General features: G+C 65.9%; 209 protein-coding genes, 3 tRNA genes and 2 pseudogenes (2 of these 214 cut by a window edge). 113 read left to right on the forward strand and 101 right to left on the reverse strand.

Features of this window, described 5'->3' with window-relative positions; genetic code table 11:
- Positions 1 to 468: the final stretch of a sensor histidine kinase gene (locus tag H7H34_RS11990; RefSeq protein WP_185925307.1), read on the forward strand. Its footprint begins 966 nt before the window's first position; the window shows 468 of its 1,434 coding nt (coding positions 967-1,434); its start codon lies beyond the left edge, outside the window; it ends in the stop codon at positions 466 to 468.
- Between the two features lie 81 nt (positions 469 to 549).
- Entirely contained in the window at positions 550 to 1,662 is a 1,113-nt protein-coding gene (locus H7H34_RS11995) for an ABC transporter substrate-binding protein (RefSeq protein ID WP_120267710.1), read from the forward strand.
- Positions 1,663 to 1,839: 177 nt separating this feature from the next.
- Here H7H34_RS11995 and H7H34_RS12000 read toward each other — a convergent pair whose 3' ends face one another.
- Positions 1,840 to 2,916 carry an ABC transporter ATP-binding protein gene (locus H7H34_RS12000; RefSeq protein WP_185925308.1) on the reverse strand — a complete coding sequence of 359 codons (1,077 nt, stop codon included), beginning with the start codon at positions 2,914 to 2,916 and terminating at the stop codon, positions 1,840 to 1,842.
- 163 nt (positions 2,917 to 3,079) lie between these two features.
- Here H7H34_RS12000 and H7H34_RS12005 point away from each other — a divergent pair, with 163 nt between their 5' ends.
- From H7H34_RS12005 to H7H34_RS12035, 7 genes are all read left to right on the forward strand, one after another.
- A complete protein-coding gene (locus H7H34_RS12005; RefSeq protein ID WP_097176280.1) occupies positions 3,080 to 3,778 on the forward strand; it encodes a GntR family transcriptional regulator in 699 nt (232 codons plus the stop codon).
- Positions 3,775 to 4,692, forward strand: coding sequence for an alpha/beta hydrolase (locus tag H7H34_RS12010; RefSeq protein WP_185925309.1), 918 nt, complete (start codon positions 3,775 to 3,777; stop codon positions 4,690 to 4,692). The genes H7H34_RS12005 and H7H34_RS12010 overlap by 4 nt, the downstream gene beginning before the upstream one ends.
- 35 nt (positions 4,693 to 4,727) lie before the next feature.
- Positions 4,728 to 5,945 carry an ABC transporter substrate-binding protein gene (locus H7H34_RS12015; protein WP_185925310.1) on the forward strand — a complete coding sequence of 406 codons (1,218 nt, stop codon included), beginning with the start codon at positions 4,728 to 4,730 and terminating at the stop codon, positions 5,943 to 5,945.
- 178 nt (positions 5,946 to 6,123) lie between these two features.
- Positions 6,124 to 7,041, forward strand: coding sequence for a carbohydrate ABC transporter permease (locus H7H34_RS12020; protein ID WP_097176283.1), 918 nt, complete (start codon positions 6,124 to 6,126; stop codon positions 7,039 to 7,041).
- Positions 7,038 to 7,871, forward strand: a complete 834-nt coding sequence (locus H7H34_RS12025) for a carbohydrate ABC transporter permease (protein ID WP_120267704.1) — start codon at positions 7,038 to 7,040, stop codon at positions 7,869 to 7,871. Before H7H34_RS12020 ends, H7H34_RS12025 begins: the two co-directional genes overlap by 4 nt.
- A 20-nt stretch (positions 7,872 to 7,891) precedes the next feature.
- Positions 7,892 to 8,779 carry a sugar phosphate isomerase/epimerase family protein gene (locus H7H34_RS12030; RefSeq protein ID WP_185925311.1) on the forward strand — a complete coding sequence of 296 codons (888 nt, stop codon included), beginning with the start codon at positions 7,892 to 7,894 and terminating at the stop codon, positions 8,777 to 8,779.
- Positions 8,776 to 9,768: a Gfo/Idh/MocA family protein gene (locus H7H34_RS12035; RefSeq protein ID WP_185925312.1), complete on the forward strand. Its 993-nt coding sequence runs from the start codon at positions 8,776 to 8,778 to the stop codon at positions 9,766 to 9,768. Before H7H34_RS12030 ends, H7H34_RS12035 begins: the two co-directional genes overlap by 4 nt.
- A 47-nt stretch (positions 9,769 to 9,815) precedes the next feature.
- On the opposite strand, the gene H7H34_RS12040 is transcribed toward H7H34_RS12035, so the two are convergent.
- The 16 genes from H7H34_RS12040 to H7H34_RS12115 all read right to left on the reverse strand — a co-directional run bounded on the left by H7H34_RS12040 (position 9,816) and on the right by H7H34_RS12115 (position 28,365).
- A complete protein-coding gene (locus tag H7H34_RS12040; protein ID WP_185925313.1) occupies positions 9,816 to 11,453 on the reverse strand; it encodes a hydantoinase B/oxoprolinase family protein in 1,638 nt (545 codons plus the stop codon).
- A gap of 3 nt (positions 11,454 to 11,456) precedes the next feature.
- The gene (locus H7H34_RS12045) at positions 11,457 to 13,541 is read right to left on the reverse strand and encodes a hydantoinase/oxoprolinase family protein (RefSeq protein ID WP_185925314.1); all 2,085 of its coding nucleotides are present in this window, start codon (positions 13,539 to 13,541) and stop codon (positions 11,457 to 11,459) included.
- Positions 13,538 to 14,599 carry a threonine aldolase family protein gene (locus H7H34_RS12050; protein ID WP_185925315.1) on the reverse strand — a complete coding sequence of 354 codons (1,062 nt, stop codon included), beginning with the start codon at positions 14,597 to 14,599 and terminating at the stop codon, positions 13,538 to 13,540. Before H7H34_RS12050 ends, H7H34_RS12045 begins: the two co-directional genes overlap by 4 nt.
- A gap of 21 nt (positions 14,600 to 14,620) precedes the next feature.
- The gene (locus tag H7H34_RS12055; RefSeq protein WP_185925316.1) at positions 14,621 to 15,925 is read right to left on the reverse strand and encodes a TRAP transporter large permease; all 1,305 of its coding nucleotides are present in this window, start codon (positions 15,923 to 15,925) and stop codon (positions 14,621 to 14,623) included.
- A complete protein-coding gene (locus tag H7H34_RS12060; RefSeq protein ID WP_185925317.1) occupies positions 15,922 to 16,431 on the reverse strand; it encodes a TRAP transporter small permease subunit in 510 nt (169 codons plus the stop codon). Before H7H34_RS12060 ends, H7H34_RS12055 begins: the two co-directional genes overlap by 4 nt.
- Before the next feature lie 82 nt (positions 16,432 to 16,513).
- Positions 16,514 to 17,467, reverse strand: a complete 954-nt coding sequence (locus H7H34_RS12065; RefSeq protein ID WP_185925318.1) for a TRAP transporter substrate-binding protein — start codon at positions 17,465 to 17,467, stop codon at positions 16,514 to 16,516.
- A gap of 310 nt (positions 17,468 to 17,777) precedes the next feature.
- A complete protein-coding gene (locus H7H34_RS12070) occupies positions 17,778 to 18,320 on the reverse strand; it encodes a winged helix DNA-binding protein (RefSeq protein ID WP_120267695.1) in 543 nt (180 codons plus the stop codon).
- Positions 18,321 to 18,641: 321 nt separating this feature from the next.
- Positions 18,642 to 18,717: transfer RNA gene (locus tag H7H34_RS12075), tRNA-Val, on the reverse strand.
- Positions 18,718 to 18,977: 260 nt separating this feature from the next.
- The gene (locus H7H34_RS12080) at positions 18,978 to 19,253 is read right to left on the reverse strand and encodes an HU family DNA-binding protein (protein WP_067215746.1); all 276 of its coding nucleotides are present in this window, start codon (positions 19,251 to 19,253) and stop codon (positions 18,978 to 18,980) included.
- Positions 19,254 to 19,438: 185 nt separating this feature from the next.
- Positions 19,439 to 21,862, reverse strand: coding sequence for an endopeptidase La (lon, locus tag H7H34_RS12085; RefSeq protein WP_185925319.1), 2,424 nt, complete (start codon positions 21,860 to 21,862; stop codon positions 19,439 to 19,441).
- A gap of 457 nt (positions 21,863 to 22,319) precedes the next feature.
- A complete protein-coding gene (gene clpX, locus H7H34_RS12090; RefSeq protein WP_120267693.1) occupies positions 22,320 to 23,585 on the reverse strand; it encodes an ATP-dependent Clp protease ATP-binding subunit ClpX in 1,266 nt (421 codons plus the stop codon).
- 244 nt (positions 23,586 to 23,829) lie between these two features.
- Complete coding sequence (locus H7H34_RS12095; protein WP_120267692.1) at positions 23,830 to 24,471, reverse strand: ATP-dependent Clp protease proteolytic subunit; 642 nt, start codon at positions 24,469 to 24,471, stop codon at positions 23,830 to 23,832.
- 288 nt (positions 24,472 to 24,759) lie between these two features.
- Entirely contained in the window at positions 24,760 to 26,100 is a 1,341-nt protein-coding gene (gene tig, locus H7H34_RS12100) for a trigger factor (RefSeq protein ID WP_120267690.1), read from the reverse strand.
- 123 nt (positions 26,101 to 26,223) lie between these two features.
- Positions 26,224 to 26,308, reverse strand: a tRNA-Leu gene (locus tag H7H34_RS12105).
- A 126-nt stretch (positions 26,309 to 26,434) separates the two neighbouring features.
- Entirely contained in the window at positions 26,435 to 27,961 is a 1,527-nt protein-coding gene (locus H7H34_RS12110) for an NAD(P)H-hydrate dehydratase (RefSeq protein ID WP_185926526.1), read from the reverse strand.
- On the reverse strand, positions 27,961 to 28,365 hold the full coding sequence (locus H7H34_RS12115) for a VOC family protein (protein ID WP_185925320.1): 405 nt from the start codon (positions 28,363 to 28,365) through the stop codon (positions 27,961 to 27,963). The genes H7H34_RS12110 and H7H34_RS12115 overlap by 1 nt, the downstream gene beginning before the upstream one ends.
- Positions 28,366 to 28,396: 31 nt before the next feature.
- Here H7H34_RS12115 and H7H34_RS12120 point away from each other — a divergent pair, with 31 nt between their 5' ends.
- The 3 genes from H7H34_RS12120 (at position 28,397) to glnA (ending at position 30,662) form a co-directional block, all read left to right on the forward strand.
- Entirely contained in the window at positions 28,397 to 28,771 is a 375-nt protein-coding gene (locus tag H7H34_RS12120; protein ID WP_185925321.1) for a hypothetical protein, read from the forward strand.
- A gap of 18 nt (positions 28,772 to 28,789) precedes the next feature.
- Positions 28,790 to 29,128, forward strand: coding sequence for a P-II family nitrogen regulator (locus tag H7H34_RS12125; RefSeq protein ID WP_067218098.1), 339 nt, complete (start codon positions 28,790 to 28,792; stop codon positions 29,126 to 29,128).
- Positions 29,129 to 29,252: 124 nt separating this feature from the next.
- Complete coding sequence (gene glnA, locus H7H34_RS12130) at positions 29,253 to 30,662, forward strand: type I glutamate--ammonia ligase (RefSeq protein WP_120267688.1); 1,410 nt, start codon at positions 29,253 to 29,255, stop codon at positions 30,660 to 30,662.
- A gap of 97 nt (positions 30,663 to 30,759) precedes the next feature.
- Here the strand turns inward: glnA and H7H34_RS12135 are convergent, their stop codons facing one another.
- Positions 30,760 to 31,584, reverse strand: coding sequence for a cyclase family protein (locus H7H34_RS12135; protein WP_185925322.1), 825 nt, complete (start codon positions 31,582 to 31,584; stop codon positions 30,760 to 30,762).
- A 141-nt stretch (positions 31,585 to 31,725) separates the two neighbouring features.
- On the opposite strand from H7H34_RS12135, the gene H7H34_RS12140 reads away from it, so the two are divergent.
- Both H7H34_RS12140 and H7H34_RS12145 read left to right on the forward strand, forming a co-directional pair.
- A complete protein-coding gene (locus tag H7H34_RS12140; RefSeq protein WP_185925323.1) occupies positions 31,726 to 33,624 on the forward strand; it encodes an ABC-F family ATP-binding cassette domain-containing protein in 1,899 nt (632 codons plus the stop codon).
- 20 nt (positions 33,625 to 33,644) lie between these two features.
- Positions 33,645 to 34,343: an HAD family hydrolase gene (locus tag H7H34_RS12145; protein WP_120267685.1), complete on the forward strand. Its 699-nt coding sequence runs from the start codon at positions 33,645 to 33,647 to the stop codon at positions 34,341 to 34,343.
- A gap of 18 nt (positions 34,344 to 34,361) precedes the next feature.
- Here H7H34_RS12145 and H7H34_RS12150 read toward each other — a convergent pair whose 3' ends face one another.
- From H7H34_RS12150 to H7H34_RS12160, 3 genes are all read right to left on the reverse strand, one after another.
- Entirely contained in the window at positions 34,362 to 35,825 is a 1,464-nt protein-coding gene (locus H7H34_RS12150; RefSeq protein WP_185925324.1) for a diguanylate cyclase domain-containing protein, read from the reverse strand.
- Between the two features lie 118 nt (positions 35,826 to 35,943).
- Positions 35,944 to 36,651: a class I SAM-dependent methyltransferase gene (locus H7H34_RS12155; RefSeq protein WP_371811389.1), complete on the reverse strand. Its 708-nt coding sequence runs from the start codon at positions 36,649 to 36,651 to the stop codon at positions 35,944 to 35,946.
- Positions 36,648 to 37,097 carry a DNA polymerase III subunit chi gene (locus tag H7H34_RS12160; RefSeq protein WP_185925325.1) on the reverse strand — a complete coding sequence of 150 codons (450 nt, stop codon included), beginning with the start codon at positions 37,095 to 37,097 and terminating at the stop codon, positions 36,648 to 36,650. Before H7H34_RS12160 ends, H7H34_RS12155 begins: the two co-directional genes overlap by 4 nt.
- A gap of 306 nt (positions 37,098 to 37,403) precedes the next feature.
- On the opposite strand from H7H34_RS12160, the gene H7H34_RS23620 reads away from it, so the two are divergent.
- Positions 37,404 to 37,526 (forward strand): hypothetical protein, encoded by a 123-nt coding sequence (locus tag H7H34_RS23620; protein WP_256431542.1) that lies wholly within the window; start codon positions 37,404 to 37,406, stop codon positions 37,524 to 37,526.
- A 145-nt stretch (positions 37,527 to 37,671) separates the two neighbouring features.
- Here the strand turns inward: H7H34_RS23620 and H7H34_RS12165 are convergent, their stop codons facing one another.
- Positions 37,672 to 39,168, reverse strand: coding sequence for a leucyl aminopeptidase (locus H7H34_RS12165; protein ID WP_185925326.1), 1,497 nt, complete (start codon positions 39,166 to 39,168; stop codon positions 37,672 to 37,674).
- Between the two features lie 368 nt (positions 39,169 to 39,536).
- Between H7H34_RS12165 and lptF the strand changes: the two genes are divergently transcribed.
- The 6 genes from lptF (at position 39,537) to rsmA (ending at position 47,364) form a co-directional block, all read left to right on the forward strand.
- Entirely contained in the window at positions 39,537 to 40,724 is a 1,188-nt protein-coding gene (gene lptF, locus H7H34_RS12170; RefSeq protein WP_185925327.1) for an LPS export ABC transporter permease LptF, read from the forward strand.
- Entirely contained in the window at positions 40,724 to 41,830 is a 1,107-nt protein-coding gene (gene lptG, locus H7H34_RS12175; protein ID WP_120267679.1) for an LPS export ABC transporter permease LptG, read from the forward strand. Before lptF ends, lptG begins: the two co-directional genes overlap by 1 nt.
- On the forward strand, positions 41,830 to 44,289 hold the full coding sequence (locus H7H34_RS12180) for an LPS-assembly protein LptD (RefSeq protein WP_209006208.1): 2,460 nt from the start codon (positions 41,830 to 41,832) through the stop codon (positions 44,287 to 44,289). Before lptG ends, H7H34_RS12180 begins: the two co-directional genes overlap by 1 nt.
- Before the next feature lie 287 nt (positions 44,290 to 44,576).
- Positions 44,577 to 45,494 (forward strand): SurA N-terminal domain-containing protein, encoded by a 918-nt coding sequence (locus tag H7H34_RS12185; protein WP_120267678.1) that lies wholly within the window; start codon positions 44,577 to 44,579, stop codon positions 45,492 to 45,494.
- Between the two features lie 11 nt (positions 45,495 to 45,505).
- The gene (gene pdxA / locus H7H34_RS12190) at positions 45,506 to 46,525 is read left to right on the forward strand and encodes a 4-hydroxythreonine-4-phosphate dehydrogenase PdxA (protein WP_185925328.1); all 1,020 of its coding nucleotides are present in this window, start codon (positions 45,506 to 45,508) and stop codon (positions 46,523 to 46,525) included.
- Positions 46,522 to 47,364, forward strand: coding sequence for a 16S rRNA (adenine(1518)-N(6)/adenine(1519)-N(6))-dimethyltransferase RsmA (rsmA, locus tag H7H34_RS12195; protein WP_185925329.1), 843 nt, complete (start codon positions 46,522 to 46,524; stop codon positions 47,362 to 47,364). Before pdxA ends, rsmA begins: the two co-directional genes overlap by 4 nt.
- Positions 47,365 to 47,457: 93 nt before the next feature.
- On the opposite strand, the gene gmk is transcribed toward rsmA, so the two are convergent.
- From gmk to fabD, 7 genes are all read right to left on the reverse strand, one after another.
- Positions 47,458 to 48,153, reverse strand: a complete 696-nt coding sequence (gene gmk / locus H7H34_RS12200; RefSeq protein ID WP_120267675.1) for a guanylate kinase — start codon at positions 48,151 to 48,153, stop codon at positions 47,458 to 47,460.
- Positions 48,154 to 48,174: 21 nt separating this feature from the next.
- The gene (locus H7H34_RS12205) at positions 48,175 to 49,071 is read right to left on the reverse strand and encodes a YicC/YloC family endoribonuclease (RefSeq protein WP_209006209.1); all 897 of its coding nucleotides are present in this window, start codon (positions 49,069 to 49,071) and stop codon (positions 48,175 to 48,177) included.
- Between the two features lie 53 nt (positions 49,072 to 49,124).
- The gene (gene mltG, locus H7H34_RS12210; RefSeq protein WP_185925330.1) at positions 49,125 to 50,327 is read right to left on the reverse strand and encodes an endolytic transglycosylase MltG; all 1,203 of its coding nucleotides are present in this window, start codon (positions 50,325 to 50,327) and stop codon (positions 49,125 to 49,127) included.
- 156 nt (positions 50,328 to 50,483) lie between these two features.
- Positions 50,484 to 51,749: a beta-ketoacyl-ACP synthase II gene (fabF, locus tag H7H34_RS12215; protein WP_120268333.1), complete on the reverse strand. Its 1,266-nt coding sequence runs from the start codon at positions 51,747 to 51,749 to the stop codon at positions 50,484 to 50,486.
- A gap of 60 nt (positions 51,750 to 51,809) precedes the next feature.
- Positions 51,810 to 52,046: an acyl carrier protein gene (locus H7H34_RS12220; RefSeq protein WP_120267673.1), complete on the reverse strand. Its 237-nt coding sequence runs from the start codon at positions 52,044 to 52,046 to the stop codon at positions 51,810 to 51,812.
- 293 nt (positions 52,047 to 52,339) lie between these two features.
- A complete protein-coding gene (fabG, locus tag H7H34_RS12225) occupies positions 52,340 to 53,077 on the reverse strand; it encodes a 3-oxoacyl-[acyl-carrier-protein] reductase (protein ID WP_185925331.1) in 738 nt (245 codons plus the stop codon).
- A gap of 37 nt (positions 53,078 to 53,114) precedes the next feature.
- Positions 53,115 to 54,056 (reverse strand): ACP S-malonyltransferase, encoded by a 942-nt coding sequence (fabD, locus tag H7H34_RS12230; RefSeq protein ID WP_185925332.1) that lies wholly within the window; start codon positions 54,054 to 54,056, stop codon positions 53,115 to 53,117.
- Between the two features lie 396 nt (positions 54,057 to 54,452).
- Here fabD and rpsF point away from each other — a divergent pair, with 396 nt between their 5' ends.
- The 4 genes from rpsF to H7H34_RS12250 all read left to right on the forward strand — a co-directional run bounded on the left by rpsF (position 54,453) and on the right by H7H34_RS12250 (position 56,722).
- Positions 54,453 to 54,908: a 30S ribosomal protein S6 gene (gene rpsF, locus H7H34_RS12235; protein ID WP_120267670.1), complete on the forward strand. Its 456-nt coding sequence runs from the start codon at positions 54,453 to 54,455 to the stop codon at positions 54,906 to 54,908.
- A gap of 12 nt (positions 54,909 to 54,920) precedes the next feature.
- On the forward strand, positions 54,921 to 55,169 hold the full coding sequence (gene rpsR, locus H7H34_RS12240; RefSeq protein WP_029057383.1) for a 30S ribosomal protein S18: 249 nt from the start codon (positions 54,921 to 54,923) through the stop codon (positions 55,167 to 55,169).
- 90 nt (positions 55,170 to 55,259) lie between these two features.
- Complete coding sequence (gene rplI / locus H7H34_RS12245) at positions 55,260 to 55,850, forward strand: 50S ribosomal protein L9 (RefSeq protein ID WP_067215803.1); 591 nt, start codon at positions 55,260 to 55,262, stop codon at positions 55,848 to 55,850.
- 140 nt (positions 55,851 to 55,990) lie between these two features.
- Entirely contained in the window at positions 55,991 to 56,722 is a 732-nt protein-coding gene (locus tag H7H34_RS12250) for a class I SAM-dependent methyltransferase (protein ID WP_185925333.1), read from the forward strand.
- A 123-nt stretch (positions 56,723 to 56,845) separates the two neighbouring features.
- Here the strand turns inward: H7H34_RS12250 and H7H34_RS12255 are convergent, their stop codons facing one another.
- Entirely contained in the window at positions 56,846 to 57,376 is a 531-nt protein-coding gene (locus H7H34_RS12255; protein ID WP_120267668.1) for a DUF3291 domain-containing protein, read from the reverse strand.
- Between the two features lie 330 nt (positions 57,377 to 57,706).
- Between H7H34_RS12255 and tyrS the strand changes: the two genes are divergently transcribed.
- A complete protein-coding gene (tyrS, locus tag H7H34_RS12260) occupies positions 57,707 to 58,963 on the forward strand; it encodes a tyrosine--tRNA ligase (protein WP_185925334.1) in 1,257 nt (418 codons plus the stop codon).
- A 90-nt stretch (positions 58,964 to 59,053) separates the two neighbouring features.
- Here tyrS and H7H34_RS12265 read toward each other — a convergent pair whose 3' ends face one another.
- Positions 59,054 to 62,329, reverse strand: a complete 3,276-nt coding sequence (locus tag H7H34_RS12265; RefSeq protein ID WP_185925335.1) for an AsmA-like C-terminal domain-containing protein — start codon at positions 62,327 to 62,329, stop codon at positions 59,054 to 59,056.
- A gap of 196 nt (positions 62,330 to 62,525) precedes the next feature.
- Here H7H34_RS12265 and H7H34_RS12270 point away from each other — a divergent pair, with 196 nt between their 5' ends.
- The 3 genes from H7H34_RS12270 to H7H34_RS23735 all read left to right on the forward strand — a co-directional run bounded on the left by H7H34_RS12270 (position 62,526) and on the right by H7H34_RS23735 (position 65,475).
- The gene (locus H7H34_RS12270; protein WP_120267665.1) at positions 62,526 to 62,999 is read left to right on the forward strand and encodes a peroxiredoxin; all 474 of its coding nucleotides are present in this window, start codon (positions 62,526 to 62,528) and stop codon (positions 62,997 to 62,999) included.
- A gap of 63 nt (positions 63,000 to 63,062) precedes the next feature.
- Positions 63,063 to 63,959, forward strand: coding sequence for a ferritin-like domain-containing protein (locus H7H34_RS12275; RefSeq protein ID WP_185925336.1), 897 nt, complete (start codon positions 63,063 to 63,065; stop codon positions 63,957 to 63,959).
- Between the two features lie 178 nt (positions 63,960 to 64,137).
- A complete protein-coding gene (locus H7H34_RS23735; protein ID WP_185925337.1) occupies positions 64,138 to 65,475 on the forward strand; it encodes a peptidoglycan DD-metalloendopeptidase family protein in 1,338 nt (445 codons plus the stop codon).
- Positions 65,476 to 65,573: 98 nt separating this feature from the next.
- On the opposite strand, the gene prfB is transcribed toward H7H34_RS23735, so the two are convergent.
- From prfB to H7H34_RS12295, 3 genes are all read right to left on the reverse strand, one after another.
- A protein-coding gene (prfB, locus tag H7H34_RS12285) for a peptide chain release factor 2 (RefSeq protein WP_120267662.1) occupies positions 65,574 to 66,705 on the reverse strand; the annotation gives its coding sequence in 2 pieces (ribosomal slippage) (positions 65,574 to 66,635 and positions 66,637 to 66,705; 1,131 coding nt in all).
- A gap of 204 nt (positions 66,706 to 66,909) precedes the next feature.
- On the reverse strand, positions 66,910 to 69,351 hold the full coding sequence (locus tag H7H34_RS12290) for a penicillin-binding protein 1A (protein WP_208996665.1): 2,442 nt from the start codon (positions 69,349 to 69,351) through the stop codon (positions 66,910 to 66,912).
- Between the two features lie 291 nt (positions 69,352 to 69,642).
- Positions 69,643 to 70,956 carry an N-acetylmuramoyl-L-alanine amidase gene (locus H7H34_RS12295; RefSeq protein WP_371811390.1) on the reverse strand — a complete coding sequence of 438 codons (1,314 nt, stop codon included), beginning with the start codon at positions 70,954 to 70,956 and terminating at the stop codon, positions 69,643 to 69,645.
- 916 nt (positions 70,957 to 71,872) lie between these two features.
- Here H7H34_RS12295 and H7H34_RS12300 point away from each other — a divergent pair.
- Positions 71,873 to 74,482, forward strand: coding sequence for an Rne/Rng family ribonuclease (locus H7H34_RS12300; RefSeq protein ID WP_185925338.1), 2,610 nt, complete (start codon positions 71,873 to 71,875; stop codon positions 74,480 to 74,482).
- A gap of 261 nt (positions 74,483 to 74,743) precedes the next feature.
- Here H7H34_RS12300 and H7H34_RS12305 read toward each other — a convergent pair whose 3' ends face one another.
- The gene (locus H7H34_RS12305) at positions 74,744 to 75,271 is read right to left on the reverse strand and encodes a DUF4405 domain-containing protein (protein ID WP_185925339.1); all 528 of its coding nucleotides are present in this window, start codon (positions 75,269 to 75,271) and stop codon (positions 74,744 to 74,746) included.
- Positions 75,272 to 76,002: 731 nt separating this feature from the next.
- Entirely contained in the window at positions 76,003 to 77,163 is a 1,161-nt protein-coding gene (locus H7H34_RS12310; protein ID WP_185925340.1) for a pyridoxal phosphate-dependent aminotransferase, read from the reverse strand.
- Between the two features lie 356 nt (positions 77,164 to 77,519).
- Between H7H34_RS12310 and H7H34_RS12315 the strand changes: the two genes are divergently transcribed.
- From H7H34_RS12315 to aat, 6 genes are all read left to right on the forward strand, one after another.
- Positions 77,520 to 78,866: a M48 family metalloprotease gene (locus H7H34_RS12315; protein ID WP_199681093.1), complete on the forward strand. Its 1,347-nt coding sequence runs from the start codon at positions 77,520 to 77,522 to the stop codon at positions 78,864 to 78,866.
- Positions 78,867 to 78,924: 58 nt separating this feature from the next.
- Entirely contained in the window at positions 78,925 to 79,677 is a 753-nt protein-coding gene (locus H7H34_RS12320) for a DsbA family protein (protein ID WP_120267656.1), read from the forward strand.
- Between the two features lie 250 nt (positions 79,678 to 79,927).
- Positions 79,928 to 80,368, forward strand: a complete 441-nt coding sequence (gene aroQ / locus H7H34_RS12325) for a type II 3-dehydroquinate dehydratase (protein ID WP_067215835.1) — start codon at positions 79,928 to 79,930, stop codon at positions 80,366 to 80,368.
- 50 nt (positions 80,369 to 80,418) lie between these two features.
- Complete coding sequence (gene accB / locus H7H34_RS12330; protein WP_185925342.1) at positions 80,419 to 80,871, forward strand: acetyl-CoA carboxylase biotin carboxyl carrier protein; 453 nt, start codon at positions 80,419 to 80,421, stop codon at positions 80,869 to 80,871.
- 14 nt (positions 80,872 to 80,885) lie between these two features.
- Entirely contained in the window at positions 80,886 to 82,235 is a 1,350-nt protein-coding gene (gene accC, locus H7H34_RS12335; protein ID WP_120267654.1) for an acetyl-CoA carboxylase biotin carboxylase subunit, read from the forward strand.
- An 83-nt stretch (positions 82,236 to 82,318) separates the two neighbouring features.
- A complete protein-coding gene (aat, locus tag H7H34_RS12340) occupies positions 82,319 to 83,017 on the forward strand; it encodes a leucyl/phenylalanyl-tRNA--protein transferase (RefSeq protein WP_185925343.1) in 699 nt (232 codons plus the stop codon).
- On the opposite strand, the gene parA is transcribed toward aat, so the two are convergent.
- On the reverse strand, positions 83,014 to 83,664 hold the full coding sequence (gene parA, locus H7H34_RS12345) for a ParA family partition ATPase (RefSeq protein WP_185925344.1): 651 nt from the start codon (positions 83,662 to 83,664) through the stop codon (positions 83,014 to 83,016). The genes aat and parA overlap by 4 nt on opposite strands.
- Positions 83,665 to 83,897: 233 nt before the next feature.
- Between parA and H7H34_RS12350 the strand changes: the two genes are divergently transcribed.
- Together H7H34_RS12350 and H7H34_RS12355 are read left to right on the forward strand one after the other, a co-directional pair.
- Complete coding sequence (locus H7H34_RS12350; RefSeq protein WP_371811391.1) at positions 83,898 to 84,605, forward strand: fumarylacetoacetate hydrolase family protein; 708 nt, start codon at positions 83,898 to 83,900, stop codon at positions 84,603 to 84,605.
- 2 nt (positions 84,606 to 84,607) lie between these two features.
- Positions 84,608 to 85,393: a lysophospholipid acyltransferase family protein gene (locus H7H34_RS12355; protein WP_120267651.1), complete on the forward strand. Its 786-nt coding sequence runs from the start codon at positions 84,608 to 84,610 to the stop codon at positions 85,391 to 85,393.
- A gap of 18 nt (positions 85,394 to 85,411) precedes the next feature.
- Here H7H34_RS12355 and H7H34_RS12360 read toward each other — a convergent pair whose 3' ends face one another.
- Positions 85,412 to 86,254, reverse strand: coding sequence for a Frag1/DRAM/Sfk1 family protein (locus H7H34_RS12360; protein ID WP_185925346.1), 843 nt, complete (start codon positions 86,252 to 86,254; stop codon positions 85,412 to 85,414).
- Between the two features lie 233 nt (positions 86,255 to 86,487).
- On the opposite strand from H7H34_RS12360, the gene H7H34_RS12365 reads away from it, so the two are divergent.
- The 5 genes from H7H34_RS12365 to H7H34_RS12385 are packed head-to-tail and all read left to right on the forward strand — an operon-like array spanning position 86,488 to position 89,358.
- Positions 86,488 to 86,760 carry an acyl carrier protein gene (locus H7H34_RS12365; RefSeq protein ID WP_120267649.1) on the forward strand — a complete coding sequence of 91 codons (273 nt, stop codon included), beginning with the start codon at positions 86,488 to 86,490 and terminating at the stop codon, positions 86,758 to 86,760.
- On the forward strand, positions 86,757 to 87,974 hold the full coding sequence (locus H7H34_RS12370; RefSeq protein WP_371811392.1) for a beta-ketoacyl-[acyl-carrier-protein] synthase family protein: 1,218 nt from the start codon (positions 86,757 to 86,759) through the stop codon (positions 87,972 to 87,974). Before H7H34_RS12365 ends, H7H34_RS12370 begins: the two co-directional genes overlap by 4 nt.
- Positions 87,975 to 87,978: 4 nt before the next feature.
- Positions 87,979 to 88,383 carry a hypothetical protein gene (locus tag H7H34_RS12375; RefSeq protein WP_185925347.1) on the forward strand — a complete coding sequence of 135 codons (405 nt, stop codon included), beginning with the start codon at positions 87,979 to 87,981 and terminating at the stop codon, positions 88,381 to 88,383.
- Positions 88,380 to 88,805, forward strand: coding sequence for a MaoC family dehydratase (locus H7H34_RS12380; RefSeq protein ID WP_185925348.1), 426 nt, complete (start codon positions 88,380 to 88,382; stop codon positions 88,803 to 88,805). Before H7H34_RS12375 ends, H7H34_RS12380 begins: the two co-directional genes overlap by 4 nt.
- Positions 88,806 to 88,809: 4 nt before the next feature.
- Positions 88,810 to 89,358 carry a 2'-5' RNA ligase family protein gene (locus H7H34_RS12385; RefSeq protein ID WP_185925349.1) on the forward strand — a complete coding sequence of 183 codons (549 nt, stop codon included), beginning with the start codon at positions 88,810 to 88,812 and terminating at the stop codon, positions 89,356 to 89,358.
- Positions 89,359 to 89,361: 3 nt separating this feature from the next.
- On the opposite strand, the gene H7H34_RS12390 is transcribed toward H7H34_RS12385, so the two are convergent.
- The gene (locus tag H7H34_RS12390) at positions 89,362 to 89,883 is read right to left on the reverse strand and encodes a DUF2478 domain-containing protein (RefSeq protein ID WP_185925350.1); all 522 of its coding nucleotides are present in this window, start codon (positions 89,881 to 89,883) and stop codon (positions 89,362 to 89,364) included.
- Between the two features lie 189 nt (positions 89,884 to 90,072).
- Here H7H34_RS12390 and H7H34_RS12395 point away from each other — a divergent pair, with 189 nt between their 5' ends.
- From H7H34_RS12395 to H7H34_RS12485, 19 genes and pseudogenes are all read left to right on the forward strand, one after another.
- The gene (locus tag H7H34_RS12395; RefSeq protein WP_120267644.1) at positions 90,073 to 90,444 is read left to right on the forward strand and encodes an ArsR/SmtB family transcription factor; all 372 of its coding nucleotides are present in this window, start codon (positions 90,073 to 90,075) and stop codon (positions 90,442 to 90,444) included.
- On the forward strand, positions 90,441 to 90,971 hold the full coding sequence (locus H7H34_RS12400) for an SRPBCC family protein (protein ID WP_185925351.1): 531 nt from the start codon (positions 90,441 to 90,443) through the stop codon (positions 90,969 to 90,971). The genes H7H34_RS12395 and H7H34_RS12400 overlap by 4 nt, the downstream gene beginning before the upstream one ends.
- 203 nt (positions 90,972 to 91,174) lie before the next feature.
- Positions 91,175 to 92,485 (forward strand): short-chain fatty acid transporter, encoded by a 1,311-nt coding sequence (locus H7H34_RS12405; protein ID WP_185925352.1) that lies wholly within the window; start codon positions 91,175 to 91,177, stop codon positions 92,483 to 92,485.
- Positions 92,486 to 92,567: 82 nt separating this feature from the next.
- Entirely contained in the window at positions 92,568 to 92,960 is a 393-nt protein-coding gene (locus H7H34_RS12410) for a VOC family protein (protein WP_067215874.1), read from the forward strand.
- Positions 92,961 to 93,250: 290 nt separating this feature from the next.
- Positions 93,251 to 93,874 (forward strand): hypothetical protein, encoded by a 624-nt coding sequence (locus H7H34_RS12415; protein WP_185925353.1) that lies wholly within the window; start codon positions 93,251 to 93,253, stop codon positions 93,872 to 93,874.
- Between the two features lie 220 nt (positions 93,875 to 94,094).
- On the forward strand, positions 94,095 to 94,502 hold the full coding sequence (locus tag H7H34_RS12420) for a hypothetical protein (RefSeq protein ID WP_185925354.1): 408 nt from the start codon (positions 94,095 to 94,097) through the stop codon (positions 94,500 to 94,502).
- Between the two features lie 116 nt (positions 94,503 to 94,618).
- Positions 94,619 to 95,149, forward strand: coding sequence for a MarR family winged helix-turn-helix transcriptional regulator (locus H7H34_RS12425; protein ID WP_185925355.1), 531 nt, complete (start codon positions 94,619 to 94,621; stop codon positions 95,147 to 95,149).
- On the forward strand, positions 95,146 to 95,922 hold the full coding sequence (locus H7H34_RS12430) for a DNA alkylation repair protein (RefSeq protein ID WP_185925356.1): 777 nt from the start codon (positions 95,146 to 95,148) through the stop codon (positions 95,920 to 95,922). Before H7H34_RS12425 ends, H7H34_RS12430 begins: the two co-directional genes overlap by 4 nt.
- A gap of 23 nt (positions 95,923 to 95,945) precedes the next feature.
- Positions 95,946 to 96,293 (forward strand): DUF6616 family protein, encoded by a 348-nt coding sequence (locus tag H7H34_RS12435; RefSeq protein WP_185925357.1) that lies wholly within the window; start codon positions 95,946 to 95,948, stop codon positions 96,291 to 96,293.
- Positions 96,294 to 96,371: 78 nt separating this feature from the next.
- On the forward strand, positions 96,372 to 96,587 hold the full coding sequence (locus H7H34_RS12440) for a hypothetical protein (RefSeq protein ID WP_120267637.1): 216 nt from the start codon (positions 96,372 to 96,374) through the stop codon (positions 96,585 to 96,587).
- A 210-nt stretch (positions 96,588 to 96,797) separates the two neighbouring features.
- Positions 96,798 to 97,820: a DUF2332 domain-containing protein gene (locus H7H34_RS12445; RefSeq protein WP_185925358.1), complete on the forward strand. Its 1,023-nt coding sequence runs from the start codon at positions 96,798 to 96,800 to the stop codon at positions 97,818 to 97,820.
- Between the two features lie 882 nt (positions 97,821 to 98,702).
- Complete coding sequence (locus H7H34_RS12450) at positions 98,703 to 99,590, forward strand: BrxR family helix-turn-helix transcriptional regulator (protein WP_185925359.1); 888 nt, start codon at positions 98,703 to 98,705, stop codon at positions 99,588 to 99,590.
- 63 nt (positions 99,591 to 99,653) lie between these two features.
- A complete protein-coding gene (locus tag H7H34_RS12455; protein WP_185925360.1) occupies positions 99,654 to 101,576 on the forward strand; it encodes a DUF262 domain-containing protein in 1,923 nt (640 codons plus the stop codon).
- Positions 101,577 to 106,754 (forward strand): DEAD/DEAH box helicase, encoded by a 5,178-nt coding sequence (locus H7H34_RS12460; RefSeq protein ID WP_185925361.1) that lies wholly within the window; start codon positions 101,577 to 101,579, stop codon positions 106,752 to 106,754.
- Between the two features lies 1 nt (position 106,755).
- The gene (locus H7H34_RS12465; protein WP_185925362.1) at positions 106,756 to 109,533 is read left to right on the forward strand and encodes a DEAD/DEAH box helicase; all 2,778 of its coding nucleotides are present in this window, start codon (positions 106,756 to 106,758) and stop codon (positions 109,531 to 109,533) included.
- Positions 109,534 to 109,535: 2 nt separating this feature from the next.
- Complete coding sequence (locus tag H7H34_RS12470; RefSeq protein ID WP_185925363.1) at positions 109,536 to 113,489, forward strand: Eco57I restriction-modification methylase domain-containing protein; 3,954 nt, start codon at positions 109,536 to 109,538, stop codon at positions 113,487 to 113,489.
- Between the two features lie 159 nt (positions 113,490 to 113,648).
- Entirely contained in the window at positions 113,649 to 114,674 is a 1,026-nt protein-coding gene (locus H7H34_RS12475; protein WP_185925364.1) for a CBS domain-containing protein, read from the forward strand.
- Positions 114,649 to 115,476, forward strand: coding sequence for an HNH endonuclease (locus H7H34_RS12480; protein ID WP_185925365.1), 828 nt, complete (start codon positions 114,649 to 114,651; stop codon positions 115,474 to 115,476). Before H7H34_RS12475 ends, H7H34_RS12480 begins: the two co-directional genes overlap by 26 nt.
- Positions 115,477 to 115,848: 372 nt before the next feature.
- Positions 115,849 to 116,947, forward strand: a pseudogene (locus H7H34_RS12485) (IS3 family transposase).
- A 407-nt stretch (positions 116,948 to 117,354) separates the two neighbouring features.
- Here the strand turns inward: H7H34_RS12485 and H7H34_RS12490 are convergent.
- Complete coding sequence (locus H7H34_RS12490) at positions 117,355 to 118,131, reverse strand: protein NO VEIN domain-containing protein (RefSeq protein ID WP_245165060.1); 777 nt, start codon at positions 118,129 to 118,131, stop codon at positions 117,355 to 117,357.
- Between the two features lie 294 nt (positions 118,132 to 118,425).
- On the opposite strand from H7H34_RS12490, the gene H7H34_RS12495 reads away from it, so the two are divergent.
- The gene (locus tag H7H34_RS12495; protein ID WP_013654810.1) at positions 118,426 to 119,631 is read left to right on the forward strand and encodes an IS256 family transposase; all 1,206 of its coding nucleotides are present in this window, start codon (positions 118,426 to 118,428) and stop codon (positions 119,629 to 119,631) included.
- Between the two features lie 294 nt (positions 119,632 to 119,925).
- Here the strand turns inward: H7H34_RS12495 and H7H34_RS12500 are convergent.
- Positions 119,926 to 120,015, reverse strand: a tRNA-Ser gene (locus H7H34_RS12500).
- Positions 120,016 to 120,364: 349 nt separating this feature from the next.
- On the opposite strand from H7H34_RS12500, the gene H7H34_RS12505 reads away from it, so the two are divergent.
- The 3 genes from H7H34_RS12505 (at position 120,365) to H7H34_RS12515 (ending at position 121,895) form a co-directional block, all read left to right on the forward strand.
- Complete coding sequence (locus H7H34_RS12505) at positions 120,365 to 120,718, forward strand: response regulator transcription factor (protein ID WP_185925367.1); 354 nt, start codon at positions 120,365 to 120,367, stop codon at positions 120,716 to 120,718.
- Positions 120,719 to 120,725: 7 nt separating this feature from the next.
- Complete coding sequence (locus H7H34_RS12510) at positions 120,726 to 121,451, forward strand: LuxR family transcriptional regulator (protein ID WP_185925368.1); 726 nt, start codon at positions 120,726 to 120,728, stop codon at positions 121,449 to 121,451.
- 138 nt (positions 121,452 to 121,589) lie between these two features.
- Positions 121,590 to 121,895 carry a hypothetical protein gene (locus H7H34_RS12515; protein WP_185925369.1) on the forward strand — a complete coding sequence of 102 codons (306 nt, stop codon included), beginning with the start codon at positions 121,590 to 121,592 and terminating at the stop codon, positions 121,893 to 121,895.
- 272 nt (positions 121,896 to 122,167) lie between these two features.
- On the opposite strand, the gene H7H34_RS12520 is transcribed toward H7H34_RS12515, so the two are convergent.
- On the reverse strand, positions 122,168 to 122,437 hold the full coding sequence (locus H7H34_RS12520) for a hypothetical protein (protein WP_120267632.1): 270 nt from the start codon (positions 122,435 to 122,437) through the stop codon (positions 122,168 to 122,170).
- 447 nt (positions 122,438 to 122,884) lie between these two features.
- On the opposite strand from H7H34_RS12520, the gene H7H34_RS12525 reads away from it, so the two are divergent.
- A complete protein-coding gene (locus H7H34_RS12525) occupies positions 122,885 to 123,334 on the forward strand; it encodes a DUF2147 domain-containing protein (protein ID WP_185925370.1) in 450 nt (149 codons plus the stop codon).
- 34 nt (positions 123,335 to 123,368) lie between these two features.
- On the opposite strand, the gene H7H34_RS12530 is transcribed toward H7H34_RS12525, so the two are convergent.
- The 12 genes from H7H34_RS12530 to fliK form a co-directional block, all read right to left on the reverse strand.
- Positions 123,369 to 124,082, reverse strand: a complete 714-nt coding sequence (locus H7H34_RS12530; RefSeq protein WP_120268328.1) for a glutathione S-transferase N-terminal domain-containing protein — start codon at positions 124,080 to 124,082, stop codon at positions 123,369 to 123,371.
- 187 nt (positions 124,083 to 124,269) lie between these two features.
- On the reverse strand, positions 124,270 to 124,767 hold the full coding sequence (locus H7H34_RS12535; protein WP_199681005.1) for a GNAT family N-acetyltransferase: 498 nt from the start codon (positions 124,765 to 124,767) through the stop codon (positions 124,270 to 124,272).
- Positions 124,760 to 126,325: a TerC family protein gene (locus H7H34_RS12540; protein ID WP_185925371.1), complete on the reverse strand. Its 1,566-nt coding sequence runs from the start codon at positions 126,323 to 126,325 to the stop codon at positions 124,760 to 124,762. Before H7H34_RS12540 ends, H7H34_RS12535 begins: the two co-directional genes overlap by 8 nt.
- 354 nt (positions 126,326 to 126,679) lie before the next feature.
- On the reverse strand, positions 126,680 to 127,357 hold the full coding sequence (locus tag H7H34_RS12545) for an SAM-dependent methyltransferase (protein ID WP_185925372.1): 678 nt from the start codon (positions 127,355 to 127,357) through the stop codon (positions 126,680 to 126,682).
- Complete coding sequence (locus tag H7H34_RS12550) at positions 127,354 to 128,613, reverse strand: BtaA family protein (protein ID WP_185926532.1); 1,260 nt, start codon at positions 128,611 to 128,613, stop codon at positions 127,354 to 127,356. The genes H7H34_RS12545 and H7H34_RS12550 overlap by 4 nt, the downstream gene beginning before the upstream one ends.
- A gap of 224 nt (positions 128,614 to 128,837) precedes the next feature.
- Positions 128,838 to 130,322 (reverse strand): Asp-tRNA(Asn)/Glu-tRNA(Gln) amidotransferase subunit GatB, encoded by a 1,485-nt coding sequence (gene gatB / locus H7H34_RS12555; protein ID WP_185925373.1) that lies wholly within the window; start codon positions 130,320 to 130,322, stop codon positions 128,838 to 128,840.
- Between the two features lie 286 nt (positions 130,323 to 130,608).
- The gene (locus tag H7H34_RS12560; RefSeq protein ID WP_185925374.1) at positions 130,609 to 131,196 is read right to left on the reverse strand and encodes a hypothetical protein; all 588 of its coding nucleotides are present in this window, start codon (positions 131,194 to 131,196) and stop codon (positions 130,609 to 130,611) included.
- 13 nt (positions 131,197 to 131,209) lie between these two features.
- Complete coding sequence (locus tag H7H34_RS12565; protein ID WP_185925375.1) at positions 131,210 to 132,115, reverse strand: hypothetical protein; 906 nt, start codon at positions 132,113 to 132,115, stop codon at positions 131,210 to 131,212.
- Positions 132,116 to 132,327: 212 nt separating this feature from the next.
- Entirely contained in the window at positions 132,328 to 132,480 is a 153-nt protein-coding gene (locus tag H7H34_RS12570) for a hypothetical protein (RefSeq protein ID WP_185925376.1), read from the reverse strand.
- Between the two features lie 133 nt (positions 132,481 to 132,613).
- Positions 132,614 to 133,642: a fatty acid desaturase gene (locus H7H34_RS12575; protein WP_185925377.1), complete on the reverse strand. Its 1,029-nt coding sequence runs from the start codon at positions 133,640 to 133,642 to the stop codon at positions 132,614 to 132,616.
- A 222-nt stretch (positions 133,643 to 133,864) separates the two neighbouring features.
- Positions 133,865 to 134,131 (reverse strand): EscU/YscU/HrcU family type III secretion system export apparatus switch protein, encoded by a 267-nt coding sequence (locus tag H7H34_RS12580; RefSeq protein ID WP_120267623.1) that lies wholly within the window; start codon positions 134,129 to 134,131, stop codon positions 133,865 to 133,867.
- Positions 134,128 to 135,408, reverse strand: coding sequence for a flagellar hook-length control protein FliK (gene fliK / locus H7H34_RS12585; protein WP_185925378.1), 1,281 nt, complete (start codon positions 135,406 to 135,408; stop codon positions 134,128 to 134,130). Before fliK ends, H7H34_RS12580 begins: the two co-directional genes overlap by 4 nt.
- Positions 135,409 to 135,599: 191 nt before the next feature.
- Here fliK and H7H34_RS12590 point away from each other — a divergent pair, with 191 nt between their 5' ends.
- Positions 135,600 to 135,860: a DUF6455 family protein gene (locus tag H7H34_RS12590; RefSeq protein WP_120267621.1), complete on the forward strand. Its 261-nt coding sequence runs from the start codon at positions 135,600 to 135,602 to the stop codon at positions 135,858 to 135,860.
- A gap of 10 nt (positions 135,861 to 135,870) precedes the next feature.
- Here the strand turns inward: H7H34_RS12590 and H7H34_RS12595 are convergent, their stop codons facing one another.
- Positions 135,871 to 136,230, reverse strand: coding sequence for a DMT family transporter (locus tag H7H34_RS12595; protein ID WP_120267620.1), 360 nt, complete (start codon positions 136,228 to 136,230; stop codon positions 135,871 to 135,873).
- A gap of 10 nt (positions 136,231 to 136,240) precedes the next feature.
- The gene (locus H7H34_RS12600; protein ID WP_185925379.1) at positions 136,241 to 136,546 is read right to left on the reverse strand and encodes a phosphatidylglycerophosphatase; all 306 of its coding nucleotides are present in this window, start codon (positions 136,544 to 136,546) and stop codon (positions 136,241 to 136,243) included.
- Between the two features lie 310 nt (positions 136,547 to 136,856).
- On the opposite strand from H7H34_RS12600, the gene H7H34_RS12605 reads away from it, so the two are divergent.
- Positions 136,857 to 137,114 (forward strand): YjhX family toxin, encoded by a 258-nt coding sequence (locus H7H34_RS12605; protein ID WP_120267618.1) that lies wholly within the window; start codon positions 136,857 to 136,859, stop codon positions 137,112 to 137,114.
- Between the two features lie 131 nt (positions 137,115 to 137,245).
- On the forward strand, positions 137,246 to 137,893 hold the full coding sequence (locus H7H34_RS12610; RefSeq protein ID WP_185925380.1) for a LysE family translocator: 648 nt from the start codon (positions 137,246 to 137,248) through the stop codon (positions 137,891 to 137,893).
- Positions 137,894 to 137,989: 96 nt separating this feature from the next.
- On the opposite strand, the gene gor is transcribed toward H7H34_RS12610, so the two are convergent.
- The 3 genes from gor to rpiA form a co-directional block, all read right to left on the reverse strand.
- Entirely contained in the window at positions 137,990 to 139,363 is a 1,374-nt protein-coding gene (gene gor, locus H7H34_RS12615) for a glutathione-disulfide reductase (RefSeq protein ID WP_120267616.1), read from the reverse strand.
- A gap of 155 nt (positions 139,364 to 139,518) precedes the next feature.
- Entirely contained in the window at positions 139,519 to 140,034 is a 516-nt protein-coding gene (locus tag H7H34_RS12620; RefSeq protein ID WP_185925381.1) for a DUF2059 domain-containing protein, read from the reverse strand.
- Between the two features lie 89 nt (positions 140,035 to 140,123).
- Complete coding sequence (gene rpiA / locus H7H34_RS12625; RefSeq protein ID WP_120267615.1) at positions 140,124 to 140,828, reverse strand: ribose-5-phosphate isomerase RpiA; 705 nt, start codon at positions 140,826 to 140,828, stop codon at positions 140,124 to 140,126.
- A 407-nt stretch (positions 140,829 to 141,235) separates the two neighbouring features.
- Here rpiA and H7H34_RS12630 point away from each other — a divergent pair, with 407 nt between their 5' ends.
- A complete protein-coding gene (locus tag H7H34_RS12630) occupies positions 141,236 to 142,927 on the forward strand; it encodes a methyl-accepting chemotaxis protein (protein WP_185925382.1) in 1,692 nt (563 codons plus the stop codon).
- Positions 142,928 to 143,080: 153 nt separating this feature from the next.
- On the opposite strand, the gene gatA is transcribed toward H7H34_RS12630, so the two are convergent.
- The 3 genes from gatA to H7H34_RS12645 all read right to left on the reverse strand — a co-directional run bounded on the left by gatA (position 143,081) and on the right by H7H34_RS12645 (position 145,796).
- On the reverse strand, positions 143,081 to 144,556 hold the full coding sequence (gene gatA, locus H7H34_RS12635; protein WP_185925383.1) for an Asp-tRNA(Asn)/Glu-tRNA(Gln) amidotransferase subunit GatA: 1,476 nt from the start codon (positions 144,554 to 144,556) through the stop codon (positions 143,081 to 143,083).
- A gap of 168 nt (positions 144,557 to 144,724) precedes the next feature.
- Complete coding sequence (gene gatC, locus H7H34_RS12640; protein WP_067215953.1) at positions 144,725 to 145,012, reverse strand: Asp-tRNA(Asn)/Glu-tRNA(Gln) amidotransferase subunit GatC; 288 nt, start codon at positions 145,010 to 145,012, stop codon at positions 144,725 to 144,727.
- Between the two features lie 247 nt (positions 145,013 to 145,259).
- Positions 145,260 to 145,796: a nuclear transport factor 2-like protein gene (locus H7H34_RS12645; RefSeq protein ID WP_185925384.1), complete on the reverse strand. Its 537-nt coding sequence runs from the start codon at positions 145,794 to 145,796 to the stop codon at positions 145,260 to 145,262.
- A gap of 310 nt (positions 145,797 to 146,106) precedes the next feature.
- Here H7H34_RS12645 and H7H34_RS12650 point away from each other — a divergent pair, with 310 nt between their 5' ends.
- Positions 146,107 to 146,415, forward strand: coding sequence for a hypothetical protein (locus H7H34_RS12650; RefSeq protein ID WP_185925385.1), 309 nt, complete (start codon positions 146,107 to 146,109; stop codon positions 146,413 to 146,415).
- Between the two features lie 194 nt (positions 146,416 to 146,609).
- On the opposite strand, the gene H7H34_RS12655 is transcribed toward H7H34_RS12650, so the two are convergent.
- Positions 146,610 to 147,317 carry a metal-dependent hydrolase gene (locus H7H34_RS12655; RefSeq protein ID WP_185925386.1) on the reverse strand — a complete coding sequence of 236 codons (708 nt, stop codon included), beginning with the start codon at positions 147,315 to 147,317 and terminating at the stop codon, positions 146,610 to 146,612.
- Between the two features lie 121 nt (positions 147,318 to 147,438).
- On the opposite strand from H7H34_RS12655, the gene ruvX reads away from it, so the two are divergent.
- From ruvX to dprA, 6 genes are all read left to right on the forward strand, one after another.
- Positions 147,439 to 147,954, forward strand: a complete 516-nt coding sequence (gene ruvX, locus H7H34_RS12660; protein ID WP_120267610.1) for a Holliday junction resolvase RuvX — start codon at positions 147,439 to 147,441, stop codon at positions 147,952 to 147,954.
- Positions 147,951 to 148,877, forward strand: a complete 927-nt coding sequence (locus tag H7H34_RS12665) for an AEC family transporter (RefSeq protein ID WP_185925387.1) — start codon at positions 147,951 to 147,953, stop codon at positions 148,875 to 148,877. The genes ruvX and H7H34_RS12665 overlap by 4 nt, the downstream gene beginning before the upstream one ends.
- A gap of 198 nt (positions 148,878 to 149,075) precedes the next feature.
- Positions 149,076 to 150,032: an aspartate carbamoyltransferase catalytic subunit gene (locus tag H7H34_RS12670; protein ID WP_185925388.1), complete on the forward strand. Its 957-nt coding sequence runs from the start codon at positions 149,076 to 149,078 to the stop codon at positions 150,030 to 150,032.
- An 11-nt stretch (positions 150,033 to 150,043) separates the two neighbouring features.
- On the forward strand, positions 150,044 to 151,339 hold the full coding sequence (locus tag H7H34_RS12675) for a dihydroorotase (RefSeq protein ID WP_185925389.1): 1,296 nt from the start codon (positions 150,044 to 150,046) through the stop codon (positions 151,337 to 151,339).
- Between the two features lie 89 nt (positions 151,340 to 151,428).
- Positions 151,429 to 152,049 (forward strand): glycerol-3-phosphate 1-O-acyltransferase PlsY, encoded by a 621-nt coding sequence (plsY, locus tag H7H34_RS12680; protein ID WP_120267606.1) that lies wholly within the window; start codon positions 151,429 to 151,431, stop codon positions 152,047 to 152,049.
- Entirely contained in the window at positions 152,046 to 153,194 is a 1,149-nt protein-coding gene (gene dprA / locus H7H34_RS12685) for a DNA-processing protein DprA (RefSeq protein WP_185925390.1), read from the forward strand. The genes plsY and dprA overlap by 4 nt, the downstream gene beginning before the upstream one ends.
- A gap of 1,033 nt (positions 153,195 to 154,227) precedes the next feature.
- Here dprA and H7H34_RS12690 read toward each other — a convergent pair.
- The 6 genes from H7H34_RS12690 to H7H34_RS12715 all read right to left on the reverse strand — a co-directional run bounded on the left by H7H34_RS12690 (position 154,228) and on the right by H7H34_RS12715 (position 158,819).
- Positions 154,228 to 154,608 carry a YkvA family protein gene (locus H7H34_RS12690; protein WP_185925391.1) on the reverse strand — a complete coding sequence of 127 codons (381 nt, stop codon included), beginning with the start codon at positions 154,606 to 154,608 and terminating at the stop codon, positions 154,228 to 154,230.
- Positions 154,609 to 154,619: 11 nt separating this feature from the next.
- On the reverse strand, positions 154,620 to 155,795 hold the full coding sequence (locus tag H7H34_RS12695; RefSeq protein WP_120267603.1) for an isovaleryl-CoA dehydrogenase: 1,176 nt from the start codon (positions 155,793 to 155,795) through the stop codon (positions 154,620 to 154,622).
- Between the two features lie 40 nt (positions 155,796 to 155,835).
- Positions 155,836 to 156,309, reverse strand: a complete 474-nt coding sequence (locus H7H34_RS12700; RefSeq protein ID WP_185925392.1) for a GNAT family N-acetyltransferase — start codon at positions 156,307 to 156,309, stop codon at positions 155,836 to 155,838.
- A complete protein-coding gene (locus H7H34_RS12705; RefSeq protein WP_199681003.1) occupies positions 156,302 to 156,772 on the reverse strand; it encodes a PaaI family thioesterase in 471 nt (156 codons plus the stop codon). The genes H7H34_RS12700 and H7H34_RS12705 overlap by 8 nt, the downstream gene beginning before the upstream one ends.
- Before the next feature lie 69 nt (positions 156,773 to 156,841).
- Entirely contained in the window at positions 156,842 to 157,267 is a 426-nt protein-coding gene (locus H7H34_RS12710) for a MerR family transcriptional regulator (protein WP_185925393.1), read from the reverse strand.
- A 136-nt stretch (positions 157,268 to 157,403) separates the two neighbouring features.
- A complete protein-coding gene (locus tag H7H34_RS12715) occupies positions 157,404 to 158,819 on the reverse strand; it encodes a helix-turn-helix domain-containing protein (RefSeq protein WP_185925394.1) in 1,416 nt (471 codons plus the stop codon).
- A gap of 246 nt (positions 158,820 to 159,065) precedes the next feature.
- Here H7H34_RS12715 and H7H34_RS12720 point away from each other — a divergent pair, with 246 nt between their 5' ends.
- The 10 genes from H7H34_RS12720 to H7H34_RS12765 all read left to right on the forward strand — a co-directional run bounded on the left by H7H34_RS12720 (position 159,066) and on the right by H7H34_RS12765 (position 173,678).
- Complete coding sequence (locus H7H34_RS12720) at positions 159,066 to 159,629, forward strand: biotin transporter BioY (protein ID WP_185925395.1); 564 nt, start codon at positions 159,066 to 159,068, stop codon at positions 159,627 to 159,629.
- A 57-nt stretch (positions 159,630 to 159,686) separates the two neighbouring features.
- Positions 159,687 to 161,219 carry an acyl-CoA carboxylase subunit beta gene (locus H7H34_RS12725; protein ID WP_067215996.1) on the forward strand — a complete coding sequence of 511 codons (1,533 nt, stop codon included), beginning with the start codon at positions 159,687 to 159,689 and terminating at the stop codon, positions 161,217 to 161,219.
- 34 nt (positions 161,220 to 161,253) lie between these two features.
- The gene (locus tag H7H34_RS12730) at positions 161,254 to 163,284 is read left to right on the forward strand and encodes an acetyl-CoA carboxylase biotin carboxylase subunit (protein WP_185925396.1); all 2,031 of its coding nucleotides are present in this window, start codon (positions 161,254 to 161,256) and stop codon (positions 163,282 to 163,284) included.
- A 9-nt stretch (positions 163,285 to 163,293) separates the two neighbouring features.
- The gene (gene scpA, locus H7H34_RS12735) at positions 163,294 to 165,441 is read left to right on the forward strand and encodes a methylmalonyl-CoA mutase (protein WP_185925397.1); all 2,148 of its coding nucleotides are present in this window, start codon (positions 163,294 to 163,296) and stop codon (positions 165,439 to 165,441) included.
- Between the two features lie 286 nt (positions 165,442 to 165,727).
- Complete coding sequence (gene topA / locus H7H34_RS12740) at positions 165,728 to 168,463, forward strand: type I DNA topoisomerase (protein ID WP_120267596.1); 2,736 nt, start codon at positions 165,728 to 165,730, stop codon at positions 168,461 to 168,463.
- Entirely contained in the window at positions 168,460 to 170,802 is a 2,343-nt protein-coding gene (gene rnr, locus H7H34_RS12745) for a ribonuclease R (protein ID WP_463668133.1), read from the forward strand. The genes topA and rnr overlap by 4 nt, the downstream gene beginning before the upstream one ends.
- A complete protein-coding gene (locus H7H34_RS12750; RefSeq protein WP_067334120.1) occupies positions 170,799 to 171,284 on the forward strand; it encodes a DUF983 domain-containing protein in 486 nt (161 codons plus the stop codon). Before rnr ends, H7H34_RS12750 begins: the two co-directional genes overlap by 4 nt.
- Positions 171,281 to 172,024: an NUDIX hydrolase gene (locus H7H34_RS12755; protein WP_185925398.1), complete on the forward strand. Its 744-nt coding sequence runs from the start codon at positions 171,281 to 171,283 to the stop codon at positions 172,022 to 172,024. The genes H7H34_RS12750 and H7H34_RS12755 overlap by 4 nt, the downstream gene beginning before the upstream one ends.
- A gap of 171 nt (positions 172,025 to 172,195) precedes the next feature.
- Positions 172,196 to 172,363 (forward strand): 50S ribosomal protein L33, encoded by a 168-nt coding sequence (gene rpmG, locus H7H34_RS12760; RefSeq protein WP_120267594.1) that lies wholly within the window; start codon positions 172,196 to 172,198, stop codon positions 172,361 to 172,363.
- 670 nt (positions 172,364 to 173,033) lie between these two features.
- Positions 173,034 to 173,678 carry a DUF2799 domain-containing protein gene (locus H7H34_RS12765; RefSeq protein WP_209006211.1) on the forward strand — a complete coding sequence of 215 codons (645 nt, stop codon included), beginning with the start codon at positions 173,034 to 173,036 and terminating at the stop codon, positions 173,676 to 173,678.
- Between the two features lie 10 nt (positions 173,679 to 173,688).
- Here the strand turns inward: H7H34_RS12765 and H7H34_RS12770 are convergent, their stop codons facing one another.
- Together H7H34_RS12770 and H7H34_RS12775 are read right to left on the reverse strand one after the other, a co-directional pair.
- Positions 173,689 to 175,110, reverse strand: a complete 1,422-nt coding sequence (locus H7H34_RS12770) for a PleD family two-component system response regulator (RefSeq protein WP_120267592.1) — start codon at positions 175,108 to 175,110, stop codon at positions 173,689 to 173,691.
- Between the two features lie 15 nt (positions 175,111 to 175,125).
- A complete protein-coding gene (locus H7H34_RS12775; protein ID WP_067216017.1) occupies positions 175,126 to 175,494 on the reverse strand; it encodes a response regulator in 369 nt (122 codons plus the stop codon).
- 178 nt (positions 175,495 to 175,672) lie between these two features.
- Between H7H34_RS12775 and H7H34_RS12780 the strand changes: the two genes are divergently transcribed.
- The 3 genes from H7H34_RS12780 to H7H34_RS12790 are packed head-to-tail and all read left to right on the forward strand — an operon-like array spanning position 175,673 to position 178,040.
- A complete protein-coding gene (locus H7H34_RS12780; RefSeq protein ID WP_245165062.1) occupies positions 175,673 to 175,966 on the forward strand; it encodes a DUF3572 domain-containing protein in 294 nt (97 codons plus the stop codon).
- A complete protein-coding gene (locus H7H34_RS12785) occupies positions 175,963 to 176,643 on the forward strand; it encodes a hypothetical protein (protein WP_209006212.1) in 681 nt (226 codons plus the stop codon). The genes H7H34_RS12780 and H7H34_RS12785 overlap by 4 nt, the downstream gene beginning before the upstream one ends.
- Before the next feature lie 38 nt (positions 176,644 to 176,681).
- Positions 176,682 to 178,040 (forward strand): DNA polymerase IV, encoded by a 1,359-nt coding sequence (locus tag H7H34_RS12790; RefSeq protein WP_185925399.1) that lies wholly within the window; start codon positions 176,682 to 176,684, stop codon positions 178,038 to 178,040.
- A 12-nt stretch (positions 178,041 to 178,052) separates the two neighbouring features.
- On the opposite strand, the gene H7H34_RS12795 is transcribed toward H7H34_RS12790, so the two are convergent.
- Positions 178,053 to 178,754, reverse strand: a complete 702-nt coding sequence (locus tag H7H34_RS12795; protein WP_158592620.1) for a GntR family transcriptional regulator — start codon at positions 178,752 to 178,754, stop codon at positions 178,053 to 178,055.
- Between the two features lie 248 nt (positions 178,755 to 179,002).
- Here H7H34_RS12795 and H7H34_RS12800 point away from each other — a divergent pair, with 248 nt between their 5' ends.
- Both H7H34_RS12800 and H7H34_RS12805 read left to right on the forward strand, forming a co-directional pair.
- Positions 179,003 to 179,983 (forward strand): glycosylasparaginase, encoded by a 981-nt coding sequence (locus H7H34_RS12800; RefSeq protein WP_120267588.1) that lies wholly within the window; start codon positions 179,003 to 179,005, stop codon positions 179,981 to 179,983.
- Between the two features lie 75 nt (positions 179,984 to 180,058).
- On the forward strand, positions 180,059 to 181,087 hold the full coding sequence (locus tag H7H34_RS12805) for an amino acid ABC transporter substrate-binding protein (RefSeq protein ID WP_120267587.1): 1,029 nt from the start codon (positions 180,059 to 180,061) through the stop codon (positions 181,085 to 181,087).
- 63 nt (positions 181,088 to 181,150) lie between these two features.
- Here H7H34_RS12805 and H7H34_RS12810 read toward each other — a convergent pair whose 3' ends face one another.
- Positions 181,151 to 182,005, reverse strand: a complete 855-nt coding sequence (locus H7H34_RS12810) for a cell envelope integrity EipB family protein (RefSeq protein WP_209006213.1) — start codon at positions 182,003 to 182,005, stop codon at positions 181,151 to 181,153.
- Positions 182,006 to 182,244: 239 nt separating this feature from the next.
- On the opposite strand from H7H34_RS12810, the gene H7H34_RS12815 reads away from it, so the two are divergent.
- The 4 genes from H7H34_RS12815 to H7H34_RS12830 all read left to right on the forward strand — a co-directional run bounded on the left by H7H34_RS12815 (position 182,245) and on the right by H7H34_RS12830 (position 185,520).
- Positions 182,245 to 182,709: a RidA family protein gene (locus H7H34_RS12815; RefSeq protein WP_120267585.1), complete on the forward strand. Its 465-nt coding sequence runs from the start codon at positions 182,245 to 182,247 to the stop codon at positions 182,707 to 182,709.
- 27 nt (positions 182,710 to 182,736) lie between these two features.
- A complete protein-coding gene (locus H7H34_RS12820) occupies positions 182,737 to 183,507 on the forward strand; it encodes a glycerophosphodiester phosphodiesterase family protein (protein ID WP_185925400.1) in 771 nt (256 codons plus the stop codon).
- 110 nt (positions 183,508 to 183,617) lie between these two features.
- The gene (locus H7H34_RS12825; protein WP_185925401.1) at positions 183,618 to 184,877 is read left to right on the forward strand and encodes a GNAT family N-acetyltransferase; all 1,260 of its coding nucleotides are present in this window, start codon (positions 183,618 to 183,620) and stop codon (positions 184,875 to 184,877) included.
- 214 nt (positions 184,878 to 185,091) lie between these two features.
- Positions 185,092 to 185,520 carry an HIT family protein gene (locus tag H7H34_RS12830; RefSeq protein ID WP_120268323.1) on the forward strand — a complete coding sequence of 143 codons (429 nt, stop codon included), beginning with the start codon at positions 185,092 to 185,094 and terminating at the stop codon, positions 185,518 to 185,520.
- Between the two features lie 16 nt (positions 185,521 to 185,536).
- On the opposite strand, the gene H7H34_RS12835 is transcribed toward H7H34_RS12830, so the two are convergent.
- From H7H34_RS12835 to H7H34_RS12860, 6 genes are all read right to left on the reverse strand, one after another.
- Positions 185,537 to 186,199 carry a glutathione S-transferase family protein gene (locus H7H34_RS12835; protein ID WP_120267582.1) on the reverse strand — a complete coding sequence of 221 codons (663 nt, stop codon included), beginning with the start codon at positions 186,197 to 186,199 and terminating at the stop codon, positions 185,537 to 185,539.
- 119 nt (positions 186,200 to 186,318) lie between these two features.
- Complete coding sequence (locus tag H7H34_RS12840; RefSeq protein WP_120267581.1) at positions 186,319 to 186,669, reverse strand: AzlD domain-containing protein; 351 nt, start codon at positions 186,667 to 186,669, stop codon at positions 186,319 to 186,321.
- Positions 186,666 to 187,406 (reverse strand): AzlC family ABC transporter permease, encoded by a 741-nt coding sequence (locus H7H34_RS12845; protein ID WP_245165064.1) that lies wholly within the window; start codon positions 187,404 to 187,406, stop codon positions 186,666 to 186,668. The genes H7H34_RS12840 and H7H34_RS12845 overlap by 4 nt, the downstream gene beginning before the upstream one ends.
- A gap of 188 nt (positions 187,407 to 187,594) precedes the next feature.
- A complete protein-coding gene (gene clpA, locus H7H34_RS12850) occupies positions 187,595 to 190,021 on the reverse strand; it encodes an ATP-dependent Clp protease ATP-binding subunit ClpA (RefSeq protein ID WP_120267579.1) in 2,427 nt (808 codons plus the stop codon).
- Between the two features lie 9 nt (positions 190,022 to 190,030).
- Positions 190,031 to 190,360, reverse strand: coding sequence for an ATP-dependent Clp protease adapter ClpS (gene clpS / locus H7H34_RS12855; RefSeq protein ID WP_120267578.1), 330 nt, complete (start codon positions 190,358 to 190,360; stop codon positions 190,031 to 190,033).
- Positions 190,361 to 190,952: 592 nt separating this feature from the next.
- Entirely contained in the window at positions 190,953 to 191,282 is a 330-nt protein-coding gene (locus H7H34_RS12860; protein ID WP_185926536.1) for a phasin family protein, read from the reverse strand.
- A gap of 644 nt (positions 191,283 to 191,926) precedes the next feature.
- On the opposite strand from H7H34_RS12860, the gene H7H34_RS12865 reads away from it, so the two are divergent.
- The gene (locus tag H7H34_RS12865) at positions 191,927 to 193,504 is read left to right on the forward strand and encodes a D-alanyl-D-alanine carboxypeptidase (RefSeq protein WP_185925405.1); all 1,578 of its coding nucleotides are present in this window, start codon (positions 191,927 to 191,929) and stop codon (positions 193,502 to 193,504) included.
- A 47-nt stretch (positions 193,505 to 193,551) separates the two neighbouring features.
- Here H7H34_RS12865 and H7H34_RS12870 read toward each other — a convergent pair whose 3' ends face one another.
- Both H7H34_RS12870 and H7H34_RS12875 read right to left on the reverse strand, forming a co-directional pair.
- Positions 193,552 to 194,262, reverse strand: a complete 711-nt coding sequence (locus H7H34_RS12870) for a DnaJ domain-containing protein (protein ID WP_120267575.1) — start codon at positions 194,260 to 194,262, stop codon at positions 193,552 to 193,554.
- Between the two features lie 104 nt (positions 194,263 to 194,366).
- Positions 194,367 to 195,092 (reverse strand): vWA domain-containing protein, encoded by a 726-nt coding sequence (locus tag H7H34_RS12875; RefSeq protein WP_185926537.1) that lies wholly within the window; start codon positions 195,090 to 195,092, stop codon positions 194,367 to 194,369.
- A gap of 171 nt (positions 195,093 to 195,263) precedes the next feature.
- Between H7H34_RS12875 and panC the strand changes: the two genes are divergently transcribed.
- Complete coding sequence (panC, locus tag H7H34_RS12880; protein WP_185925406.1) at positions 195,264 to 196,130, forward strand: pantoate--beta-alanine ligase; 867 nt, start codon at positions 195,264 to 195,266, stop codon at positions 196,128 to 196,130.
- A gap of 30 nt (positions 196,131 to 196,160) precedes the next feature.
- Here panC and H7H34_RS12885 read toward each other — a convergent pair whose 3' ends face one another.
- From H7H34_RS12885 to H7H34_RS12905, 5 genes are all read right to left on the reverse strand, one after another.
- On the reverse strand, positions 196,161 to 196,595 hold the full coding sequence (locus tag H7H34_RS12885; protein ID WP_185925407.1) for a DUF1489 family protein: 435 nt from the start codon (positions 196,593 to 196,595) through the stop codon (positions 196,161 to 196,163).
- Between the two features lie 127 nt (positions 196,596 to 196,722).
- A complete protein-coding gene (locus tag H7H34_RS12890; RefSeq protein ID WP_245165066.1) occupies positions 196,723 to 197,250 on the reverse strand; it encodes a c-type cytochrome in 528 nt (175 codons plus the stop codon).
- A gap of 116 nt (positions 197,251 to 197,366) precedes the next feature.
- Positions 197,367 to 199,292 carry an ATP-binding protein gene (locus tag H7H34_RS12895; protein ID WP_185925409.1) on the reverse strand — a complete coding sequence of 642 codons (1,926 nt, stop codon included), beginning with the start codon at positions 199,290 to 199,292 and terminating at the stop codon, positions 197,367 to 197,369.
- A gap of 63 nt (positions 199,293 to 199,355) precedes the next feature.
- Positions 199,356 to 200,963, reverse strand: coding sequence for a carboxyl transferase domain-containing protein (locus tag H7H34_RS12900; protein ID WP_185925411.1), 1,608 nt, complete (start codon positions 200,961 to 200,963; stop codon positions 199,356 to 199,358).
- A gap of 149 nt (positions 200,964 to 201,112) precedes the next feature.
- Positions 201,113 to 201,760: a glutathione S-transferase family protein gene (locus H7H34_RS12905; RefSeq protein ID WP_245165067.1), complete on the reverse strand. Its 648-nt coding sequence runs from the start codon at positions 201,758 to 201,760 to the stop codon at positions 201,113 to 201,115.
- Between the two features lie 105 nt (positions 201,761 to 201,865).
- Here H7H34_RS12905 and H7H34_RS12910 point away from each other — a divergent pair, with 105 nt between their 5' ends.
- The gene (locus H7H34_RS12910) at positions 201,866 to 202,450 is read left to right on the forward strand and encodes a hypothetical protein (protein WP_185925414.1); all 585 of its coding nucleotides are present in this window, start codon (positions 201,866 to 201,868) and stop codon (positions 202,448 to 202,450) included.
- Between the two features lie 3 nt (positions 202,451 to 202,453).
- On the opposite strand, the gene H7H34_RS12915 is transcribed toward H7H34_RS12910, so the two are convergent.
- Positions 202,454 to 202,870, reverse strand: coding sequence for a rhodanese-like domain-containing protein (locus H7H34_RS12915; protein WP_120267569.1), 417 nt, complete (start codon positions 202,868 to 202,870; stop codon positions 202,454 to 202,456).
- Positions 202,871 to 203,357: 487 nt separating this feature from the next.
- Here H7H34_RS12915 and H7H34_RS12920 point away from each other — a divergent pair, with 487 nt between their 5' ends.
- Complete coding sequence (locus H7H34_RS12920) at positions 203,358 to 204,434, forward strand: hypothetical protein (RefSeq protein WP_185925416.1); 1,077 nt, start codon at positions 203,358 to 203,360, stop codon at positions 204,432 to 204,434.
- 14 nt (positions 204,435 to 204,448) lie between these two features.
- The gene (locus tag H7H34_RS12925; protein WP_185925417.1) at positions 204,449 to 204,898 is read left to right on the forward strand and encodes a hypothetical protein; all 450 of its coding nucleotides are present in this window, start codon (positions 204,449 to 204,451) and stop codon (positions 204,896 to 204,898) included.
- A 130-nt stretch (positions 204,899 to 205,028) separates the two neighbouring features.
- Here H7H34_RS12925 and H7H34_RS12930 read toward each other — a convergent pair whose 3' ends face one another.
- Entirely contained in the window at positions 205,029 to 206,498 is a 1,470-nt protein-coding gene (locus H7H34_RS12930) for a methyl-accepting chemotaxis protein (protein ID WP_120267567.1), read from the reverse strand.
- Between the two features lie 337 nt (positions 206,499 to 206,835).
- On the opposite strand from H7H34_RS12930, the gene H7H34_RS12935 reads away from it, so the two are divergent.
- Positions 206,836 to 207,594, forward strand: coding sequence for a DUF599 domain-containing protein (locus tag H7H34_RS12935; RefSeq protein ID WP_185925418.1), 759 nt, complete (start codon positions 206,836 to 206,838; stop codon positions 207,592 to 207,594).
- Positions 207,595 to 207,638: 44 nt separating this feature from the next.
- On the opposite strand, the pseudogene H7H34_RS23740 reads toward H7H34_RS12935, so the two are convergent.
- The 5 genes and pseudogenes from H7H34_RS23740 to H7H34_RS12955 all read right to left on the reverse strand — a co-directional run.
- Positions 207,639 to 208,718: pseudogene (locus H7H34_RS23740) on the reverse strand (adenylate/guanylate cyclase domain-containing protein); the annotation flags it as partial.
- 461 nt (positions 208,719 to 209,179) lie between these two features.
- Positions 209,180 to 210,667, reverse strand: coding sequence for a ribosome biogenesis GTPase Der (gene der, locus H7H34_RS12940; protein ID WP_120267564.1), 1,488 nt, complete (start codon positions 210,665 to 210,667; stop codon positions 209,180 to 209,182).
- A 142-nt stretch (positions 210,668 to 210,809) separates the two neighbouring features.
- Positions 210,810 to 212,174: an outer membrane protein assembly factor BamB family protein gene (locus H7H34_RS12945; protein ID WP_185925419.1), complete on the reverse strand. Its 1,365-nt coding sequence runs from the start codon at positions 212,172 to 212,174 to the stop codon at positions 210,810 to 210,812.
- Entirely contained in the window at positions 212,174 to 212,845 is a 672-nt protein-coding gene (locus H7H34_RS12950) for a tetratricopeptide repeat protein (RefSeq protein WP_185925420.1), read from the reverse strand. The genes H7H34_RS12945 and H7H34_RS12950 overlap by 1 nt, the downstream gene beginning before the upstream one ends.
- Positions 212,846 to 213,039: 194 nt before the next feature.
- Positions 213,040 to 213,618, reverse strand: a complete 579-nt coding sequence (locus H7H34_RS12955) for an NnrU family protein (protein WP_185925421.1) — start codon at positions 213,616 to 213,618, stop codon at positions 213,040 to 213,042.
- Between the two features lie 255 nt (positions 213,619 to 213,873).
- On the opposite strand from H7H34_RS12955, the gene H7H34_RS12960 reads away from it, so the two are divergent.
- The gene (locus tag H7H34_RS12960) at positions 213,874 to 214,149 is read left to right on the forward strand and encodes a PilZ domain-containing protein (RefSeq protein WP_120267560.1); all 276 of its coding nucleotides are present in this window, start codon (positions 213,874 to 213,876) and stop codon (positions 214,147 to 214,149) included.
- 37 nt (positions 214,150 to 214,186) lie between these two features.
- On the opposite strand, the gene H7H34_RS12965 is transcribed toward H7H34_RS12960, so the two are convergent.
- Positions 214,187 to 215,059, reverse strand: a complete 873-nt coding sequence (locus tag H7H34_RS12965) for an EamA family transporter (protein ID WP_185925422.1) — start codon at positions 215,057 to 215,059, stop codon at positions 214,187 to 214,189.
- Positions 215,060 to 215,169: 110 nt separating this feature from the next.
- Positions 215,170 to 215,790 carry a nitroreductase family protein gene (locus tag H7H34_RS12970; protein ID WP_097176205.1) on the reverse strand — a complete coding sequence of 207 codons (621 nt, stop codon included), beginning with the start codon at positions 215,788 to 215,790 and terminating at the stop codon, positions 215,170 to 215,172.
- Positions 215,791 to 215,916: 126 nt separating this feature from the next.
- On the opposite strand from H7H34_RS12970, the gene H7H34_RS12975 reads away from it, so the two are divergent.
- Positions 215,917 to 216,810: a LysR family transcriptional regulator gene (locus H7H34_RS12975; protein WP_185925423.1), complete on the forward strand. Its 894-nt coding sequence runs from the start codon at positions 215,917 to 215,919 to the stop codon at positions 216,808 to 216,810.
- A 6-nt stretch (positions 216,811 to 216,816) separates the two neighbouring features.
- Here the strand turns inward: H7H34_RS12975 and H7H34_RS12980 are convergent, their stop codons facing one another.
- The 4 genes from H7H34_RS12980 to H7H34_RS12995 form a co-directional block, all read right to left on the reverse strand.
- The gene (locus H7H34_RS12980) at positions 216,817 to 218,043 is read right to left on the reverse strand and encodes an MFS transporter (RefSeq protein WP_185925424.1); all 1,227 of its coding nucleotides are present in this window, start codon (positions 218,041 to 218,043) and stop codon (positions 216,817 to 216,819) included.
- A gap of 251 nt (positions 218,044 to 218,294) precedes the next feature.
- On the reverse strand, positions 218,295 to 219,386 hold the full coding sequence (arsB, locus tag H7H34_RS12985; RefSeq protein WP_209006215.1) for an ACR3 family arsenite efflux transporter: 1,092 nt from the start codon (positions 219,384 to 219,386) through the stop codon (positions 218,295 to 218,297).
- Positions 219,387 to 219,406: 20 nt separating this feature from the next.
- Entirely contained in the window at positions 219,407 to 219,916 is a 510-nt protein-coding gene (locus H7H34_RS12990; RefSeq protein WP_185925425.1) for an arsenate reductase ArsC, read from the reverse strand.
- Between the two features lie 43 nt (positions 219,917 to 219,959).
- Positions 219,960 to 220,292 carry an ArsR/SmtB family transcription factor gene (locus H7H34_RS12995; RefSeq protein ID WP_097176201.1) on the reverse strand — a complete coding sequence of 111 codons (333 nt, stop codon included), beginning with the start codon at positions 220,290 to 220,292 and terminating at the stop codon, positions 219,960 to 219,962.
- Between the two features lie 121 nt (positions 220,293 to 220,413).
- Here H7H34_RS12995 and H7H34_RS13000 point away from each other — a divergent pair, with 121 nt between their 5' ends.
- From H7H34_RS13000 to H7H34_RS13010, 3 genes are all read left to right on the forward strand, one after another.
- Positions 220,414 to 220,764, forward strand: a complete 351-nt coding sequence (locus H7H34_RS13000; protein ID WP_097176200.1) for a nitrate reductase — start codon at positions 220,414 to 220,416, stop codon at positions 220,762 to 220,764.
- On the forward strand, positions 220,761 to 221,516 hold the full coding sequence (locus H7H34_RS13005; RefSeq protein WP_185925426.1) for a class I SAM-dependent methyltransferase: 756 nt from the start codon (positions 220,761 to 220,763) through the stop codon (positions 221,514 to 221,516). The genes H7H34_RS13000 and H7H34_RS13005 overlap by 4 nt, the downstream gene beginning before the upstream one ends.
- Positions 221,517 to 221,598: 82 nt before the next feature.
- Positions 221,599 to 222,294: an aspartate/glutamate racemase family protein gene (locus H7H34_RS13010; RefSeq protein WP_185925427.1), complete on the forward strand. Its 696-nt coding sequence runs from the start codon at positions 221,599 to 221,601 to the stop codon at positions 222,292 to 222,294.
- 6 nt (positions 222,295 to 222,300) lie between these two features.
- On the opposite strand, the gene H7H34_RS13015 is transcribed toward H7H34_RS13010, so the two are convergent.
- Positions 222,301 to 222,876: a helix-turn-helix domain-containing protein gene (locus H7H34_RS13015; protein ID WP_209006216.1), complete on the reverse strand. Its 576-nt coding sequence runs from the start codon at positions 222,874 to 222,876 to the stop codon at positions 222,301 to 222,303.
- Between the two features lie 136 nt (positions 222,877 to 223,012).
- Here H7H34_RS13015 and H7H34_RS13020 point away from each other — a divergent pair, with 136 nt between their 5' ends.
- The 3 genes from H7H34_RS13020 (at position 223,013) to H7H34_RS13030 (ending at position 225,497) form a co-directional block, all read left to right on the forward strand.
- Positions 223,013 to 223,411 (forward strand): hypothetical protein, encoded by a 399-nt coding sequence (locus H7H34_RS13020; RefSeq protein WP_185925428.1) that lies wholly within the window; start codon positions 223,013 to 223,015, stop codon positions 223,409 to 223,411.
- Positions 223,412 to 223,487: 76 nt separating this feature from the next.
- Positions 223,488 to 224,006 (forward strand): copper chaperone PCu(A)C, encoded by a 519-nt coding sequence (locus H7H34_RS13025; protein WP_185925429.1) that lies wholly within the window; start codon positions 223,488 to 223,490, stop codon positions 224,004 to 224,006.
- Positions 224,007 to 224,111: 105 nt separating this feature from the next.
- Entirely contained in the window at positions 224,112 to 225,497 is a 1,386-nt protein-coding gene (locus H7H34_RS13030) for a PepSY-associated TM helix domain-containing protein (protein WP_185925430.1), read from the forward strand.
- Positions 225,498 to 225,570: 73 nt separating this feature from the next.
- On the opposite strand, the gene H7H34_RS13035 is transcribed toward H7H34_RS13030, so the two are convergent.
- Positions 225,571 to 226,557: a nucleoside recognition domain-containing protein gene (locus H7H34_RS13035; RefSeq protein WP_120267549.1), complete on the reverse strand. Its 987-nt coding sequence runs from the start codon at positions 226,555 to 226,557 to the stop codon at positions 225,571 to 225,573.
- 116 nt (positions 226,558 to 226,673) lie between these two features.
- On the opposite strand from H7H34_RS13035, the gene H7H34_RS13040 reads away from it, so the two are divergent.
- Both H7H34_RS13040 and H7H34_RS13045 read left to right on the forward strand, forming a co-directional pair.
- Entirely contained in the window at positions 226,674 to 227,132 is a 459-nt protein-coding gene (locus H7H34_RS13040; protein ID WP_067216124.1) for an Lrp/AsnC family transcriptional regulator, read from the forward strand.
- A gap of 28 nt (positions 227,133 to 227,160) precedes the next feature.
- Positions 227,161 to 227,335: the 5' end (the start) of a hypothetical protein gene (locus H7H34_RS13045; protein ID WP_120267547.1), read on the forward strand. The gene runs 416 nt beyond the window's last position; the window shows 175 of its 591 coding nt (coding positions 1-175); it begins with the start codon at positions 227,161 to 227,163; its stop codon lies off the right edge, out of view.

Here is a 227,335-nt window from a genome sequence, read left to right on the forward strand (position 1 = left end):
ATCGACCTGATGCCGCTGATCCGGGCCTCGGTCGAGGAGTTCCTGCGCCACCCGGAGACCGAAGGCATCGACATCGCCGTGCTGCACGACGACCTGCCGGCCGGCTCCGCCCTGCTCATCGCCGATCCGGTGGCGCTGCGCGAGGCCCTGCGCAACCTGCTCGACAATGCCACACGGCACGGACCGAAGGACATCCGTATCGACATCGGCCTGTCACGTACCCGGATCGATGAGCGCGAGGCCCTGTGCATCTCGCTGGACGACAGTGGTCCGGGCATTCCGGCGGCCGAACGCGAAAAGGTGCTGGAACGCTTCTATTCGCTGAACCGGGCCGGCGGGGGATCCGGCATCGGGCTCAGCATCGTCAACGCGGTGGCGCGCAGCCATGGCGGCCGGCTCGCCCTTTGCGACAGCCGGCTCGGCGGGTTGCGCGTCGAGCTGGACCTGCCGGTCGACGGGCCGGCGTGACGTGAGAGGGGGCGACCGGCGCGAGCGAACCAGCGCCGGCACCCGACAGGGAACGGAAACGGGAACGGGAGGAAGACGGGCATGACGCTTGCGTCCCTTGCCATGACACGCATCGCCGCCGCGCGCCGCATGCTTGCCGCCGCGCGCGGCGTGGCAGCGCTGGCCCCCGCCGTGCTCGGCGCGGCAGCACTTGCCATGGCCGGCATCGGCCCCGCCCGGGCCCAGACCGTGCTGACCATCTACAGCGCCACCGACACCTCGGCGATGACGGAGGTGATCGCCCGCTTCGAGGCGACCCATCCGGCGGTCAAGGTCGAGTATGTCGAATACAACACGTCCGAGCTTTACGAGGCCATCGCCTCGCATCGCCATTCGGTCGACGTGGTGATCAGCTCCTCGATGGACCTGCAGGCGAAGCTGGTGAACAGCGGCGATGCCTACGCCTTCAGCCCACCCAATGCCGATGCCCTGCCCGAATGGGCGCGCTGGCGCGGCGAGCTCTACGGCTTCACCTGGGAGCCGGTGGTCATGGTCTACAACAAGAAGGCCTTCGCCGACCGGCCGCTGCCGCAGACCCGTTCCGAGCTTGCCGGCATGATCCGCGACGACCCGGACTTCTTTCGCGGGCGCGTCGGCACCTACGACATCCACCTGTCCGGCGTCGGCTACCTCTTCGCCACCCAGGACGCCCAGCGCGGCTACCAGTTCTCGCGCGTCGCCGAATCCTTCGGCCGCGCCCGCGCCCGCACCTTCTGCTGCACCCGCGACGTGCTCGACCGCGTCGCCAGCGGCGAGCTGGTCTACGGCTACAACATGATCGGCTCCTACACGCTCGGCGTCGCACGCAACGACGAGCGCATCGGCTACTACCTGCTCGACGACTACACGCTGGTGATGAGCCGCACCGCCTTTATCCCCGAAACCGCGCCGAACAAGCGGGCCGCCGTTTCCTTCGTCAATTTTCTCCTGTCCCCGCAAGGCCAGGCCGCCCTTGCCTCCTCGCCGGAACTTATCCCCCTCCTGCCCGAGGCGAACGCGGCCTCCGGCCATAGCGGCGTGCCGGGCACCGAAGGGCGCTCGCTGCTGCCGATCCGGCTCGGCACCGGCCTGCTCACCTATCTCGACCGGCTGAAGAAGGAGGCCTTCCTCGCCGACTGGTCGGCGGCGATGCAGGTCGAAAGCGCCTCGCAGTAGAGTGCGGGGATAAACGGCCAAAGGCCGGCCCGGAGGAGCCTCCGGCCGGCCTTTTCGCGATTTTGGGCATCTTGCGACGCCCGACTCCAAAAAAACGCGATTTCGAGACGGAATTTTGCAAAATCCGTCTCAATCTCGATATCGCCTGCAAGCTCTTGTCATCATAGAAGAAAACGCTCAGAGAGCCTCGATCCGCGCACCATTTTCGCCGTCGAAATAGTGCAGGTCCGCAAGCTCGTAATCGAGGCTTATCCTCTCGTTCGGGCGCAGCGCCACGGTCGGCGCCAGCCGGGCCGTCAGCTCCTGGCCGCCGAGCCGGCAGATCGCCATCGTGTCCGAGCCGAGCGGCTCGAACACCTCGACCACCGGGGCGATGGCGCCCCCCTTGTCCCCGGCAAAGGCGAGATGCTCCGGGCGGATGCCGACGTCCAGCCGCGCCCCGTCGGCAGCCGCCACCTCGCCCAGCCGCAGGGCCGCATCGCCCACCCGCAGCACCGGCGAACTGCCTGATCTGTCGACATTTCCGCTGAACACATTCATCTGCGGCGAGCCGATGAACTCGCCGACGAATCGGCAGTTCGGCCGGCTGTACAGCTCGATCGGATGGCCCTGCTGCACGATTTTACCCCCGCGCAGCACCACCACCCGGTCGGCTAGCGTCATCGCTTCCGTCTGGTCATGGGTGACATAGACCGTCGTGGTCTTGAGCATCGCGTGCAAGCGCTTGATTTGCGTACGCATTTCGACACGGAGCTTGGCATCGAGGTTCGACAGCGGCTCATCGAACAGGAACACCGCGGGCTTTCTCACGATGGCCCGGCCCATGGCGACGCGCTGGCGCTGGCCGCCCGAAAGCTGCCCCGGCTTGCGGTCGAGATAGGCCTCGATCTGGAGGATACGTGCCGCCTCGCGCACCTTCGGCTCGATCTCGGAAGCCTTCAACCCCCTCATTTTCAAGCCGAATCCGATATTCTCGGCCACGCTCATATGCGGGTATAGCGCGTAGTCCTGAAACACCATGGCCACGTCCCGGTCGCGCGGCTCCACGTCGTTGACGACCCGCTCGCCGATCTTCAGGACGCCGCCCGAAATCTCCTCGAGCCCGGCGATCATCCGCAGCATCGTCGACTTGCCGCATCCCGACGGCCCGACGAAAGCGACGAATTCCCCGTCCTCGATGTCCAGGCTGACCCCATGGATCGCCCGCACCGACCCGTAGTCCTTGACGATCCCCTCCAGCCGGATATCCGCCATGGCCCTCTCCCTTGACCGCCCGCTTCTACGGGGCTTGCATTATCGATAATTTGAATGTTATCGATATCGATAATGAAGCGCAACCCCGGTCGGCAACCCCGACGGGCGGAGCGAAAAAGGGTCGCCGGCGCACGGTTGGCGACAAGCAGGGAGCCGCTGTCTGATGGCCGTTGAGAGCTTCTCGACCGCATCCGTGATGGATCTTGTCCCCCGTCAGTCGAGCCGGCGCAGCCATGCCGTCTTCGTCGCCTTGCAGAAGGAGATCGTGCTCGGCGAGCTGCCGCCGGACTCCTCCCTGACCGAGATGGAACTGGCCCAGCGCTTTCAGTGCAGCCAGAGCACGGTGCGCGAGGCATTGATGCAGCTGTCCGAGGAAGGGCTGGTCAAGCGCCTGCCCCATCGCGGCACGCTGGTCGCCCCCTGCCGCGCCGCCGATGCCCGCGCGCTTATCAACATCCGCCGCGAGGTGGAGTGCACCTATCTGGAAGAGGTGCTGCGCAATTCCGGCCGCGGCCTCGTCGGCCAGCTCCGCGACGAGCTGAACGCCATGCGCAACGCCGCCCGCGACGGCGACGAGTATCGGCTCTCGGTGCATGACCGCGCCTTCCACACCACCTTGTTCGCGGCCGCCGACCTGCCGCTGGTGGTGCCGATCCTGACCCGCTGCCTGATCCACAATCACCGCTACAAGATCATGAACTCCCAGCCGAACCGCGCGCTGGAAGAGACGGCCGAGCGGCATGTCCCCATCATCGACGCGCTCAAGGACGGCGATCTGGAGCGCCTACGCACAGTGCTCGGCCACCACATTTCCACCATCGTCGATTTCGGCCCGGACCTGACCGAGGACGCCGGAGCATGACCCCGCGCCGCCAGCCCAGCCCCGCCATGCGCGCCGTGCTCGACCGCCTCGCGCAGGAAGATCGCGGCCTTGCCGACCCCACGACCCTGGAGCCGCAAGCCGGCCGGGCGCTTGCCGCGCTTACCAATATCCGCTGGAACGAGGACCTGCCCCCCGTCGCCGAAAGCCGCACCCTGATGCATGCCGGGCTGCCGGCGCGTCTCGTCGTGCCGGAGGGCGATACCGGGCGCGACGCGATCCTGCACGTCCATGGCGGGGGCTGGGCTTTCTGCTCCGCCGCGACCCATGAAGGCGCCGCCCGGCGTATCGCCAATGCGACCGGCGCGCGCGTGCTCACCGTCGAGTACCGCCTCGCCCCCGAGCATCCCTATCCCCACGGGCTGGAGGACGTGCTGGCGGCCTGGGCCGCGCGCGACACGGACCTTCGCTGGTCGATGGCCGGCGACAGCGCGGGCGCCAACCTGGCGCTGGCGGCGATGCTGCGGCTGATCGAGGAAGGTGGGCCCCTGCCCGCCCAGGCGCTGCTCTTCTACGGGGTCTACGGCGCCGACTTCGCCACCCCGTCCTACGAGTTATACGCGGACGGACCGGGCCTCACCCGGGCGAAGATGCAGCGCTACTGGAACTGGTACGCAGCCCGCGAACTGCGCGACCGGCCGGCCGTATCCCCGCTGGCGGCCAGCGATGCGGCGCTCGCCGCCCTGCCCCCGCTCTATCTCAACGCCGCCGGGCTCGACCCCCTGTGCAGCGACACCGAACGACTGGCCGGGCGCCTTCGCGCGCTCGGCCGCAACGACCCCTTCGACCTGTTCGAGGGCGTCGTCCACGGCTTCATGCAGATGGGGCCGGCCCTGCCGGAGGCGCGCGACGCCTTCCAAAGGGCCGGTGCCATCTTCAGGAAACGGGCCGACTGAGGAGCGGCCTGAAACTCCAGGGAGGAACCAAACCAATGAAAATACTCAGGAAAATCACTGTAGCCGCCAGCGCTCTGACGCTGATGGCCAGCCTTGCCCATGCCGACAGCACCGTGCGCTTCTGGTATCACTTCGACAATGCCGACAACCCGATGAACGAGCTCGTCGCCGAGTTCGAGAAGCAGAATCCGGGCATCAAGGTCGAAGCCGAGAACATTCCCTGGAACAGCTACTACGACAATCTCTACACCGCGATCATCGGCGGGAATGCCCCCGACGCGGCGATGGTCAAGATGTTCGCGCAGCCGCGCCTCGTCGAGATGGGGGCGCTCGAGCCCATCGGCGCACGCATCGACGCCTGGGACGGCAAGGCCGGCCTCGAGGACAACCTGCTGAACCTCACCAGGGCCTCCGACGGCGAGACCTATTATCTCCCCGTCCAGTACGTCGTGCTCTACCTCTACTATCGCCAGGACATGCTGGACGAGCTCGGCCTCAAGGTACCGGCGACCTGCGACGAATTCCGCAATGTCGCCAAGGCCTTGACCCGCGACACCAACGGCGATGGCTCTCCGGACGTCTACGGCTTCGGCTTCCGGGGCGGCAAGGGCGGCCACGACCACTGGGCGAGCCTTACCCTCTCCCACGAAGGCGTCAGCCTCGAGGACGGCCTGACCTCCGAGGCGGGGATTGCCGGCACACAGTACGTCGTCGACCTCTTCCGCAAGGACGGCGTCTTCCCGCCCTCCGCGCCCAATGACGGCTTCCAGGAAATCCTCGGTGCCTTCAAGGCCGGCAAGACGGCGATGACCATCCACCACATCGGCTCGGCCAACGGCATCGTCGAGGTGCTCGGCGACAAGGTCTCGGCCGCGCCGGTGCCCGAATGCGGCGGCGGCCGCTGGACCTCCTTCGGCGACGAGAGCACCGCGGTCCTCTCTTCGGCCTCCGACAAGGACGCGGCCTGGAAGTGGATCTCCTTCCTCTCCTCGCCGGTCAACAACGCCAGGTTCAACGAGGCGACCGGCCAGCTGCCGGTGGTCAAGTCGGATGCCGAGAGCTGGTCGCTGCACCCGCAGCGCTTCGTCAAGGCGACGGTGGACTCCCTTCCCTATGCCCACCTTCTGCCTAACGTCTCGCAGACCTCCGACTTCGTGAACACCGTCTGGCCGGTCAACATGCAGCGCGCGCTGACCGGCGAGATCACGGCGCAGGAGATGAACGAGAAGATCGCCGAGCTCTACGCGCAGTAAAGGCGGTTATCCCCTGAATGCGGCCGGCGGGGCGCGAGCCGCCTTGCCCGTCGCCTTCCTGGAGCCGCCGGCACCCGAACGGGTGCGGGCACGCGGCTCCGGCATTCTGGAACCGATCAGTTTTCAGGGCTTTCGGCCAGGTTCGGCCACGCCCGCTGATCCAGCCGACGGCCAGACCATGACCGATACAACCGTTCCCGATGCCGGGCCGACCGGGCGCCCGCTCGGCCGGCGCGTGCTCCCTTACGCCATGTTGTCCCCGGCGGTGCTGGTGACGCTGGCCATCGTCTTCTTCCCCATGGTGCAGACCGCCTGGATGAGCCTGCACGACTACGTGCTGTTCCGCCCGAACCATTTCGAGTTCATCGGGCTCGACAATTTCCGCAAGGCCTTGGCCGACGAGGTGTTCTGGATATCCCTGCAGCACACCGCGATCTGGATCGGCATCACGATCCCGGCGCAGGTCCTGCTCGGCCTCGCCACCGCCTTGCTGCTGAACCAGGACTTTCCCTGGCGTCCGCTCGCCCGCGCGCTGATCATCATCCCCTGGGCCCTGCCGTCGGTCGTGATCGCCCTGATGTGGGTGTGGATCTACGACAGCAACTACGGCTTGATGAACGACTTCCTGCTGCGCCTCGGTCTCATCGAGCAGGCCGTGCCCTGGCTCGCCCGGCCCGACACCGCGCTCGGTGCCATCATCCTGACGCTGACCTGGCAGGGCTTTCCGTTCTTCGCGGTCATGATCCTCGCCGGCCTGCAGTCGATCCCACGCAGCTATTACGAGGCCGCGGCCATCGACGGGGCCAGCACCTGGCGCCAGTTCTGGCACATCACCCTACCCGGGATCTCCGGCGTCCTGGTGACGGCAATCCTGCTGCGGATGATCTGGGTCGCCAATTCCTTCGACGTCATCTTCGTCATGACCGGTGGCGGGCCGGGCTACAGCACCTACACCCTGCCGCTCTATGCCTTCGTCAAGTCCCGCACCAATCTCGACTTCGGCTACGGCTCCGCGCTGGCCGTCCTGTTCACCCTGCTGCTGATGGTGGTCGTGCTCGTCTACCTGCGCCGCACCGGAAAGGCGGTGAGCCGATGAGACTGCGCAAGCTCCCCCTGTGGCGGCGGATCCTGACCGTCGACCTGCCGATGCTGGCGATCCTGGCCTTCACGCTCGGACCTTATGCCTGGATGTTCCTCACCTCGGTGACGCCGGAAGCCAGGCTTTTCGTGGAAGGTCCGTCGATCCTCGGCGCGACATTCGAAAACTATGCCCGCCTGTTCCGCACCGTCGGCTTCGGCCGCAACCTGCTCGACAGCCTGATCGTCGCAGGCGGCACGGTGGTCGTAGGGCTGTCCCTGTCGATCACCGCCGCCTACTCGTTCTCGCGCTTCGAGTTCCGGGCCAAGCGCCTGCTGATGATGCAGTTCCTGCTCATCAACATGTTCCCGCTCGTGCTGCTGATCCTGCCGCTTTTCGTGCTGATGCGCGTGCTCGGCCTGCTGGACACCCACGCGGCGCTGATCATCGCCAACTCGACCATCGCCATCCCGTTCTCGGTCTGGATGATGGTCAGCTACATGAACGGCATTCCGCGCTCGCTCGACGAGGCGGCGATGACCGACGGGTGCTCGCGGCTCGGCGCGCTGCGCCGGGTGATCCTGCCGCTCTGCGCACCGGGCATCGTCGCGACCGGCATCTACATCTTCATCACCGCCTGGAACGAGTACCTCTACGCACTGACGCTGGGCGGCCGCAACGTGCGCACCATCACCGTCGCGGTGCAGACCCTGATCGGCGAATACGAGGTCCAGTGGGGCCTGCTCACCGCCGGCGGCATCATCGGCGCCATGCCCGCGACCGTTCTCTTCCTGCTCGTCCAGAAACGCCTCATCTCCGGCCTCACCCAGGGCGCGGTGAAGGGCTGAGACTCGAAAGGACCCTCCCCTTGAAGAACCCGATTGGCATCATCTCCATGCAGTTCGTCCGCCCCTTCACGGGCGCCGACCTGCATCACTTCGCAAGGGCGGCGAAGCTCGGCTTCGACTTCGTCGAGCTGCTGGTGCCTGAGCCCGAGGACGGGCTCGACCTTGCCGAAACGCGGCGCGCCGCCGAGGACGCCGGCCTCTTCCTGGTGCTGGCAGCGCGCGTCTCGCCGACCCGCTCCATCGCCTCGGACGACCCCGCCAACTGCCAGGGCGGGCTCGACTACCTCAAGCGCTGCGTCGATGTCGCAGAGGGCCTCGGCGCCCGGATGATCGGCGGTCCGCTCTACGGCGAGCCGATGGTCTTTGCCGGCCGTCCGCCCGTGCCGCGCAGCGATGCCGACATTGCGGCCCGCGCCGAGCGCACCGTCGAGGGACTCAAGCAGGCGGCGGCCGTTGCCCGCTCCGCCGGCAAGGTGCTGGCGCTGGAAGCACTGAACCGGTTCGAAACCGACGTGATCTCGACGACACGGCAGGCAATCGAGGTGGTCGACGCAGTTGGTGATGCGGGCCTCGGCCTGATGCTCGACACGTTCCACATGAACATGGAGGACCGCTCGATCCCCGACGCGATCCGCGCCGCCGGCAATCGCATCGTCCATTTCCAGGCCAACGAGAACCATCGCGGCCACCCCGGCACCGGCCATATCGACTGGCCGGCGGTGATGCGGGCCCTGCATCAGGTCGGCTACACCGGCCCGATCTCGCTGGAGCCCTTCCGCCGCGCCGACGACCGGGTGGCGCTGCCCATCGCCCATTGGCGCGCACCGCGCGAGGACGAAAGCGCAAAGCTGATGGCCGGCCTCGGCGTCATCCGCAACGCGCTGGCGCTGGCGGAGGTCGACCAATGATCAATATCGGTTGGATCGGCTGCGGCCGCCACGCACGGCAGATGCTGCTGCCGCAGTTGGGCCGCAACGGCTTCCGCATCGCAGCCCTGTGCGACCGCGATGCGGCCGCGCTCGGCGAGGCGGCGGCGAATTACGGCGTCACCTCCCTGCACAGCGACTATCGCGACCTGATCGCCCAGCCGGGTCTCGACGCCATCGGCATGGCGGTCGGGCCGGAGCTGCACCGACTCGCCTCCATCGCAGCGCTGGAGAAAGGCCTGCCGGTCTTCATGGAAAAGCCCCCCGCAGCCGATGCGGCGGGCGCGCGCGAGGTCGCAGCAGCCTCGCAACGGGCCGGCAAGCCGGTGATCGTCGGCTTCATGAAGCGCTACTCGACCGGCAACAGGATCGCGCGCAACGTTCTGGACGGAGACAGCTTCGGCAAGGTGCTGGGCATCACCGGCAGCTACATGACCGCACCGACCTATTTCGTCGGCGAGCCGGACTATACCGGCTTCTTCCTGCATCACTGCGTCCACTACATGGACCTCATCCCCTGGTTCGCCGGCGAGGACTTCGGCGACATGCTGGTGCGATCAGTCAGCCCGGCTCCGGGCAAGCTGCTGCTGCATGTCAACTTCACCACCAGGGGCGGCACGATCGGCAATGTGGTGATGGGCACGGTGCAGTCGCGCGGCACGCCCATGGAAGAAATCCGCATCATCGGCGACCATGCGCGGCTGGAGATCGACAACATCATCAATGTGCGGCTCTATCGCGACCCGCCGTTCAAGGCGGACGACCCGGCCGCGACCCTCGATCCGGCCTGCGACACGCTGTCCTGGACGCCAAATTTCACCGCCGCCGCCAACGAGGACCACAAGGGCTATGCCGCCCTTCTGGCCGACACGGCGCGGGCCCTACGCGGCGAGCAGGCGAACGCGCCGGGCATCGAGGCCGGCGTCCTCGCCATGGAGCGGCTGGAACGGATGATCGCGCAGATTTCCTAAAAAAGCCGCGCGTGAAGCGAAGGCTCCACGCGCGGTTCCGCGCCCTGTCACGCGGCAGGCGCCACTCCGTAGATCTCGCGGGCGGCCTGTGGCGAAACGAAGCCGTTGCGGACATCCTCCAGAACCGCGTCCCGGTTGCGCTGCTTCGGGTCGCCAAAGCCGCCGCCGCCCGCCTCGTGGATGGTCAGCGTATCGCCCTGCGCCAGCACGTAACGCCCCTTCGGGTGAACCATCTCCCCGTTGATCGAGATCTCGCGCAGCTTGCCCGGTTCACCGCCCAGCATGCCGAGCGGGGGGAACTCGGTCCGCCCCGACAGGCAGGAAACGGTGAGGGGATAAGGCGACTCGTTGCGCAGCACGATCTCCTGACCGAGGCCGCCGCGGAACTCGCCCGCACCGCCGCTGTCCGGCAGCAGCCGTTTGGCGAGGACCGTCATGCTGGTCAGCCGCTCCCAGACCTCGATGGGGATCGAGGTCATGTTGGAGGGTGACGGCGTCGTCGGCGCCCCGTCGATCCCCTTCAGCGCGCCGAACCCGCCACAGGCAAAGAAGATGCTGGACACCTCCCTGCCCTCGCGATTGCGCCCCTGCACGTTGATCAGATTGAGCATGCCGGAATCCGCCTGCACCCTGTCAGGCATGACGCTGGCCAACGCCCCGAAGATCAGCGGGGCAACATAGTGGCCGATCACGTGGCGCCCGCCCGTCGGACTGGGATGGAGGGGATTCAGGATCGAGCCTTCGCGCGCCGTCACCTCGACCGGCGTCACCGACCCCAGATTGTTGGGAATGCCCGGCGTGGTCAGGCATTTGATGGCATAGCAGGCCATGGCGTGGGTGTAGCAGACCGGCACGTTGATCGCCGAAGGCACGGCATCGCAGGAGCCGGAAAAGTCGATCCGCGCGCGCCCATCGGCGATATGCACCGCGCAGGCGAGCCGAACGGTCTCTTCCACGCCCTCGACCAAGATCGCATTCTCGTAGCATCCGTCCGGGATCTTGCGCAGTTCCTCCCGGATCGCGGTCTCGGACTGCGAGATGATGACATCGGCAATCTCCGAGATGTCGTCGATCCCGTATTCGTCCATGAACTCCAGCAGCATGCGTCCACCAACCGAGGTGGCCGAGGCATTGGCCATCAGATCGCCAATGGTCTCTTCCGGTGCCCGCACGTTGCAACGGAACAGCTCGAGGATCAGCTCCGAGACCTGCCCCTTCTCCATCAGCTTCAGCACCGGCAGGCGCAGGCCTTCCTCGTAGACCTCGCGGGCGACCGCCGAGAAGCCGCGCCCGCCGATATCCGGCAGATGGCTGATGCTCATGCAATAGCCGACGATCCGGCCGTTGCGGAAAATCGGCTGCATGACGTTGATGTCGAACATGTGCCCGGTGCCGAGCCAGGGATCGTTGGTGATGACGACGTCGCCGGGCGACAGCGTCTCGGGCGGAAACCGCTTCAGCATGTGCTGCAAGGTAGCGGGCGCAGTTCCGGTGAAGGACGGAACGCTGTAGCTGCCCTGTGCCAGCATCCGGCCGCGCCCGTCGAACAGCATGCAGGACAGATCGTAGCTTTCACGCACATTGGTGGAGAAGGACGTCCGCACGAGGGTGTTGACGATCTCGTCGGTGATGGAGATCAGCCTGTCCCAGTAAATGCCGACGGCGATGGGGTCGATCTTGCTCATGTCTTACCTGATTTCGATTACGAGGTTCATGAAAGGGTCGACGGTCAGATGGTCGCCGGGCCCCAGAACGCAGGTCGATTCCCGCTCCTCGATGAGGGCCGGGCCCGTGACCTGATCGCCGCTCGCCAGCGCGTAGCGGTCATAGACCGGGCAGTCGACGAAGCCGCCCGCGTCCGGGAAATAGGCCTTGCGGCTGCCTTTCAGCGCCACCTCGCCCTCCGGCTCCTGAAGCACCCGGTAGGTCTGGTGCTGGGCCGCCAACGGTCCATAGGCCTCGATCTTCCAGTTGAGGATCTCGATCGGCCGCCCGGGCAGTGTCATGCCGAAGATCGCCGCGTAGGCCTCATTGAAGAGCTGCGGCAGTGCGGCGTGGAGGCACTGCGGATCTCCTTCGTCCGGTAGTGCCACCTCCACCTCGTAACCCTGGCCGCTGTAGCGCATATCGAGACGGCGGCGAAAACGGATCGCCTCCGGCGCGACGCCACCGGTCGCAAGGACTTCGGCGGCCTCGGCCTCCAGCTCGGTGCAGATGGCGGCGAGATCGGACGGGGCGAGCCGGTCGATGCCGATCTGGCGAGAGCGCACCACCTCGAAGGCCGGCGGACTGCTCAACAGCCCGAAGGCGGACATGACGCCGGCACCGGCCGGGCAGATGACCTTGGGAATCTTCAGCTTGCGGGCGACGCGCACGCCATGCAGCGGGCCCGATCCACCGAAAACCACCATGCTGGAACGGCGATAGTCGATGCCTCGCTCGGACGCATGGACGCGAAAGGCCCGCGCGACGTCCTCGTTGATGACCTCATGCATGCCCCACGCGGCCGCCACCAGGTCGACATTCAGCTTTTCGGCGACATGATCGCCGATTGCCTTGCGCGCTGCGGCTTCATCCAGCGCCATCTTTCCCCCGAGAAAGGAGCCCGCCCCGAGATAGCCGAGCAGGAGGTTGGCATCCGACAGGGTCGCTCGCTCCCCGCCACGGCCGTAGCAGGCCGGCCCTGGATCCGCGCCCGCGCTGCGCGGTCCCATTGCCAGCGTCCCGCGCTCGTCGGTTCCGGCAAGGCTGCCGCCGCCCGAGCCGATCTCGATCATGTCGATGACCGGGATCTTGGCCGGAAGGCCGCTGCCACCCTTGAATTCGTGAACCCGCGCCACTTCCATCTCGTAGCGCTTGATCGGCGTGCCGCCGCGAATGATGCAGCCCTTGGCAGTCGTACCGCCCATGTCGAAGGCAAGGACGTTGCGCTCGTCGAGCACCTTGCCGACATGGGCCGACATCAGGGCGCCAGCCGCCGGCCCCGACTCCAGCAGACGGATCGGGAACTCGCGGGCGATGGAACTCGCCAGCGTACCGCCACTGGAACTCATCACCAGGAACTTCCCGGTGAAGCCGATTTCGCCGAGCCCGGCCTCGAGCCTGGCCAAATACCGGTCGACGATCGGCTGGACATAGGCGTTCATGCAGGTCGTCGTCCAGCGCTCGTATTCGCGCGGATAGGGAAAGACGGTCGAGGACAGGCTGACATAGAGATCGGGGAAACGCTCGCGGATCCAGCTGGCCACCAGGCGCTCATGCGCGGGATTGGCGTAGGAGTTCAGGAAACACACGGCCACCGCCTGAATGCCCTGCTCTTCCACCAGACGGGCAAGCCCGGCCTCCAGTCCCGCGCGATCCGGAGCGGTGACGACGCTGCCGTCGTCGCGGATGCGCTCGCGCACCTCCAGGCGCTGGTTTCGTGCCACCATGGGCTGCGGGAAGGCGATGCGCATGTCGAACAGGTCGTAGCGGCGCTCCAGCGCGATATCGAGCACGTCCGAAAAGCCTTCGGTGGTTACCAGCGCCGTCGGCACACCCCGCCGCTCGATCACCGCATTGGTGACGAGCGTCGTTCCGTGGGCGATGGCGGAGACCTCGCTCATGGCGATCCCCGCGCTCTCGGCAATGGCAACGACACCTGCCAGGACCGAGCGGGATGGTTCGTCCGGCGAGGTCAGCAGCTTGTGGGTGATGGCGGTGCCGGCTGCATCGTCGAAGAGAGCCAGATCGGTGAAGGTGCCGCCGATATCTACTCCGATACGGTATGTCATTCGTCATCTTGCCTTTCATGCGTGTTGGCGAGGTGCGCCAGCGCCTGCAGCGCCTGGTCGACCGCCGAATGGGTGATGTCGCGATAGGTGACGAAGCGGACGAGGTCCGCCCCGAAGGGGATGGCGATAACGCCCTCCCTCGAAAGCCGCTGGCAGAACGCTTCCGGACCTCCCCAACGGGGCGCCAGACGCAGCAGGACAATGTTGGTGGGCACTGGAGGATCGACCGGCATCAGGCCGGGAAGACCGCGACAGCCTTCGCGCAGCCGGGCGGCAGTCTCGTGATCGGCCCCCACCTCCCCCCAGTTTTCCAGCGCCACGAGTCCCGCCGACGCGATCATGGAAACGGGCCGCATGCCGCCACCGAGCCGCTGACGGATCCGCAAGGCCTCGCCGATGAAGTCGCGGGGACCGGCAAGCATTGCGCCGGACGGTGCCCTCAAACCCTTGTTGAGACTGACGGCAACAGACGAGGCCTCCGCAGCCAGTCGGGCCGGCACCTCGCCGAGCGCAACGGCCGCGTTGAAGAGGCGGGAGCCGTCGAGATGCAGATGGGCTCCAGCCTGCCGCGCGACCTCTGCGACCGCCGCCACATAGGTGCCGCCGATGGCATTGCCGCCGCCCCGGTTGTGGGTGGTCTCCAGTGCAAAAAGACGCACCGAAGAGCGCTGTGCATCGGTGGGCGGAGCGCCGGCTGCCCGCCACTCGGCAAGGGCCGACATGCCGTACTCTCCGGCGAGCCCGCGATACTCGACCCCTGCGACCGCCGCGTGCCCTCCCGCCTCGGAGGTCGCCAGATGGTTGGTCGCATCGCCCAGCACGGTGTCGCCCGGCCGGGTCCAGGCGATCATCGCCGCAAGGTTCGCCATGGTGCAGGTCGGGAACAGGAGGGCATCCTCCTTGCCCAGAAGCTCCGCTGCACGGGCCTCCAGCCGCTGCTGCCAGGGATCGTCCCGCAGTCCGAAGGCGCCGGGCGAGAGCGCCGCCTCGCCCATGGTTTCGGCCATGCGCGCGCAAGGGCGCGACAGGAAGTCACTCCTGAAGTCCAGATACGTCATTGTACTTGCCTTTGTTGCGTATCAGCCGGCCGTGTGCGGCAGCCAGAGGACGATCTCCGGCACTGCGTAGATCAACAGGCAGAACACCACGATGATCAGCGCATAGGGCAACGAGGAGTAGGCGATCTTCTCCAGGGAGACCTTGCCCGCTATCGACTGGATCGCGAACAGGTTCAGCCCCATCGGCGGGGTCAACTGCCCGAGCTCCATGAACAGCACCATGGCGATTCCGAACCACACCAGATCGAAACCGGCCCCCAGGATCGCCGGCAGCAGGACCGGCACCGTCAACAACATCATCGAGATGCCATCGATGAACATGCCGAGCACCGTGAACAGCGCCATGAGGCAGAGGAAGAAGACGAAGGGCGACAGGTCCAGCACGGCAATGCCTTCGGCAAGCGCCCGCCCCACTCCCGACAGAGTCAGCGCATAGCTCAGAACCTGCGAGTTCATCATGATGAAGAGGACCACGGTCGTCGTCATCACGGTGCTTTTCAGCGCCTCGCTGAGCACCGCGATGCTGAGCGCCCGGCTCTGGAGGGACAGAAGCATTGCCAGAAGCGCACCGAGCCCGCCCGCCTCCGTTGGCGTGACGATGCCGAAGTACATGCCGCCGATCACCGCCAGCACGAGGAGGATGACCGGGCCGCAGTCGCCCAATGCACGGGCGATGTCCCGACTGCTGCGCGGCTCGCTGTCCGGGCGCGGTGCCAGCGCCGGGTTGAGCCAGGTCCGGACCCAGATATAGGCCATGAAGACAGCGGCAAGCAGCAGCCCGGGCACGACACCGGCCATGAAGAGGTCGATCAGCGGCGCCTGCACGGAGGAGGCATAGATGACCAGCGGAATGCTGGGCGGGATCAGGATCCCGAGGCACCCGCCCCCGGTCAGGCTGCCGAGGTTGAGTGTATCGCTGTAGCCGCGCTTGCGCATTTCCGGCAGCGCGATGACGCCGATGGTCATGGCGGTTGCGGTCGACGATCCGGAGATCGCCGCAAAGATCGCGCAGCCCGCGATGTTCGACTGGGCTAGTCCACCCCGCACCCGGCCGATCAACGTCGTAAGGCCGGAATAGAGCCGAGCCGAAACCCCGGACCGGGCAATGATCTCGCCCATGAAGACGAAGAGCGGCACCGCTGCGAGCGTGAAGGAGTCCAGCGTGTTCCACACGATGTCACCCAGCGTCGGCCAGAAGCGGCTGCCGCCGACCAGCGTCACACCGACGATGCCGACGAAGCCCATCACGGAGCCGATGGCGACGCCGAAGAAGAGAAGTGCGAACAACAGGGCGCCGTAGATGGCGAAAGCGACTTCCCAGCTCATGCCTCGCCCCCCTCGCCGCGACGCAGGCCCGCGACCGCGTGGACCATCAATTGCAGGTAGACGAGGCAGAGCAGCCCGAAGCCGAACGGCAGCACCGCCTGGACGACCCACAAGGGCGTGGCGGAAGGCTGGATCGACACCGTGCCGAAGCGATAGTTCATCGCCACCAGTCGATACGTCGCGTAGGTCAGCAAGACCGAGGCTGCCAGCCCGACCAGCGCCCCCAGAACAGCGGCCAAACGCTGCCCGACGGGAGAAAACCGCCGCGAAAACGCATCGACGGAGATGAACTGCCCGGACCGAAGCGCCTGACCGAAGCCAAGCAGGCAGATCCAGACAAGGGCATAGCCGCCGTATTCGTCCGCGACCAGGGTTGAGGTGTTGAAGACGTAGCGCGATATCACCTCGACATTGATGAGGATGACGAGCGCGACAACCAGCAGACAGGCGGTGAGCATCATTGCACGGGACAACCCGTCAATGGCTTTGTCGATCGGGTGTAACATGGGAAACGATCGGCTCCGTCGGAAGGATCGGGAGCCGGCGGGCCGCGGGTGAGGCACGGCCCGCCGGAGCGGACTAGCAGCCTCAGGCCGGGCCGCAGACCTTCATCGCCGCATCCAGCAGCGTCCGGCCGGTCTTGCCGTTCCGCTCGGCCCAAGCCTGCCAAAGCGGCTGCAATGCCGCCCCGGCCTTGTCCATGTCATCCTTACTCGGGGTGACGAGCGCGACGCCATTGTCGCTGAGGTTCTTGCGGGCAAGCTCCTCGTTCTCCTGCGACATCGCGTTGTATTTCGGGCCCCACTCCGCAAACTTTTCGCGCAGGATAGCCTGGATATCCTCCGGCAGCTTGCCGAACTCCTCGCCGTTCACCAGCATCATCTGGTGGCCCATCGTCATGTTGACCATGTAGCCGGTCTTGACGATGTCATAGGCACGCCAGTCGTTGGCCGACAGGGCGGAGGTGATCGCACCATCGATGGTGCGGCGTTCCAGGGCGGGAATGACTTCCGCGGATGTGATGGAAACCGGGCTGCCGCCGAGCAGCTTGATCATCTCCACCTGCTCGGGATTCCAGGTACGCACCTTCAGACCGGAGATCTCGTCCAGAGAGCCGATCTCCCGGTTGAGCCACAGATTCTGCGGCGGCATCGTCCACTGAACCCCGGCAACGATATCGAACTTCTCCTCCATCACCGCCGAGACCGTGGGAGCAATCTCGCTGGCGGCCGCCTCGAACTCCTCGAACGAGGTGCACAGGAACGGCATCGACAGGACGTTCAGCTCCGGCACGTCGCCAGACGCGAAGCCCACCGCCACATCGCCCATCTGAACCTGGTTGGTGGCAACGCTGCGCACCACATCGGCCGCCTTGTATGGCAACTCGCCTGCGGTGAAGATCGTGATCTTCAAGCGCCCATCGGTTGCAGCCTCGACATCTTGGGCGAAAGCCCTCGTCAGCTGCGTCGGCTTGTCATTGGTGGGAAAGTAGGTGAAATACCGCCACTCGAACTCTTGCGCAGAGGCTGAAGAAGCCAGCATTGCGGCAGAAACCCCAAGACCGAGCAACTTGATCAATTTAGCCGTGTTCGATTTCATCACACAGTTCCCCTCTCATTTCCCGGTCATACCCGGGATTTACTGATTTTTATTTTTTCTAAACCGCATCCTCCCGATCAGGAGACCACCGTCACCCAAATGTGTCAAAGCTGTAAATTGCCGGCGAAACGAGGGCGTTTCACAGCTCGTGGTCGGGTCTTCAGGCAGCAGAATGCACGCTCCGAAAGCCCCAAAGGACCTCCGGATGCCGGCGAAAATCGCTTGAAAGGTAAGACCCGCGGCCGGACGGCGTTCAGCGCTTGGTGCGCACGGGAGGCGGGAGCACATTCGGCGCAGCAGCCGTGGCCGAGCGGCCCGACTGGTCATACATCGCCGTCATGGTTTTCAGGAAAAGCGTGACCTGCTGCATTTCGGTCGAGGAGCGCCCCTCGATGAACCATTGGATGTTCGGCACGAGGAACTCATCCCGCACCCGGCGATATTCGTCGCAGGTCTGGTCGCCCAGTTCCGTGGTCTCATAGTGGCTTTCCCTGCCGCGGCGATGCACGCGGGCAAGATCCGCAGCCAACAGCTTCTTCAGCGAGTAAGAAACCAGGTGCGTGTCGTCGATGTTGAGCACCATGCAGATTTCCGCGAGCCGCCGCCCTCGTGCCCGCAGATTGATTCCGTGCAGCACAAGGATGTCCATCGGGCTCAATCCGCGTGTACCGCTGGCGGACATGCAGATCTCGACCCACTTGTGAAACCCGAAGGAGAGATTGACGATCGCGAACTCCAGATCACTGAGGATCCGGCTGAACTCCTGTACGGATTGCGTCTTCCTGTCGTCGTCCATGTCCCGGTAACCTATCCACTTGCAAAGGCGCCCGTCCGTCGATCCTCAGGAGCGCACGGCAGGCCAGGATCCCGATACGAAGCATCGGGAAGCGAGACCTGGCAGGAACGGCAATTGGCCGGCCCCCAGGGTCGATCGGAGCGGAGCGGTTACCGGCAGGCCGGCATCGAAGGTGACAACAGGGTCCACCATCAAGTCAAGCAGTCGCCGGTTGCCACAGCCGGAGAGCACCCGGCGAACTGGGTCGGAACAAACCCAGTTTCACGCCTGCCGGCGCAGAAGCCAGCTGTTGATCGCACAGGAATTCAGGTCGGGAAAACGTGGTGGGCGGTGAGAGACTCGAACTCCCGACATCCTCGGTGTAAACGAGGCGCTCTACCAACTGAGCTAACCGCCCGTCCGGCGCGGCCCGGAGCAATCCAGGGCCACCGCGGAGGGAGCCTTGCGGGCAGGCCGAAGGCTGGTGCCTTTTAAGCCGAGCCGGCGGCGAATTCAACCGGTCAGATCACCGGCGCAAGATGGCGCGCCCCGGCCCTCTTGCGGCCTGTGGGGCACGGAACGCACAAGGACAGCCCCCAAGAGCTCCTCGGACGCAAAACGGCCCCGGCGGGCATCCCGCAGGGGCCGTCAGCGGAAGGGTTCGAACGGTCGCGCCAATCAGGCGTTGACGGCGTCCTTGAGGCCCTTGCCGGCCTTGAACTTCGGGGTCTTCGACGCCGGAATCTGGATCGTCTCGCCGGTGCGCGGGTTGCGGCCCTCGGAGGCAGCGCGCTCGGAGACGGAGAAGTTGCCGAAGCCGATGATACGCACTTCGCCGCCGCTCTTCAGCGTGCCGGTGATCGCGTCGAGCGCTGCATCAACAGCCTCGCCGGCCTGCGCCTTGGTGAGGCCCGTCTTCTCTGCGACAGCGGCGATCAGGTCGTTTTTGTTCATGGCAGTCCCTTTCCTGGAAACAGCAAGCCCGACGATTCGTGACAGGCTTCGGGGAGGGACAGTCTTGCGAAATCCCGCCCGTGGCAAGCTGAAAAGCGCAGAAATCCGCGATTTTTTCGGCTTTTTGCATGACAAAGGGGCGCCTGCTGACGCCGGCGCCCCTTTTCCTGTGAATAAGCGGTGGATCAGTGGGCGACGAGCTTCGCCGCATCATCCTCCTGCACCACCGACTTGGCCGCCGCATCGGCCGCTGCCTCGTCCCATTCGATGGGCTCCGGCGTGCGAACCAGCGCGGTTTTCAGCACCTCTTCCATCCGCGCGACCGGAATGATCTCCAGCCCGTTCTTGACGTTGTCGGGGATGTCCGCAAGGTCCTTGGCGTTGTCCTCGGGGATCATCACCGTGGTGATGCCGCCCCGCAACGCGGCCAGCAGCTTCTCCTTCAGACCGCCGATCGGCAGGATCCGCCCACGCAGGGTGATCTCGCCCGTCATCGCCACATGGCGGCGCACCGGAATGCCCGTCATCACCGAGATGACGGCGGTGGCCATGGCGATGCCGGCCGACGGACCATCCTTCGGCGTCGCGCCTTCCGGCACGTGCACGTGGATGTCGCGCTTGTCGAACAGCGGCGGCTCGATGCCGAAATCCACGGCCCGCGAGCGGACATAAGATGCCGCAGCCGAGATGGACTCCTTCATCACGTCGCGCAGGTTGCCCGTGACGGTCATCTTGCCCTTGCCGGGCATCATGACACCCTCGATGGTGAGCAGCTCGCCCCCCACCTCGGTCCAGGCAAGACCGGTGACGACACCGACCTGGTCCTCGAGCTCCGCCTCGCCGTAGCGATAGCGCGGCACGCCCAGGAACTCCTCGACGACGGCCTCGTCGACCTTGATGGCCGGCTTGTCGGACATCAGGATCTCCTTGACCGCCTTACGGGCAAGGGTTGCCAGCTCGCGCTCCAGGTTACGCACGCCCGCCTCGCGGGTGTAGCGCCGGATCACCTTGCGAAGAGCCTCGTCCGACACCTCGAACTCGCCCTTGCGCAGCCCGTGGTCCTTCTCGGCCTTGGGCAGCAGGTGACGACGGGCGATCTCCACCTTCTCGTCCTCGGTGTAGCCGGCGATGCGGATGATCTCCATCCGGTCCATCAGCGGCGCCGGGATGTTGAGGGTGTTGGCCGTGGTCACGAACATCACGTCCGAGAGGTCGTACTCGATCTCCAGGTAGTGATCCATGAAGGACGAGTTCTGCTCCGGATCCAGCACCTCCAGCAGGGCCGAGGACGGATCGCCGCGGAAGTCCATGCCCATCTTGTCGATCTCGTCGAGCAGGAAGAGCGGGTTGGCCTTCTTCGCCTTCTTCATCGACTGGATGACCTTGCCGGGCATCGAGCCGATATAGGTGCGCCGGTGACCGCGGATTTCCGCCTCGTCACGCACGCCGCCGAGCGACATGCGCACGAACTCGCGGCCCGTCGACTTGGCGATGGACTTGCCGAGCGAGGTCTTGCCGACACCCGGAGGGCCGACAAGGCACAGGATCGGGCCCTTCAGCTTGTTGGCGCGCTTCTGCACGGCGAGATACTCGACGATGCGGTCCTTGACCTTCTCCAGGCCGTAGTGGTCCGCGTCCAGCACCTCCTGGGCATGCTTGAGGTCGTGCTTGACCTTGCCCTTCTTGCCCCACGGAATGCCCAGCAGCCAGTCGAGATAGTTGCGCACGACCGTGGCTTCCGCCGACATCGGGCTCATCTGCTTGAGCTTGCGCAGCTCTGCATTTGCCTTCTCGCGCGCTTCCTTCGACAGCTTGGTCTTGGCGATGCGCTCTTCCAGCTCGGCCACCTCGTCGCGGCCTTCCTCGCCGTCGCCGAGCTCCTTCTGGATCGCCTTCATCTGCTCGTTCAGATAGTACTCGCGCTGGGTCTTCTCCATCTGGCGCTTGACGCGCGAGCGGATGCGCTTTTCCACCTGCAGGACGGAGATCTCGCTCTCCATCAGACCGAGCACGCGCTCCAGACGACCGGCGACGGAGGTGATCGCGAGGATCTCCTGCTTCTCCGGGATCTTCACCGCCAGATGCGAGGCGATGGTGTCGGCGAGCTTGGAATTGTCGTCGATCTGGCCGATCGCGCCGAGAACCTCGGGTGAGACCTTCTTGTTGAGCTTCACGTAATTGTCGAACTCGGCAACGACCGAGCGCGACAGCGCCTCCACCTCGACCGTGTCGGTGTCGGTGTCGGGCAGCTCTGTGGCATGCGCCTCGAACAGGTCGCTGCGATCCGTGAAGGACGAGATGCGGGCGCGCGACACGCCTTCCACCAGCACCTTCACCGTGTTGTCCGGCAGCTTCAGCAGCTGCAGCACGGTGGCGAGCGTGCCGACCTCGTAGATGTCGGAGGGCGACGGCTCGTCGTCGGAGGCGTTGATCTGCGTCGCAAGCAGGATCTGCTTGTCGGCGCTCATCACCTCCTCGAGGGCGCGGATCGACTTCTCGCGGCCGACGAAGAGCGGCACGATCATGTGCGGGAACACGACGATATCGCGCAAGGGGAGGACGGCATGGAGGGTGGTATCGCCCTCGGTCCGCGCATCGAAATCAGTCATGGGTCTTCCTTTCCTTGCGAACCCGCCGCCCCGGGGAGTGGCAGACACGACGGGCGCATTACGGAAGCGGTGCCAGGATCATCTCGCCCCTGCCCGGCCGTTGGCCGATGGGAGCTGGCGTCCAGACCGGCCGACCACCCTCGCCCCGTTTGCCGGGCACGGCGGCGGTCGCCCCGCTTGCCTGTTATGCCAATAGGTGGCGAGCCCCCCGCAACGTGTCAAGGCACGCTGACCGCGCGGGCGCCCCGCGTTAGCTTCGAGTCTAAGCCCAAACCGGTTTGATTCGCCGAAAAACTGCGCTTCCGCCGGCATAAAAAGCCAGAAATCCGGGGAAATCGGTTACCCGACTTCCGCAGCGTAATCTCAGGACACTCCGCAACGGGTCCTTTGACGGCAAAAGCCCCGGACCGTTGCCGGACCGGGGCCTTCAAGATCACGAAGCGGAAGAAACGCTGCCTCAGGCAGAGGTGGCGGAAGTCTCCGCACGATCCTCGTAGATGTAGAGCGGACGCGCCTCGCCGGTCACAACCTCGGCCGAGATCACGACTTCCTTGACGCCCTTCAGGCCCGGCAGCTCGTACATGGTGTCGAGCAGGATCGACTCCAGGATGGAGCGCAGGCCACGGGCGCCGGTCTTGCGCTCGATCGCCTTGCGGGCCACCGCCTTCATCGCCTCGTCGTGGAACGTCAGCTCGACGTTCTCCATCTCGAACAGGCGCTGGTACTGCTTGACCAGGGCGTTCTTCGGCTCGGTCAGGATCTGGACCAGGGCTTCCTCATCGAGGTCGCCCAGTGTCGCGATCACCGGCAGACGGCCGACGAATTCCGGGATCAGGCCGAACTTCAGCAGATCCTCGGGCTCCAGTTCCTGGAACAGCTCGCCGGTGCGCCGGTCTTCCGGAGCCTCGACATTGGCCTTGAAGCCGATCGAGGTCTTGCGGCCGCGCTCGGAGATGATCTTCTCCAGGCCCGCGAAGGCACCGCCGCAGATGAACAGGATGTTGGTCGTGTCCACCTGCAGGAATTCCTGCTGCGGGTGCTTGCGGCCACCCTGGGGCGGCACGGAAGCCACGGTGCCTTCCATGATCTTCAGCAGGGCCTGCTGCACGCCCTCGCCCGACACGTCACGGGTGATCGAGGGGTTGTCGGCCTTGCGGCTGATCTTGTCGACCTCGTCGATATAGACGATGCCGCGCTGTGCACGCTCGACATTGTAGTCGGCCGACTGCAGCAGCTTCAGGATGATGTTTTCCACGTCCTCGCCGACATAGCCGGCCTCGGTCAGCGTGGTCGCATCCGCCATGGTGAAGGGCACGTCGAGAATGCGCGCCAGCGTCTGGGCCAGCAACGTCTTGCCGCAGCCGGTCGGACCGACGAGCAGGATGTTCGACTTGGCCAATTCCACGTCGTTGTTTTTCGACGCGTGATTCAGGCGCTTGTAGTGATTGTGCACCGCGACCGACAGCACCTTCTTCGCCGGACCCTGGCCGATCACGTAATCGTCGAGGACCCCGCGAATCTCCTGCGGCGTCGGAATGCCGTCACGGGACTTGACCAGCGAAGACTTGTTCTCCTCGCGGATGATATCCATGCACAGCTCGACGCATTCGTCGCAGATAAATACGGTCGGGCCGGCGATCAACTTGCGCACTTCGTGCTGGCTCTTCCCGCAGAAAGAGCAGTAGAGCGTGTTTTTCGAGTCGCCGCCGCTGGCCTTAGTCATCAGGTAAACCCCGCGTGCTTCGGAAGGACTGGTCCTTCCGCTGTATCTGGCGAGAAGAACGAAGCCGTTCTTCTCTTTTCCGGAACCGGACTAGAGACCCGCCCGCACTCGTCCCGTAAATGTCATCATGCTTCCACCTCAAAAATCAATATACGTTTAAGGCGAAGCCATGGCGCCGGTCTTCTCTGACCGAACGGGACGCCGCACGCCACCCTAAGGCGGGTCCGCCCCTGGCACCGTTACGTCACTTAGACTTGTCGTCGCTACCGGCAAGACCGGCCCGGCTGGTGATGACGCCATCGATCAGGCCGAACTCCTTGGCCATCTCCGGCGTCAGGAACTTGTCGCGCTCCAACGCCTCCTCGACGGCGTCCAGAGACTGCCCCGTATGCTTCACATAGATCTCGTTGAGCCGCTTCTTGAGGCTCAGGATCTCCTGCGCATGCAGCATGATGTCCGCCGCCGTGCCGCGGAAACCGCCGGACGGCTGGTGCACCATCACCCGCGAGTTCGGCAGCGAGAAGCGGCTGCCCTTGGCGCCGGCCGCCAGCAGCAGCGAGCCCATCGAGGCGGCCTGGCCGATGCACAGCGTGGAGACTTCCGGGCGAATGAACTGGATCGTGTCGTAGATCGCCAGGCCCGAGGTGACGTAACCGCCGGGCGAGTTGATGTAGATCGCGATCTCCTTGGTGGGGTTCTCGGCCTCGAGATAGAGCAGCTGCGCACAGACGAGCGTTGCCAGATGATCCTCGATCGGCCCAGTGAGGAAAATGATGCGCTCCTTGAGAAGCCGCGAATAGATATCGAACGCGCGCTCGCCCCGGTTCGTCTGCTCGACGACCATCGGCACGAGTGAGTTCACGGCGAAATCGACTGGATCCTTCATGCCTCGTCCATGCTTTGGAGGAACGCTCCCGGGCTGCACCGCTCGCGCGCAGCCACCTCTTCAAATCGGTTTGCCGCTCGCAAGCGGCCGGGAACGGTCTCGGTCTCGGTCTTGAGTCGAAAAAAGCGACACCCATTCATAAGGGATGTCGCCTCGTATCGGAAGATAGGTGCTGACGGGTCGGGAACAAGGGTTAAAAACGCAAGGAACAAGGCTGCCTTCCTCGCGAATACGGCCCCGGAGGTCATCCGGGGCCGGTCCGTCAAACCGTCAGGTCGGGAACGAGGATCAGGCCTCGTCCTCGTCTTCCGCCATCAGCTCGTCCTTGGTGACCGTCTTGTCGGTGACCTTGGCAAGCTCGAGGATGTAGTCGACGACCTTCTCCTCGTAGATCGGCGCCTGCAGGCTGGCGAGCGCCGTCGGGTTGCTGCGGTAGAAGTCGAAGACCTGCTTCTCCTGGCCCGGGAACTGGCGAACCTTCTCGTAGAGGGCGCGCTGCACCTCTTCGTCGGTCACCTTGACCTGGTTCTGCTCGCCGACCTCGGAGAGCACCAGGCCGAGACGGACCCGGCGCTCGGCGATCTTGCGATACTCGCCGCGAGCCTCTTCCTCGGTCGTCTCTTCGTCCTCGAAGGACTTGCCGGAGCGCTGCATGTCCTGCTCGACCTGGCGCCACACGCCGTCGAACTCGGACTGCACCAGACGCTCGGGCAGGTCGAACGTGTAGACCTCGTCCAGCTTGTCGAGGAGCTGACGCTTCACCTTCTGACGGGTCATCGCGCCGTACTGGCTCTCGATCTGGCCGCGGATGATCTCCTTCAGCTTGTCGAGACCCTCAAGGCCCAGACCCTTGGCGAAGTCGTCATCGATCTTCACCTCGCCCGGAGCCTGCACTTCCTTGACGACGATGTCGAAGGTGACAGCCTTGCCGGCCAGGTGCTTGGCGGGATAGTCCTCGGGGAAGGACACCTCGATGACCTTCTCGTCGCCGGCCTTCAGACCGACGAGCTGCTCCTCGAAGCCCGGAATGAACTGCTTGGAGCCGAGCACCAGCTGTCCGTTCTCGTCGGCACCGCCGTCGAACGGCGTGCCGTCCAGCTTGCCGAGATAGCTCATGAGGACACGGTCGCCCTCCTCGGCCGCACCGTCCTTGGTCTCGAACGGCTTGTTGTTGTCGGCGATCTGGGCGATCTGCTCGTCGATCTCGGCATCGGAGATCTCGACCACCGGACGCTCGATCTCGACCGTCTTGAAGTCGATCAGCTCGAATTCCGGCAGGATATCGTAGCTCATCTTGAACGAGATATCGGCAGACCCCGACAGGATCGCCTCGGCGTCGCCGTCCGGCAGATCGATCTCGGGCTGCAGCGCCGGCTTCTCGTTGCGCTCCTCGACCGCCTTGCGGGTGGTCTCGTTGAGGAGCTCATTGAGGATCTCGGCGGTCGCCTGGCGCCCATAGAGGCGCTTCAGGTGCGCAGCCGGAACCTTGCCCGGCCGGAAGCCCTTGATCTTCACCTTGTCCTTGAGGTCGTCAAGGTACGTATCGAGGCGGCTAGCAAGCTCAGACGCCGGAATGACGACTTTCAGTTCGCGTTTCAGCCCCTCGGCCAGCGTTTCGGTTACCTGCATGGTCGTGTGCTTCGTCCTAGATCGAGAACGTCTTTCCGACTGCTCTTGTGATTGTGTGGCCCGGCTGGGCGTGCTTGACCGGATTCGCTGCCAAAACGGGAGCGCATCGCCCAAGGCCTGACGTGGTGCGGGCGGAGGGACTTGAACCCCCACGGCTTGCGCCACCAGAACCTAAATCTGGCGTGTCTACCAGTTCCACCACGCCCGCGACGTGCCTTCAAGCGCCCGAAGTCAAGGCGCGGCCTCTATAGCACCCCGCCCGGCAGGGTCAAAGAAAAAACGGGGCTTCTCGACAGGCTGTACAGCGCAATCTGGAGCCCTCGCCCCGCCCCGCTCAGCCCGCGCGGGAAAAGAACTCCGCCAACGCCAGCCGCAGAGCCGGCTCAAGATCCTCCGCCGTCAATGCAGGCCCCGCCAGCGCGCCCGCGCGCCCATGCAGCCACACACCGGCGCAAGCCGCTTCGAACCCGCCAAGCCCCTGCGCCAGGAGGCCGGTGACAATGCCCGAGAGCACATCGCCGGAGCCCGCCGTGGCAAGCCAGGCCGGCGCGCTGTCGTTGATCGCCGCCCGCCCGTCCGGGTCGGCAACGACCGTATCGGCGCCCTTCAAGACCACAACGGCTCCGCTTGCCCTTGCCCCGGCGCGCGCCCGCGCTAGTCGCGAAGGCCCACCGGCTCTCTCGCCAAAGAGGCGGGCGAACTCGCCGTCATGGGGCGTCAGCACGACGTCGGCGGCCCGCGCGCCTGTGCGACGAGAGAGCGCACCGGCCAGCGCCTCCACCTCTCCGGTAAAGGATGTGATCGCGTCTGCGTCCAGCAGCACCGCCCGTTCGCCCGACAGGCAGGTCAGCGCGAGCGCCCGCGTCTCCTCGCCGACACCAGCCCCCGGCCCCAGCGCAATTGCATTGAGGCGCCGGTCGGCCAGCATCTCGGCAAGCCCCCCGCTCCCGCGAAAGGAGCGTACCATCACCGCGGTCAGATGGCTGGCATTCACCAGCGCGGCGGAGGGCGGCGTTGCCACGGTCACGAGCCCGGCCCCGGCACGAAGCGCAGCACCGGCGGCCAGCCGCGCCGCTCCGGTGGACAGGGCCGGTCCAGACACCACCACCGCATGGCCGCGTGCATATTTGTGCCCATCGAGCCGCGGCGGGCGCAGACCCATCCCCCAAAGCTCCGGGTCGTTGCGCCAGGTCTTTCCCTGCTCGCTGCCATGCACCTCATCGAGGACCGAGGCCGGAATGCCGATATCGGCAAGCTCCACCCGCCCGGCGAGCAGGCGGCCTGGAAGCAGCAGATGGCCCGGCTTCAGACGAAAGAATGTCACCGTCCGACTGGCACGGATCGCCGGGCCCATCGCCCCGCCGCTCGCCCCGTTCACGCCCGACGGCAGGTCGACCGCCAGCACCGGAACGCCCGAGCCGTTGACCCGGTCGATGGCCGCGCCCGCAACGCCCTCGATCGGACGCGAGAGCCCTGCCCCGAACAGCGCGTCGATCACCACCGACGCCTGCCCCGGCACACGGTCCAATGTGTCCTGCGACAGGATGCCGACAGTCAGGCCCGCCGCCTGCATCTCGGAAAAGGCGAGCGCCGCATCGCCCGACAGGCGCTCGGGATCGCCGAGCAGCAACAGCTCGACGCGGTACCCCCGCTGGCGCAGGACCTTCGCGGCAACGAATCCGTCGCCGCCATTGTTGCCGGGGCCGGCCAGCACCAGGACTTGTCCCGAGTGCCCGGCCATGCGGCTGCAGGCATCGGCCACCGCCAGCCCCGCGCGCCGCATCAGCTCGATGCCCGGCACGCCGCCGGCAATGGCGAGTGCATCCGCCCGGCCCATCTCGCCGGGAGTGAGAAGTTCGATCAAGCACCGCCTCCGGCGATCACCACCGCCTGCGGCTCGGACAACTCGATCAGGTTGCCGTCGGGATCGCGTATATAGACGGAGCGGAGCGGCGACTGGGCACCGGTACGCGAGACCGGCCCCTCCTCGATCGTCACGCCGGCCTCTTTCAGCCGCGCGATCGCCGCCTCGAGCGAGGCCACCAGAAAGCACAGGTCGCCCGATCCGGCCGTCGGCTTGCGCGCGGCCGGAGAAAACTCCGCGCCCGCCTTGTGCAGGTTGATCTTCTGCGCACCGAAATGCAGCGCCCGCCGGCCGCCGCCGAACACCACCTCTTCCATGCCCAGCACGCCACAATAGAAACTGACGGTCTCGTCGATATCAGCGACCGTCAGGACCAGGTGGTCGAGCGCCTCGATCCGCATCCGTATCTCCCTGTCGTTCCCCAAACGCTTGATGCGACGCGCCTCCACGCAGGACGCCGCCGCGCCGCACCTGATGTTTGGCCGATTGGCACAGGCGCGCAAGCCGCTTTCGGGCAAACGCCCCCAGGGCTGCCCGCCAATTGTGCGAAACGGTCACGATCGAGGCAGCCCCGCCGGAGCCCCAACCCCGGAAAAGGTGGATTTGATGCCGCCAGATTCGCCTATTTATTGTTCAGCCCGCACAGTATTTAATCATCGCTGTGATACCGAACGCTGGACGGCCCGGAAAACCCTGCTGGAATTGCCCGATTTGCAGGCTCTTTTTTCGGCAAGCAAACTTGGCACGGGGCATGCTAGTCAGGAGTTGGCACAGGCCCGGAACGGCCGGCATTTCGAAACCGAATGACGCGAAGTGGCGGAGGCGATGAAAAAAATCGAGGCAATTATCAAGCCGTTCAAGCTCGATGAGGTCAAGGAGGCTCTCCAGGAGGTTGGCCTTCAGGGCATCACCGTGACCGAGGCCAAGGGCTTCGGCCGCCAGAAGGGCCATACCGAGCTCTATCGCGGCGCCGAATACGTGGTCGACTTTCTTCCCAAGGTGAAGGTCGAGATCGTGCTGACCGACGACCTCGTCGACAAGGCCGTCGAGGCGATCCGCAATGCCGCCCAGACCGGGCGCATCGGCGACGGCAAGATCTTCGTCTCCACCATCGAGGAGGCCGTTCGCATCCGGACCGGCGAGACCGGCACCGACGCGATCTGAGGCTCTGGCCGGACGACGGCCGAAACTTCCGGGCAGACCGGCAGATCCTGAAGCGGACTGCACGGCGGCCCATCTGCAAGAACCCTAACGGGACCGACCCCAAGGAAAACAGGGAACATCTTAAATGACGAGCGCCAGCGACATTCTCAAGCAGATCAAGGACAAGGACATCAAGTTCGTCGACCTGCGGTTCTCCGATCCGCGCGGCAAGCTGCAGCACGTGACCATGGACGCAGGTCTGGTCGATGAGGACATGTTCGCTGAAGGCGTCGCCTTCGACGGCTCGTCCATCGCCGGCTGGAAGGCGATCAACGAGTCCGACATGACGCTCGTGCTCGACCCGGACACCGTCCATGTCGATCCGTTCTTCGCCCAGTCGACCATCTCGATCATCTGCGACATCATCGACCCGGTCTCCGGCGAGGCTTACAACCGCGACCCGCGCACGACGGCCAAGAAGGCCGAGGCCTATGTCAGCTCGCTCGGCATCGGCGACACCGTGTATGTCGGCCCGGAAGCCGAGTTCTTCATCTTCGACGACGTGCGTTTCTCGGCCGACCCGTACAACACGGGCTTCAGGATCGACAGCATGGAGCTGCCGTCGAACATGGGCTCCGAGTACGAGACGGGCAACCTCGGCCACCGTCCGCGCACCAAGGGCGGCTACTTCCCGGTTCCCCCGATCGACAGCTGCCAGGACATCCGTTCCGAGATGCTGACGGTCCTGACCGAGATGGGCGTCACCGTCGAGAAGCACCACCACGAGGTGGCGGCTGCCCAGCATGAGCTCGGCATCAAGTTCGACACGCTGACCCGCAATGCCGACAAGATGCAGATCTACAAGTACGTCGTGCACCAGGTCGCCCATGCCTACGGCAAGACCGCGACCTTCATGCCGAAGCCTGTCTTCGGCGACAACGGCACTGGCATGCACGTGCACCAGTCGATCTGGAAGGACGGCAAGCCCGTCTTCGCCGGCAACCAGTACGCAGATCTGTCGGAGAGCTGCCTGTACTACATCGGCGGCATCCTGAAGCACGCCAAGGCCCTGAACGCCTTCACCAACCCGTCGACCAACTCCTACAAGCGTCTGGTCCCGGGCTACGAGGCTCCGGTGCTGCTGGCCTACTCCTCGCGCAACCGTTCGGCCTCTTGCCGCATTCCCTTCACCTCTTCCCCGAAGGCGAAGCGCGTCGAGGTCCGCTTCCCGGATCCGGCAGCCAACCCGTATCTCGCTTTCGCGTCGATGCTGATGGCCGGCCTGGACGGCATCAAGAACAAGATCCACCCGGGCGACGCGATGGACAAGAACCTCTACGACCTGCCGCCGGAGGAGCTGAAGGAAATCCCGACCGTCTGCGGTTCGCTCCGCGAGGCTCTGGAGTCGCTCGACGCCGACCGCGAGTTCCTGAAGGCCGGTGGCGTCATGGACGACGACCAGATCGACGCCTACATCGAGCTGAAGATGGAAGAGAACATGCGGTACGAGATGACCCCGCATCCGGTCGAGTACGACATGTACTACTCGGTCTGATCCGCAAGGCTCCGGCCAAGCGATCTTCCGCAAAGACAGGAAACCCCCGGCGTCATCCGCCGGGGGTTTTTCGTTTCTTCCGCAGTACGAAGGCCGATCAGACCAGCGCGAAGACGCGGCTCGGACCACCCGTCGCGCCCTTGATCTTCGGCGCACCGACGACCAGCGTCGCCCCCGTGGCCGGCACCTCGTCGAGGCCGGCAAGGCATTCCAGCCCCCAGCGACCGGACGGCAACCACGTGTAGTGCGTGTCGAAGGTCTTGGAGGCGCCGTGGTCGAGCGACAACGTGTCGACGGCGATGCCGACCACGCCCTTCTCCATCAGGTAGAGGCAGGCCTCCTTGGAAAAACCGGGGAAGTGCATCGCGCCTTCGGCATCGGCATTGCGGTAGCGTTCGCTCGCCACATGCTGCGCCCAGCCGGAATTCATCGCGACGCAGCCGCCGGCTGGCACATCGCCATGCGCCGCCTCGAAGGCCTTGAGATCGTCGACCGAAAGCTGGTGATCGGGATCGGCAGCAGCCTTTTCGCGAATATCGACGACGGCCAGCGGCACGATCAGCTGATCCATCGGGATCTCGTCGGCACCGACCCCGTCTGCCGAGAAGTGCAGCGGGGCATCGAGATGCGTGCCGGTGTGCTCGTCGAGATGCCATTGGTACATGTTGAAGCCGTCCTTGGAGAACTCCGCCGTCCGCTCCATCCGCAGCTGCGGCTTGCCGAAGAAGGTCGGGAAATCCTCACCCAGCGCATGGGTCAGATCGACGGCACGGGTGAACGAGACATCGGCAGCATGGGCCGCGCGCGGTGGCGGAAAGGCGGCGAAGACGGCAGCTCCCGCCGTCGTGCCGACGAGCCCCTTGAGCAATCCGCGGCGGCTCAGCCGGCGCGCAACGACTTCCTGGCATCCTGGAACGCACATGTCTGTTTCCCCTCTTCTGGAACAGGTTGCCTACCATCCTAGGCAGCGTTCGCGCCGGCCTGCAATCGGCCTTTCGCCGGACCGCCATGGCAGCCTTCCTCCCTCTTGCGCCGTCCCGCATTTCCGGCCATTGATCCGCCCATGCTGCAGATCACCGACCTCACCTACAGGATTGCCGGGCGTACGCTTCTCGATCGGGCAAGCGTCATGCTGCCCTCGGGCGCCAAGACCGGCTTCGTCGGCCGCAACGGCGCCGGCAAGTCCACCCTCTTCCGCCTGATCACCGGCGATACCGCGCCCGAAAGCGGCGAGATCCGCGTGCCGAAGGGCCTGCGCATCGGCCAGGTGGCGCAGGAGGCGCCGGGCACGGAACAGACGCTCGTGGAGGTGGTGCTGGCTGCCGATACAGAGCGTGCGCGGCTGCTGGAGGAGGCGGAGACGGCGACGGACCCGCTGCGCATCGCCGAGATCCACACCCGCCTTGCCGATATCGATGCCCATACCGCGGAAGCGCGCGCGGCCCGCATCCTTGCGGGTCTCGGCTTCGATGCCGAGGCGCAGGCCCGCCCCTGCTCGTCCTTTTCCGGCGGCTGGCGCATGCGCGTCGCGCTGGCGGCAGTTCTGTTCTCCGAGCCGGACCTGCTGCTGCTCGATGAGCCGACCAACTATCTCGACCTGGAAGGCACGCTCTGGCTGGAGAGCTACATCGCCCGCTATCCGCATCAGGTCCTGCTGATCAGCCACGACCGCGATCTGCTCAACAAGGCGGTCGATTCCATCGTCCATCTCGATCAGCTCAAGTTGACCTTCTACCGCGGCGGCTATGACAGCTTCGACCGCCAGCGGCGCGAGTCGCTGCTGCTGCAGGAGAAGAACCGCGAGAAGCAGGAAGCCCAGCGCAAGCACATGCAGGCTTTCGTCGACCGCTTCCGCGCCAAGGCGACCAAGGCGCGCCAGGCACAGTCGCGGCTGAAGATGCTGGAAAAGATGGAGCCCATCGCCGCGGTGGTGGAAACCGACGCGCTCCCGATCTCCTTCCCCGATCCGGAGGGACGCCTTGCCCCGCCGATCATCCGGCTGGAAAACGTCGCCGTCGGCTATGGCGACACCACGATCCTGTCGCGCCTGTCGCTCAACATCGACAATGACGACCGCATCGCCCTGCTCGGCTCCAACGGCAACGGCAAGTCGACTTTCGCCAAGCTGATCGCCGGGCGGCTGGAACGCCAGTCGGGCGAGATCACCAAGGCCGCCAAGCTGAAGGTCGCCTTCTTCGCCCAGCACCAGCTCGACGAGCTGAGGCCGGCGGAAAGCCCCGTTGCGCATGTGCGCCGCTTGATGCCCGATGCGCCCGAGGCCAAGGTGCGCGCGCGCGTCGCCCGTTTCGGCTTGCCGACGAGCCGGATGGAGACCCCGGCGCGCGACCTGTCGGGCGGCGAGAAGGCCCGCCTGCTGCTCGGCCTTGCCACCTTCGAGGGCCCGCACCTGTTGATCCTCGACGAGCCGACCAACCATCTCGACATCGAAAGCCGCGAGGCGTTGATCCACGCGGTCAACGAGTTCGACGGCGCGGTGATCCTCATCTCGCACGACCGACATCTGGTGGAGGCCTGCGCCGACCGGCTGTGGCTCGTTGCCGATGGCGGCGTGCGCAGCTTCGACGGCGACATGGAGGACTATCGCCGGCTGATTCTGCAGAAGGACAGGCCCGAGCGCGGCAACGGGCGCGAGGCGGCGAAGAGCGCCGCAGCGGCCGAGCCGGAAGATGATCGCACTGCCCAGGAAAAGCGCCGCGTGGCCGCCGACCGGCGCGCCCGGCAGGCGCCGCTGCGCAAGGAAATCCAGGCGGCGGAAAAGGAAATGGCGCGTCTTCAGGAGAAGATCGGCAAGCTCGACGAGGCGCTTGCCGACCCGGATTTCTTCCGCAAGGATGCTGAGCGGGCGACGAAATTCGCCAAGGAGCGCGCCTATCTGGAGAAGAAGCTGGTGCGCACCGAGGAGCAGTGGCTGGAGCTCTCGACCGAGCTCGAAAGCGGCTGAACCGCGCGCGAGGAGACACAATGGCGACGCTGACGACCATCGGCTTCGACGCAGACGACACGCTCTGGCACAACGAGCGCAACTTCCGCCTGACGGAGGAGCGCTTCACCGATCTGCTCGCCGACTATAGCGACAAGGACAATCTCACCGAACGGCTGCTCGCCGCGGAACGGCGCAACTTGCGCCTTTACGGCTACGGGGTGAAGGGGTTCACCCTGTCGATGATCGAGACAGCCATCGAGGTGACGGAAGGAAAGGCGCCCGCGTCGGTGATCGGCGAGATCCTGGATGCCGGCCGCAACATGCTCTCGCACCCCGTGGAGCCGCTTCCTCATGTGGAGGAGACCCTTCAGGCCTTGAAAGGCAGCTTCCGTCTGGTGCTGATCACCAAAGGCGATCTCTTCGACCAGGAACGCAAGGTGGCGGAATCCGGTCTCGGGGATCATTTCGATGCGGTCGAGATCGTGCCGGAAAAGACCGCCGAAACCTATCGCACCCTGTTCGCCCGCCATGGCGATGGTCCGGGACGGGCCATGATGGTCGGCAACTCGCTGAAGTCGGACGTGGTCCCGGCACTGGATGCCGGCAGCCACGGCGTCCATGTGCCCTACGAGATCACCTGGGCTCTGGAACATGCCGACGTGCCGGCCGGCCGCGACCGCTTTCACCAGGTCGCCCATCTTGGCGAATTGCAGGCCCTGCTCTCGCGGCTGGCATAAGCGGGCCGGAGGCCGGGGCTAAGCCCCTTTCTCGTCGCAGGTCTCGTCCATTTGCGGATGATATTCCAGTGCCCGGAACTTGCCCGCAGCCTTGGCCTGGTACATCGCCACATCGGCACGGCGCATGAGTTCGGCCGGGTCGATCGGCTCCTGGGTCGAGGCGTGCCCGATACTTGCCGTCACCTGCAGCTGATGGCGCCCGACGATGAAGGGGCGCGAGAACGCATCGATGACCTGTTGCGCCAGAACTTCCGGCGGCATGTCGCCTCGCTGAGCCAGCGCGAACTCGTCGCCGCCAAGTCGGCCGGCCGCGACGAAGTGATTGCCGAAGCCGGCAAGCCTGACGGCCACCGCGGCAATCAACAGATCGCCGACCGCATGCCCCCAGGTGTCGTTGACCTGCTTGAACCCATCAAGGTCCAGCATGTGCAGAGCCAGCGGACGTGAGGCAGAGACGTCCGCGACCAGCGTTTCAAGCGTCTCGACAAAACCGCTGCGGTTGAGCGTCCCCGTCAGCGTGTCGCGCTTGGCCTCGTATTCGGCGGCAGCCGCGATACGGCGCAAGCGCAGCGATTCGATGAAGCCGGCGGCCAGCACCATCAGAAGGAAGACGACGAGCGTTGCACCGGCCAGGACCAGCAGCGAACGATGGTTTTCGAACGCCTGGTCTCCCGGCTTCCGGCTCGGCCAGGTCAGATAGGCGAGCGCCTTGCCCGTAGGGTCCTCCAGCGCAAGGTTGAGCTTGTCGTCCGCTCTTGTGGGAGCAAGGGCGAGCCCCGCGATCTGGTAGTCGGCGGAAATCGTCGAGATGATCTCGTCGTCGATGCTCTTGAACAGGAACAGGACGGGCGCATCGGGAACAGGCCCTGCGAAAGGCTGGATCGTCATTGCAGCCGTGGAGACGACGTCACCGTCCATCGACATGAAGGCAGTGACCGGCATGTTCGTGGCCTTGGCGCGCCGTACCTGCTCGAGGATCAACGCCGCCACCTCGCCGGAGGGAGAAAACGGCGCTCCCTTGTCATAAGCGGCGATCACCGTCAGGTCCGGGCGGTAGACGATCAAACCGTCGTAGAGCGGGTAGTTTACGGTCGGGTCTCCCCACGTCTGACGGATCCAGTTGGCGCCGTCGCTGGAGCTTACCGCTTCATACCCCTCGTCCCACAAGGAGTTGTCGCGCACCACCATCGACAGCCCACGCCCCAGCGTCGCAACGGCAGCGGCGGCGGCCGAGATCGCGCGCTGGTCATCGATGTCATTCGCCGTGTGCCGCATGGACAGAACGACATGCGAAACGATGAGCACCAGCCCCAGGGCGACCGCAAGAAAGAGGCCGGTCGCCGCAGAGATCGACCAGATTTGGCCATGGGTAACGAGTGGACGGGTGTCCGACCGCGGCAGCGCGCCGCCTCGAGCCTTATCCTGTCCCATCACGCTCAATCCACCTCGCGCACTCTTCGCCGTCCACGGGAACCGTTCCACGCCGTTTTGACGCGCGACCCGACGCTCGATCGAACCTCACGGCTCGCCTGCGTAAGCCTTTTTACTTAACTTAGTTCATATACATCGACACTTCATCCCTGATGCGCCGGCCTCGGCATTATTCCGTCCGCCGCCAGACGTCACGGACATGCCCAATAACGCGCTCCCCCTTGCGGATCTCGTAAGGGTGGCGGTCGATGTGCTCCAGCCCCAGCGTGGAAAAGCGCTCGAGCTCGGATGGCGTCAAGGGCCAGGGAGGTCCGTCCGGCATACTCCCTTCCGGTGCCGTGCGTGTCAGCACCAGGAGCCTGCCGCCCGGCGCAACGAGGGAGGCGACGGCGGCAAAGGCGCGCTCGCGCAGATCCCCCGAGAGCGCCTGCAGCGTATAGCATTCATGCACCAGATCGAAACCGCCGGACCACTCGGCCGGCAGGTCGAACAGGTCGCCGGCGCGGTAATCGACAGTGCTTTCGGGGAACCGCTGGCGCGCCCATTCCACCGCCCTTTGCGACAGGTCGAATCCGGTGGTGCGATAGCCGGCCGCTGCCAGCGCCTCGGCGTTGTCGCCGAGCCCGCACCCCACATCGACGGCACGCGCGCCTTTGCCAGGATGCGCGGCCAGCCAATCGACCAGCTCCGCCTTGGGAGCAAGATCTGCCCAAGGCACGGCAGCCGCGTCGCCGCCGGCCGTCTCGTAGACCGCGTCGAACCAGGCGGAGCGATCCTCCCGCTTGCCGCCCTTGGCGCCCAAAAGCCCGTCGAGCCGTTCGCGCGCCGCATCCCGTCGGTCCATGAAGCCCGGCTTGTCCGCCCCCGCCCCGCTCACGCCTTCTTCTCCCAGCGCCCGGCCTCGTTCTGCTGCCAATAGGTGATGTCGTGCCCCGCCTCCTTCATCGCCTTCCAGTGCCGACGGGCATCCGCGACCGCTTCCGGGTCCTGCCCGTCGAACAGGAAGACCCCGCGCTGATAGGGAGCGAGATCGGGCGGGCTCGCCCGGTCGACGAGAAAGCGAACCACCGCGCCGTTCGGGTTTTCCTCGCCGTCGGTCAGGTAGATCGGCTGCGCCTGCGCATGCCCGTCGGCCGCCGTGCCGTGCGGCAGGAAGGCATCGTCGCGATAGGTCCACAGCCACGAATCGAGCGCCTCGCACCGTTCGCGCGAGCCGGCCTGGACGACGCAGCGCCAGCCCCTGCCAAGACAGGTCTCCAGCAGGGCGGGCAGCGCCTGTTCCAGCGGCTGGCGCGTCAGATGGTAGAACAGAACCTCGCTCATTCCGCTCCCCGCTTGTGCAGTGCGGCAGTCCTGCAACAGCCTTGGTGCGAAGTGCCGTGGGGTGAGAAACGGGCTTTGATTTGCCAATGATTCACGATTAACGGTTTCCCAACTTCGGCCCGGCAGAGTGATGACCGGGCTGGACCCGGCCGATTCGGCAAACGCTTCGCGCCACGCGCTGTTCCCTCATCTTTCCTGTGGTTGCCGTCACAACGGCCTCGGCAGGAACGGGATAGCTTGGGCCAGACGAAAGCGAATGCCGGGACGGTAGAGCCGTCACCGCGCCGGGGCAACGGGAGACATTCGATGGCTGTGCGGATTGCTTTGTTTTTCGGTCTCGTGCTCGGTCTCGCCGGCGTGACCACGGCTATGGGAACGGTGGTTGTGGAGCCGACCAGCGGCGCCTGCGAATCCTACAAGACCTGCTGAAGACACTCCGCCCCTGCGGCACCGCAAACGGTGCCGCCAGACGGACGGAACGAAAAAACCCGCCACCAGGCGGGTTTTTTGTTGCCTGCAGCACCAGGGGCCGGCACAGCCGCGGGACGCCCCGCGACCATGCCGTCCCTCTGCCTCAGCCTTCGTAGTGATCGCGCACGAGACGGTCGAGCAGGCGCACGCCAAAGCCCGAAGCCCATCCCTTGCTGACGTCGGTCTTGGGGCTGCCCATCGCCGTGCCGGCAACGTCGATATGCACCCACGGCACATCGTTGACGAAGCGCTGCAGGAACTGCGCGGCCGTGATCGAGCCGGCGGAGCGGCCGCCGGTGTTCTTCATGTCCGCGTTCGGCGTGTCGATGAGCTTGTCGTAGTCCTTGGACAGCGGCAGGCGCCACACCTTCTCGTCGGTGGCCAGCCCGGCCTCGGTCAGCCGTGCGGCAAGCTCGTCATTGTTGGAGAAGATACCTGCGTGCTGGCTGCCGAGCGCGATGATGATCGCACCAGTCAGCGTCGCTAGGTTGATCATGAAGGCAGGCTTGAACCGGTCCTGCGTGTACCAGAGCGCATCGGCCAGCACGAGGCGGCCTTCCGCGTCGGTATTGATGATCTCGATGGTCGCACCCGACATCGCCGTGACGATATCGCCGGGCCGCTGCGCCTTGCCGTCCGGCATGTTTTCCACCAGGCCGATGACGCCGATGACATTGACCTTGGCCTTGCGGGCGGCCAGCGCGTGCATCAGGCCGGTCACCGCAGCGGCGCCGCCCATGTCGCCCTTCATGTCCTCCATCGAGGCTGCCGGCTTGATGGAGATGCCGCCGGTGTCGAAGACGACGCCCTTGCCGATGAAGGCGAGCGGGGCCGCGTCCTTCTTGCCGCCGTTCCAGCGCATGATCACCATGCGCGGCGGGCTCTCCGAACCCTGCGCCACGCCGAGCAGCGCATTCATCTTGAGCTTCTTCATCGCCTTCTCGTCGAGGATCTCGATCTCGACGCCGAGCTTTGAGAGCTCGCTCGCGCGGTCGGCGAATTCGACGGTCGTCAACACGTTGGCCGGCTCGTTGACGAGATCCCGGGCAAGCAGCGTGCCGTCGCTCACGGCATCGGCATCGGCCCAGGCCTTCTTCGCCGCCTTGGTATCGTCCACCAGCAGCGACACCTTGACCGAACCGCCGGCCTCCTCGTCGTCGCCCTTCTTGCTCTTGTAGCGGTCGAAGACATAGGCGCGCAGCTTCATGCCCATCGCAAAGGCCGCCGCGTGACCGGCCGCGACAGCCCCGCCCGGCGTCTCCAGCAGCACCTCGGCGGCCTTGGCCTTGCCGAGCTTGCCCATCACGGTGCCGCCGAGCGCCGCCCAGTCGTTGTCGTCGAGCGCGGCAACGCCGTCCGCCTTGCCAAGGCCGACGACCAGAAGCCGGTCGACGCCGAGGCCCGCAGGCGCGAGAAGATCGAGCACAGTCTTCGACTTGCCGGAAAAGCCCGCAGTGTCGGCCGCACGCCGGATCAGCTCCAGCGCCCCATCCCCAAGACCGGCCGCGGTGGCCCCGGTTGCCAGCTTGTCGTCGGCGAGAATGACGGCCACGCCCTTTTGCGGAGCCGCGGGTTTTGCGAAAGAGATCTTGGGGAGCAAGGGGAAACCTCATGTCTGGCAGGATATGGAGGAAATCCGGAGCGGTGTGCCCGGCTCATGCCAGCCGCGAACCCGCGGCGCGCCATGGCGGCCAGGCGGATTTCCGCCCGGAAAGTCCTGATCCGTCTAGAATGGTGCCTGTTTTCCCGCTCGGCAAGCGCCCTTCCCGTCCGAAGCCCCCGGTTAATCTCCGGTTAACCCTTTTTCTTCTCGGAGTATTTACCTAAAATGGCGCCTAATCGGATGCGGACCGGCGCCCGGCCGGCCCAAGTTGACGCGGGCTGGACCTGCCGCCCCATCACAAAAGGCTCTATCGCAGCCACGACATTCTGGCAGAAGCCCCAACGGGCTGACCGAACGCGGACCTGATGACGACCTTCGAGCGGTATGTTTTCCGGCGCCTTGCCGCCGTCTTCCTGGTGACGCTGGCGGCACTGGCCGGCGTCGTCTGGGCGACGCAGGCCCTGCGCCAGCTCGACCTGGTCACCGCCAAGGGCCAGACCATCATCCAGTTCATCGGCATGACGATGCTGGCCATGCCCTTCCTGGCGCTCGCCATCGCCCCCTTCGCGCTGCTGATCGCCATGCTGGTGGTGCTCAATACCCTGTCCAACGACAGCGAGCTCATCGTCATCAACGCTTCCGGCGCATCGCGCTCGGTGCTGCTGCGGCCCATTCTGGTCTTCGCCGCCGTCATCAGCCTGTTCTGCGCCTCGCTCTCGCTTCTGTTCGCACCTGCCGGCCTTGCCTCGCTGCGCGACGAGATCACCCAGGTGCGCGTCGACCTGGTCGCCAACATCGTCCGCCCCGGCCGCTTCATCGGCATCGAGGACGGCCTCACCTTCCACATCCGCAACCGCGGCGGCGACGGCCAGCTGGAAGGCCTGCTGATGCATGACGAACGGGCGGAGGATATCGTCTTCACCTATGAGGCGGCGCGCGGGCAGATCGTCGAGGCGGCCGGCCGAACCCTGCTGGTGATGCAGGACGGCACGATCCAGCGCCGCACCCGGGCGACGGGCAGCATTTCCATCGTCCGCTTCCAGTCCTATGCCTTCGACCTGTCGAGCATGGTTCCCACCGGTACGGTTGCCACCTACAAGGCCAGCGAACGCTCGACGCTCGACCTGCTCGCGCCCGACCCGAACGATCCCTATGCCGTCGACAACGGCAACCGGCTGATGGCCGAGCTTCATGACCGGCTTAGCCAGCCGCTCTACCCCATTGCCTTTGCGCTCATCGTCTTTCTGTTCGCCGGCGAGCCGAAGACCACCCGCCAGAATCGCCATGCGGCAACGCTGACCGCCCTGGTCCTCGCGATCGCGCTGCGCACGGCGGGCTTCGGCATTCTGACGCTGGTGTCCGGCCTGCCCGCCGCCCGCTTCGCCCTGTATGTTCCGCCGCTCGTGACCATCGCCCTGGCCGGCTGGATGATCGCGATGGGTCGCAAGCCGCGCTGGATGAATGCCCTTGCCACCCTCGGGGAGCGGATCGGCGAACGGATCGAAGCCATCGTCGCCCGCCTGCAGGGCCACCAGCAGGGCGGGACCGCCTGATGCTTGCCTCGCTCCGCTCCGGCCACACGCTCGCCGTCTACTTCGCGCTGCGCTTCGTCGCATCGATTCTCGGCCTGTTCCTGCTGGCCGCCGTGCTGATCTTCATCTTCGACGCGCTCGAACTGCTGCGCCGGGCGAGCGATCAGGACGGAGCCAGTCTCGCCCGCATCGGCGCGATCTCGCTGCTGCGCGTGCCGCAGCTGATGGAGCAGGTCCTGCCCTTCGCCGTGCTGTTCGGCGCGATTGCCGCGTTCCTCGGCCTGAGCCGCAAGCTGGAGCTGGTCGTGGCGCGCGCTGCCGGCGTGTCCGTCTGGCAGTTCACCGCCCCCGCGTTGATCGTCGGCATCGTCATCGGCATCGGCGCGGTGCTTCTCTACAATCCGCTGGCCGTCACCCTGCGCACCCAGTCGGACGAACTCGCATCGGGCCTTTTCGGCCGCGAGCAGAACTTCCTGCTGCAAACCACCGGAGACATCTGGCTGCGTCAGGACGGCCAGGACGGAGAATCGGTGCTGCACGCCAAGCAGATCCTCAATTCCGGAGAACGCCTGCTCGGGGTGACCCTTTTCACCTTCGACCGGCAGGGCAGTTTCCTGGAGCGGATCGAGGCGAGCGAGGCGACGCTCGGCGAAAAGACCTGGCGCCTGTCCGACGCGACGGTCTACTCGACCCAGGGCGATCCGCAGACCTACGAGAGCTATAACGTCTCCACCTATCTCACACCGACGGAGGTTCGCGAGAGCATCGCCGCCCCCGAATCCATCGGATTCTGGGACCTGCCGCGTGTGATCGAATTGTCACAGAGAGCCGGTTTGCCCGCGTATCGTTATTCGCTTCAATATCAAACACTTCTGGCAAGGCCCGCACTTTTGGCCGCAATGGTGCTGATTGCGGCCTGCGTTTCCCTGAGGGTTTCGAGGATGGGGGGGATCGGCCGCCTGATTCTGGGTGGAATCCTCGCCGGGTTCGTGCTTTACGTTCTGTCGGAGCTCGGCAAGGACTTGGGCGGTGCGGGAATCGTACCTCCGATCATCGCCGCGTGGGCACCTGGAGTGTTTGGAGTCTTGATGGGGATCACGATCCTCCTGCACCTGGAGGACGGCTGATGCGTTCGGCCGTTTCGACAGGCATGACCGATCGGCAGAACCGCCCGTCCCGCGCTGGTCGGGTGGGCGCGTCCCCGCGCGCGCGTTCGCTACGCGCCTCCATGCTTGCCGGCACGTTGCTGTCGGGCGCCGCGCTGGCTCTGTTGGCCGGCTTCAGCACGACGCTTGCGCCCCTTCCCGCCTTTGCCCAGGACAGTGCGCTCGATTCGCTCGGCTCACAGGTCGACCCGACCGAGCCTCTGCTGCTTGAGGCGACGGAGCTGCGCTACGATTTCGACCGGGACATCATCTCGGCCGTAGGCAATGTGCAGATTTATTATGGCGGCAACACGGTAGAGGCGGATCGCGTCGATTTCGACCGACGCAACAGCCGTCTGCGCGCCAACGGCAATGTCCGTCTGACCGAGCCGAACGGCAATGTCCTGCGCGCCGCTTCGATGGAACTGTCGGACGATCTGCGCGACGGCTTCGCCAATGCACTGCAGCTCGACACGCCGCAGCGCACCCGCTTCATCGCGGATGGCGCGCGCCGCGAGAACGGCAACCGCACGAGCTTCGACAACGGCCTCTACACGGTCTACACCGGGCCGAACAATCCGCCGGAGAAGCCGCCGCTTTGGCGCATCCGGGCGCAGACGATCGTCCACGACCAGCAGGAACAGACGATCGAGTTCGAGAAGGCCTCGTTCGAGTTTTTCGGCCGCTCGCTCGTCTATCTGCCGTATCTGTCGATGCCGGACCCGAGCGTCAAGCGGAAGTCGGGCCTGCTGATTCCCAGCTTCGTCTATGGCGACCGCGTGGGCGCAGGCATGCGCATCCCGTATTATTTCGCCATCGACCAGTCGCGCGACCTGCTGATTTCCGCCACGCCGCTCAGCAAGCAGGGCGTGCTCGGCCAGTTCGACTGGCGCCAGCGCCTGATGGACGGCGCCTACTCGATCCACGCCGCCGGCATCTTCCAGGCGCGGCCGGACGAATACACCACCTCGAGCGGCAACCGCGACTTCCGCGGCGTGATCGCCTCGGAGGGCGAGTTCCACATCAATCAGCGCTGGAAGTGGGGCTGGGACCTGTCCTGGCGCACCGACCGTTCGTTCCTGCGCGACTACAAGTTCGCCCCGCTCGGCAATGCGAGCGACGTGTCGAAGATCTACCTGACCGGGCAGAGCGAGCGGAACCGCTTCGACCTGCGCGCCTATGCCTTCCGCATCTCGCAGGAGGATTACGCCGCCCTCGCCGCGCTCAATCCCGGTCCGCAGTTCCTTCCCGTCGGCAGCCGTCTGCAGGACAAGCAGCCCTTCGTCCACCCGGTGCTCGACTGGAACTACATTTTCGAGAACCCGATCGCCGGCGGCGAGCTGGCCCTGACGGGCAACCTCACCAGCCTGACCCGCGACCAGACCGACGCGATCCAGATCGGCGGCCCGGCGCCTGCCGGCGTTACCCGCTTCCGCGGCGTCGAAGGCACGTTCACGCGCGCCAGCCTGGAGGCCCAGTGGCGCTCCACGCTGATCGACTCCTTCGGCCAGGTGTTCACGCCCTTCGCCTATGTGAAAGGCGATCTCTACTTCCTCGCCTCGCAGGACAAGAACGTCGCCTCGATGACCGACGAGAGCTTCGTCGGCCGGGTCATGCCAGCCGTCGGCCTCGACTATCGCTTCCCGTTCATCGGCACGTTCCAGGGCGGCAACCAGATCATCGAGCCGGTGGCCCAGATCATCGTCCGCCCGAACGAGATGCGGATCGGCGAACTGCCGAACGAGGATGCGCAGAGCATCGTCTTCGATTCCACCACGCTGTTCGAGTACGACAAGTTCTCCGGCTTCGACCGCAGCGAAGGTGGTACCAGGACCAATGTCGGCCTGAAATACAGCCTGAACTTCGACCAAGGCTACCACGTCAGCGCCCTGTTCGGTCGCTCGTTCCACCTTGGCGGCACCAACTCGTTCAAGCAGGCCGACATTCTCGGCGCCACCACGAGTTCGGGTCTTGCCACCAATTACAGCGACTATGTCGGCAGCCTCTATTTCGACAGCCGGCAAGGCTTCCGGATGGGCGCGCAGGCCCGCTTCGATCACAAGAACTTCTCTGTCCGCCGCGCCCAGGTCGAGGCGACGGGCATCTACGGCCCGGTTACCGGCAACCTCGCCTATGCCTACCTGTCGCCGCAGCCCAACCTCGGCATCGCGACGCCGCGCGAGGAAGTCATCGGCTCGGCCAGCCTGCGGCTGCAGGAAAACTGGCGTCTGTTCGGCTCGGTGCGCTTCGACCTCGAGCGCCGCAACATGGTGCGCGACAGCTTCGGCGTCGGCTATGACGATGAGGGCTTCTCGGTCTCCTTCGCCTATTCGGAGGACCGCAGCCGCAACAATGGCCAGACGACGGATCGGCTGTTCTTCTTCCGGTTCGGCCTGCGCACGCTCGGCGACACGCAGTTCTCGACCAGCGGAACCAACTAGGGACCCGATGCCGGCGACGGGCATGCCGCCAAGGGCGGAGCGCGTGCGGTGACGGACCCGATTCTTGCGGGACGGCGGGACGAGACAGCTGCTTTCGACGGATTTTAGCCGTTTTCTGGTGTCACAGCAGGTTGCACGATAGCATCGCCGGGCGAGATGTCTGAAAGCAGGTGCACGCGCCTTCAGACCGACTGCTGCGCGACCGGGCACTGGCTGTCCGGATCCGGCGAAACGAGAAGCGACGACACTGGACGCGACAGCAATGGACGCGACGACAGGGGGAATGAATGACTGCAAAGCGCTGGATGCTCGCGGCCCTGGCGATTCTGGTCGCCGCCACCGTTTCCGGCGGACCGCTCGCTGCGCAGACCGCCATCAAGGTGATCGTGAACAACAAGCCGATCACCACCTATGACATCAATCAGAGAGCCAGCCTGCTGCGCCTCACCGGCAGCCGCGGCGGCTCCAAGCAGGCGACCGAAGAGCTCATCGACGAAGTCCTGAAGATGCAGGAGGCCGAACGGGCCGGCGTGCGCGTCACAAAGGCCGATGTCGACGAGGCCTATGGCCAGCTCGCCAGCCGCGTGAAGCTGACGCCGGCGCGCCTCACCCAGGCGCTTGCCCAGTCGGGCGTCAAGGCCGACACCATGCGCCAGCGTATCCAGGCCGAGATCGCTTGGGGCCAGTTGCTGCGCGCCCGCTTCCAGTCCGAGGTGCGGATCTCCGAATCCGACGTGATCGCCGCCCTGCGCAAGCAGGAGGACAAGAGCAGCGACACCAGCATGGAATACCGCATCCAGCCCATCATCTTCGTCGTGCCGGCAAAGACCGGCGCCAGCGGCAAGAACCAGCGCCGCCGCGATGTCGACAACTTCCGCTCGCGCTTCTCGTCCTGCAACGAGGCCCAGACGCTCGCCAGCGAGTTCCGCGAAGTGGTGGTGATGCCGATGGTCACCCGCCTGGAGACCGAGGTTCCCGCCCCGCTCAAGGAAGCGCTGGACAAGACCGCCGTCGGCAAGGTGACCACCGCCCAGGACAGCTCCAAGGGTCTGGAAGTCTATGCGGTTTGCGACAAGCGCGAGATCGCCAGCAACGCCGCCGCGCGGATGGAGGTCGAGGACGAACTGCGCAACAAGGAAGGCGAGCAGATGAGCCGCCGCTATCTGCGCGAGCTGCGCAGCCGCGCCATCATCGACTACCGCTGAGCCGCCCCCGCATGCGCGCCAGTGTGAAGCCTCTCGCCGTCACCATGGGTGACCCCGGCGGCATCGGTCCCGATGTCGCCCTTCTTGCCTGGACGGAGCGCGAAAAGCGCGAGCTGCCTGCGTTCTACCTGCTGGCCGACCCCGCCTTTCTTGCGGCCCGCGCCGCCCGCCTCGGGCTTGCGGTGCCCTTGGCCGAGGTGACGCCGCAGGAAGCGCTGGAGGCCTGGAGCGAGCACCTGCCGGTCGTGCCTTTGGGCATGAGCGTGCCGGATCGTCCGGGTATCGCCGATCCAGCGACGGCGGCCGCCGTCATCGCCTCGATCGACCGCGCCGTCGCGGACACGCAGGCGGGCCTTGCCGCCGGCATCGTCACCAACCCGATCCAGAAGAAGGCACTCTACGACGCCGGCTTCACGCACCCTGGCCACACCGAGTATCTCGGCGAGCTGGCGCGGCGCTCCGGTGCACAGGACGCGACGCCGGTGATGCTGCTTGCCGGTCCCGAGCTGCTTGTGGTGCCCGTCACCGTCCATATCCCGCTGCACAACGTGCCGAAAGTGCTGACGACCGGCCTGATCGTCGACGTCGGGCGGATCGTGCATCAGGAGCTGGTGCGCCGGTTCCGCATCAAGGCGCCTCGCATCGCCGTCTCCGGACTGAATCCGCATGCGGGAGAAGGCGGCGCGCTCGGCTTCGAGGACGACGAGATCATCGCCCCGGCCGTGGCCGAGCTGCGTTCCATGGGCATCGACGTCCAGGGCCCGCTGCCCGCGGATACGATGTTCCACGCCGAAGCCCGTGCCGGCTACGACTGCGCGCTGGCCATGTATCACGACCAGGCGCTGATCCCGGCAAAGACCCTGGCCTTCCACGACGCGGTCAACGCAACGCTCGGCCTGCCCTTCGTGCGCACCTCGCCCGACCATGGCACGGCCCTCGGCATCGCCGGCACCGGCAGCGCCCGCCCGGACAGCTTCGCCGCTGCCGTCAGGCTCGCCGCCGTTCTGGCGGATCCGGGCCTCATCGAATGAGCCAGATCGACGACCTGCCGCCGCTGCGCGATGTCATCCGCACTCATGAGCTGCAGGCCCGCAAGTCGCTGGGGCAGAACTTCCTGCTCGACCTCAACCTGACGCTCAAGGTCGCCCGCACCGCCGGTGATCTGAGCGAGTGCACGGTACTGGAGGTGGGGCCCGGCCCCGGCGGCCTTACGCGCGCGCTGCTGGTGGCCGGTGCAAAACGCGTCGTGGCCGTCGAGAAGGACCCTCGCTGCCTGCCCGCGCTTGCCGAGATTGCCGCCCACTACCCAGGGCGGCTGGAGGTGCTGGAGGCCGATGCTCTCACCATCGACCTGGAGCGCATCGCCGATGGCGGACCGCTGAAGATCGTCGCCAACCTCCCCTACAATGTCGGAACCCAATTGCTTGTCGACTGGATCACCAGCGCGAATTGGCCTCCGGTCTGGCAATCGCTGACGCTGATGTTCCAGAAGGAAGTGGCCGAGCGCATCGTCGCCGCCCCCGCCAGCAAGGCCTATGGGCGCCTCGGCGTGCTGGCCGGCTGGCGTTGCCATGCCACGCTCGCGTTCGAGGTCGGACCCAAGGCCTTCACCCCCCCGCCGAAGGTCACCTCGGCGATCGTCCACCTGACACCGCGCAAGGCGCCGCTCGACTGCGACCTGAAAGCACTGGAGCGGCTCACCGCCGCCGCCTTCGGCCAGCGCCGCAAGATGCTGCGCGCAAGCCTCAAGCCGCTTGCCGCCGATGCCGAAGCGCGCATCGCCGCGGCCGGCATCGAACCGACCATGCGTGCCGAGCAGCTGGAGATCGCCGACTTCGTCAAGCTGGCGAACGCCTTCGCGGACGGCTGACCGCGTCCCTGTGAAAGACCGACCGGGAATATGAAAAAGGCGCCCCAGCGGGCGCCTTTTCAGTCTCTGCGAAGGGTTTGCCGGCAACCTGGCTCAGGCCTCGCCGGTCTCTCGCTTCAGATCCTCGACCATGCCCTCGATGAACGGACCGATGGCCGGGCTGCGCTCGCGCCGCAGCCGCTCGGCATGAAGGATCGACAGCGCCCCGCCGAAGGCGGTCTGCAGGTCGTCGTTGACGATCACGTAGTCGTAGTCCTGCCAGTGCTTCATCTCGCCAACTGCGGTCTGCAGACGGCGCTTGATGACGTCTTCCGCATCTTCCGCCCTGCGATGCAGGCGCGACTTCATCTCGGCGATGGATGGCGGCAGGATGAACAGCGACACCACGTCGGAGCGCATCTTTTCATACAGCTGGAACGTGCCCTGGATATCGATGTCGAAGAGCACGTCGCGCCCTCCGGCCAGCGCCTCCTCCACCGGGTCGCGCGGCGTGCCGTAATAGTTTCCGTGCACCTCGGCCCATTCCAGCAACTCGCCGCGGTCGCGCATCTGCTCGAAACGCTCGCGCGAGATGAAATGGTAGTGCACGCCGTCGATCTCGCTCGACCGGCGCGGCCGGGTCGTCACCGAAACGGAGAGCGTCAGGTTCACCTTCTCCCGATCGAGAAGCTGGCGCGCGATCGTCGACTTGCCCGCGCCCGAAGGCGAGGACAGCACCAGCATCAGCCCGCGTCGGCGCGCTGCCGCCTCACTCGATGTCACAACCGTTCCGCCGGTCGCTGTCGTCATGCCCCTGCCCCGTTCGTCCTGTTATTCAAGGTTCTGGATCTGCTCGCGCATCTGGTCGATGACCGTCTTCAGCTCCAGGCCGATGGCGGTCAGCTCCGTGCCGTTCGACTTGGAACAGAGCGTATTGGCCTCGCGGTTGAACTCCTGCGCGAGAAAGTCGAGCCGCCGGCCGACAGGCCCGCCCGCGTCGAGCAGGTCGGTCGCCGCCTGCACATGGGCGACCAGCCGGTCCAGCTCCTCGCGGATATCCGCCTTGGTGGCGAGCAGCGCCGCCTCCTGGTGCAGCCGCGCCGGATCGAGCGCGGTACTGCTGCCGACAAGCGCCTCGACCTGCGCCGCAAGCCGCGCCCGGATCGCCTCCGGCGCCCGGCACGGCGCGACTTCCGCCTGGCGGGCGAGTTCGGCAATCGTCGCAAGCTGGCCGCGCAGCACCGTGCCGATGGCCGCGCCTTCGTTGCGCCGCATACGGGCCAGCTCCTCAAGCGCGCTTTCCAGCGACGCCTTCAGCGCCTCGATCAACGCTTCGCGCTCCGCCGGATCTTCTTCCGGCTCTTTCCATTCGATGATGCCGCGCTGCGACAAGATACCGTCGAGGGCAACGGGGGCCGCATCCGGCAAACGCTGCCGCACCGCATCCATCGCCGCCAGCAACGCGCTCAGGGCAGCTTCGTTGAGCTGAGGCACCGCCTCGCCCTGGCTGCGCTGATAGCTCAGCCCTATGGTGACGTTGCCGCGCGTGAGATACCGTCCGGCCGCCTCGCGGCAGACCCCTTCCAGCGCCTCCAGGCCACCCGGCAGGCGCATGCGCAGGTCCAGCCCCTTGCCGTTGACCGAGCGCAGTTCCCAGGTCCACCGGGCAGCGCCGCTGGCACCGTCCGCCCGGCCGAAGCCGGTCATGCTGCAAAGCGAAAGTGTCATCTGCGAAACTGCCCCCACAGGTCTGGAATCACGCAACAATCAGGGCGCGCGGCTTAACCGCCGCTGCCACCGCTTGCGGCTCCGCTCTGGGTCCCTTGCGCCTCGCGCTCGCGGCGCTCCCGCTCCACCTGACGCCAGCGGGCGACATTGCGCTGATGCTGTTCGTAGGTCTCGGCGAAGACGTGGCCACCCGTGCCGTCGGCGACGAAGTACAGGTCCTTGGTCCGCGAGGGATTGGCGACCGACTCCATGGCCGCGCGGCCCGGATTGCCGATCGGGCCCGGCGGCAGGCGGTCGATCTGATAGGTATTGTAGGGATTGCGGGCATCGAGCTGCGAACGGGTGATCGCCGAACGGTCCTGCAGCCAAGCCTCCCCGCCATAAAGGCCGTAAAGGATGGTCGGATCCGACTGAAGGCGCATGCCCTGGCGCAGGCGGTTGACGAAGACGCCCGCGACCCGCGGCCGCTCGTCGGCCCGCGCCGTTTCCTTCTCGACGATGGAGGCCAGCACCACCAGCTCTTCCGGCGTCTCCACAGGAAGACCTTCGGTTCGCCGGCCCCAGATGTCGGCCAGCGCCTTGGTCTGCGCATCCTTCATCTGCTGGACGATCTGCGCGCGCGTGGTGCCGCGGGTGAAGGTATAGGTTTCCGGGAGCAGCGATCCCTCCGGCGGGATCTCGTCCAGTTCGCCTGTCAGCACCGGATGCTCGCGCACCCGGGCGACGATCTGCGCGCTGGTCCAGCCCTCCGGCACGGTCACCGTATGATAGACCGCCTTGCCGCTGACCAGGTCGTCCATCACCTGGCGCATCGAGACGCCGGGCGAGAAGGCATATTCACCGGCCTTCAGCCGGGCGGCGTTCTTGTAGGCCTGTACGCCCGCCCAGAACACGTTGGAATCCTCGATGACACCCTGGTTCTCCAGCGTGTCGGCGATCATGCGCAACCCGCTGCCCGAGGGAATGATCACCGTCTTTTCGGCCGCCAGCGGACCCGGCGCATCGAACTCGGCCTTGCCCCAGTAGAGCATGGCGCCGGTGCCGATCACCACCAGCACCGCCAGCGACAGCAGCGCATTGACGACGATGACGAGAGGATTGCGGACATGGCGCGAGCGCAGCGGCGGCGGCGGCGCCTGGTCCGGCTGGATCGCCTCGCGCGGGCTCTTGGGATGCGGGCGGAACGGAGTGCCCTCGTCCTTGGCCGCGGTCTCGGAAGAAGTGTTATCGGGCTCTCGGCCTGGCGTCTCGGTCATCTGTCCTGTCCGGTCCTTTTGATCGAGGCAATGGACATGCCACTTGGCCCGAAATTATGGCCAAACCGGGAAGGATCGCTCCGCCCGGCGCAACTGGGGATCGGCTTCGCCGGAAGCGAAGGGAAAAACCCCTCGCGCCCGGCGCAGGAAGCCCTGTCAGGCCGCGACCTTGCGGAAAACGAGCGAGGCATTGGTGCCGCCGAAACCGAAGGAGTTCGACAGCGCCGTATCCACGTTCATGCGCTTTGCCGTCTTCGGAACCAGGTCGATCTCGGTCTCAACGGAAGGATTGTCGAGATTGATCGTCGGCGGCACGATGCTGTCGCGGATCGCCAGCAGCGAGAAGATCGCCTCGATGGCACCTGCGGCCCCGAGAAGGTGACCGGTCGACGACTTGGTCGACGACATGGTCAGCCGCGGGGCGCTGTCGCCGGCAAGACGCTGGATCGCGCCGAGCTCGATCTCGTCGCCGAGCGGCGTCGAGGTGCCATGGGCGTTGATGTAGTCGATATCGGCCGGGGTCAGGCCCGCACGCTTCAGCGCAGCCTGCATGCAGCGGAAGGCGCCGTCGCCGTCCGAGGCCGGAGCGGTGATGTGATAGGCATCGCCCGACAGGCCGTAGCCGACCACTTCGCCGTAGATCTTGGCGCCACGAGCCTTGGCGTGCTCGTATTCCTCAAGCACGACGACACCTGCGCCCTCGCCCATGACGAAACCGTCGCGGTCCTTGTCATAGGGACGCGAGGCTGCCTCGGCACGGTCGTTGAAGCCGGTCGAGAGGGCGCGCGCGGCGGCAAAGCCAGCCAGCGACAGACGGCAGACCGGCGATTCGGCACCGCCCGCCACCATCATGTCGGCATCGTCGAGCGCGATCAGACGCGCTGCATCGCCGATGGCATGGGCACCGGTCGAGCATGCCGTCACCACAGCGTGGTTCGGCCCCTTGAGGCCATGACGGATCGACACATAGCCGCTGGCCAGGTTGATCAGCCGGCCGGGAATGAAGAAGGGGGAAATGCGCCGGGGACCCTTGTCGCGCATGACATGGGCCGTAGCCTCTATGCCCTGCAGGCCACCGATGCCGGAACCGATCAGGACGCCTGCGCGATTCTGGTCTTCCGTCGACTTCGCGGACCAGCCGCTGTCACGGATCGCCTGCTCGGCGGCAGCCATGCCGAAAATGATGAATTCGTCGACCTTGCGCTGTTCCTTCGGATCCATCCAGTCGTCCGGATTGAAGGTTCCGTTCGACCCGTCTCCACGGGGAACCTGGCAAGCGATCTGACAGGCGAGATCGTCGACCTCAAAATGGCTGATGCGGGAGGCTCCGCTCCTGCCCTCGAGAATTCTGGACCAGCTCTCCTCGACACCGCACGCCAACGGCGTGACCATGCCAAGGCCGGTAACGACTACTCGCCTCATCATGAACCTGTATCTGGCGCGTCGGGCGGACACGAAGCCCGCCCGATGCGGAAAACTGAATCAGCCGGCGTTCTTTTCCAGGAACTTCACGGCGTCGCCGACGGTCAGGATCGTCTCGGCGGCATCGTCCGGAATTTCCACGCCGAACTCTTCCTCGAAAGCCATGACCAGCTCAACGGTGTCGAGGCTGTCGGCGCCCAGATCGTCGATGAAGCTCGCCTCCATGGTGACCTTTTCGGCATCGACGCCGAGGTGCTCGATAACGATCTTCTTTACCCGATCCGCGATGTCGCTCATTTCAGAATTCCTCAGTTGCTTCCAACGGTTTTCGCTAGTTCAGCGCTCAGCGCCGCACCTCGTACCCGATCTCCGGAGCTCGGCACCGGAACGAGGCGAATGGGATTCCAGCCCGCACCATGTCCGATCCGGCGACCACGGCCGGCCAGACTGGCCGCGCCCGAGCGCCGATCATTCGTGAACGGGTTCGCTGGCCGGCGGGTTCCTAACACACTTTATAGGGCTTGACCAGCCGCCGCACCGCCCTGCGGAACACCCGTTCCACGGGGCCGGAAGTGACCGGGTTTGCCAAGTCAAATCATGGCCATACCGCCATTGACGTGCAGCGTTTCGCCGGTCACGTAGGCGGCTTCCTCGCTGGCGAGGTACAATGCAGCCGCCGCGATCTCGTCCGCCTTCCCCAGGCGACCCGCCGGCACGGTGGTGAGGATCGATTCCTTCTGCTTGTCGTTGAGCGCGTCGGTCATCGGAGTTTCGATGAAACCGGGCGCGATCGTGTTCACCGTAATGTTGCGCGACGCGACCTCGCGCGCAAGCGACTTGGCCATGCCGATCAGGCCCGCCTTGGCCGCAGCGTAGTTGCCCTGGCCCGGATTGCCGGTGACGCCGACGACGGAGGCGATGTTGATGATGCGGCCATAGCGGCGGCGCATCATGCCCTTCACCGCTGCGCGGCACAGGCGGAAGCCGGCGGTCAGGTTGACCTCGATGACGTCGTCCCACTCCTCGTCCTTCATGCGCATGAAGAGGTTGTCGCGGGTGATGCCGGCATTGTTGACGAGAATGTCGAGCTGGCCCATCGCCGATTCCGCGGCCGGAACGAGTGCGTCGACGGCCGCCCGGTCGGACAGGTTGGCGGGCAGCACATGCACGCGCTCGCCGAGATCGGCGGCCAGCGCCTCCAGCTTCTCGGCGCGGGTGCCGGACAGCGCGACGGTGGCGCCGCGGGCATGCAGGGCGCGGGCGATCGCCTCGCCGATGCCGCCGGTTGCGCCCGTCACGAGCGCGGTCTTGGAAGTCAGGTCGAACATGAGTCTTTGATCCTTGTCTTGCAATGCGTGCCGTGCGTCAGGCCAGCCGCTCCAGAAGGGCCGCAATGTCGTCGGGCGAATTGACCCCGATACCGGTCATGTCCTTGGCGATGCGCTTGACCATGCCGGTCAGCACCTTGCCGGTGCCGATCTCGTATGCGGTGTCGACGCCGGCCGACGCCATCCACTCGATGGATTCGCGCCAGCGCACGGTGCCGGTCACCTGCTCCACCAGCCGGCGGCGAATCTCGTCCGGATCGCTGGTCGGGCCAGCGAGCACATTGGCGACCAGCGGCACGGCCGGCGCCTTGAAGGTCACGGTCTCGAAGGCCGCGGCCATCGCCTCGGCGGCAGGCGCCATCAGCGCGCAATGGAACGGAGCGCTCACCGGCAGCAGGACCGCGCGGCGCGCGCCCCGGCCCTTGGCGATCTCGATGGCCCGCTCGACGGCTGCCTTGTGACCGGAGACCACCACCTGTCCCGGTGCATTGTCGTTGGCGGCCTGGCAGACCTCGCCCTGTGCGGCTTCCGCGGCCACGGCGGCCGCCTCGGCATAGTCGAGGCCGAGAAGAGCGGCCATCGCCCCCTCGCCCACCGGCACCGCCTGCTGCATCGCCATGCCGCGAATCCGCAGCAGACGCGCCGCGTCGCCGATGGACAGCGTGCCGGCGGCGGCCAGCGCCGAATACTCGCCGAGCGAATGGCCGGCCACATAGGCAACGCTGGACGCCAGATTCAGGCCGCGCGCCTCGGCCGCGCGCATGGTCGCCAGGCTCACCGCCATCAGTGCGGGCTGCGCATTGGCCGTCAGCGTCAGCTCCTCGGGCGTGCCGTTCCACATGATGTCGCTGAGCTTCTGCCCCAGCGCCTCGTCCACTTCATCGAACACCGCCCGGGCCTCGGCGAAAGCATCGGCCAGGTCCTTGCCCATGCCGACAGCCTGGCTGCCCTGTCCCGGAAACGTGAATGCGATACTCATTGGCGCTGGCTCCAACATCCCTTGTGCGGCCGGATTCGCGTCCGACCGTCCGTCTTGTCTCGAAATGTGCCGCAAAGAGACGTCCCAGGCACACACTGTCAAGGTGGAGCATGGAAAAAACACGCGCAATCCCTTTGCTCCGCCTTGCGAAGCAGCGCAACTGGTGTATAAGCCACGCTTCGTTCGGAACTCTGGCCGGGGGCTGAACGGAAGGTCCGCCGCATGCCGGCATCTCTTCGAACTGAAGAGAGGCAGGCGACAGGCGGGCAGGTCGGCAAAGTGTCGTCCGTCTTCCCGTGTCTCCGCCTTCGAAGTTGCTTCGATCCGCCTTTCTTGAAGGCTCGAAGAGGCTTAGCGCCGGGTTCCGGGAACTGAAACGGAAAGAAAGGCACCCTCATGCCGCTTTACGAGCATGTGTTCCTGGCTCGCCAGGACGTCTCGGCCCAGCAGGTCGAGCAGATGGTCGAGCAGTACAAGGCCCTGATCTCCACCAACGGCGGCAACGTCGGCAAGGTCGAGAGCTGGGGTCTGCGCACGCTGGCCTACCGCATCAACAAGAACCGCAAGGCTCATTACACGCTGATGAACCTGGACGCCTCCCCGGCCGCTGTGGCCGAGATGGAGCGCCAGATGCGCATCAACGAGGACATCCTGCGCTTCATGACGCTCCGCGTCGAGGAGCACGAGGAAGAGCAGTCCGCGATGATGCAGAAGCGTGACCGCGACGACCGTCGTGGTGGTCGTGGTGATCGCGGCGACCGTGGTGATCGTGGTGGCCGTGACCGCGGCGATCGTGGTGGTGACCGCGGTGACCGTGGCGACCGCGGCGGCCGCCGCTTCGACGAAGAATAAGGAGCTAACGCAATGGTCGATATCGCACAGCTGCCGACGCGCCGCCCCTTCTTCCGCCGTCGGAAGACCTGCCCGTTCTCCGGCGCCAACGCGCCGAAGATCGACTACAAGGACATCCGCCTTCTGCAGCGCTACATCTCCGAGCGCGGCAAGATCGTGCCGAGCCGCATCACCGCGGTGTCCGCCAAGAAGCAGCGCGAGCTCGCGCGTGCCATCAAGCGCGCTCGTTTCCTCGGCCTGCTGCCCTTCGTGATCAAGTAAGATCACGACTTTCCAATCGGCTGGGACTGGCCGGCTCGCCGGCCGTCCCTAACCGCGCAGGACGCGGGACAGACGAAAAGGATCACCGAAATGCAGATCATTCTTCTCGAGCGCGTCGCCAAGCTCGGCCAGATGGGCGAAGTGGTGCGCGTGCGCGATGGCTTCGCGCGCAACTACCTGCTGCCGCAGGGCAAGGCGCTGCGTGCCACCAAGGCCAACCTGCAGCGCTTCGAAAGCGAGCGCGCGCAGCTTGAAGCTCGCAACCTCGAGCGCAAGTCGGAGGCCGAGTCGGTCGCCAAGACGCTCGACGGCCAGACCTTCACCGTCATCCGCCAGGCTGGCGAGACCGGCCAGCTCTACGGCTCCGTGTCGACCCGCGACATCGCCGACGTGATGACCGAAGGCGGTTTCTCCTCGGCTCGTTCGCAGGTTCGCCTCGACCGTCCGATCAAGACCATCGGCCTGCACGAGGTTGCCGTCGTCCTTCACCCGGAAGTCGAGGTGTCGGTCACGCTCAACGTCGCCCGCTCCGCCGACGAGGCCGAGCGCCAGGCGCGCGGTGAGGACCTCACCGGCCGCGAGCAGGACACGTTCGAGTTCGAAGAGGACGAGGACGAGGATGCCGAGGGCGAGGAGGCCGCTGAGGCCGACGCCGAGGCTGACGAGGAAGAGGCTCTCTGAGCCGCTTTCCAAAAAGCACCGAATTGAAAAGGCCCCGCTCTTGCGGGGCCTTTTTGTTTGGCAAGGTTGCCGGCCGCGGCCATTGCGCGGGGCAAGCGAACCGGCGAATACTCGCGCTCCCCCTGCCGAAAGCGAAAAGCATGGCCCAGAACATCTACGACGATCCTGATTTCTTCGCCGGCTACAGCCAGCTGCCGCGCCAGGTCCACGGCCTGGCCGGCGCGCCCGAGTGGCCGGCGATCAAGGCCTTGCTGCCAGACCTGGCCGGACGCCGGGTTGCGGATCTGGGGTGCGGCTTCGGCTGGGCATCGCGCTGGATGCGCGAGAACGGCGCGGCCTCGGTTCTGGGGCTCGATCTTTCTCGCAACATGATCGATCGCGCGATCGCGGATACTCACGACGACGCGATCTCCTACCGTATCGCCGATCTGGAGACGCTGGAGCTGCCGCACGCGGCCTTCGACCTCGTCTACAGCGCGCTGACGTTCCACTACGTCCAGGACTTCGCGCGCCTTGCGCGGATGATCGGCGATGCGCTGGCGCCGGGCGGCGAGCTCGTCTTCACCATCGAGCACCCGATCTTCATGGCCGCGGCCCGCCCGCTTTGGATGCAGGACCACGACGGCCGCAAGACCTGGCCGGTGAACGGCTATTCCGTCGAAGGAGAACGGCGCACGGACTGGTTCGCCAGCGGCGTCCTGAAATACCACCGCACCATTGCAACGACCCTGAACACGCTGATCGAGACCGGCTTCCGGCTGCGGCGCATCGACGAGTTCGCGCCGACGCGGGAACAGATCGCGCAGACCCCCGGGCTGGCCGAAGAGCTGGAGCGCCCGATGATGCTGCTCGTCGCAGCGGTCAAGGACTAGCGGAAAGCCCGCGATGAGGAGGCCGAGACTGGCAAGGGAAAGGCTCTCTGAGCCGCGTCCCGCAAGCGCTGACTTGAAAAGGCCCCGCTCCGGCGGGGCCTCGTTTGTTCTGGCAGGGCAGTCTCAGAAATTCTCGCCGGCCCTGCGGAGCTGCTCGATCCGCGCCTTTTCCAGTCTGGTCGCGCGCCCGGCCTCGTCGAACGGCACCTTGAAATTGAATGCCGTTGGCGTCGGCCCATGGTCATGCAGATGCTCATGGCGGACAACAGCATCCGCCCAGCTGGGCGGGGCCGTATCCATGTGCCACCACATCACCAGCGGCGGCCATGCCGGCTTGTCGAACCATTCGCGACCGCGCTTCAACGCCGCTGCGTGAAGGCCGAAATAGGTGAACACGAACAGGGACTCCAGATCCCTCCATAAGGACAGGGTTGCTGGCGACCACCCGTCTCCGCGCTCCTCGTAGAACCTGGGATAGACCTCCGCGCCCCACGAGGGCGGGCCGGGATCGGAAGCATAGCCGGAGCGCGCAATCAGCCCCTCGCACCGGTCCGCCAGTGCCAGGATCGGGTCGTTCAACTGCTGAAAGCCCTCGTTGGCCGGATCATCGGCGGGCTTCCTGAAGATACCGAACGTGTAAAGAGCCAAGGGCATCCGATGCCTCCCTCGAGGAAACCGGGTTTCACGGCGTCGGCCCGCCACGCTCCCGTTCCCCTGTCACCGCCGCGTCATCCGTTCCTGCTACCAAAGTTTCGATGTCGGCGCGACCCAACCCTCGCCCGGCCTCGACCCGCAAAACTTCACAGCGGCCGGCTTGTCCGGCCGTTTTTTTGTTCGCGGTTGCGCGCACCGCCGCTGCTTGCGCTTTTTGCATGGCAGCCGCCAGCGGCCTGATTTGTCCGTGATCTCCGCAGCGAGTTCGGCTAAGAAATGCGGGCCCTTTCGGGGCGCGTTTCATGTCACCACAAGATGCAGATTGGCAAGATGACCGGATTCAAGTCGGATTTCCTGAGGACCCTTAGCGAGCGTGGCTTCATCCACCAGATGTCGGATGAGACCGGGCTCGACGATCTCCTGCGGACTCAGACGGTCACCGCCTATATCGGCTATGATCCGACGGCATCCAGCCTGCATGTCGGTCATCTGATGCAGATCATGATGCTGCACTGGTTCCAGGCGACCGGCCACCGGCCGATCTCGCTGATGGGCGGCGGCACGGGCATGGTCGGCGACCCCTCCTTCAAGGAGGAGGCCCGCAAGCTGATGACCGTGGAAATGATCGAGGACAACATCGCCTCGATCAAGCGCGCCTTTTCCAACTACATCGACTACGACAAGGGCCCGCTCGGCGGCGGCCTGATGATCAACAACGCGGACTGGCTGCGCCCGCTCAACTACCTGGAGTTCCTGCGCGACGTCGGACGCCATTTCTCGGTCAACCGGATGCTGTCCTTCGACAGCGTGAAAACCCGTCTCGACCGCGAACAGTCGCTGTCCTTCCTCGAATTCAACTACATGATCCTGCAGGCCTACGACTTCGTCGAACTGGCCCGTCGCTACGACTGCCGGCTCCAGATGGGCGGCTCCGACCAGTGGGGCAACATCGTCAACGGCATCGACCTTGGCCACCGCATGGGCACCCAGCAGCTCTATGCGCTGACCTCGCCGCTGCTGACCACCTCGTCGGGCGCGAAGATGGGCAAGACGGCCTCGGGCGCCGTCTGGCTCGATGCCGATCTGCTGTCGGTCTATGACTTCTGGCAGTACTGGCGCAACACCGAGGACGGCGACGTCGAGCGCTTCCTCAAGCTCTTCACGGTTCTGCCGCTGGACGAGATCGCCCGGCTTGCCGCCCTTGGCGGCTCGGAGATCAACGAGGCGAAGAAGGTGCTCGCCACCGAAGTCACGGCCATCCTTCATGGCCGCAAGGCTGCCGAGGAAGCGGCCGAGACCGCGCGCCGTGCCTTCGAGGAAGGTGCGCTGGCCGAGGGCCTGCCGACGGTGGAGATCGCTCGCGGCGAGATTGAGGCCGGTCTCGGCCTGCTGGCCGCCTTCGTCACCGCCGGCCTGTGCGCCTCCAACGGCGAGGCCCGTCGGCAGGTCAAGGGTGGCGGCCTTCGCGTCAACGACGTGGTCGCAGAAGACGAGAAGCGCGTGCTCGGCACGTCCGATCTCGTGGACGAGGGCGTCATCAAGCTCTCGCTCGGCAAGAAAAAGCATGTGCTGCTGAAAGCCGTCTGAGCGCTCGACCGCCCTTCGACACGGCCGACACGACTGCAAACCCCGGGCGCCCGCGCCCGGGGTTTCATTTTTCAAAGGCGCGTCGGCCCCTCAGCGGTATTCGAAGATCTTGCGGAAGATGCCCGGCGCCATGGCAGAGGCCGGGTTGACCGTCAGCACCGGCTCGGCCAGCGAGCCGGTCAGCCGGTAAGTCACGCCGATCAGCCCCTCATCGGAGCCGCCGCCGAGCGCAAAGCCCAGGATCGGGATCTTGGCGAACAGGTTGTTGAGCGCGAAGACCGGCACGAACGTTCCGGTCATGTCCAGCGAACGCGCCGCCAGATTGACATTGCCCGACACCGTGCCGCCGATGGTCGGGCCGGCCAGCGTGCCGTCGGTGATGGTCAGCATGTCGCCACTGCGACGGAACTCCAGATCCAGCGCGCTGAACGTCGCCTCGCCGCTCCGTTCGGCCGCGGCCAGCAGCTGCTGCCTGCGCGGATCGCGCGCTTCGAGCACCCCCGGGCTGCGCGCAAGCTCGCGGATCGCCGGGTCCTCGGTAATCGCCAGCCGCTTGATCTTGAAGCGGCCGATCCAGTCGCTGGCCGACGGCATGGCGACCGACAGGATGCCGACGCCGCCGCGCATGCGGTCATAGAGATTGGCAAAGCGCAGGATCGCTCCGGTATCCTGGAACGTGCCGGTCAACTCGCGTCCCTGCCCCTCCCCGGTCAGCTTCGCCTGGAACGTCGTCTTGCCGCCGGACGCGCCTGACAGCTCAAGCGCGCGCAACTCGCCGCCGGACTTGGACATGGCGAGCGACACGCCGGACAGGGTTACGCCGTTGAAGCCGATCAGCTGGCCGACCTCGGCATTGATCTTGAGTGCGGTCTTGTCCGCGGCACCGCCCTTGCTGCTCCCGCTCAGGCTGGCGATCAGCCCGCGCGCATCCAGCCGCGTTGCCTGCAGGTCGACGGTGATCTGCCGCCCGCGCTTGGACAGCCGCAAGCTGGCCTCGTCGCTTGCCCGCAAGGCGAAGCGCGAAAACTCCGCCCGCTCCAGATCGCCGGCAGCCGTCAGCGTGATGCCGCCGTCGATCTCCACCCCTTCCGAGGTCAGGCGGAAACCGCGGATCTCGCGGCGGCCTTCGACCTCGCTCATGCGGAACACCGCACGCGCGGCAACGCCGGGGCTCTTGCTCCAGCCAACCTCGGCCAGCTCGATGCTGGCCCGCGTCAGGTCGACCTCGTAGGACTGCCCGGCATCGGTTTCCTCGGTCGACAGTTTCAGCGGACCATTGACGAAGCCGCGAATGTCGATGCCGCGATCTGCGAGCTGTTCCGCCGTGACCTCGATCACGACCCCCTGCCGGGCGACGACGGCCTCGCCATTGGCATTGTCGAAGGGCACGACGAGATCGAGATTGGCCGGCAAGCCGTCGAGCCGCCCGCGCCCCTTCAGCGACAGGCTTCCCTCGTCCACCGCGAAGGTCAGATCGGCACGGCTCAGCTTGTGGCCGCGGATCGGCCGATCGCTGGTGAACCCCTTGAGCGAGCCGGCAAGATCCCAGTCCACATCATCGACCCGCACGTCCTTGACCAGGGCGAAGGTGGCGTTGAGCGTCATCTCGCCCGAGCCCGCCACATCGTCGGGAGCAAGGTCGTTGCGCGACAGCACCGTGAACGGTTCGGCGTCCAGTAGTGTCGCCAGCGACTTTGCCGGCCCCTTGGCCGTCAGCTTCAGGACGCCGGTCTTGTCGCCGCTCTCGCGGATGTCCGGCACCTTGAACACCGTGTCGCTGATGGCGATCTGTTCGCCCGGCCGCGCCACCATCACGCCGGAAGGCGACGTGATCGTCAGCACTTCATCGGCAACCTGGATGCGGCCGGACAGGCCCTGCGCCACCGGCACCGTGCCGACGGTGCTGAGGCTGAGATCGGAGAAAGCGATGTCGACCTGTACGTCATCACCGGCCCAGCCCGGCGCCTCGTCGTCCACATCGAAGGCGGGCGGGCGCAGCGACACCGTCGCGCGTCCTCCCTCGATCCGGCCGTCGACGACATGCTCGATCACCCAGGCTCTTGCCGGCGGCATCATCGTGATGGGCCACAGCCGCTTCAGCGTGGCGACCGACATCGCGCCGCTCTGGACGGCGAGCGCCATGTAGGGACCGTCCTCGCCGATGCGCAGCGAGCCGGCGCCGTCCATTTCCGCCGACCCCGACCGCAGCGCCAGCTTGTCGAAATGGATCTCCTGCGTGTCCAGGTCCACGCGCCCTTCCGCCAGGAACCTCTCCATGGCAAAGGGCGGCCCCGGAACATCCGACGGGCCAATGCGGGCATCGCGCGACACCACGCGGAAGGACCACGCCTCCTGCCATTCTCGCGGAGGCTCGACCACCCCCTCGAACGGCAGGAAGGTGTTGCCCCTCTGGTAATTGGACGGGACGATGCGGAAGCCAGGCGACCCTGCTTCCCAATAGAGCTGGACGTCGATCGTGTCGAAGCCGACCACGGTGCGCCCGGTGTTGATCCAACCCGGCGAGACGATCACGCCCGCACGCGTGGTGCCGAAATTGCCTTCCGCGTCGACCGTCACATCGAGGCGCCCGCGCACAGGAATGCCGAGCCCCTTGCCCGCCCCCACCGAGGCGTCGATGGGCACGAACTCGCCGAGGGAAACGTCGTACACATCGACCCGCATCAGGCTTTCGCCGGTCTCCGCATCGGTGGAACGGCTCGCCTTGGCCTTCCACTGGCCGAGCCGGCCGGCAACCTGCGCGTCGACCTGCAGCGTGCCGTCGGCAGCCCTCGTCAGCTCCGCGTCGATGCCGCGCATCCGGTAGGTCTTCTCGCCCTCCAGCACGATCTCCGCGGAAACCAGTTCGATGCGGGCAATGCCGCGCTGCGCCAGTTGCCCCACGGCAAGGCGAGCGGTGCGGTCGGCCGCTTCCGCGACCACGGCCATATCGGGGATCTCGCTGGAAGATGCCGAGCGCGCCGCTCGCGCGATTTTCAGCCTGGCATGCTCCAGCCGGATCTCGGCCGGATGCAGGTCGCCGGTCAGCAGTGCTGCCGCATCAAGGGGGGCGGACACACGCGGCACGTGCAGCGACAGGTCGCTGTCGGCATCGACCTCGACGGAAAGATCGTGCAGCTCCACCTTTGGCGGCAGGCCTTCGGACAGGTCCACCGTAACCGCCCCGACCTCCAGCGTCGTTCCGGGCATCGAGGCGCGCTCGGCGATCATTCGCGCGAGATAGGGCACGGAAACCGGGCCATTGCCGAAGGTAACGATCAGTCCGCCGAACACCGCCAGCAATAGGACGCCGAGCGCCGCCAGGACATAGGTCCTCGTCCGCCACAGCCGAGGCTTGCGACGCAGCACGTCTCGCAGCGGCCTGTCACGATGTATGAGGCGTTTCAGCAGTGTCCCGGTCCTTTGGGCATGGCAGTCTGATCATCCGCGATTCGCGGAAATCATTGTATGGCGCAAGGGGGATCCGCGCCTGTCTGCGATGCGTATCTGCAACCGGCGAGGAAACTTGCACCTTTCACTCTCCAAATGACCAAAGGAAGGCAGAATGACGGAAATCACAGCCGGAAACGCCGCCCCTGATTTCGAGCTCGAACGGGACGGTGGCGGCACGCTGCGCCTGTCCGATCTGCGCGGACGCAAGGTGGTGCTCTACTTCTATCCGAAGGACGACACACCGGGTTGCACCAAGGAGGCGATCGCCTTCACAGCACTGGCATCGCAGTTCGAGGCGGCCGGGGCGGTCATCGTCGGCATCTCGCCGGACACGGCGGCAAAGCACGACAAGTTCAAGGCCAAGCACGACCTTTCGGTGATCCTTGCCGCCGACCCGGATTCGGCCGTGGCGACCGCCTGGGGCGTGTGGGTCGAGAAGTCCATGTACGGCAAGAAGTACATGGGCGTGGAGCGCTCGACCTTCCTCATTGACGAGGCCGGCAAGATCGTCGAGACGTGGCGCAAAGTTAAGGTGCCCGGCCACGCGGAAGCCGTGCTGGAGGCCGTCCGCGCCGCCGGCGGCTAAGCCGGGCAAGCGCTGCAGGCGCCGGATCCGTCCGGCGCCGCTCCCGGCGCCAGCGGAGATCACATGCAAGTTCCCCCAGACAGCACGGTTCGGCCTCACGGTTCCCACACCCGCGTCTCGCCGGGCAAGGCGGAGACGGCGGACTACACCCCTGCCTCGCTCGCCTGCGGCGCACGGCGAGTCGTCGCCTCCCGCTCGCTCGATGAAAAGACCAACGTGGCGCACGCCACCGCCCGCGCCTGGTTCGGCCGCACGCTTTCGTTGCGCCGACGGACGGGCAGCGAGCGCATGCCCGACCAGCCGGGACGGCCGGACACGCCCGTCCTGCTGCCGCCGCGCGACATGCCCAAGCGCGCCGTCGGCGGAACGTCCGGGCGCATCGCCCTGCTGCACTCCCTCGCCCATATCGAGCTGAACGCCGTCGACCTGACCTGGGACATGGTCGGGCGCTTCGCCGACCGGGCGCTGCCCCGCTCCTTCTTCGACGATTGGGTGCGCGTCGGGCTGGAGGAGGCCAAGCATTTCTCGCTGCTGCGCCGGCGGCTGGAGGATCTCGATTCGCATTACGGCGCCCTTCCCGCCCATCACGGGCTGTGGGAGGCCGCCGAAAGCACCGGCGACGACCTCGCCGGGCGCCTTGCCGTCATCCCCCTGGTGTTGGAGGCGCGCGGCCTCGACATCACCCCGCCGATGATCGAGAAGGCGCGCGGGCGCGGCGATCCGGAGACGGCGGCGATCCTGGAGATCATCTATCGCGACGAAAAGCGCCACGTCGCCTTTGGCGCCAAGTGGTTCCGCTATTTGTGCGACAAGGAACGCTGCGACCCCGAGCGGCGTTTCCAGGATCTGGTGCGCCGTCATTTCAAGGGCGGGCTGAAGCCTCCGTTCAACGACCGGGCACGCTCCGAGGCCGGCCTTACGCCCGGCTTCTACCGTCCCCTCGCCCGCCTGATCGGCTGATCGGATTCTCGAATTCGGACAGTTCCTTAGCTTTTGTTAACCTTAACGGGGGCATGATCGGATCCGAAGAAGGTGCCGCGTATGTGTCTGGCACCGCCGGGAACGGGTCCACAGACGAATGACAGGACACGCAGGAAACGGCCGCGGGGGTTTCGGCAAGCGGAAAGAGCCGCACCGGGTGATTATCGCCCGTGGCGACAATGTCCGCAGCTTTACCATTTCCCCGCTCGTGGCAGGCCTGGCGACTGCGGTCGGCACCATGCTCGCGGTCGGCTATATCGGCGCCACCGCCTATCTCGTCCTGCGCGACGACATCATCCAGTCTTCGGCCGAGCGCCAGGCGCAGATGCAGCTGTCTTACGAGGACCGCATCGCCTCGCTGCGCTCGCGCATCGACCAGCTGACCAGCCGCCGCGTGCTTGAGCGCCGCAGCATCGAGGAGCAGCTCGCCGACGTGGTCGAGCGCCAGCGCGATCTCGACACGAGGCAGGCGCGCGTCTCCGGCCTGCTGGCCAAGGCTGCCGAGAACGGCATCCGCGTCGCGGTCGGCAGCCCGGTGCCGGCGGCAAAGCCCGCAACACCGGTCGTCGCGCTCGGCTCGATCGATGCTCCGACCGGCATCGGCGGCACGCCCGAACCCATCGAGATTTCGCCCGTTCTCAGCCTGCGCGGCACCAAGGCCGACTACAATGCCGCTGCCGAAGCCGCCGCCCGTCAGGGCGCCGCCGCTCCCGGCAAGCCGCTGCGAGACCTTGCGCCGGAGGCAGCCGCCTCCCAGCCCCAGACGCCCGCAAGCCAGCCTGCCCCCGACCAGCGCGTGGAGTTGATCGACAACGTCAACGCCGCCCTCGACCGCATGGACGGCGAAGCCCACGCCGCGCTCGACGTCATCGCCGTGACCGCGGAGCGCGACGCGGTGACCATCGCCGATGCGGCCGACGAGCTCGGCCTGCAGCTTGCCGGCGTCAAGACGGACCTTGCCTCCAGCCAGGGCGGTCCCTTCGTTCCGCTCACTGGCTCCGATTTCGACTCGCGCATCGAGCGTGCCGAAAAGGCGCTGCTCGCCCTCTCCCAGGTCAAGGAAGCCGCCCGCGGCATCCCGCTCGCCTCGCCGGTCCCCGGCGCCGAGCTCTCCTCCTCCTTCGGCCCGCGCGTCGATCCGTTCCTCGGCCGCATGGCCATGCATACAGGCCTCGACTTCCGCGCGACCACGGGCGTCGCCATCCGCGCACCCGCCCCCGGCAAGGTGATCTTCTCTGGACGCAACGGCGGCTACGGCAAGTCGGTCGAGATCCGCCATCCCAGCGGTGTCGTCACCCGCTTTGCCCATATGAGCAGCATCAGCGTGAGCGAAGGCGACGAGGTCGTCACCGGCGACCGGCTCGGCTCGGTCGGCTCGACCGGGCGCTCGACCGGCCCGCACCTGCACTACGAGGTCCGCGTCAACGACCGGCCGCTCAACCCCATCCGCTTCCTGCGCACCGGCGAGAAGATCGCCACCTTGCTGCACGACTGATCAAGACCGGCGGGCAATGTGTAGCCCGCCCCGCAACGACAAACGGCGCCCCGAGGGGCGCCGTTTTCGTTTCTGCAGACAACTCCGCCGGGAAGGCGTCAGTCGACGTCCTCGACCGCATCCGGAGCGCCGCCGAAGGCGCGCTGCGCCAGCGTGGCTTCCATGAAGTCGTCGAGGTCGCCGCCCAGCACGCCGGTCGGGTTCGTGCTCTCGACGCCCGTGCGCAAGTCCTTCACCAGCTGGTAGGGCTGCAGCACATAGGAGCGGATCTGGTGGCCCCAGCCGATCGAGGTCTTCGATGCGGCCTCGGCATTCGCCTTCTCCTCGCGCTTCTGCAGTTCCAGCTCGTAGAGCCGCGCCTTCAGCATCGACCAGGCGGTCGCCCGGTTCTTGTGCTGCGAGCGCTCCGACTGGCACTGCACCACGATGCCGGTCGGCTGGTGGGTGATGCGCACCGCCGAGTCGGTCGTGTTGACGTGCTGGCCGCCCGCGCCCGAGGCGCGGTAGGTGTCGATGCGGCAGTCGCTCTCGTTGACCTCGATCTCGATCGAGTCGTCGATGACCGGATAGACCCACACCGAGGCGAAACTGGTGTGCCGGCGCGCCTGGCTGTCATACGGCGAGATGCGCACCAGCCGGTGCACGCCCGATTCCGTCTTCAGCCAGCCATAGGCGTTCTCGCCCTTGATCTTGAGCGTCACCGACTTGATGCCGGCTTCCTCGCCATCATGGAGTTCGAGCGTCTCGACCTTGTGGCCGTGCTGCTCCGCCCAGCGGGTGTACATGCGCAGCAGCATGCTCGCCCAGTCCTGGCTCTCGGTGCCGCCGGCGCCGGAGTTGATCTCGACATAGCAGTCGTTGCCGTCGGCCTCGCCCGACAGGAGCGAGGCGATCTGGCGCTTGTTGACCTCGCTGCGCAGCGCCTTCAGCGCCTGCTCGGCCTCGCCCACCACGTCCTTGTCGCCTTCCATCTCGCCGAGCTCGATCAGCTCGAGATTGTCGGCAAGGTCGGCTTCCAGCTTGCGCACGCCCGTCAGCCCGTCGTCGAGCTGCTGGCGTTCGCGCATCAATTTCTGCGCCTTCGTCGGATCGTCCCAAAGGGTCGGGTCCTCGGAAGCGGCGTTCAGTTCATCCAGACGGACAATCGCGTTGTCCCAGTCAAAGATGCCTCCTCAGCAGGCTTATGGCCTGCTTGATTTCGTCGACCACGGCCTCGGTTTCAGCGCGCATCGCTGTCCTTTCTCGCCAGTTGGGGGTTGCAGTTCGAAAAGATGGAAACCGTCCTCGCCACAGGCCTGACGGCGCTTCCGTTTCGGTCGCGGACCATAGTTGATCGGGCCGCCAATCGCAAACGCCGCGGCCGGGTCTCCCCTGCCGCGGCGTCGAAGCTGTCGGGTTCCGCTCCCGGCACTGCCGGGGCGGAACATTGCCGGGTCAGTACAGGCCGCCGGTACCACTCATGACGGCCTGGCCCGCCTCCGGCGAGACCGTGCGCGGAATGCCGATCTCGTCCTGGAAGCCGATGATCGAATACTCGTCCGGCGGAGCGGTGCCCGGCTTGAAGCCTTCCAGGATCGTGCCCGGCGTGCCGGCGCCCGCGCGCAGGCCCGTCTGGCGGTTGATCGGGATCAGCTGCAGGCCCTTGGGCACGCGGAACTCGACCGGCGGCGCATCCTTCAGCGCAGCCTGCATGAAATCGATGAAGATCGGCGCCGCCACCTGGCCGCCCGTCGCACCGCGTCCCATCGGCTTCGGCGTGTCGTAGCCGACGAACACGCCCACCGTCAGGTCCGGCGTGAAGCCGACGAACCAGGCGTCCTTCTCGTCGTTGGTCGTGCCGGTCTTGCCGGCGACCGGACGGCCGAGAACCTTGACGCTGGTGGCGGTGCCGCGCTGGACCACGCCTTCCATCATCGAGGTGATCTGGTAGGCGGTCATCGGGTCGAGAACCTGCTCGCGATTGTCGACCAGCTCCGGCTCGGGCTGGTCTGCCCAATGATCGGTCGCGCAGGTTTCGCAGATCCGCTCCTCATGCCGGTAGACGGTCTTGCCGTAGCGGTCCTGGATGCGGTCGATCAGCGTCGGATGCACCTGGCGCCCGCCATTGGCAATCATCGCATAGGCAGTGACCATGCGCATGACCGTGGTCTCGCCCGCGCCCAGCGACATGGACAGGACCGGCGTCATCGCATCGTAGATGCCGAAGCGCTTGGCGTATTCGGCCACCAGCGGCATGCCCATGTCCTGGGCAAGGCGCACGGTCATCACGTTACGCGACAGCTCGATGCCGACACGCAGCGTCGAGGGACCGTAATACTTGCCGCCGTAGTTCTGCGGCCGCCACATCGGCAGGCCTGGACCCTGGGCGATCTCGAACGGTGCGTCCATGATCACGCTGGAGGGCGTATAGCCGTTGTCGAGCGCGGCCGCGTAGAGGAACGGCTTGAAGGCAGAACCCGGCTGGCGATACGCCTGCGTGGCGCGGTTGAACTCGCTCTGGGAGAAGGAGAAGCCGCCGACCATCGCCAGCACGCGGCCCGTATAGGGATCCATCGCCACCAGCGCGCCGGAGACGCTCGGGAACTGGCGCAGCTCGTACCCTTCGCCCTCGCCCTTCTCCACATAGATCACGTCGCCCGGCGACAGCACGTCGCCCGCATTGGTCGGCGAGCGGCCGCTGATGCGGGCCCACTTCATGCCGGACAGCGGCAGGCTGACCCGCTCGCGCTCGGTCGACAGCTGGCCGTTGGTCTCGCGCGTCGGCTGCAGGCCGATCTCAGCCGCCTCGCCGGAGACCGACAGAACCACCGCCAGACGCCACTCGGGAACGTCCGGCATGCCCTCGATCTTGGACAGCTCGACACCCCAGTCGGCCGCGCCCGGCTCGATCTTCTGCACCGGACCGCGCCAGCCGCCGCGGCGCTGGTCGAAGGCGATCAGGCCGTCCATCAGCGCCTTGCGCGCCATCACCTGCAGTTTCGGGTCGAGGGTCGAGCGAACCGACAGGCCGCCTTCGTACAGGCGCGTCTCGCCGTACATGCTGGCGATCTCACGGCGCACTTCCTCGGAGAAATATTCGGACGCGAACAGGTGGGTGCCGCGCGAGCGCAGCTTGACCGACAGCGGCTTGGCCTTGGCTTCCTCGCCGGCCAGGCTGTCGACATAGCCGTTCTCGACCATGCGATCGATCACCCAGTTGCGGCGCTCGATGGCCGCGTCCCGCTCGCGGAACGGGTGGTAGTTGTTCGGACCCTTGGGAAGGGCGGCGAGATAGGCCACCTCTTCCAGGCTCAGCTCGTGCACCGACTTGTCGAAGTAGAGCAGCGAGGCCGCGGCCACACCATAGGCGCCGACGCCGAGATAGATCTCGTTGAGATAGAGCTCGAGGATCTCGTCCTTGGTGTAGGCCTGCTCGATGCGCAGGGCCAGGATCGCCTCCTTGACCTTGCGCTCCATCGACACTTCGTTGGTCAGCAGGAAGTTCTTCGCCACCTGCTGGGTGATCGTCGAGGCGCCCTGCGGGCGGCGGCCGGAGCCGTAATTGCGCACATAGGCGACCGCGGCACGCGCGATGCCTTCCGGGTCGATGCCCAGATGCGAGTAGAAGTTCTTGTCCTCGGCCGAGATGTAGGCCTGCTTCAGCAGATCCGGGATGGCCTGGATCGGCAGGAACAGCCGCCGCTCCTTGGCGTATTCCGCCATGAGCTGGCCGTCGGCCGCATGAACGCGGGTCATCACCGGCGGCTCGTAGTTCTTGAGCGCGGTGTAGTCCGGCAGGTCCTCGGACATGTCCTGGAGGAACAGCCAGACACCCGCGGCCACGAGCAATCCCAGCACGGCACCGATGCCGAACAGGTAGCCGAAGAGTTTGATCAGGAACTTCATATATCCGGCTCGTCTATCCCGGTAATGTCGATCTTGCGTCGCAGGTCAGGCCGGCGCGCTTTGCACCGCCGCACGCCCCGGCAGCTTGCCGGTCCGCGCGGCCGATGCGCCTGGCGCGATTGGCTGCCCCGCCGTCATGCCCCCGTTCGCGTCCCCTCGCAATAGCGGATTCGGACCTCGACGTCCCCTGGTTCCGCATTGCGGCGAACCGCCTGGGGCATGCCCCGCAACCCCACCTCCATCCTTGACCAATATGGCGATGCTGAGGCGGACGTTGCGTCTCTACTCGACCTGCTCTTCCGCCTCGGCCGCCGCATGGCCCGCCGTGGTGCGCGACATCTGCATCGCGCCATCGCCGAAGCGCCGTCCGAAATAGCCGTCGATCGCCGCAACAAGGGCCTGTGACATGCGCCCGCGCCACTCGTCGGTGGTCATCAGCTTCTCGTCGAGACGGTTCGACAGATAGCCGAGCTCGACCAGGGCGGACGGCACGTCATGCGCCGTCAACACGCGAAAACCGGCGGATCTCTGGGGATTCTTGATCAGCTGCGCCGTGCCGCGCAGCTCGTTCACCAGCGTGCGGGCGAACAGGAACGAGAACTTCTTGGTCTCCTGCCGCGCCAGATCGATCAGGATGTCGGTGACGTCGTCGGGCTCGTTGGCAAGGTCGATACCGGCGATCACGTCGGAGCGGTTCTCGCGCTCGGCAAGAGCTGCGGCAATTTCGTCGCTGGCGTTCTCGGACAGCGTGTAGACGCCGGCGCCGCGCACCTGCTCGCGGCCGATTCGCACCGAGTCGGCATGAACCGACAACAGCAGGTCCGCTTCCATCTCGCGGGCGATGTGGACCCGCTCGCGCAAGGGAATGAAGATGTCTTCATCCCGCGTCATGTGAACCTCGTAGCGCCCGGTCGCCACCAGCTTGTCGCGCAGCAGCCGGGCGAAATCGAGCACCACCGCCTTTTCCAGCGTGCCCGACGTGCCGCGCGCCCCGGTGTCGATGCCGCCATGGCCGGGGTCGAGCACGATCAGCGGCTTGTCGCGGCGGCGCACGGCCGTCAGCTTGTCGCCCTTGCGCGAGGCGATGGGGGCCGGCGCCTGCGCGCTCGCCAGGAAGGTTTCCCGCGTGGTGCCGACGAGATCGAGCACCAGGCGCGCCGGCTGGTCGGAGACCGACGGCAGCACGAAGGACTTGTCGACCGAAACCGGCCCGGACGCATCGAGGACGAGGCGGGACTTGCCGGCGGCGAACATGCCGAAACGCCAGGCGGTGATCAGTCCGCGCCCGTCCTGACCGGCCGTCGGCGGCAGGTCGAAGCGCACCTGCGGCAGGTCGATGACCACGCGATAGGGATCGGACAGGGTGGAGACGGCGAACTCCACCGGCGCCGACAGATCCATGATGAAGCGGGTTCGCGTCGCATCGCCGGCAACGCGGGCTTCGCGCGCGACCACCGGTCCGCCGGCCTGCCCGCTGGTCTGGGCGTCCGCGGCAGCGGCTTGCGCGACGGCGGTCTCGGCTGCGACAGGCCCCGCCGGCAGCGCCAGGCCGGCAGCAAGCGCCAGCAGCCGTGTCATGCGTGCGAAGATCGTCACTCGATATGCCTCTTGCCGGTCTCTGCCCGCCCCGCCGCTTTACTGCAGCAAGATGTAGCCCCTCGCAAGTTAACCTTTCATTGACGATACGACGCCTTGTACGCAGATGCGAGGCGAACCCGCCCAAATGCACGCAAAGCGCGCCCCCGCCCCGCAAGCGTACTTGCCATATGCCTTTCACGACCGTAAAAGAAATGCGACGGGTCCGGGATTTGAATCTGATTCAACCTGGGTCGTTCTGGTGCCATCTGGCGGCGTCCGGTCAAGCCAACTGTGCTTTCGTAAACAGCGATCGATCACTTGGCAGCGGCGCCCGGCAGGGTGGCCATCGAATTCGTGCGTTCCCGGTCTGCGTGGCGAAGGCCGAACACCGGGATCCGGTCGATGGTGCCGCGCGTCAGCGATGCCCCGCGTCAGTGATGACGCGCCGCGTATCGAGGTCGCCCCGCATCCTGGACGCTTGCGTCCCGGCCGGCGCTCCGTAGCGCCCTCCGGCCCCGCCCCCTGCGGCGCCGTGGGAAGCTCGCGACGGATCGAGGCGCATGGAGCGTCCGGCTGCGTTCATCGCAACCGGCGTACGATGGCGGCAAGGCTGGCCGGAGCCCCGTCTCGACTTGCCACCGAGGCCGCCTCAGCGCCCGGACAGGCAGCCGACAGGACTGATACATCCGGCCCGCCGCAAGGCAGTGGCCGCCGCAACATGGCTTACTGGGCGCTGCAATGAACCAATGCGCGAAGACGATCCCAAACGGACACGAGGCCGCCGCTATCGGCGTCGCCGGGTCCGGACGGATCGCCGCGCGGTGCAGCACCCCTTCGTCTTTCATCACACCGCAGAACAGAACGATCGCCCTCGCGCGGATCCGGACGAGCGTGACAAGCCGCCCGGGCGCGACGGTCGTGGAGACACCCATCAATGGCAAACAAGATGCTTATCGATGCCGCGCACCCGGAGGAGACCCGGGTCGTCGTGGTGCGCGGAAACAGGGTCGAGGAATTTGATTTCGAGGCTGCGAACCGCAAGCAGCTTCGCGGCAACATCTATCTGGCCAAGGTAACGCGCGTCGAGCCGTCGCTGCAGGCCGCTTTCGTCGATTACGGCGGCAACCGCCACGGCTTCCTTGCCTTCGGCGAGATCCATCCCGACTACTACCAGATCCCGATGGCCGACCGTCAGGCGCTCATCGACGAAGAGGAAGCGGAGGCCGCCCGCGCCGATGAGGACGAGCGCCCCTCGCGCCGCAAGAGCAAGGCCGCCAAGCCCGCCGAGCAGGAGAACGGCGAGGCCGTCGCCTCCGAGGAATCCGAGAACGGCGAAGACGACGTCGAGTCGGTCGGCGCGGAAGACGCGCTGGAGGAGCTCCCCCAGCGCGCCCGCAAGCACCGCAAGCAGTACAAGATCCAGGAAGTGATCAAGCGCCGGCAGGTCCTGCTGGTGCAGGTCGTCAAGGAAGAGCGCGGCAACAAGGGCGCTGCTCTGACCACCTACCTGTCGCTGGCCGGCCGCTATTCGGTGCTGATGCCGAACACCGCCCGCGGCGGCGGCATCTCGCGCAAGATCACCACCCCGACCGACCGCAAGCGTCTGAAGAAGATCGCTTCCGAGCTGGAAGTGCCGCAGGGCATGGGCGTGATCCTGCGCACCGCCGGCGCCAGCCGCACCAAGGCCGAGATCAAGCGCGATTTCGAGTACCTGATGCGGCTGTGGGAGAATGTGCGCGACCTGACGCTGCAATCGTCGGCGCCTTACCTCGTCTATGAGGAGGGCTCGCTGATCAAGCGCTCGATCCGCGACCTCTACAACAAGGACATCGACCAGGTTCTGGTGGCCGGCGACGAAGGCTATCGCGAGGCCAAGGACTTCATGCGCATGCTCATGCCGAGCCATGCCAAGAACGTCCAGCCCTACAAGGACGCGACGCCGGTCTTCTCGCGCTTCATGGTCGAGAGCCAGCTCGATGCGATGTTCTCGCCGCAGGTGACGCTGAAGTCGGGCGGCTACATCGTCATCAACCAGACCGAGGCGCTGGTCGCCATCGACGTCAACTCCGGCAAGTCGACGCGCGAACACAATATCGAGGACACCGCCGTCCAGACGAACCTGGAAGCGGCGGAGGAAGTGGCGCGCCAGCTGCGGCTGCGCGACCTTGCCGGCCTGATCGTGATCGACTTCATCGACATGGAGGAGAACAAGAACAATCGGGCCGTCGAGCGCAAGCTCAAGGATTGCCTGAAGAACGACCGGGCGCGCATCCAGGTCGGCCGCATCTCGCATTTCGGCCTTCTGGAAATGTCGCGCCAGCGCATCCGCACCGGCGTTCTGGAAAGCTCCATGACGCCCTGCCCGCACTGCCACGGCACGGGCATGATCCGCTCGGTGGAATCGGTGGCGCTGCATGTGCTGCGCTCGCTTGAGGACCACCTGCTGAAGGGCGCGACGCACAATCTGATCGTCCGCACGACGACCGAGGCGGCGCTCTACATCCTGAACCAGAAGCGCGGCCACCTGGCCGATCTGGAGGCCCGCTTCGGCCTCGAGGTGACGGTCCAGGCCGGCCACATGGACAGCGGCCAGCATTACGTGCTGGAGCGCGGCGAGCCGATCGACGCGCGCCCGGATGCGGCCCCGCGCATGATCCAGCCGTCCACCGTCATGCCGATGACGGTCGAGGAAGCCGAAGAGATCGACGAGGTCGAAGAGGAAGAGGAGGAGACCCCGCGCGCCTCCTCCGCCCGCGACCGCGACGAGAGCGACGACGAAAACGGCGGCCGCAAGCGCCGCCGCCGCCGCCGTCGCCGGCGTTCGGGCTCCGACGAGGACCAGCCGCAGACCCGCCAGGCCGATGCCGAGGACGGCGATGAGGATGGCGACAACGACACCGAAGGCGAAGTCAGCGCCGCCGAGCGCCAGGAAGATGGCGACGACGAGGAGCGCTCGCGCCGCAAGCGCCGCCGTGGCCGCCGGGGCGGTCGCCGCAGCCGCCGCGATGGCGAGGGCGAGAACGGCGAGAACGAGAACGGCGAAGCCGTCGCCCAGGCCTCGGATGAGGCCGACGACAGCGACAGCGATGCCGCGACCGGGGACAGCGTGAGCGAGCCGGTGGCCGCCCAGACGGCTGCCGAAGAGACGGCGAGCACGGACGAGGCTCCGGCCGAAGCCGTCAGCGAGACCGTTGCCGAGACGAGCGAGACCGCTGCCGAGCCGGCGGGCGAAAGCGAGGCCGATGCGGCTCCCGAGGCACCGGCCCCCGAGGTCGAGACGCCTGCGGACGAGCCGGTCGCGGACGTCGCCGCTGCCGCGGAACCTGTTGAAGAGACGAGCGAAACCGTGGCCGAAGAGGCTCCGGTGGAGGCCGTCGCGGAAGAGGCTTCCGAACCTGTCGAGCCCGAGGCTCCGGCCCAGCCGGCCGCGCCGAGCGAGCCTGTCGTGGTGCGCGAGACCGTCTCCAGCGACGGCAGCAGCGAGGAAACCGACCCGGACGGCCCGAAGCGGTCCGGTTGGTGGCAGCGCCGCGGTTTCTTCTGATCTTTGCACCACTGAAATGACGACGGCGCCCGGGGATATCCGGGCGCCGTTTTCGTTTGTGCGAGGCCTTGCGAAATTTTGAGACGGATTTTGCAAAATCCCGTCTCGAAATCGGCAAAAATCGAGACGCGCTCGCAAAATCGGTGGGACACCCCCAGCCGGCCGGCGGCGGGGATAAACGGCCCCGGCAGGCCCCTCGCCTGCCGGCCGCCTTGGCGCTCTATCCCCGGGGCCCCGTGAAACTTGTCCCCGCCCCCCGCATCAGGGCGTAGCATCACCTGCAAATGCCACATCGGCGATCAGGCCGGGACCGGCAGGCTTGCCGGAGGCGCTGGCGATCTCGGCCAGCGAGGCGGAGGCGAGGTCGCCGTCCGGCGCCACCTGGTAGCCCTTTGCTGCAAGACGCTGCGCCAGGGACTGCGGCGTCAGCTCGAAGAGCGGGGCGACCTCGGCGACGGTGCCGTTCTCGATCGCCGACAGAGCGGCGCGCATCGGGTTGCCGCCGCTGGCACCCGCCGTCAGCGCCGGGACGGCGAAGGCCAGCGAGGCAGCGATGCCGATGACAGCGGGAACGAGAAGCTGGCGGCGCTTCAGATAGCCGGACAAGCCCGGCCAGTTGCGCCACAGATGCACGACGACGGGCGCGAGCAGCACCATGGAAAGCCATTCGTGCATGCCATGGAAGGCGGCGGAGCCCCAGTGGAAGAACAGGGCGACGCCGGACACGGCGGAGACGGCGAAAAGAACGATGGTGAAAGTGGTTCCGTGGGTTTTCAGGACGCGAAGCATGTTGCTCTCCGAACTGGTCTGCCTCCTCTGCGCCAAGGCGTGGCAGAGGCACGGGACGCCGGCAACAGGCAAGCTGTAACGGTCTGTCGCAAGGCCCTCGCCCGCGACAGATACGGACAGTTTTGGCGGGCGGAGGTGGTGCGCAAGCGGTACCCCAGCTTCGACGCGGGGCGCGCGCGGCAACGCCGGGGCTTGAATAGAACCGTTCGGGATTACTGGATCCCGGTCTTCGACTGCGCCGAAACCGGGACGACAGCCTGAGCGCGGGTTTGCGCGGGCGCGTCCTCGCAACCGCTCTGGGAACCAATGGGCCCCGGATCTCGCGATGCTCGTCCGGGGTGACGGCGGAGTGTGACGTAACGGCAGAGGGCGGAGTGACGGCAGAGGGGATGCGGGGCCGCGCCTCCTTCTCGGAGGTCATCCCGGCCGCAGGCGAAGCCGGAGAGCCGGGACCCATTTGCAACTTCAGCGGGGGTGAGGCGAGAGCCCGCCGCCACCTCCACCGCTGTCATACCTGCGAAGGCAGGTATCCAGTATCCGCCGGAGCACGCGATAGCGCAAAGGCGTCTTCCACCATGGCGATACTCGCTCGCGGCAATTCCGAGGTCCGAGCCGAACCGTTCGGGGGTACTGGATCCCGGTCTTCGGCTGCGCCGAAACCGGGATGACACTCTGTGTATGAGGTTAGCGCGGGCGTACCCCCGCCACCGCTCCAGGAACGAAGGAGCCCCTCACCCCGCCTTTGGCAGCCAGTCGGCGAGCCGTTCGACGGCCTCGGCGATGACCGCGTGATCGCCGGCGAAGGAAAAGCGCATGTAGGAGCGGCCGTTGACCGGATCGAAGTCCGGGCCGGGCGTCGCCGCGATGCCGGCTTCCTCCAGCAGACGCGAGGCGAAGGCCAGGCTGTCATTGGCGAAGGGGCGAATGCCGGCATAGAGGTAGAAGGCGCCGTCGACGGGGAGCAGCTCGGTGAAGCCGAGCTGCGGCATGCGCTCCAGCAGCAGCGCGCGGTTGCGGGCATAGCCGGCCTTCACCGCCTCCAGTTCGTCGCGCGCATCGAAGGCGGCGGCTGCCGCCCGCTGCGACAGTTCCGGCGGCGAGATGTAGAGGCTCTGGGCGATGCGCTCGACCGGGCGCACCAGGTCCTCCGGCAGCACCATCCAGCCGATGCGCCAGCCGGTCATGCAGTAGTATTTGGAGAAGCTGTTGATGACGATGGCCTTGTCGGTGAAGGAGAGCGCCGTCTCCTGCTCGCCGTCGAAAACCAGGCCATGATAGATCTCGTCGGAGATGAAGCGGATATCGAGTGCCTCGCAGGCATCGCTCAAGGCCTTGAGCGCCTGCGGCGTCATCATCGTGCCGGTGGGATTGGCCGGCGATGCGACCAGCACGCCCTTGAGCGGCGCCTCGCGGTGGGCCGCCTCGAGCAGCTCCGGCGTCAGGGCCCAGCGGGTGTCGGCGCCGACCTCGATCTCGACCGGCACCAGCCCCAGCGCCTTGAGGATGTTGCGATAGGCGGGATAGCCCGGCGCGGTGATCGCCACCCGGTCGCCGACATCGAAGGCGGCGAGGAAGGCGAGGTTGAAGCCCGCCGAAGAGCCGGTGGTGGCGACGATCCGCGACAGCGGCACGTCGAGCCCGTGGGTGTCGCGATAATAGCCGGCGATCGCCTGCCGCAAGCCGAGCAGCCCGCGCGCCTCGGTATAGCCGATGCGCCCGCCCTCCAGCGCCGCACGGGCCGCCGCAAGCACCGGCGCGGGCGCCGATGCGCCCGGCTGGCCGACCTCCATGTGCAGGATGCGCCGGCCCTCCGCCTCCAGGGTGTTGGCGCGCGAGAGCACGTCCATCGCAAGGAACGGCTCGACTTCTGACCGGCGGGAAGGATGCGACATGAAAAACGTCCTGTGTTCGGTCTTGACGGCAATCTGCGGCAAAGCCGCCCCGCCTGCCCATCTCGCGCCGCATTTGCCGCGTCTAGACGAAAGCCAAGGGGCCTGGCGGAGCGGTTGACCGCCCTTCACCGGCTCCCTACCCTTCGCGCGCGCCGCTGTCGAGGCTCGGCATGTACCGGGGCGGGATTTTGCCCGTGGACCCGGGCGCGGCGCGACAGGTCAAGAGAACAGGCAAGAGGCAGAAGATGGGGTCCTTCCGCTCGCTCGACCGATCCGCCGCAGGATCGCTCGCGGCCCGCCGTGCAGACGCGGCGCCCTCCACGCGCACGCTGGCGCGCCGGACGGCGACGCTGGTGATGGCCGGCGTGCTGGCGCTCGGGCCGATGGGGACGGCCGTGCACGCGCAAGGCGGCATCCCGCTGGTGCGCGACGCGGAGACCGAAGCCTTGATGCGCGACTATGCCGGGCCGATCTTCGACGCGGCCGGCATCGCCCGCCAGCAGGTCGATATCGTCCTGGTCAACCGCAATGACTTCAACGCCTTCGTCGCCGACGCCCGCCGCATCTTCATCAATGTCGGCGTGATCACCGATGCGGAAACGCCCGGCGAGGTGATCGGCGTGCTGGCGCACGAGACCGGCCACATCACCGGCAACCACCTGGTGCGGCTGCGCCAGGCGCTGGCCAATGCCCAGATCATCGCCGTGATCGGCGCGGTGCTGGGCGCGGGCGCCGTCGTCGCCGGCTCCAGCTCTGGTTCCAGCGGCGTCGCGCAAGGCGGCGCCGGCGCGCTGACCGCCGGTGCGGGCCTCGCCCAACGCTCGCTGCTCGCCTATCGGCGCGGCGAGGAATCGATTGCCGACCGAGCCGCCCTCACCTTCCTGCAGAAGACCCGCCAGTCGGCGCGCGGCATGCTGAAGACCTTCGCCCGCTTCGCCGACCAGACCCTGTTCTCGGCGCAGTACACCGATCCTTACGCGCAGAGCCACCCGATGCCGCGCGAGCGGCTGACCCAGCTGGAGACGGTGGCCCGCCAGAGCCCGTACTGGGACGCGCCGGAAGACCCGCAGCTGCAGGCCCGCCACGACATGGTGCGCGCCAAGCTGATCGCCTTCACCGCCCATCCGAACACGGTGGCACGCGACTACCCGCGCTCCGACAGCTCGCTGCCGGCCGAATACGCGCGGGCCGTGGTCACCATGCGCACCCGCAGCCGCAAGGAAGCGGTGGCAGCCATCGACAAGCTGATCCGCCGGCAGCCGGACAATCCCTATTTCCACGAGCTGAAAGGCCAGGCGCTGCTGGAATCGGGCAATCCGAAAGCGGCGATCGCCCCGTTCCGCCAGGCCCTGAGCCTGCGCCCGCGCGAGGCGCAGTTCCAGATCTGGCTGGGCTTCGCGCTGGTGGCGGCGAACGACAATTCGCTGCTGCCGGAGGCCGAGAAGATCCTCAAGGCCGGCCTGCAGGTGGACGAGAACTCGCCCATCGGCTACTCGCAGCTGGCCATCGCGCTCGGGCGCCAGGGCAAGACGGCGGAGGCGGACGTGGCGACCGCGCGCGGCCTGATGGCACGCGGGGATTTCGAGGCTGCCAGGCGCTACGCCGCCCGTGCACAAAAAAATTTGAAGCGGGGCACGCCCGCATGGCTGCAAGCCGATGATATCGTATCCTATAAACCCCCGAAGCTCCCCGGACGGTCGTGACCGCGCCGCAAGGATGCAAGGCACTCACGCCGGCAGGGCCCGGCCGCTGGAGACCCGAATGAAGAAACTCGTACTGGCCGCCGCCGCGATGCTGGCGATTCTCATGTCGCCGATGGCGCTCGCCCAGGACACGCCGCTGAAGCGCGGCGACGTCGAGACCATCGTGCGCGAGTACCTGATCCAGAACCCGGAAGTGATCCGCGAGGCGCTGGAGGAGCTGGAGCGCCGCGAGGTCGCCGCCGCCAACAAGGCCCGCTCCGACGCGCTGTCGAGCGTTGCCGACATCCTGTTCGATTCCACCCGCCAGGTGGAGCTCGGCAACCGCGAGGGCGACGTCACGCTGGTCGAGTTCTTCGACTACAATTGCGGCTACTGCAAGCGGGCCATGGCCGACATGGAGCGCCTGCTGGAAGAAGACGACAAGCTGCGCATCGTCCTGAAGGAATTCCCGGTTCTGGGACAGGGCTCGGTCGAGGCGGCGCAGGTCGCGGTCGCGGTCAACATGGTCGCGCCGGAGAAGTACCACGACTTCCACCGCGAGCTGATGGGCCTGCGCGGCCAGGCCAACAAGGCGGCGGCGCTGGCCGCGGCCAAGACCGCGGGCATCGACACGGCCAAGGTCGAGGAGACGCTGGGCAAGAGCGAGGTGAACACCGCCATCGAGGAGGTCTACATGCTCGCCAACCGGCTCGGCCTGACCGGCACCCCGTCCTATGTGATCGGCGACGAGGTGGTGATGGGCGCGGTCGGCTACGACCAGCTCAAGGGCAAGATCTCGGCCATGCGCAATTGCGGCCAGGCGACCTGCTGACCTTGTGGGCAAAGGCGCCAAGCGGTCCCGGCAACGGGGCCGCGCCCTGCCCTGCGGGCGGTGCCCGCGCACAGCCGAGCGGCAAGATCAGGTCTTTTCCTCATCCGCGCGAGTGCCTATAAGAGGCGAGGTATCGTGACGCGGCGCCAGGATGCGGCGCGTCGCCCCTTGTCGGGCTCCAGCGCCACGTTCCGGAGGCCGGACTTCCCGGTTCCGGAAGATCCGCGCCGGGACCCTTGAAGAGGATTGCATGTCCGCCTCGATCTATGTCCTCAACGGACCGAACCTCAACCGGCTCGGAACCCGGGAGCCTTCCACCTACGGAACGGCGACGCTGGCCGATATCGAGCGGCTGTGCCGCGATGTCGGCGAGGATCTCGATCTGGACATCGAGTTCCGCCAGTCCAACCACGAGGGCGTGCTGGTCGACTGGATCCAGGAGGCGGGCGACGTCGCCCAGGGCCTGGTGATCAACCCGGCGGCCTATACCCATACCTCGGTGGCGCTTCACGACGCGATCCGGGCGGCACAGATCCCGACCGTCGAGGTCCATCTGTCCAACGTCCACGCACGCGAGGCGTTTCGCCACCGCTCCTACGTTTCGCCGGTCGCGCTCGGCGTGATCTGCGGCTTCGGCCCGACGGGCTACCGGCTGGCGCTGGAAGCGCTGTCGACCGTCATCAGGCCATGACCTGCGGGCGCATGACGCCCGAACAACCACGAAAAGATCAAGACAAGCCCATGTCGGAAAAGAAAAACCAGCTCGACCAGGACCTGATTCGCCAGCTCGCCGCGCTGCTCGACGAGACCAATCTGACCGAGATCGAGCTCGAGCGGGACGACTTCCGCGTCCGCGTCGCCCGTCAGGTCACCGTCGAGGCCCCGGTCTCCATCGGCCGCGCCGCAGCTCCCGCAGCCGCCGCGCCCGCACCGGTCGCCGCCGCCGAGGCCGCGAACCATCCCGGCGCCGTGACCTCGCCGATGGTCGGCACCGCCTACCGCTCGCCGGAGCCGGGCGCGCGCGCCTTCGTCGAGGTCGGCGACACGGTTGCCGCCGGCGACACGCTGCTCATCGTCGAGGCGATGAAGACCATGAACCAGATCCCGGCGCCGCGCGCCGGACGGGTAACCGCGATCCTCGTCGAAGACGGCCAGCCCGTGGAGTACGGCGAGCCCCTCGTCGTCGTCGAGTGACGGGGACCGAGCCCATGTTCTCCAAGATCCTGATCGCCAATCGGGGCGAGATCGCGCTGCGGGTCCTGCGCGCGTGCAAGGAGCTTGGCATCCAGACGGTGGCCGTGCACTCGACCGCCGATGCCGATGCCATGCATGTGCGCCTTGCCGACGAGAGCGTCTGCATCGGCCCGCCGCCGGCACGCGACAGCTACCTCAACATCCCGCAGCTGCTGGCCGCCTGCGAGATCACCGGTGCCGACGCGGTCCACCCCGGCTACGGCTTCCTGTCCGAAAACGCCCGCTTCGCGGAGATCCTGGAGGCGCACAACATCGCCTTCATCGGCCCGACCGCCGAGCATATCCGCATCATGGGCGACAAGATCGCTGCCAAGCAGACCGCGATGGAGCTGGGCATCCCGGTGGTTCCGGGCTCCGACGGCGCGGTGACGCCGAGCGACGATGCCCATGCGATCGCCCGCGAGATCGGCTATCCGGTGCTGGTCAAGGCCGCCGCCGGCGGCGGCGGACGCGGCATGAAGGTGGCGCTCACCGAAAAGGACCTCGACACCGCGCTGTCGACGGCCCGCTCGGAAGCCAAGGCCGCCTTCGGCGACGATGCGCTCTACATGGAGAAGTATCTCGGCAAGCCGCGCCACATCGAGATCCAGGTGCTGGGCGACGGCCGGGGCAACGCGATCCATCTGGGCGAACGCGACTGCTCGCTGCAGCGCCGTCACCAGAAGGTGTGGGAGGAGGCTCCCTCCCCGGCTCTGAACGCGGCACAGCGCAAGGAGATCGGCGAGATCGTCGCCAATGCCATGCGCAAGCTGAAATACCGCGGCGTCGGCACGATCGAGTTCCTCTACGAAGAGGGCAAGTTCTACTTCATCGAGATGAACACCCGCCTGCAGGTGGAGCATCCGGTGACGGAGATGATCACCGGCATCGACCTGGTCAACGAGCAGATCCGCATCGCCTCGGGCGCCGAGCTGACGCTGCGCCAGGAGGACGTGCTGTTCGAGGGCCACGCCATCGAATGCCGCATCAACGCCGAGAACCCGCGCACCTTCGCGCCCTCGCCCGGCCAGATCAGCTACTACCACCCGCCCGGCGGCCTCGGCGTGCGCGTCGATTCCGGCGTCTATCAGGGCTACCGGATCCCGCCGCATTACGACAGCCTGATCGGCAAGCTGATCGTGCACGGCCGCAACCGGGTGGAGTGCATGATGCGGCTGCGGCGCTGCCTCGACGAGTTCGTCGTCGACGGCATCCAGTCGACGATCCCGCTGTTCCGCGACCTGGTGGACAACCAGGACATCGCCAACGGCATGTACGACATCCACTGGCTCGAGAAGTATCTCGCCGCCAAGTCGGACGACTGACGGGACGGACGGCGCCGGCAGCCGGCGCCGTCCCCCCAACGTTTGCGGGCGCCCGCCTCGCGCGTCCGGCAGGAAAGGCAGCCATGGCCGGGAACACCCACGATCCGCTGGTCATCACGCCCCAGGTGCTGCTCAAGGCCTATGCCTGCGGCATCTTTCCCATGGCCGAGTCGGCCGACGATCCCAACCTCTTCTGGATCGAGCCGGAGCATCGCGGCGTCCTGCCGCTCGAGAGCTTCCACATCCCCCGCCGCCTGCGCCGAACCATCCGCCAGGACGTGTTCGAGATCCGAGTCGACCACGACTTCCAGGCCGTGATCGACGGCTGCGCCGCCCCGGCGGACGGCCGCCGCAAGACCTGGATCAACCGCGAGATCCGCCGCCTCTACGGCGCGCTCTACGACATGGGCTACTGCCATACGGTGGAGGCCTGGCGCGGCGGCGAGCTGGTCGGCGGGCTCTACGGCGTGTCGCTGGGCGGCGCCTTCTTCGGCGAGAGCATGTTCGCCCGCGAGCGCGATGCCTCCAAGGTGGCGCTGAGCCATCTGGTGGCGCGGCTGATCGCCGGCGGCTACCACCTGCTCGACGCGCAGTTCGTCACCGAGCATCTGGCCCAGTTCGGTGCGGAAGAAGTGCCGAAGGCGCGCTACGACAAGCAGCTGAGCGCCGCGCTCAACCACTATGGCGACTTCCTGGCCCTGTCCGACCGCGTGACGGGCGCACAGGCGCTGGCCGTGCTGGACGGCGCACAGGATGGCTCCGGCGGAGACAGAGCTCCTTAAACCTCGAGCCCGAGCAGACGCGCGACCTCTTCGGCCAGCAGGCGCGTCTCGTCCGCGCCCTTGCCGCGCTGGTCCGTCTCAAGGATCGTCAGCCCCTCGCCCATCGAGGCGGCGAAGGCCGTGCGGTTGCCGAGCTGGGCCGAGGCAACGGTGAAGCCGTTCTCGTCGATCAGCCCCATCACCTCGGAGGTCAGCGCGGCGCGCGGCGGCACGCGGTTCAGCACCACGAGCGTGTCGGTGCCCTCGCGCCGGGCGATGTCGACCGTCTGGCCGGTGGCCCAAAGGTCGACCTGCGTCGGCTGCATCGGGATGATCACGAGATCGGCGGCCTCGATGGCGGGACGCACATCGGAATCGGTCTTGGGCGGGGTGTCGAGGATGACGAGACCGTGGTCGCGGGCAAGCGAGCGAGCCTCGCGCCGGGCGCCCCAGCCGCTGGAGGTGCGGAAGGTCAGGCCTGTGGCCCCGTCGCCGAGCGCCTCCTCGCGGGTCTCGTACCAGGTGCCGAGCGACCCTTGCGGGTCGATGTCGACAACGGCGACCGGAAAGGCGCCGCGCGCGGCCAGCGCCACCGCAAGATGCGCCGCCAGCGTCGTCTTGCCCGAGCCGCCCTTTTGCTGTGCGACCGAAATGATACGCCCCGTCATCGACTGCTCCCGCAGGTTGCGTTCCCGCTCGTGTTGTTTACGAGTGCTGCCCGCCATTGTTGCATTGCAAAAAATCAAAGACAATCGCCATCATCGTGGCCGCCGGCGCCAGCATGCGCAACAGGATGAGCGGGAGGCGGCGCCCTCCCCGCCAAGTCTGGACCGGATGGGGCCGAGGGCGTAAACAGGGGCTCCCCGCTTTCCCGGGGCATTCCCTCAGCAGGAGATTTCCGGTGACCAACTACGTGATTGCGCCTCCTGCCGCGGCCGATGTCGCCGTAGAGGGAACGGATGCGCGCTTCCCCATCCGCCGGGTGTTCTGCGTCGGGCGCAACTATGCCGCCCATGCCCGCGAGATGGGCAAGGACCCGGACCGGGAGCCGCCTTTCTTCTTCACCAAGCCGGCGGACGCGGTGTGCGATGCCGGCGGCACCATCCCCTACCCGCCGCTGACCAAGGACCTGCATCACGAGGTCGAACTGGTGGTCGCCATCGGCCGCGGCGGGCGCAACATCGCGCCGGAGGATGCGGAAGGCCACATCTGGGGCTACGGCATCGGCATCGACCTGACGCGCCGCGACCTGCAGCAGCAGGCCAAGGACCTCGGCCGCCCCTGGGACTGGGGCAAGGCCTTCGACCGCTCCGCTCCCTGCTCGCCGCTGGTTCCGGCAAGCCGCATCGGCCACCCGACCAGCGGGCGCATCGCGTTGTCGGTGAACGGCGAGATCCGCCAGCAGGGCGACCTTGCCGACCAGATCTGGCCCGTCGCCGATATCGTCGCGATCTGCAGCGCCTCGGTGGAGCTGATGCCCGGCGACCTGATCTTCACCGGCACGCCGGCCGGCGTTGCCGCTCTGGTTCCCGGCGACCGACTGGAGGGCGAAATCGAGGGCGTGGCACGGCTCAGCCTGACCATCGGCGAGCCGCAGGACCGGGGCTGACGATGGCCGCAGACGGCGCCCCAACGCCATCGGCAACCGGCTGGAAACCGCCGCGCGCGACGCCGCTCGTCGTCCTGCGCTCGCTGCTCCTGCTGGTGCTGGTGATCGCCAGCCTTACCCTGTTGCTGCCGGCCTGCGTCTTCATGATCCTGCCGCGCGCGGTGACCCGCATCGCGGTGCGTGTGATCGTGCGGGGCTGGCTGGGCCTGCTGCGGCTGATCGTCGGCCTTGGCTATGAAGTGCGCGGCCTGGAGCACCTGCCCGACGGTGCCTGCCTGATCGCCGCCAAGCACCAGTCGGCCTTCGAGACGCTGGCGCTGCAGGTGATCCTCAAGGATCCGGCCTTCGTGCTGAAGCGGGAGCTTACGTGGATCCCGGTCGCCGGCTGGGGCATGTGGCGGCTCGGCCATATCGCCATCAACCGCGCGGCAGGAGCCAGCGCCCTGATGGACCTGATCCGCCAGGCGAAGCAGCGGGTCGCCGAGGGGCGGCAGGTGGTGATCTTTCCCGAAGGCACGCGCAGCACGCCGCTGTCCGCCCCGACCTATCGGCCCGGCGTTGCCGCGCTCTATCGCTCGCTGCAGGTGCCTTGCGTGCCGGTGGCGCTGAATTCCGGCGTCTTCTGGCCGCGCAACAGCGCGTGGAAGTTTCCCGGCCGCATCACCATCGAGTTCCTGCCGACGATCCCGGCGGGACTTTCCTCCGGCCAGTTCATGGAACAGCTGGAGCAGCAGGTGGAGACACGCACCGACGCGCTGGTTCGCAGCGCCAGTGGCGCGGCAAGCTGAGCGGCGGGCCGCCGGACATCACGCGGTCGCCGGGGCCGCGTCCAGTCGCAAGGTGCCGGAAGCAACGAGATTGCGCGCGATGCGGTAGATCTCCGGCGCGTAGAGCATCACCTGCACGATATAGGCCGAGATCGTGACGATCTCCTGCACTGTGTAGACGTAGTAGATCGTGTATTCGGTGACCGGCAGGTCGAGCCCCTTGACCAGGAACAGCGCCACATAGAGCCCGGCAAGGCCGGCGGTGACGAAGGCAAGGGCGCGGCGAAGGCGGGTGTAGCGCGAGCCGAGGCACAGGTAGCTCGGCCGGCCCGTGTCCGGCAGGCGCATCAGCCGCGTGGTGATGATGCCGCTCATAAGGATCGACAGGGCCTGGAACACGAAGAACAGGTAGCTGCCCAGCATGTGCAGGTCGTGGTCGTGGCGGAAGGTGATCTGCGTGCAGATGACCATGCCCGAAGTGCCCAGCACCTGCATGACCAGGAACACCGCCATCATCCGGCGCAGGCTGGCCGCGACCTTAGGAATGTGGCCGGCACGCGCCGAGATCGCCCCGTAAAAGGCATAGGTCAGCGGCACCATCGCCAGCGCGATGACGATGGCGACGGCGAGAATCACTGCCGCGAACGGATCGCCGATATAGGGATCGGTGATCGCCCGGCTGACGGTCGGCGCGCTCTGCTGGATATAGTCGGGATGGCGCTCGTAGAAGGTCCAGCGGGCCCAGACCATCATGTAGATCGCCCAGGCCGGGATCACCACCACCGGAACGCTGGCCGCGAGCCCGGCGAGACGGGCAAGAAGCGGCGCCCTCTCGGAACCCGGCGCGCTGCCGCCCGTGGCCGTGTGCAAAGACTGTCTCATGCGCGCCTGCCGTCTCGTCCTGTTCCTCCCCTCCGGCCGCGGCGGCCGCCGCTGTCCAAGGGGCAGGACGTGAATAGTGGAGCCCTTCCCCCTCCGCAAGCCGCTCAAGGCGTGGAAACGTCGGGATGGCCTCCGTATTTGTTCCGATTTCGGATCGACTTGATGCTGGAACCGAACCGGCTTAACCCTTATGACACTCATAAAACGCTGAAAACTGCAGGTACGGGGCTGACATGGGACTGACGGCAGAGGGGATGGATGCCGCAACGATCGAGCGTCTGCTGGATCTGGTCGCCAAGGAGGGAATGGTTGAGCGCGAGAAGCTCGTTGTCGATGCCACGTTCGAGGAACTCGGCATTCAGTCGGCCGACATGGTCGTCATCCTGATGGCGATCGAAGAAGAATTCGGCGTCTACATTCCCGTCGACGGCGATCTGGCCGAGGCGCGGAGCCTGGGCGATTTCCTGAATGTGCTTGCAGCACGGATGAAAGAAGGCGCCGAGTGACCAGCGCAACCAGGCGCGTCGTCATCACCGGAATGGGAGCAATCACGGCGGCCGGCACCGGTGTGCGGGCCCTGTGGGAGGCTGCCCGCGACGGACGCAGCGGCGTCAGCGAGTTGCGCTTCGAGCGCTATCCGCGCCAGCGGGTCTCGCGCTCGGCCCATATTTCCGGCTTCGAGCCTGCCGCCCATCTGAGCGAGCAGGAGATCAAGACCACCGACCGATTCGCCCAGCTGGCGATGGTGGCCGCCGACGAGGCCCTGCGGCATGCCGGGCTCGACACGCAAGTGCCGCTCGGGACCCGCTGCGGCACGATCATCGGATCTGGCATCGGCGGAGCCTGGACCTCCGACGACGGCCACTACAATTTCTACATCCACGACGCGCGCCCCGACCTGCTGGCCATCGCCAAGGTGATGCCGAACGCCGCCGCCTCGCAGATCAGCATGCGCTACGGCGCGCGCGGGCCCTCGCTCGCCATTTCCAGCGCCTGCGCCTCCGGCACCCAGTCGGTCGGCTACGGCATGCACATGATCCGTTCCGGCCTGGCCGACACGATGCTGGTGGGCGGCAGCGAGGCGCTGCTGACGCCGGCAAGCTTCCGTGCCTGGGAGGCGCTGCGGGTGATGGCGCCGGAGGCGTGCCGGCCCTTCTCCGACAAGCGCAACGGCATGGTGCTCGGCGAAGGCGCCGCGGTGCTGGTGATCGAGGAGCTGGAGCATGCGCTGGCGCGCGGGGCGACACCGCTTGCCGAACTCGCCGGCTACGGCACCACCAGCGATGCAGCGGACCTGCTGCGCCCGACCGTCGAGGGTCCGGCCGCGGCCATGGCCGGCGCGCTGGCCGATGCCGGCCTTGCACCGCACGAGATCGGCTATGTGAACGCCCACGGCACCGGCACGGTGCTCAACGACATCGCCGAGAGCGAGGCGCTGCGCCAGGTCTTCGGCGCCGATGTCGAGGCGCTGGCGGTGTCTTCCACCAAGCCGATCCACGGCCACACGCTGGGAGCGGCCGGCGCCATCGAACTGGTGATCACCGTCGAGGCGCTGCGCGCGAGCATCGCCCCGCCGACGATCAACTGGCTGGCACCCGACCCCAAATGCCTTGCCGACCCGGTGCCCAACACCGCCCGTCCCCGGCAGATCGATGCCGCGCTCAGCAATTCCTTCGCCTTCGGCGGGATCAACGCCACCGTGGCCATCCGAAAGGTCTAGGACGGTGAGCGAGGCGCAATGGACCGAGATCGCCGCGCTGGACCTGTCGACGGCGCGCGCCGCGATCAAGGCCTTCGCCGCAGCGCTCGGTGCCCCGGAAGAGCCGGTGCCGGCCACCTTCGCCTTCACCGTCTTCTCCCATCCGAGCGTCATGGAAACGCTGGCGCGGCTTGCCGCCGAGCGCTCCGCCGTGCTGGTCCATCAGGCGCAGGATTTCGTCTATCACGGCACGCTGGAGGCGGACCGGCACTACACCGTGCTGGTCGACTGGAAGCCGCATGAGGGACGCCCAGACCGGCTGACCCTGCGCGGGCGCGTGCAGCCCCTGCAGGGCGAGATCGCCGACACGCCCTTGCAGGACTTCCGCGCCGAGATCGTGCTGTTCGAGAACCGCGAGGAGGCCCCGTGAGCGCGCCTTCCGCCCTTGCCGTCGGCCACCGCTTTGCCGACACGCCGCTCGCCGTGCTGGGCGCGCAGGACGTTGCCGCCTATGCCGAGGCCTCCGGCGACCACAACCCGATCCATCTGGACGAGACGGCAGCGCGGGCGGCCGGCCTGCCCGGCACCATCGTCCACGGCATGCTGATCATGGGCCGGTTCGAGGGCGCGATCCGCAGCTGGTTGCCCCAGGCGGACATCAAGGGCCTGCAGTCGCGCTTCGTGAAGCCGCTGGCGGTGGGCGACGGCATCACCATCGGCGGACGCATCGCCCGCGTGCGCCCGCTTGCGGGCGGAGACACGGAACTGCTGGTGCGCCTTACCATCGCCAACGGCGCCGGCGCGATGATCTGCATCGGCGAAGCGGTGCTGCACCTGCCGGCAGACGGGTAGGCCCATGCCCATCGCCATCACGCTGACCATCGACGAGGCCGGGGCGGACGCGGTCCGCCGGATGTGGACGCGGCTGGCCGAAGCGGGCTTCGACGGTGCGGCGCGCAACTTCGCCTATCGCCCGCATGTGACGCTCGCCGTGCTGAACGAGGACGAGGCGGACGGCAGCACCGAGGCCGTCGCCCGTGAGGCAGCCCGGCAGATCGGCAGCAGAACCGCACCGCTGCGCCTGACGCTGGCGAGCCTTGCGGTCTTTCCAGGGCGCCCGGCTGTGCTCTTCGCCGCGCCCAAGCCGACGCGGGCGCTGCTGGACCTGCAGGCGGACCTTGCCGAGCTGATCGAGGCCGAGGGGCACGGCGCGCGGCAGACCCCGCATACCCGGGCGGAAGCCTTCGTGCCGCATGTGACGCTGTGCGAGCAGGTGGAGAATGTCGGCGCGGCCTTCGACGTGCTCGCCGGGACCGCGTGGCCGCTGCGCCTCAGCCTGTCGTCGCTGGATGTGGTGCGGTTTCACCCGGCACGGGTGCTGGAAAGCGTTGCCCTGGCGGGTTGAGCCCTACGCGTCCTCGGGAACCGCGGCGAGCGCGGTCTCGGCCCAGCCGGCGATCGCGTCGACCTCGGCGGGAAGCCGGGTCGCCATGTCGCCGCAGAACTCCAGGAACCGCGGCAGGTTGAGGCCGTTGACGCCGACGATCACCGCCATATCGGCGGCGAGCGCCTCGGCGATCACATCGCGAAAGCCCCTGCCCTCCGCTTCCTGCTTGCCGAACTTGTTGACAAGGAGAACGTCGCCCCCCGAGGAGAGCCGGGCGGCGGTCTCGCCGACCGCCTGCTCCAGCCCCTGCGGGTCGAGCCGGCAGCCGCGCGACTGCGGCCCCAGCGTCTGCGAGATGCGGATCAACGGGCCGTCGGGCAACACCTTGACGTCCATGTCGCAGGGACGGTCGTCTGCGCAGGCGGAATTGATCTGCACGACGCCGAGAACCCGCAGGCCCTGCCCTTCCAGCCGCTCGGCAACACGGGCGAGCACCAGGTCCATGTCGCCGCGTCCGGGCGAGGTCGTGTAGGCGAGTTTCATCGCAGGTTCCGCTCAACGTCCGCAGGCTGTCGATCCGCGATGGCGGCGGATCCCCTTGCACGCGACAGGTATCGCAGACCTTGGCCGGATAGCGCAAGTGCATGGGCGTCGCAGGCGGTTTCGGCCCCCGCGAACATTCATTCAACTTTTCGGTTGACTCATTCGTCCGGGCCGCGTTTATTAAACCGTATGGTTGAACAAGAAACACACCGGCTCGACGCCATCTTTCACGCCCTCGGCGATGCCACCCGCCGGCAGATGCTGCAGGCCCTTTCCGAGGGCGAACGCAGCGTCAGCCAGCTTGCCGAGCCCTTCGACATGTCGCTGGCGGCGGCCTCCAAGCACGTGAAGGTGCTGGAAAAGGCCGGCCTGATCCGCCGCGAGGTGCGCTGGCGCACCCATACCTGCCGGCTGGAACCGGGGCCGCTGGCCAGCGCCCACGACTGGCTCGGCTTCTACGAGCGCTTCTGGACCGGCCGCCTCGACGTCCTCGACGCATTGCTGCGCGAGGAAAGGGCCAAGACGAAGACTGACCAACCCAAGGAAGGAGACAAGACATGACCGTGATGGAAAGACCCGATGCCCATGGCACGCTGACCGCCCCCGACACGCTGGAGATCCGCCGCGTGCTGCCCGCCGCCCCCGAGCGGGTCTGGGCCTGGCTCACCGACAGCGAGCTGCGCAAGAAGTGGCTGGCCGAGGGCGAGATGAGCCTGGTGCCCGGCGGCGAGTTCGAGCTGGTCTGGCGCAACGACGAACTGACCGACCCGCCCGGAACCCGGCCCGAGAACATCGGCGACGAGAACCGGATGACCTGCCGGGTGATCTCGGCCGATCCGCCGCGCAGCCTGTCCATCACCTGGGGCACGGCCAGTAACGTGACCTTCTCGCTGGCCCCGCGCGGCGAGGACACGCTGCTCACCATCGTCCATGCCCGCCTGCCCGACCGCGCCTCGCTGCTCGGCGTCAGCGCCGGCTGGCATGCCCATCTCGGCGTGCTGGTGGCCCTGGTGGAGGGGCGCAAGCCCGCGCCCTTCTGGGACGCGTTTACCGCGCTCAAGCAGGACTACGACACGCGCCTGCCCTGATGGCGCAAGTCCAGGCGAAGACATCCGGCCGGCGGGGGAGATCCCCCTCGCCGGCCGCCTTGTTCTCGCAAGCGAATCTTCCCTTACGACAACTTGCGGTCGACCTTCCCCAGACTTGACACCCCCAGCAATCTCGCGCCCCATCACCCTACGGTTGCGGGTCGGGAATCGGCCCTAAGCAAGCCGAGAAAAGGGAGGCTGTCATGTTGCGTGCACTTTCACGCCCTGCCGTCGTGCTGATGGATCGCTATCTGCCCGATGCTTTCATCTTCGTTCTGCTGCTGACCATCATCGCGGCCGCGTCGGCAATGCTGTTCGAGGGCGCCGGCCCGATGGCCGTCGTCCAGATGTGGGGCGACGGGTTCTGGGGCCTGCTCTCCTTCTCCATGCAGATGCTGCTGATCCTGGTGACCGGCTATATCCTCGCCTCGTCGCCGCCGGTGAGGAAGTTCCTCGCCCTGCTGGCCGGCCTTGCGAACTCGCCCGGCTCCGCCATCGTGCTGGTGTCGGTGGTTTCGCTGGTCGCCTCCTGGGTCAACTGGGGCTTCGGTCTCGTCGTCGGCGCGCTGTTCGCCCGCGAGCTGGCCCGCCAGATCCGCGTCGACTACCGCCTGCTGATCGCCGCCGCCTATTCCGGCTTCGTGATCTGGCACGGCGGCCTTGCCGGCTCGATCCCGCTCACCATCGCCACGCCCGGCCACTTCACCGAGGCGCAGATCGGCGTCATCGGCACCGGCGACACCATCTTCTCCGCCTTCAACCTGATCATCGTCGCCGTGCTCTTCGTGGTCATTCCGCTGGTGAACTGGCTGATGCTGCCGCGCGAGGACGAGAGCGTCTATGTCACGCGCGAGCAGCTGGGCGAGGAACTCGACACCACGTTCGAGCCGACCCGCCCGGCCGAACACCTGGAAAACAGCCGGCTGCTGATGTGGCTGGTCGGCTTCGCCGGCCTCGTCTTCCTGGCGCACTACTTCTTCGTGCGCGGCGCCGGGCTGAACCTCAACATCGTCAACTTCCTGTTCCTGATGGTGGGCATCGTGCTGCACGGCACCGCCCGCAACCTGCTCAATGCGCTGCAGGAAGGGGTCAAGGGCGGCTCCGGCATCATCATCCAGTTCCCCTTCTATGCGGGTATCATGGCGATCATGACCCAGTCCGGCCTGGCACAGAGCCTGTCGGAGTGGTTCGTCTCGATCTCCAGCGCCACCACCCTGCCGTTCTGGACCTTCATCAGCGCCGGCATCGTCAACCTGTTCGTGCCCTCGGGCGGCGGCCAGTGGGCGGTGCAGGCGCCGGTGATGCTGCCGGCGGCCGAGGCGCTCGGCGCCGACGTCGCGCGCGTTGCCATGGCCGTTGCCTGGGGCGATGCCTGGACCAACCTGCTGCAGCCGTTCTGGGCGCTGCCCATGCTCGGCATCGCCGGGCTGAAGGCCAAGGACATCATGGGCTTCTGCCTGATCCATCTGGTCATCACCGGCGTTATCATCGGGACGCTGCTGGTCGTCCTGTAAGGACGGCCCGCCCGCCGCATGCCGGCCGGACCGACAATGGCCCGGCCGGTGTTTCGCAAGTGAACCAGTGAGGGAGGAAGACATGCTCAGCCATGTGATGGTGGGAACCAACGACATCGAGCGCGCCAAGCGCTTCTACGACGCGGTACTGGGGCTCTTGGGCGCCGGCGAACCGGCGCGCAACCAGAACGCCTCGGGCCAGACCCGCCTGTTCTACCGCCACGACGGCAGCACCTTCGCCGTCACCGAGCCGCTCGACGGCCAGGAGGCGGTGCCCGCCAATGGCGGCACCATCGGCTTCAAGTGCAACTCGCCGGAACAGGTGCAGGAATTCCACGACGTCGCCGTGGCCCATGGCGGCACCTCGGTCGAAGGCGCGCCCGGCCCGCGCACCGGCCCGATGGGGACGCTCTACCTCGGCTATGTGCGCGACCCGGACGGCAACAAGCTCTGCGCTCTCCACCGCCCGGCCTGACATGACGACAGCCCCCGCCGCCGCCGCAAACGGCGGTGGGGGAGTAATAATGTCCCGAGACGGAATCGCCTGACAATGCCCCGCCTGAGAAGGGGTGGCCATGCTACGTTAGAGCGGGTTTGATGGTGTCGCTGAAAATCTCAAATCCGAGAACCAACGACAATGACCAGAAAGGACGGCAGGGCGGCTCCTCTATCCTCTGGGTATGGTTTTAGCAGTACAAACCTTGACCCTGTCACGAGAAATTCGTTCGACTAAAGCAAATTTTTCAAATTATTTCGCGCAGATCAATGGGGTATCTTTTGAATTTTAAAAAAAACACCCTCAAAAGAATATTTAAAATCGCCGCCGCATCTGCGGCAGGATTATTAGTTTTGATAATATTTTCTATTATTTCATTTAACAAGCTTTGGATTCAGTCTATGCCTCAAGGAAACCTGATATTTCTAGCAGAACTTGAACTAGCGAGACTGAAAATACCAGCATGTAAAAACCCTGGTGATTTTAAGATCGGCGCAAAACCGTGGCCCCAAAGCCATTGCCGATGGTGGCGCCTTCCCAGAGAAAAAGGAAAATACTGCGGGCATCTAAATGAAATTCTGAAAATTGAACAAAATTGCCTCGAGATATTCTTTGACAGAAATGCAAATAAAGAGACTATTGATATATTCATTAAGTCTTTTAAATATCCATGCCAAGTTTTGCGTAACTTCAAACAAGAAATATCATACGAAACAATTCGGCAAGGCATAAGGTGTGATCGAGGTGAGGAATATATTAGATTCACTGCATACATCTTGCAATCTGAGAATTCATTTAATGAAGAGGAGAATATTTTTATTGATTACACAGAAAATATCAAATTACTGAAAAAGATCGAAAGGACAAATGCGTGGCGTTTTTTCGGGTTTTAAACAACCTTCTCATGGGCCCAACAAGACGTATGGATAAAACGCTGATCATTTACAGAGACGCCGTATAAAAGAAGTTAGCGCTTGAAGAAAGGCGCGCTATCGAAATTACATAGAATTCAACCCTTTACACCTTGCAGCCTATGAAGAATTTCGCGCCTCTCCTTCGCCCCTCGCACCGACCGGAAATGCCCCGCACTCACCAAACCGACAAGGACCGCAGATGGAAGGCAGGTCGCCGCAGGAACGCTTTCCGCTCATCGGGACAGTCAGAAATCCCGCACTCTTCTTCGATGGACGAGATCTTCTGCTGTGCTACGGGGTCGCGCCGGCCGCCGGCGGCGGAGCGGTCATTCTCGAGTTCGGCGACGTGTTCAGCTTCGAGAAGAACGCGAACACCGCCGAACGGCCGGACGCCTCGGTTCATCCGCTCCGCCCATGGCACTTCACGGAAGTGACGGGGAGCGAGGCGACTGAACGCTGGAAGCCGCTGCCCCTGCGGCTCTGGACCATCTCCTTCAACGACATGGCGGTCGAAGTCGTCTTCGCCACAGTCCGTAAGGTTCACGAGACCCGCGAGACATCGGAGCCGCACCGCGCCTTGCTGGACTTTCTGCGCAGGCACGACTGAGCCGGGCCGCCCACAGCCTTCCGGGCCGGCGCACCGCGACAGTCGCCAGGACCGGCGAGTGCCTTCTCCCTCCATGCCGCTTGACGCTGATTAGGCACCATATTATATGCCGCCACATGACAAAGATGCTGGAACAAAAGCACTTGGCGCTGCTGGAGGAAGCAGAGCGCCGGGCCGTCGCGCCCACGGACAACATCCGTGCGTGTTTCGAACTGTTGGCGCTGACCGGTGCCATCGACCGCGATTGCGCCGTCCGCCTCGCGCGGCACCGCCTGTCCGAAGGCAAGTTCGTGCTGCTGTTCCTCCTGCACGACAAGCCCGACGGGCTGTCGCCGCATGAACTGGCCGAGCGCGCGGGCGTGACGCGGGCGACGATCACGGGGCTTCTCGACGGCCTGGAACGCGACGGGTTCATCGTCCGGCGCAGCGGGCTCGACGACCGGCGCAAGATTTCCGTCTCGCTGACGCAGCTCGGGCGCGAAACCGCCCGCGACCTGTTCACCGAACATGCCGACTGGGTCGCATCGCTGTTCCACGGCTTCACCGACGACGACCGCAAGACGCTGAACGCGCTGCTGCAACGCATCTGGCGAAACCTGGAAGCCAACGGGTGCAAGGCTGGCATGGACAAGGACGCCCGCACATGAGCGCGGCAAAGGCCACCGGGCGCGGCATCAAGGACATCGATCCGGATCGCCTCGCCCGCCTCAATGCCGGCGAGATCGAAGCCGCAACGCTGACCGAATGCCTGGCGGTCGATTTCGCCGTCCTGATGCGCCATGTCCTGCCGGAGATCGGAGCGGGCGCGCTCGGTGAAATGGAGCGCGGCGCCGCGACGGGCATCTCGAAGCGCATGTCGCTCGCCGCGCGCGTGATCGGGGACGAGTTCGGCACTGCCGCCCTCGACCGGCTTGCACACCATCGGTCGGACACCGCGCGCGGCTGGGCCTGCTTCATGATCGGCGCGGCCGAGATGCCGCTTGCCGAAAGGCTCACAGCCATCCGCCCCTATGCGGACGACCCGCATTTCGGCGTGCGGGAATGGTCGTGGATGGCGGTGCGTCCGCATCTGGCCACTGAGCTTGCCGGCGCCATCGCGCAGCTCGCCGAGTGGACCGCGGCGCCTTCCGAGCGTATCCGCCGTTTCTCCTCGGAGGCGATCCGGCCGCGCGGCGTATGGTGCGCGCATATCGGCGCGCTCCGGGCAGAGCCCGAGCTTGCGCTTCCGGTTCTCGAGCCGCTCCGCGCGGACCCTGCCGCCTATGTGCAGAACTCGGTCGGCAACTGGCTGAACGATGCCGGCAAGGACCGGCCCGACTGGGTCAAGGCCCTGTGCGCCCGCTGGTCCGCCGAAAGCTCGAGGCCGGAAACGGCGCGCATCTGCAAGCGCGCCCTCCGCTCGATCACTCCTGCCCTTTGACATAGAAACGGACGCGACGCATCGTGACCCACTATCTTGCCGAACTCTACACGCCGAAGCCCGCCTGGCTGGCGCTGCCTGAGACTGAACGCCAGCAGTTCTTCGCCGCCATCGGCGCGGCCATGCCGGCCTTGTCGGCGCTTGGCGTCGAAGCTCTTGCCCTCGGCAAGGTCGACCAGACCAAGGCGCACGCCGCGCCGCAGACATTCTTTGCGGTGTGGCGATGCCCGGACGACGCGGCGCTCGGCGCGCTGGTCGACGGCATCGCGCAATCGGGCTGGCACGACTATTTCGAGACGATCAACGCCGGTGGCGAGGCAACCGACTTTCCCGGGCATCTTGCGCAGCTGGCTGAAACCGCCCAGCGCTAGGCATGGGCGTGATAGGTGGCGGAGACGCGCGCGCCCGCGGGCGGTTTACTCCGCCACCCAGCCGGGCAATATCGCGGCATGAAAACCGTTTGCCTGTTTCTGGCCAGCGCGGCCTTCGCCTATCTCTACTACGAACGCTTCTGGCGCTGGCGAGACTGCATCGAGGCCTCGGCCTCGAGCTGCCGCACTGAGGACGGCAGCAACCTCACCAGTGGCGGTCAGCTTTGGGGCATCGTCGCGGCCGTGTTCCTGCTGCTCGCCCTGCGCTCGCTTGTGAAAGCGCGAAAGCACTGACCGGCATAGCCGGCAAATAGCGCTGTGCCGGAGGCTGCGCGGGCAGTCGGCGGTAAGATCGAAATGTACGGGGGAGATATCTTCGGAAAGTGGCGGGCCGCGCCTGTACAACGGAGAACTGCACCTACGCTATCCCCCAACTCAGTCACGAGCGAATGGGTCCTAGATGGCTGCGCTTCCTTGGCGGCCAGCGGCACGGAGGAGTTCAGCATGACTATCGACGCGGATTCGGGTGCGTTGTCCTCCCGCTACCGTCGTTTTGCAGTCCGTGAGGCGAGCGGACGGTCTCCGCTGTATGAGCAGCTCACCATGAGCCTGTCGAACGATGCAGAAGTTCTCAGCTTGATTGCGGCCCTCCCTCAACCGAAGCAGCAGCCCAACCTGCTTCTCGCCGCCTATCGACACCTCTTCGGTGTCCCGGCGAACTACAGCGAGTTCAGGCAAGTTCTGGTGGATCGCTTCGATGCGGTTCGCTCCATCATGCTGGAGCGCTCGACGCAAACAAATGAACCGGGACGGTGCGCCGTGCTCCTGCCGGTTTTGGCCAGCCTGCCTCAGCCTCTGGCGCTTCTGGAGGTCGGAGCGTCCGCCGGGCTTTGCCTCTTCCCGGATCGATACGGATACGAGTACCCCTCACGAAGCCTCCGGCCGTCGGCGGAGGCTAAACCTCATCCCGTGTTCCCATGCAGGGCTTCCGCGACTGTCCAGCTCCCTGACACGCTTCCGCAGATCGTTTGGCGGGCCGGGCTCGATCTGAACCCGCTGGACGCTGGCGACCCAGACGAGGCCGCATGGCTCGAGACGCTCATCTGGCCCGAACAGGAAGAGCGCCGCAACAGGCTTCGTTTGGCACTCGATATCGTGGCGGAGAAGAGACCGACGATCGTAAAGGGTGATCTCCTCGGACCGGAGTTCGAAGCCCTGTGCCGTCAAGCTCCGCAAGACGCCACGCTGGTCGTCTTTCATACCGCCGTGCTCGCCTACGTCCCACGCAACGACGACCGCATGAGATTTGCCAACCGGGCTTCCGCGCTGTCAGATGTCTGGATCTGCAACGAGGCACCGAGCGTCATGCCGCATTTTGGCTTCGCCGCCGCAGACGCTCCGTCGCAAGGCGCCTTCCTGCTGTCGGTAAATAACCGACCTGCGGCGTGGACCGACCCGCACGGCGCCTGGATTGAAACGACCAGGGATTCAACGTCCTCTTCCAAGGAGGCTGCCCGGCTTCACTGACGACCGACATGGGGTCGATTGCCGCCATCGTGGGTTTTGAGGGCATATCGGGAGCGTAGAAACGGCAGCTATCAGCGCCGCGCAGCTGGAGCGCGGTGATCGGCGGCGATAGCGATTTGTCGGGGGCAATCGGGGAATGGCGGAGGAAGGTGCGCTTCCAACCGGACCGTTTCCTGTGCCCCCCTGAGGGAGCTCCGGGAGGATTACGGATCTTAAGATGTTCTGACGGAAATTGCGTGATCTGACATGGCCTTGGCCTAAAACTCGCTGCTGCGCCCCCGTCCGCTGAATGTCACGTGCAAAGCGCAGAGACCCGCAACACACTGACTTGAATAGGTTTTCTTTCTACGCATTTGTTGTCTTGCGAACACCGAGGTCGTTCGAAAGGAAACGAAAATGCGAGAAGTATGCCTCAGTCAAATCGAGTTGGCTGCCCGATGGAGAACTAGCCACAGGACACTGGAGCGGTGGCGGTGGATCGGCGATGGGCCAAGATTCATGAAGCTCGGCGGGCAGGCGATTTATCGCCTCGAAGATATGCTGGCGTTCGAACACCAATAGCTGCGCGATTTGAAGGAGATAAAGGCTGGGCGCTGAACCGGCGCGTCCAACGTCAGCCAAACCCTGCGCGGCGAGTTGTTCTGACCTGCGCAGGGAAGTTGCGTGCGCCGAATAGCCTGCAGTGCGTTACCACGCACCATCCCGCCCCTCCGGCCTAAGCTATAACCATCATCTACATCTGCAGATAGAACCACGTTCGAAAACAATCATTTTACGCGCAATTTCGATTGCCCGCTTTCCTCACGTCAGTTAGCGTCATCGAGAGCACAGAAAATGGGCCCGCATAGTTTACGGGTCCACCGATCTGGTCCGGAGGTGATTTTGGAGAACGACCGGTCGGAACTTCGCTGGGGTGTCGAGCAGCGCCTCGAGTTCATAGAGTTCCGCCTGTTCTGGGAGGGATACGTGAACCGCAGCGATCTGATGGAAAAGTTCGGGGTCTCGGTGAACCAAGCGTCCACCGACCTGAACCGCTACATCGGCTTCGCGCCGGACAACATGGTCTACGACAAGAGTGCGCGAACCTATGTACGAGGCTCCGAGTTCAAACCGCAGTTCCTCGAGCCTGACGCGAGCCGCTACCTTGCACAGCTGCAATCGGTCGCTGACGGGATCCTCGACCGCGAAGACGCCTGGATCGCCAATCTCCCGCCTTACGCGGCCGCCCCTACACCGGTTCGTGGGGTCAATTCGGCAACGCTTCGTTCGGTCGTTGGCGCCATCCGCCGGTCCGAGGCGGTCGAGGTAAAGTACCAGTCCCTGTCCAGCCCCGAGCCGCGCTGGCGCTGGATCGCCCCCCATGCCATCGCGTTTGACGGCTTCCGATGGCACACTCGGGCGTTCTGCCAAACCGACGATTGCTTCAAGGACTTCCTGTTGTCGCGGATGCTCGAGATCCGAGGCTCGGGCGAAAGCGACAAATCGGCCGGCGACGATCACGACTGGCTTGCCGAGATTACGCTGGAAGTCGGTCCCCATCCCGACCTCTCGGAAACACAAGCGAAGGTAATCGCGCTCGATTATGGCATGCGCGGCGGCAAGGCGAAGATAAAGGTGAGACGTGCGCTCCTCTACTATGCGCTCAAACGCCTCGGTCTAGATACCGCCCCCGAAGCGCGCACGCCCCAGGACCAGCAGATCGTGCTTATCAATCGCGACGAGATTTTCAGCGGCATTGGAGCAGCTGGCGCTCCGGAGGATTCAAAGTGAAGCCTTCTTCGAACATCGCGTCCAGTTGCCTGAAGTCGACAAGTTCATTTGAGGAGAGCGAGATTGGGTAAACAAGCGGCATTCAAGACCAACCCGGTCAGCTTGGAAGAGCTTCTCCGTCAGTGCGGAAACGGTAAGATCCAGTTGCCGGATTTCCAGCGCAGTTGGGTGTGGGACGAGGAACGGATCAAGGGGCTGATCGCCTCGATCTCGCAGGCCTTTCCGGTCGGCGCCTTGATGACGCTCGAGGTGAAGCTTGGTGCGGCTGACACCTTCGCACGCCGACCAATCCAAGGGGCAGACGCCGCAGTTGGCCATGATGCGCCGGATCAGCTCTTGCTGGATGGCCAGCAGCGCATGACCTCGCTTTATCAGACCTGCTTGCGCCGCGAGGTCGTGCAAACGGTCACGCCTCGCCTCAAGCTCGTGAAACGCTGGTTTTACATCGATATTCGAAAAGCAATGAAGCCGGCTGAGGACCGCGAAAACGCCATTATCTGTGTACCCGAGGATCGGCGGATCAAGTCGGACTTCGACCGGAAGATCGCCCTCGATCTCTCCACGCCGGAACTCGAATACAAAAATCTCATGTTCCCGCTGAACCAGGTTTTTGACTGGGACGAATGGCAAGATGGCTTCAACGAATACTGGCTCGATAACGACCCGGAGACACGCAAGCTTTTCAAGCCGTTCAAGGATGAGGTCCTTCAGAACTTCAAGGCCTACCAGCTGCCCGTGATCGCATTGGGCCCCGACACTTCCCACGAGGCCGTCTGTCTGGTCTTTGAGAAGGTAAACACCGGCGGCAAGCCGCTCGACGCATTCGAGCTTGTGACCGCGATGTATGCAGCCCGCGGCCATCGCCTGCGGGACGACTGGCTCGGCGCCGACGGGCAGCCGGGGCTCCAGACGAGGCTTCAGCTCTTTGGGCGGGCAGCCGAACAGAAGTTCGGCGTGCTGGAAAAGGTCGCCGCCACAGATGTGCTACAGTCGATCGCCCTCCTGCATGGGGTTGAGACCCGCGCGGCCGAAATCGCCGCCGGGCGCAGGGAGTCGGAGCTGTCCGCAGTCCGGGCCACGCGTCAGTCACTCCTCGACCTGCCGCTGGAGGCCTACCTGAAACACCGCGCTGCGGTCGAAGAAGGGTTCAAGACTGCGGCGAAGTTCCTCCGGCAGAACCACATCTATCGGGTCATCGACTTGCCCTATCAGGGCCAGCTTGTCCCCTTTGCCGCGATCCTCGCCATCATCGGGCCGAGGTTCGACCACGCTGCAGTGAAAGACCAGCTCGCCCGCTGGTTCTGGTGCGGCATTTTTGGCGAGCTGTATGGCTCGGCCATCGAGTCCCGATTTGCCAAGGACGTGCTCGAGGTTCCCGCGTGGCTTGACGGTGGACCCGAACCCAGCACCATCACCGATGGCCGCTTCCGCCCGGAGCGACTGCGCACCCTGCGCACTCGCCTGTCGGCTGCCTACAAGGGCATCCACGCTCTTCTGATGGCCGAAGGCGCGCGAGATCTTCGCTCCGGCCAGTACTTCAAGGACACGGTATTCTTTGACGAATACATCGATATCCACCACATCTTCCCGCAGGACTGGTGTAACAAACAGAAGATCGAGCCGAAGGTCTTTGACACCGTCATCAACAAGACGCCGCTCAGCTACAAGACCAACCGCATTCTTGGCGGCGTAGCACCATCGGTCTACCTGGAACGACTGGGAACAGGCGGAAAGGACAACCCGCCGATCGCCCGCGAAGCGCTTGACGATTATCTGGCGTCCCACGGGCTGGATCCCTCCTTGCTAAGGGCGGATGACTTCGAGGGATTCATGGCGGATCGGGAGACGCGGCTCCTTGCCATGATTTCAAAGGCAACCGGGCATGCGATCATCAGGGCAGATTCCGTGCCGGAGGAAGGCGAGGACGTTCTCCAGGACGACGAAGGCTTCGATGTTCCAAGCCCGGACACAGAGGAGGCCGCCTGAATGAAAGCGTTTGAGTTCGACCATCAATTGATCCGTGCTTACGAGCACTTTTCGCGTTCATTCAGCGCAATTCGAGCACCCGACCTGAAATCCGAGATCGATGCCCAGTACGACGCCGGAAAATTCTGGCCGGATGCCCTCTTGTCTCTGAACCCACGCTTCATGGCGGGGCCGACGGTCGATGAACTCGTCGCCACGGGTGATCTCGACGACGGCACGGGCAAGGTTTTCCGGTTTGGCACTACGCCTCTTCGCTTTCATCGGCACCAAGCCGAGGCCATCGCAAAGGCGAAGCAAGGAAAGAGTTATGTCGTCACGACCGGTACGGGTTCGGGGAAGTCTCTGTGCTTCTTCGTGCCGGTTGTCGACGCAATAATCCGCGCGCGGCGCGCAGGAAAGCCGCGCCGTACGACGGCAATCATCGTTTACCCCATGAACGCACTGGCAAATAGCCAGATGAAGGAGATTGACAAGTTCATCGCCGGTTCCGGTTTGCCCGATGAGCTCAAGCCGGTGGTCAAGCGCTACACCGGTCAGGAAAGCCGTGAAGAACGCGAGCGCATCGCTGCCAATCCGCCCGATGTTCTCCTGACGAACTACATGATGGCAGAACTGCTTCTAACGCGTCAGGACGACCTGGACTCGAAAGTCGTCTCGAACGCGTCCGGTCTCGAGTTCATCATTCTCGACGAACTCCATACCTATCGCGGGCGCCAAGGTGCCGACGTCGCGGTCCTCGTTCGACGCCTGCGGGACAGGTGCTCGCCTGACAAGGAGCCAATCTGCATCGGGACCTCGGCAACGATGGCCTCCGAGGGATCGGACGAGAGCCGCGCACTTGCTGTCGCGAAGGTAGCGTCGCGTCTTTTTGGCACCGACATTGGCCCGGACGCGGTCATCGACGAGTCCTTGCAGCGCGCGACCGATGACGCCCTGAAGACCGAGCACGTCCTTGGCGCTTTGAAGACGGCCCTGACTCAGCCATTGCCGGACGCACTCGATGACGAAACCCTGAAGCGCCATCCGTTCTCGGTGTGGGCCGAACTCGAACTCGGATTGGACGATGGGCTTGAGCTTCGCAGGAAGAAGCCTATCCCTTTCGAAGAAGCCGTTGAAAAGCTTTCTCTGGCCAGTGCGGTCGACGCCGAAACCTGTCGAGACTATCTCGAAAAATTCCTGACCCGGGTAAGCCTGCCGGAGCATGAGCGCGGCGGCACGAAGGACGGAGCCTTTCTCGCCTTCAAACTCCACCGGTTCATCTCTGGTGCCGGTGAAGTCTTTACGACGCTCACAGCCAGGCCGCGTCGGATCCTTCTTGAAGGGCAGCTCGAGGACCCCGAAGCCCCTGGAAACCGCCTCTACCCCACGCGGTTCTGCCGAAATTGTGGCCAAGAATACCATGTCGTGACCAAGGTAGACGATGATGGGAGATTGCGCTTTCTGCCCCGAAGCATCGACGACACGCCGCTCGACACTGAAGAAGACGAGGTTGCAGGGTATCTCTGTCCGGTGACGCCCGGCGATACTGACTTTCAGTTCACTGGCGAGCTTGAGGGTTACCCCGAAAGCTGGCGAGAAGAGAAAAACGGCATTGAACGGCTGAGAGGGTATCGCAAGAATCGTATGCCGGTGTCCTACGTCGTGGGTGCTGATGGTCGCCACGGAGCGGGCGGAAACGATTTCTGGTTCATCCCGGGAAAGTTCGCGTTCTGCCTGTGCTGCCATGACGAACCGACGCAGGGGATGCGAGAGCGCAGCAAGCTGGCGGGGCTGTCCGGCGAAGGGCGAAGCTCGGCAACAACCTTGCTGGTCGCCAGTGCCCTGGAGTGGATGAACAAACCTGGCAGCGGCGTTCCCGAGACGAAGCGGAAGCTTCTAGGGTTCACGGATAACCGTCAGGATGCAGCCCTGCAGTCTGGCCATTTCAATGACTTCCTGTTCGTGAGCCTGTTGCGCGGAGCCATCCTTCGCGCGGTCATTGCTGCTGGCTCAGGTGGGCTCGCAGAAGACGAGTTTGGCCTGCAGGTGGTGAAGGCGCTCGGCTTTACTGCCGCCAACAAAGAGGCGCGCCAGCATTGGCTGCTGGATTCAAATGCTGGTGCCATCATTCGTGAAGATGCCCAGCGGTCGCTCGCAAAGGTTCTCGCCCATCGTGTCTGGACGGACCTGCGTCGCGGTTGGCGCTTCACCAACCCCAGCTTGTCTGTCCTGAACCTGATCGACGTGAATTTCCTCGGCCTCGAGGAAATATCTGAAGATCGCGAGCGCTTCATGGCCATCCATCCAGCGCTGGGAGACCTCGGCCTCGAGCAGCGGCAGGCAATTCTCAAGGCGATTTTGTCCGCGATGCTCGAGGGCCTGGCTGTTCAGACCGAAGCCTTGGATCTGCCTGTCCTCGATGGCGTGGCCCAGAAATCCCGAATGCTGCTTCAGGCACCTTGGGCGATTGACCAAAAGGAAAATCCGCGAGCGCGGTCCTCACTTGTCCTGCGCGCGGGCAGCAAGAACGTCGTCACGCTGCGTGAAGAGCAAACACTTCTTCGGGCAGGTCCCAATTCGCGGATCGCGCGTCTCGTGAACCGGAAGTCTGTTCTCGGCACGAAGCTGAACAAGGATGAGTACTACGAGTTCATGGAAGGGATGCTTGCCTTCCTGAGCGACGAAGGGCTGCTGGTGCCTGTCGAACTCGATAGCGATGTGACGGGCTGGCGCCTGTCACCATCTGCGGTTCGGCTTGTGCCTGGACCGGCCCTCGATGATGAAACCCACCGCGGCAACCGATATTTCCACGACCTTTACACCGCGATTGCCAGTGACCTTGGCGACGGGCGTAGTTCCTACTGGGGGCTAGAGGGACGCGAGCACACGGCTCAGGTTTCGCAGAAGCAGCGAGAATGGCGTGAATGGCGGTTCCGTTTCGAGCAGGACGACATGGACCATCTCGCGGCCTCGGAGTACCGAACGGAAATTCGGGCAACGGGCGAGTCAGACCGGTTCCTGCCCGCGCTATTCTGCTCTCCGACTATGGAACTCGGCGTTGATATTTCCGCCTTGAACGCCGTCTACCTGCGCAACGTACCACCCACGCCGGCGAATTACGCGCAGCGCGCTGGGCGTGCCGGTCGCTCGGGCCAGGCCGCGGTTGTCGTGACCTACTGCGCCTCGGGGTCTCCGCATGACCAGTATTTCTTTGAACGGCGCAACGATATGGTGGCCGGTGTCGTGCGGCCGCCGGCGCTCGACATCACGAATGAAGAGCTGGTTCGATCGCACCTACATGCGGTGTGGCTTGCGGAAGCAAAACTGGCGCTTTCTCCCGACATCCCAGAGATTCTGGACCTTCACGGGGATAAATTCCCGCTGAAGGAAGACGTTCTGGCGGTCATCTCGAAACCCGCTCTGGTTTCGCAGGCACGGGGACCGATGGCGCGTGTCTTGAAGCAGATTCTGGCGTCCGACGGAGGGCAAACCCCGATCTGGATGGACGATCCAGACGAGTTCGTTCTTCACACGACCATGAATGCCCCAAAGGAGTTTGACCGTGCCTTCGACCGTTGGCGCGAGCTTTATAGCTCTGCCAGGACGCAATTGGCTGAGGCGAACAAGCGTTCGGAGATCACGGGGCTCTCGGGAGCCGACCGGCGCAAGATCAAGGCTGCGCAGATGCAAGCCCAGGATCAGATCGCCATCCTCGAACAAGGCAAAGCCTCGAATGGCTCCGATTTCTATTCGTATCGGTATCTGGCGACTGAGGGCTTCTTGCCCGGGTACAACTTCCCGCGCCTGCCGCTCTACGCGTTTGTCCCAGGCGAAGGTAAGACGGGGTCATTCCTGTCAAGAGCTCGGTTCCTGGCCATTTCCGAATTCGGCCCGCGCAGTCTGATCTATCATGAGGGCCGCGCCTACCGGGTCATGAAAGCCAAATTGCCGCCCGAGGTGCGTCAGGGCGACGGATCGGAATTGGCGACCAAGGATATCTACATCTGCTCCAACTGTGGTGCATCGCATGAGGGCGAGGTCGAGCGTTGCCATGGGTGCAACAACCACATGGCGGGTGAGGTCCCCATTAAGAAGACCCTGCGCATCGACAACGTCGAGGCCGCCCCGACTGAGCGCATCACGGCGAACGATGAAGAGCGCGTTCGGCAGGGCTTTGACATCCAGACCGTCTTCTCCTGGCCGAAGAAGGATGGGCGGGTCCAAGTGACCAACGCCAAATTCGTCTGTGGCGAGACCTCCCTCTTGGCCCTGCAGTACGCCAACAGCGCGGAAATCAGCCGTCTGAACAAGGGCTTGAAGCGCAGAAAGGACCAGACTGTCTTCGGTTTCCACATCGATCCAAGGTCCGGCTACTGGGCGAAATCCGACGACGAGGACAGCGACACGGACGTTCCGCCCGACGTGGTCAAGCCGGTTCGCATTGTCCCGATTGTTCGCGACAGAAAGAATGCCCTGTTGTTCCGCTTTGAAAAGCCTGAGCAGTACGAGCCCGAGACTATCACGACGGTTCAGCATGCGTTGCTGCGCGGAGTTGAAGTGGTTTTCCAGTTGGAAGAAAGCGAAATCCTCGGCGAACCGCTGCCCGCGAGGGACAACCGTCGCGCAATCCTTGCCTACGAGGCAACGGAAGGCGGCGCCGGCGTACTCACGCGCCTGATCGATGACGGAAAAGCAATCAACGAGGTGGCGAAGACCGCACTTGGTCTAATGCACTTCGAGAATGTGGATGCTGCGATTGCTGCGGGTGATGCGGATCTTTTGCAGGAGAAGAAAGACGGAAGCTGTGTTCGCGGCTGCTACCGTTGCCTGCTGTCCTATTTCAACCAACCGGACCATGAGCTGATCAACCGCTCTAGCCCAGAAGTTACGCAGTTCCTGATCGATCTTGCACGCGGCACGATTTCCCTTGCTGCGAAGCCGACCGCTGGAACGGTGGCATCACCATGGCTTGAGGCATTCAGCGCATCAGGCATTCCCCAAGTCGATACGATGCCCGCGAGCTTTGGTGGGCGCGAATTCGAGTTCGTTTGGCGCGCATTCGCGGTTGCCGCGACGACCGCTGACCTGACTGCAGAAGCTGAGGCAGATGCGATGAACAAGGGCTGGGTCGTTTTTGGATTGCCTTCAGCGCCGTCAGAAGGGCTTCCAGATGGCTTTATGAAGAATTTTGAAGGTTGATATGACTGTGAATTTTACTCCTGGAGACCTTGTTAGAGCGCGCGGCCGTGAATGGGTTGCCTTGCCGACACCCGGTGAGGGCCTGCTTGCCCTGCGCCCTCTCTCGGGCAATGAAAATGATATCGTGGTTCTTGCTCCGGATCTCGAGCTTACACCGGTGGAAGCCGCTCGCTTCGACCTGCCTGACGATGCGCGCACGACAGTGCAGTCCAAGGCGGCCCTTCTTGCCGACGCGTTGCGACTGACCCTCCGCCGGGGGGCAGGCCCGTTCCGATCCGCCGCACAGCTTGCTTTTGAGCCTCGGACGTACCAGCTGGTCCCACTTCTCATGGCCCTTCGGCTTCAGGTCCCGCGCTTGTTGATTGCCGACGACGTTGGCATCGGCAAGACCATCGAAGCGGGTCTGATACTGCGCGAACTGATGGATCGCGGAGAGGTCGACGCGTTTTCCGTTCTCTGTCCTCCGCACCTCGTGGACCAGTGGATCACAGAACTGAAGGATCGCTTCGGGATCGATGCCGTTGCCGTCACCTCCGGGACTGCGGCGCGTTTGGAGCGCAACCTCCCATTGGCGCAGACCCTTTTCGATGCCTATCCGTTCACGGTGGTCAGCCTTGACTACATCAAAGCCGAGAAACGCCGGGATGGGTTCGCCAGGGCCTGTCCGGATTTCGTTATCGTCGATGAAGCACACGCCTGCGTCGGGACGCACAAGGGAAAGCAGCAGCGTTTCAACCTGCTCCAAGGCCTTGCAAGCGATCCTGCACGTCGGTTGATCCTGCTGACAGCCACGCCGCACTCCGGGGACGAAGAGGCATTTGCTCGGCTTCTGTCGCTAATCGACACTGAATTTGGCAAGGGGAATTTCGATGATCAAAGATACCGCGAGCGCCTTGCACGGCACCTTGTTCAGAGGCGTCGAGCCGATATCGTCGATGGCGATTGGGGCGAGGATCGCGCTTTTCCTAAGAAGGAAGAACTGGAGGGGGGACTCGCCTATGATCTGAGCGACGCGCATCGATCCTTCCACGAGGCCGTACTTGATTACTGTTTCTCGGTCGTGTCTCGGGCCGGAGATGCACAGAAGGATCGCCGCCTTGCTTTCTGGGGCACTCTGGCACTGATGCGCTGTGTCGGATCGTCACCCGCAGCCGCAATGAGCGCGTTGCGAAACCGGGCTTCCAATGAAGACGACCGCCTCGAGCCGCAGATCTACGACGAAGATGGCGATGACGAAGACGCCGTGGACATCGAGCCAAACACCGTCTTCTCAAATGACCCCGCTCTCCAAGGGCTACTCGACAAGGCCAGCGAACTTTTGACGGCCGAAGATCCCAAACTGAACGCCCTCATCAAGGCCCTCAAACCCTTGATCAAAGACGGCGCTAACCCAGTCGTCTTCTGCCGCTACCTCGCCACGGCCGAACATGTGAAGGAAGGACTTCGTAAGGCCTTCCCCAAGCTAACTGTGCAGGCCGTGACGGGTGAATTGACGCCGGACGAACGTCGCGATCGCGTCGCGGAAATGGCGGCGGAAGAAAGCGCCGCCACAGATCAGCGCATCCTTGTTGCCACGGACTGCCTGTCGGAGGGGATCAACCTTCAACAGCTGTTCGACACCGTGATCCACTACGACCTTTCCTGGAATCCGACGCGTCATCAACAGCGCGAAGGTCGCGTGGATCGTTTCGGGCAACCCGCCGAACTCGTTCGCTCGATCATGATGTTTTCGCCCGACAGCGCCATCGACGGTGCCGTCTTGGACGTCATTCTCCGCAAGGCTGAAGAAATCCGCAAGGCGACGGGCGTGACTGTGCCTCTGCCCGACGAGCGGGGACCGGTCACCGATGCGCTGATGGCGGCAATGATGCTTCGCCGTGGCGGAGGCCGCCACAAGCAGCTGACGCTGGACCTCCAAATCGGCGACGGCATCCAGGTGATGGAGAACCGCTGGCGCGATGCAAGCGAGAACGAAAAACGGTCTCGCGCCAGGTTTGCACAAAACGCCATAAAGCCGAGTGAAGTCGCTCCTGAATGGGACAAGGTGAAGTCTCTACTCGGATCGCCCGCGGAAACGCTTGAATTCCTCGAGCGTGCGATGTCTCGGTTCGGGGTGCCCCTCGAGAAGAAAAAGTCGCTGCAATTCGCCCACGTGCATGCCCTTCAGGATAGCCTCAAGGAAAAGCTGGAGCAGCGTGGGCTGAAGGGATCACTCACGCTTGCCACGCAGGAACCGGCGCCCTCAGGGGCTTCGCTTCTGACCAGAACCCATCCGCTGACATCGTCCTTAGCGGAAAGCCTGCTTGAGGCCTCCCTCGACACCGAAGCACTGCCGGATCTCGGCATCGGGCGTGTCGGGGCCTGGCCAAGTACCGCCGTCACTCAGATGACGCGTGTCGCTCTCTTGCGTATTCGCTACAAGCTCACGGTTCATGCACGGCGCGAGCGCCTTCTGCTGGCAGAGGAAGCCGCCCTCGTTGCCCTCGACAGCAACACGGTGATTGCGTCTGGCAGCGAGGCGCGCGCGCTGCTTGCCTCGCCCGCGACCGCTGATCTCGCGCCTGTCGCCCGCGACCGGATGATCAATACGGCGAAGGCGGCCCTTCCTGACCTGTTGGGCGGCCCGATTGCCGATTTCGTGCAAAAGCGTGCCGCGGAGCTGGTTGAAGACCACGCCCGCCTTCGTGCTGCCGCCGGTTCTGCGTCGCGTGTCAGCGTGGAGCCGATAATTCCCCCAGACGTCATCGGCCTCTTCGTTCTTGTTCCGGGGGAGGTGTAACCATGGCCCGCAAACCAATCACCGATATGTCCGCGTGGCCGTCGCTGAGCCTCGAAGGCAACCTGATCGCGCCAGCGATGATCGCCAAGATCGATCAGCGCCAGGCACCCGAGCAATCCCCCGAGGAATACGGGGTTCGCAAAGGTCTCCAGATACGTGAGGAAATCGCCACCGCCTTCCGCGTAGGCCAATCGCATTTCGATGCCTTCGCGAAGATCGAACACCCATCGGCCGCAGCAACCGCGCGTTTCATTGCCGACTTCTTCAAGGAAACCTTCGGGTATTCCGACCTCGCCCCAGCAGCGGCACCGATCGCCTTGATCGCATCCGACCGTATCCCTGTCGTCGTCGTGCCGCCGTCCGAGCTGCTTGACCGCCGCAGCCCGACGCTCTCGACGGACAGGTCTCGCTCCCCGGCCTTCGCCCTTCAGGACCACCTGAATGATCGGGACGAGGCCCTTTGGGGTATTGTGACCAACGGGATGCAGTTGCGCCTCATGCGCGACAATGCCTCCCTGACCCGCCCGGCCTATGTCGAGGCTGATCTGGCGCAGATGTTCACCAACGAGGACATCGCGTCCTTTGCGGTGCTCTGGCTCCTGATCCACCGCACCCGCTTCGGCGCGGCAGACACCCCCGCCAACGATTGCCCCCTCGAACGTTGGCGCGATGCTGGCTCCAAGGAAGGCGAGGCCGCGCGTGATCGTCTGGCAGGTCAGGTCCAACTGGCCCTCAAGCTCCTTGGCTCGGGCTTCCTCGAGGCCAACCCCGACCTCGCCGCGAAACTGCATTCCGGCGAAGTGAACCTGACCGAGTGGTTCAACGAACTCCTGCGCCTCGTCTACCGCCTGATCTTCCTGATGGTGGCCGAGGACCGGAACCTCCTTCACCCGGAAAAGGCCAAACCCGAGGCCCGCGCCCTCTATGCCCAAGGCTATTCGCTCCAGTCGCTGCGCAAGCAATGCTACCGCGCCGCCACTTGGGACAAGCACCATGACCGCTACGAGGGGGTGAAGATCGTCTTCCGCGCCCTCACGCAGGGCCAGCCCGCCCTTGCGCTGCCCGCCCTCGGCGGCCTCTTTGCCGAGGACAGGCTGCCCCACCTCGAGACCGCCCGCCTGCGCAACCGCGCCTTCATGGAGGCGCTCTATCGCCTCTCCTGGCTCGCCGACAAGACCGGCATGGTCCCCGTCAACTGGCGCGCGATGGAGACCGAGGAACTGGGTTCGGTCTACGAATCCCTCCTCGAACTCCAGCCTCAGCTGGGCGACGACGGCAAGACGCTGGTCTTCGCCTCCGAGGCGGCCGAGCAGAAGGGCAACCAGCGCAAGACCACCGGCTCCTACTACACGCCCGACAGCCTCGTTCAGGCGCTGCTCGACACCGCGCTCGACCCCGTGCTCGACAAGACGGAAGGAGAGGCGGACGATCCGGCCAAGGCGCTGCTGAAGCTCTCGGTCATCGACCCCGCCTGCGGCTCGGGCCACTTCCTGCTGGCCGCCGCCCGCCGCATCGCCACGCGGCTTGCTCGTATCCGGGCCGAGGGCACGCCCTCGCTCGCCGACTTCCGCCACGCGCTGCGCGACGTCGCGCGCTGCTGCATCCACGGGGTGGACCGCAACCCGATGGCGGTGGAACTGACCAAGGTCGCGCTCTGGATCGAGACGGTGGACCCGGGCCTTCCCCTCGGCTTCTTCGACGCGCAGATCCGTTGCGGCGATGCGCTGCTCGGCGTCTTCGACCTGCAGGTGCTGCAGGACGGCATTCCCGATGCCGCCTACAAGCCGCTGACCGGCGACGACAAGGAAACCGCGAAATACTACCTCAAGGCCAATCGCGATGCGACGGCGGGGCAAGGCGGCTTCGACTTCGGCACCGGTCAGGCGTCGATGCCCGCGATGAAGCCGCTGGCACTGGATTTCTCGGGCTTCCGAGACCTGCCCGAGGATACGGTCGAGCAGATCGGCGCCAAGGCGAAACGGTTCAAGGAGCTGCGCAAGGGGCAGACCTTTATCCGCGCCAAGGCGGCGGCGGACCTCTATGTGGCGGCCTTCCTGCTGCCCAAGGTCGGTGGCGCACCGGCGGGAGCGTCCGCGCGCTCCGTGCCGACGACCGAAGAGATCTGGCTGGCGCTCAATCAGGGCAAGATCCGGCACGCGATGGTCAATGCACCTAGTGCCGCGCTCGACGCACGTGCATTTCACTGGCCGCTTGAGTTCCCGGACATCATGCAGCGCGGCGGGTTTGATGTCGTACTCGGTAATCCTCCGTGGGAACGCGTTGAAGTTCAAGAGCAGGAGATATTCGCTCTCACACATCCGGAGATTGCCACCGCAAAGAATGCGGCGCACCGAAAGAGGATGATAGAGTCGCTGAGTACCGACGAGCCGAAGGCCTACGCAAGATGGCAAGACGCACTGCGCGCTGCGGCTACCGAGGTGAACTTCTACAAAGAGAGCGGTCGCTTTCCATTTGGAAGTCCGGGTAAGGTCAATACGTACGCAATATTCGCCGATCTTGCGTGGCAGGCTGTCAACCCGTCAGGTCGTGCCGGTTTGATCATCCCAAATGGCTTAGTAGTTGGCTTTACCTATCGAGAGTTCTTGCGTCGGCTCTTGTCAGAGAAGTCATTGGTCTCGTTCTACGGATTCGAGAATGAGGACAAAATCTTCAGGGACGTGCATAACGAAACGAAGTTCGGCCTGCTCACTATAAGCGGCGCGGAAATCCAGGTTGAGCAACCGTGGTTCACGGCGCATATCAGGCAACCTGCAGAGATCTCTGATCCTGATAAGCGGTACGCTTTGAGCGTCGATGAGATCAGAGCTACCAACCCAAACACCCTTAACCTTCCCGCGTTTCGTTGGACAAAGGACGCCAAGGTCACCGCTGCCATTCACACAGCGGCACCTGTGTTGATCGAAAAAGATGGAAATGACATTACGCGAAACGATTGGAGGCTGACATTAAAGACACTATTCAACATGGCAACTGACTCCAGTCATTTCATTGATCATCAGGAAGTTGCGCCGCTCATTAAGGAACGCAGAGGCGCACTGGCGGTTCTTTATGACGGTCGTGAGGTCTACCCTCTCTATGAAGGAAAGATGTTCTGGCATTTCGATCACCGATACGGAACCTACGAAAATCAGACCGAGAAGCAGGCAAATAAAGGCGTTCTTCCGCGAGTTCCGGACGAAATGCACAGCGCACCTCATTATCAAATTCAACCGAGATACTGGGTGGATGCTCGACTGACTAAAGAAACACTAGCTGGGGACGCCGGGGCGCCTTGGCTGTTCTCTTGGAGAGACGTAGGGCCGTCGGAGCGGACTTTCATTGGGACAATCCTGCCGCTAACCGCGATGGGGCATGCCTCGCCATACTTGGCAACAGAGGCACCGGCCGAAGACGCATTGGCACTTACGGCAATTCTCTCAAGCTTGGTGGTCGATTACGCGGTTCGTCAGAAATCCAGCAGGATGACATTCTTTATTGTTGAACAGTTGCCAATGCTTGAGCGCACGAAGCTTGACGAGGCACCTACCTGGCTCGGGTCGGAGGTTCGTGCTTGGCTCAACAATCGTGCTATCGAGCTCTTCTACACAAATTGGGAGCTCCAAGGCCTTGCTGAGAGCATTGGACGGGACACACCTCCGTTCAGCTGGGACCCATCGCGCCGTCAAACCCTCCAAGCCGAAATCGATGCGGCAGTCTTCCACCTCTATGGACTGGATAGGGAACAAGTCGACTGGGTGCTGGACTCGTTCACCGTGCTCAGGAAATACGAAGAGCGCGACCATGGCGAGTTCCGCACCAAGCGCCTGGTTCTGAACGCCTACGACGCAATGGCGAAGGCGAAGGCATCGGGTTCGGTGTACCAAACGCCACTGTCCCCACCGCCTGCAGACCCGAGTCTCTGCCATCCTGCCGCGGCCAAAGAGGCGGCACAGTGATGTTTCCGCTGCGTGCATCAGAGCCGAGCATGGCTCCACCGGAAATCCACCAACACGGCGAATACCGCACCCGTCGCCTCGTCATTGAGGCCTGGGACCGGATGAAAGCGAACGACGAGTTCACGGCGATGGGGATATGATGTCGAGCGGAGCAATAGAATGAGCAAAGAGTTTGATGAGGTTAAGAATGACGTTGGTGAGGGCAAGGAACCCACCACGACAGTGCGAGAACTGCTTCGTTGGTTCGGTGCGCGCAGGCGGCGAACTGGGATCGTCAAGAAGATACAGCTTGAGCTGGACGGCGCAGGGATAGTGACCAGCCCGGATTTCACAAAGGTTTGGATCGATGCCGAGATCGCGTTCAAGAAGGCGCCCGAGCCCGTCGCCATCGTGCCCCCCCCTCAGGATCCTCAAGGTGCGGCAGACACGACGTATTCTCCCAAAGATGCGAATTTCCTGATCAGCATGCTCAAGGCGGCCAACTGCGGCGTGGTTGCGGTCAAGCCCCAAGACACCATCGAGAAAGCCATCACATTGATGTTGGCGCACGATTTTTCGCAGTTGGCAGTAATGCCGAATGATCGGACGATCAGTGGTGCGATCAGCTGGAAGACAATCGGTAAGCGGCTAAGCCAAGAAAACAATTTGGTCGAGGTCAAGGATGCAATGGAGGCAGCCGTTGCCCTTGAAGACACGGAAGGCCTTTTCAAGGCAACTAAGCTCATCATCGATCATGAATTTGTTTTTGTGCGTTCGTCCTTGGACAAAAAAGTCACGGGAATTGTGACAGCCACAGACTTGAGCGAGCAGTTTCAATTTCTTTCGGAACCGTTTCTGCTGATAGGCCAGATCGAGAACCAGATTCGGAACCTCATTAACGGAAAATATGCCATCGAAGTTCTGCAGAGCGTTTGCAGCGATGCCGATCCTGAGCGGAAAGAGCGTATTCAGTCAGTGGCGGATCTTACATTTGGTGAATACTTGTGGATCATTCAAAATCCTGAGCATTGGGAGAAATTGGAACTTCGCGTCGATCGCGTAGTATTTTGCGCCGAAATGGACAAAGTCAGGGAAATCCGCAATGATGTCATGCACTTCGATCCCGACGGAATCGATGAAGAGCAATACGATCAACTGAGGCGATTCTCGAGACTAATGGATGAACTCGAAGCTTTATCACAGTAAATATCAGGGTAGAGCATCGTTGAGTGACATTGAGATCCCCCAATCCTTCGTTACCCGCCAGGAATGCGAGAAGGTCACCTACCAGAACGGCTTCCGCCGCCCCCATGCCGAAATCGAGGGCTGGCAGCGGTACAGTTCGACGACCGCGCAAGGATCGATCTGGCTTGCTCGGGACGCTTCCGGAGCGTGGCTCCTCGCCCTGGATCACGCCGGGGTCATTGCAGAGATCGGGATTGAGGCGTCCGATGCCGCAGGGCCAGGCCTCGCACGTTTCCGGTTTGCCTCGCTGGCACTGCTTTATGGCGTGATGCCACGCATTTACGAGCTTTCCGCAAGCCTTCCCGACGCACCACTTCAGGAGTTTCTTCACCACACGAAAAATCTGCCGACCACCACAGAGGCGGAACGCCTTGTGGTCCAGCGTGTCGGCCAGAACATCTTTCGTGAGCGTCTGATCAAATACTGGCGGGGGCGATGCCCTTTGACCGGGATTATCGACGAGCCGCTTCTCCGTGCCTCTCACATCAAGCCATGGCGCGACTGTGAAAACGACGCAGAGCGTCTGGATGTCCATAATGGCCTGCTTCTGTCGGCTCTTTGGGATGCCGTATTCGACGGCGGTCTGGTCACCTTCGGCGATGACGGCATTCCGGTCTTTTCGGAGAACCTCAGCGAGCAAGCGCGTGCGCGACTTCATTTTGATCGGCCAGTCGATCTGACCGAGAAGCATCGGGTCTTTTTGGAGTGGCATCGGACGAAGGTATTCGACGTCAAAGCGCCTGACGCCCCGCCTGCTGATTGAGACGCGATAGGTCGAGAGCAGGTCGGCTGGTCAATAATCCGTCTCCACATACCCCCCCCGGAGCAATCATAGGCGACTGTCGCCGCCGTCGCGCCGTTGTTCATGTAGTTGTGCGGGCTCAGGAGTTGCGTCGCGGCGGGAATGTCGCTGTCGAGCATGGCCTCCACCACCGCCCCGCTGACCTCCTCAACCACCCGGACGCCGATCTCGCTGCTGTTCGGGGCGGCGAGGATTGTGAGTGTCAGGACGTTGGTCGTGCTCGCGACCGGGAAACTCGCCCCGAGATCGGCGAGCGTCGACGCGCCGGAGTGACCTGAGCCCCTATATCTCCTCCAGATTTTGGTAGATTCCGCCGCAACAGAGGGCGGACGTGTGAAGCTCAGCAGGTTCAACGAAGAACAGATCATTTCGATATTGAAGGAGCTGGAGTCCGGACTGGGGACGGCGGACCTGTGCCGCAAGCACGGCATCAGCAGTGCGACTTTCTAAAAGTGGAAGGCCAAGTATGGCGGCCCGGATGTATCGGATGCACGGCGGCTGAAGACGCTGGAGGACGAGAACACCCGGCTCAAGAAGCTCTTGGCCGAGGCCATGCTCGACAATGCCATCCTAAAGGATGTCGCAGCAAAAAATGGTGACGCCCGACGCAAAGCGGGATGCGGTGGCTCATGCCTGCCTGGTGCACGGAGTGAGCCAGCGGCGGGCGTGTGAAGCTTTGGCTGTGGATCGATCGAGCGTGCGATATTGCAGTCTGCGGCCGGACGACCGCGAGCTGCGAGAGGCGATGAAGGCTGTTGCCGCCCAGCGGCGACGGTTTGGATATCGTCGTATCCATGTGATGCTGCAGCGACAGGGCATCGAGATGAACATCAAGAAGCTCAGGCGGCTCTATGCCGAGGAGGAGCTGCAGGTGCGCAAGCGCGGCGGCCGCAAACGCACCTTGGGAATACGACGACCGATCATCGTACCGGACCAGCCCAACCAGCGCTGAAGCCTGGACTTTGTCAGCGGTGCTTTCACCGATGGCCGGCGGTTCAGGGTGCTGACCGTTGTCGATGACCACACAAGGGAATGCCTGGCCTTGGTCCTAGATACCTCGCTCTCCGGGCGACGGGTGGTACGCGAGCTCGATGCCATCATTGCACAAAGAGGCAGGCCGTCGACGGTGGTCAGTGACAATGGCACCGAGTTCACCAGCATGGCGATCCTACGCTGGTCCCAGGACCGGCAAACCGACTGGTACTACATCGCGCCAGGAAAGCCCATGCAGAACGACTTCATCAAGGGTTTCAATGGCAGCTTCCGCGATGAATGCCTCAACGAGACGCTGTTCACGTCACTGGCCAAAGCCAGGATGCGGATCGGCGCATGGAAGGATGACTACAACGACCATCGACCGCATTCCTCGTTGGGCAATCTCAAGCCCAACGAATTGGGCAGCAATCTGGCGCTGGAAAAACAGGCCGCTTAGGGCCAAACATCAACTCAAGGACTCTCCGTAAACCGGAGGGGACTTGGGGCTCAGGTCAATGCTTCGGCCAAGGCCGACCAATATCATCAAAGAACACCCGGCCGCCGTAGCGGCTTTGGTAGTAAAACACCTTTTCCCCGCATACCGGACAATAGGCATTGGGGTTCACATAGGATTCAACGGTCCGGAAAAGCGCGTTAGAAGAAGAGCTAGAAGATGTGGCAGCGCACCAGCCACCGTTTAGGTGGATTGGCTTCAGCACGCCATCCGCGTGCCGAAAAACGATCGGCGCACCACAGGTCCAACAAGTTGCCAAAGCTAACCCAAAAATTCATCGCAATTTTCAAACGTTAATCTCGACATTCGATGGATGTCTACCTTGTCGTCGACAAGGTAGCTGGCAAAGATCAGTGAAAGCTCGCCTGAAAGGACGTCGCGGTCAGCGAGACATGCGCGTCCAGCGGCGGGTGCAGCTCAAACGCCTTTGGCTCGCGCGCGAAGTTCCAGAGTCGAAACAGGGACCATTCCAAGCACCGCTCCTCTGCCACGGCCAGTTCGTTCCGGCTGATATGGAAAGGCGTACGCTCCCATCCGTTCGTCGTCTTCACCTCGATCAGGCGCGGACGGCCGTCCGCTGCGAAGCTGGCGATATCGTAGCCGGCACAATCGCCATCCTCCTCCGAAACCCACCGGACCTTGCGCGCAAGGTCATCGCGGCCCGCTGATTTCAGGGCCGCTCGTTCGTGCGCCAAGACGCGTTCCTCACCGGCACGGCCGAGGGCGCGGTTTCGCTCGTCTCTCGCCGCGACATCGAATTTGCGGGCGATGTGCAGCATCTGCTCCAGCTCCTGCGGCGGCGGCTGGTTCGACAGCGTGGGAGGCGGCCCGATCCAGATCGGCCGCGCCTCTGCTAGGCCAGTCGGCGCTCCTGTACGCGAATGGCGACCGAGCCAGGCCGGGTTAAGCGCCAGCCAACGCGCCACGGCGTCAACCAGCGTCATCTGGAAATTGAAGGCAGGCTTGTAGCCCGGGATCCAGTCCTCACCCAGACCCTTCAGCACGGCGCTGATGTTCTGGTGCTTAAACTCGACCGATCCCTCGGACCGATCATTCAACAGCGGCAGAAGCCCGCGCCGGTGCTCGGCCTTGTTGTAGGGGCGGCCAGAGACGTCGTCTGCCAGCATCGCGAAGTAATCCGCGACGATCAGGTCGTTCTCTTGATCTGTCCAGGGCCCGTTTGACATCGCGCCAGGCTAGGGGCGGAAACTGCGTTTGTCATCAGAGACTTCGCGCAAAACTTCCAAGACATACCAACGACCACACCGCCCGCATCGCGTCACCATCTGCTTTGAAACAGTTAGCGTCCGAGGAGCTGGTGTAATTTCATCGCCGTCGGCGGTGTGATCCCAGGTGGCCATCGAGGTGTATGTTCGAGGTGGAGTTTGGCGACTTCAACCACGGCCCCTACGGAGACCCCGATGACCAAGACGAACATGGACCTGTCCGAGCTTCTGGCCAAGCACGATCAGGGCGACTTCTTGCGCGGCATTGCCGAAGCCGTGCTGCAACTGATCATGGAGACCGATGTGGAAGGCATCATCGGCGCCGGCCGGCATGAACGCAGCGGTGAACGCACGACCTGGCGCAACGGGTATCGAGAGCGCGCTCTCGATACCCGTTTGGGCACGCTGAACCTGCGGGTGCCGAAGCTGCGGCAGGGCAGCTATTTCCCGGGCTTCCTCGAGGCCCGCAAGACCTCCGAGCAGGCGCTGGTGGCGGTGATCCAGGAGGCTTGGATCGGCGGCGTCTCCACCCGCCGCGTCGACGAGCTGGTGCAGGCCATGGGGCTCAGCGGGATATCGAAGAGCACGGTCTCGAAGCTCTGCAAGGATATCGATGACAGGGTCGGGGAGTTCCTGAACCGGCCGCTCACCGGCGACTGGCCCTATGTCTGGCTCGACGCCACCTATCTCAAGGTCCGCCAAGGCGGGCGCATCGTGCCGGTCGCGGCCATAATTGCGGTGGCGGCCAACACCGAGGGCCGAAGGGAAATCATCGGCTTGGGCATTGGGCCCTCAGAGGCCGAGACCTTCTGGACCGAGTTTCTGCGTTCCCTCCGCGCCCGGGGGCTGAGTGGGGTCAAGCTGGTGATCAGCGATGCCCACACCGGCCTCAAGGCAGCCATTGCCCGGGTGTTCGAAGCGACCTGGCAGCGATGCCGCGTTCACTGGATCAGGAATGCTCTCGCCCACGTCTCGCGCGGCCAACACACCGTTGTCGCCGCCGCGATCCGCCAGGCTTTCGACCAGCCCGACCGCGCCCATGCGGGCGAAACCTGGCGCAAGGTTGCCGAACAACTGCGCCCGCGCTGGCCCAAGCTGGCCGATCTCATGGACGCCAGCGAGCATGACGTGCTGGCCTACATGTCCTTCCCGCGCCAGCACAGGACCAAGCTGCACAGCACCAACCCGATCGAGCGCCTGAACAAGGAGGTAAAGCGGCGCTCCGATGTCGTCGGGATCTTCCCCAACGAGGCCTCAATCATGCGCCTGATCGGCGCCGTGCTCTTCGAAGCCAACGACGAATGGCAGACCTCGAGCCGCTACATGATGGTCGAGGCCTTCGCCGAGATCGACAAGGAGGAGATCGACCCCATTCTCAGCATAACCACGAAAGCCGCCTGATCATGCCCTCAGGCCATCCAGGAATTTACACCAGCTTGACGGACGTGACCTTGAAACAAGCCGGAACCACCGAAACACGGGCGCAACGCAACCCCGTCATTTCATTGAAATGTATGGGGGTTTTGAAACCGTCTCGCCGACAGCGAGGGGCGGGTGGAAAGAGACGGAGGGCGTTCGGAGACCGATCTCGCGCAGTCGGCCTTCTCCAAAGGGCGGATGGTGCCTGCAAACCCCTTTGGTGCATAAAGAAAAAGGCCCCACGAGGGACCTGTTTTCGGGTTTGCAATGCGCAAGTGGCGGAGAGGAAGGGATTCGAACCCTCGATACCGTCTCCGGTATACTCCCTTAGCAGGGGAGCGCCTTCGACCACTCGGCCACCTCTCCGTGGCGTCCTTTTCGAGGATTTGCGAGCGTTTGGCAAGACGGGAAGTTGCGGTTTTGTCCCCCTGCCCTGCCGGTGCGCGGAAAATGGCAGCTTTCCTGCGTCTTTCCCGGCGAATTTCCACAGGCAAAGGGGCGTTCGGCCAGCAAAACGGCGGGGCACAGGCGCCCTCGTCGCCTTGCTCGACCTTATCGAGACGAAAAACATATTTCCGTCGCCGGCGCGGGCGCACTGAACTGTTCGGGCCGGCGAACAGGGCCCTGCCCCAAGGCCGGTGCGTGCCGGAATTTCGAAGGTGCGGACAATTGAGAACGGCCCTGGCCGGACCATTCATTGAACCGAACGGGTTTCATGACGACCATACTGGAGGCTGTCCCCTTCGAGGCGATCGCCGAGGCGCGCAACGATGCGCTCGCGCGCGAGCTCTACCGGACCTGGCGCCGCTCCAAGGGGCTGCCCCCGGAGACGATGACGGCGAAGCGCGCCTGCAAGCGCACGCGGCGCAGCCTGGCCCCCCTCACCAACCGCGAGCGCGATTGCGTCGCCTGGGCGGCGGAAGGCAAGACGGAGTGGGAGACCGCCGCCATCCTCGGCATCGCCCCCAAGACCGTGGAAAGCCACCTCATCGCTGCCCGCAGAAAGCTCAACGCCGCGAACAAGGTGCATCTCATCGCCAAGGCGCTGCGCCTCGGGATCATCGACTGAGGCGCCCTTGCACGCGGCGGACCTGCTTGCCCATCTCGACCGGATCCGCCACGCACCGAGTGCGGAGGAGGTGCGCGGCCGGCTGGTCACCGCGACGGGCGTCTACGGCATCGACCAGGTGATGTGTGGGCTGTTGCCCGCCCCTTCCACCCCGCCGGACGAGGCGAGGAAGTCCATCTTCTTCGGCAATTGGCCGGCCGAATGGCTGGAGCGCTATGTCGCCCGCCGCTATGTCGAGATCGACCCGGTGATATCGCAGATCGCGGCCACCGACGCGATGTTCGACTGGCGCGAGGCGCGCGCGCCGACAGACCGGGCGCCCCTGGCCCGGCGGATGATGGAGGAAGCCCGCGAGCACGGGCTGTCCGCCGGCTTCGCCCTGCCCTTTTCCGGTCCCGCCGGCGGGCGCGGCAGCATCTCGCTCAGCGGCGAGCGCATCGAACTGGACCCGGCCCACCGCACCACGCTGGCGCTGCTGGCGGCGGGCGCGGCAGAGCGGGCCGCCGTCCTTGTTCATGGCGAGCGGTGGCGCCCCGCCTCCCCCCTCACCGGCCGCGAGCGCGACTGCGTCGCCTGGGCGGCGGAAGGCAAGACGGAGTGGGAGACCGCCGCCATTCTCGGCATCGCTCCCAGGACCGTGGAAAGCCATCTTGCCGCCGCGCGGCGAAAGCTCGATGCGGCAAACAAGGTGCATCTCGTCGCAAGGGCGTTCCGCCTCGGCCTGATCGGGTGAACGGACCCGCCCGTCAATCCGGGAAACCCATGATGGTGAGCCGGGCAAAGCCTGCAAGACTTGCAGACCACAGGAGATACGAGGACGCAAACGGTTCGGCAGCACAGTCCGTGCCGGGACGAGGAGAAAGGGAACGGCATGGACAGGAAAAGCCGCCAGGACGCGGCCCGCAGGCAGATTATCGAGCGTCTGGATGCGGCCATCGCCCGGCTGGCGCCCTATCCGGAACTGGACATACTCGGCAGCCGGCTGGCAGCGATCCGTGAGATTGCGGCGTTGCAACAGGCGGCGGGAGAACTGGCGGACGGCTTGGCCGAACAGGCGCAGGAGCCGTATCACCCTCTCCGCCGCCGGACGGATACGCGCTACGCGAAAGCCGGCAGGACGCAGGCGGGAAAAAGCGGCGGCAAGGCCGGCGGGGACCCGAACGACAAGGCGGAGTGAGAAAGGAAGCGCGAGAAGAAAGCCCGGCGGGAGGCCGTGGCGGCGAGCACTACCAGAAACCGCCGGAAGGAATCAGCACACGCGCTTGCAGCTGCGATGACGTGCCGTGCTCCGGGCGGGCGGGCCGCGGCGGGCGGCCAAGAGGAAAACGGGCTGCGGCACGGGCGCCGGTCATGTCGCATGCGCTACGCGGGTTACGCTTCAGCGCGCCGCAGCCTGGTTGATGTCCTTGGTGGAAATGCCCCTTGCGCAGGGACCGGCTCCACCGCGGATCAATGCAGGGACAGCCACTCGCGGGCCGCACGCTGGGCGTCGGCGATTTCCGAGCGGGTCATCTCGGCGGAGATTTCCTTGCGGTAGCGCACCGCATCCTGGCTGCCCTTGACGGCGGCGATGTTGAACCACTTGTGCGCGGCAACCAGGTCGGCGGCACCGTGGCGGCCGCAGGCGCAGTCCAGCCCCATCTGCAGCAGGATATCCGGGCCGGCGGGCTGGCCGCCCATGATGGCGAGGTCGGGGGAACCCAGTTCCAAACGAGCCATGTTTCACACTCCTTGTCAGTCGTCTTGCAGCCGGCGTTCTGCCGGTCCGTTGTGGGCCGAAGACCTCGGGATGCTTGCTGTTTTCCCTGCAATCTTCCTGATCGAGTGTGGTCCGCCCCCTTCAACGCGAGCTTAAAATTCTCGCTTAACGGGAAGCAAACGAGTCGAAAACGCTTGGTAAACTTCACGAAGGATTCAGCATTTCCGCGCCGAAACGGCAGTGAAATCAAGGCAACTTGAATCAACGTGGATTTGTCCGGGAAACGCTTGATTCACCTTGAGAAGAACTGGCGCCATCAAACCCTTTGACAGGAGTCGGCGCTCCCCCCGGCACAAGCTTTCCCAAAGCCCGACACGAAGCCGGCCAGAGGCGGTCACCCTGGCGCCCAACTTGTCCGGCAGCCTGCGAACTCGACACGTCCTCGCATGCCCCGCGAAAGGAAACCGATGACGCCCGCTCGCCTACTGCCCCTGCCCGCGCTTGCAGGGCTCGCGCTTTTCGCCCTCGCGCCACCCGCCCTCGCCGCGAAGGAGATCTTCGGAACCTGGCAGACACCGGCTGCCGGCACCGTACGCGTCGGCCCCTGCGGCGCCGCGCCCTGCGGCCTGCTGGTGGATTTTCCCCCGCCCGCCGGCACCACGCGGCAGAGCGCGACGGACGTGAAGAACCGCGACGCCGCCAAGCGGAGCCGCAAGCTTCTCAACGTACCGGTGATCTGGGATATCGCGCCGGGCGACAAGGCCGGCACCTGGAGCGCCCGCGTCTACGACCCGCGGCGGGGCGTGACAGCCAAGGCGACGGCGACGCTGCAGGGCGACGACCGCCTGTCCATTCGCGGCTGCGTGCGCATGGTCGTGCAGCTGTGCGAAACGGAAGTGTGGCGCCGGGCGAACTGATCCCCCGGCGCCTCTGTAATTCGCGAAAGGTCAGTCAGCGTGCGCGCTGGCCGAACAGCACCGACTGCGCGCCCTTGTCGTTGGCAAGGTTGAGCTGCTCGCGCATCTCACGGCCGACGGCCAGCCCGCGCTCGACCGCCGGGCGCGCCTTCAGCGCCTCCAGCCAGCGCTGGACATTCGGGAAGTCCTTGCCGAGCTCCATGCCCTGACGCTCCCAACCGGTCGCCCAGCCGACGATGGCCATGTCGGCGATGGAATACTCGTCGGCAACGAAGTCGCGCCCGGCGAGTTGCTTGTCGAGCACGCCGTAAAGCCGGTGCGTCTCGTTGAGATAGCGATCCATGGCGTAAGGGATCTTCTCCGGCGCATAGACGCGGAAATGGTGGTTCTGGCCGAGCATCGGGCCGAAGCCGCCCATCTGCCACATCAGCCACTCGTCGACCTTCACCCGCTTGCGCTCGTCGGTCGGGTAGAACTGGCCGAACTTGCGCCCGAGATACTGCAGGATGGCGCCGGATTCGAAGACCGAGATCGGCTCGCCACCCGGCCCTTCCGGATCGACGATGGCCGGCATGCGGTTGTTCGGCGAGATCTTCAGGAACTCCGGCTTGAACTGGTCGCCCGCGCCGATATTGACGAGGTTGAGGTTGTAGGGAACGCCGAGTTCCTCCAACAGGATCGAGACTTTCCAGCCGTTCGGGGTCGGCCAGTAATGCAGTTCGATGGGCTTGGTCTGGGTCGCGGACATGCCTGTCATGCTCCATGTTTCTCCAAAAGGCCGGAGGCTCGCGGACGCTTGTGCGCGCGCCGACTGCGGCCGGTCGGGTTAGAACTTAAGGCCGGAAAGCGCCGGCACAACCACCCGCGGCCGAAGGCGGTGCGACAAGCGGGCCCGCGTGAACGCTCGATCACGCCACACGTACGCCGCGCACCGCTCACAGCATCAGCTTGTAGCCGACATGCGAGGGCTGGTAGCCCAGCGCCCGGTAGAAGTCGTGCGCGCCCTCCCGCTCGCGGTTGGAGGTGAGCTGCAGCAGCACGCAGCCGCAGTCGCGCGCCCTCGCCTCCGCAAAGCGCATCATCGCCCGGCCGATGCCACATCCGCGCAGCTCCGGGTCCACATGCACGCTCTCCACCTGGGCACGCGGGCGCCCGCCGAAGGACAGCCCGTCGATGATCGTCAGCTCGAACATGCCGGCGATGCGCCCGGCCTCCATGCCCGGCAGGCGCGCCACATGCAGGACGCTGGCCCCACCCGCCACCATGCGGCGGAACGCGGCGACATAAGGCGCCAGATCCTCCGCCTCCTGCCCGACGCGCGCGCCGGCCGCATTGGCGCTCATCAAGGCGACGCAGGCGCCCAGGTCGTCCTCGCCCGCAGGCGCGATATGAAGGCCTTGAAGCTCCGACTCGAACATCCCGCCCTTAGTCATGCGGTGCCGCCCGGGTGTCCAGCGGCGAGATCCGCACCCTGCCGATGGCACGCTTTTCCAGCGACATCACCTCGAAGCGCAGGTCTCCGGCCTCCAGCACGTCGCCGACCTTCGGCAGGTGCCCCAGCTGCGACAGGATATATCCGGCGAGCGTGGAGTAGCGGTTGGCCTCGTCGACGAGATCGCGGCCGATGGCGACGCTGAGCTGGCGGATGTCGATGAAGGCATCCACCGTCCACGAGCCGTCCTCCTGCTGCTGCAGCGCGGCTGCCTCCTCGTCCATGTCGGGGAACTCGCCGGCGATCGCTTCCAGCACGTCGGTGGGCGTGGCGATGCCTTCCAGCGAGCCGTATTCGTCGATCACCATCGCCATCTGCACCGGCGAACGGCGCAGCAGCTCCATCACCGTCAGCACGTCGGTCATCTCGTGCACGACGCCCGGCTGGCGCATCAGCTGCGCCCAGTCGATCGCCTCGCCGCCGATCACCGCGTTCAGCAGATCCTTGGTCAGAGCCACGCCGACGAACTCGTCGACGCTGCCGCGCGCCAGCACCACGCGCCCGTGGGTGAGCCGGCGGATCGCCCCGCGCAGCTCCTCGTCCGGCTTGTCCAGGTCCAGCCATTCCAGCTCGTTGGACGGCGTCATGATCGAGCTGACCGGGCGCTGGCCGAGCCCCAGCACGCCGCGGATCATGTCCTGCTCTTCGGGCTTGAACAATTCGCCCAGGGCCGCCTGCTCGGCGATCACGTCGACCGTCTCGCCCAGCGGCTGCTCGCCGACCCTGCCGCCGAGCAAGCGCAGCACCGCCTCGGAGGTGCGCTCACGCAGGTTTCCGGAAACGACCATCTGCTCGCGGTTGTGGCGGCCGACCTGGTTGAACGCCTCGATCAGCACCGAGAAGCCGATGGCGGCATAGAGATAGCCCTTCGGGATATGCTGGCCAAAGCCTTCCACCACCAGGCTGAAGCCGATCATCAGCAGGAAGCCCAGGCACAGGATCACCACGGTCGGATGCTTGGAGACGAAGGCCATCAGCGGCTTGGAGGCGATCATCATCACCGCCATGGCGATACACACGGCCGCGATCATCACCCACAGATTGTTGACCATGCCGACGGCGGTGATGACGCTGTCGAGCGAGAACACCGCATCCAGCACGACGATCTGCACGATCACCTGCCAGAACACCGCGTGGACGATCTTGCCGCTCTTGTGGCCATGCGCGCCCTCGAGGCGCTCGTGCAGCTCCATCGTGCCCTTGAACAGCAGGAACACGCCGCCGATGATCAGGATCAGGTCGCGCCCGGAGAAGGAGAAGCCGCCCAGCGAGAACAGCGGGTTGGTCAGCGTCACGATCCAGGAAATCGAGAACAGCAGCGCGATGCGCATGAAGAGCGCCAGCGACAGGCCGATCAGGCGCGCCTTGTTGCGCTGTTCGGGCGGCAGCTTGTCGGCCAGGATGGCGATGAACACGAGGTTGTCGATGCCGAGTACAACCTCGAGCAAAACCAGGGTGACAAGCCCGATCCAGATGTTCGGATCTGCCAGGAATTCCATATCGAACCTTTCCTAATGGCGACGGCGCAGGCGCGCGCAAGACCCGCCGTGCCGGACCTGTCGGCAAGCGGGTGCGGGCATTGGGCCTGCGAAAACGGGAATGGAAGCGGAAACGCGGAGCCGCCGGACGCACATCGCCAACGGCTCCCGGGAAAGTCGGTCGCGTGCGTCCGTGCTGTCGCCGTCGGCCGCCATGGAATTGTCCGCCCCTCCTTAGCGCGCCGGGACGTGCCCGCGCGCTGCCTCTGCAGCCTAGCATGGCCGTTGCAGCGGTCAAGAAACGCACCAGACGGCCGGATGTTCCATTCCGAGGCGACCGGCAGGCGCCCGCAGCGCATCACGGGAGGGGCAGCCTTACGCCTCCAGCCGCCCGATCACCGCGTAACCGCCATGCAGCCGGCGGAACGAGGCCCGTGCCCCGTGCGCCTGCGCGCAGGCTTCCAGCGCCGCCCCCAGATCCGCCCGCGGCGCGACGTGGAAGGCGGACAGCCAAGCGCGGAACGGCGCGCGCACCAAGCCCGGCCAGGCCTCCATCGTGCCGAAGTCGACCAGATGCAGCCGGCCGCCGGGGGCCAGCGCGCCGGCGCCGGCCATGAGCGCCTCGCGCCAGGGCGGGATCATCGATAGGCTGTAGGAGAAGAACACCCGGTCGAAGCGCTCGACGCCGAACAGCGCCGCCGTGTCGAACGCCGTCGCGTCGCCTTGCGCGACGCTGATCCGGTCATCAAGCCCCGCGCGGCGGATCGAGCCGCGCGCGCTCTCCAGCATCTGCTGCGAGATGTCGATGCCGAAGAAGCGCGCCTGCGGGTGCCGGCGGGCGGCCAGCACCAGATTGCGCGCCGTGCCGCAGCCCAGCTCCAGCACCGTGCCGCCCGGCAGCGGGGCGAGATCGTCGATCAGCCGGTCGCGGCCGAGCAGATAGTATTTGCGCGTCGCGTCATAGACATGCCGCTGCCAGCGGTAGATGCCGTCCATCAGCTCCGCGCCGCCGGAGGCCCGTGCGCCTGTCTCCGGCTCGCCCCGCGCACTCATGCCGCGCCGCGGATATAGAGGTGGAAGCCGCCATAGATCGACGAACGGTCCATGTAGCCGAGCTTGCGCGAGCGCTCCGCATCGTAGCGCCACTGCCCCAGGATTTCCGGCGCGACGCGGCCCGGCAGCAGGCTGGGCTCGGCCGCCGTGCGGAAGACGACGCGCGCGCCCGGACGGGCCGTGCGGGTGATCTCCGACCATAGGGCGTTGAGCGCGGCGTTGGTCATCCAGTCCTGCGCATCGAGCAGGACGTAGCGGTCGACGCTGCCCCCCTCCTGCGCGGCCAGATAGTCGGTGAAGGAGCGGTTGACCACGCGCACCCGGTCGGCGCGGGCGCGGATCGCCTCGAAGTGGTCCCGCCGCAGATAGGGCGGCAGCGGGCCGGCCTCGTCATTGGCGTAGCCGCGGCCGAAGGCCTGCCAGGCGAAGTAGTTTTCCGAAAGCGGGAAGTCGCAGGCCAGCCGCTCCAGCCGCTCGCGCAGCACCGCCGCCATGCCGCCGGGGCCGCTGCCGGCCAGCGCCTCGTACTGCGCCGGCGGAATGCCGAGCCCGTAGAGCGACACGCGCTTCGACGTCGCCCAGCGGACCATCCGCTTGTCGAACAACGGCGCCAGCGCCTTGTCGAAATAGGTGCGCTGCTCCTCCAGCGATCGGGCGCGCAGCATGTCTTTGGGATCGATGCCATAGGCGCGGGCGACGAAATGGCCGGCGCCGATGAAATAGCCGAGCAGCCCGTGGTGGTAGAGGTCGCGGGCGAAAAGGGTGATGCGCTTGCGCCCGGTCAGGCCGCGCTTTTCCCAGTAGTCGCGGGTTTCCGGGTCGAGCCGCTCGCGCAGGAAGCGGTTGTAGGCCTCGACATTGCCCTTCTCGTCCGCCTTACCGAAGAAGCGGTAGAAGTCGTCATGCCCCGGCAGATGCTTGACGGCGGCGAGCTTCAGCCGGGTCAGCGCCACATGCGCGCGGTTGAGGTCGACAGCGGTGATGCTGGCCGGATCGGCCGTCAGGTAGGACAGGACGTTGCAGCCGCCCGAGGCGATGGTCACCACCTTGTGGTCGCGGCCGATCTCCAGCGCGTCCATGTCGATCTCGGGGTCTTCCCAGATCTGCGGATAGACCAGCCCCTGGAAGGCCAGGGTGAAGAGCCGCTCCAGCGCGCCCTCGCCCGACAGGGCCTTGTTGCGATGCACCGCCCGGCCGAGCAGAGCGCCCCGCCCCGCATTGACCGACTTCGTGTTCGACGCCTGACCCGACAGCATGGCCACCTCCGACTCTCCTCAAGTTGCCTTGAAGTGAGCCGGGTAAGCCGTTCTCGTTACGGGATGATGACAGGGCGGTGCGCGCGGGCGTCATGCCGGCTGCAGGCAAGGCCGGGATGACATCCTGTGGGTGGCGCGCCGACCTCGCATCCCCTCAGCCGTCACCCCGGGCAAGCGAAGCGCGACCCGGGGCCCATTGGCTGCCAGAGCGAAGCCGCCCCGCCCTACTCGATGCCGATCTTCGCCTTGAGCAGGTCGTTGACCGCCTGCGGGTTGGCCTTGCCGCCGGTCGCCTTCATCACCTGGCCGACGAACCAGCCGAGAAGACCGGGCTTGGCGCGCGCCTGCTCGACCTTGTCCGGGTTGGCGGCGATGATCTTGTCGACCTCGGCCTCGATGGCGCCGAGATCCGTCACCTGGCGCATGCCGCGCGCCTCGACGATCGCAGCCGGGTCGCCGCCCTCGCTCCAGACGATCTCGAACAGGTCCTTGGCGATCTTGCCGGAAATCGTCCCGTCGACCACCAGATCGACGATGCCGCCGAGCTGGCCGGCGGAGACCGGGCTTTCGCTCAGCTCCAGCCCTTCCTTGTTGATCCGGCCGAACAGCTCGTTGATCACCCAGTTGGCCGACAGCTTGGCATCGCGCCCCTTGGCGACCTCCTCGAAGAAGTCGGCCGAGGCCTTTTCCGCCACCAGGATGTCGGCGTCATAGGCGGTGAGCCCGTAATCGGCGATGAAGCGTGCCTTCTTGTCGTCCGGCAGCTCCGGCAGGTCGACGGCGAGCGCGTCGACATAAGCCTGGTCGAACTCCAGCGGCAGCAGGTCCGGATCGGGGAAATAGCGGTAGTCGTGCGCCTCCTCCTTGGAGCGCATGGAGCGGGTCTCGCCCTTGACCGGATCGAACAGGCGCGTCTCCTGGTCGATGCTGCCGCCGTCCTCCAGGATGCCGATCTGGCGGCGGGCCTCATACTCGATGGCCTGGCCGACGAAGCGGATGGAGTTGACGTTCTTGATCTCGCAGCGCGTGCCGAAGGCTCCGCCCGGCGCGCGCACCGAGACGTTGACGTCGGCGCGCATCGAGCCCTGGTCCATGTTGCCGTCGCAGGTGCCCAGATACCGCAGGATGGTGCGCAGCTTGGTCAGATAGGCCTTCGCCTCGTCGGCGCAGCGCAGGTCCGGCTTGGAGACGATCTCCATCAGCGCGACGCCCGAGCGGTTGAGATCGACGAAGGACATGGTCGGGTGCTGGTCGTGCAGCGACTTGCCGGCGTCCTGCTCCAGATGCAGCCGCTCGACGCCCACCGTCACCTGCTCGCCGCCGGGCATGTCGAGCAGGACCTCGCCCTCGCCGACGATCGGCTGCTTGAACTGGGAGATCTGGTAGCCCTGCGGCAGGTCCGGATAGAAGTAGTTCTTGCGGTCGAACACGGACTTGAGGTTGATCTGCGCCTTGAGGCCAAGGCCCGTGCGGATCGCCTGCTTGACGCATTCCTCGTTGATCACCGGCAGCATGCCCGGCATCGCCGCATCGACGAGGCTGACATTGGCGTTCGGATCCTTGCCGAACTCGGTCGAGGCGCCGGAAAACAGCTTGGCATTCGAGGTGACCTGGGCATGCACCTCCATGCCGATCACGATTTCCCAGTCGCCCGTGGCGCCCTTGATGAACTTCTTGGGATCGGGGGTGCGGGTGTCGACGATGCTCATGCCGTGGAAGTCCTGCCCGTTGTGTCGTGCCTGTCGCCCGCCCCCTCAAAGCCCCGCGCGCACGCGCGAAAACCACAGCCTGGGGCGGACTTGTCCTGAACGCGTGCCGCGCGCGCGGAAACGCACGCCAGAACGCTCGAGTGTGTGGGTAGTGGGTCTTTGCCCTCCCCGCAAGGGGGGAGGTGGGGGATGGGGAGGCATTCAACACGGGTCGCGGGGCCAAATCAACACCCCAACTAAGCGCAGCCGCGCGATACGCTCAACTCAAACACGAGAAAACGTCCATTTATTCATCGCCTGACTTCACTACTCGTCCGTACCCCTCGGGCAATATCATCTCGCGCGGGTCTGCTTGCGCTTTCTTTTCTGCATTTTCATTTTGATTTCTACGAGTTATCGCTTTCATCGCCATATCACTGTTCAGATCAAGCAGGCTCAAAACTCCTTTCACAAAGGGAATGGTCCGAAAAACAGCCAAAGCCCCAGAAAAATATAAGACACTTGGAATAAACCAGCTGAGGTCCACTGGACCAAATCCCTCCCAGGTCACAACCACAAGATTCCAATCAAGAGCCTTTCCAGCAATCAAAGAAAAAACAGCAATAAAATCTAAACAAAGCAAAGAAACCCAAAATTGCATCTGGCGCCTCAGCGCTTTGTGGTAGCGTTTAGCATCTTCGAGCTCCAGCCCGTCCGGCTTTATAATTCCGGCGGTAAATATCATAGCAGGAAGAATAACAGCAGATTGGATACTAAAAAAAGCCATAAGTTCTGTCGTAATGTTTTTTACAGAGTTGTAAGGCAAAAAATACACACCCGCCGTGGACGCCACTAGCGACAAAAAGAAATCCCATCTTCTTACCAAGAACCTCATTAAAAAAGCGTCCCTAAGCGTTTATTTTGCCGTTGGCGACAAAATATTCGTAAGCGGATCTCAGTTTCTCGCGAACATCGTTCGCATCGAGCAGGCTACCCGAGCAGAGGACCCGCACAGGATAACTCAATCGGATATCCTTTCCCGTCATCTTACCATGCCTGCCAATCGCGGTGATTTCTCCTTCAGGCAAATGTCGCAACGCCTGCTGCATGGGCGCGCGGCTAACGCGACGCTTTTTAGTCTTGTATCCGATATGCACAGAGACATCTAAGTCCGCGCCCTCAGGTATATTTTCTAGTAAAGTTTGGACGTCGGCCTCATTGCTCATTATCGCCCGCAGCACCGCCATAGCGCGCTCCCCCCATGAGCGACGTGCACCTACATCAACTCGCTGGTCCACCTCCTGTTCGGTGGGGGGGGCTTGCGGGTGCGTAGCAGGCGCAGCTTCAACAACACCCGTACCGCCAACGATTATATGACTTATATCATCTAAATCCCCCCCAACCTCATCGCCATCAAATTTGGCCGTCAGTATTACTTGGCCGTTGGCTTGCATTTGGGTCGTACGCTCTTTCAAAAGCCAAGTTAAATACTGCTCCAAATTTTTAGTTGAAAGAGAACGGCTCTGGATAGTCAAAACATGATTGCCGATGATCATCCAGTACATCATCGAATGAATGTACTCTCTTCCAGCCGGAGGAGGTTGCTGCTCCACAGTAAGCATCGGCACATCAGGCTCATTTCGAAGCAAAGCCTGCATGTATCCGCTTGTATAGACGGTCAAATCACCAAAAAAGCTGATATTATCATCATGATAGATGTTCATTAACAACGTATCTGAAGCATCTGGCGGTACAGCCCATGCCCTTCTATTCCAATGCTCCGATAACGGGCCACCATCATAACGGTCGTTCATCGCTCGTCGCACCCGAGCTTCTAGAGTGGCTCCGCCTAACGCACCTGTAGGGTCATCCATTCGGCGATAGTGAACGGTTAGCGACTTACGAGAAACCATGCTCAAAACCTCTATGCTTTTGCCTCTAAAATTTTAATTTACAGAAAACTTCACCAAATTTAGCGCGCGCACTTTGTCACCTAAATTTCGATATTTTTCTCTATATATTATATTTACTTTTCATCCTCCGGACGAGAACCTGAGGTCTCCCGCTCAATCTTTATCCGGCGAGCCCGCCTCACCGCCTCCGCCGTGACCTGCTCGCAGATGCCCTCGTCGCGCAGGAAGCTCTCGAAGCTTTCGCCGATATGCGGATTGTCGTTCATGGCGATGACCTCCCAGTCTTCGCCCAAGACTAGCGCAAGTCGGCGGCCGCCCGCCACTCTTGAGTGGCGTCGCGCCCTCGGAATGAAGCGCAGGACGTCGGCGTCCGCTGGAGCGGATTGAGGCCCCTCCCCTTCACGCCGCTGCGCTGGCCGTGCGGGCCTGGCGGAACGAGACGAGCCGGCGGGTGTCCTCGTCCCACAGGACGAGCTTCACGCAGCCGAAACTCTGGCGCAGGGTGATGCGGTTCATGTCGCGCAGTTCGGGGAAGTCGCGCATCACCTCGCCGAGGCGATAGAACGGGATCTTGCTGGACAGGTGATGCACGTGGTGGATGCCGATATTGCCGGTGAACCACTGCAGGATCGGCGGCAGGTCGTAATGCGAGCTGCCCTCCAGCGCCGCGGTCTGGTAGTTCCAGTCGCCGCCCGCCGACCAGTGCGTCTCCTCGAACTGGTGCTGGACGTAGAACAGCCAGACGCCGGCGGTCGCCGCCATCAGGATGATCAGCCCCTGCACCATCAGGAAAGCCCCCGGCCCCGCCGCCCAGATGAGCAGCGCGGCCATGGCGGCGATGCACAGGTTGGTAGCGAGCGTCGAGAGCCATGGCTCCAGGCCGCCGCGCATCAATCCGACCGGCAGGCGGTACTGGCACACGAACAGCCACGCGGGCCCCAGCCCGAACATCACCAGCGGATGCCGGTAGAGCCGATAGCGCAGCCGCCCGCTCCAGGGCAGCGCCTGGTACTCCCTGACCGTCAGCGTGTCGATGTCGCCGATGCCGCGCTGATCGAGATTGCCGGTCGAGGCATGGTGGATCGCATGGGTCCGACGCCAGTAGTCGTAGGGCGTGAAGGTCAGCACACCGAGCGCGCGGCCCGTCCAGTCGTTGAGCCCGCGCCGGGAGAACAGCGAGCCGTGCCCGCAATCGTGCTGCAGCATGAACAGGCGCACGAGAAGGCCGGCGGCCGGCACGGTCAGGACGAGGCCCCACCACTGGCCGTGATTCACCAGCACCGCCGCCGCCGCCCACAGGGCCGCGAAGGGCAGCAGGCTGGCGATGATCTCGAAGACGCTGCGCGCCGTGCTCGGCTTGCGATACTTGGCCAGCGAGGCGTTCCAGGAGCGCGGCTTTTCGGCCGGGCGGCAGTCGGTGTTCTGCAATGGCTATCCTATCTGGAAGCGAGCCCTCCCTCGGGATCAGGACCCTAAGGAGGAAATGGGGCAACAACCCGCCTGGAAGACTGTCCGTCCGCGCAAGGGCGCGGTGCCGCCAGCCGAAGGGAGGGACCTCCCATCTCAGTCCGGGTTTGGCAAGTCAATTCGTCGCCGCGGTCAGCGACAATGCGTCCCTCGCCGAGCCTTCAACGGCCCTTCAACGGCCCTTTAACGCCCCCGGGCCATCAGGATGAAGCGCAGCACGGCGGCGACGGCCTCGTAGAGCTCTATCGGAATTTCCCGGTCGAGCTCGATCTGCGACAGGGCCTCGGCAAGGGCCGCGTCCTCTTCCACCGGCACGCCGTGCTCGGCCGCAAGCTCCAGGATGCGGGCGGCCAGCACGCCGCGCCCCTTGGCCGTGACGCGCGGCGCGCCGGCATGGTCGTAGTGAAGCGCCACCGCCAGCCGGCGGCGCGGGTCCTCGTCCCCGCTCACGAGACCACGTCCACGAACTGGCCCGAGGGCGCCGGCGGATCGTCCGGCAGCCCGCCAGTCACCTTGAGGTCAACCACCTCCAGCCCCTGTTCGGCAAGCGTTGCGGCAAGGCGGGGCAGCCGCTCGCGAAGGTCCGCGGCGATGTCCGGGCGCACGGCCCACAGGCTTGCGAACAGGCGGGGACCGTCGAGCCCGACCAGCGCCTCCACCGCGCCGGTCGCCTCCGTGTCGAGCGCAAAGCGCAGCCGCCAGGCGGGATGCGCGCCCTCCCCCTCGTGGCCGGGCGTGTCGTCGCGCCCGATCTGCAGCGAGATCACCGCGGTCTGCCCGCCGACCACCAGCGGCAGGTCAATCGTCCGGTCGAACAGGGCCGCATCCCCCGCCCCTTCGCCGTCGGCCAGCAGCCCGCGCGAGGCCAGCGAGGCGAGCCGCAGCCGGGCCAGCGCCGCATCGGTCTTGGCCGCAAGGATGGCGGCGGCCTCTTCTCCGTCGCGCGCCAGAAGCGCGGACACCAGCTCGCTGCTGGCGCGGGCCGGCTTCTCGCCGCGCGGATGGCGGGAGATCCCCGGCAGCGGCGGCGGGGTCGCCTGCCGGGCCGGCGCCTCGCGCCCCCCGGCCGCGCCCTTGAGAACGCTCAAAAGCTCGCTCAAGGCATCGTCGAGACTTGCCCCGGCCCCGCCTGCCGCCCCGCGCCCGGTCAATCCCTCCAGCGCCGCCTTGAGCGCGGGACCATCCAGCCGCCCTTCCCGGCTTGCCGTCGGATCCAGCCGGAACCCGAGAAGGCCCGCCAGCGCGCTCGTCACCGCAGGCGGCAGCAAGCCGCCCGGCACCCCGGCGGGCGCTGCGGCCAGTGCCGCGGCAAGGCCGGCATAGAGCGAGGACAGTCCGTCCTGGCGGGCGGCAAGGGAGGTGGCGAGCGAGGCGATGCGCGCCAGCGCCTCCGTCTCGCCGAGGGCGGAGGCAGGGGTGCCCTGCCCTGGCGTTTGGGCGGCGTTCTGCGGCGCGGCGCTGACCTGATAGCGCGGGCCGTCGGGGCCGCGCTCGACGCTGAGTGTCGCGCGGCTGCCCAGCGGCAGCATCTCCTGCCCCTCGACATCGAGTTGGAACCCGCCGCCCGCCCCGCCTCCGACCAGACGCATGACGTTTTCGCTCAGGTGCTTTGCCACGCGCACGGCGATGGCATCGCCGACATTGAGCATCGGCACGCGGCTGACCGGCCGCACCGCGACGACGCCGCTCTGGCTGCCCTGGGATGGGGATGTCACACGAGAGATCATGCGCGGGGCCTCGCCGTCCTGCCGACCGCCGGCAGCAGCCGAGCCTAGCAGATTTTCAGCACCTGCGCCGATCCTGCCGCGCGTTCCGTCCCCGGCGTTTGATCTCCGTCAAATAGTTTCACTCGCAACCATCATAGTGTCGATGAACGGATGGGCGCCATGGCGGCGCCGCGACAGCAAGGACGATGGCCATGGGACTGATGAAGCGCCTCGACGAACGCGCCGGACTGATGGGGCGGATGATGCGCACGGTCGGTGCGGACGACGCGATGCCGAGCGGCATGATGATGGAAACCGCCATGCGCAAGGTCGCCTCCCGTTGCCTTGGCTGCGAGCGGCCCGAGGAGTGCGCCAACTGGCTGGATGCGCATGAGGATGGCGCGGCGCACGCGCCCGATTTCTGCCCCAACGGCGATCTCTTCGCCACCTGGACAGGCCAGGCAAAAGCCTAGGGTGAAGACCCTAGTGCCGGACGGCGCCTGAGAAGACGTTGACGACGATGACGCCGGCGATGATCAGCCCCAGGCCGATGATCGCGGCCAAGTCGAGCGTCTGGCGGAAGACGAAATAGCCGACCGCCGAGATCAGCACGATGCCGAGCCCGCTCCACATGGCATAGGCAACGCCGACCGGGAAGGTCCGCAGCGCCACCGACAGGAAGTAGAAGGCGGCGAGATAGCAGACCGCCATCACCGCCGTGGGCAGCGCGCGGGTGAACTGCTGCGACTGCTGCAGCGCCGTCGTGCCGATCACCTCCAGCACGATGGCGATGGCGAGCGCGGCATAGGACAGGACGGTGGGGGACAGGACGGCGGGGGACATGGCCGCGGCCTCAGCGGCGGTTGCGGCGCGAGCGCTTGCGGATCGCGTGAACCAGCGCGGCGACGACCAGGGCCCCGAGGAAGCGGAACGGCATGACGGCCAGCGGCCCGCCCTCGTAGCCGCCGAGCGCCGGCACGCCGCTCGCCGCCAGAGAGACGTCGATCAGCACGCTCAGGGCCGCGGCGGCAAAGCCCGCGATCACCAGCTTGGCGCGCGCATCGGCATACCAGCCGAGCGCGGCGCCGATCAGCAGCGCGAAGGGATTGAGAAGGCCCGCAAGGCCGAAAAGCAGCGGCAGGGATTCGGACGGTGTCATGACCGTGTTTTAGGATCGCCCGCCGAAAAAGGGAACCGCAATCGCACGACCGGCGGCCAACCGGCCCGCGGCATTTGTGCAACGCCGGCGCGGTGCCTCGCCCTCCCTTGCACGCATGATCTTGCACGGCAAGCGGCCAGCCCCTATCTCTCGATCGTCAACTTCGGAGAGCTTATGCGCAGCCAGCTCGAGACCCGGTAAAGCCCGGTCCATCGAGAACAGACCGGGCAACGAACCCACGCACGACCGCTTGCGTTGCGGGCGGCGGTGACGTGCGCGCTGGAACTGCATCTCCGGAATTATCCCTGAAATGGACATCTCCAAGGCCGAGCAGCGGGTCCTCCACCTGCTCGCTCAAGGCGGTCACGTGCTCGTCGAGAAGGACGAGCGCGGCCGCATAGAAGAGCTCGCCATCGTCACGCGCGAAGGCTGGCACCACACGGGACTGACGCTCGAACTCTTCCGCAAGCTGAAGCGGCGCAGGCTGATCGCCTCCGCCAATTCCGGCCCCTACCGCATCACACGGCTCGGGCTCTTGAGGGTTCGCGCGCAACTCGACAACCGCTGAAACCCGGCTGCCGTTGCCGCAACGCCCGGTGCCGCAACGGCAGCCAACTTGCAGGTTTTTACCCCTTTCCAAATGCCGGCGAGTGTGGATTGCTGGACAGGTTTGGGACCTTCCTGCTGGAGTGTTTTTCCATGTCTTTCGAAACCTGGCTTGCCTTTTCCGCCGCCTCTTTCGTGATGCTGGCCATCCCCGGCCCGACGATCCTTCTGGTCGTCTCCTATGCGCTGGCCCATGGCCGGGCCGTCGCCTCGGCAACCGTCATCGGCGTTGCGCTCGGCGATCTCACCGCCATGACCGCCTCGCTGCTCGGTCTCGGCGCGCTGCTCGCGACGTCCGCGACCCTGTTCACGGTTTTGAAGTGGATCGGCGCCATGTATCTGATCTGGCTGGGCATCAAGGTCTGGCGCACGCCGGTCGCCGACGAGGCCCCGCAGGAAATGGCGGACGGCAGCCCCTCCCCGGCGCGCGCGCCGATGCTGCGTATTGCCCTCCACGCCTATGCGGTGACGGCGCTCAACCCCAAGAGCATCGTCTTCTTCATCGCCTTCCTGCCGATGTTCATCGATCCGGCGCGCCCGCTCCTGCAGCAGGCAGCGATCCTGGAGGCGACCTTCGTTATCCTCGCTGCGCTCAATGCGGCCGCCTACGGGCTGATGGCCTCGATGGTGCGCTCGCGCATCCGCCGCCCGTCCGTGCGGCGCTGGATCAACCGCACCGGCGGCACCTTGATGATCGGGGCCGGCCTGCTGGCGCTCGGCTGGCGCCGCGCGGCCAACTGACGGCGCCGCGCAGACCGCGCGAACCGCGAAAACCCAAACGAAAACGGGGAGGCAATCGCCTCCCCGTGTTCATTTCAAAAGCTCTCGTCGGGCTGGTCAGGCGCGCAGCCGCTCGGTCGGCTCGCGCATCGTCACTAGCTCCTCGGCCGCCGTCGGATGCACCGCCATCGTCGCATCGAAGTCGGCCTTGGTGGCGCCCATCCGCAGCGCGATGCCCAGCACCTGCACCAGCTCGCCGGCGTCGTGGCCGAGGATATGCACGCCGAGCACCTTGTCGCTCTCCGGCTCGACCAGCACCTTCATCAGCATCTTCTCGTCGCGGCCCGACAGCGTGTGCTTCATCGGGCGGAAATGCGCCTTGTAGACATCGACAGCGCCATGCTTTTCCAGCGCCTCGGCCTGGGTCAGGCCGACCGTGCCGATCTCGGGCTGGGAGAACACGGCCGTCGGAATCATCGAGTGATCGGCCGACCACTGCTTGCCACCATAGACGCTGTCGGCGAAGGCGTGGCCCTCGCGGATCGCCACCGGCGTCAGGTTCACCCGGTCGGTGACATCTCCCACGGCGTAGATCGAAGGCACGTTGGTCTGCGAGGCCTCGTTGACGATGATGGCGCCCGAGGAGGCCAGCTCTACCCCCGCCTTGTCGAGGCCGAGGCCGGCCGTGTTCGGCCGCCGGCCGATGGCGAACATGATCTTGTCCGCATGCAGCGTATCGCCCTTGCGGGTATGGCCGATGAGCCCGTCCTCGGTCTTCTCGATGGAGGAGAAGACATCGCCGCACAGCACGCGGATGCCCTTCTTCTCCATCTCCTCGTGCAGGACCTTGCGCAGATCGTCGTCGAAGCCGCGCAGCACTTCCTCGCCGCGATAGATCAGCGTCGTTTCCGCGCCGAGCCCGGCGAAAATCCCCGCGAACTCGACCGCGATATACCCGCCGCCTGCCACCACCACCCGCTTGGGCAGGTCGGCAAGATGGAAGACTTCGTTGGAGGTGATGACGTGCTCGCCGCCCGGCAGGGTGGCATCGACATTCGGCGTCGCACCGACCGCGATCAGGATCCGCTCGGCACGGATGCGGCGTCCGTCGGTCAGGAGATGCACCGTGTGGGCATCCTCCAGCACGGCCCGCGTGTCGAACAGCTCGACGCCGGACCGCTCCAGGTTGCGGCGATATATCCCCTCGAGCCGGGCGATCTCCCGGTCCTTGGCATCGATCAGCCGCTCCCAGTCGAAGCTGCTCTCGCCGACCTGCCAGCCGAAGCCGGCCGCGTCCTCGAATTCCTCGGAAAAGCGCGAGGCATAGACCATCAGCTTCTTGGGCACGCAACCGCGGATAACGCAGGTGCCGCCGTAGCGGTATTCCTCGGCAATGCCGACGCGCGCGCCATGGGACGCGGCGATACGGGCCGCGCGCACGCCGCCCGAGCCGCCGCCGATGACGAACAGGTCAAAGTCGAAATCGCTCATGCCTCGCCCTTAGCGTTTGGAGGGCCGCGGCCGACCGGCCGGACCCGTCGTCCATGATGCCCCGCGCCCGGGTCCGGGCGGCATGGCCGCGGCCGGAACAACTCCGGCCGGGCAGTCGCGGCCCGCGTTTGTCGGGCCCGAAATACCGGCCCGAATTACTGGGCCGGCGCTTCCGTCGGCTGGGTCTGCTGCGCTTCCTGGCGCTTGGTCAGCTCCTCGCGCACCAGGGTCACCATCTCGGTCGAGATCGCATCACCCCACTGCTTCGCCGCGCCGATCGACAGCGCGCGCAGCTCCGGCTCGACGCGGGAATACTTCTGGCCGAGCGGCGTGTTGTAGAAGGCGGCAAGCTTCTTCAGCTCCTCGACGGTGAAGCGGCGGGCCCACACTTCGTAGACCACCCGGTTCAGTTCCGGACGACGGTCGGCGAGCTTCAGAGCGACCTCGGTGACAACCTCGTCGATCATTGCCGTGTTGGCCGGGTCGTTCTGGATGAACAGGCCGCGGGTGCGCTCGGCCATCAGCGGCAGCACGTCATCGAACGCGCGGATTGCCTGCGCCGACTGCACGGCCTCGCGCGCTGCGGCGATCTGTTCGTCGGAGAAGGTTTCCTGGGCGGTCGCCGCCTGGGCGAACGAGAGAACCATCGCCGCCGCCGTGGCTGCGGCCATCGCGGACTTCCGGCAGAAAAGAAACATCGGTTACTCCATGAGCAAGTGATCGGGGCCCCGGCCGCTTCGGCCGGGCTGTTCCTAAAAGGTCAGTTTTCCTCGCCGGCTGCGGGGACAAGGCGCTCCACGCCGTCGGCCCCGGCCAGATAGGCGACATCTGCGATGCCGAGAAAGAGTCCGTGGTCCACCACCCCCGGGATATCGAGCAGCGCCCGCGACAGGGCGTCCGCATCGGTGATCTCGCGCAAATCGATGTCGAGAATATGGTGGCCGCCATCGGTGACGAAGGGCGTTTCGCCGCCGCGCAGCAGGATCGGCGCATCGTAACCCAGATCGGCCAGAGCACGGGCGATCGCATTGCGCGTCGCGCCAAGGCCGAAGGGCACCACCTCCACCGGCAACGGGAAGGCGCCGAGCTGCTTCACCTTCTTGCTGGCATCGGCGATGACGATCATGCGCAGCGACGCCTTGGCGACGATCTTCTCGCGCAGCAACGCACCGCCGCCGCCCTTGATCAGGCGCAGCTGCAGGTCCAGCTCATCCGCTCCGTCGATGGTGAGATCCAGTTCCGGGCAGGCTTCCAGCGTGGTCAGCGGCACGCCGAGCTCGGTGCAAAGCGCCGCGGTGCGCTCCGACGTCGGCACGCCGATCACCGAGAACCCCTCGCGGACCTTCTCCGCCAGCGCGCGGACAAACTGTTCCGCCGTCGACCCGGTGCCGATGCCGAGCCGCATGCCCGACGTGACCTCTTCCAGCGCCGCTTCGGCGGCCTTTCGCTTCAGCTCTTCGCTCATTGCGTTCCGTTCGTCGCCCGTTCGCCGCGCGTGCGGCTGTCGCATCCGGCCCGCACTTGTTCACGGTGCGACCATCCGCTGGTGTGGGGCGGGTTTAGCATGGGATCCGCGCAAGGCAAAGAACCAGCGGCACCACGGGGACGATGCCGGGCGGCCGGCGGCAACACGTTTTAAGGGCATGACGAACTGCGCACCACCTCCCGCAGCGTTAACAGACAATTCAAGCAATCGTGCCACGCTCCCGGGCAACAAGTGTGCGGATAACGCATTGAGGGTGGGAACACTTCGGAGAAATGACCATGCGTCTATTTGCGGCCTCGCGTCGACAAACTGTTGAAATATCCAAGATTTTAAACAGTGACGCGACCCCTGGCGAAGATCGGGCCGCCTCCCCGGCCGACGAGGACATGTCTTCCGGCGCGTCGCTGTCGCTCGCCCGCGACCAGCAGACCGCGCTGACCCTCGATCTGATCGAGTCGGATCTGCGCACCGCCGCCAACGGCATCGGCACGGGCGCGGAAGAGTTGCGCACCCGCGTCGGCGAGCAATTGCTGCTCCTGTCGGATATCCGCGGCCACTCCCAGGCGCTGCACAGCGAGACGCGCCATGCGGACGAGACCGCCCAGCAGCTGGCCGCCTCGGTCGAACAGCTGGTCTCGGCAAGCAACGAGATCAACGGTCAGGTGCAGAATTCCTCGCGTTTGGCCGAGGAAGCGCGCGAAGTCGCCGACACGGCGAACACCGGCATTCAGGAGCTGAAAAGCGCCATCGACGACATCGCCAATGTCGTGCGCCTGATCTCAGACGTTGCCAAGCAGACCAACTTGCTCGCCCTCAACGCCACCATCGAGGCGGCCCGCGCCGGCGAGGCCGGGCGGGGATTTGCCGTGGTCGCCAACGAGGTGAAGGCGCTGTCGGTCGAGACCCAGACCGCCACCGACGAAATCATCGCCAATATCGCCCGCCTGCAGACCTCGGCAGAGGGGAGTATTCGTGCCGTCGACCGCATCATCGGCGTGATCGGCGAGATCCTGCCGAGCTTTGCGGCCGTTGCCGAGGCCGTCGGCCAGCAGATGGAAACCTCGCGCTCGGTCGGCGAAACCGCGCGGGAAACCGCCGATTTCGTACGTGCGGTCACCGAGAAGGTCTCGACCATCGCCGAGGCCACCGACAGCGCCGAGCGCGCCGGACAGGCCGCCGGCGAGGCCTCCCGCTCCATGCTCGCCCTGGGGAATAGTCTGAGCAGCCGGTTCACGATGATGATCCGCCAGACGGCGATCGGCGACCGCCGCCGCGACGACCGGCTGCCGGCGGAGCTGACCGGCACCCTCACCCAGTCCGGCCGCAGCTGCCGCATCAAGACGCTCGATCTGTCCACGGGCGGCGCGCTGCTTGTCCCGCAGGAGGGCGAGGCAAGCGCGCAGACCGGACCGGCCACCGTCGAGCTGTCCAGCCTCGGCCGCACCAACCTGCAGGTCGTCGCCGTCTCCGACCTCGGCATGCATTGCGCCTTCGAAAATCCGGACGAAGGTTTCGCAACGCGCCTTGCCGACCTTCTGGCACGGGTGCGAGGAGAACTCGCCCCCTCCATCGAGCGGGCACAGGACGGCGCACGCCGCGTCACCGAGGCGATGGAAGCGGCCGTATCCTCGGGCAACCTGACGCTGGAGGCACTGTTCGACACCGATTACCAGCCGCTGGCCGGCACCAATCCGCGCCAGGTCTCCAACCGCGCACTCGCCGTTCTGGAGCGCATCCTGCCGCCGATCCAGGAGGATATCCTGACCCGCGCCAAGGGCACCGGGCTCGTCTTTTGCGTTTCGGTCGACCGCAACGCCTATCTGCCGGTGCACAATGCGGTCTATTCCCAGCCGCAGCGCCCCGACGATCCGGCGTGGAACGCCGCCAATTGCCGCAACCGGCGGATTTTCGACGACCGCGCGGGACTGAGCGCGGCGCGCAACACCCGCCCCTTCCTGGTGCAAACTTATCCCCGCGACATGGGCAACGGCAGCATCATCTGGATGCGCGAGATCGACGCGCCCATCACCGTGGCCGGCCGCCACTGGGGCGGCTTCCGCACCGCCTACAAGCTGTAACGCGCTTGTCGCGAAATCGCGTGGACCGAGCACAAAAAAGCAAGGCGCCCGAACGGGTTACCGCCGGGCGCCTGACAATCGAAAATTGAGACGGATTTTGCAAAATCCCGCGTCAAAATCGCGAAAATTTGCGCAAACCCTCCCGAAACGGTCTTACCACCACTTGCCCGGCTCGAAGCGGCCGGCAGCCTCCTCGATGACATTGCCGAGGGTGTAGAGCGTCTCTTCGCCGAAGGGACGACCGATCAGCTGCAGGCCGAGCGGCAGACCGGCGCTGTTCAGCCCGGCGGGGACAGCCAGACCCGGCAGGCCGGCCATATTCACGGTCACGGTGAAGACGTCGTTGAGGTACATCTGCACCGGATCGCCGCTGAAGGCGCCCGGCGCGAAGGCCGCATCCGGCGTCGCCGGCGTCAGGATCGCGTCGACGCCCGCATCGAAGGCCTCGTCAAAATCGCGCTTGATCAAAGTGCGGACCTTCTGGGCGCGCAGGTAGTAGGCGTCGTAATAGCCGGCCGACAGCACGTAGGTGCCGATCAGGATGCGGCGCTTCACCTCGGAGCCGAAGCCGGCGGCCCGGGTGTTCTCGTACATGTCGGCGATATCCTCGCCCGGCACGCGCAAGCCGTAGCGCACGCCGTCGTAGCGGGCGAGGTTCGAGGACGCCTCGGCCGGGGCGACGATGTAATAGGCCGGCAGCGCGTATTTGGTGTGCGGCAGGCTGATCTCGACGATCTCCGCGCCCGCAGCCTTCAACCAGTCGATGCCCTGCTGCCAGAGCGCGTCGATCTCCGCCGGGAGGCCGTCGACCCGGTACTCGGCAGGAATGCCGATCCGCAGGCCCTTCACCGAACGGCCGATGGCCGCCTCATAGTCCGGCACCGGCAGGTCGACCGAGGTCGTGTCCTTGGCGTCGACCGACGCCATCGAGCGCATCATGATGGCGTTGTCGCGCAAGGTGCGGGTGATCGGGCCGGCCTGGTCGAGCGAGGAGGCGTAGGCAACGACGCCCCAGCGCGAGCAGCGGCCGTAGGTCGGCTTCATGCCGACCGTGCCGGTGAGCGCGGCGGGCTGACGGATCGAGCCGCCGGTGTCGGTCGCCGTGGCGCCGGCGCACATGAAGGCCGCGACCGCAGCGGCCGAGCCACCCGACGAACCGCCGGGAACCAGCGCCTCGGTGGAGCCCTCGCGGCGCCAGGGGTTGACCACATTGCCGTAATAAGAGGTCTCGTTGGACGAGCCCATGGCGAACTCGTCCATGTTGAGCTTGCCCAGCATCACCGCGCCGTCAGCCCAAAGGTTCGCCGTCACGGTCGATTCGTACGGCGGCTTGAACCCGTCGAGGATGTGGCTGCAGGCCTGGGTGTGGACGCCCTCGGTGGCGAACAGGTCCTTGACGCCGAGCGGAATGCCCTCCAGCGCCCCGCCCTCGCCGCGCGCCAGCCGCTCGTCGGAGCGCTTGGCCATCTCGAGCGCCCGGTCGGCGGTGACCGCGACATAGGCATTGATCGCCGGATTGGCCGCCTCGATGGCCGAAAGATAGGCCGTCGTCAGCTCGCTCGCGGTGATCTCGCGGGCGGCGAGCCGCGCGCGGGCCTCCGTCAGGGTCAGTTTGGTCAGCTCGGTCATCGGGGTCTCGCTCGGACTGGATCTCGCTGGTGGTCTGGGTGGCACGGCGCATGGCGCCGTCTATTGGGAGCCTGTCTCGCGCTCCCCGCGGCCCGCGTCAAGTGCGACGGGGCAGCGCCCGCATGTCGTGGTCGGGCGGGCTATCGATGCCCACCCGGACGGACATGCCTATTCCACCACCTTGGGGACCATGAAGAAATTGTCGTCGGAGGCCGGGGCGTTGGCCACCACTTTCTCCGGATAGCCGCCATCGCTGACGACATCGGCGCGCTTTTTCATTTCCTGATGGACGACGGAGGTCAGCGGCTCGACGCCGTCCACGTTCACCTCGTCGAGCTGCTCGACGAAGGCCAGGATCGTGTTCAGCTCGCCGGTCATCCGGCTGGCCTCGTCGTCCGTGACCTTGACGCGCGCCAGATGGGCGACGCGCTTCACCGTATCGACATCGACGGACATGCGAATTCTCCAACAAGATCAGGCCGTGAAAGGTGCGGGCCTCGCGAACGCCCCTTCCCCCGGATGAAAAGGAGATGGAAAGGACACGCCGCAACGCCGGCAAGCCCGGCCGGCCCGAACGGCCGGCGGGCCGCACCCGCTTGACCGGGCTATATCATCCGCATCCTGCGCCCCGCAAGCCGAAGCCCGCGCGGTCCGCCCTCTCCTGCGCTCCCAGGGCGTGTCCGCCTTGCTCCAGGAGCGCCGATCAGGCGGCTGCGCCCTGCCCGCGGCAGGACGATCCGGATGCGGGCCGGGAGGCGGCGGAGGTCAGCGAGCCCGGCAGGCCAAAGCCCGCAGCCGCAGAGGCCTGCGTCCCGGCGGAGGCATGAACGGGGGCATGGGCGAAAGCCGCCGCACCGCGCCACTGCTCTTCCTCGACGATGCGGCCAAGATGCCAGCGCTGGCGGAAGGACACCGTCTCGCGGAAGAAGCGGCCGTCCACCTCGACCCCGTCGAAGCGGCAGAAGAATTCCGCCGTCTCGCCCGCCCGGTCGCAGACGAGCCCGTCGACCGTGCCGCGCAGCATGGTGAAGCGGCGGGCGACGGGATGCAGCTTGCGCAGGACCCCCTCCAGCCCCTCGGCCGCCACCGCGCCATTGTCGAACAGGCGGATGTCGGGGGCAAAATGCGCCCGCGCCGCGCCGAGAAGGTCGCCGCGCGCCAGCGACACCAGATAGTCGTCGAGCCGGTTGCGAAACGGCGAGACGCGAAGGCGGGAGCGAAGCGGAAGGGCAATCGTCATGGCGGCACCTGTTCTGGATCGATGAGAACATTACGAGAACATTCTCCATCTGTCCAGTCGTCAGAACGCCTCTTCAGGACGCGGGCGGGCACGTCATTCTCAGGCTGTCATCCCGGCCGACGGCGCAGCCGGAGAGCCGGGACCCATTGGCAACCTCGGCAGGTGTTTCTGGCTCCCCGCCAAACGTCATTGCCGGGCAAGCGGAAGCCAAGACCCGGGAACGCCCCTGCCGTACTGCGATCACAATGATGATCGAGATCATCGAGGGCATATTGCGAGCCACCAGTATTTTTCAGGCACGGAGAGGCCGTTGCTCAAGAACATCGTCATAGCCCTGCTGACCCTGGGCCTGATTTCAGGGTTCCTTGTTTTTCAGAAGAAGCTCTACCGGGCCAGCGTGGAGATTGCCGAAGCCCGCTGCGGCGAGATGGTCAACGCGATGCCGGATCGCGCCAACAGGACCGCATCCGGAACCTGCAAGCTCGTTCACCACGACATCTTCATGAAGCTGGAAATCGAGAACCGTCCGGACATCGTCATGTCTTGCTGGCTCGACTACGGGTTCTGGGGGCCGTTCCCGCCGTCCGATTGCGAAATCCAGAAAACCCGCGCGAACTAGGACGGAGCGCTATCGACAGGCCCTCGGCTCGCCGGTCCCGGCTCGGCGCTTGCGCGCCGTCCGGGATGACGAAGGAGAGGTTTCGGTGCCCCCGCCACCGCTCTGGCAACCAATAGGCCCCGGCGCGCGCTGCGCTTGGCCGGGGTGACGGCAGAGGGGATGCGAGGTCTCGCCCCCCCCCGCGTGGCCCCGCCTCAGACCTCCAGCGAGGCGCCGGGCGCGGTCACCTTCACGCACGAGCCCTGGTCGCCCATTTCCCGCACGAAGGCATCCGCCGACTGGTCGAGAATCGGGAACGTGCCGAAGTGGCAAGGGATGACCGTGTCGAAGTCGAAGAAGCGGCGGCAGGCGAGCGCGGCCGTACGCGCACCCATGGTGAAGCGGTCGCCGATGGGCACGATGCCGACCTTCGGCGCGTAGAGCTCGTTGACCAGCGCCATGTCGCCGAAAATGTCGGTGTCGCCCATGTGGTAGAGCGTCGGCTGGTCCTTGGCCCGCACGATCAGGCCGTTCGGCTGGCCCATATAGACCGGCGGCCAGCCGCCGGCGAGCGAGGACGAGGTGTGATGCGCCTGGGTGAGCGAGACCGCGAACGGGCCGACATCGACCGTGCCGCCGCAGCCCATCGGGTTGATGTTCTCATGACCCTGCGACTGGACCCACATGGAGACCTCGAAATTCGCCGTGACCTGCGCGCCCGTCGCCTTGGCGATGGCGATGGTGTCGCCGGTATGGTCGTCATGGCCGTGGGTGAGCAGGATGTGGGTGACGCCCTCGCTGGCCTTCTCGACGCTCATGTCGGACGGGAAGGACGGATTGCCGCTCAGGAACGGGTCGATGAGGATGGTCGCGCCGGGAATTTCGACGCGGAACGCGGCATGGCCGAGATAAGTGAGCTTCATGATGGCTGCCTCCCTTGAAGCGGAAACGGTGGATGAAATGTCCCGCTGAAATCTAGCCACCTGACGGCAAACGGCAATCCCGGAGCTGTTCGCCCCTCGCGCGCCGTGCTAAAGCCGCTGAATGGCCACAGATCCTCTCCTTGCGCTGGAAGACTTTGCAGCGCGCCTCCCCCGCATCGGACGCCTGATCGGTCTCGATCTGGGCACCAAGACCATCGGGCTTGCCCTGTCCGATCTCGGCCGCGGCATCGCCTCGCCGCTGGAGACGATCCGCCGCAAGAAATTCGGCGTCGATGCCGCCGCCCTGCTCGCCATCTGCGCCAAGCACGAGGTCAGCGGCCTGGTGCTCGGCCTGCCGCTGAACATGGACGGCACGGAAGGTCCGCGCGTGCAGGCGACCCGCGCCTTTGCCCGCAATCTCGCGGCGCTGACCGACATGCCGATGACCGCCTGGGACGAGCGCCTGTCGACGGCAGCCGTCACCCGCACGCTGATCGACGCCGACCGCTCCCGCGCCCGCCGGGCCGAGCTGGTCGACAAGATGGCCGCCTCCTACATCCTGCAGGGCCTGCTCGACCGTCTGACCTACGGCAGCCTCGACGAGCAGGACGAGAGGCCGGACGACGGTCGGCCATGAACGGCGTCTTCAACGCGCTGATTCCGGTGCTGCTGGTGATCGCCGCCGGCAATGTCGTCGCGCGCATGGGCCTGATCACCGGCGACCAGTGGCGCGGCATCGAGAAGATCGCGTATTTCCTGCTGTTTCCCGCGCTGATCATCCGCACGGTCGTGAAAACCGACTTCATGGCGATCCCCGCCTTCGGCATGAGCGCGGCACTGGTCCTGTCGATCTTCGCCATGTCGGCGCTGGCGCTGGCGCTGCAGCCGCTGCTGAAGACGCGATTCGGCATCGACGGGCCGCGCTTCAGCTCGATCTTTCAGGGCGCGACCCGCTGGAACACCTTCGTCGCGCTGGCCATCGCCGACGAGCTGCTGGGCCGCGAGGGCGTCGCGCTGCTGGCGGTGGCGGTGGTGGCGATGATCCCGCTGCTCAACATCATCAACGTGCTGGTGCTGGCGCGCTTCGCCAGCGGCTCGCCGCCGAGCGCCGGGCGCATCGCGCTGGATCTCCTCAAGAACCCGCTGATCTGGTCGACCGGCCTCGGGCTGGCGCTCAACATCGCCGGCGTGCCGCTGCCGCGCTTTGCCGATTCGACACTGCAGATCCTCGGCAATGCGGCGCTGCCCATCGGCATCGTCTGCGTCGGCGCCGGACTGAACCTTGCCGCCCTGCGCCGCCCCGGCCCGGCGCTCGCCACCGCCACCGTGCTGAAGCTGGCGGTGATGCCGGTCTTCGGCTTCCTCTTCGCCCTGCTGCTCGGGCTGGACGGGCCGGCGCTTTCGGCGGTGATCATCGCCATGTCCGTGCCGTCCGCCGGCAACTCCTACCTGCTTGCCCGCCAGATGGGGGGCGATGCGCCGCTGATGGCCGAGATCCTGACCATGCAGACAGTGCTGGCGGCTGTCACCATGCCGCTGGCCCTGCTGCTCGCTCATTAAGAAACACGCTCTCACAGCCATCTAGCGCGGTTTTCTGCGCTTCCGGTGCTCACGTACCTGAATGTACGCTGCGCTCCGGTTCTCGAAACCCACACTAGATGGCTGTGGGAGCGCGTTTCGACTCGATCACGAGTGCCGGTGGAGAACGCCTCGCCGCGCTTGAGCCGGGCCAAGGAAGCGCCTATAGGGTTGGCTTTAATGAGCGCTCATCATCCCCCCCTCGCGGAGCTTTATCCGCACCGTCACCTCCTCGGCATCGAGGGCCTGCAGCCCAACGAGATCGTCGCGCTGCTCGACCAGGCGGAAGCCGCCGTCGAGATCAGCCGGCAGGTCGAGAAGAAAAAGGCCGTTCTGCGCGGCCGGACCCAGATCAACCTGTTCTTCGAGGCCTCGACGCGGACCCAGTCCTCGTTCGAGATCGCCGGCAAACGGCTCGGTGCCGACGTCATGAACATGTCGGTCGCCTCGTCCTCGGTGAAGAAGGGCGAGACGCTGATCGACACGGCGGCAACGCTGAACGCCATGCATCCCGACATCATCGTCGTGCGCCACCATGCCGCCGGCGCGGTGCACCTTCTGGCGCAGAAGGTCGGCTGCTCGGTGGTCAATGCCGGCGACGGCGCGCATGAGCACCCGACCCAGGCGCTGCTCGACGCGCTGACCATCCGCCGCCACAAGGGCAGCATCGCCGGGCTGACGGTGGCGATCTGCGGCGACATCCTGCATTCGCGCGTCGCCCGCTCCAACATCATCCTGCTGAACGCGCTCGGCGCGCGGGTGCGCGTCGTCGCCCCCTCGACGCTGCTGCCGAACGGCATCGCCCAGATGGGCGTCGAGGTGTTCCAGGACATGCGCAAGGGGCTGGCCGGCGCCGACATCGTGATGATGCTGCGCCTGCAGCGCGAGCGCATGCAGGGCGCCTTTATCCCCTCCGTGCGCGAGTATTTCCGCTATTACGGCCTCGACCGCGACAAGCTGGCGGAGGCCGCAGAGGGCGCGCTGGTGATGCATCCCGGCCCGATGAACCGGGGCGTGGAGATCGATCCGGAAATCGCCGACGGGCCGCAAAGCCTGATCCGCGAGCAGGTCGAGATGGGCGTTGCCGTGCGCATGGCCGTCCTCGAGGCGCTCGCCGCCCATCTGCCGAACAAGTGAGGAGCCCGGCCATGGCAAACCCGCAGAGCCCGATCCTCCTCACGAATGCCCGGGTGATCGACCCGGCAAGCGGCCTCGACGCGCCCGGCAGCGTGCTGATCGAGAACGGACGCATCACCGCCGCAGGACCGGCGGCGCAGAACCAGGGCGCACCGGAGGGAACGCAAGTGATCGATGTCGCCGGCGCGGTCGTCGCGCCCGGCCTCGTCGACATGGGCGTCACCGTGGGCGAGCCCGGCGCCGAGCACCGCGAGACGCTGGCCAGCGCCAGCCAGGCGGCAGCGGCCGGCGGCGTCACCACCATCGTCACCTCCCCCGACACGGATCCGGTGATCGACGACCCGGCGCTGGTCGACTTCGTGCTGCGCCGCGCCCGCGACACGGCCTGCGTCAACGTCCATCCCTTCGCCGCGCTGACCAAGCATCTGGCCGGTGAGGAGATGAGCGAGATCGGCCTGCTGCAGGAAGCCGGTGCCGTCGCCTTCTCCAACGGCCACCGCTCGGTCACCCATGCCGGCATCATGCGCCGGCTGATGACCTATGCCCGCGACTTCGGCGCGCTCGTCGTGCACCACACCGAGGACCCGGCGCTATCGGGCTCCGGCGTCATCAACGAGAGCCTGTCGGCGAGCTGGAAGGGCCTGCCGGCAAGCCCGCGCGAGGCCGAGATCATCATGGTCGAGCGCGACCTGCGGCTCGCCGCGCTGACGCGCGGGCGCTACCACGCGCAGTCGATCTCCTGTGCCGAGAGCACCAAGGCGATCGCCCGGGCCAAGGCGGACGGCCTCGACGTCACCTGCGGCATCACCGTCAACCATCTGACGTTGAACGAAAACGACATCGGCCCCTACCGGACCTTCTTCAAGATGTCGCCGCCGCTGCGCTCGGAAGACGAGCGCCAGGCGATGATCGCCGCGCTCGCCGACGGCACCATCGACGTGATCGTCTCGGGCCACGACCCGCAGGACGTGGAGACCAAGCGCCATCCCTTCGCCGAGGCCGCCGACGGCGCCATCGGCCTGGAGACGCTGCTGGCCGCCGGCCTGCGCCTCGTCCATTCCGGCGAGATCGGCCTTGCCACCCTGCTTGCGGCAATGACCTGCAACCCGGCCCGCCGGCTAGGCCTCGATGCCGGCCGCCTTGCCGCGGGCGCCCCGGCCGACGTTGTCGTGTTCGATCCGGACCGGCCTTGGGTGCTGGACAAGACGCGGCTGAAATCGCGCTCCAAGAACACCCCGTTCGAGGACGCGCGCTTCTCCGGCGAGGTGCTGCACACCATCGTCGCCGGACGGATCGTGACGCCCTGAGACCCTTGCGAAACGCTGCGGAAAACCGGATTTCCCTTTTCGATCCGATGTTCTAGAGTTACATCGTCGCCGCAACCGGAGGCTGCACGTTGCCCGATCCGATCAGCTGGGCCCTTGCCTGGCCCTACTACCTGACTGCGCTCGTTTTCGGCTATCTGCTGGGCTCGATCCCCTTCGGGCTGATCATCACGCGGCTGGCGGGCCAGGGCGACATCCGCAAGATCGGCTCCGGCAATATCGGCACCACCAACGTGCTGCGCACCGGCAAGAAGCACCTGGCCGCCCTCACCCTCCTCGGCGACATGCTGAAGGGCACGGTCGCCGTGCTGGTGGCCAGCCGCTACGGCGGGCCGGACCCGGCGGTGATCGCCGGCTTCGGCGCCTTCATCGGCCATATCTTTCCGGTCTGGCTGCGCTTTCGCGGCGGCAAGGGCGTTGCCACCTATCTCGGCATCCTGCTCGGCCTCTACTGGCCGGCGGCGCTCGCCTTCGCCGCGATCTGGGTCGCGGTCGCCTTCGTGACGCGCTACTCCTCCGCCTCCGCCCTCGTGGCGAGCCTTGCGACCCCCTTGCTGCTGTGGTTCGTCTTCGACCGGGCGCAGGTCGCCGAGCTGATGGCGCTGCTCTCGGTCATCCTGTGGGCCAAGCATCACGAGAATATCGGCCGCCTGCTCAAGGGCACCGAAGGCCGGATCGGCCAGAAGGCATGAGTTCAGGCGCGACCGGGCGCGGTCGCGCCCTCTCCGACCGCCAGCGCCTGGCCTGGCTGCGCCTGATCCGCTCCGAGAATGTCGGTCCGGTCACCTTCCGCGAACTGATCAACCACACCGGCTCCGCCGAGGCGGCGCTCGCCGCCCTGCCGGAACTCTCCCGCCGCGGCGGCAAGCGCACCATCCGCATCGCCTCGCAGGCCGACGCGGAGCGCGAGATCGAGGCGCTGGCGCGGATCGGCGGACGCCTGCGGGCGCTCGGCGAATACGGCTACCCGCCCCTGCTGCGCCATGTCGACGGCGCCCCGCCGCTGATCTCCGTGCTCGGCTCCGACGACCGGCTGGCGGATGCGGCGACCATCGCCATGGTCGGGGCGCGCAATGCCTCGCTGGCCGGACAGAAGATCGCGACCGAGATCGCCGCCTATCTGGGCGCCGGCGGCTACACCGTGGTCTCGGGCCTTGCGCGCGGCATCGATGCGGCCGCGCACCGGGCCGCGCTGGCAAGCGGCACGGCAGCGGTGCTGGCCGGCGGCGTCGACATCATCTACCCGCCGGAAAACCGCGAACTCTACCACGACATCGCCGCCCGGGGCGGCGCCATCGTCAGCGAAATGCCCTTCGGCTGGAAACCGCGGGCCCGCGACTTCCCGCGCCGCAACCGGCTGATTTCCGGCATGTCGCTGGCAACGGTGCTGATCGAGGCGGCGCGCGGCTCAGGCTCGCTGCACACCGCCCGCTTTGCCGCCGAGCAGAACCGCGACGTCTTCGTGGTGCCCGGCTCGCCGCTGGACCCGCGTTCGGAAGGCGGCAACCGGCTGATCCGCGACGGGGCGACGCTGGTGGCAAGCGGCGCCGACGTGCTGGAAAGCCTGGGTCCCCGGCGCATCGCCGAAGAGGCCCCCGGCCTCGACATCGAGGAACCGAGCGCGGGCGGCGGCCCCGTCCGGCCGCCGGAAGTGGAGGACAGCGACCGTGGCCGCGTGCTGTCCGCGCTGGGGGCAGCGCCGGTCGAGGTCGACGAGCTGATCCGTTACACCGGCCTTTCGGCGCGCATCGTCCATGTGATCCTGCTGGAACTGGAGCTCGCCGGACGGCTGGAGCGCCACCGCGGCCAACGCATCAGCCTGATCGACGGACGCTGAGACAGACGCCGGGAACGGCAACGGGCGGACGACATCAGAGGGGTGCGAGACGCACGCGGGGGCCGGCGAAAGCCGAGCCTCGGGAAAGGGCATTTCCGCTGCCTTGCAGCGCGCCAGGCAGCCGGCCCGCCCGTCGGTCCGGTCACCCGCTGCCGCGCTTCGCCCCGCAGCATCGATCACCGTTCCGTGAGGGTCAGACCGCAATGCGGATTGCAGCTGAATTTAGCACAACCAAAATTACAACCCAAAGGAGCGGCGAGGTTGCACGATAGATATGCAAAAAAGAATGCAACCTGTGATGTGACTTATCGCCTTGCGGCTTTCTCGGCGCCCGAACGCTCCATCTCCGCATGCCTGTCGAAGGCTTCGACCCGCGCCATTTCAAGCAAATATGCAAGGAATTCCATATCGTTATTGGACGCAAGGTCTCTCAGCTCACGGCAGATCTGGGCGCAGTAGCGTGCGGCCTCAGAGCGGTCATTCTGTGGATCTATCGGCATTATGTGACCCGGTTGTTGGCCTGACGAGGCGTCGCAGAAGGTTTATACAACCATTGATTTTATACAATCATAGTACACGTCAAAAACGACGGCTGGCAAGGATGCGGCACGATATTCGCGTGGCCTGCCCGCAACTTGCGCAGTTTTACGGACATGAGGCACAGGCTTTCCACCGGTCGTGCCCATCAGGCGACCATCACGGCGGCGACACCCTGGTTTTCGTCAGGTTGTAGAGGCGGCATTCGCTACACGCCTGCATTGAGGCGCCGGCAACCAACAAAGGAAGCACTGCGAAAGGCGGTCCTTGCGCGTCGCATGGCGCGCGCCCGGCAAAGTATCGGCGCAAGGGCAGCGTCAGGCCTGCGCCTCTTCAAGGCGTCGCACCCAGGAAGCAGAAACAGCTGGAAGATGGGGGAAGCGCCGCCGCAACGCCCGCGGCGCTTGCGGCAGCGCATTCCCGCGCCTTCGCGCATCCTGCCGGACGACGGACCGCTCACAGCGGGGTTGCGGGCACGTTGGGAGGCGCTCGGCTGTCAGCCCCTCAACAGGCGCAGCAGATGGCTGCCGGTCCATAGGGCCAGGGCAAGCCAGAGGCATACGATCACCGCGCCGGCAATCCGGCTTCGCTTGCAAGGAGGGGCGGTGGCGGCCTTGTCGCGGGCGCGGGCAATCACCTCGTCCGGCATCAGCCGCAGCACCAGCCAGAGGCCGGCGGGGACGAGGATCAGGTCGTCAAGGAGACCGAGAACCGGAATGAAGTCGGGAATGAGATCGATCGGCGACAGGGCGTAGGCGACGACGAGGGCGGCGAGAAGCCGTGCGACCAGCGGCGCCTGCGGATCGCGCAAGGCGATGGCCAGCACGACGACGTCCCGCTTCAGCTGCCGCGCCCATTCAACCAGACGCGGCAGCATCGCCCTGCCCCTTACGCGGTCTTGTTGAAGATCTCGCGGCCGATCAGCATGCGGCGGATCTCCGAGGTGCCCGCGCCGATCTCGTAGAGCTTGGCATCGCGCAGCAGCCGGCCGGTCGGGTACTCGTTGATATAGCCGTTGCCGCCGAGCAGCTGGATCGCGTCGAGGGCGATCTTGGTGGCGTTCTCCGCCGCGTAGAGGATGGCGCCGGCGGCGTCCTCGCGCGTCGTCTCGCCGCGGTCGCAGGACTGGGCCACCGCATAGACATAGGCGCGGCTGGCGTTCATCGAGACATACATGTCGGCGATCTTGCCCTGGACGAGCTGGAAGGTGCCGATCGGCTGGTCGAACTGCTTGCGCTCGTGGATGTAGGGAATGACCACGTCCATCGCCGCCTGCATGATGCCGATGCAGCCGGCCGCCAGCACCGCGCGCTCGTAGTCGAGGCCGGACATCAGCACGTTGACGCCCTTGCCGACCTCGCCGAGCACGTTCTCCTCCGGCACCTCGCAATCCTCGAACACCAGCTCGCCGGTGAGCGAGCCGCGCATGCCGAGCTTGTCGAGTTTCTGGGCGACTGAGAAGCCCTTGAAGTCCTTCTCGATGAGGAAGGCGGTAATGCCCTTGGGGCCGGCGGACGGATCGGTCTTGGCATAGACGATCATCGTGTCCGCATCCGGACCGTTGGTGATCCACATCTTGGTGCCGTTGAGGATGTAGCGGTCGCCGCGCTTGTCGGCGCGCAGCTTCATCGACACGACGTCGGAACCGGCGCCGGGCTCGGACATGGCCAGCGCGCCGAGATGCTCGCCGCTGACCAGCTTGGCCAGATAGCGCGTCTTCTGCGCATCCGTGCCCCAGCGGCGCAGCTGGTTGACGCAGAGATTGGAATGGGCGCCGTAGGACAGGCCGATGGAGGCGGAGGCGCGGCTGACCTCTTCCATGGCGATGCAGTGCTCGAGATAGCCGAGGCCAGACCCGCCCCACTCCTCTTCCACCGTGATGCCGTGCAGGCCGAGCTCGCCCATGGCCGGCCACAGCTCCTCGCGCGGGAACCAGTCCTCGCGGTCAATGCGGTCGGCGAGCGGGGCGATGGTGTCCTGCGAGAAGGACCGGACGCTGTCGCGCAGCATGTCGGCGGTGTCGCCGAGGTTGAAGTTGAAGCCGGGGAAGTCGTTGCGGATCATGGGTTCGTCTCCGAAAGATGGGCAGGCGGCGCGCGGCGCCTCAGTCCTGCGAAAACACGTGGTCGTAGCGCACGAAGGAACTCAGCACCGCGACCTGGTCGTAGAGCCGGCGGGCACGGGCATTGTCGTCATGGGTCTGCCAGTAGACGGACCGGCAGCCGCGCCGGCGGGCCGCCGCATAGACGCCCTCGATCAACGCGCGTCCGACGCCGCCACCGCGCAAGCTCTCGTCGACATAAAGGTCTTCCAGATAGCAGGTCGGCTCGATGGACCAGGTGGTCTCGTGCACCACATAGTGCACGAAGCCGACAAGACGCCCGCCGCGTTCGGCGACCAGCCCCTCATGGGCGCCGTCGCCGGAAATCCGCGCGAAGATGGCATCGCTCACGCCGTCGGGCAGCTCCTGCTTGTAGAACGCGAGATAGGCCGCCCACAGCCCATCCCAGGCGGCGCGGTCGGACGGCTCCAGCCGGCGGATGACGGTGGCCTCTGCACCGCCTTGCGCATCAGTCATTCAGCCCCTCCAGCGCGATCATTGTGAAAAGTCCGGTGGCGATGTGAATGTCCTCCTCGCCCGGCGTCTGGCCGTAGACGTCGGATGCGGTGACGGTGAGCGTGCGCCCCGGCTTGATGACCCGCCCGCGGGCGACGAGACGCGCGCCCCGGCCGGGGTTCAAGAGGTTCATCTTGAACTCGGTCGTCAGCACGCCGAAGCCCTTCGGGTAAAGCGACAGGGCGGCATAGCCGGCTGCGGTATCGGCCAGCGTGGTGGTGACGCCGGCATGGAAATAGCCGTGCTGCTGCACGAGACCGTCGGCGAAGGCGACGGCAAGGTCGACCGAGCCCGGCTCCAGCCGGTCGATGCTGGCCCCCAGCGTCGTCATGAAGGCCTGACGGGCGAAGCTCGCCTCGACCCGATCGCGCCAGGCGGGGTCGCGCGGCTCGAACGCCCGCACCTTCTCTGCTACTTGCGTCATCCCATCCTCCCGTCGATGGCCCGCGCTTTCAAGGAGCCAAGGCGCGAGCTCTTGTCATGTCTTTTCGATCTATTCGGCCTTCGTCGCCGCGGCCGCGGCGGAGAACAGGTCGCTCATCGGTCCAAGCTCGCCGAGCCGGGCACGGGCGCCGCGCTCCACCTCGTCGAGCTCTGCCAGCGTCAGGTCGATGTCGTGACGCTTGGCCATCAGCTCGGCCCGCCGCCCCTCGATGCGCTGGAGCAGCAGCTGGAGCTGGCCCGCCTCGCCCGGCGACTTGTCGTACATGGTGATGATGTCGCGGATCTCCGCGAGGGTGAAGCCGAGCCGCTTGCCACGCAGGATCAGCTTCAGCCGCGTCCGGTCGCCGGGCTTGTAGAGCCTCTGGCGCCCGCGCCGCGTCGGCTTGAGAAAGCCCTCCGCCTCGTAGAAGCGCAAGGTGCGTGTCGTCACGCCGAATTCCTGCGTCAGCTGGGTGATGGTGTAATAGGGCTGCATGGCCTCCTCCGCAGAAAACCCTGCATGACGTTTACGTTCCAGTCAACAGGATATATTTCTGTCATTTAATACAATGATTTATGCTGAAATAATTTCAGCATGAAACGAATTCTGCATGCCTCGCCGAGGCAAGGCGTCAGCGGATCGCGTAAGGCACCAGCCGGCGGTCGTCGCTGTCGATGGAGATCGCCCGGTTGAGCGGCGGCACGGAGCGCTGCGGACAGGTGAGCCGCTCGCAGATGCGGCAGGAGACGCCGATGGGCTCGAACGCCGCCTCGCGGGTGAGGTCGAGATCGTCGCAATAGACGATGTCGCGCGCATGGGCGATCTCCGCGCCCAGCGCGATGGCATAGTGCAGCACCGGGCCGCTGTAGCCGCCGGACTTCTTCACCACATGGGCGGCGAGCGAGATGTAGCGCGAGCCGTCCGGCGTCTCGGCGAGCTGGCGGATGATCGCCCCGTGGCTCTCGAAGGCGCGGTGCACGTTCCACAACGGACAGGCGGCGCCGAAGCGGGCGAACTGCAGCTTGGTCGCCGAGTGGCGCTTGGTGATGTTGCCGGCCCTGTCGACCCGGGCGAAGAAGAAGGGAATGCCCTTCAGGCGAGGGCGCTGCATGGTGGAGAGGCGATGCGCCACCTGCTCCAGGCTGGCGCCGAACCGGTCGGCGATGAGGTCGAGATCGTGGCGGGTCTCCTGCGCGGCCGACAGGAAGGCGCGATAGGGCAGCACCATGCCGCCGGCATAGGCGTTGGCAAGGCCGATGCGCGCGACCTGCGCCGCATCCGAGGTCTGGAACCGTGCCCGCGCCACCACCGCCTCGACGATCTCGCCGGCCTCCAGCAGCGCGATCTGGTGGGCGAGCTGGAAGACGATGGTGGATTCAGGCAGCGCCTCGTTGAGATAGAGCCGGCGCTGCTCCCGGTCGAAGCGGCGGATGGCGCCCTCCCCCGCGGTACCCGCGCGCCGGCGCTCGACGGCGATGCCGTGCCGCTCCTCCAGATATTGCGCAAGGTCGCGGGCGAAGATCCGTCCCGAGGGCGACAGGCGCGTCGCCAGTTCCTCGGCGGCAAGGTCCAGCTCGTGGATATAATTGTTCTCGAAATGGAAGAAGTCGCGCACTTCCTCGTAAGGGGTCGGGCGGGCCAACCCCTCGTCGCGGGCGAGCCGGTCGTCGAACTGCGCGAGCTGCTCACCCATCTGGCGATAGGCCTGATGCAGGCGCACAAGCGCATGGGCGAAGTCCGGCGCGTTCTGGCTGACCATCTTGAAATCCTGCAGGCCCGGCACGGCGCCCGCCAGCACCGGATCGGCGAAGACCTCCTGCAGGGCGGCGATCAGCCGGTCGTCGTCGTCGACAGAGACCGAGGCAAGGTCGAGGCCGAACCGCTCCGACAGGGTGAGCAGGACCGGCGCGGAGACCGGGCGCTGGTTGTTCTCCAGCTGGTTGACATAGCTGGTCGACAGGCCGAGCCGTTCGGCGAAATCCCGTTGCGTCAGCTGGGCCTTCTCGCGCAGGCTGCGGATCTGGCGGCCGAGGAACAGCTTTTTCATGACACGCTCTTCATGGCGGGGGCCCGGCTGGAGATGTTTGCAAATTCGCAAAATGTAGTTTGCAAACAGATTAAATTCGCTTTGCGGCTTTTTCAACTCTCCCGCTGCAAGGCGAAAAGGAGTAGCGAACAGGCAATGTGCCGCATGCGCGAGGCGACATGCCCGACGCGACGTGCGGCCCCGAACACGAGAGCCCGCGGCATCCGGGTCGGCAAGCCCCGCACGCGGCCCCCAGGAGGAAACGCCATGTCCGGCAGCTTCGCCGCCACCACCACGCCCCGTACCCTGCTCCGCTCGCTCGCCATTGCCCTGGCCGGATCGCTGCTGCTGACCGCCTCGGCCAAGGTCAGCGTGCCGTTCTACCCGGTGCCGATGACGCTGCAGACGCTGGCGCTCTTGGTGCTGGGCTTCACGCTCGGCCCGCGTCTGGCGACCGCTGCCGTCGCCGCCTACCTGCTGCAGGGCGCGGCCGGCCTGCCGGTCTTCGCCGACACGCCCGCCAAGGGCATCGGCCTTGCCTACATGATGGGCCCGACCGGCGGCTTCCTCCTCGGCTTCCTCGCCTCCGCCTGGCTTGCCGGCATCTTCGCCGAGCGCGGCTGGACGCAAAACCTGTGGCAGGCGATCCCGGCCTCGATCATGGCCCAGGCCGTCGTCTTCGTCCCCGGCCTGCTGTGGCTCGGCGCGCTCATCGGTTTCGACAAGCCGATTCTCGCACTGGGGCTTTATCCCTTCGTCATCGGCGGTATCGTGAAGTCCGTGCTTGCCGCTGCCATCGCCGTTACGCTGGTGCGCGCCCGCACCCGCTGATCATCAGTCCGCTGCCGCCACAAGAGCGCAACGCCACCAGAGCCCGAAAGGCCAGCCATGCAGGAAATTTTGCAGGAACTGGAAAACCGCCGCGCCGCCGCCCGTCTTGCGGGCGGCACACGCCGTATCGAGGCGCAGCATGCCAAGGGCAAGCTGACGGCGCGCGAACGCGTCGAGATCTTCCTCGATGAAGGCTCGTTCGAGGAATACGACATGTTCGTCACCCACCGCTGCGTGGATTTCGGCATGCAGGACACCTCGATGCCGGGCGACGGCGTCATCACCGGCTGGGGCACGGTGAACGGGCGCATGGTTTACGTGTTCTCGCAGGACTTCACCGTGTTCGGCGGCTCGCTGTCCGAGACCCATGCCCAGAAGATCTGCAAGATCATGGACATGGCGATGAAGAACGGCGCGCCCGTGATCGGCCTCAACGACAGCGGCGGCGCCCGCATCCAGGAAGGCGTCGCCTCGCTCGCCGGCTATGCCGACGTCTTCCAGCGCAACATCATGGCCTCGGGCGTGGTGCCGCAGATCTCCATGATCATGGGCCCCTGCGCGGGCGGCGCGGTCTACTCGCCGGCGATGACCGACTTCATCTTCATGGTCCGCGACACGTCCTACATGTTCGTCACCGGCCCGGATGTGGTGAAGACGGTGACCAACGAGGTGGTGACGGCGGAGGAGCTGGGCGGCGCCAAGACCCATACCAGCAAGTCCTCGGTCGCGGACGGCGCCTTCGACAACGACGTGGAGGCGCTGATCGCCCTGCGCCGCTTCATCGACTTCCTGCCCTCCAGCAACCGCGAGAAGCCGCCCGTCCGTCCGTTCTTCGACGATCCGGCGCGCATCGACAATTCGCTCGACACGCTGATCCCGGACAACCCGAACAAGCCCTACGACATGAAGGAGCTGATCGTGAAGATCGCCGACGAGGGCGACTTCTTCGAGCTCCAGGAGAACTATGCCGGCAACATCGTCACCGGCTTCATCCGCATCGAGGGGCAGACGGTCGGCGTCGTCGCCAACCAGCCGATGGTGCTGGCCGGCGTGCTCGACATCAACTCCTCGCGCAAGGCCGCGCGCTTCGTGCGCTTCTGCGACTGCTTCAACATCCCGATCCTGACCCTGGTCGACGTGCCCGGCTTCCTGCCCGGCACCAGCCAGGAATACGGCGGCGTCATCAAGCACGGCGCCAAGCTGCTCTTCGCCTATGGCGAGGCGACCGTTCCGAAGGTCACCGTCATCACCCGCAAGGCCTATGGCGGCGCCTATGACGTGATGTCGTCCAAGCATATCCGCGGCGACATCAACTACGCCTGGCCGACGGCCGAGATCGCGGTGATGGGCGCCAAGGGCGCGACCGAGATCCTCTACCGCTCCGAGCTGGGCGACCCGGAGAAGATCGCCGCGCGCACCAAGGAATACGAGGACCGCTTCGCCAACCCGTTCGTGGCGGCGGAGAAGGGCTTCATCGACGACGTGATCATGCCGCACTCGACCCGCCGGCGGGTCGCACGGGCGCTGGCGACGCTGCGCAACAAGCAGCTCTCCAACCCCTGGAAGAAGCACGACAACATTCCGCTGTGATGCGCGCAGACCCACGAACGGGACCGACAGAACAATGATCAAGAAAATCCTGATCGCCAATCGCGGCGAGATCGCATGCCGGGTCATCAAGACCGCGCGCAAGATGGGCATCCAGACCGTCGCCGTCTATTCCGACGCCGACCGCGACGCGCTGCATGTGAAGATGGCCGACGAGGCGATCCATATCGGCCCGCCGCCGGCCAACCAGTCCTACATCGTCATCGACAAGATCATGGATGCGATCCGCGCGTCCGGCGCCGATGCGGTGCATCCGGGCTACGGTTTCCTGTCGGAGCGCGCCGAGTTCGCCGAGCGGCTCGCCAAGGAGGGCGTTGCCTTCATCGGCCCGCCGGCCTCGGCCATTGAGGCGATGGGCGACAAGATCACCTCCAAGAAGTTGGCCGCCGAGGCGGGCGTGTCCACCGTGCCGGGCTACATGGGCCTGATCGCGGACGCGGACGAGGCGGTGAAGATCTCAGGCGAGATCGGCTATCCGGTGATGATCAAGGCCTCCGCCGGCGGCGGCGGCAAGGGCATGCGCATCGCCTGGAACGACGCGGAGGCGCGCGAGGGCTTCCAGTCGTCGAAGAACGAGGCGGCCAATTCCTTCGGCGACGACCGCATCTTCATCGAGAAGTTCGTCACCCAGCCGCGCCACATCGAGATCCAGGTGCTGGCCGACAGCCACGGCAACGCGATCTATCTCGGCGAGCGCGAATGCTCGATCCAGCGTCGCAATCAGAAGGTCATCGAGGAGGCGCCCTCGCCCTTCCTCGACGAGGCAACCCGCAAGGCCATGGGCGAGCAGGCGGTGGCCCTGTCCAAGGCGGTGAACTACGCCTCGGCCGGCACGGTCGAGTTCATCGTCGACGGCGACCGCAACTTCTACTTCCTGGAGATGAACACCCGCCTGCAGGTGGAGCATCCGGTGACCGAGCTGATCACCGGCATCGACCTGGTGGAGCAGATGATCCGCGTCGCCGCCGGCGAAAAGCTGTCGATCACGCAGGACGACGTGAAGCTGAACGGCTGGGCGATGGAAAGCCGGCTCTATGCCGAGGACCCCTATCGCAACTTCCTGCCCTCGATCGGCCGGCTGACCCGCTACCGCCCGCCGCAGGAAGGCACCCGCGAGGACGGCACCATCGTGCGCAACGATACCGGCGTCTTCGAGGGCGGCGAGATCTCGATGTTCTACGACCCGATGATCGCCAAGCTGTGCACCTGGGCGCCCAAGCGCATCGAGGCCATCGACGCCATGGCCGATGCGCTCGACCGGTTCGAGGTGGAGGGCATCGGCCACAACCTGCCCTTCCTCTCCGCCGTGATGGACCACCCGCGCTTCCGCAGCGGCGCCATCACCACGGCCTTCATCGCCGAGGAATATCCGGAAGGCTTTGCCGGCGTGACGCCGGAGGCCGATGCGCTTCAGGAGCTTGTCGCAGTGGCCGCGGCCTGCAACCATGTGTCCGAGACACGGGCAACGCAGATCAGCGGCGCCATGGACAACCACCGCCGCGTGGTCGGGCCGAACTGGACCATCGTGGTGGAGCGTGAGGAGTTTCCGGTCGCGATCACCGAAAACGGCGACGGCAGCTACACGGTCGCGCCGCGCGAGGGCGAGGACGGCACGGCGCTGTCCGCCCCGCGCAAGATCGCCCTCGGCAGCTGGAAGCCGGGCACGCCCTTGATCGAGGCGAGTGTCGACGGCCGGTCGCTGGCGGTGAAGGTCGACCCGACGCTGCAGGGCTTCCGCCTGCGCCGCCGCGGTGCCGAGGTGGTGCTCTCCTGCCTCACCCCGCGCCAGGCGATGGCCGCGCGGCTGATGCCGGAGAAGATCCCGGCAGACACCTCGAAGATGCTGCTGTGCCCGATGCCGGGCCTGGTGGTGTCCATCGCGGTGGAGCAGGGCCAGACCGTCGAGGCGGGTCAGACGCTCGCCACGGTGGAAGCGATGAAGATGGAGAACGTGCTGAAGGCCGAGCGCAAGGGCGTGGTCAAGACCATCGCCGCCAAGCCGGGCGACAGCCTCGCCGTCGACGAGATCATCATGGAATTCGAATAGGAGCGGGTCATGACCGAGAAGAAGACCGTTCGCGACTGGATGGACCTGGCCTCGAAGGAGCTCAAGGGCAGCGATCCGCAGGACCTCGTCTGGCAGACGCCGGAGGGCATCCCGGTCAAGCCGCTCTACACCGAGGAGGACCTGGAAGGGATCGGGCACCTGGGCACCCTGCCCGGCTTCGAGCCCTTCCTGCGCGGCCCGCGCGCGACCATGTATGCCGGCCGCCCCTGGACGATCCGGCAATATGCGGGCTTCTCCACGGCCGAGGAATCCAACGCCTTCTACCGCAAGGCGCTCGCCGCCGGGCAGCAGGGCGTCTCGGTCGCCTTCGACCTTGCCACCCATCGCGGCTATGACAGCGACCATCCGCGCGTCGTCGGCGATGTCGGCAAGGCGGGCGTCGCCATCGACAGCGTCGAGGACATGAAGATCCTGTTCGACGGCATCCCGCTGGAGCAGATCTCCGTCTCGATGACCATGAACGGCGCGGTGATCCCGATCCTCGCCAACTTCATCGTCGCGGGCGAGGAACAGGGCGTGCCGAGGTCCAAGCTCTCCGGGACCATCCAGAACGACATCCTCAAGGAGTTCATGGTCCGCAACACCTACATCTACCCGCCCGAGCCCTCGATGCGGATCATCGCCGACATCATCGAGTACACGGCGAAGGAGATGCCGAAGTTCAACTCCATCTCCATTTCCGGCTACCACATGCAGGAAGCCGGAGCGACCCTGGTGCAGGAGCTGGCCTTCACGCTGGCGGACGGGCGCGAATATGTGCGCGCCGCGCTGAAGAAGGGGCTCGACGTCGACGCCTTTGCCGGGCGCCTCTCCTTCTTCTTCGCCATCGGCATGAACTTCTTCATGGAAGCGGCGAAGCTGCGGGCCGCGCGCCTGCTGTGGTCGCGCATCATGACGGAGTTCCAGCCGAAGAAGGCCTCCTCCCTGATGCTGCGCACCCACTGCCAGACCTCCGGCGTGTCGCTGCAGGAGCAGGACCCGTACAACAACATCGTGCGCACCGCCTTCGAGGCGATGTCGGCGGCCCTCGGCGGCACCCAGTCGCTGCACACCAACTCCTTCGACGAGGCCATCGCCCTGCCGACGGAGTTCTCCGCCCGCATCGCCCGCAACACCCAGCTGATCCTGCAGCACGAGACGGGCGTGACCAAGGTCGTCGACCCGCTGGCCGGCTCCTATTACGTGGAGAGCCTGACAAACGAGCTGGCCACCCGCGCCTGGGAGATCATCGAACGCATCGAGGCCGAGGGCGGCATGACCGCAGCCGTCGACAAGGGCCTGCCCAAGCGGATGATCGAGGAGGCCGCGACCCGTCGCCAGGCCGCCGTCGACCGCGGCGACGAGGTGATCGTCGGCGTCAACAAGTTCCGCCTGGAGAACGAGGACGACATCGAGATCCTCGACATCGACAACAAGGCGGTGCGGGAGTCCCAGATCGCCCGCATCGAGCGCACGCGGCGCCAGCGCGATCCCCAGCGTGCGCAGGAGACCCTGGACGCGCTGCGCGAAGTCGCCCGCACGGGCGAGGGCAACATCCTGGAAGCGGCCGTGGAAGCGGCCCGCGCCCGCGCCACGCTCGGCGAGATTTCCGACGCGCTGCGCGAGGCCTTCGGCGACCACGAGGCGGTGCCCAAGGTGGTGCGCCAGGTCTACGGCCCGGCCTATGAGGGCGAGCCGGAATACGAGACGCTGGTGCAGCGGCTCTCCGACTTTGCCTCCACGCTGGGCGAAACGCCGCGCGTGCTCGTCGCCAAGCTCGGACAGGACGGCCACGACCGCGGCGCCAAGGTGATCGCCTCGGCCTTCGGCGACATTGGCTTCGACGTGATCGCCGGCCCGCTGTTCCAGACGCCGGAAGAAGCGGCCGACCTTGCGGTGAAGAACAAGGTGCATGTGGTGGGCATGTCCTCGCTCGCCGCCGGCCACAAGACGCTGGCCCCGCAGCTGGTCGAGGCGCTGAAGGCGCGCGGCGCCTCCGACATCATCGTGGTCGTCGGCGGCGTGATCCCGCGTCAGGACTACCAGTTCCTGAAGGATGCGGGCGTCTCGGCAATCTTCGGACCCGGCTCCAACGTGCTCGACGCCGCCCGTTCGGTGCTCGACCTCATCGCCGGCCGCCGCCGGAACGTGGCGTAAACGACGGACAAGGCGGGCCTTTTCGGCCCGCCTCGCCCCTTGCCCCAGGTCCGTCCGCGCCGCGCCAACGGCCCTCACCGGGCCGGCGCAAGACCCCTTCCCCTCTCATCCCTTCGCAGCAGGACCGCCGCGAATTCCGCAGCGACCCTTGACCCGCCCTGCCGGAAAGGTCATTTGACAGCGGCCATGCATTTGGGGGATCGTCCCGCGTCAGTCGCGCAGACCGTATCCGCTGCAAGGCGCCGTCCGAACGGATCGGCGCGACCGTTTTCCTGTTTGGGGTCTCATGAATATCGTCATTGTGGAATCGCCGGCCAAGGCCAAGACCATCAACAAGTATCTTGGCCCGGATTATCAGGTCCTCGCCTCCTACGGCCATGTCCGCGACCTGCCCCCCAAGGACGGTTCCGTGCTGCCCGACGAAGATTTCGCAATGACCTGGGATGTCGATGCGAAGTCCCAGAAGCGCCTCAACGACATCGTCCGCGCCGTCAAGGATGCCGACCGCCTGATCCTCGCGACTGACCCCGACCGCGAAGGCGAGGCGATTTCCTGGCATGTGCTCGAGGTGCTGCGGCAGAAGAAGGCGCTGAAGGACAAGCCGGTCCAGCGCGTCGTCTTCAACGCCATCACCAAGAAGTCCGTCCTCGACGCGATGGCCAACCCGCGCGAGCTCGACGAGCCGCTGGTCGATGCCTATCTGGCCCGCCGCGCGCTCGACTACCTCGTCGGCTTCACCCTGTCGCCGGTGCTGTGGCGCAAGCTGCCGGGCGCTCGCTCGGCCGGCCGCGTGCAGTCGGTCGCCCTGCGTCTGGTCTGCGACCGGGAGGCGGAGATCGAGCGCTTCGTGCGCCAGGAATACTGGTCGGTGCTGGCCAACCTGACGACGGCGGGCGGCGCGACCTTCCAGGCGCGCATCGCCGCCTTCGAGGGCAAGAAGCTCGGCCGCCTCGACATCGCCAACGAGGACCAGGCGAACAAGATCGCCGATTTCCTGCGGGCCGCCTCGCTGAAGGTCGCCAGCGTTGAATCGAAGCCGCAGCGCCGTCACCCGGCCGCGCCCTTCACCACCTCGACGCTGCAGCAGGAAGCCTCGCGCAAATACGGCTTCGCCGCCGCCCGCACCATGCAGATCGCCCAGAAGCTGTATGAAGGCGCCGATATCGGCGGCGAGACCGTCGGTCTCATCACCTACATGCGTACCGACGGCGTCCAGATCGCCGGCGAGGCCATCGCCTCAGCCCGCAAGGTGATCGGCAAGGACTACGGCGACAACTACGTGCCGGAAAAGCCGCGCCACTACTCCTCCAAGGCGAAGAACGCCCAGGAGGCGCACGAGGCGATCCGTCCGACCGACCTGACCCGCCGCCCGCGGGACGTTGCCCGCTATCTCGATCCCGACGCCGCCCGGCTCTACGAGCTGGTGTGGAAGCGCACCATCGCCTCGCAGATGGAATCCGCGGTGCTGGAGCGCACCACGGTCGATATCGACGCCAGCGGCACCGGTGGCCCGGCCACCCTGCGCGCCACCGGCTCGGTCGTGCGCTTCGACGGCTTCCTCGCCCTCTACCAGGAGGGCCGCGACGACGAGGAGGACGAGGACGCCCGCCGCCTGCCGGCGATGAGCGAGGGCGAGAAGGTGGAGCGCCAGTCCATCGAGACGGCGCAGCACTTCACCGAGCCCCCTGCCCGCTTCACCGAGGCGACGCTGGTCAAGAAGATGGAAGAGCTCGGCATCGGCCGTCCCTCGACCTACGCCTCGACCCTGCAGACCCTGCGCGACCGCGACTATGTGCATCTCGACGGCAAGCGCCTGATCCCGCAGGACAAGGGCCGGCTCGTCACCGCGTTCCTGGAAAGCTTCTTCAACCGCTACGTGGAATACGACTTCACGGCGGCGCTGGAGGAAAAGCTCGACCGCATCTCGGCCGGCGAACTGTCGTGGAAGGACGTCTTGCGCGATTTCTGGAAGGATTTCTCCGGCTCGGTGCACGACACCAAGGACCTGCGCGTATCGGAGGTTCTGGAAGCGCTGAACGAGATGCTGGCCGCCCACGTCTTCCCCGACACGGGCAATGGCGAGGATCCGCGCAAGTGCCCGGTCTGCGGCGCCGGCCGCCTGTCGCTGAAGGTCAGCCGCTTCGGCGCCTTCGTCGGCTGCTCGAACTACGACAAGGACAAGCTGGAGGGGAAGGTTCCCAACGAGAACCCGCCCCATTGCGGCTATACGCGCCAGCTGTCGGCGGGCAGCGGCGAGGAGGGCGATGCGGAAATCGCCGACGGTCCGAAGCTGCTCGGCCAGGACCCGGAGACCGGTCTCGACGTGACGCTGCGCTCGGGCCGCTTCGGCCCCTATGTCCAGCTCGGCGAGGAAGCCAAGCCCAAGCGCGCCTCGCTGCCGCGCGGCTGGCAGGTCGCCGACATGGATCTCGACAAGGCGCTGCAGCTCCTGTCGCTGCCGCGCGAGGTCGGCCCGCACCCCGAAGACGGCAAGATGATCTCCGCCGGCATCGGCCGCTACGGCCCGTTCGTGCTGCATGACGGCACCTATGCCAATCTGGAAAGCGCCGACGAGGTGTTCTCCGTCGGCATCAACCGCGCGGTCGACGCGCTGGCCCAGAAGCGGGCGAAGTCGTCGCGCGGACGCGCCGGTGCCGCCCCGCTGAAGGAGCTCGGCGAGCATCCGGACGGCGGGCCGATCACCGTGCAGGACGGCCGCTACGGCCCGTACGTGAAGTGGGCGAAGGTCAACGCCACCCTGCCCAAGGGCAAGGACCCGATGTCGGTGACGCTGGAAGAGGCGATCGAGATCGTCAACGCCAAGGCCGGCAAGTCGGGCAAGGGCGCGAAGAAGGCGCCTGCCAAGAAGGCTGCGACCAAGTCGGCGGACGCCAAGGAGCCCGCCGCCAAGAAGACGGCCGCGAAAAAGCCTGCCGCCAAGAAGACCGCGGCGAAGAAGCCCGCAGCCAAGACGGCGACGAAGACCAAGAAGGCGGACACCGCCGCGGATGGCACTGCTTGACCACCAAGGGGCCGAAACGTCCGCGCACGGCGAAAAAGGGCGAGAAGACCAAGGGCACGGCCGAGCTGCCGAGCCGGGACGCGATCATGGCCTTCATCGCCGACAATCCCGGGATGGCCGGCAAGCGCGAGATCGCGCGGCATTTCGGCATCACGGGCGGCGCCCGCATCTACCTGAAGCGCCTGCTGCGCGAGATGGCCGACGACGGCCTGCTGGAAAAGCGGCAGAAGCGCCTCTCGCGCCCCGGCGACCTGCCGCCGGTGCTGGTGGTGCTGGTCACCGGCCGCGACAGCGACGGCGAGCTGCTGGCAGAGCCGGCCAGCTGGGACGAGGAAGAGCACGGGACCGCTCCGCGCATCCTGGTGCTGCCCGACCCGCGCAAGTCCGACATGCGCGCCCCCGGTCTCGGCGACCGGCTCTTGGTGCGCCTCACCGAAGATCCGACCGGCGACGAGGCGACCCGCTCGGGTCGCATCATCAAGCTGCTGGACCGCCAGGCCTCGAGCGTGCTCGGCATCCTGCGCCAGGCGCGCGGGCGCACCTTCCTGGAGCCGATCGACCGCAAGCAGAAGGAACTCGAGATCGACACAAGCGATCTCAAGGGCGCGGAAGACGGCGACCTCGTCGGCGCACAGGTCACCAAGGTCGGCCGCTATGGCCTGCCGCGCGGGCGCATTGTCCGCCGCATCGGAACCATGCATTCGGAAATGGCGGTCTCCGAGATCGCCCTGCACACCCACGGCATCCCGCACGACTTCCCCGACCGGGTGATCGAGGTGGCGGAAAACGCCAAGCCGGCGACGATGTCGGGCCGCGAGGACTGGCGCAAGCTGCCGCTGATCACCATCGACCCGGCCGATGCCAAGGACCACGACGACGCCGTGCATGCGGTCGCCGACGAGGATCCGGCCAATGCGGGCGGCTATGTCGCCACCGTCGCCATCGCGGACGTGGCCTATTACGTGCGCCCGGGCGAGCCGCTCGACCGCGAGGCGCATCTGCGCGGCAATTCGGTCTATTTCCCCGACCGGGTGATCCCGATGCTGCCCGAGGCGCTGTCCAACGGGCTGTGCTCGCTGAAGGAAGGCGAGGACCGCCCGGCCATGGCCGTGCGCATGGTCTTCGACAAGGACGGGCGCAAGCTCGGCCACAGCTTCCACCGGGTGATGATGCGCTCGGCGCTGAAGATATCCTACGACAAGGCGCAGGCGGCCATCGACGGAGAGCCGGGCATCGTCGCCGATGCGGTGCTGGAGGAGATCCTGAAGCCGCTCTGGGCGGCCTATGCGTGCCTGAAGCGCGGCCGCGAGGCGCGCGAGCCGCTGGATCTCGACCTGCCGGAGCGCAAGATCCGCCTGAAGCCGGACGGCACGGTGGACGGCGTCTACGTGCCCAACCGCCTCGACGCGCACAAGCTGATCGAGGAATTCATGATCCAGGCCAACGTGGCGGCGGCCGAGACGCTGGAGAAGCACGGCGTGCCGCTGCTCTACCGCGTCCACGACGCCTCGAGCCCGGAGAAGCTGGAAGCGCTGAAGGAGTTCCTGGGGACGCTCGGCATCCGCCTCGCCTCCGGTGGCGGCATCCGCCCTGCGGCCTTCAACGGCATCCTGAAGAAGGTCGAGGGCACGCCCGAGGCCGAACTGGTCAACCAGGTGATCCTGCGCAGCCAGGCCCAGGCGGAATATTCGCCGCAGAACATCGGCCATTTCGGCCTCAACCTGCGCCGCTACGCCCATTTCACCTCGCCGATCCGCCGCTATGCGGACCTCATCGTCCATCGCGGCCTGATCCGGGCGCTGAAGCTGGGCGACGACGGGCTGCCGGACGGGATGGACGGCAAGCTGGAGATGATCGGCGCGGACGTCTCCGCCGCCGAGCGCCGGGCGATGCTGGCCGAGCGCGATACCATCGACCGGCTCATCGCCCTGTGGCTGGCCGACCAGGTGGGCACCCGGTTTGCCGGGCGGATCTCCGGCGTCGTCAAGTCGGGCCTGTTCATCCGCCTCGACGACACCGGTGCAGACGGTTTCGTGCCCGCCTCGACCATCGGCGACGACTACTACCATTACGACGAATCGTCGCATTCGATGAGCGGCCGAACCACAGGAGAAACCTACTCTCTTGGGGATCGGGTGGAGGTTCGACTGGTCGAAGCGGCCCCTTATGCGGGTGCCCTGCGGTTTGAACTTTTGAGTGAAGGTCACTATCACAAGCGGAGGAGTGCGCGCGAACGCACCCTTGAGCGCAACCGCAAGCATCGAAGCGGCGGCGCGGGCCGCTCGGCCAAGCCGGGACATCCGTCGAAGGGGCGGCCATCGAAAGGACGGCGGAAATGACAGTCACCTATGCAGGCTCGCCCGAGCTGTCGGGCGCGATCACCACGAGCGCTCCGAACGCCAAGCCCAAGCGCGATGTCAGCCGCGCCATGATGTTCGGTGCCAAGGGACGCTGCCCGGCCTGCGGTTCCGGCCGCCTTTACGGCAAGTACCTGAAGGTGGAGCCGGTCTGTGCCTCGTGCGGCGAAGAGCTGCACCACCACCGCGCCGACGATGCCCCGCCCTATTTCACCATCTTCCTGGTCGGCCACGTGGTGCTGCCGATCGCGCTGGCGGTCGAGATGATGATGGTGCCGCCGATGTGGCTGCACACGGTGCTCTGGCTGCCGCTGATCGTCATCATGACGCTGGCCTGCCTGCCGCCCATCAAGGGTGCGCTGATCGGCCTGCAATGGGCCAACTACATGCACGGCTTCGACCCGAACGCCATCGGCGACGACCAGCCGGCCTACGACTTCGGCGGAGACAGCTCTCGCACATGAACGAGTTCCTGGTGCGCCGGCTGTCCGAGGCCGAGCGGCAGACGAACAACCCGAACCTGCGGCCCAAGGATGCGGCAACGCTGCTCGTGCTCGACCGCAAGGAAGACGGGAATCACCGCGTGCTGATGGGCCGCCGCCACATGCGGCACCGCTTCATGCCGGGCATGTTCGTTTTTCCCGGAGGCCGGGTCGACCCGGCCGACAGCCGCGTGCCGGTCACCGGCGACTATCATCCCGGCGTTGCCAGCAAGCTGGTCCACGCGATGAAGGGGCCGAAGACGGAGGCCCGCGCCCGCGCCTTCACCGTCGCCGCCATTCGCGAGACCTACGAGGAGGCCGGCCTGCTGGTCGGCACGCCCAGCGATCTGGCTTGGCAAGGCAGCGGCGACATGGCCGCGTTCTCCGAGCGGCGCCTGCTGCCGGACCTTTCGCCCGTGCGCCTGATCGCCCGCGCGATCACCCCTCCCCGCCGGCCGCGCCGCTTCGACACGCGGTTTCTCGCCGTTTTCGCCGATGCGGTGGCCGACCGCCTGCCTTCGGGCACCGGCCCCTCCGGCGAGCTGGAGGACGTGCACTGGCTGACCCTTCAGGAGGCCAAGTCGCTGGAACTGCCGACGATCACGCTGACGATCATCGAGGAACTTCAGGCGCGGCTGGCCGACGATCCGGAACTGGACCCGGCCCATCCGGTGCCCTTCTACTACTGGCGCGGCAAGGGCTTCGTGCGCGAGGAAATCTGACGCACGGGACCTGCGCGTGAAACCCGGGGCGGCACTCGCCTTCCCGCTTGACTTTGGGCGCGCGGAACGTATGTTGCGCGCACAGTTTTCCAAGACTAACCGGTGGAGCGTCTTCTCCGAAGAAACGGAGGCTCCGACGTATGGCCGGACACAAGTGCAAGGACAAGAACGATGGCCAAGGCGACCACCATCAAGATCAAGCTGCTGTCGACGGCTGACACCGGCTTCTTTTACGTGACCAAGAAGAACTCCCGCACGATGACCGACAAGATGGTCAAGCGGAAGTACGACCCGGTCGCGAAGAAGCACGTCGAGTTCCGCGAAGCCAAGATCAAGTAAGATCTTGCGCCACCGCGCGACGGCACTGCCGGCAAAGGCCCCTTCGGGGGCCTTTTTTGCGTTCAGGGCCCAGTGACGCCGAACGCCCGACGGCGCGCGAACACAGGCAGGCGGGCCGCGCGGCGGCTTTCGGGAACGGGATGAGATTCGCTGGGGAGTAGGCGATCGGCGTCCCGGCCGGGACACGAGGAGGCCACTCCAAACCCGGGGGGACGCCGATCGGACCCACGGTGTCAGGAGATGCGGCGGACCTGAACTTTCCGTGGGGCATCCTGCTCGGCTGCGCGAAGAAAACGGCGAAGTCGGCAAGATAGCGGGGCGGCAACCCGAAGATCTGCCGCCGTCGATTGAGGTGAGAGTACCTGAAAGGCCCGCCGAATCAACACACTCGCCGAGATCGTTAAAACTTTCTTTTGTTTTTATGTAAATAAGTTCGGTTAACGCCCAAAGCTCGCAACATTGTTGCGCAAGGCGATGGCGGCACGTTCGATTCGGCAGGTTGTCGCCCCTCATCGGCGCCGTTTGCCGTGGACCTATGCCCCCCTGTTCGATGCACCGCGCCTCGCCGCAGTTGCGCGCGACCCGCCCCGCCGATAAGGAAAAGACGCCGTTGGGGGGCGGCAGCATGAGCCCTCCGCGCGCCCTCGTTTCAGCGGAGCGGATACACCTCATGAGACATTGCCTCACCGCCCTCCTCATGGTCCTTGCCGCAGCGCTGCTGGCAGGCTGCGAGACGGTCTCCAAGGAACAATGCGTTGCCGGAGACTGGAGCGAGATCGGTCGTGCCCACGCGGCGCAGGGCTACCCCTCCTCCCGCTTCGACGACGTCATCAAGGATTGCGGCCGCCACGGCATTACCCCGGACCCGCAGGCCTATATGAGCGGCTGGAACCAGGGTGTGCAGCTCTATTGCACCCCGCTCAACGGCTTCAACCTCGGCCGCCAGAACACCAGCCTGTCGCCGATCTGCCCGCCGAACCTTGTCGCAGAGGCCGAGCGTGCCCACCGGCTCGGCAAGCGGATCTGGACCACACGCGACAAGGTCACGCAGTTGGAGCGGCGGATCGACAACCGCCAGAGCGAGATCGACCGCCTGCGCTCGGAACTGGACCGGATCGACTGCCGCGAGAAGAAGGGCGACGAGCGCATCGCCTGCCGCGACCGCCAGAACGATCTGCGCCAGAAGGTGCAGGACGCGCGATTCGAGATCCAGGACGCCCGTTTCGAGCTCAACGACCGCCGGCGCGACTACGAACTGACCGTAGCGCAGGTGGACGAGGAAGCCCGCCGCACCATCCCCGGCTATCGGCAGTAGAAGACGGCAGCTAGCCGATGCGGGCGGTGCGGCCGGACGTGCCGCCTGTCAGCGGCTGGGCCGAGGCGCCCTCTCCCGCTTCCAGCTCGACGCGGTTGCGCCCCCCGGCCTTGGCCCGATAGAGCGCCTGGTCGGCACGCTTCAACATGGCCGACCCGCTGTCCCCGCTCCCCTGGAACACGGCAACGCCGATGCTCACCGTGACCAGAATCTCATCGGCGGACGGCAGGCGGAAGGGCTCGGACTCGATGATCTTGCGCAGCCGCTCGGCGATGCCCGCGGCCTTCTCCAGATCGGTCTCCGGCATCAGCATCACGAACTCCTCGCCGCCGAACCGGCAGGCGAGATCGAGGCTGCGGGTGTGCGAGCGCAGGCGCCGGGCCACATCGCGGATCACTCCGTCGCCGGCGTCATGGCCGTGCAGGTCGTTGACCCGCTTGAAATGGTCGATATCGACGAGCATCAGGGCCAGCGGCAGGTCGGCCTCGACCGCTTGGCGCAACTCGCTCGCCAGATGCGTTTCCAGATAGCGCCGGTTGCGCAGGCCCGACAGAGGATCGGTGACCGCCATCGCCAGCGTCTGCTCCACATCGGCGGAAAGCCGGTCGATCGCCCGCTTGCGGCTGACCTGGGTACGCACGCGGATCGCCAGCTCGGTCTTGTCGATGGGCCGCACCACGTGGTCGTTGACGCCGAGATCGAGCGCCCGCGTCACCCGCCCCGTATCGTCCGCATCGGCGATCAGGACGATGGGCACGAGCCGGGTGCGATCGAGCGAGCGCAGCTGCGAGACGAGCCGGAGCGCGTCGTAGCTGGCCATGCGCAGGTTGATCAGGATCGTGTCGTAGGCCCCGTTCGAGGCCGACAGCAGCGCCTGCGCCGCCGACGGTTCCACCGCAACGTCGTAGTCGCGCGACAGCGCACCGGCGAGGCGCTCGGCCGAGGTCGGCCGGTCGTCGACGATGAGAAGGCTGGCGGGCATTTCCCCCGCCGGATCGAAATCGCTGGAAAGGCCGAACTGCGAGCCGGTCTGGGCGCGCAGGCGCAATTCGTCGGTCAGCCGCTTGAGACCGATGAGGTTGCGCACCCGCGCAACCAGCGCGACATCGTTGACCGGCTTGGTGAGGAATTCGTCGGCCCCGGCCCGCAGGCCGCGAATGCGGTCCTCGGAGCGGTCCAGCGCGGTGATCAGCACGACCGGGATATGGGCAAGGCGCGGGTCGGTCTTGATTCGCCGGCAGACCTCGAACCCGTCGAGGCCAGGCATCATCACGTCGAGCAGGACGATATCGCAGGGCCAATCGGCGAGAATTTCAAGCGCTTGCGCGCCGCTGACGGCGGAGCGGACCTCGAAATACTCGGCTCCCAGTCTCGCTTCCAGGAGCCTCACATTCGCCTTGACGTCGTCGACAACGAGAATGCGCCCGCTCATGCCCTCTTCCGTTGATCAGTCGCCCAGATAGGAACGCACGGTTTCCAGGAACTTGGCGACCGAGATCGGCTTGGAAATATAGGCCTCGCAGCCGCCTTGCCGGATTCGCTCCTCATCGCCCTTCATCGCGAAGGCCGTGACGGCGATGACCGGAATGGTCTTGAGGTCGTCGTCTTCCTTGATCCATTTCGTGACTTCGAGCCCGGAAACCTCCGGCAGCTGGATATCCATGAGAATCAGCTGCGGCCGGTGCTCACGCGCCAGCTCCAGCGCTTCCATCCCCGTGCGGGTCTGCAGCGTCTGGTAGCCATGGGCCTCAAGAAGATCATGAAACAGCTTCATGTTGAGTTCGTTATCCTCAACAATCAGCACGGTTTTAGCCATAGTATTCGCCTTCGTCCCCGCGCCCGGCCTTCCCGCGGCTCACGTCCGGCAGCTTGTAGCGCCGGCTTGGCGAGAGCGTGACTGGCGTCGGCCCCTTACCCACGATAGGTACCATATATCGTAGAGGGAATTCGTTTCGGAAAGGCAAACGCGAATGATTGGGCGGCATTCATCCCGCTTGGGGTCCGAGGAAGCGGAGGCGATCGCCACCGATGCTCTCGGCTATCTCGCCTCCGACATGGAGCATCTGGGCCGGTTCCTGGCCCTGGCCGGCATCGGCCCGGCCGACCTCAGGGACGCGGCGGGCGAGCCCGGCTTCCTGATCGGCGTGCTGGAGTTCTACATGGGCCACGAGGCCCTGCTGCTGGCGTTTTGCGAGGCGCGCGGCCTGCGCCCGACCACCATCGCCACCGCCCGCCACGCGCTCGATACCGCACATGGCGACGGCGCCTTCGCGGAGAACGGCGAATGAGCGCGCCGACGCCGGTGCTGCCGGCAACGCTCGACCAGATCCGCCAGCTGCACGACACGCATCCCGCGCGACCCGGGCGGCCGCTTGTCATCTGCGACGTGGACGAGGTGGTGCTGCTGTTCCTTGCCCATCTGGAAGAGCATATGGGCCGCTCGGGCCACCGCTTCCTCAGCCACGAATACAAGCTGACCGGCAATATCGCAGATTCGGCCGGCACCCTGCTGGAGGCGACCGTGGTGCGGGCGCTGATCCAGGCCTTCTTCGACGAGTGGGTCGAGCTGCAGAAGCCGGTGCCGGGCGCCGCCGATGCGCTGGCAAGCCTTGCCGGGGCCGCCGACGTGGTGTTCCTCACCAATCTGCCGGGCGCCTGGAATCGCGAGGGGCGCATCCGCACGCTCACCAGCCATGGCATGGCCTATCCTCTGGTCACCAATTCCGGCCCCAAGGGCGGGGCGGTGGCGGCCCTTGCCGCCGGGCGCAGCGCGCCGGTCGTCTTCATCGACGACAGCCCCTCGAACATCCGCTCGGTGCGCGACAGCCACGCAGGCAGCACGCTGGTGCATTTCATCGCCGACCAGCGCTTCTTCGCCGGAGCGGAGGATATCGAGGGAACCGGCCTGAAGACCCATGACTGGGGAACCGCGACCACCTATATTCGGCAGGTGATCGGCGGCTGAGAGCTCACCCCGCCGCCGAACGACCGGAGCCGCGGGACATGTCGGGCGCAGTGCCTGTTGGGGGACGTATAGCGGGCGGCGGCGCCGAGGCGGCCCGCCGCGCCGGCACCGTCCTGTGCCGCGACTGCCTGACCCGGGCGCCGGCGGCGGTGCGCGGCACCTCCCTGCGCTGCCGCGCATGCGGCAGCCCGCGGGTGCTCTCCCATCCCGAACTCGACATCCTCTCCATCGCCCATATCGACTGCGATGCGTTCTACGCCTCGGTTGAAAAGCGCGACAACCCGGAGCTGACCGACCGGCCGCTGATCATCGGCGGCGGCACGCGCGGCGTCGTCTCGACCTGCTGCTACATCGCCCGGATCAGCGGCGTGCGCTCGGCCATGCCGATGTTCAAGGCGCGCGAGCTGTGCCCCGACGCGGTGGTGATCAAGCCCGACATGGCGAAATACGTGCGCGTCGGCCGCGACATCCGCGAGCGCATGCGGGCGCTGACGCCCCTGGTCGAGCCGCTGTCCATCGACGAGGCGTTCCTCGACCTGACCGGCACGGAGCGGCTGCATCACGCAACCCCGGCGGAATCGCTCGCGCGCTTCGCCCGTTCCATCGAGGAGGAGGTCGGCGTCACCGTCTCCGTCGGCCTTGCGCCCAACAAGTTCCTGGCCAAGATCGCCTCCGACCTCGACAAGCCGCGCGGCTTCTCGGTGATCGGCGCGGCCGAGGCGGTGAGCTTCCTTGCCGAACAGAAGATCGGGCTGATCTGGGGCGTCGGCAAGGTGTTTCAGCAAAAGCTCGCCGCAGACGGGCTGACCACCATCGGCCAGCTGCAGAAGATGGAGGCGGTCGACCTCGCCCGCCGCTACGGCGCGATGGGGCTCCGGCTCGCCAGCCTTGCCCATGGCCGCGACGACCGCCCGGTCTCGGCGCATCGCGAGACCAAGAGCGTGTCGAGCGAGACGACCTTCGACACGGACATTTCCGATCTTGGGCGGCTGCGCGCCATCCTGCGGCGCCTTGCGGAAGAGGTCTCGACGCGGTTGAAGGCGGCGGACCTTGCCGGGCGCACGGTGACGCTGAAGCTGAAGACGCCGGACTTTCGCATCATCACCCGCTCGCGCAGTCTTGCCGACCCGACCCAGCTTGCCGACCGGATCTTCCGCACCGGCGACGAGTTGCTGAAGACCGCAGCGGAAGGAAAGCGCTTCCGCCTGATCGGCATCGGCGTGTCGGAACTGACCGACGGCACGCGGGCCGATCCGGACGACCTGGTGGATCCGGTTGCCGGCCAGCGCGCCCGGGCCGAGCGCGCCGTCGACGCGCTGCGCTCGAAATTCGGCAAGAAGGCGGTGGAGCTGGGCCTCACCAAGGCCGGCGCCCCGCGCCGGCAGCGCGACCGCTAGCGGCGAAAGGCCTTACCGGGCCTCCTCGGCCGTCTCCTTCTGGCGCAACGCCTTGAGGCGGGAAATCAGCGTCCGGGCGCCGAGCAGGATATGCGTCGTCAGGTGCTCGCGCGCCGCCTCGACATCGCCCTTGCGGCACAGCTCGACCAGCATCCGGTGTTCGCGGCTCATCCGATCGCGCCCGCCTGTCAGCCGGATCGGCAAGGGAAAGTGCCGATAGGCGTTGCGATAGAGCTTGTGCACCAGCTCCAGCGTGCGCGGCCGGTTCGCCGGCGCATAGAGCGTCTCGTGAAAGCGCCAGTTGAGATCCGACCAGCTCTCGTCGCGCGGATCGCTCTCCATCTCCGTCACCAGCGCCTCGGCGCGCGCGTAATCCCGCTCGCCAAGGAGCGGCATCGCCTGCTCCAGAAGCCAGCCCTCCAGCTGCGCACGGATCTCGTAGGTCTCCTCCAGGTCGTCGACGGAAAGCCCCGAGACCACCGCCCCCTTGTGAGAGACCAGCGTGACCAGCCCCTCGGCCTCCAGCTGGTGCAGCGCCTCGCGCACGGGAACGCGGCTGACGCCGAGCTCCGCCGCGAGCTTTTCCTGTCGCAGCTGCGCACCCTCCGGCAGGGCACCGCTCAGGATGCGCTCACGCAACCGGTCGACCACCTGGGCGCTCGTCGTCTTGCGGCGCCCGGCAGCGCCGCTTCCTGATGCAGCAATCGATGTCATCGGCAAAACGCGTCTCTTTTGCGGTGTCGGTCGGGCAGGCATACCCCGTGATCCGCCGCGATCATAGCAGCCTTTCGCGCCTGAAAAAATTGAATCCAATTTCTTTCAGAATATGTCATAGTAGCGATATCAGCTTCATCTGACCTCGAAATTTTCGGCTAAAAACAGCGATTTACAGACCAAAAAGACGCAAAGATAACTGGATACAATATGAGAGAAATCCACGCTCGCATGCAGGCTCCTGCCGCATGATCGTAGTCTCCAACAACGAAGGCGGCTGCGGCATTCCGGCAACGGCCCAGCTCCTGGCCGAGGGCCGCACCGCGCTCGATGCGCTCGAGGCGGGCCTGCGCCTGGTCGAGGCGGACGAGAGCGTGCGCACGGTCGGCCGCGGCGGCTGGCCCAACCTTCTGGGCACCGTCGAGCTCGACGCCTCGGTCATGGACGGGACGACGTTCCGCACCGGCGCGGTCGGCGCCATGACCGGCTTCCTGCATCCGGTCTCCATCGCCCGCCAGGTTATGGAACAGCTGCCGCACGAATTCCTGGTCGGCGAAGGCGCCATGCGCTTCGCCCGCGAGATCGGCGCGGAGGCCGGCGAGCTGCTGATGCCGCACGCGCAAAACGCCTGGAACCGCTGGTTCGCCACCGAGGTCGGAGAGGCGGAGCGCCGCGACTGGCCGGACGTGCCCATGCGCGAGCTGTGCAAGCAGGCGATCGATCCCGAGCTCGGCCGCGACACGACGGTGTTCCTCGGCCAGGACCGCAACCGCGACATCGCGGCGGCGACCAGCACATCGGGCTGGGGCTGGAAATATCCCGGCCGCCTCGGCGACAGCCCGGTGATCGGCGCCGGCTCCTATGCGGACAGCCGCCATGGCGCCTGCGCCTGCACCGGTGTCGGCGAGATGACCATCCGCTGCGGCACCGCCCGCGCGGTGGTGCTCTACATGAAGATGGGAGCTTCGGTCGAGAACGCCGTCTACGAGGCGGTGGAGGACATGCGCCGCCTGGTCGGCGGCCTGATCGGCCGCGTCACCATCCACGCCATCGACGCGCAGGGAGGTCACAAGGTCGTCGCGGTCAACGGACTTCCCGAGAACCATTACTGGATCTGGCGCGAGGGCGAGACCGCCCCCCGGGCCGAACCGGCAGAAATCATCCCCATCAGCGACGACCCGACACCAAGGCCAACGGCACATGGCCGCTACGAGGTCATGGACCTGTAGCGCGCTGCCAGTGGAAGGGCGCGGGCAAGGCCCGCCCCTTGAAGTGAAGAAGACGACCCAACCGGAGAACATGGAATGGCATCAACAGGCATCAAGCTGGCTTTGGCTGCAGTGGCAGGAACGCTGCTGCTCGGAAACGCCGCGCTGGCGAAGGGCACGCTCGACATCGTCAAGGAGCGCGGGCGTCTGGTCTGCGGGACCAGCACCGGCATCGCCGGCTTCAGCATGGCCGACGACAAGGGCACCTGGACCGGCCTCGACGTCGACGTCTGCCGCGCGCTGGCAGCGGCAATCTTCGACGACCCGCAGAAGGCGGATTTCGTGCCGCTGTCGAGCAAGGACCGTCTCGTCGCGCTGCAGACCGGCGAGATCGACGTGCTGCCGCGCACCACGACCTGGACGCTCGGCCGCGATTCCGGCATCGGCCTCGACTTCACCGCCGTCAACTACTACGACGGCCAGGGCTTCCAGGTGCGCCGCGACCTCGGTGTGGAATCGATCCGCGAGCTGAACGGCGCCTCGATCTGCACCGTGCAGGGCACCACCAACGAGCTGAACCTTGCCGACTATTTCCGCGTCAACGGCATGGACTACCAGCTCGTCACCTTTCAGAGCATCGACGACACGGTGAAGGCCTATGAGAGCAAGCGCTGCGACGCACTCACGACCGACATGTCGCAGCTCGTCTCCTACCGCCTGAAGATGGCCGAGCCGGACGCGCACATGCTGCTGCCCGGCGTCATCTCCAAGGAGCCGCTCGGCCCCTATGTCCGCCAGGGCGACGATGAGTGGTTCGATATCGTCCGCTGGACGGTCTTCGCCATGGTCAATGCCGAGGAGCTCGGCGTCACCAAGGCCAATGTCGACGACCTTGCCGCCACCAGCGACAACCCGGAGATCCGCCGGCTGCTCGGCCTCGACGGCGAGTTCGGCAAGAATCTCGGCCTGACCAACGACTGGGTCGCCCGGATCGTGCGGCATGTCGGCAATTACGGCGAGTCCTTCGACCGCAACCTGGGCACCGGCAGCCCGATGCAGCTTCCGCGCGGCGTCAACGCCCTGTGGTCGCAGGGCGGCATCCAGTTCGCCCCGCCGATCCGCTGATCTCGGCTGAAAAAACGGGTGCGGGCGGTCTCGCCTGCCCGCACCCCTGTCTCGCCTGAAGAGCTACTGCTTGCACTCGCTCGCCGTCATCGGCGTCATCTCGACGAGGTTTCCGCGCAGCTCGAAGTCGCCGTAGTCCAGCACCAGCCGGCGGCTGACGCCGTTGTCGTAGAGCAGGAAGCTGAGCTGGTAGATCGGTGTGCGCTCGCCGCCATCGCCCTTGGTCTCGTCGAAATAGGAAATCGTCACCGGCCAGTGGGCGCTCGCGCCGATCTCGCCAACCGCCGCCTCCGCATCGCGCCCGACATCGCCGGCGCCCTCGCGGCGCGGTCCGATCACCGCCGTGGTCTCATAGACCTTCTCGCCGGTCTCCGAGCCGTCGAAGAGATCGGCGACGAAGATCGTCTCCCCCTCCTGCGCCCGCCCCAGCAGCGTGATCAGATGTTCGGTCGGAAACAGGACCTTGCGCTTCAGCGCGACCTGGTTCTCCTTCGGCTTCTTCACGTCGATGTCGATGCCGCCATCCGTCCGCTCGGCCCGCCCTTGCGTCTCTTCGCTGAGCTGCTGGTTGATGAAGGTTTTCGACAGGAACTGGAAGCTCTTGCCGGCCGGCTCCTCGAAGGAGCTCGTCTGCAGGTCGGTGACGCGGCTGTTGCCGCCCTCGTCCGCCACCTGCGTGACGAAACGGAACGCGACGCTGTAGCCCTCGCAGGCATTTCCCGTGAACTCGTAGACCATGCGCCCGCGCACGGCGCTCATGCCGGCGGCTTGCGACGTATCGGTCAACCCGAGGTCGTAAACGGCGCGGTGCGGCTGCAGCTGAATGCCGGCAAAAGCCGCTCCGGGTGCGCCGGCAGTCGCCAGCAGGACGCCAAGCCCGGCCATGGCGAGCGGGCGCGTCCAGTGGGTATGACACATGAAGCTTGTCTCCTTGGAGCAATCCGGCCCTTGGGGTCAGGACGACCATTGTTGCCATATAAACAGGTCCTGCCCCTAGTCTTGCCCATCCGGCGCGCGCCGACCAGACCCATTCGCGACAGGAAGCCGGGCACCCCCGCGATCATCCACCCGTTTCTCCCGCGCCGGCCCGGCAGGCGGCTTGATGCCTCCCCGGATTTGGGCCAATGTCGCCGCCGACCATCCAAAGGAGGACTGCAATGTCGGGTCAGATCGAGGCACGTATCGCCGAACTGGGCGTCACCCTTCCGCAGGCGGCAGCGCCGGCGGCCAACTACGTGCCCTTCGTGCGCACGGGCAACCAGCTGTTCATCTCCGGCCAGATCCCGATGGGTTCGGACGGCATCCAGTTCCAGGGCAAGCTCGGCGCCGGTACCTCCATCGAGGACGGCCAGGCGGCCGCCCGTCTTTGCGCGATCAACCTGCTGGCCCAGGCCAAGGCCGCTCTCGGCGACCTCGACAAGGTCGTGCGCCTTGTGAAGATCGTCGGCTTCGTCAACTCCACGCCCGACTTCAGCGACCAGCCGAAGGTGATGAACGGCGCCTCCGACTTCCTCGTCGAGGCCCTCGGCGACCGCGGTCGCCATGCCCGTTCGGCCGTCGGCGTTGCCGGCCTGCCCTTCGGCGTGGCCGTCGAGGTCGAGGCGATTTTCGAGGTCGAGTAAGACGGCTCAGGGACGGCAGACACCACCATGCGTGACATTTCCTGGCTGACCAGCCGTCCCATCGCCCATCGCGGCTATCACGACAAGTCGCGCGGCTGCCTCGAGAACAGTCAGAGCGCTGTTCAGGCAGCCGTCGACAAGGGCTTTGCCATCGAGGTCGACCTGCAGCAGAGCGCCGACGACGTGCCAATCGTCTTTCATGACGACACGCTCGACCGGCTGACCTTCGAAAGCGGCCCGGTGCGCCAGCGCAGCGCCGCCGAACTCACCGGCATCGCCCTGCGCGGCACCGACGACCGCCTTTGGACGCTGGACGACCTGCTCGACCAGGTGGACGGCAAGGCCGGGCTTTGCATCGAGATCAAGTCCCGCTTCGGCCGCGCGCCGGAGCGCGCCTTCATCGCCTCCATCGCCGCAAGCCTTGCCCGCTATTCGGGCCCGGTCGCGGTGAAGTCCTTCGACCCGGAAATGCTGGCCCTGATGCGCGAAGCCGCCCCCGACATTCCGCGCGGCGCGCTCGGCGACGGTGCCCGCGACCTGAAGGAATGGGGACGCGCCAGCCGCGTCGAGCGCTTCGCCCTGCGCCACATGCTGCACAGCGTCCGCACCCGGCCGAGCTTCGTCTCCTACTGGGTGAAGGACCTGCCGGCGTTCGCCCCGACGGTGCTGCGCAAGGTCTTCGGCCTGCCGCTGATCGCCTGGACGGTCCGCACGCCCGAGGACCTTACCCGCGCCCGCGCCTTCGCCGACCAGATCGTCTTCGAAGGGTTCGATCCGGACGCCGCCCCGTCTTCCTAGCGCGCCGTCTTTGCAGGAAGCGTGCGGCGCACTAGATGTGAGGAACGAGTTCCCACCCGGCCCGCCGCGCTCCTCCTCGCGCGGGCCGCAAGCGTTGAAGGCCTGCCCGAGTGACCGCAAGCGACGAAGACACCCGCGCGTTCCGCCTGAAGGCGACCAGCGGGCTCTCCGACATCCCGCGCCAGGAGTGGGACGCGCTCGCCAATCCCGGCTGGCAGCTCGATTCCGGCGGCAAGCTGTCGCCAGCCCCACTTGAATCAAAGTCTGCAGACGCTGAATCAGTTTCTCCGAAAACCGCCTTCAACCCCTTCATATCGCACGACTTCCTGTCGATCCTGGAGGAGGCCGGCTGCGTCGGACGCCGCGCCGGCTGGCTGCCCCAGCACCTGATCCTGGAAGACCCGGACGGACGCGCCGTTGCCGCCCTGCCCTGCTATCTGAAGTCCCATTCGATGGGCGAATACGTCTTCGACCACGCTTGGGCCGATGCCTATGAGCGCGCCGGCGGCAGCTACTATCCCAAGCTCCAGTGCTCGGTCCCTTTCACCCCGGCGACCGGCCGGCGCTTCCTGACCGGACCGGATATCGACCGCCCGGCCGCCATCGCCGCGCTGGCGCAGGGGTTGCAGGACCTTTGCGCGCTGCGCGAGGCCTCCTCCGCGCACATCACCTTTATGGAGGAGGAAGAGTGGGACGCGGCGGGCGAGCACGGCTACCTGCAGCGCACCGACCAGCAGTTCCACTGGGAGAACCGGAACTATACCGACTTCGAGGGCTTTCTCAGTGATCTTGCCTCGCGCAAGCGCAAGCAGATCCGCAAGGAGCGGCGCGAGGCGGTGGCGGCCGGCATCGAGATCGAGCGGCTGACGGGCAAGGACCTCACGGAAGCGCATTGGGATGCCTTCCACGACTTCTACGAGGACACGGGCGCGCGCAAGTGGGGCCGCCCCTATCTCAACCGCCGCTTCTTCTCGCTGCTCGGCGAGCGGCTGGGCGAGCGGGTGCTGCTGGTGATGGCCAAGCGCGAGGGGCGCTACATCGCCGGCGCGCTGAATCTCGTCGGCTCGCATGCGCTGTTCGGGCGAAACTGGGGCTGCATCGAGGAGCACCCGTTTCTGCATTTCGAGGTCTGCTACTACCAGGCCATCGACCATGCCATCGAGCATGGACTGCCCCGCGTGGAAGCCGGCGCACAAGGCGCGCACAAGCTCGCGCGCGGCTATCTGCCGAGCCTGACGCGCTCAGCCCACTACATCGCCCACCCCGGATTGCGCGATGCGGTCGCCGACTATCTGGAGCGCGAGCGCCGGGCGGTGGAGCAGGAAGGCGCCTATATCCGCGACGAGCACTCGCCCTTCAGGAAAGCCTGAAGACCTCACCCCATCCGATTCTATCGACTCGTCTTTTCGCCGTCGTTGAATCGATATGCAAGGCCCGCCCGAGACGCCATCGGGCCATCCTCAAGCCGCCATTGAATCGATTTCTCAGCTTGAATCTGATTCTGAACTTGAACCCCGGCAGCGGCTATGCTGCCAAGGGACAACGAGTTCGCCTGTTCGGCCCTTACCGGAGAAAGCCATGCCGATCGAAGCTGCCGCCTATGACGACCAGAATGTCTTCGCCAAGATCCTGCGCGGCGAGCTGCCCGCCCAGAAGGTGTACGAGGACGACAAGACCCTCGTCATCATGGACATCATGCCGCGCGGCGACGGCCATGTGCTGGTGATTCCGAAGGCTCCGTCCCGCAACATCCTCGACATTGCCGAAGACGACCTTAACGCGGTGATGAAGACCGTGCAGAAGATGGCGCATGCGGTGGTGCGCGCCTTCGACGCCGACGGCACCACCATCCAGCAGTTCTCGGAAAGCGCGGGCGGACAGGTGGTGTTCCACACCCATGTCCATGTCATCCCGCGCTTTGCCGATGTGCCGATGCGCCCGCATACGGGCGAGATGGCCGACCAGGCGGTGCTGGCCGCCAACGCCGACAAGATCCGCGCCGCGCTCGCCTGAGCCCAAACGCGAAAGATCAGTCGCCGCCGCTCACCTTTGCAGCGGCGGCCTCATGCTCCGCATCGAGCCGTGCCTCGTCCTCGAAGACGCGCAGGAAGCTCGGCCGGGCGGTGATGCGCTCGGCATATTCGGTGAAGACCGGCAGGTCCGGCACCAGCTTGAACATCAGCGTCCAGCGCAGCGCTGCCCCCCACTGGATATCCGCAACAGTGATCTCGTCGCCGAGAATGTAGGGCGCCTTGCCGAGCTGCTCGGCCAGGGTCTCCATCACCTGGTCGTAGGTGCCATAGGACGACTGCGGGCCGGGATCGTGGCCGAGGAACTTGTCCATCAGGGCCGGTTCGAAACTGGCGGCATAGAACACCATCCAGCGCAGATAGGCGCCGCGGCGCGGATCATCGACAGCGGGCGTCAGGCCGGCCTGCGGAAAGAGATCGCCGGCATGCAGCGCGATGGCGATGGACTCGGTCACAACCGTGTCGCCATGGGTCAGCGCCGGCACCTTGCCGAGCGGGTTGATCGCCAGATACTCGGGCGACTTCAGCTCTCCCGCGCGCATGTTCAGCACATGAAGATCGTAAGGCGCGCCAAGCTCGTCGAGCAGCACGCGGGTGGTGCTGGCACGGCTGCGGGGCGCGTAGTGCAGCGTCAGCTTGTCGGCGGAACGGGTGTCGGACATCAGGGTCTCTCCTTCGGGGCCGGATGGACGGCACGCCATCGCGCCGTCGCTGGCGGTGGAGTAGCAGCCCCCTGCTGACAGCCTCGTGTCAGCAGCACGCCCTGTTCCCCGACTTGTCCTCAGCCGAGACCCAGCAGCAGCCAGCCGCCGATAAGCACGACCTCGCCGACCGCAACGCCCACCACCACCTTCTGCCGCGAGGCGAAGAAGGCGGCAAAGCCGCAGGCGGCCGCGACAATGCGCAGCGCCACCGGCGCGCTCTGCAGGGCGCCGGCGGGAAACAGGATCAGCTTGGCGATCACGCCGGCCACCAGGGCCGTCGCGATGGAACGCACGAAGATCATCACCTCGCTGTCTTCGCGCAGCTTGCCGCTGGCGAAGACGCCGAGCCAGCGCCAGATGTCGGTGGCGAGCCAGCCGGCCACCACGATCATCACATAGGGCCACCACCAGGCATCGGCAGCACTCATCGCAGCCCCCTTCGCGCGATCCGCGTGCCGACATAGGCGAGCGTGCCGCCGACCAGCCCGGTCCACAACAGGTCGAGCCCCGGCATGTAGAGATGGAACAGCGGCCCGAGGAGCAGCCCGATCGCCATCGCCGCCTTGTCGGCGGAAATGCGCGCCGCGCCCCACAGCGAGCACAGGAAATAGACCGGCGTCAGCATGAACAGCGCCGCCGACGGCAACAGCGGCATGTCCTCCACCAGCACATAGGCAATGCCGGTCATGCAGAAGACGAAAACCGTCAGGCTGGCACCGAAGCCGAGAAAGAACGGCAGCCGTGCCTCGCGCGGATGCTCCTCCAGATACCGCATGGCCCAGACCCAGGCCGTGACGGCAACGAAATGCGAGGCGATCAGCAGCTGCCAGCGGCGTGTCCGGCCGTCGACCCGCAGCACCGGCATCAGGGCCATGGTCATGGGCATCAGGCGGACCGAGGCGAGAGCGACCGCAATGGCCGCCGGCACGAGGCCCATGCCGGCGGTGATCGCGCCGGTGAGCACGACGACACTCGGCAGGGCCCAGACGAAGCCGACCATGGCCAGCGTCTCGCCGAGCGTGAAGCCGCTCTCACGGGCGAGACCGGCATAGCCGACGAAGGCGGCTGCGAGAATGAGCGCGGGAATGGAAACCGCTGCCCGGATGCCGCGCAGGATCCAAACGCGCGAGGGCAGCTGCGCGCCGACCTCCGGCTGATCCGGCAATGGCTCCGGGGATGCGGACGGGGACGTCGGCATGAAACAAGACCGCAAGACTAGGCGCCGGCTCCGGGAGGGGGAGCGGCAGGGAGAGCATCCTACCTAGCAGGTTGAAGCCGAAATGCAAAACGGCGCCGCAAGGGCGCCGTTCCGCGAGGCCGCGCAGGAAGCGCGGCGATGGAATGCCGGAGCCGTCAGTCCGCCAGCGGCACCTTCGGCACCAGGCTCTTCTTGGCCGAACCGCCCTTCTTCGGCGGAGCGGCAGCCTCGGCCTTCTTCGCCGCCGGCTTGCGGCGGCGCTTCGGGCGGGCGGTCTTGGGCTTTTCCGCCTTCGGCTTGACCGGCGTGTCCTCGACCGTCTCCAGCAGCAGGCCGGCCGCGTCTTCCGACACCGACACCTTGACCGTGCCGCCCTTCTTGAGCTTGCCGAACAGCACCTCGTCGGCCAGCGGCCGCTTGATGTGCTCCTGGATCACGCGAGCGAGCGGGCGAGCGCCCATGCGCTCGTCGTAGCCCTTGTCGGCCAGCCAGGCGATGGCGTTCTCGGTCAGCTCGAACGTCACGCCGCGATCGGCCAGCTGGGCCTCAAGCTGCATGACGAACTTCTCAACGATCCGGTGCACGACCTCGGTCGGCAGGCTGCCAAAGGCGATGACCGCGTCGAGACGGTTGCGGAACTCCGGCGTGAACAGGCGGTTGATCGCCTCCTGGTCCTCGCCTTCGCGCTTGACCCGGTTGAAGCCGATCGGCGGCTTGGCCATGTCGGACGCGCCCGCATTGGTCGTCATGATCAGGATGACATTGCGGAAGTCGACCTGCTTGCCGTTGTGATCGGTCAGCCGGCCGTGGTCCATCACCTGCAGCAGGATGTTGAACAGGTCCGGATGCGCCTTCTCGATCTCGTCGAGCAGCAGCACGCAGTGCGGATGCTGGTCGACGCCGTCGGTCAGCAACCCGCCCTGGTCGAAGCCGACATAGCCGGGAGGCGCGCCGATCAGCCGCGAGACCGTGTGCCGCTCCATGTACTCGGACATGTCGAAGCGCAGCAGCTCAACGCCCAGCGAGGAGGCGAGCTGACGGGCGACCTCGGTCTTGCCGACGCCGGTCGGGCCGGAGAACAGGTAGTTGCCGATCGGCTTGTCCGGCTCGCGCAGGCCTGCACGGGCGAGCTTGATGGCGCTCGCCAGCGTCTCGATGGCCTCGTTCTGGCCGTAGACCATCCGCTTCAACGTGGCGTTCAGGTTCGACAGAACCTCCTCGTCGGACTTGGACACCGACTTCGGCGGGATGCGCGCCATCGAGGCGACCGTGGTCTCGATCTCCTTGACGCCGATGGTCTTGCGACGGCGCGCCTCGGGAACGAGCTTCTGCGAGGCACCGGACTCGTCGATCACGTCGATGGCCTTGTCCGGCAGCTTGCGGTCGTTGATGTAGCGGGCCGACAGCTCGACCGCCGTCTTGATCGCCTCGTTGGTGTAGCGGACCTTGTGGAAGGTCTCGAAATAGGGCTTCAGGCCCTTGAGGATCTCCACCGTGTCCGAGATGGTCGGCTCGTTGACGTCGATCTTCTGGAACCGGCGCAGCAAGGCGCGGTCCTTCTCGAAGAACTGGCGATACTCCTTGTAGGTGGTCGAACCGACGCAGCGGATCGTCCCGGAGGCAAGCGCCGGCTTGAGCAGGTTCGAGGCGTCCATCGCCCCGCCCGACGTGGCGCCGGCGCCGATCACCGTGTGGATCTCGTCGATGAACATCACGGCGCCCGGATATTCCTCGATCTCCTTGACCACCTGCTTGAGGCGCTCTTCGAAGTCGCCGCGATAGCGGGTGCCGGCGAGCAGCGCGCCCATGTCGAGCGAGAAGATCGTCGCGTCCAGCAGGACATCCGGCACGTCGCCGTCGACGATGCGCTTTGCCAGGCCTTCCGCAATGGCGGTCTTGCCGACACCCGGATCACCGACGAAGAGCGGGTTGTTCTTCGAGCGGCGGCACAGGATCTGGATGGTGCGCGAGATCTCCGCATCGCGGCCGATCAACGGATCGATGCGGCCGGACTTCGCCTTCTCGTTGAGATTGACGCAATACGCCTCGAGCGCATCCGTCTTCTGTTTGGGCTTTTCCACCCCCTCCTCCGTCGCAGCTTCCTCGTCGGCGCCGCGAACGGGACGTGCTTCGGACATGCCGGCGCGCTTGGCAATGCCATGGGAGATGTAGTTGACCGCGTCGTAGCGGGTCATGTCCTGCTCCTGCAGGAAATAGGCCGCGTGGCTTTCCCGCTCGGCGAAGATGGCGACGAGCACATTGGCTCCCGTCACCTCTTCCCGGCCCGACGACTGGACATGGATCACCGCGCGCTGGATGACGCGCTGGAACCCGGCGGTAGGCTTTGAATCGTCATCGCCGTCGATGACGAGGTTCTCGAGTTCGGTGTCGATATATTCCACGAGATTGCGCTTGAGGACGTCGAGATCGACGTTGCAGGCGCGCATCACCGCGGCCGCGTCCTGATCGTCGATCAGCGCGAGGAGCAGGTGCTCCAAGGTCGCGTATTCCTGCTGTCGCTCGTTCGCGAACGAGAGCGCCTGGTGCAGGGCCTTTTCAAGGCTTCGGGAGAATGACGGCACGGGCGACCCCTATTTCTTTTCCATCACGCACTGCAGAGGATGCTGGTGTTTGCGGGCAAAGTCCATGACCTGAGTGACCTTGGTCTCTGCCACCTCGTAGGTGAAAACACCGCATTCCCCGACGCCGTGATGATGGACGTGCAACATGATGCGCGTGGCTTCCTCACGGTTCTTCTGGAAGAACCGCTCCACCACGTGCACGACGAATTCCATCGGCGTGTAGTCGTCGTTCAGCAACAGAACGCGATACAGGTTTGGCCGTTTGGCGACGGTCCGCGTCTTGGTGACGAGCTCGCTGCCCGTGTCGTCACCGCTGCCGCGCTGAGGTCCGTTGGTCATTGGCTCTCCATCGCCTCCAGCGACGGGTTTCCGTCCGTGAGCGGCCCGGACACCCGTGATTTTCTTGCGGTCACGTAACGCGCCTTTCTCGCTTCCATCTCCTGCCGCGGCCGGCAGGCGGGCGTTGCCCTGCAGGGCCTGGAGACGACCGGCGTTTCCTCACGCCGGTCCGACTCTTCGGTCCCCGGCCTTGCCAGCATGGACGGAGTCGGAGCGTGTGTCCTTTCCGCCGTTGCGGCAAGCCGGATAAGGCAGCGTCCTGCATGTCCCGTTTCGGGAAATCCGTGCCGCGACCGCGACGCGAACGGTCTTGCCCCAGTTAGCCGGCCCCTTGCAGCAGCCGCTTGGGCAATCGTGCCCGCGCGCTCCGTTAATGTATGGCATCCTGCGCCAAGCTCAATGGCACCCTTGTGCATTCGCCGATGCAACATGCCGAATTGTTGGCGGGCGGGACCGGCAATCTGCGCGAAACGGCGCGCTTCTGCGGCTGGGACAAAAAAGGGGACGCTGAAACGAAAAAGACCCGCAGGTTTTGCCTGCGGGTCAAAAGTCCGGCGGCGAACCGCCGGGATCGTCTTGGGAGACGTAAAGCTTACTTGGCGACCTTCGAGAAGGCGCTCTCGTACGGCTTGTACGCGTCCTTGGCCAGGTCGCTGTACATCTCGCCGATCTTGGTGACCTCGCCGACGAAGCCCTCATAGGCGGTCTTCACGTACTCGCTCTGGGCCTCGAAGGCCTTGTCGAGCGACTTCGCGGAAACCAGCTTCTCGACGGCGGCGGTGCCGGTCTCGAAGGACTTCTTCTGGTAGTCGGCAACTTCCGAGGCGATCGCCTGGAAGCCCTTGGTCATGGCGCCGAAGCTCTGCATGACGACGTCCATGTTGTCCTTGCCGAGCTTCTGCATGTCTTCGAAATTGTTGATCATTGGTGACCTCTGAGCGTTTGTCGTGCAGGCCTTGCGGCCTTGTGAATTGCCCCGGTGTTCCGGTCCGGTCCGGCCTCGCCGGTTCCGGCACGCGATGTGCCCGAATGTCCGAACGTCCACGGAAAACCCTGAAGGATCTCCCTCTGGCACGCCTCAGCGTCGAGCCTTGCGATAACAACCTCAGATATATGCAATGCACAAATTTTGTCAAGAGTTCTTTCGCACTGCAACATAGCCGGCTTCGCAAGCTTCCGGCCGTGTTTTTCCCGATACCAAGCCGCCCGATCGCCGCAAGTTGCGGGCATTGCTGGACTTTTCCCTCGCACTTGCACAAGGGCGACGCTTTGGGCACGGTTTCGCGTGTCCGGGAGCGCCTCCGGTAACGGCGCATTAACTGCCTTTTGCGACTCTCGGCAGCATCGGAGCCGACGACAAGTCGGCCAAAAATCTCGAAAACCGGTTTCGTGTCATGGTCGTGTTTGAACATTCGTAACCGTATTTCGGGCAAGATGAGGCAACACGCGGTGCATCCGGCCGGGGCTGGCGGGGATCCGGATCGCAACGCAAACGAAACACCTGGACCCGAGTGGGGTAAAATTGTGCTGAGTAAAGGTGTGCGGCGCGTCGGACGCGCATTTGCAATGGGAACCCGGGGAGCGCTTCTGGCCGCCATGGCCCTCGCCCTCACCGCGATGCTTTCCGCTCCCGCTTTCGCCAACTCGAAGTATTCCGGGATCGTCGTCGACGTGAAGTCGGGACGGACCCTGTACAGCTACAAGGCCGACACGGCCCGCTATCCGGCCTCGCTGACCAAGATCATGACGCTCTACGTCCTGTTCGAGGAGCTTGAGGCCGGTCGCATGTCGCTGCAGACGCCGCTCAAGGTGTCCAAGCATGCCGCGAGCCGCCCGCCGTCCAAGCTGGGCCTGAAGCCGGGCAGCACCATCAAGGTCAAGGACGCCATCATGGCGCTGGTCACCAAGTCGGCCAACGACGTCGCCGTCGTGGTGGCCGAGAATGTCGGCGGTTCCGTGCCGGCCTTCGCGCAGCGCATGACCCGCACCGCCCGCCAGATCGGCATGAAGCGCACCACGTTCCACAACCCGTCGGGCCTGCCGGACAACCGCCAGAAGACCACGGCGCGCGACATGGCCCTGCTCGGCCGCGCGATCCAGGAGCGTTTCCCGAAGTACTACAAGTACTTCAACACCCGCGTTTACACCTACAAGGGCCGCCGCTACGGCAACCACAACCGCCTGCTCGGGCGCGTTAAGGGCGTCGACGGCATCAAGACCGGCTACATCCGCGCATCCGGCTTCAACCTGGTCACCAGCGTCAACACCGGCGGCCGGCACATCGTCGCCGTGGTGATGGGCGGGCGCACCGGCGCCTCGCGCAATGCCCAGATGAAGAAGCTGATCTCGCAGTACCTGCCGAAGGCGACCCGCGGCAAGCGCACCGCGCCGATGCTGGTGGCCCGCGCCGAGGCCCCGGCCAGCCTGCCGAAGGTGACGCCGAAGCCGCTCGCCTTTGCCGAGCTGCGCAACGTGCCGGTGCCCGGCCTCAAGCCGCAGGAACAGCTGATGCGCGTTGCCGCCCTCAGCCAGCCGGCCAGCGTCATTCCGGTCGCGGCTCCGGCCGTGCGCGAGACCGAAGGCTCCGCCGAGACCGCCTCCGACATCGTCACCGGCTCCATCGCACCGGTGCCGCAGAAGCCGGACCTGAAGGCCATCCTGCGCCGCAAGGCAATGCAGGTCGCCGCGGCCGACCTTGCTGCAACTCCGCAGCCGACCGCAGCGCCGCGCTCGCCGGGCGTGCGCACGGTGCGCACCCAGACCATCCGCGTTGCCGCTGTCGGCGACGAGGTGGTGGCCGCCGCCCTGCCCGATCCGGAGCCTGTGACCGCGGATCTGCCGGACGCGCCGGCCAATGCCTCGGTCACCGTCGCCGCCAACAATGCCGCCGACCCGGTGCCGGGCTGGCAGGTGCAGATCGCCGCCGCCGAAAGCGAGCATGCGGCCGTCAGCATGCTGAAGAAGGCACAGGGCGCGCTCGGCTCGAAGCTGCGCGGCTACGACCCCTACACCGAGCCGGTCGATTCCGGCGGTGCCACCCTCTATCGCGCCCGCTTCGTCGGGTTCGAGACCAAGACCGCGGCCTGGAATGCCTGCCGCGACCTGAAGCAGAAGCGGTTCAACTGCTACGCAGTGTATCAGTAGGACGTCAGCCCATCACCCAGATCAACTTGTCACGCGTACTGGTGAGTTCAATGACGATCGAGAAGCAGGTCCTTCGCCTCGTTGAGTTTGGCGGCGAGAAATCCGCTCCCCCCCTGGTCGGGATGGACGCGTTTCATAAGACGGCGGTGCGCCGCCCGGATTTCCGCCTCGCCGGCGCCGGGAGAAAGCCCCAGAACCTCGTAGGCCTCCTGCTCGGTCATGGTGCCCGCGCCCGCCGGGCTTCCATGCCCCGCTGCGGCATCCGCCTCGAAGTCTACACGCCAGCCGGGCTCCCGGCGGTCGAGATAAGCCTCAAATAAGGCGCGGCTGTCCGGATCCCCGGACAGCTCGCCATAAAGGGCCGAAAGCTCTTCGCGTGACAGGCTGTCGAGGGTTCGTCCCTCGAAGCGTCCCACCAGAACCTCGCCCGCCATGGCACCGCTGTCGTGGTCGAGACGCATCTCCAGGAAAGCGGAGCGCACCGTCGAGGTCGCTCCGCTTTCGCCGTTCTGGCCCTCGCCTGCCGGCCGGAAGCCGCGCGCGCGCCGCAGGCCCAGCAGCGTCAGCCCGAAGCCGCCGGCCAGCATCGCCAGATCGATGCGCCGGAAGACCAGCATCGCCGCCGCAACAGCGAGGAGACCGATGCCGCCCGCCGTCTTCATCTGGCGCGCCAGGTCCGACGGGTTCGCCCGCGTCGTGTAATGCGCAAATGCCAGCAGCAGGGCCAGAAGCCCGATGCCGAGCAGGAAAAATCCCATGCCTGTCCTCGTCTTTCGGAATCTTGCAGGTGTCGGCACTATAAGGCCCGAACCGGCCTTTCGGGAGCGCCCGCCCGCCTCACCTCTTCAGGACGGGTCTCGCCTCAGCCAAGGTGCTGCAGCAGCCGCTTCGCCCCGCCATCGCCGCCGCGCGTCAACCGCTCCAGCCCCTCGCGCCCGGCCGCCGCATAGACCGCCGCCGCCTTCAGCAGATCGGCAAGCTCGCGCGCCGACGACCCGTCGAGACGGAAATGCGCGCCTCGCGTCAGCCGGGCGATCTCGCGAAACGCGGTCTCGGCATGGGCATCCGCGCCTTCCTGGAAGATGAAAGCCGGCACGCCGAGCAGGCCGAGCTCCCCCGCCCTTGCGCACAGCGCGTCGACATCCTCCTCCACACAGTCGCCGATATAGACGAGCGCCTGAACCTTGCGCCGGCGGGTCTCGTCGATGGCGTGGCGGAGCACCTTGCGGATCTGGGTCTGGCCGCCCCGGCAGTCGATACGGGTCATCAGCCGGGCGAGCGCCTCGCCGTCATCCACCCATTTGGAGGCGGCGCACTCTCCGAAGCCGCGGAAATAGACGAGCTGCATGGCGAGCCGGCCGACCTCGCCGGCGGCAGTGAACATTTCCGCCTGGATCGAGCACGCCCGGTCCCAGGTCGGCTGGCGGCTCATGGTCGCATCGAGCGCGATCACCAACCGTCCGGCCGTCGCCACGTTACGTGTCGCCTGCGCCGCGCCGAGAAACGCGGAGATCTCGCTCCGGGCCGAGGCCGCGGGCGTCTTGCCCGCGCTCCTGTCGGCCGGCGCGCGCGCGCGTGTCGTCTCCATCCTGCGGTCGTCGTCCACCATTCCTCCTCGCCATTCGCGCAAGCCTTGCAGTCAGTTGCAATTGATATGGCGCCCATTGCGGAAAAATCCAAACCGCGACCGCAAAAGGCGGTAAACACCGTAGCCGACGCCGACGGGAACGGTGTCGCAGACGGGAGGATACCGCAAGACATGACCAGGCCGAGGGTTCACGAGACCGTTGCAGACCTGCGCGAGGGCATTGCCGCCGCACGCGCCGCCGGACACCGTATCGCGCTGGTACCGACCATGGGCGCCCTGCACGAGGGCCACCTGTCGCTGGTGCGCGCCGCGCGCGAGCAGGCCGAGCACATCATCGTCTCGATCTTCGTCAATCCCGCCCAGTTCGCCCCGACGGAGGATTTCGACGCCTATCCCCGCGACAACGAAGCCGACATCCGCATGCTGGAAGAGCTGTCGGTCGAGGGCGTGTTCCTGCCCTCCGTCGCAGAGATGTACCCGCAAGGCTTCGCCACCGGCATGACCGTCGGCGGGCCGTCCGCCGGGCTGGAGAGCCTCACCCGTCCCCACTTCTTCAACGGCATGGCCATCGTCGTCGCCAAGCTGCTGCTCGCCGCCCTGCCCGACATCGCCATGTTCGGCGAGAAGGACTACCAGCAGCTCGCCGTGGTGCGCCGCTTCGTTGCCGATCTCGGCATCCCCACCACCATCGTCGGCGCCCCGACCGTGCGCGAGGCGGACGGGCTCGCCATGTCCTCGCGCAACCGCTATCTCGATGCCGACGCCCGCCGCACCGCCGCACTGGTCCCGCAGGTCCTGATGCAGGCGATCGCACGCATCGAAGCCGGCGAGCCGGTGGCAACGGTGCTGGCGGACGGCACCGCGCAGCTTACGCAGGGCGGGTTCGCGGTCGACTATCTGGAACTGTGCGATGCCGCAACGCTGGCGCCGGTGGGACCGGAAAGCACCAGCGCCCGACTGCTGGTCGCGGCAAAGCTCGGCAAGACCCGGCTGATCGACAACATGGCCGTCACCCGCCCGGCCTCCGGCTGGGCCTGAACGACAGGCCGGCCTTGCGCAAGGCGCGGGTCAGATCAGACAGAGTTCGGCGAGTTCCCGGCGCATCGCCTCGGGAATGTCGCCGCCGCCGGCCATCTTGCGGAGATCTGCCGGCGCATCGTCCGGCTTGAGATAGCGCCAGCCCTGGAACGGGCGGCGCGGCTGCGGCCGCGTGGGGTGCAGCACCGGCTCCAGCACCAGCTGGCACCGCTTGACGCCCGCCGCATCGGTGAAGGGGCGGATGTCGAGGAGGTGCTGGCGCGCCTGGATCGAGCCCTTGATCACCCAATAGAGCGAACCGCCGTCGAGCAGCTCGTCGCGCCGGGTCGGGATCATCCTGGTGGTGTGATACTGCTCGGCCGGCTCGCCGCTCGCACGCTTCTCCTCCAGGCGGAAATCGATCCAGGCCTGGAGATCCTCGATGGCGTCGACGCCGACGCAGAGCTTGAGAAGATGAAGCGCCATGGCCCCTGTTATAGGGCAAGGAGCATGCCGGCAAACCCGCAAGTCTCCCGCCCTGCCCGCTATGCACAGGCGAAACGGCAAAAGGGCCGCGCAGCAAACCCGCGCGGCCCGAACAGGATGCCCGTCCTTACGGCGCGCCGGCGACGACCGCGCCCGGCGGCACGAGCCGCATCACGAACGTGTTCGACGTCTCGCCCGGACCGAACGGACCGGGCACCTTGTGCTCGGTCGCAGGAAGCGAACGCAGATAGGCGATGATCGCCGCCATGTCCTCCGCGCTCATCGAGGCGAAGGACCGCCACGGCATGCTGGGCGCCAGGGTGCGCCCGTCCGGCCGCACGCCGGTGCGCATCACCGTATCGATCTCGGCATCCGACCAGGCGCCGAGGCCGGTCGCCTTGTCCGGCGTCAGGTTGGGCCCGGCAAAAGCCCCCATGCCCGGAATTTCGAACGCCACTTCCGAGCCCGACAGGCGGTGCGCCATGTCCGGCTTGCCGAGAAAGTATCCCGGCGTGTGGCAATCGTTGCAGCCCATCATTTCCGTCAGATAACGGCCACGCTCGACCTGATCCTGCGGCCCGGCCGCATCCACCCGGGCCGGCACGAGCGCAAGCGTGGCAAGCAGAACTACATTTCCAAAATCAAAGAACCGCATGGCTCCCTCCGTAAGCGCGGCCTCACAGGCCGCGGCGGGATCCATGCTCTTTCTGGCGCGCATTCTCTGTGACGGCCGTCACCTTACGCAGGGTATTCCGGTAAAACCGGCCCGGCTCAGTCCTCGTCCGCTAGCGCCACCACCGGCGCGCCCTGGTCGACCTGCGCACCTTCCGTGACGAAGACCGTCTCGACGGTGCCGTCGCGCGGCGCGGTGATGGCATGTTCCATCTTCATCGCCTCGACCACGGCCAGTCGCGCGCCCTTTTCCACCCGGTCGCCGGCCGCCACGTCGACGGCGATCACCTTGCCATGCATCGGTGCCTTGACGGCGGATGCACCTTCCGCGTCCTCGGCGACACGGGCGAGATGATCGACGAGGGTCACGCGCACGGCACGCCCCGCCTCCACCGCGTAGGTGCCGCGGTCGCTGCGCACCACGCGGCCCGCGCCGGACGCAGTGCCCCCGGCAACAGAGGCGGTGCCGCCCTGCCACTCGATGGCGACCTCGCGCGGCTCGCCGTCCACCTCGACCCGCACGCCGGTCTGCCGGCGGCCGGTGAGTTCGAACGCGTTCGTCGCCGCGAAGGGGTCCTGCCAGCCTGAGGTCTCGGCGGTGGCTTCCGGCAGCACCAGGGCGGCGACGGCCGCCGCGATGGTCTCTTCGCCCACTTCGCCGGCGGTCAGCCGGGCAAGGTCCCGGTCGATGAGCCCGGTATCGAAGCCGCCCCGGCGCACATCCTCATGCGCCACCAGCGCGGCCAGGAAGGCGAGATTGTTCTTCGGGCCGGCGATCAGCGAGCGGTCGAACTGCGCGGCAAGCCGGTCCAGCGCCGTCTGCCGGTCGGGACCGCAGGCGATCAGCTTGGCGATCATCGGATCGTAGAAGGCGGAGATTTCCGCGCCCGTCTCGACGCCGGTGTCGATGCGAACGCCTTCGCTTTCAGGCAGTTCCAGCAGGTCGAGCCGGCCAGTGGAGGGCAGAAATCCGGTGTCCGGATCCTCCGCGTAGAGCCGTACCTCGACCGCGTGGCCGCGGATCGAGATCTCGTCCTGCGACAGCGGCATCCCCTCTCCCGAGGCGACGCGGAACTGCCACTCGACCAGATCCTGGCCGGTAATCATCTCCGTCACCGGATGCTCGACCTGCAGGCGGGTGTTCATCTCCATGAACCAGAACCCGTCCGGACGCAGGGTCCCCGAGCCGTCGGCGATGAACTCGATGGTGCCCGCGCCCGCATAGTTGACGGCCTTGGCCGCCGCGACCGCGGCCGCGCCCATGGCGGCGCGCGTCTCCTGCGTCATGCCAGGAGCCGGCGCCTCCTCCAGCACCTTCTGGTGACGGCGCTGCGCCGAGCAGTCGCGCTCGAACAGGTGCACGGCATTGCCCTTGCCGTCGCCGAAGACCTGGATCTCGATATGGCGCGGGTTGAGGACAAATTTCTCGATCAGCACGCGGGCATCGCCGAAGGCGGACTTCGCCTCGCGCTGCGCAGAGGCAAGCGCCGCCTCGAACTCGATCGCCTTGTCCACGCGGCGCATGCCCTTGCCGCCGCCGCCTGCAACCGCCTTGATCAGGACCGGATAGCCGATCTCATAGGCCTTCTGCTTGAGGAACTCGGCTTCCTGCCGCTCGCCGTGATAGCCCGGCACCACCGGCACGCCGGCCTTTTCCATCAGGGCCTTCGCCCCATCCTTGAGGCCCATCGCGCGGATCGCGGACGCCGAAGGCCCGACGAAGACGATGCCTGCCGCCGCGCAAGCCTCTGCGAAGGCGGCGTTTTCCGACAGGAAGCCGTAGCCGGGATGGATCGAGGCCGCCCCGGTCGCCTTGGCCGCCTCCAGGATGCGCTCGCCCACCAGATAGCTTTCAGAGCTCGGCGAGGGGCCGATGGCGACCGCCTCGTCCGCCATGCGCACATGCAGCGCGTCGCGGTCGGCCTCGGAATAGACGGCGATGGTGCGCAGGCCGAGACGGCGCGCGGTCTTGATGATGCGGCAGGCGATTTCCCCGCGATTGGCAATCAGCACCGAGTCCAGCATGGGATGGGTCCTCGTTGAAATGGGCAAGTCGAGCGGGGCCGCACAGGCGCCCCGCGACGGGGATTACATGCGGAAGACGCCGAAACGGGTCTCCGGCACCGGCGCGTTGAGCGTGGACGAGAAGGCAAGACCCAGAACGGTGCGGGTCTCCTCCGGCAGGATGATGCCGTCGTCCCACATGCGCGCCGTGGCATAGTAGGGATGGCCTTCCGCCTCGTATTTCTCACGGATCGGCGCCTTGAAGGCCGCCTCTTCCTCCGCGCTCCAGCTGCCGCCGTCGGCCTCGATGTTGTCGCGCCGGACAGTGGCGAGAACGCTGGCTGCCTGCTCGCCGCCCATCACGGATATCCTCGCGTTCGGCCACATGAACAGATAGCGCGGCGCATAGGCGCGCCCGCACATACCGTAGTTGCCCGCGCCATAGGAACCGCCAACGATTACAGTGACCTTGGGCACCCTGGCGCAGGCAACGGCCGTGACCAGCTTCGCCCCGTCCTTGGCAATCCCGCCTGCTTCATATTCACGCCCCACCATGAAGCCTGTAATATTCTGCAGGAACAGCAGCGGAATGCGGCGCTGGCAGCACAGCTCGACGAAATGCGCACCCTTCACGGCCGATTCCGAGAACAGGATGCCGTTGTTGGCGATGATGCCGACTGGAATACCGTGGATGCGGGCAAAGCCGGTCACCAGCGTGGTGCCGTAGTTCGCCTTGAACTCGTCGAGCTCCGAGCCGTCGACGATGCGGGCGATGACCTCGCGGATATCGTATTGCTTCTTCAGATCGACAGGCACGACCGCATCCAGATCGCGCGGGTCGACCACCGGCGCGCGAACGGGGGCGAGCGCCAGGTCAGGCGCCTTGGTGCTGTTGAGATTGGCGACGATGCGGCGGGCCTGCGCCAGCGCCTGATCGTCGTCGACCGCATAGTGATCGGCAACGCCGGAAACGCGGGTATGCACCTCGGCACCGCCCAGATCCTCGGCCGAAACCTCCTCGCCCGTCGCCGCCTTGACCAGGGGCGGCCCGGCCAGGAAGATCGTCCCCTGCTGCCGCACGATGATGGTTTCGTCAGACATTGCAGGCACATAGGCACCGCCAGCGGTACACGATCCCATGACCACCGCGATCTGCGGGATGCCCATGGACGACATGTTGGCCTGGTTGAAGAAGATCCGGCCGAAATGGTCGCGGTCGGGAAAAACCTCGGTCTGGTTCGGCAGGTTGGCGCCGCCGGAATCGACCAGATAGATGCAGGGCAGCCGGTTCTCCATCGCGATTTCCTGCGCCCGCAGATGCTTGCGCACGGTCATCGGATAGTAGGTGCCGCCCTTGATGGTGGCGTCGTTACACACGATCATGCAGTCGCGGCCCGACACCCGGCCGATGCCCGTGATAAGCCCGGCGCCATGAATGGCGTCGTCATACAGACCGTGGGCGGCGAGCGCGCCGATTTCCAGGAACGGGCTGCCGGGATCGAGCAAACGGGCGACGCGCTCGCGCGGGAGCAGCTTGCCGCGCGACAGGTGCCGCTGGCGCGCCCGCTCGGGACCGCCGAGCGCCGCCGTGCGGCGCTTGTCCAAAAGGTCGGCGCGAAGTCCGGCCCAGGCGGCGCGGTTGGCCTCCACCTCCGGCCCGTGGGTCGTGGAATTGCTGCGCAAGATCGCCACCTGGTCGTCCCCCCGGTTGCTGTCGGGATGAGGCGGCGAGCGCCCCTCCCGAGCTTGTCGGTTTCATGCTGCGGCGGACAGTGAATGACGCTTACGTTTTAGTCAATACCATCCATATTTCGCTTTATTTTCATAATCTTGTAGGCGGACTAATCCACTTCGTCCGCATCGACAACCCAGGCTTCGGTCGCCGCGCCCTCGCGCCACTCCACGAGAATGGGGTGCGCCATGACCGCCTCCGCATAGGCGCGCTCGACCTCGCCCATGGGCAGAAGGTAGGTGAGAAAGCGGCTGACGACGGGCGCGAAGAAGCAGTCGGCGGCGGAAAAGGCGCCGAACAGGAAATCCCCCTGCCCCGCATGGGCGCTGCGGCACTCGCGCCAGATCTCGCACACGCGCGCGATGTCCTTCGAGGCATCCGGCAGGCGCGGATGCGGCGACGGCGTGCGACGCAGGTTCATCGGGTAATGCCCGCGCAAGTCCGAAAAGCCGGAATGGAACTCCGCACAGATCGAGCGCGCCCGCGCCCGCGCCGCCCGGTCCTGCGGCCACAACCGGCCGGCGGGGGCAAGCTCCGCCAGATACTCGATGATCGCCAGCGAGTCCCACACCGCCAGATCGCCGTCGACCAGCACCGGCACCCGTGCCGCAGGAGACACCTTCCTGACCTGACTGGCGAATTCCGGCGTATCGAGCGGCACCAGCACCTCCTCGAAAGGCAGGCCGGACAGCCGGGCCGCCGCCCAGGCCCTCAACGACCACGAGGAATAGGTCTTGTTGCCGATCACCAGTCTCATCAACGCTCTCCCGTCTCCGCCGGTCATAACGCCGGCATCACGCAACCCTTCGTAAATCTGGCAGGGTTAGAATGCTGTCCTCAATCCCCGCTCCCGCAAGGTCCGATGAACCCGTTCCCGTTGCAAGCCTTCAGACAGGCACTCGCTGCGAGCCTGTCGCTCTTCTTCGCCACGGCCGGGACGGCTCTCCCCGCCGCGGCGGACGGCTACGCCTACCGGGTCGCCAATACGGTCGTGGTGAGCGGAAGCGAAGGCAACCTCAAGGTCGTGCCAGGAGAACTCGACCAGCGCATCGTGCATATCGAGCGCCGCGAGAATGGCGATGAGCTGCTGCTCGACATCGGTACCACCTTGAAATTATGGAGAATTCCCGACGGGTTGGCCCGCATTACCTGGCCTCACAGCAAGGGGATGTCGCTGTCGCGCGAGGACGCCATCGCGCTGGCAGGCCGCGAGAATGCCGCGGACGTGCTCGCCTGGGGCGCGGATGTCAGCTGGCCGCAGATCGGTCCCGTGATGCTTATCCTCTTCGAGGCCGGGCCGGAAAGCTATGGCGGACTGTTGTCCAGCGCGCCGGCCGGGATCCCCATCTTGCGGCAGATGATGTTCCAGACGGTGGACCCGCGGGCGCGCCCGCGCAGCCCCAGCGCCGCTCAGGCGCCCCTCGGCGTCGAAACGCTGCCCAACTGAGCTTCAGGCCTTTTTCGGTTCGCCGCCCGGCAGATCCACCGGCCCGCCGGCCTCCCGCCAGGCAGAAAACCCGCCGGCGACATGCGCAACCGGGGCAAGGCCCATCTGCTGCACGGCGTGCGTTGCCAGCGCCGAACGCCAGCCCGCGGCGCAGAAGAACACGAACCGCTTGTCCTCGCCGAAGACGGGTTTGAAATAGGGGCTTTCCGGGTCGATCCAGAACTCCAGCATGCCGCGCGGCGCGTGCACCGCGCCGGGGACACGGCCCTCGCGCTCCAATTCGCGGATGTCGCGGATATCCACGAAGACGACACCGGGATCGCCATGCAGCGCCACGGCCTCGCCGACCTCCAGCGTCTCGACGGCGGCGTTGGCCTCCTCGAGCAAGGCCTTGTATCCCTTGGTGATCTGTCCCGCCATCGCTCTCTCCCTGCACTCCGGCACGCTCCACCCGGCTCCCGGGCGGGACGCCATGTTTGCCGAGCCACCGGCGCAGGGCAAGCCCTGTCCCCGCCGAAGCCGGGCAGCAAGACGCGAAAAGGGCGCGGATTTCTCCGCGCCCTTGATAATTCCCGCAGTTCGTTAAGCTGACCGCCCTTGCGCCTCCGCTTTCGCGGGCGCGGCACCGCCTTAGTTTGCGATGGCCACGGTCGCGGGGGTGACATCCCCGCCGAACACATACATCAGCGCAAGCGCGCCACCCGCCAGGAGAACGACCCAAGCCGTTACACCCCAACAGGATTTCTGAACCTGTTCGTCCATGAAGTTCCTTGTTGCCCGAGTGTGGCGGCGCGTGTTTTGCCCCCAAGCGCCGCGTTCGGTCTGCAGCGGGATTTAACGATTTGGCAATTATTTCGCAAGCGCAAAAAATGTGCGAGCTGACCTGCACGTCACGCATGACAGTTCGATGACCCTCGCCAATCCTCTCGCGATTCTTGCGCGCAAGCGTCTCGAAATTTTGCGACGAGCTCTCGAAATCCGTATCGAATTTCGAAAATTTTCGAGACTCCCGTCTCGAAATCGCGACCCGGCGTCGCCGCCGAAAACAGGGATAAGCGCCGGCGCAGACAAGCAGTCGATCGGACACGCAGCCAACGGGGATAGTTGGCCCACCGTTAAAGTTGACAAATTGACTCCAGTTATTTTTGCCCGGAGTTTGCGCCAAGGGCGGGTGCTGCTCGTCCGTTCGGCCCACAAGCGAAAGGCCTGCTGCTTGAAAAGATCGATAGCTCTCTTGCTCGCGCTTGCGCTCGCACCGGCTTATGGCCCCTCGTCTGCGACAGCTGCCACAGCGGCCCCCTTTACCGGCCAACCGGCCTGCACCGGATCGACGCTGAGCGAGGAGCAACGGCAGACGCTCATGCGCGACTACTACCGCCTCGTGAAGGCGAGCTACCGCGAACTCAAGGAAAGTGCCCGACGGGTGACCGCCGCCAAGGCGATCGAGGAACAGAAAGCTCTCGCGGACGAGCTTGGCGAGCGCCATCAGCGACTTCGCGAGGAGCAGGAGCGTATAATCGGCCAGCTGCCGAAGTGCTCCTCGATCACCCGGAAGGAGTATTTCGAAAAAAACTTCCTCGGCGCCATCGTCTACAAGATCGACATGTCGATGTACTCGGCCAGAGAACTCGTCGACTTGACGCGAGAGAGGGTGGAAGCGCAGATCCGCGACGCTGAGATCATCGCGCGCGCCACGGGCGCACCGTTCTTCATGGGATTCCCCTGCGACGTCGCGGCCCCGGACGACGATTATGCGCGAAGGCGGGTGCTGCTCGCCCGCTACGAATACATGAAGGAATTCACTGAAAACGGGATCGGCAGTTTTCTTGAGACCGCCGAACGGTCACGCGACGACCGGCAATTCAGCCGAGCAGTCGAGCGTCTCTACGATTCTACCTACACCGCCGAACAGGCGGAAAGCGAGCAAACCGTCTGCAACCCCGGGGTCGCAGATCAGTACGAGAAGAAATTGCTTCAGGAATAAGAGGTTAAGTGACAATGGCAGAAAAACTCGGATTTCAGCACAACCTCCAAGACGCCTTCAGGTTCTATAACAACGCGAACGACCAAGAAATTCTCAATAGGATGGCACACAACGCCGGTGCAGCGGCCGCGAGCCCAGGTGCTGTCGAAGGAGCACGATTGCTTTATGAAAATTATCTTCTCCAGGAGGTAAGGCAAGGCCGCGAAACACTCAGGCATGAAGCATTCAACTTCATCGAAACCGATCCGCAGGAGTCCGTATTCTACAACAATGGAGATGTAGACCCAGAATATGTCTCGAGCTCTTTGGCCATGATGGGATACGGATTCAACGCAGAATCAAGTATAGAAACTGTATTGGCGGATCATCCGGATTTCATTGAGATCGATAACTATTCCGAGGGCGTCGACTTCATTGCTGAAGTTCTGGAGCAGTTGTTCATTGACGATCAATGGGCCTTTTAGAAGACCACAGCCCCTTCAGCCAGATCGTGTGAACGAACCGGACCGGACGCCGATCAGATCATTCTTGCCCCGGCGGCTGGCACGATGCCGCCGCCGGATTTTCACTCGACCAGCAAGGCCGCAGGCCTGCTTACGCGATGGAGCGGGAGGCCTCGCGAACCTTTACCGTGGCATGTTCGACCCGCTCGGTCTCCGCCGACAGCGACTGCATGTTGCCGCTGATCGCAACGACGCCGGCATGGGCCTGCTGCATGTTGCCGGAAATATCGCGGGTCACGGCGGACTGCTGCTCGATCGCCGCGGCGACGCTTGCCGAAATATCGCTGATCTCCTGAATGATCTGCATGATCGCCTGGATGGAGCCCTCTGCCTCGGAAGAGGATTCCTGCACGGACGCAATGCGCGAGCTGATGTCCTCGGTTGCCTTCGAGGTCTGCGCCGCAAGGTTCTTGACCTCGCCGGCCACCACGGCGAACCCCTTGCCGGCTTCTCCGGCGCGGGCGGCCTCGATGGTGGCGTTGAGCGCCAGGAGATTGGTCTGCGAGGCGATGCTGTCGATCAGTTCCAGCACCTCGCCGATCTTGCGGGCATTGGCCGCAAGCCCGGTCATGACGGCCGAGGAATTGCGTGCCTCCTCGACGGCGCGCCCGGCCACGTGCATAGCCTGGTCCACCTGCCGGTTGATCTCACCGATGGAGGCGACGAGCTCTTCCGTCGCGGAGGCGACCGCCTGCACATTGCCGGAGGCCTGCAAGGACGAGGCGGAGGCGTCGGCCGCCTGGGCGCTCGCCTGGGTAATCGCGGCGACAACGGAGTCCAGATCGCCGTCGATCTGCTTCTGAACGGCCTCGCGGCGCCGTCGCAGCTGCACCTGCGCCGTGCGGTCGGTGGCGAACTTGACCACCTTCACCGGTTTGCCGTCCTCGTCGAGGATCGGATTGTAGCTCGCCTGGATCCAGACTTCCTTGCCGCCCTTGCCGAAGCGAAGAAACTCATTCGCCTGGAAGCGGCCGCTGCGCAGCTCTTCCCAGAACCGGCGATACTCGGGGCTGCGGGCGTAGTCCTCGCTGACGAACATGCGGTGGTTCTTGCCGACGATCTCGTCGAGCCGATAGCCCATGGCCTTCAGGAAGTTGTCGTTGGCATCCAGGATCGTGCCGTCCATCGAGAAGCTGATCACGGCCTGCGAGCGGCGGATCGCGTCGATCTCGCCGGCCACCTCGAGGCTGCGCCGCTTTGCATCGGTGATGTTGGCGGCGATCTTCACCACCCGCACGGTGCGCCCGGCGCGGTCGAAGACCGGATTGTAGGTGGCCTGCAGCCAGATATCCCGGCCGTCCTTGCCGATGCGGCGGAACTCGCCGGAGCGCAGAGCGCCGCCCCCCAGAGAAGACCAGAAGGCGCGATACTCTTCGCTCTCGCGATCGGCGCGCCTCACGAACATGCTGTGATGCTTGCCACGGATTTCCTCAAGTCGGTAACCAACCGCCTTCAGGAAATTCTCGTTGGCATCGATGATGGTGCCGTCCGGGCTGAATTGAATGATCGCCTGTGACCGACCGATAGCCTCGATAAACGCCATCTTTTTATCGTAGAACATGGAGTCATTCTCCCGAGAACTCAACTCGGGCAGCGTACTACCGATCGTATTTAGAAACTCCTAATCCGATTAAATAAATCAAGCTCCCATAATAATACTATGGGACTATAATGTATAAAATTTTATCCAAAACCGACAGTATATAAGTAAAATACCTCAACGGCACTTCTGAATAAAACGCCGGAAATTTCTTCCCTCGCATTTTGCCGCACAAAAGGGCAAAAAACGACGGGAAAGGCATCGGGGCGTTCCCGTATGCAGGCGGTTGATCCTTATCGCATACGAGGCCAGACTTCGGCAGAAAAATACCGTAACGGAACATCCAAGGACAGCGAAAATGATCAACCTGGCCGGAACGGATCTGGCGGCACTGGCCTGGTTCATCGCCGCGTGGCTGGGATTCAACGTTCTGGTGGAGCTGTCACCGCTGAAAAGACGCACCCTGTCCTATCAGATGAACATGCATCGCCGCGGCTGGATGGAGATGATGAGTCGCCGCCCGGTGCGGATCATGGATGTGGGGATCGCCGCCGGCCTGCAGCAGGGTACGGGCTTTTTCGCCTCCACCTCGCTGCTGGCGATCGGTGGCTGCTTCGCGCTGCTGACCTCGACCGATTCGATCCTGAAGATGATGAGCGATCTCGGCCTCAAGGGCGGCGGCAACCCGGCGCTGTGGGAGCTGAAGGTGATCGGCCTGACGCTGATCTACGCCTATGCCTTCTTCAAGTTCGGCTGGGCCTACCGGCTGTTCAACTATGCCACGATCCTGATGGGGGCGATGCCGGAGGAGAATGCGCCCGAGTTGCATCGCCGCGCCTTCGCCGAGAAGGCGGCCGGGATCATGGTGCTCGCCGGCACGCATTTCAATCGCGGCCAGCGGGCCTTCTTCTTCTCCGTCGGCTATCTCGGCTGGTTCGTCGACCCGCGCGTGTTCATGGCCACCACGCTCTTCGTGGTCTGCGTGCTGGCCCGCCGTCAGTTCGCCTCCAGGGCAAGGGCGCTGGCAGCCGAATTGCACCAGCTGCCATCCGCCCCGATCGAACCGGCCGGCGGCATGAACACCGATACGGGCTCCTCGAACCCCTTCACCCGGTAGCTGCCGAGCGCGCCGGCATGGCACCCCATCAGGTCGGCGATGGCATCCGAGACGAGAATGTCCTGTTCCAGGTCGCGGGTCAGCGCGGCGATGCGCGCGGCGAGATTGACCACCGGCCCGACGACCGTGAAGTCGAGCCGCGCCTCGGCCCCGACATTGCCGAAGAACACATCTCCCGCATGCAGCGCGATACCGACGCGCAGGGGCGGCTTCTCGGCGCAGCAGTCGCGGTTCATCTCTGAGAGCGAGGCCGTTGCCTCGCGCGCGGCCAGCAGCGCCTGACGCGCCGCATGGCGGGCACTGTCCTCGCTGGCATAGGGGAAGACCGCCATCACCTCGTCGCCGATGAACTTCAGCACTTCCCCGTCATGGGCCTCGACCGCGCGGGTGACGGCATCGAAATAACCGTTGAGCAGGCTGATCAGCTTGTCGCCCGGCAGCACGTTGGACAATTCGGTATAGCCGCGCAGGTCGAAAAAGCCGACCACGGCGGAAATCGTCTCGCCGTCGCCGCGCTTGACCGTACCGGCGAGCACCCGCGCGCCCGCGCGCCGGCCGACATAGGTGTCGAGCAGCGTGTGGCTCATCCGCTTCAGCGTGTAGAGCTCGCACAGGAGCGCCAGCGGCCGGGCGATCGTGTCGAGCAGCGAGATCTCCGCGCCGGAAAAGCCGCCCGTGCGGCGGGTGGCAAAGGTGACGCCCTTCACCGTGCCGTCGGAAAACGGCAGGGGCAGCGCGACATAATCGGTGTACCCGGCCTCCAGCAGCTCCGGCACGATGCCGTAGGCCGGCAGCTCGCCGCCCGCGCGCAGGCGAATGCGCACGCTGCGGCGCTCGGAGAACACCACCTTGAAGGGGCTGTTGTCGTAGGCCTTGATGCTCTCAGCCGTCTCCATGTAACGGCGCAGCTCGATGCCCTGCTCCGCCGTCCAGGTGATGCCTTCGGTGCGCACGTTGGGGTGCATCACCGAAATGCCGGTGACCACCCGGTCGACCTGAACGCCAGCCTCGTTGAGCCGCATCGCCAGCGTCTCGATCAGCGTCGAGACTTCCTCCACCTGCACCGCGTCGCCATGGAGCCACTCCATGACCTCGGCGGCGACGAGACTTGCACTGATTGTCATGCGCGGCGCCCCTTTGGCGTTACACCGTCCGGCATCCGCAATACCGGCGGCCGTCCCGCGCCGCACACGGCACGAGCAAACTGATTGCGTGCAGGCCCGCCCCGCGCGCGTGTTGTCATGTGGTGCGCGAGGACGCGGAAGGGAAGATGGCAAGGCGCCGCTCCCCTTCACAAGATCCTGATCCCGAAACCGGACCTAGGTCGTGAACTCATAATTCTGTCGAGAAACGGTATGCCCGAACCCGATCGGATACAAGGAGCAAGGCCGCAGGAAACCATTAGGTTTTCAAGGGCTTGCGACGCTGTTGCCGGCGGGTTCCGGCATACCCGAAGGGCGCCGTTCGAGCTTCGATCTGCGGCGTCGGATCGCTCGGCCGGGGGACCTGCCCCGGCCATCGTGCTCCTCCTGGCATATCATTGCCCGAACGGACGCCGTTTCCGGCACAATTATGAGTTCACGACCTAGTGGATCTTGCGCTTCTTTGCCTTCGCCGCATAGGGGTTCTCGCCCTTGCGGTAACTGAGGCGGATCGGCGTGCCGGGCATGTTGAACGTCTCGCGCAAGCCGTTGACCAGGTAGCGCGTATAGCTCTCCGGCAGCACCTCGGGACGCGAACAGAAGACGACGAAATGCGGCGGGCGCGCCTTCACCTGGGTGACGTAGCGCAGCTTGATGCGCCGGCCGGCCACCGCCGGGGGCGGATGGTGGACCAGCACGCCGTCGAGCCAGCGGTTGAGACGCGAGGTCGACACGCGCCGGTTCCACATGTCGTAGGACTGGAAGGCCGCGTCCATCAGCTTGTCGAGGCCGCGCCCGTGCAGGCCCGACAGGGTGACGATGCGCACGCCGCGGATCTGGTTGAGATAGCGCTCGGTCGCATCGGAGATGCGCTGCATCGCCTCGGCGTGGTCCTCGATCAGGTCCCACTTGTTGATGGCGATCACCACGGCGCGGCCTTCGCGCGCGACGAGGTCGATGATCTGCAGGTCCTGCTTCTCGAAGGGAATGGTCGCATCCAGCGTGACGATGACCACCTCGGCGAACTTGATCGCGCGCAGCGCGTCGGCGACGGAGAGCTTTTCCAGCTTCTCCTGCACCCGCGCCTTGCGGCGGATGCCGGCGGTGTCGAACATCTTCACGTGCCGGTCGCGCCAGACCCAGTCGACGGAGATGGAATCGCGCGTGATGCCGGCTTCCGGGCCGGTGAGCAGGCGCTCTTCGCCCAGGAACCGGTTGATCAGCGTCGACTTGCCCGCATTGGGACGGCCGACGACGGCCACGCGCAAGGGACGCTGGGCACTGCCGGCGGGCGGGCCCTTGTCCTCTTCTTCCACGACCTCGCCATCCTCGTCGGTGGCAAGCTCGACATCGGTCTCGGCGATCTCGCCCGGCGGCAGCGCCGCTTCCGCGGCCCGCGCCTCGGCGGCAATCAGGGCTTCCTCGCGCTCCTCCACCGCATCGACCACCGGCCGCAGCGCCTGGTAGAGATCGGCCAGGCCCTCGCCGTGCTCGGCGGACATGGCCACCGGCTCGCCGAAGCCGAGGCTGTAGGCCTCGTAGAGCCCGCTCTCGCCCGAGCGCCCTTCCGCCTTGTTGGCGATCAGGATGACGGTCTTGTCGCTCCGCCGCAGCACGTTGGCGAAATGACTGTCGCTCGGCGTGATGCCCGCGCGCGCATCGATCACGAACAGCACCGCATCGGCATCGGCGATGGCTTCGTCGGTCTGGGCCCGCATGCGACCCTCGAGGCTGGCGGCGTCCGCCTCCTCGAGACCGGCAGTGTCGAGGATGGTGAAGCGCAGATCTCCGAGGCGCGCGTCGCCCGGACGGCGATCACGGGTCACGCCCGGCGTGTCGTCCACCAGCGCCAGCCGCTTGCCGACCAGACGGTTGAAAAGGGTGGACTTGCCGACGTTCGGGCGTCCGATGATGGCGATCTTGGCAGGCACGGTCCTGTAACCCCGGAAATGGCGAAAGCCCGGGCGGAATACACCCGCCGCGGGCCTGGATCAAATGAAGCATCCCGCGCCGGCACGGACGCGGGATGCGAGAAGCGAAGGAGCCGGCCGGGCGATGCGCGCCCGCGCCCCGTCAGTTGAACGCGACGACGTCGCCCTTGGAGGTGATGGTCACCATCCGTCCGCCGGCGATGATCGGGGTCACGTAGATGTCTTCGGATGTCTGCGACACGCCGAGCACACGGCCCGAGGTGGCATCCACCCGCACAAGCCGGCCGTCGCTGGAGGCCGCGACGAGCACGCCGTTGGCGAGCACCGGGCCGGCCCAGTTGATGCGGCTCTTCTTCTTGCCTTCGACATTCGGCAACACGGTGCGCCACAGCGGCTTGCCGGTGGAGCGCTCCAGCGCAACCATGCGGTCCTCGATATCGATCAGGAACACGCTGCCGCCGGACACGATGGGCGTATGCAGCGACCCGACGTCCTGCTCCCACACGCGCTCGCCGTTGCGCAGCCGCGAGGCGACGAGACGGCCCGACACGCCGGAGGCGAAGACCATGTCGCCATTGACGACGGGGCTGGCCGAAACGTCGGTGAAGCCGGAGACCGCACGGGTGCGGTAGGAGCGGGTCACGCCCTCGACCCATTTCGGCTCGCCGTTCTTCATGTCGAGCGCCATCACCTCGCCGGAGGTGAAGGGCACGATGACGGTGCCGCTGGAAATCGCCGGATTGGCGAAGGCGAGCAAGCCGCTGCTTTCGGCGATGCCGGCATAGGTCCAGCGCTCTGCGCCGTCGTCCTGGGCCGCCGCATGAACCTCACCGGTCTGGGTGACGGCGACGACCGTGCCGCCGGCCGCGGCCGGGGCCTGGCGGGCCGGAGCGTTGATGCTCTTGGTCCAAAGCACCGCGCCGGACGAGGCGTCCAGTGCGACGAGCTGGCTGTAGCCGGTGGCGACGAAGACGCGGCCGCCATCGACGGCGACGCCGCCGCCGGATGCAACGCCGCTCTCGCCCTCGGGCCGCAGCGAGCGGCGCCACAGGCGGCCGCCATTGGTCGACAGTGCGGTCACATCGCCATTCTGGTTGTAGACGAAGATGCGGCCATTGTCGGAAACGGGACGCGCGGCAATGCGCACGGTGCCGGAGAACATGCCGCCGCCGCTGCCGCCGACGGAGGCACGCCACGCACGGCCGCCGGAGATCGAGGCCGCGACATTGCCGGAATTGTTGCCGGCATCACCCCCGCCCTGCCGCCATTCGACGGAGCTGGCCGAGCCGATGCTGGCGGTCTTGTTGCCTTCCTCGCCACCCGGAACGGCATTGTCGAACAGCGCCTCGCGCTCGCCCGGCAGGACCGTTTCCTTGGAGAAGGGATTGAGATCGGACAGCGACGAACAGCCGGCCAGCGCCAGCGCCGCCAGCGACAGGGTCGCGGCGCGCAGGAAGGTGCGGGATCCGTTGCGGCCGAACGCGTGACTATTCGCTCGAATGCTCATCAGGAGCCCTCCCCGGCCGGCTTGCCTTCGGCGGCGTCGATCAGCTCCAGCAGGGTGCGGGCGCGCGAAGCCACGTCGCCGGGCACTCCCTCCTGGTCGAGAATACCGCCGAGCCAGCGGCGGGCGGCGGCCGTGTCGTTCTGCTTCCAGGCGGCCAGCGCCAGCGCCTCGCGGGCAAGGAACCGCCAGGCATTGTCGTCGCCCGACAGCGCCTCGAGACGCTGCGAAGCGCCGGAATAGTCTTCAATGTCGAGCGACAGGTAGCCCGCGCGCAGGCGGGCAATATCGCGAAGCAGCGGCGCGGCGCTGGTGTCTGCGGCGATCGCGTCGAAGGCGGCGATGGCGCCGGCCTTGTCGTCCGCCTGCGCCTTCAGCGCGGCAGCGCGCATGCCGGCGAGCTGCGGATAGCCGCCGGGACCGTTCGCCAGTTCCGCAAGCCGTGCTTCAGCCTCGGCAAAATTGCCCTGATCGGCAAGACGGGCAGCGCTCACATAGATGTCGCCAGCCTCGCGGCCCGCGCTCTCCTGCCAGTAAAGCCAGCCGCGCCAGCCGGCGGTAGCGGCAACGATGAGGACAGCAACGGCGATCAGGTAGGTACCGAAACGGTTCCACAGGCGCTTGTAGCGCTCGTGCCTGATCTCCTCGTCGACCTCGCGAAAAATGTCCGACATACGCTGCGAATTCCCGATACTTGAGAAATGCGCCGCCCGGTCTGCCGGAGCGGCGCGGCGCCACCATATCCATTTGACCTTTCACTGGCAAACGGCAGTGACCGCTTCGAAAGGCGGCAGGCACCGAAATGAGCGCGCGCCTCTCCCCTTGCGCGTCTTCGTGGCGCAAGTGAGGCAGGTCACGCGGCGTCTCCTTAGACGACCGGCACGCCGATCAGCAGTTCGTGCAGGTAGAAGACGAAAGCGAGATAGAGGCCAAGGCCGACGACGAGCGAGACGATGTCGCCGGCTGCCGACGGCGCGCCCGCCGCAGCCCCGCCCAGGGTCGCCGGGCGCCGCTTCAGCGAAATCCGGTCGATCACCGCCCAGGCAAGGAAGCTGGCGAAGAGCAGAACCGAGGCCAGATCGCCATTGGCCAGAAGATGGGCTAAGGCCCAGATCTTCACCGCCAGCACCATGGGATGCTTGACCGCCTTCTTGATCCGCCCGGTCGGCGCGCCGGAGGCGACCAGAAAGACGAAGACCGGCAGCATCAAGAGCATGGTGACATGCCGCATCCACACCGGCGGATCGTAGAGAAGCGGCGAGCCTTCCGCCCGCGCCGCGCCATAGCCGTAGACCAGCAGCGCGAAGCCGGCGAGCGAGGCGATGGTGAAGGCAATGCGATAGCCGCCGGCGCCGAGCCGGGCCCTCAGGCTGTCGCGCAGATCGGTCATCATCGGAACGGCATGCACGCCGATAAAGACGATGAGTCCCAGGACGAGCAATGTCATGGCGATGAAGTCTCCCTCTGTGTGCGGTCAGGGTTGACCTGCCGTAGCGCCAGGGTCAAGCCGCAGGGACGACCAAGGCCGGCAAGTTTCGCGCAAGGGACCTCACTGTTGCAAGAAAACGACGGGCGCCGCCGTTATTCCGTTGCCCCGGTCAATCCGCAAAAAACCCGATTATCGGCCTAATCCAGCCGCAACCAGCTTGGAGAATCACTGCAAGAGGGGCCATAGTTCGCCCGATTTGGGAGGCCGGATGAGATGACGATTCGCGACAGGCGGAGCAGTCCGCGTCACCGCACGCTGAAAAGCGGACGGATCGTCGTGGATGGCGGGGCGAAAATCCACGAATGCCGCGTCCGCAACCTGTCCGAAGACGGTGCCCTGCTGAAGCTTCCGAGCACCGCCGAGATCCCCGACCGCTTCGAGCTGCGCATCGTCAACGAAGATATCGTCGTCACCGCCATCGTGCGCTGGCGCACCGCAACCGAACTCGGCATCCAGTTCGAGAGCGAGGACGACGAGACGGCGGGCTGAGCCGCCGTCCCGCAAGGTTCGTCCCGACACGTTTTCCTCAAGGCTGGGGCGCAGCCGGCACGGCCCCGCGCCGCACCGCGACCTGCGCGGCCCAGACGCCTGCCAGCACCAGCGCGACACCGGCGATCTGCGCCGGGGCGAGCGCCTGGCCGAGCAGTCCCCAGCCGAGCAGAACCGCGGTGGTGGGGCTGAGGAAGCCGAGCGAGGCGACAGCCGAGGGCTCCAGCCGCGAGATGCCGCGGAACCACAGCACATAGGTCAGCGCGCTGGACAGGCTCATGTAGAGGAAGCCGACCATGTTGCGCGCGCTCGGCGCGGGCGGCAGCGGCTCCAGCACGGCAGCCATCGCCACCAGCAGCACCCCGCCGGCGAGAAGCTGCCAGGCCGCGAAGACGAGCGGGGAGACCGGCGGCTGCCAGCGACGGGTGAGCACCGTGCCCAGCGCCATCGACACCGCACCGCCCAGCGCCGCCGCGATGCCCACCGCATCGAGCGCCGCCTCGTTGCGCAGCACCAGCAAGGCGACCCCGCACAGGCCGGCAAGGGCGGCGAGAACCGCAAGGGGCCGGATCGCGCTGCCGAGAACAACGGCGGCCACGAAGATGACGATGAGCGGCTGGACCGCGCCGACCGTCGCGGCGATGCCGCCGGGCAGCCGGTAGGCGGCAATGAACAGCAGCACCATGAAGATGGCAAAGTTCAACGCGCCCAGCACGAAGGACCGCCAGATCCACTCCCCGCGCGGCAACTGGCGCACCAGCAGCAGCAGGAGCAGACCGGCAGGCAGGACGCGGGCGGCGGACACGAAAACCGGATGGCCGGGAGGCAGCAGCTCGGTCGTGACGATGTAGGTGCTGCCCCAGACCACCGGCGCGAGCGCGGTGGTCAGAAGATCGGAAGCGCGGAACATGACGGGCCTCGTTTGAGGAAGGGCGGGAACGGGCCGGACGGCAGGAACGCCGCCCGGCGATCTTGGCGGGCGCGAGAGGGGCAGACAAGCCCCCTCGCCCAACTGGCAGATCAGGCGTGCGACAGCACCTCGCGGAGCGGACGACGCGGCTTTTGCGGCCAGTTGCCGGGCGCGGCGCGGCCGACGGCGAGCAGCATCACCGGCACTTCGCCCTCGGCGAGATCGAACTCGGCCGTGACGCGGGCCGGATCGAAGCCGACCATCGCACCGCTGGCGAGCCCCCTGGCCGCGGCGGCCACCATCATGAAGGAGGCGGCAAGCGTCGCCGAGCGCACCGCCTCGTCGCGGGCGGCAACCGGGTCCGCGCCATAGGCATCGGCAACGGCGCGGGTCCAGTCGGCGACCATGCCAGCCGGCATGAACCCGGCCTCGACAGACGGGCGCAGCCGCTCGCCGAGACCCTCTGCATCCGGATGGCTGCCGACGATGATGAAGGTGACGGCAGCCTCCGACACCTTGGCCTGACCATAGGCCGCCTCGCGCAGCCGCGCCTTGGCCTCCGGCGAGGCAACGGCGATGAAACGCCAGTTCTGCAGGTTGTAGGCGCTGGGCGCGCGCGTCGCGAGATGGACGAGCTCCTCGACCTCGGCGACGGCAAGGCCGACGGCGGGATCGAACAGGTTGGCCGAGACGCGGCCTTCCAGAAGGGTGGCGATATCGGTGGCGGTCATGGTGCGATTTCTCCGTGAACAGTACCGGGAGCCCGTGCTCCCTGCGTTGCCCAAGAGATATTCCCGTTCCCTATCTGCGATAATCCGGCTATTCATCCAATCACTCGCAACGGATAGTGAATAATCATGGAACAGCTCACCGCACTTCGCATCTTCCGCCGGGTGGTGGACGACGGCTCCTTCGCCGGAGCCGCGCGCAGCCTGTCGCTATCGCCGGCGGCGATCAGCAAGAATGTCGGCGAGTTGGAAGCCCATCTCGGCGTGCGCCTGCTCAACCGCACGACCCGGCGGATGAGCCTGACCGAGCCGGGCCGGCTCTACTATGAGCAGGTGGCCCGCATTCTCGACGATCTCGCCGAGGCGGACGGGTCGATGCAGCCGCTGCGTCACCGGCCGAGCGGCCTGCTGCGGGTTGCGGCGCCGATCAGCCTGACGGTGACCCGCCTGTCGCGCACGTTCACCGCCTTCATGCAGGCCTATCCGGAGGTGGAGATCGACCTGCACCTGGACGACCGGCGGGTCGACCTGGTCAAGGACGGCTTCGACATCGCCATTCGCGGCACGCCGAAGCTGGAGGATTCCAGTCTCGTTGCCCGGCGGCTGATGGTGATGCGCCACGTGATCTGCGGGGCGCCCGGTTATTTCGACAAGGCCGGACGGCCGCGCCACCCGGAGGAGCTGGCGAGCCACCGGATCGTGCAGTTCTCGCTGTCCGGCAATGCCACGGAATGGATGCTGGAGCGCGCGGGCGAGCGCGTGACGATGCCGGTCGCAAGCCGCTACCGGGTGTCGACCAGCCTTGCCGTGCGCGAGGCGCTGCTGGACGGCTACGGCCTGTCGCTGATCCCCGCCCCTTACGTGCGCGAGGAGATCGCCTCCGGGCGGCTGGAGACGGTGCTGGACGGCTGGGCTGCGGCGGATACGCAGGTCTATGCGGTCTATCCCTCGCGCCGCTACCTGCTGCCGAAGGTGCGCGCGCTGATCGACTTCCTGGCCGAGGACCTGCAGGACGAGGCGTGAAAGGCCTTAGCGCGGAGCCTTAAGCGCCGCGAACCAGAAGCCGAGGCACAGCGACAGCGCGCCGACGAAGATCGCCGCCAGCACCGCGCCATAGCCGCCTGAGGCCTGCCACAGCAGCGCGGCGGCGAGCGGGGCGAGCGCCTGCATCAGGTTCATCGGCCCGGTGAGTGAGCCGCTGACCGCGCCATAGGCCTCGCGGCTGACCATCTCCGGCACGGCGAGGCCGCGCACGATGGTGATCATGCCGTTGGCCGCACCGTAGACGGCGGCGACGGCGCCGATCACCAGCACCGAGGGCGGAGCGAAGGCGAGCGCCGCAGCGGCGAGCGGAAAGACGATGACGACCGCCGAGCCGATGACCCGCACGGGTGCCGCCGGTGCCAGCATGCGGATGGCGATGCGCCCGGCGACCTGGGCCGGGCCGATCACCGCCATCACCGCAACGACGCCGGCCGCATCCAGCCCCCGCTCCAGCAGCAGCGGATAGAGATGATAGGTCAGCGAGGAAAACGCCGCCGCATAGGAGACCCAGGCAAGCATCAGGCCCCAATAGGACGGCCGGCGCATCGCCGCCGCCACCGCACGGCGCCCCGAGAGCGGCGCGCTGCCGTCCTCGTACACCGGAGCGGGCGCATCGCGCGCCGGATTGATCGCCAGGAAATAGAGCGAGGCGCACAGCAGGCCGTTGACGCCAGCCATCACCACCAGCGCGCCGCGCCAGCCCTGCGTCTCGATCAGGAGCTGGATGACCGGAATGAAGACGGTGCTGGCGAACCCGCCCCACAGGGTGAGCGCGGTGATGCCGCCGCGCGCCCGCAAGGGGCCGACACGGCGGGCGATGACGGCAAAGGCCGGCTCGTAGAGCGTTGCCGCCTGCAGCATGCCGAGCCCGGCCAGCACCACATAGAAGGCGGTGACCTCTTCCACCTGCGACCAGGCGAGAAGCAGCAGGCCGGCAAGCACGGAGGCGCCCGCCATGATGTAGCGCCCGCGCCCCCGGTCGATGGCCGCGCCGACCGGATAGGCGGCCATGCTGGCGAGCACCACGCCGAGGGTTGCGGCCCCGTAGAGAACCGGCTTGGACCAGCCGAGATCGCCGCGCATCGCCTCGGCGATCAGCGGGAAGCCGTAGAACAGCGTGCCCCAGGAACAGATCTGCGCGATGCCGAGCGCCGTGATGAACCAGCCGGTTCCGGCTGCTTGCGCATCAACGCCAAGGGGGCGCTGCGACATCTCACATGGTCCTTGTGAAACCGGGCCGGAGCGGCGCCGGGCATTGGCGGGTCGAACGTTCGAAACGGGCAGCCGCAGGCAAGAACGGCAAGGGAAAGGCAGGATCGGCGGGGCGGGTACGGTCGGCGCAGTCCTCCCCTGACAGGAACACCGGGCCGCGCCGCACGCCTTCTTCGAAAACCAGAACAAGGGTTACGGCGCAGCTTGCCGCCCGGCAAGAGCTTTCCTTCGCGCGAAACGGCAGGCCGGCGTCAGTCCGCCCTGCCCGCCACCCGCGATCCGCGCTCGTACCAGCCGCGCGACCGGTTGACGATCCACACCACCGACAGCATCACCGGCACCTCGACCAGCACGCCGACGACGGTGGCGAGCGCGGCCCCCGAATTCAGCCCGAACAGGGCGATGGCCGCCGCGACCGCGAGCTCGAAGAAGTTGGAGGCGCCGATCAGGGCGGACGGGCCGGCGACGCAATGCTGCTCGCCAGAGATCCGGTTAAGCAGGTAGGCGAGGCCCGAGTTGAAATAGACCTGGATCAGGATCGGCACGGCGATCAGCGCGATGATCAGCGGCTGGGCGATGATGCGCTCGCCCTGGAAGCCGAAGAGCAGAACCAGGGTCGCCAGAAGCGACACCAGCGAGAGCGGCTGCAGCAGCCCGACCAGCCGGTCGAGCGCCCGCTGTCCGCCGCTCGCCAGCAGTCGGCGGCGCACCAGCTGCGCAACGATCACCGGCAGCACGATATAGAGCACCACCGAGATCAGCAGCGTATCCCAGGGCACCGTGATCGCGGACAGGCCCAGCAGCAGACCGACGATGGGCGCGAAGGCGACGATCATGATCGCATCGTTCAGCGCCACCTGCGACAGGGTGAAATTGGGCTCGCCGCGCGTCAGGCTGGACCACACGAACACCATCGCCGTGCAGGGCGCGGCCGCCAGGATGATCAGGCCGGCGATATAGGAATCGATCTCGCCCTCCGGCAGCCAGGGCCGGAACAGGAAGCCGATGAACAGCCAGCCGAGCAGCGCCATCGAAAATGGCTTCACCGCCCAGTTGATGAACAACGTGACGCCGATACCCCGCCAGAACGTGCCGACCTGGGCCAGCGAGGCGAAATCCACGCGCAGCAGCATCGGCACGATCATCAGCCAGATCAGCACGGCGACCGGCAGGTTGACCTGCGCGACCTCGGCGGAGGCGATTGCGCCGAACACGCCGGGCAGCAGATGCCCGAGGCCGATGCCGGCAACGATGCACAGCGCAACCCAGACCGTGAGGTATTTCTCGAAGAAACCGATGGCCGGGGCATCCTGCGCCTCCGCCACGAGAGCGTGATCCGTCATGTGACTGTCCCTGAATGCGGTCAGCCTGCGCGAGGCAGGTCGCGGCCGATCTCCCCGAGCCGCGCCTGAAGCGTCATGCGGTCGAGCGAGGCCAGCGGAAGAGCGGTGAAGATGGAGATGCGGGTGGAAAGCATGCGCCAGGTGTCGGCAAAGGCAAGCGCCTGCGCGGTTTCCGTCCCCTCGACGGCCGCAGGATCGGGCACGCCCCAATGGGCGGTCATCGGCTGGCCCGGCCAGACGGGGCAGGCCTCGCCGGCCGCGTTGTCGCAGACGGTGAAGACGAAATCCATCACCGGGGCGTCCGGGGCGGCGAACTCCTCCCAGCTCTTGGAGCGGGCAAAGACTGTCTCGATCCCGAGCTTGCCGAGCAGGGCCAGCGCCTGCGGATGGACCTCGCCCTTGGGCTGCGAGCCGGCGGAAAATGCACGGAACCGTCCCTTGCCGTCCCGGTTGAGGATCGCCTCGGCCAGGATCGAGCGGGCGGAATTTCCGGTGCACAGAAACAGCACGTTGTAGATGCGATCGCTCATGTTGCTCTCCATGTTTCCTCCGGCGCGGACGACCGGCCGAGGGTCAGCACTTGCAGGTCACCGCGTCGATCACCGGGCGGCAGAGCTCGGGCGCGCCGTTGCAGCAGTCCTCCATCAGGAAGGCCAGCAGATCGCGGAAGCCCGTCATGTCGGCGGTGTAGCGCACGCTGCGCCCCTCCCGCTCGGCGCGGATGAGACCGGCCTGGGTCAGCGTCTTGAGATGGGCGGAGACGGTGTTCTGGACCGCGCCGAGGCGAGCCGAGACATCGCCGGCGGCAATGCCGTCCGGCCCGGCCTGCACCAGCAGGCGGAAGATGTCGAGCCGGGTCTCCTGCCCGAGAGCTGCAAGGGCGGCGAGTGCGGATATCTTATCCATTTATCTCTCCTTCTGGATATATCGATACATTGAGAAGACACCCTCCGCAAGCGGCTTGACGCGCGCATCCGCATTCGCCAATCTTGAAACGTTATTACATAACAAATCAGGATCCCGAAGCATGCGCCTTTTTGTCAATCCGTTCGCCCCGCGCGACCGGCGCCCCTCCCGCCCCGAGACGGCCGCAAACGGCGCCGAGGCGGAGGCGGAACGGCACGCCCAGCGCCAGCGCATCAAGGAGGCGGTGCGCAAGGTGCTGGCGCCCGGCGAGGACGCGGTGATTTCCATCAGCGAGCTTGCCTGCGGCGAGGATGGCTGCCCGGACGTGGAAACTGTGATCGGCATCCACGAGGCCGGCGCGCCCACGCGCCGGCTGCGCCTGCACCTGCCGCTGGCCGAGGTGGGCCTTGCGGATATCGCGGCTGCCGCAGAGGATGCCCGCCGAACCGCAGACAAGGACGCTTCCGCATGAGCACGAACCCCGTCGACCTGATGACCGAACGTCTGCTGGACGAGGCGGGAATCGCCCCCGGCTGGACGGTGGTCGATATCGGCTGCGGGCCCGGCGCGGTGACGCGGATGATCGCCCGCCGCGTCGGCCCTGGGGGCCGGGTGCTGGCCGTCGACCGCGATCCCGCCATGCTGGACATCACCCGGCGCATGGCGGCGGACGAAGGCCTTGCCAATGTGAGCGTCATCGAGGGCGGCTTCGATGCGGAGATTCCCGGTCACGGAATGATCGACGCCGTCGTCGGCCGCAGGGTGCTGATGTACCAGGCGGACCCGGTCGCGGCGGTCGAAGCGCTTGCCCACGCGCTCAGGCCCGGCGGGGTCGTCGCCTTTCATGAGCACGACGCCTCACGGCTGGCGACCGGGCGCCATCCCCTGCCCCTGCATGACGAGGTGCGTGACTGGCTGGCAAGGATGCTGAGCCGAGAAGGCGCGCGGCTCGACATGGGACTGACGCTGCACGAGGTGATGAGCGCGGCGGGCCTTGCCGTCGAGAGCGTGCGGGCGGAGGCGAACCTCCTGACCCCCGACAGCAGCTATCCCGTCGGCATGATCGTGCGGGCGGTGATGCCCCGGCTGGAGCGCTTCGGCATCACCGACATGGCCAGCGCCGATCCGGACACGCTGGACGAGCGGCTGCGAGAGGAGCGGCAGGCGAACGGTGCCACCTGCCTGTGGGAGCTGGTGTTCCGCGCCGTTGCCCGGAAGGTGTGAGCGCTTCTCTGCCCGTCCGGTTGACCGACACAATCGTTCGATATAATGAACAATTGTGCGAAACGATGGATGGAGCGCGGAAATGGTACGGCATGTCGGCATCATCGCCTGTTCGGCGGAAGGGGCGGCGGAGTGCTACCGCGCCCTTTGCGCGCAAGCCGAGCCCCTGCTCGGGGCCCACGGAAATCCGCCGGTCAGCCTGCACATGCAGCCGCTTGCCGAGTATGTCAGCCATCTGGAGGCCGGGCGCGCCGATCTCGTCGGCGAGCTGATGCTGGACAGTGCCAAGCGGCTGCAAGCCTGCGGCGCGAACGTGCTGATCTGCCCCGACAACACCATCCATCAGGGCCTGCCGCATGTGGCGGACCGCATGCCCCTGCCCTTCCTGCACATCGCCGAGGTGGTAGCGCAGGAGGCGGCGCGCCGCGGCTTCCGGCGGCTGGCGCTGACCGGCACGGTGTGGCTGACCGAAAGCGACGTCTATCCGCAGGCGCTCGGCAAGCAGGGCATCGAGACCGTGCTGCCGACGAAGGCGGAGCGGGCCGAGATCGGCCGCATCATCATGGACGAGTTGGTGCGCGGGAAGCTGGAGGCCCCAGCGGAGGCCTTTTTCCAGCACGTCATCGGCCGCATGGCGCGCGAGGACGGATGCGACGCCGTGGTGCTCGGCTGCACGGAAATCCCGCTCCTGATGAACGACGGCAACTCGCCGCTGCCGACGCTCGATTCGACGCGGCTGCTGGCGCTCGCCGCCCTGCGGCACGCGGTGGAGTCGTAAGCGCTTTCAGCCGTGCTCGATGATCAGCACGGCCCGGGTGTCCGGCTCCAAGGCCTCGAAAGCGTGGGGGACATCCGCCGGATAGGCGGCATAGTCGCCGGCGGCTAGCTCCACCTCGCGCCCCTGCGGGCCGAGACGGGCGTGGCCGCGCGTCACCACCACATGCTCGCGCGAGCCAGGCCCATGACCGGGCGAGAGATGCGGCGTGCCGGGCTCGGCCTCGATCACGTAGAGATCGCGCCTTGTGCCGGGTCCGGCCGCGGACAGCAGGCGGGCGAGATAGTCGGCATGGTCCGAGCGGGTCGACGGCCCCTCCCCGGCGCGGATCACCTCGACCTCGGCGCGCGGCGCCTCCAGCAACGCGGCGACGCTGACGCCCAGCGCATTGGCGAGCAGCCAAAGCGTCTCGATGGCCGGGTTGCCGCTCCCGGCCTCCAGCTGCGACAGGGTCGACTTGGCAAGGCCCGCGGCGCGCGCAAGCTCGCTTGCCGAGAGGCCCGCTCGCTGGCGCTCGCGGCGCACCGCAGCGCCGACCACGGCACCGATGCCGGTTGCTCCCTTGATGCCCTCGCTGCCGTCCACCTCTTCGCCTTTCGCAAATGCCGACCCTGCGCCGGCGCCCATGCGACGACTATAAAAGCGCGCGTCCCGTGGAGCCATCGGCTCCGCGACGATTTCCCCTCGTGACAGACGCGCCCGGGGCCGCTAGAGAGCGGCAATGCACAGCATGAGGGAACTCCTGAAGGACCGGTTGCTGACGTGGTCGATGGCCGCGACGATCGTCCTTGCCATGCTGCTGCAAGGCCTTGTCGCCGCCAATGCGCGCACGGTCATGGCCGCCGACGGCACCAGCCCGGCCTATGTGCTGTGCTCGCCGACGGCAATCGCCGATCCGGGCGACGACCATCCGCTGAAGGATCTTGCCCGCGACTGCTGCTCGACGCTGTGCAAGCTCGCCTGCGCCGGCGGCACGCTGGCGGCCCCTGCCGCGATCGTCCTGCCCGCGCCCGAGACCTCCGTCACGCCCGCCTGGGTGCCGGCTCCCGCACCGACCGCGCCTGAGCACGCGGAAGGACCGCCGCCACCGGCCCGCGCACCGCCGCACATCTCCATCTGACGCAAACCAACACTCAAGGACCGGCCGCGCCCGAGGGCCGCCGGTCAGCCTATTTGCGACTTATGGAGCCTATCCCATGCGTATTCTTCAGTTTGTCTTCGCGGCAGCCCTGACGCTCGTCGCTTTCGTCGGTGCCCAGGCCCACAGCTACCGGGTCGGCGAGATCCAGATCGGTCATCCCTGGACCCGCGCCACCCCGCCTGCCGCCAAGGTGGCCGGCGCCTTCATGAGCTTCACCAACGAGGGTGGCGCGACCGACCGTCTGGTCGGCGGCACCTCGCCGATTGCCGAAAGGGTCGAGATCCACACGATGGAAATGGCCGGCGGCGTCATGAAGATGCGTCCGCTTGCCGATGGCCTCGAGGTGGCGGCCGGCGCCAAGGTGGAGCTCGCGCCCGGCGGCATCCACATCATGCTGATCGGCCTCAAGCAGCCCATCGCCGAAGGCGACAAGGTGCCGCTGACCCTCACCTTCGAGAAGGGCGGCGACATCGAGGTCGAACTGGCGGCCGACAAGATGGGCGCCGGCGGCAAGGCGCAGGACCATGGAGCCCATGGTCACGGCGACATGAAACAGGACCACAGCACCCACTGAGCAGGGCTGCCCCGGCTTCAGTCACCCAGAAGAACGGCAACGAGGCCGTCCCGCCGCCGCAGCGAAGCGCGCGGCGAAGGACGCCCTGTGCCCGGAGATCCATCGATGACCGATACCACCGCGCAGGGCGCCGGAACGGGGGCGCTCGCCTCCCCCGCTTCCAGCTCCGACCTCTATCGCGCTGTCTGGCGCTGGCACTTCTATGCGGGCCTTCTGGTCCTGCCCTTCATGATCACGCTCGCCGTCACCGGCGCGCTCTATCTCTTCCGCGACGAGCTGGACGCGCTCCTGCACGCGGACCTGAAGCGGGTGGAGGTCCGCGAAAATGTCGCCAGAGCCGCCCCGTCCGCCATCGTCGCGGCGGCGCTCGACGCCTATCCCGGCCGGGCAGCGAAGTACATCTCACCGGCAGGAGACAGAGACTCTGCCGAGATCACCGTCAGCGCCGACACGGGCGAGCGGCTGGCCGTCTATGTCGATCCCTATGATGCCAAGGTGCTGGGCGCCCTGCCCGACCGCGGCACAGTGATGTGGACCGTGCGCTACCTGCACAGCCTGCGCTATTTCGGACCCACCGTGCGTAGCGTGATCGAGATCGTCGGCGGCTGGTCGATCCTGCTGGTCGGCACCGGCATCTACATGTGGTGGCCGCGCAAACGCGAGCGCGGCGGCGTCACCAGCGTGCGCGGCACGCCGAAGACCCGGATGTTCTGGCGCGACACCCACGCGGTGACCGGCATCTTCGTCGGCTTCTTCATCGTGTTCCTGGCGATCACCGGCATGCCGTGGTCCGGCAACTGGGGCGCCAAGGTCAACGAATGGGCGAACGGCAACAACTTCGGCTATCCGTCCGGCGTGCGCGTCGAGGTGCCGATGTCGGACGCAAAGCTCGCCGAGATCGCACCGACCACATGGTCGCTGGAACAGGCTCGGATCCCGCAGTCCACCGATGCGGCACCGCAGGCGCGCGATATCGGCCTCGACCGGGCGGTGGAGATCGTCGACGGGCTGGGCCTGCACCGGGGCTACACCATCGGCCTGCCCTCCTCGCCGACCGGCGTCTATTCGGCCTCGGTCTATCCGGACGACCTGGCGCAGCAGCGCGTGGTGCATCTCGACCAGTACAGCGGCAAGCCGCTGGTCGACATGAGCTATGCCGATTACGGCCCGCTCGGCAGATGGCTGGAATTCGGCATCAACACGCATATGGGCCAGCAGTTCGGCCTGGCGAACCAGGTTCTGCTGGTCGTCGTGTGCCTGGCCATCGTGATGCTGGCCGTCTCCGCCGGCGTGATGTGGTGGAAGCGGCGGCCGGCGGGAAGCCTCGGCGTGCCGCCGATGCCGACGGACAAACGGGTGTTCCGCGGGCTGCTGGCGATCCTCGCTATCGGCGGCATCATTTTCCCGCTGGTCGGCCTGTCGCTAATCGCGATGCTGGCCGTCGACCTCCTGGTGATCCGCCCGCTCGGCACGCGCCTGTCGGCGCGCTGACGGCAGATCGGAAACGGCTCGCGGCGGCACCGGCTGCCGCGAGCCTCAAGCGTAAAGTGTCAGGCGGCAAGGCTCAGGCGGCATCCGCCCCGGCTTCGCGCGCGGCGCGGGCCTGTGCCGGTTCGGCGAACAGGATCCAGTCCGGGATCAGCGAGACGACCTTGGCCAGCAGCGCGGTCGCAACGACGGCGAAGAGCAGCCGGCCGAAGAAGACGCTGGTGAAATCCGCGCCCACCGCGACGACGATCAGCGTGTCCTCGATCAGGCTGTGGGCAAAGCCCATGAAGGCGCTGGCGAGAAACACCTGGCGCGGGTCGACGCGCGATTCCCGCGCCTCGCGGATCAGCAAGCCGCCGCCATAGGAAATGCCGAGCAGCAGGCCGACGGACGCAAACGGCACGGCCGGCGGGGCAATGCCCGCCAGGCGGAACAGCGGTACCAGCGCGCGGATCAGCCGGTCCATGATGCCGGTGACCTTGAGGATGTCCATCAGCCAGCACAGGCCGAACAGGATCACCAGCATCATCAGCAGGGTCTTGCCGAGGCCGATGGCAAAGCCGGTCCAGGTCGAGGTCTCCTCCATCGGCATCCACACGGGCGACAGCGGCGTGGAGAGCCAGCCGGTGGCCTCGTAAAGCTGGTGGAGAAGCGCCGCGCAGGCGAGACCGCCGGCGATCCGCAGCACCGTGGTGATCCAGAAGCCCGGCCCGGCGCGCTGGATGATGCGCTGCTCGATGGGCAGCGCATGCGCGAAGAGCAGCAGGGTCGAGAAGACGGTGATGTCGGCCACGGTCAGCTCGGACACCGGCACCAGGGCGAAGACGATGACGATGGCGCCCCACAGGCCGATCAGCAGGCCGGTGAGCCAGGCGAGCGCGATCTCCGGCGGCAGGCCGTACAGCTGCATCACCGGCTCGAAATAGGGCGACATGGCGCGGATGGCACCCAGACGCGCCAGGATCTCCACGATCACCATGACCGGCACGATGATACGCACCAGTTCCCAATAGATTCCAAAGGTATCGCGGGTCCGCTGGATCAGCTGCGCACGCACAGACATTCGAGTCACTCCGACATTTTCGTGCGCTACCGATACCGCAGCCGCGCGGCATTTTTGGTCAAACTTTGCAGCTTCGTGCAATTTTATTGCATAGTGATCCGAACGCTGGAGACGCCATGGATCGCATCGACAGGAAGCTGCTGAACCTGCTGCAGGCGGACGCCGCGCGCACCAATGCCGACCTTGCCGAGGAGGTCGGCCTGTCGCCGTCGAGCTGCCTGCGCCGCATCCGCAGGCTGAAGGCGGCCGGCGTCATCGACCGCACGGTCGCCATCCTCAACCCGACACGCGCCGGCAAGGGCCTGAAGGCCGTGGTGACGGTGGAGCTGGAGCGCCACGGCGAGCAGCAGACCCGCCGCTTCCTGGCGCTGGTGGAGAACGAGCCGGCGGTGGTGCAGGCCTACAGCGTCAGCGGCGAGACGGATGTCGTCCTGATGCTCCGGCTGTCGGGCATGGAGGAATTCGACGGGCTGTGCGAACGTCTGTTCCGCAACGAGACCAATGTGGCACGCTTCTACACGATGTTCGTGATCCGCACCGGCAAGGAGACCACGGCGATCAGGCTGGCGCCGTGAAACAAGCGAGACTGGAGAACGCGACACGATGGAGACGATCGTCCCCAATGCCGGCGCCTTCATGCATGTACGGGTGTTCATCGGCATCATCACGGGCCTGTGCGTGGCGCGCCTGCTGAACGGGCTCGCCAACCTGGTGCAGAACCCGAGCCGCGAACATCTCTACAGCGTCCATATCGGCTGGGCGCTGTTCCTGCTGCTTT

It is taken from the genome of Stappia sp. 28M-7 (assembly GCF_014252955.1).
Classification (GTDB): domain Bacteria; phylum Pseudomonadota; class Alphaproteobacteria; order Rhizobiales; family Stappiaceae; genus Stappia.

Excerpts from the sequence above, each read along its gene's own strand:
- H7H34_RS12885 (WP_185925407.1), bottom strand. The coding sequence starts at position 196,595 with ATGGCGCTTCATCTTCTCAAGCTCTGCGTCGGCGTCGACGCCATCGAG.
- H7H34_RS12565 (WP_185925375.1), bottom strand. The coding sequence starts at position 132,115 with ATGAACGACCGTTATGATGGTGGCCCGTTATCGGAGCATTGGAATAGA.
- H7H34_RS12300 (WP_185925338.1), top strand. The coding sequence starts at position 71,873 with ATGGCAAACAAGATGCTTATCGATGCCGCGCACCCGGAGGAGACCCGG.
- H7H34_RS12805 (WP_120267587.1), top strand. The coding sequence starts at position 180,059 with ATGGCATCAACAGGCATCAAGCTGGCTTTGGCTGCAGTGGCAGGAACG.
- H7H34_RS12145 (WP_120267685.1), top strand. The coding sequence starts at position 33,645 with ATGGCGACGCTGACGACCATCGGCTTCGACGCAGACGACACGCTCTGG.
- H7H34_RS12975 (WP_185925423.1), top strand. The coding sequence starts at position 215,917 with ATGGAACAGCTCACCGCACTTCGCATCTTCCGCCGGGTGGTGGACGAC.
- H7H34_RS12630 (WP_185925382.1), top strand. The coding sequence starts at position 141,236 with ATGTCTTCCGGCGCGTCGCTGTCGCTCGCCCGCGACCAGCAGACCGCG.
- H7H34_RS12465 (WP_185925362.1), top strand. The coding sequence starts at position 106,756 with ATGACTGTGAATTTTACTCCTGGAGACCTTGTTAGAGCGCGCGGCCGT.
- H7H34_RS12730 (WP_185925396.1), top strand. The coding sequence starts at position 161,254 with ATGATCAAGAAAATCCTGATCGCCAATCGCGGCGAGATCGCATGCCGG.
- H7H34_RS12305 (WP_185925339.1), bottom strand. The coding sequence starts at position 75,271 with ATGCTTCGCGTCCTGAAAACCCACGGAACCACTTTCACCATCGTTCTT.
- H7H34_RS12800 (WP_120267588.1), top strand. The coding sequence starts at position 179,003 with ATGATCGTAGTCTCCAACAACGAAGGCGGCTGCGGCATTCCGGCAACG.
- H7H34_RS12490 (WP_245165060.1), bottom strand. The coding sequence starts at position 118,131 with ATGCTGGCAGACGACGTCTCTGGCCGCCCCTACAACAAGGCCGAGCAC.
- H7H34_RS12430 (WP_185925356.1), top strand. The coding sequence starts at position 95,146 with ATGAGCGCGGCAAAGGCCACCGGGCGCGGCATCAAGGACATCGATCCG.
- H7H34_RS12700 (WP_185925392.1), bottom strand. The coding sequence starts at position 156,309 with ATGACTGATGCGCAAGGCGGTGCAGAGGCCACCGTCATCCGCCGGCTG.
- H7H34_RS13005 (WP_185925426.1), top strand. The coding sequence starts at position 220,761 with ATGAGCACGAACCCCGTCGACCTGATGACCGAACGTCTGCTGGACGAG.
- H7H34_RS12895 (WP_185925409.1), bottom strand. The coding sequence starts at position 199,292 with ATGCTGGACTCGGTGCTGATTGCCAATCGCGGGGAAATCGCCTGCCGC.
- H7H34_RS12715 (WP_185925394.1), bottom strand. The coding sequence starts at position 158,819 with ATGAAAAAGCTGTTCCTCGGCCGCCAGATCCGCAGCCTGCGCGAGAAG.
- H7H34_RS12645 (WP_185925384.1), bottom strand. The coding sequence starts at position 145,796 with ATGACGATTGCCCTTCCGCTTCGCTCCCGCCTTCGCGTCTCGCCGTTT.
- H7H34_RS12915 (WP_120267569.1), bottom strand. The coding sequence starts at position 202,870 with ATGGCGGGACAGATCACCAAGGGATACAAGGCCTTGCTCGAGGAGGCC.
- H7H34_RS12385 (WP_185925349.1), top strand. The coding sequence starts at position 88,810 with ATGCCCATCGCCATCACGCTGACCATCGACGAGGCCGGGGCGGACGCG.
- H7H34_RS12755 (WP_185925398.1), top strand. The coding sequence starts at position 171,281 with ATGAACGAGTTCCTGGTGCGCCGGCTGTCCGAGGCCGAGCGGCAGACG.
- H7H34_RS13030 (WP_185925430.1), top strand. The coding sequence starts at position 224,112 with ATGACCGATACCACCGCGCAGGGCGCCGGAACGGGGGCGCTCGCCTCC.
- H7H34_RS12675 (WP_185925389.1), top strand. The coding sequence starts at position 150,044 with ATGGCAAACCCGCAGAGCCCGATCCTCCTCACGAATGCCCGGGTGATC.
- rsmA (WP_185925329.1), top strand. The coding sequence starts at position 46,522 with ATGAGCCAGATCGACGACCTGCCGCCGCTGCGCGATGTCATCCGCACT.
- fabD (WP_185925332.1), bottom strand. The coding sequence starts at position 54,056 with ATGAGTATCGCATTCACGTTTCCGGGACAGGGCAGCCAGGCTGTCGGC.
- H7H34_RS12960 (WP_120267560.1), top strand. The coding sequence starts at position 213,874 with ATGACGATTCGCGACAGGCGGAGCAGTCCGCGTCACCGCACGCTGAAA.
- H7H34_RS12980 (WP_185925424.1), bottom strand. The coding sequence starts at position 218,043 with ATGTCGCAGCGCCCCCTTGGCGTTGATGCGCAAGCAGCCGGAACCGGC.
- H7H34_RS12990 (WP_185925425.1), bottom strand. The coding sequence starts at position 219,916 with ATGAGCGATCGCATCTACAACGTGCTGTTTCTGTGCACCGGAAATTCC.
- H7H34_RS12365 (WP_120267649.1), top strand. The coding sequence starts at position 86,488 with ATGGGACTGACGGCAGAGGGGATGGATGCCGCAACGATCGAGCGTCTG.
- H7H34_RS12125 (WP_067218098.1), top strand. The coding sequence starts at position 28,790 with ATGAAAAAAATCGAGGCAATTATCAAGCCGTTCAAGCTCGATGAGGTC.
- tyrS (WP_185925334.1), top strand. The coding sequence starts at position 57,707 with ATGACCGGATTCAAGTCGGATTTCCTGAGGACCCTTAGCGAGCGTGGC.
- H7H34_RS12015 (WP_185925310.1), top strand. The coding sequence starts at position 4,728 with ATGAAAATACTCAGGAAAATCACTGTAGCCGCCAGCGCTCTGACGCTG.
- H7H34_RS12060 (WP_185925317.1), bottom strand. The coding sequence starts at position 16,431 with ATGTTACACCCGATCGACAAAGCCATTGACGGGTTGTCCCGTGCAATG.
- H7H34_RS12035 (WP_185925312.1), top strand. The coding sequence starts at position 8,776 with ATGATCAATATCGGTTGGATCGGCTGCGGCCGCCACGCACGGCAGATG.
- H7H34_RS12520 (WP_120267632.1), bottom strand. The coding sequence starts at position 122,437 with ATGGCTCGTTTGGAACTGGGTTCCCCCGACCTCGCCATCATGGGCGGC.
- H7H34_RS12250 (WP_185925333.1), top strand. The coding sequence starts at position 55,991 with ATGGCCCAGAACATCTACGACGATCCTGATTTCTTCGCCGGCTACAGC.
- H7H34_RS13020 (WP_185925428.1), top strand. The coding sequence starts at position 223,013 with ATGCACAGCATGAGGGAACTCCTGAAGGACCGGTTGCTGACGTGGTCG.
- H7H34_RS12540 (WP_185925371.1), bottom strand. The coding sequence starts at position 126,325 with ATGGAATTCCTGGCAGATCCGAACATCTGGATCGGGCTTGTCACCCTG.
- H7H34_RS12040 (WP_185925313.1), bottom strand. The coding sequence starts at position 11,453 with ATGAGCAAGATCGACCCCATCGCCGTCGGCATTTACTGGGACAGGCTG.
- H7H34_RS12495 (WP_013654810.1), top strand. The coding sequence starts at position 118,426 with ATGACCAAGACGAACATGGACCTGTCCGAGCTTCTGGCCAAGCACGAT.
- parA (WP_185925344.1), bottom strand. The coding sequence starts at position 83,664 with ATGACGGGGCGTATCATTTCGGTCGCACAGCAAAAGGGCGGCTCGGGC.
- H7H34_RS12120 (WP_185925321.1), top strand. The coding sequence starts at position 28,397 with ATGCGACGCGCCTCCACGCAGGACGCCGCCGCGCCGCACCTGATGTTT.
- H7H34_RS12605 (WP_120267618.1), top strand. The coding sequence starts at position 136,857 with ATGGACATCTCCAAGGCCGAGCAGCGGGTCCTCCACCTGCTCGCTCAA.
- H7H34_RS12545 (WP_185925372.1), bottom strand. The coding sequence starts at position 127,357 with ATGAGTGCGCGGGGCGAGCCGGAGACAGGCGCACGGGCCTCCGGCGGC.
- lon (WP_185925319.1), bottom strand. The coding sequence starts at position 21,862 with ATGACTGATTTCGATGCGCGGACCGAGGGCGATACCACCCTCCATGCC.
- H7H34_RS12765 (WP_209006211.1), top strand. The coding sequence starts at position 173,034 with ATGAGACATTGCCTCACCGCCCTCCTCATGGTCCTTGCCGCAGCGCTG.
- H7H34_RS12810 (WP_209006213.1), bottom strand. The coding sequence starts at position 182,005 with ATGTGTCATACCCACTGGACGCGCCCGCTCGCCATGGCCGGGCTTGGC.
- H7H34_RS12475 (WP_185925364.1), top strand. The coding sequence starts at position 113,649 with ATGAGCAAAGAGTTTGATGAGGTTAAGAATGACGTTGGTGAGGGCAAG.
- lptG (WP_120267679.1), top strand. The coding sequence starts at position 40,724 with ATGCTTGCCTCGCTCCGCTCCGGCCACACGCTCGCCGTCTACTTCGCG.
- H7H34_RS12655 (WP_185925386.1), bottom strand. The coding sequence starts at position 147,317 with ATGAAGCTCACTTATCTCGGCCATGCCGCGTTCCGCGTCGAAATTCCC.
- H7H34_RS12665 (WP_185925387.1), top strand. The coding sequence starts at position 147,951 with ATGAACGGCGTCTTCAACGCGCTGATTCCGGTGCTGCTGGTGATCGCC.
- aat (WP_185925343.1), top strand. The coding sequence starts at position 82,319 with ATGGCCGGGAACACCCACGATCCGCTGGTCATCACGCCCCAGGTGCTG.
- H7H34_RS12840 (WP_120267581.1), bottom strand. The coding sequence starts at position 186,669 with ATGAGTGCTGCCGATGCCTGGTGGTGGCCCTATGTGATGATCGTGGTG.
- rpsF (WP_120267670.1), top strand. The coding sequence starts at position 54,453 with ATGCCGCTTTACGAGCATGTGTTCCTGGCTCGCCAGGACGTCTCGGCC.
- rpmG (WP_120267594.1), top strand. The coding sequence starts at position 172,196 with ATGGCCAAGGCGACCACCATCAAGATCAAGCTGCTGTCGACGGCTGAC.
- H7H34_RS12710 (WP_185925393.1), bottom strand. The coding sequence starts at position 157,267 with ATGCAGCCCTATTACACCATCACCCAGCTGACGCAGGAATTCGGCGTG.
- rpsR (WP_029057383.1), top strand. The coding sequence starts at position 54,921 with ATGGTCGATATCGCACAGCTGCCGACGCGCCGCCCCTTCTTCCGCCGT.
- H7H34_RS12795 (WP_158592620.1), bottom strand. The coding sequence starts at position 178,754 with ATGACATCGATTGCTGCATCAGGAAGCGGCGCTGCCGGGCGCCGCAAG.
- H7H34_RS13035 (WP_120267549.1), bottom strand. The coding sequence starts at position 226,557 with ATGTCTGTGCGTGCGCAGCTGATCCAGCGGACCCGCGATACCTTTGGA.
- H7H34_RS12055 (WP_185925316.1), bottom strand. The coding sequence starts at position 15,925 with ATGAGCTGGGAAGTCGCTTTCGCCATCTACGGCGCCCTGTTGTTCGCA.
- H7H34_RS12525 (WP_185925370.1), top strand. The coding sequence starts at position 122,885 with ATGACGCCCGCTCGCCTACTGCCCCTGCCCGCGCTTGCAGGGCTCGCG.
- H7H34_RS12480 (WP_185925365.1), top strand. The coding sequence starts at position 114,649 with ATGAACTCGAAGCTTTATCACAGTAAATATCAGGGTAGAGCATCGTTG.
- H7H34_RS12000 (WP_185925308.1), bottom strand. The coding sequence starts at position 2,916 with ATGGCGGATATCCGGCTGGAGGGGATCGTCAAGGACTACGGGTCGGTG.
- H7H34_RS12045 (WP_185925314.1), bottom strand. The coding sequence starts at position 13,541 with ATGACATACCGTATCGGAGTAGATATCGGCGGCACCTTCACCGATCTG.
- H7H34_RS12140 (WP_185925323.1), top strand. The coding sequence starts at position 31,726 with ATGCTGCAGATCACCGACCTCACCTACAGGATTGCCGGGCGTACGCTT.
- H7H34_RS12445 (WP_185925358.1), top strand. The coding sequence starts at position 96,798 with ATGACTATCGACGCGGATTCGGGTGCGTTGTCCTCCCGCTACCGTCGT.
- H7H34_RS12995 (WP_097176201.1), bottom strand. The coding sequence starts at position 220,292 with ATGGATAAGATATCCGCACTCGCCGCCCTTGCAGCTCTCGGGCAGGAG.
- panC (WP_185925406.1), top strand. The coding sequence starts at position 195,264 with ATGACCAGGCCGAGGGTTCACGAGACCGTTGCAGACCTGCGCGAGGGC.
- H7H34_RS12820 (WP_185925400.1), top strand. The coding sequence starts at position 182,737 with ATGCGTGACATTTCCTGGCTGACCAGCCGTCCCATCGCCCATCGCGGC.
- H7H34_RS12095 (WP_120267692.1), bottom strand. The coding sequence starts at position 24,471 with ATGAAGGATCCAGTCGATTTCGCCGTGAACTCACTCGTGCCGATGGTC.
- H7H34_RS12005 (WP_097176280.1), top strand. The coding sequence starts at position 3,080 with ATGGCCGTTGAGAGCTTCTCGACCGCATCCGTGATGGATCTTGTCCCC.
- H7H34_RS12360 (WP_185925346.1), bottom strand. The coding sequence starts at position 86,254 with ATGAGACAGTCTTTGCACACGGCCACGGGCGGCAGCGCGCCGGGTTCC.
- H7H34_RS12395 (WP_120267644.1), top strand. The coding sequence starts at position 90,073 with ATGGTTGAACAAGAAACACACCGGCTCGACGCCATCTTTCACGCCCTC.
- glnA (WP_120267688.1), top strand. The coding sequence starts at position 29,253 with ATGACGAGCGCCAGCGACATTCTCAAGCAGATCAAGGACAAGGACATC.
- H7H34_RS12270 (WP_120267665.1), top strand. The coding sequence starts at position 62,526 with ATGACGGAAATCACAGCCGGAAACGCCGCCCCTGATTTCGAGCTCGAA.
- H7H34_RS12255 (WP_120267668.1), bottom strand. The coding sequence starts at position 57,376 with ATGCCCTTGGCTCTTTACACGTTCGGTATCTTCAGGAAGCCCGCCGAT.
- H7H34_RS12705 (WP_199681003.1), bottom strand. The coding sequence starts at position 156,772 with ATGACGCAAGTAGCAGAGAAGGTGCGGGCGTTCGAGCCGCGCGACCCC.
- H7H34_RS12775 (WP_067216017.1), bottom strand. The coding sequence starts at position 175,494 with ATGGCTAAAACCGTGCTGATTGTTGAGGATAACGAACTCAACATGAAG.
- H7H34_RS12945 (WP_185925419.1), bottom strand. The coding sequence starts at position 212,174 with ATGAGCATTCGAGCGAATAGTCACGCGTTCGGCCGCAACGGATCCCGC.
- H7H34_RS12065 (WP_185925318.1), bottom strand. The coding sequence starts at position 17,467 with ATGCTGGCTTCTTCAGCCTCTGCGCAAGAGTTCGAGTGGCGGTATTTC.
- H7H34_RS12610 (WP_185925380.1), top strand. The coding sequence starts at position 137,246 with ATGTCTTTCGAAACCTGGCTTGCCTTTTCCGCCGCCTCTTTCGTGATG.
- H7H34_RS12965 (WP_185925422.1), bottom strand. The coding sequence starts at position 215,059 with ATGTTCCGCGCTTCCGATCTTCTGACCACCGCGCTCGCGCCGGTGGTC.
- H7H34_RS12890 (WP_245165066.1), bottom strand. The coding sequence starts at position 197,250 with ATGCGGTTCTTTGATTTTGGAAATGTAGTTCTGCTTGCCACGCTTGCG.
- H7H34_RS13000 (WP_097176200.1), top strand. The coding sequence starts at position 220,414 with ATGCGCCTTTTTGTCAATCCGTTCGCCCCGCGCGACCGGCGCCCCTCC.
- H7H34_RS12720 (WP_185925395.1), top strand. The coding sequence starts at position 159,066 with ATGTCCGGCAGCTTCGCCGCCACCACCACGCCCCGTACCCTGCTCCGC.
- H7H34_RS12875 (WP_185926537.1), bottom strand. The coding sequence starts at position 195,092 with ATGGAGACGACACGCGCGCGCGCGCCGGCCGACAGGAGCGCGGGCAAG.
- H7H34_RS12770 (WP_120267592.1), bottom strand. The coding sequence starts at position 175,110 with ATGAGCGGGCGCATTCTCGTTGTCGACGACGTCAAGGCGAATGTGAGG.
- H7H34_RS13040 (WP_067216124.1), top strand. The coding sequence starts at position 226,674 with ATGGATCGCATCGACAGGAAGCTGCTGAACCTGCTGCAGGCGGACGCC.
- H7H34_RS12025 (WP_120267704.1), top strand. The coding sequence starts at position 7,038 with ATGAGACTGCGCAAGCTCCCCCTGTGGCGGCGGATCCTGACCGTCGAC.
- H7H34_RS12310 (WP_185925340.1), bottom strand. The coding sequence starts at position 77,163 with ATGTCGCATCCTTCCCGCCGGTCAGAAGTCGAGCCGTTCCTTGCGATG.
- dprA (WP_185925390.1), top strand. The coding sequence starts at position 152,046 with ATGAGTTCAGGCGCGACCGGGCGCGGTCGCGCCCTCTCCGACCGCCAG.
- H7H34_RS13025 (WP_185925429.1), top strand. The coding sequence starts at position 223,488 with ATGCGTATTCTTCAGTTTGTCTTCGCGGCAGCCCTGACGCTCGTCGCT.
- H7H34_RS12725 (WP_067215996.1), top strand. The coding sequence starts at position 159,687 with ATGCAGGAAATTTTGCAGGAACTGGAAAACCGCCGCGCCGCCGCCCGT.
- H7H34_RS12315 (WP_199681093.1), top strand. The coding sequence starts at position 77,520 with ATGGCCGGCGTGCTGGCGCTCGGGCCGATGGGGACGGCCGTGCACGCG.
- H7H34_RS12020 (WP_097176283.1), top strand. The coding sequence starts at position 6,124 with ATGACCGATACAACCGTTCCCGATGCCGGGCCGACCGGGCGCCCGCTC.
- H7H34_RS12425 (WP_185925355.1), top strand. The coding sequence starts at position 94,619 with ATGACAAAGATGCTGGAACAAAAGCACTTGGCGCTGCTGGAGGAAGCA.
- H7H34_RS12600 (WP_185925379.1), bottom strand. The coding sequence starts at position 136,546 with ATGACACCGTCCGAATCCCTGCCGCTGCTTTTCGGCCTTGCGGGCCTT.
- H7H34_RS12595 (WP_120267620.1), bottom strand. The coding sequence starts at position 136,230 with ATGTCCCCCGCCGTCCTGTCCCCCACCGTCCTGTCCTATGCCGCGCTC.
- arsB (WP_209006215.1), bottom strand. The coding sequence starts at position 219,386 with ATGACGGATCACGCTCTCGTGGCGGAGGCGCAGGATGCCCCGGCCATC.
- H7H34_RS12790 (WP_185925399.1), top strand. The coding sequence starts at position 176,682 with ATGTCGGGCGCAGTGCCTGTTGGGGGACGTATAGCGGGCGGCGGCGCC.
- H7H34_RS12815 (WP_120267585.1), top strand. The coding sequence starts at position 182,245 with ATGTCGGGTCAGATCGAGGCACGTATCGCCGAACTGGGCGTCACCCTT.
- lptF (WP_185925327.1), top strand. The coding sequence starts at position 39,537 with ATGACGACCTTCGAGCGGTATGTTTTCCGGCGCCTTGCCGCCGTCTTC.
- H7H34_RS12620 (WP_185925381.1), bottom strand. The coding sequence starts at position 140,034 with ATGGCCGCAGCCACGGCGGCGGCGATGGTTCTCTCGTTCGCCCAGGCG.
- H7H34_RS12320 (WP_120267656.1), top strand. The coding sequence starts at position 78,925 with ATGAAGAAACTCGTACTGGCCGCCGCCGCGATGCTGGCGATTCTCATG.
- H7H34_RS12010 (WP_185925309.1), top strand. The coding sequence starts at position 3,775 with ATGACCCCGCGCCGCCAGCCCAGCCCCGCCATGCGCGCCGTGCTCGAC.
- H7H34_RS12160 (WP_185925325.1), bottom strand. The coding sequence starts at position 37,097 with ATGAGCGAGGTTCTGTTCTACCATCTGACGCGCCAGCCGCTGGAACAG.
- H7H34_RS12950 (WP_185925420.1), bottom strand. The coding sequence starts at position 212,845 with ATGTCGGACATTTTTCGCGAGGTCGACGAGGAGATCAGGCACGAGCGC.
- H7H34_RS12080 (WP_067215746.1), bottom strand. The coding sequence starts at position 19,253 with ATGAACAAAAACGACCTGATCGCCGCTGTCGCAGAGAAGACGGGCCTC.
- H7H34_RS12415 (WP_185925353.1), top strand. The coding sequence starts at position 93,251 with ATGGGGTATCTTTTGAATTTTAAAAAAAACACCCTCAAAAGAATATTT.
- H7H34_RS12400 (WP_185925351.1), top strand. The coding sequence starts at position 90,441 with ATGACCGTGATGGAAAGACCCGATGCCCATGGCACGCTGACCGCCCCC.
- H7H34_RS12470 (WP_185925363.1), top strand. The coding sequence starts at position 109,536 with ATGGCCCGCAAACCAATCACCGATATGTCCGCGTGGCCGTCGCTGAGC.
- rpiA (WP_120267615.1), bottom strand. The coding sequence starts at position 140,828 with ATGAGCGAAGAGCTGAAGCGAAAGGCCGCCGAAGCGGCGCTGGAAGAG.
- H7H34_RS11995 (WP_120267710.1), top strand. The coding sequence starts at position 550 with ATGACGCTTGCGTCCCTTGCCATGACACGCATCGCCGCCGCGCGCCGC.
- H7H34_RS12115 (WP_185925320.1), bottom strand. The coding sequence starts at position 28,365 with ATGCGGATCGAGGCGCTCGACCACCTGGTCCTGACGGTCGCTGATATC.
- H7H34_RS12535 (WP_199681005.1), bottom strand. The coding sequence starts at position 124,767 with ATGACTAAGGGCGGGATGTTCGAGTCGGAGCTTCAAGGCCTTCATATC.
- tig (WP_120267690.1), bottom strand. The coding sequence starts at position 26,100 with ATGCAGGTAACCGAAACGCTGGCCGAGGGGCTGAAACGCGAACTGAAA.
- fabG (WP_185925331.1), bottom strand. The coding sequence starts at position 53,077 with ATGTTCGACCTGACTTCCAAGACCGCGCTCGTGACGGGCGCAACCGGC.
- topA (WP_120267596.1), top strand. The coding sequence starts at position 165,728 with ATGAATATCGTCATTGTGGAATCGCCGGCCAAGGCCAAGACCATCAAC.
- H7H34_RS12050 (WP_185925315.1), bottom strand. The coding sequence starts at position 14,599 with ATGACGTATCTGGACTTCAGGAGTGACTTCCTGTCGCGCCCTTGCGCG.
- clpX (WP_120267693.1), bottom strand. The coding sequence starts at position 23,585 with ATGACTAAGGCCAGCGGCGGCGACTCGAAAAACACGCTCTACTGCTCT.
- pdxA (WP_185925328.1), top strand. The coding sequence starts at position 45,506 with ATGCGCGCCAGTGTGAAGCCTCTCGCCGTCACCATGGGTGACCCCGGC.
- H7H34_RS13010 (WP_185925427.1), top strand. The coding sequence starts at position 221,599 with ATGGTACGGCATGTCGGCATCATCGCCTGTTCGGCGGAAGGGGCGGCG.
- aroQ (WP_067215835.1), top strand. The coding sequence starts at position 79,928 with ATGTCCGCCTCGATCTATGTCCTCAACGGACCGAACCTCAACCGGCTC.
- ruvX (WP_120267610.1), top strand. The coding sequence starts at position 147,439 with ATGGCCACAGATCCTCTCCTTGCGCTGGAAGACTTTGCAGCGCGCCTC.
- gatA (WP_185925383.1), bottom strand. The coding sequence starts at position 144,556 with ATGACCGAGCTGACCAAACTGACCCTGACGGAGGCCCGCGCGCGGCTC.
- H7H34_RS12750 (WP_067334120.1), top strand. The coding sequence starts at position 170,799 with ATGACAGTCACCTATGCAGGCTCGCCCGAGCTGTCGGGCGCGATCACC.
- H7H34_RS12410 (WP_067215874.1), top strand. The coding sequence starts at position 92,568 with ATGCTCAGCCATGTGATGGTGGGAACCAACGACATCGAGCGCGCCAAG.
- H7H34_RS12670 (WP_185925388.1), top strand. The coding sequence starts at position 149,076 with ATGAGCGCTCATCATCCCCCCCTCGCGGAGCTTTATCCGCACCGTCAC.
- H7H34_RS12530 (WP_120268328.1), bottom strand. The coding sequence starts at position 124,082 with ATGTCCGCGACCCAGACCAAGCCCATCGAACTGCATTACTGGCCGACC.
- H7H34_RS12180 (WP_209006208.1), top strand. The coding sequence starts at position 41,830 with ATGCGTTCGGCCGTTTCGACAGGCATGACCGATCGGCAGAACCGCCCG.
- rplI (WP_067215803.1), top strand. The coding sequence starts at position 55,260 with ATGCAGATCATTCTTCTCGAGCGCGTCGCCAAGCTCGGCCAGATGGGC.
- H7H34_RS12275 (WP_185925336.1), top strand. The coding sequence starts at position 63,063 with ATGCAAGTTCCCCCAGACAGCACGGTTCGGCCTCACGGTTCCCACACC.
- H7H34_RS12515 (WP_185925369.1), top strand. The coding sequence starts at position 121,590 with ATGGACAGGAAAAGCCGCCAGGACGCGGCCCGCAGGCAGATTATCGAG.
- H7H34_RS12905 (WP_245165067.1), bottom strand. The coding sequence starts at position 201,760 with ATGAGACTGGTGATCGGCAACAAGACCTATTCCTCGTGGTCGTTGAGG.
- H7H34_RS12935 (WP_185925418.1), top strand. The coding sequence starts at position 206,836 with ATGATCAACCTGGCCGGAACGGATCTGGCGGCACTGGCCTGGTTCATC.
- H7H34_RS12870 (WP_120267575.1), bottom strand. The coding sequence starts at position 194,262 with ATGGGATTTTTCCTGCTCGGCATCGGGCTTCTGGCCCTGCTGCTGGCA.
- H7H34_RS12550 (WP_185926532.1), bottom strand. The coding sequence starts at position 128,613 with ATGCTGTCGGGTCAGGCGTCGAACACGAAGTCGGTCAATGCGGGGCGG.
- H7H34_RS12355 (WP_120267651.1), top strand. The coding sequence starts at position 84,608 with ATGGCCGCAGACGGCGCCCCAACGCCATCGGCAACCGGCTGGAAACCG.
- H7H34_RS12070 (WP_120267695.1), bottom strand. The coding sequence starts at position 18,320 with ATGGACGACGACAGGAAGACGCAATCCGTACAGGAGTTCAGCCGGATC.
- H7H34_RS12135 (WP_185925322.1), bottom strand. The coding sequence starts at position 31,584 with ATGTGCGTTCCAGGATGCCAGGAAGTCGTTGCGCGCCGGCTGAGCCGC.
- H7H34_RS12460 (WP_185925361.1), top strand. The coding sequence starts at position 101,577 with ATGAAAGCGTTTGAGTTCGACCATCAATTGATCCGTGCTTACGAGCAC.
- H7H34_RS12835 (WP_120267582.1), bottom strand. The coding sequence starts at position 186,199 with ATGTCCGACACCCGTTCCGCCGACAAGCTGACGCTGCACTACGCGCCC.
- H7H34_RS12925 (WP_185925417.1), top strand. The coding sequence starts at position 204,449 with ATGGCAGAAAAACTCGGATTTCAGCACAACCTCCAAGACGCCTTCAGG.
- H7H34_RS12970 (WP_097176205.1), bottom strand. The coding sequence starts at position 215,790 with ATGACCGCCACCGATATCGCCACCCTTCTGGAAGGCCGCGTCTCGGCC.
- H7H34_RS12570 (WP_185925376.1), bottom strand. The coding sequence starts at position 132,480 with ATGAACGACAATCCGCATATCGGCGAAAGCTTCGAGAGCTTCCTGCGC.
- H7H34_RS12865 (WP_185925405.1), top strand. The coding sequence starts at position 191,927 with ATGGGAACCCGGGGAGCGCTTCTGGCCGCCATGGCCCTCGCCCTCACC.
- fliK (WP_185925378.1), bottom strand. The coding sequence starts at position 135,408 with ATGATCTCTCGTGTGACATCCCCATCCCAGGGCAGCCAGAGCGGCGTC.
- H7H34_RS12440 (WP_120267637.1), top strand. The coding sequence starts at position 96,372 with ATGAAAACCGTTTGCCTGTTTCTGGCCAGCGCGGCCTTCGCCTATCTC.
- H7H34_RS12205 (WP_209006209.1), bottom strand. The coding sequence starts at position 49,071 with ATGACACTTTCGCTTTGCAGCATGACCGGCTTCGGCCGGGCGGACGGT.
- gatB (WP_185925373.1), bottom strand. The coding sequence starts at position 130,322 with ATGAGCATCGTCGACACCCGCACCCCCGATCCCAAGAAGTTCATCAAG.
- scpA (WP_185925397.1), top strand. The coding sequence starts at position 163,294 with ATGACCGAGAAGAAGACCGTTCGCGACTGGATGGACCTGGCCTCGAAG.
- H7H34_RS12390 (WP_185925350.1), bottom strand. The coding sequence starts at position 89,883 with ATGAAACTCGCCTACACGACCTCGCCCGGACGCGGCGACATGGACCTG.
- gor (WP_120267616.1), bottom strand. The coding sequence starts at position 139,363 with ATGAGCGATTTCGACTTTGACCTGTTCGTCATCGGCGGCGGCTCGGGC.
- H7H34_RS23620 (WP_256431542.1), top strand. The coding sequence starts at position 37,404 with ATGGCTGTGCGGATTGCTTTGTTTTTCGGTCTCGTGCTCGGTCTCGCC.
- H7H34_RS12420 (WP_185925354.1), top strand. The coding sequence starts at position 94,095 with ATGGAAGGCAGGTCGCCGCAGGAACGCTTTCCGCTCATCGGGACAGTC.
- H7H34_RS12690 (WP_185925391.1), bottom strand. The coding sequence starts at position 154,608 with ATGCTGCCGCGTCTGGTTGAATGGGCGCGGCAGCTGAAGCGGGACGTC.
- H7H34_RS12955 (WP_185925421.1), bottom strand. The coding sequence starts at position 213,618 with ATGACATTGCTCGTCCTGGGACTCATCGTCTTTATCGGCGTGCATGCC.
- H7H34_RS12220 (WP_120267673.1), bottom strand. The coding sequence starts at position 52,046 with ATGAGCGACATCGCGGATCGGGTAAAGAAGATCGTTATCGAGCACCTC.
- H7H34_RS12560 (WP_185925374.1), bottom strand. The coding sequence starts at position 131,196 with ATGAGGTTCTTGGTAAGAAGATGGGATTTCTTTTTGTCGCTAGTGGCG.
- H7H34_RS12505 (WP_185925367.1), top strand. The coding sequence starts at position 120,365 with ATGACGACCATACTGGAGGCTGTCCCCTTCGAGGCGATCGCCGAGGCG.
- clpS (WP_120267578.1), bottom strand. The coding sequence starts at position 190,360 with ATGACCAACGGACCTCAGCGCGGCAGCGGTGACGACACGGGCAGCGAG.
- H7H34_RS12590 (WP_120267621.1), top strand. The coding sequence starts at position 135,600 with ATGGGACTGATGAAGCGCCTCGACGAACGCGCCGGACTGATGGGGCGG.
- fabF (WP_120268333.1), bottom strand. The coding sequence starts at position 51,749 with ATGAGGCGAGTAGTCGTTACCGGCCTTGGCATGGTCACGCCGTTGGCG.
- accC (WP_120267654.1), top strand. The coding sequence starts at position 80,886 with ATGTTCTCCAAGATCCTGATCGCCAATCGGGGCGAGATCGCGCTGCGG.
- mltG (WP_185925330.1), bottom strand. The coding sequence starts at position 50,327 with ATGACCGAGACGCCAGGCCGAGAGCCCGATAACACTTCTTCCGAGACC.
- H7H34_RS12695 (WP_120267603.1), bottom strand. The coding sequence starts at position 155,795 with ATGATCCGCAACGACTTCCCCGGCTTCAACTTCAACCTCGGCGACACC.
- gatC (WP_067215953.1), bottom strand. The coding sequence starts at position 145,012 with ATGTCCGTCGATGTCGATACGGTGAAGCGCGTCGCCCATCTGGCGCGC.
- H7H34_RS12185 (WP_120267678.1), top strand. The coding sequence starts at position 44,577 with ATGACTGCAAAGCGCTGGATGCTCGCGGCCCTGGCGATTCTGGTCGCC.
- H7H34_RS12405 (WP_185925352.1), top strand. The coding sequence starts at position 91,175 with ATGTTGCGTGCACTTTCACGCCCTGCCGTCGTGCTGATGGATCGCTAT.
- H7H34_RS12785 (WP_209006212.1), top strand. The coding sequence starts at position 175,963 with ATGAGCGCGCCGACGCCGGTGCTGCCGGCAACGCTCGACCAGATCCGC.
- H7H34_RS12910 (WP_185925414.1), top strand. The coding sequence starts at position 201,866 with ATGAACCCGTTCCCGTTGCAAGCCTTCAGACAGGCACTCGCTGCGAGC.
- gmk (WP_120267675.1), bottom strand. The coding sequence starts at position 48,153 with ATGACGACAGCGACCGGCGGAACGGTTGTGACATCGAGTGAGGCGGCA.
- H7H34_RS12920 (WP_185925416.1), top strand. The coding sequence starts at position 203,358 with ATGACCCTCGCCAATCCTCTCGCGATTCTTGCGCGCAAGCGTCTCGAA.
- H7H34_RS12930 (WP_120267567.1), bottom strand. The coding sequence starts at position 206,498 with ATGTTCTACGATAAAAAGATGGCGTTTATCGAGGCTATCGGTCGGTCA.
- accB (WP_185925342.1), top strand. The coding sequence starts at position 80,419 with ATGTCGGAAAAGAAAAACCAGCTCGACCAGGACCTGATTCGCCAGCTC.